Below are 230686 nucleotides of genomic sequence, written 5' to 3'. Positions count from 1 at the left end.
CGAGGATATCGCCGCGCTGGAAGAGCGCGCCGGGCTGTTGCAGGCGCGTGTCGAGGGCGGCGTTCTCGATCACACCGACTTGCAACGCCAGCGCGCCGAACTGGCCGCGCTGAAGGCGCAGTTGCCGCCGCTGCTGGCACAGGAAGCCGCCAGCGCCAACCAGATCGCCCTGCTGCTGGGCGAGCGCCCGGGTGCGCTGCAAGCCGAACTGGTGCCACGCGATGCCGGCGCCAGGACTGCGCTGCCCGACCTCGCCCTCGGTCTGCCATCGGAAGTGGCGCTGCGCCGCCCCGACATCCGCACCGCCGAAGCGCACCTGCACGGCGCCACCGCCAACATCGGCATTGCCAAGGCCAATCTGTATCCCAGCATCCGGCTTGGTGCCAAATTCGGGTTCGAGTCCTACCTAAGTGGCGAATTCTCCGACTGGGGCAGTCGCACCTGGTCGATCGGCCCCAGCCTCAACCTGCCGATCTTCGATCATGGCCGGCGCACAGCCACCGTGCAATTGCGCGAGCTGCAACAACAGGAAGCGGCGGTGAATTACCAGAAAACCGTGCTGAAAGCCTGGCAGGAGATCGACGATGCGCTGTCCGCCTACCGCGCCGAACAACAGCAGGCTCAGGAACTCAAAGCCCGCAGCGACGCGGCCGGCGATGCCTACCGGCTTGCCCAGGCGCGCTACGACGGCGGAATCAGTGATTTCACCGCTGTGCTCGACGCGCAGCGCAGCTATCTGCAAGCGCGTCGCGATCTGGTTAGTAGCGAAGGTCGTTTGAACACGCGCTATGTGACCGTCAACAAGGCAATCGGCAATGCGCCATTGCGGGAAGAAGATACGACGCAATGAGGTACCTGGAAAGGCCTCCGTGGACCTGCGCGGGCCTGCTCGACAGGCGTGGGCGCCTCGTCAGGTACTTGTGGTTGCTCGCCATCGCGGCGCTCTGTGCTGGATGCGCTGGCGTCAAGGTGCGGACCGTCGGCGCGAAAGACTGCATGTCGGAGCGGCGCGGTGACGTGCTGACCACCGGCAAGCTCAGCACATCGGCACGTGACGTACTTACGAGCCTCGCGGTCCAGCCAGATCGGTGCCAGCAGAGCGTCGATCCTTGTGTTCAGGCATTGACACACACGGACGGCACAACTTGCCACGCTGGCAGAAAAAGTTGTTAACAACGCAATCTTGACCATGTGGCGAGCAATCAATTTATTGACCAAATATGTATTTTCGCCATAAAATTCGCCATAAAATTCTGCACCATATAAGGCAATTTTGTGGGAACAAAAACAAACAAAGGCGAGATTGACGATCTTGAAATTGATTTCGCCAATTTAGCCCGCCTTGCCGCCTCAGATGCGCAAGAGGATACCCGTCTGCTGCTGGCGCGGCTCATCCGGAAATACCGCCAACAACGCCCCGAACTGGCTTCGCTTCTCGATCAGTCCCTGAAAGCATCCCAGACCCGCTCGGCAGGTAACGCCATCCTGCGTCGTGGCGCACCGATAACGGACGCCGGCGAGGCACCGCTACCCGTCGACGGCGATTCCCGTTTGGCGCTGATCCGGGTCTTCGATGACCGCGTCGGATTGCCTCCACCGATTCTTCCCGGCAGTGTTCATGACGCCATCGGTGCCATCATTCGCGAACGACAGGAACGTGAGCGGTTGGCCGCCCGTGGCATTAGCCCGACCCGTTCAGCCATCCTGGTAGGCCCTCCCGGTGTCGGCAAGACACTCTCGGCCCGCTGGATTGCCAGCGCTTTAGGCAAACCTCTGTGGGTACTCGACCTGACGGCGGTTATGAGTAGCCTGCTCGGCAAGACGGGCAACAACCTGCGGGCAGCCTTGGATCATGCCAAACAACACGCTGCCGTTCTGCTACTCGACGAGATCGATGCCATCGCCAAGCGGCGCAGCGACGAGTCGGATATTGGCGAACTGAAGCGCCTGGTTACCGTCATGCTCCAGGAAGTCGATCAGTGGCCCGATACCGGCCTGCTGCTGGCTGCCACCAACCACCCGGAACTGGTTGATCCAGCTTTGTGGCGACGTTTCGATCTGGTCCTCAAGTTCGATGCACCGGATGCTGCGGCGATTGCAACGGCCATCCAGCGATTCCTCGGCGACGATCTGACCTTATTCGCGTCCTGGATCGATGTCCTGGCTGCTGGGTTGCAGGGACAGTCTCTCTCAGACGTGGAGCGCAGCATCAACGCTTTGCGTCGCGGCCATGCCTTACAGATGGCGCCGCTGGAACAGTTGATCGGATCAGCCCTGGGTCAGCGTCAGGAAGCCTTGAGCAAGGCAGAACGCCTCAACCTCGCGATTGCGCTGGCCAAGGCGGGGCGACATACGCATATGCAGATCAGCCAAATGACGGGCGTCGCTCGCGACACCATTCGCAAACACGCGGGGCCTTCCCCCCGTAAAGGCAGAGGGCTCAAGTAAATGACCACGCGATACCTGATCGGCCGCGCCGAGTTGCTGACCTATCCGATCGAAGCGCCCAAGAAGAAGGTTGGCGACAAGGCGCACCCCTATACGCTCACCGAGGCCAAGCGCATCATCGTGCCGGAGATCGAGACTGCCAACCGCATTTTCCAGGAGCTCCCAGCGAAGGCTTGTGCCGATGATCTGGCGGTGGCTCGTCTGGTATTGCATCCGGCTTATCTGGCCAAGTCGTATTTCCCGAAGCTGCTGCTCGATCAGGTGGGACTCTCGTCAGTTGGATCGCGCACCCGTCGCATTCAGCCGCGTCGCCAGACCCAGAAGAAAGCACCACCGGAAATGGAGACGACGGAACTCTTCGTGTCGGGCACGCGGGCCGCAATGGGTAATTTCCCGGCCTTCGCCCGCAGCCTGAACGAACAGATGCCAGTTGCCGAGCAATTTGCCCGCATCGAGACCTTTGCGGCCATGACCCCAGCGGATCGCCTGCATCTGGAAGGCACCAATGTCGGCCATGTTTTCGAGGTCGGTCTGCATCTGCCACCCGAGGGCGATGCCTCGGATGTTCGCGCCTTATTTGCCGACTACGCCAAGGACTGCGGCTTCAGGGTCAATGGCGAGTTCGAGTTTGAAGCCGGTCGGCTGCTCTTCGTGGCAGTCGAAGGGGATGCGACCGGCCTGGAAAACCTCGCCCAGTTCACGCTGACGCGCGTCGTCCGGCCGATGCCGCATTTGCGAGCAGCCCGTCCGGTTACCCGCAGCATGCCGCTTGCAGTGTCGTTCTCCTTGCCAAGTGGAGAACCGCTCTCCCGCGAGCCCAAGGTCGCCATTCTCGATGGTGGCCTACCGGAAAAACACGTTCTCGAAAGCTATGTCCGCCGTTATTTTCTGGCCGACGAGGAGGCCAGCGACGTACCCGATTTCACTGAGCACGGACTGGGCGTCACCTCGGCGGTGCTGTTCGGGCCGATTGAGCCCGAAGCAACGGCGGAGCGCCCCTATGCGCCGGTCGATCATCACCGTGTCCTGGACGCAAAAATTGACGGGGAAGATCCCTACGAGTTGTATCGCACGCTCGGCCATGTGGAAACCGTACTGCTCTCGCGCCAGTATCAGTTCATCAATCTCAGCCTCGGGCCTGACCTGCCGATCGAAGACCAGGATGTCCATGCCTGGACGGCCGTCATCGACAGCATCCTGAGCGATGGGGAAACCTTGATGACGGTGGCTGTGGGCAATAACGGGGAACGTGATGCCGCACTCAGCCTCAATCGCATCCAAGTACCTTCTGATAGCGTCAACGCCTTGTCCGTCGGCGCCACCGACCGGACCGGTAACGACTGGAAACGGGCCAGCTACAGTGCCACCGGCCCCGGTCGCAGCCCGGGGCGCCGGAAACCGGATGTCGTTGCTTTCGGTGGCGCACCGAAGGAATATTTTCACGTCGCAGCGCCCGGCACGCGGCCCAACCTCGCTGCGACCTTGGGAACCAGCTTCGCGGCTCCGCTCGCCTTACGCTCGGCAGTCGGCATCCGCGCCATTCTGGGCGACGCGGTTCATCCGCTGACCATCAAATCGCTGCTGATCCACGGCTGCGAAACGAAGGACGAGCATGATGTCCATCACGTCGGCTGGGGCCGGGTGCCGGCTGATCTGAACCAGTTGATCACCTGCGGCGACGGGGAAGCCCGGATCATTTACCAGGGTGAACTTCGCCCGGGGAAGTTCCTGCGGGCCCCCATTCCTTTGCCGCCTTTCCAACTGGAAGGCAAGGTTCGCTTGCGGGCGACGTTCTGCTATGCCAGTCCGGTCGATCCGCAGGATGCCGGCGCCTATACCAAAGCCGGTCTCGGTATCACCTTCCGTCCCAACAGCAGCAAGCGCAAGGCAGGTGCCGTCAATGCGTCGTCGGTCAGCTTTTTCCCAGCGGCCGAGTTCCGGACCGAAGCCGAACTGCGGACCGATCTGGGCAAGTGGGAGACTGTGCTGCATGCGGAAAACAGTTACTACGGCAGCAGTCTGCTCGAACCGGTGTTCGACGTGCATTACAACGCTCGCGAGGCCGGTGGCCTCGCATCATCCGGAGCGCCCGCCATTCGCTATGCCCTAGTGGTCACGGTGCACGCACCGAAGCATGCCCAATTGCACCAAGACATTCTCAAGGCACACGCCGTGCTGCAGGCACTGGAGCCGCAAGTCTCGCTGCCGCTGCGTGCACGAACCTGAATCCAGCCAGGGATGCAATGAGCCAGGTCGATCTCTACCTTGATGCGGCCGAACGGGCCAACACCCGACGCAGCTATGCGTCAGCCATCCAGCACTTCGAGGTTGAGTGGGGAGGCTTGTTGCCGGCAACCATCGATTCGATTGCCCGTTACCTGGCCGCCTACGCCGAATCCCTGTCGCTGAACACCCTGAAACACCGCCTCGCGGCGCTGTCGCGCTGGCACCAGGATCATGGCTTTCCGGATCCGACCAAGGCCCCGAAGATCCGGCAATTGCTCAAAGGTATCCGAACGCTCCATCCTGCCCGGGAAAAGCGGGCCAAGCCGCTGGAACTGGAACTATTGAACAGCGTCACTGACTGGCTGGTAGCAGCCACCGCAGCGGCAGTCGGCCGGGGAGATTCGGCCAGTGCCCTGCGGCACACCCGGGATCGCGCCCTGATTCTCCTCGGATTCTGGCGCGGGTTTCGCTCCGACGAACTGGCCAATCTTCGCATCGAATTCATTGAAATCAAGCCCGGCGAAGGGCTGACCTGTTTCTTGCCGCGCAGCAAGGGGGATCGCGATCTCGAAGGGCGAAGCTTCTCCTGCCCAGCCTTGTCCCGGCTGTGCCCCGTCGAGGCGGTCGAAGACTGGCTGGCTTTATCCAAACTGACGGCGGGTCCGCTATTCCGCAAGATTGATCGCTGGGGGCATTTGTCCGAGGCTGAACTGACGCCGAGCAGCATCATTCCCATGCTTCGGAAGTTATTGAGCCAGGCGGGCGTGACCGATGCCGAAGCCTTCAGCAGCCACTCGCTACGCCGCGGTTTTGCCCAGTGGGCCGGGATGAGTGGTTGGGATCTTCGGGAGTTGATGAATTACGTGGGCTGGCGCGACGTGAAGGCCGCCATGCGCTATCTGGATGGGGTCAGCACCGACCAGAAAGCACGTTTCGAGCAAGGTCTGGATCGGGCGCTACCGGAAACATCGTCCGCCTCGACGCCGCAATTGCCCAGCCTGCCCGAGGTCTCACTCACCACGATCGAGGTTTCCCTCGATCTGTCAGCCTTCAATGGCAGCCGCCGTGCCGTCGCCAATGCCCTGCGAGACATGACGAGTACCAGCCTTTCCCGGTTTCAGGCACAGCCCCTGGACCAGGAGGGCCGTCGATATCAGATTGCCGTCCCGACGCCCTCGACCGATATTTTGGACGATCATCTCTACACCTTGCTCGATGAACTCCATCGCGTTGCCGATGCCCGTGAGTGTTTTCTGGAGGCGGTCTGCCGCGACCCGGCCACCGGTCGGCATTGGGATTGATCCCGCATGACCCAACTTCACGAGACCGCGTACCCACGCCTGAAGGCAGACCCATCGGCACAGGATCTCGACGAGATTTATACCCTGACCCCCGATGAAATCGCGTTCATTGACAAAACCGTCAAGCGTCCCATTGCCCGCTCGGCAGCATTCATCTACCTGAAGCTGTTTCAGCGTCTTGGGTACTTCGTCCACATCAGGGATGTCCCGTCGGTGATACGCCAGCACATTGTGGCCCAAACGGGGTATCGGCCGGCTAGGAGCGATGAGCTTCGGCAGTTCGACCGAACGACGGCGCGCACCACCTTGATTACTGCCTTGCGACGCTACCTGAATGTTCGTCCGCTGGACGATCAGGGACGCGCCTGGTTGCGGCACGTGGCAGAAACCGCCGCAGACAGCCGGCATGTGGTAGCCGACATCATCAACGTGATGCTTGAAGAACTGGTCCATCATCGCTACGAGTTGCCCGGTTTCTCCACGCTCGATCGGTTGGGCATCCAGGCCCGGGAAAAGATTCATGATGTCCATTTTGCGAGCATTGCCGACCAGCTTGATACCAAGGTGAAAGCTTTGGTTGACGGCCTGTTTAAGGTCAAGTCAGGCGAGAGCAGCAGCACCTGGAACCTGCTCAAACGGGAACCGAAAAAACCGACCAACAAGGAAACCCGTTCCTACCTTCAGCACATCCGCCGGCTTCAGTTGCTGGTTGACCAACTGCCAACGCCCGACATCCCCGTTCCGAAGCTCAAGCAGTACCGCTACATCGCCCGTTCGCTGGATGCGACAGAAATGGCGGAACTGAAGCCCCAGAAGCGCTATGCGCTGGCCGTCATCTACATCCGCTCGCAATTTGCCCAGACGCTCGACGATGCGGCCGACCTGTTCGTCCGCATGCTTCAAAACCTGGACAATCAGGCGCGCAACAAACTGGGCGAATACCAGCAGGAACACCTGCAGCGAACCGATCGACTGATCGGCCAGTTAAAAGAGATGTTGCTGGCCTACCAAATCGACGGGACGGATCATCAACGGGTGGAAGCCATCGGTGGCAGCCTGATCGCCGAGGTCGACGACCTGGTAGCCATCTGCGATGAGCACATGGCCTACGCCGGACGCAATCACCTGCCATTCCTCATCCAACCCTACAAGATGGTTCGCGCCCAGTTGTTGAACTGCATCGAAATCGTCAATCCGCAGAGCAGTAGCGAAGACGACACCTTAATGCGGATGATGAAAGCACTTCAGGTGCTACGCGGCACCCGGCATGAAATCGTTCCGCTATCCTTGGTTGGGCTGAATGCCGACGAAGATTTTCTGTGGCTGCCCACAACGTGGCGGAAACTGGTCATCACCGAGCGCGCCGACGGTCAGGTCGTTGCCATCAACCGCCGTTACTTCGAACTCGCGGTCCTGTATGCGATCCGCGATGAACTCAAATCGGGTGACCTGTTCATCCAGCATGGCGAGCGTTACGACGATTACCGGGAGCAACTGGTTGACGACGACACCCTGAATCGCGAATTGGCGCAGTATGGCGAGGTCACTGGAGTCGAAACCGATTCCAGAGCCTTCACCGAGACCTTGAAAGCGGCTTTGCTGGAGACGGCCGAGGCGGTCGATGCCGAATTTCCTGAAAATGCTTATGCCGAAATTGTCGATGGCCGGCTGATCCTGAAAAAACCGCCCACTAGCGAACCGCCGCCCGGCATCAAGGCGATCGACCAGTTGATCACCGAGCACATGGAGAACATCAGTATCGTCGACGTACTGATCGATACTGAGCGCTGGCTGCAATTGCACAAGCTCTTCCGACCCTTGATGGGCACCGAAAGCCGAATCGAGGAATTGCGCCCGCGGGTCATCAGCACCTTGTTCTGTTATGGCTGCAATCTCGGGCCGACCCAGACAGCACGATCGATTCGGGGCATGAGCCGCAAGCAGATCGCGTGGCTCAACATCAAGTACGTGACAGAAGAGGTGCTGGAAAAAGCCATCGTCAAGGTCATCAATGCCTACAACAAGTTTGAATTGCCCGGCTACTGGGGATCAGGCAAGCATGCCTCGGCCGACGGCACAAAATGGAACCTCTACGAGCAGAACCTGATTTCCGAACATCACATCCGCTATGGTGGTTATGGCGGCATCGGCTATTACCATGTCTCCGACAAGTTCATCGCGCTGTTTAGCCACTTCATTTCCTGCGGCACCTACGAGGGCACCCACATCCTTGATGGGCTGATGACCAACACTTCGGATATCCGACCAGACACCATCCACGGCGATACCCAGGCCCAGAGCTACACGGTGTTTGCGCTTTCCCACCTCTTGGGTATCAAGCTGATGCCGCGCATCCGTGGCATCAAGGATCTGGTCTTCCACCGTCCCGACAGCAACAAGAAATTCACGCATATCGACCGGCTGTTCAGTGACGACATCAACTGGCAGATGATCGAGACCCATCTGCCGGACATGTTGCGGGTGGCGGTATCCATCAAGCTCGGGAAGATTTCGGCCTCGGCTATTCTGCGTCGCCTGGGCACCTACAGCCGAAAGAACAAGCTGTATTTCGCCTTCAAGGAACTCGGCAAGGTGATCCGAACCATGTTCCTGCTGAAATATGTTGGCGACGTCGAACTGCGCCGACTCATCCACGCGGAAACCAACAAGTCGGAGCAATTCAACGGTTTCGAGAAAAAGCTGTTCTTTGGCGGAGAAGGGGTGATTGCCGAAAACCTGCGCCATGAGCAGCGCAAGATCATCAAATACAACCATCTGGTCGCCAACCTGGTCATCTTGCACAACGTGGTGGGGATGAGCCGCGTTCTGAAACAACTCCAGGCAGAAGGGGCTGTGATCAATCAGGAAGTCTTGGCTGGCTTGGCGCCATACCGGCTGGAGCACATCAATCGTTTCGGCGATTACGTGCTGGATTTTCGACGCAAGGCCGAAGCCCTGGATGAGGGGTTCCGAATTCTGGAGGTTGAATCGGGTAAGCCAACTGAATGACCGTTGAATTTTGTGGAGGGAATCCCAATATCATGGGTTGCCATGCGCGTGCGTGGTCATTTTAGGGAGATGTTCATGAGTAAAACGCTGACCGGAAGTGGCTCCATCACGATGAAAAATCTGAATGGAACCTCTGGCAAGAATTGCAGTTGTGGCTCCTGGCTGGGCCATTGGAAGAAATTTGCGAAGGCTTCCACGACACCGAAATGTCATGTGCAAGGATGTGAGTCCCACGCTGAGGTAGGGGCGCATGTCATTTTGCCAAACATGAAGGACGAATCGCTTCGGAAGCTCAATTTCATCGCTCCAATGTGCAAAACTCACAATGGAACGCCGAGTGCCGAGTACAAAACTAAGTCTGACAGTGTTTTTGTCAGTGCCAACAAGGCGCTGGCTTGCGGAGCCTAAGCCTCAGTTGAAGAGGACAGGCCGGTGAAAACCGGCCTTTGCATCAGCCAAGTGACTTTTTGTTTTAGAACAATCGGCTAAGCGTTTTTTTTGAGGATTTCGCACGATTCCCGGCCGACCCTCCAGTAGCGAAAGGCGGACGCGATCCTCGCCACTTTGATTGTGCCGTTCGACGCCTTCCACCGCCGCACCCCCTTGGCGTTCGTTGAGCACAATCGGTTGATCGTAGATCACGCCGTAGCGATCCAGTACGTGCGTGTAGATGCCGGCGCCGAACGTGCGGCGCCGGGGATCGACGCGCGCGTTGTACAGGTGGCGAGAGGCGTCAAGCGCCATCATGTCGGCTGAGGCTTTGTCCCCCTGACCCCAGAGCGCTGCGATCGGAATCTGCCGCTGGAATTCCACCACGCGCTCATTTGCGCGGCGGAGTCGACCGGGCGCTTCGAGCGTGCGCATGGCGGCCGTGATCTGACTGGGCTGCAGCTGCGGGATCATGGCCGCGACCCCCTTGGCGTCGTTCTCGGTGCCGTGTGCAATCATGCCGCCATAGAGCGCGATGAGTTCGTCGACGCTGCTTGCCTTTCTACCGAGCAGCGTTTCGCTGAAGTTGACGTCCGCGTCAGCCTGAAGGAGCAGATCGGGCAATTGAACCGCGCCGATCGCCGTTGAGATTGCGTCGCGCGTGCGCCGTGCGCCCGGTTCGTCCGGCAACGCCTCCAGCGCTGGAAGATGCAGGTCGCCGTTGTCATCAATATCGAGCTTCCCGAGTTCCCGGGCTTCGGCCACGCTCGCCAGACCCGCTTCGATGTTGGCGAGCAGCGGCTTCAAATATTCCTCGGCGCTCAATGGAACCTTGAGCAGACTGGCATAGTGGATCCGCGTGCGAGCCCACTCCGCCTCCGGGATCAACATCTGCTCGCGATCCTTGAAACTGAAACTATGGTCGATCCACAGCCGGCCTGAGCGGAGTCCCTTGCGCACCGACAGCATGGTGCAAGCCTCGAATGCGCGCATTGCGCGCGCGCGATCGTTGCACTCGATAAGGGGTAACCACCGTCGATCCACGATCGAATTGTCAAAGTCTGTCGGCAACTCATGCATCTTGCAGTCGTGCAGCTGCCGTAACTCCTGCAACTGCTTCAGTTCGCGGTCCTGATCGTGCCCACGAATCTCAAGATCTGCCATCGACTTCAGCAGCGCGCGCACGCCGACCGGCTCCTCCACGAGGACTTGCCGGGTCATCGCGGCCTGGCTCGCTTCAGCCGCCTCAATGTCAGCGGACACCAGCGCGTCAATCGCCACCAGCTTTTGCTGCGCTGTCAGATCCTCGCCGCTGATGATCGACTTGATACTGACCAACTGCTCGCGGTACTGACTGCCGGTCTTCAGGCGGATCGCCTGCGTCTTGTTCGTTGCGCGACGCACCAGATCGCTGATTCGCCTCGAGGCGACGTAAAGCGTGCTGTCCGTCAATTCAAGCAGCGTAACTCTCAGGAAGCTCACGACCTCCAGTGCTTGCGCGTCGTCCTTGCGCCGTTTGGACGCCGAGGGCGGCCGCGCGCTCAGTGACTGGGCGTAAGCGCGTTGCCGGGCCACGGTGATGCCGTCGAGCTTCCACTCGTGCGCATGCAGCGACTTCAAGTAGACAATTTTTTCGGTCGCGTCGGTCAGGGTGGTCGGCCCATGCCGGCCGATGGGCGACTTGAGCCATTCAAGCACGGTGGTTTCGCCGCGCTCCTCGTACATCGTCTGGCTCAGGAAAGCGAGTTGTCCTTTTGGAATCGCGGCCTTCACAATTTTCAACGCCGCGTGCTCAATGCTTGCGTACGACTGACGGCACCAATCGCGCATCACACGATCTGCGGGTATCAGCAAACGCCGGTCGTAGAGCCAGTTCATCGCGTAGCCGACCAATTCGTCGACGGACGCCGCATCTCGGGCAAACTCGTCCAACGCGCTTTTGATCTCAGCAGTCGCGGCGTCGTCCGCAACGTCGAGCTGAGCATGCTCGCGAGCCCACTTCTGGTGGTCGTAAAGGGTTTCGCGCCGCACGTAGAGCGTACGAAGCGATGCGATGTTGATCGCAGCGAGACCGAGCTCGGTAAAGAGGTGACGCAACAGGTGTTTTGGCACCGCAGCGAACCGATCAAGCGGCCGGCCGCTTGCACGCAGGAAGACAAGTTGCAGTGCTGGCCCCAGGCGCCGATCCGCACGAAAACGATCGCGGATGGCCAAAACGTCGTCCGGCAGCAGCCGAAAGAACTGCTCGACGTCGAACTCGGACAGGTGACGCGGAAGCAGCTCGGCGCCGACGAAACGTCGCTGGTAGGTGGACATAGACCGTCTCCCATCGCTCCCCCTCGGCGGCAAGGTGCCCCCCGTGCGAGGTATCGCTATGGTAGTTCCTCGAACATCCGTTCCGTACTCTGCAGTGGCAGCGTGTCTCGTAGATGCGCGCCGTCTCGTCAGGTCCGCCTATTCAGGCATGGACAGAACTTCCCCGGGCAGAAACCATTTGCTGTTGCTCGCGTACGCAAGCGCCTGATCGGCGTCGCGGGCCCACAGGACCAAAGCCAAGCTCTCTTTCGCACGGCTGCAGGTCACGTAGAGAAGTCTCAGCGTCCGATCGATCGAGGTCTCCTTGTTCGCGCCCGCGTTGCTGATATCCGAGTCGCCCGGCGGCGCCCCGAACAGGCGGTCGTACGCAAACAGGAAGCCCCCAGCATCCTCATCGTCCATCACAACCATCACGTGCTCAAATTCGGAGCCCTTGACCACCTGGTGGGTGGCGAGCGACGACTCGCCGGCGAGGTACGCCTTGAAACGGCGTAGCTGCACCCATGGGCACAAGAACAGGCCGTGCCAACCCCGGGCTATTCGATTCTCCACAAGCTCCGGTTGCCGCGGCTTCGGCGCCTCGGGGGGTGGTGCGGTGACGTCGTACGCGTCTCGCAATCGCTTGTCGGCTTCGAACACGCCAAACCTGAGAATCGGGGCAAGGATCTCCCGAACGGTGACTCCCGGCTTGCCGCACAGCGCAGCAAATTCGTCGATAGCGCGTTGATAGCCGTTCAGCAGTTGCGATCGAGTCTCCCCATCCTCGGGCATCTCGACGAGTCGACCGTAGCGGTGCATCACTTCGGTGACAAGGAAGTCGGCAGCAATTCCATGTTCGTCCACACACATGGCCAAGTCGATCATTTCACGCAGCAGGATTTGCACAGCGGCAGGCCCCGTTGCCTCGCCGCCCGCATCCGGTCGAACCGCTTCCGGATCCAGAAGCGACAACGCATCAAAGGCGTCAAGAAAATCGCCCCGCCGTGCCACCAGCCGGTGCTCAAGCGCAAGTGTGTGGTGCCCCGGATCACCCGCCCGCCATGCCGCTACGCCCGTCGCCGCTTCCATCGCCGCCTCGCAGAGGTGCTCCCGTTGCAACTTCTCGTCCGGCGTCGCCTTCGCGTCGCCAATAAAGAGGCGAACGGTCCCGCCGGACTTCTCCTTGCGAGGGTGCTGCCTTACCGCCTGGTTCGACTGTGTTCGCCCCTGCAGCTCCGAGTCCCAGATATCGTTGATCAAATCTACGATGCGGCGCTGACTCCGATGATTCATCTGCAGCTTCGGCGTTTCCCACTTTGACGGCACCACGCTTGCGAGGTCAGCATGGCCATCCATGTAGATTCGCTGTCTGTGATCCCCGAGCAACCCTAGCATCAAGCGCGACGGATCCTCGGCCACGACCTCCAGCAAGGCATCCAGTACGTTTTTCATGGTGTCCTGTGACTCATCAATCAGAATCACGGGATGCTGGTCTCGCAGAATCTGGCGCAGCGTAGGTCTGTTTCGCAGAGCCCAAGAGGTAACGCTCAACACCTGAGAGTGGTTTAACGCGCCGTCGCCGTGACGTTTGCGGTCTGGGCTGTACGTGAACTCCGGCGTCTTTTCGATCGATGCCGCTTTGGCCTGCAGTTCGGCAATCGTTTCGTTGTCTCTTGCTGTCGGCCCCCGCGTGCGAGCGTCAGCGGCCGCGCGCGCTTTCGCCAGGGCCTCTGCATTCAACGCGAGCAGCGCCTCGCGAATGTCGTCGTTGAAACCTGCGATTAACTCCCAGCAAAAGGAGTGAATGGTGGCCACCCGCGTCAGGTCATTGAGCCCGAGTCTCCCGGTGACGACCAACGCGGCGTTCTTGGTAAAGGTGATGACTCGAATAGTCTGTGCTCGCGCCCGCAGCTTCCGCGCGAACCGAACGCTCGGTTCGTTTTCATCTCGAGCCGCTCCGGGCGCAGGGGCGCGAGGCTCAACACCGGTGAGTACACGAAGCGCTGCTACCAACGTGCGCGTCTTGCCGGAACCGGCGCCGGCAAAGAGAAAGAAGCTCTTCGGCGGCGTGCTGGCGACGAAGTCGATTATTTCGTCGACAACACCTGCGTCGCGTTCGTTTTCATCCATGTCGGGAACGACGGTCATGCCGCAGGTACCGCTGCCGCCGCCGCCGCGACCACACTCGGACTCGACGGCGCGGGCGGCTTCGCGGGTGGCGCCAGTTCCTTTTCAAGCCACGCAAGTGCATTCGCAATGTAGTCAGGGCACTTTACCTTTTCGCCCAAACTGATCTGCTCAAACAGCGTAGTGGCAAATTCCGCTTTGCTAAAGCCGTCCTTTCGCAGCATGGCGTGCAACGCTGCGCAAAGTTGCGTCGCGTCGGAGTGCGCGAGGACCGTCGCGACAGCCTTCCCCAACGATCCGACCGCCTGTGGCGGCGCCGGTGTACCGGGCGCGGGTTTACTGGCTTGCGACGCACCGAGCGCTTTGAACCACGTCAGGTTCGTCAAAATCAAACTGTCCTCAAAGGAACTCGGCCATGGGCCCGGCTTGGAGATCGGCACTTGCCAGGCGAACCGAACGCGCCCACCGTTGCCACCGTCCCAGGTGTGTTCCTTGTCCGACGGTTCCGCTAGCAGGGGCAATTCCTTGAGCTTGGGATGCCAGCCTAGCAACGTATCGTTCCCGCAGTGGAGCAGCTTCGGGTCATCGATCGCAGAGGCTGCTGTGGACTTGGTCTTTCCATCGGCGCTCGTCGTCGTCTTCATCGGGTCGATGTCGGTGATGACAACCGTCGGGATACCGAGCCGTTCGACCAGAGGACGCAGGCGCTGGGCGTGACGCCCACCTAGCTCCAGGAAAGAGAGATAGCGCGAGTCCAGTGCCTTGAACTCGAGTTCGACGAACAAAGGCACGAGCATCCGCTCAGCGGCACCTTCTACGAAGATCGCAGCATCCGCAAACAGCAGGTCGGTATGTTGCACGCGGAAGTACCGCTCTGCGAACATGCGCGTGTCGACGTCATTTCCAAACACGGTCGCGAGGTTGATGACGTCAGAGCTTGGCATGGCGCCCGCCGCAGCGCGGATTCGACGCACGTAGCGCAGTTGGTCGAAGTTCACCGCATGGGCCAGATGACTCGCATGTGTGCTGATGATGAGTTGCCCGCCTAGATGCGCGTGCTCTGCAGCAGACGGACGAACTAGCTCGCTCGCACGTTGCGGAAAAACGCGCTGAACTTGGACGTGTAGATGGGCCTCAGGCTCTTCGACCAACACAAGATGCACGGCGGAAGGACTGCCCTCCGGTGGCTTTAGACGAGCATCACGAAATGCGACCAGCTGGTAGCTGAGTGACTGGAGATTTTGGTAGCCCAGGCCGATGGAATACTCGGGCAGGTAGACGTCGTTCTGAACGTCATCGAGTCGGTACTGCACTGCGGTGCTATGGTCGAGCAAGTCTCCCGTCTGGATGCGTGTCCGGAAGTGAATCTCTTGCGGATCATGAAGGCTCGGATAGCCGAGCTTCTTCACGTGCTCAATCGACGGTGTCAACGCGGTTTTGATGCGCACGTCGAGCTCGACTTGAGCCTTGGCGATGGCGCTCACAAGCTCAGGTTGATTTCCCTGACCGCTGGTGGCGACGTTCAGATGCTGCCTGGCGTACTTCAGCAGTTGATTGGAGAACATTCCGACGCGCTGCGAGCCGGCCTTCGGGACGGCGCCGGACTCTTCCGCGCCAAGTCCTCGTTGCGCCGCAACGAAATCCACATGCAGGAGCTTGGACAGCTTCGACCGTTCGACCGGCCGCGACTGCGCCGATAGTGCCTGCGGCGCCGTGGCAGGCGGCGTAGTGAGCGGCCCCTGGGCTGGATCGAGCTTGTAGACCGAGACACCGCTGAGGTCAGCCGGATGCCGTAGCCAATAGTCGATGAGGTCGACCGGCCACGCATGGGCCTTCTTGTCGAGCGCCTTGACCGGATCGCGCGCTTCACGATACCGCCACGCTAACCGTTGCAGGTCTTCGACGGTGGACGCGGGTTCAAGCCGGAGGCGGACACCGATCGCACCTCCCGTCCACTTCAGCGAAGTGATGAAGGGGGCAACAACGCCATACGCACCCATTTGAGCCTCAAACCACAAGTCGAGCGTAGGCATGCACGACAAGACCGTTTTGAGTTGTCCCTCCCACTTCGCAATGTCCGCAGCCGCCGAGGCGGGGTCTTCGGTCAACGCCTCCCAAGCCACGCCGAGTGAATTGAGCGCGGGCCAGTGCTCCAGGCTCAAGTCGAACGCCCCAAAGTGCTGACCTGCCAACAGGAAGTTTCGTATCGCCTCGAGAGCTGAGGTCTTCCCACTATTGTTGGCACCAACCAATACGGTAGTTGTGCGGTCAACCTCAATCCGTGCATTTACCAGTCGGCGAAATCTGCAGAGCTCGATGCACTTCAGGGTGACGTTGGGCTGTGAAGGGGGCTTTGGGGCAGGTTCGCTCACCATATCTCCGGAGGAATATTCAGTGGCACGCAGCGGTGCGCTCACGCGTTGAAGCTAGCGGATCGCATTTCCGCGTGGAGTTCAAAGTCTGCCATCGAAGGCGCATCAACGTAAAGGCAGCGATTATCGATTCGTGGTTCCAGCTATCAGCGGCGTCGCCACGGTTCGCGCGCGCCCGACGCGTCTGGCTGATATTCAGCCGAACCCTTGTATCAAGAGCGCGGCGCGGGACCTCCGCCGTGAGCGCGGGATGACTTCTATCCCGTCGGCAACCCTGCTTGGTGTGAGGTTCGCCGTTACCGGCCTCGTCTAGGCGGCGGCGCGCCGTGGGCGGAAATCGGCGACGAGCACCGGTTGCACGAGACTCTTCAGCGCGGTTCCGAACGCCGACTGCACATAGCGCCGCCCGTCGTCAAGCTCGTACAGCGTCGCTTCATGCGAGGGTTCGTCAGGCTCCGATGCTGTCCAGATCGCGGCCAGCGGATTCATTTGCCAACCGGCACTGCCGTTCATGTATCCGGGAGAGATGATCGAAATTGACTCGATCCAGAGGCGCGGGACGTTCTGCAATCGAACGAGATCCAACACCCGTTCTTCAGGCACGATGAAGCTCTTCTTTGGCTCGTGCTCAACGTCTCGATCGTCGCCCGGGTGCATGATCTGAACGAGGAACCATGGCACCTGCATGGTGACCTCGACGAGCGTCCAGTAAGCGACACCCCTATGCGATACGAGACTTGTTATTGGATGTTGATCGCTGGTAGACGTACGAAACATGGCACTACTTCTGAACACTATAGATTGTAGCCCTATAGAAGGCGTTCAAAGCTAATTGGTGGATGCCGTCAAGCAAATCTGCGCGCAACAACTTGCACTCGGCGTTGAAAGCCGTACGCAACGCGCGTGGCCTTACGCAAGAGGATTTTGCGCTCGTGTCAAGCCGCACCTACGTCAGTAGTGTTGAACGCGCTGTGCGCAATCCGACCCTCACGAAAATTGATGAGCTCGCCACCGTGCTCAAAGTGCATCCGCTGACTTTGGTGACGTTGGCTTACTGCGATGTCAACAATCTCGATAGCTCGAAGGAGCTGCTAGGATTGGTCGCTTCGGAGTTGGGCGCGCTCTTCACCGACTGAGCGATATACGGCCAGGGTACACGGGTTATCTGGAGATCCGTCGGCGAGTGTCAAACAGTCGAGATCGACCGGCAGCCTAAGTCGGCGCGTATCCGATCACTACTCAGGCCGTGCCGGGAAGCCTCACTTTTTGCGGTTTTGACGGCACACGCCAACCCGACCGTTTCGCCCCCTGCGGATCGACCTTTGCCAGACGTCGCGGCATCGAAGTGCATGCGCGATGTCGTCACTCGACACTCAGCGAACGGAAATCTCCCAGTTCCGTCGCCCAATTCTTGGCCCCAAAGGATGAAGCGCCACAAATAGCACGAAAAACGAGATCACCCCGTCGTGGCTGGCTATTTCTTCTTTTCAGGCGCCTGCTTGGCGATGATTTTGTCCTTGATCTTGTCGTAGACATCCTGCGGGATGATCTTCTTCTCGACCAGTTCATCCTTGCCCTTGTAGGGGCGACCCTTCACGATCGCGGCCGAGCGTGCATCGCCAATGCCATCGAGCGTCGCCAGTTGCTTGGCAGTTGCAGTATTGATGTCCATCAGGGCCGGGGCCTTTTCCGGTGCCTTGGTCGCTGCAGCGACATCCTTCTTGGCCTGCTTGTCGTCCAGTGCGTACAGCGGGCTTGCCAGCACGGCAGCAGCCAGCATGGCGGTGATGATGCGTTTCATTCGGTGACTCCTCTCCAGGTGGGTAACGATGAATATCCGGTTGCACGCCACTCGCGCGGCGCCAACCACGAATTTTGGTGTCGCGGGCAATGTAGCGGAACTAACGGCATTTGTCGCGGCCGGTTGACAGCCCCACGGTCGCCAATTGCACTGCCCGCCCGCATTTCGTCCGTTTCACCCGCAAACAATCGCCTGGCTGTGTCGGAGCGCAGGGAGCCGGCTGACAATCCAGCCATCGTCGTTTGGGGAAACAACATGAAACCAGGTGTCCGCTCCGCGCTCCGCATTGCAATGTGGTCGATCGTCATCCTTGCCGCTGTCGCAGCAGTCCTCGCCTTCGGGACGCTGGTAGCGGCCCAACTCTGGCCGTCGGCGCATGGCGCCAAGGTGCAATTCGGTCATCACGCCGTCGAGCTCAACAACGTTTTCTCTGCCGGAACGCTGGAGTTCGGCATTGCCTGGGCGGCGATCACGCTGGCCATCATCATCGCCGTACTGGCCACACTGTTCGCACTGGCCGCCACCTCCGTCGCCCTCGGAATCGCCGCCACGCTCACCGGGCTGCCGCTCATCCTGTTCGGCCTCATTATCTGGTTCGTGGTGCGTAGCGCCCGTCGCGGCGGGTCTTCACCCGACGGCTCGGCGCCGGCGCACTGAGCGGCGCAATCAGTCTGGTACCGAGTCCGAAGCGGCGCGGCGCAACTGAATTGAAGCCCGCAACCCGCCCGCTGGCCGGTTGGCCAGCGTGAGCTTGCTGCCCAGCAGTTCCGCATAGCGGGCAACGATGGCAAGGCCAAGCCCGGTGCTGCCCTGCGCCCCCTCCACGCCGGTGCCGCGCGACCAGCGGGTACGCGCTTCGAGCGTTGCAGGGTCAAGCCCAAGGCCGTTATCTTCAACCGCAATCGTCACGGCTTCGCCGTCGTCAACCGAGCGTTCCACCACGATTGCGATGCTCAGCCGCTGTCCTGACGGCGGACGGGCGTGTCGTGCGGCGTTGTCGAGCAGATTGGTCAGCATGGCGGCCAACAATCCTTCGTTGCCCTCGACCAGCACCAGAGCATCCAGCCCGTGCACCACGATTTCGCCCTGATTGGCATCAATACGCGGCAAGGCAGCGAGCACGCTACGTTCGACGACGCCGCCAATATCCACCGGCCCGACCGCAAGGGTGTCGCGGGCTTCATCGGCAAATGCCAGGGCCAGCAACTGGTCAATCAGATGGCTTGCACTGGCCTGGCGCTCAAGGATCGCCGCGAGTTGCTGACGCCAGGCGGCGGGGTCGTCCTGGCGCATCCCGTATTCGGCCAGCGCCCGGATACCCGCGAGCGGATTGCGCAGCTCATGGGCGACGTTACCGGCGAACTCACGCTGCGCGCTGACACCGGCACTCACCCGCCCGAACAGCGCGTTCACCGCCTGTGCGACCTGCGCCACATCACGCGAAGACGCATCGACTGGAACCGGCGATAGGTCGGTCACATCGCGAGATTGCAACGCGAGCCGCAACCGGTTCATCGGATCGAGATCATTGCCGATCGCCCGCCACAGCCAGATGCCGAGCAGCGTGAAGAGCAGGACTTCCGGCACTACCGCATAAAGCAGCATCTGCTGCAAAAGTTTGGTCCGCGACCTTATCGTCTGCGCCAGGATGACGCGCCATGCCCGCCCTTCGGACAGCAGCAATTCGACTGATCGCAGTGGCTCCCCCTCATGGAAGCGGTCGCTCAAGACGTACGGACTACCGGTGTCAATTGTGGCGCCCGGTTGCGCCAGTGCTGATTGCGAGACCAGCCATGGCGCGTTGTTGGCCAGCACGCGTCCGTCAATCCCGACCACCGCAAAATAGACTTTCTCCGACTGGTCAAACAGAACTGAATCCAGCTCACGTGCTGACAACTCCAGCGTCAGGCCCTCGCCACTCTGGCGTACATGTGCAGACAGTGCGTAGGCATCGTCGATCAGAGCGCGATCGAAAGCCCGCTGCGTGTAGAGGTAGGCGATCTCAATGATCAGTGCGGTACTGGTTAGCCACACCACGAACACCGGCAACAGTACGTGCGACAGCAAACGCTGCCGAAGCGTCGGGGCAATGACTGCCTCCGTGTTATTCACGGTTCGGACTCGTTCCGCTCCAGCAGGTAGCCCAGCCCACGCAGGGTGCGAATGGTGGCCCCGGTGCCGGCCAGCTTGCGGCGCAGGCGGGAAACAAAGGCTTCGAGTGCGTTGTCGCCCAACGAGTCCTCAAGCCCCGACAGCTTGTCGGAGAGCGCCCGTTTGCTGACCACGCGACCGGGTGGATGGGCCAACTCCCAGAGGACTTCGTACTCCCGCGCCGGCAAGTCGAACGCCTCCTCGCCCAGGAAAATGCGCGAAGCCACCCCATCAAAACGAAGGCGGCCCAATTCAACGACGTTGGCCCCGCCCTGTGATCGGCGCACCAGCGCCCGCAACCGCGCCTCGACCTCGGCCAGGTCGAACGGCTTGCCCAGGTAGTCGTCGGCGCCTGCATCGAGACCAGCAATTCGCTCGTCAGTGCGGTTACGCGCAGTCAGCACCAGCACCGGCGTGCGATCGCCGCGCGCGCGTGCCCGCCGCAAGCCGTCAAGCGCGTTGCCATCGGGCAGATTGAGATCAAGCAGCACGGCGTCAAACGGCTGGTACTGCCAGAGCTGCTCGGCCTCGGCAAGGCGCTGTACGGCGTCTACCCGATGCCCTGCTTCATGCAGGCTCTTGGTCATGACGCTACGAAGGACGGCGTCGTCCTCAACTACCAGGATTCGCATTTGCTGCTGACAACCTCTCACATCGGGGTGCTCGCTGCCGAGGCACCCATTGGACCAGCCACAGGGTCAGGCATCGGTCAGGCGCTTCGCGAGACATTCCCGGCCTTGACATGGTGAACACAATGTTAGCGGTACGAAACTGTCGATTTGCCGGGGTAGTGTCTCTGCCGGCCCTGTTGATTGCGCTTGCCAATGGTTCTGCAATTGCCGAACCCAGCCTGCAGGATGTGCTGCGCGCCGTGAATTCCGGTCTTGAGGTTCGCCAATCCGCACAGGCCGAACGTAGCGCCGAAGCCGAGGTGACAAGCGCCGACCACGCCCCGTTGCCCACACTGTCCGGCAAGCTTTCACAAATCGATTTGCAGAATGGCCTTGGCCCCGGCGATCCGCTGGGGCGCAAGCGGATGGACAAGTCGATCGGGATCGACTGGACCTGGGAACGTGGCGACAAGCGCCTGCACCGAACCCGCGCCGCTGAACGGGCACTCGCCGCCACCCGGGCTGACACCGTAGAGACCGCCTTGCAGCAGATGCTGGTCGCACAGGGCCTCTATTTCGACTGGCTCGGCGCGCGCGAACGGGTGCGGCTGATGCGCGATACGGCAGCAGTCGCGCAGGAGGCAGCAAGAGCTGCCAACCGCCGCCGTGATGCTGGTGACTTGTCTGCACAAGATGCGCTGCGCGTTGAAATAGACAGCGAGCGGGTCGCAGCCGACCTGCAATTGGCGACCGTTGACCTCGAACGCGCCGAGCTTGCGCTGAGCACGTTTGTCCGGCGGCAGGATCTGGTCGTCGCCCGCAGCAGTGCAGTCATCTGGCCGAATCTGCCAGAGCCGCGTGGCGACAGCGCAACAGCTGCGCCGACACCGCCATTGCAGGCGCGTGGCGACGTGCGGGCTGCGCAGGCACGCGTCGAGGCCGCGCGGGCATCGGTTGACGGCGCCCTCGCCCTGCGCAAGCTTGATCCGACCTGGGGGCTTTCTTTCGACCACTACCCCGGCGTGTCCAATCGTCTGGTCGAACTGCGCGTGCAGATTCCCCTGCCGCTCGGCTACAACTATCAGGGCGAAATTTCGCGCGCACAGTCCGAGCTGTCGCAAGCCGAGCTCGTCGCAGAGCGCACCCTGCGCGACGCCCGAATTGAGCAGGACCGGCTGGCGGCGGAAGCACGTAGCAATCGCGAGCGTGTCCGGCAGTTCCGCGAGCAGATTGCGCCCCGCGCATCGACCGTCCTCAAGCAGGCAGAGTTTGCGTTCGCGCGTGGCGCCATCCCCCTGACCGACCTGCTCGACGCCCGCCGTACACACCGTAGCACGCAACTGGACGCGCTTGCAGCCCAGCTTGATGCAGCCAAAGCGGAGACCGCCCTGCTGCTTCGCACACGGCCTGAAGTACTCATCACTGCCAGCCCCTGACAGACCTGATCTGCGGTCGGACGTTGTCGACCTGCTCATGTGTCTGCCTCATTTGTTCTGATCCTGCCCGATGACCATGCCATCCATTCGCCTCCACACTGTCTTCAGCGCCGCCGCGGCGGCCCTGCTTGCTGCCTGCTCGGAAGCCCCGCCTCCCGCCGTACCGGAACCTGCCTCGGCGGTGATTCAGGGCGCAGAACTGCGCTATCCGAGCGGCCATCCGCAACTGACTCTGCTCAAAGCCGTCGAGGTCCGCCCGTCAACGGCCGTGGCCATCGAATTGCCGGCACGCCTGATCTGGAACGAGGCGCGCACCCAGCGCATCTACGCGCCACTGGCCGGTCGTGTCACGGCCATTCGCGCCGATGTAGGTCAGGCCGTCAAGGCCGGTAGCGTGCTCGCATCGCTGGCTTCGCCGGATCTCGGTCAGGCCCAGGCCGATGCCGCGCGCGCCAGCGTCGACATGCAGCTGGCAACCAAAACCCTCAAGCGGCAAAAGGAGCTGCTGGACGCCGGCGTGCTGGCCCGCAAGGAATACGATCAGGCCGAGGCGGACCTCGCACGCGCACAGGCAGAGGCGACAAGGACCGAAGCGCGCACCCGTTTCTACGGTGGGGGTACCGGCGTCAATCAGCAGCTCGCGATCACCGCTGGCATCAACGGCGTCGTGGTTGAACGCAACCTCAACCCGGGACAGGAGCTGCGCCCCGACCAGTCGGGCGTTGGCGTTCCGGCGCTGTTCGTGGTCTCCGATCCGACCACCTTGTGGGTGCAGATCGATGCCCGTGAATCGGACCTCGGCAGCCTGAAGACCGGCGCCAACTTCGATTTGATCGTGCCGTCCCTCAACAACGAGAAATTCACCGGCAAGGTCGTCGCTCAGGCTGATGCCATCGACCCGGCGACCCGAACCATCAAGGTGCGTGGCGAAATTGCCAACCCAGATCGCCGGCTGAAGGCCGAGATGCTGGCCAACGCCAGGCTTGAGCGCCACCTGGGCGGTGGCCTGGTGGTGCCGAGCAGCGCCATCGTGTTGCGCAACGGCCAGCATGTGGTGTTCGTGCAGACCGGCCCCGGCTCCTTTGAGCCGCACGAGGTGAAATTGTCGTGGCAGGACAGCAAGCAGGCGGTGATTGCCCGCGGACTCGAAGTCGGCGACAAGGTCATCGCGGAAAACACACTGCTGCTTGCGCGGCAATTCGCGCTATCGCAGGACAAGGCGGAAGGTGACGAAACCGTTGCACCGGACAAGACGTCAGCAGCGAACGGTGCAAAAAGTGGCACCGTTGCGACCGCCGACAAAAAGGACAACGTCAAGAAACCATGAAGCGTCTGATTGGTTATGCGCTGACGCAGCCACTTTTTGTGGTGCTCGGTACGCTGCTCTTCATCCTTGCCGGTGTGACGGCGTTCAGGAATCTCTCGGTCGAAGCGTTTCCCGATGTGACCGATACCCAGGTCACGATCATTGCGCTGTACCCCGGCCGCGCCGCTGAGGAAGTGGAGAAACAGGTCACGCTGCCGATCGAAGTCGCGGTGTCCGGACTGCCGAATGCGCTGCGCGTTTTCTCGCACACCCAGTTCGGCCTGTCCTACACCGTCATTACCTATGACGACAAGGCCGAAGTAATGACCGCCCGGCAGCAGGTCAACGAGCGGTTGCGCGGCGTCGATTTGCCTCCGGGCGTAGAGGCAAATATCGCCCCCAACTCGACGCCGGTCGGGGAAGTCATGCGCTACCGCCTGCGCGGAGACGGCTACTCCGCCACCGACGTTCGCACCGTGGAGGACTGGGTGGTTGAACGGACGCTGCGCCAGGTCCCGGGCGTTGCCGACGTTGTAGCCATGGGCGGCGCCATCAAGCAATACGAAGTGCAGCCTGACCTCGACAAGCTGCGGGCCTACAAGCTGACCTTTCAGAATCTGCTTGATGCGCTTGGGCGCGGCAACTCCAACGCGGGTGGCAGCTACGTGGCGCAAGGAGCACAGCAATACGCCATCCGCGGTATCGGGCTGCTGGCGTCGGCTGACGACATCGGCCGTATCGTGCTTACCTCCCGCGGCGGCACGCCGATACTGATTCGGGACGTGGCGCAGGTGAAGGTCGGGGCAGTGCCGCGACTTGGTGTCGTTGGCCAGGATGCCGACGACGATATCGTGACCGGCATCGTCGTCATGCGCAAAGGTGAAAACCCGAGCGAAGTGCTCAAGGGCATCAAACAGAAGATCACCGCGCTCAACGAAAAGGGCCTGCCGCCTGGCATGAAGATCGAGCCCTACTACGACCGCACCTGGCTGATGGGCAAGACGCTGTCAACGGTGTTCCGCAATCTGGTGGAGGGCGCGGTACTGGTGTCGATCGTGCTTTATCTGTTCCTCTCGAACATTCGCGCCAGTCTTGCTGTGGTCGTCATCATTCCGCTGGCGCTGCTATCGACCTTCCTTGGCCTCAAGATCATGGGCGTACCGGCCAACCTGCTCTCGCTCGGGGCGATGGACTTCGGCATCATCGTCGACGGTGCGGTGATCGTGATCGAAAACATCCTGGCCCGCCTTTCGCAGCAACCAGAAACGCTCTCCAACGACGAGCGCAAGCAGGTGATCGCCGATGCGGCCAACGAGGTAGGGCGGCCAACCCTGTTTTCGATGCTGATCATCATTGCAGCGCACATCCCGATCTTTGCCTTGCAGCGCCACGAAGGCCGCATCTTTCAGCCGATGGCGCTGTCGGTAACAACTGCGCTGGTTGGTTCGCTGATCTTTTCGCTGACGCTGGTGCCGCTGCTGGCCTACTGGACGCTGCGCAAAAAAGTGCCGCATCATGACAACTGGATTGTTGGCTTGAGCAAGCGGATTTACCGACCAGTTCTCGACTGGGCACTTGGCAACCGACTGAAGGTGCTGGGTGTAGGCCTGGCCGCATTCGCGTTGTCGCTGGTCTGCGCAAGCCAGCTGGGTTCAGAGTTCCTGCCGGAGCTGAACGAGGGCACCATCTGGGTCAACATTCGGCTGCCCGCCAGCGTTTCGACGCAGGAGGCGTCGCGTGTGCTGGCAACAGCGCGCAAGGCATTGCGTAGCGTGCCGGAGGTGGTCACTGCAGTCTCCAAGGCCGGTCAGCCTGAAGATGGTACCGATCCGAAAACCATCAGCATGGCCGAGATATTTGTCGATATCAAGCCGCCAGAGCAATGGCGCCCCGGCATGACCAAGGAGAAACTGATCGACGAGATGGATCGCGCAGTATCGACGATCCCAAGCATGGAACCGAGCTTCTCGCAGCCGATCCGCGACAACGTACTGGAATCGATTTCCCAGATCGATGGCCAGATTGTCATCAAGATTGCCGGCGACGATCTGGTGGAGCTGAAGAAAACCGCCCAGGCGATCGAACGAGAAATCCGCCAGGTACAAGGGGTTTACCGTGCAGAGATTGACCGCCTCGGCGACGTTCCGCACCTGCTGATCGAAATCGACCGCGCCCGGGCAGCTCGCGCTGGACTGAACGTCGGCGATGTGCAGGACGTGATCGAAGCCGCGCTGGCTGGCAAGGCAGCGACGCAGTTGTGGGAAGGCGAACGGAAGTTTGCGGTAGCTGTCCGTCTGCCGGAAGAGCGTCGCGCCATGTCCAATCTCGCAACGGTGCCCATTGCGACGCCCGACGGTGGCTATGTCGCGCTCGGCGCGGTCGCCAACATCCGCGAATCAACCGGCGCCATGGACATTGCCCGTGAAGCGGGCCGGCGGACCATGGCGATCGGCATCTTCATCAAGGGGCGCGACATGGGATCAGTGGTCGCCGACATGCAGGCTCGCGTCGACAAAAACGTCAAACTCATGGCCGGCCAGACATTTGGCTGGTCTGGCGAATTTGAAAATCAGGAGCGGGCGATGAAGCGTCTCGCCGTCGTGGTGCCAATCTCGCTGTTGCTGATCTTCGTACTGCTGTTTGACGCCTTCGGCTCGTTCAAACGAGCTACGCTCATCTTGCTTAACGTGCCACTGGCGCTGGTGGGTGGTTTCGTCGCACTGTGGATCTTCTCGATTCCGTTGTCGGTTTCCGCCGCGATCGGTTTCATCGCGTTGTCAGGCCAGGCAGTCCTTAATGGTGTGGTGATGCTCTCTGTGTTTCAGCAGTACGAAGCAAGTGGGATGTCGGTCGCCGACGCGGTCCGCAACGGCTCAATGGCTCGCCTGCGGACTGTGCTGATGACGGCGATGCTGGCCGCTCTCGGGTTGCTGCCGATGGCGCTTTCCCATGACATCGGCGCCGAGACGCAGCGGCCCCTGGCTATCGTCGTCATTGGTGGCTTGTTTACGGCGACGCTGCTCACGCTCGTTGTGCTGCCCGCGCTGTACGTTGCCTGGTTCACGCGAGGAAAGTCAGCAGACAGCTTTGACGACATTGGCGAGACAGCACCCGCAACCGTGGGCACCACCGTCCACTGACGCTTGTCCTACCCGGACGGTTCTCACTCGCACATGCATCGAGAACGGTCGTCCGCCATGGGGTACACCCACCCTGCTGCTGCCACCTGCGCTCTGCGCCTAGAAACGCATGCCGACGCTCAGTCGCCAGACGTTGTCGACACTGAAGTTGCTGTACGGGTCGTAGGCCAGTCGGACAAAGTAGCGCGGCCAGTCATAGGTCACCGTGGCGCCGGTCCGGGCGATGCGCTTGCCTTCGACGAGCCCGCGCTTGTATAGCAAGTCGCCAGTCAAGCGGTCGCTGCCGGACACATGGGACCGAACGGTCAGGTGAAAGTGCTGCTGGTCGGGGTTTTGTCGGTTGTCACGGATGTAGGACGCCGTAACACTGGGGCCGTCTTCACCGCGATAAGCCACCAGCAGCGACCATGAATCATTCGGATCAAAGTTCAGGTTGTAGTAGGGGCGCAGATTGGTACGGCCAAAGCCGGCTCCGGCGACCCAGGTGCCGCCCGTCTCGATGTTGAGGCTGCCGCCAACGAAACCGCCCGAGGCCATCTGCGCTGAAGGTTGCAGGCGGACGGTCTCACCAAAGCTGCGATCCCAACCGCCGCGCCACTGCTGTACATCCAGCGTCGGCGCCCGGAAGACACCGAGCCAGGCGTTGCCGTAGTCAGATGAGTGGCGCAGATTGACGTCGACCCCACCGCCGTTTTCGCTCATGCGGTAGTAGCCGGCAGTGAGCTTGAACGGATCATCCGCCGCCTGCGCTGGAGTAACGCAAAGCATCGCAGCCTGAGCAACCGTAGCGCATAACCCCGCCAGCCGAGGCCAGCGCCAACAAAAACGAGCAGTGAAACACCGCCCGTCTTCAGCGTGGCGCCGACTCGCCCGATCCGACGCCTGTCTTGGCCGAATCATCGCGAGCACCTTTGGCTGCTTACAGCCGCTCGAACACCGCCGCGATGCCCTGGCCGCCGCCGATGCACATGGTCACCAGCGCGTACTTGCCATTCACGCGTTGCAGCTCGTACAGCGCCTTGGTGGCGATGACCGCGCCGGAGGCTCCAATCGGATGGCCCAAGGCGATGGCACCGCCGTTCGGGTTGGTCTTGGCCGGGTTAAGGCCCAAGCCCTTTGCCACCGTCAGCGCCTGCGAGGCAAAGGCTTCGTTCGATTCAACCACGTCCATCTGATCGACCGACAGGCCGGCCTTCTTGAGCGCCAGCTTCGACGCCGGGATCGGGCCTTCGCCCATCACATCGTTCGGCACGCCGGCGACGGCATAGGACACGAGACGTGCAATCGGCTTGTAACCGGCAGCAGCAGCGAGACTGGCTTCACCGAGCACAAAGAACGACGCGCCGTCATTGATGCCCGACGCATTGCCGGCGGTGACCGAACCATCCTTTTTGAACGCCGGCTTCATCTTGGCCAGCGTGTCGATGGTGGTGGAGGCCTTGACGTGCTCATCGGTGTCGAACACCACTTCGCCCTTGCGCGTCTGCTTGACGATCGGCACGATCTGCGATTTGAAGTGCCCGGCAGCGATGGCCGCAGCGGCGCGACGATGCGATTCGGCGGCGAATGCGTCCTGGTCTTCGCGTGTGATGTTCCACTTGGTGGCGAGGTTTTCAGCGGTGATGCCCATGTGGCCCACGCCGAACGGGTCGGTCAGCGTGGCAACCATCATGTCGATCATCTTGCTGTCGCCCATGCGTGCGCCTGAGCGCAGCGCTGGCGAGAGGTAGCCACCGCGCGACATTACTTCGACGCCGCCGCCAACACCGTAGTCGCAATCACCGAGCAGGATGTTCTGTGCGGTGGTCACGATTGCCTGCAGGCCCGATGAGCACAGGCGGTTCACGGCCATTGCCACCGAATCCATCGGCAGACCGGCCTGAATGGATGCAACGCGCGCCACGTACGGGAAGCGGCTTTCGGTCGGGATCGTGTTGCCCACCGTCACGTAGTTGATCACCTTCGGGTCAACGCCCGAGCGCTCGACCGCCGCTTTCATCACGGTGCCAGCCAACTCGGCGGGCTCAATATCAGCCAGGGTTCCGCTGAACGTTCCGACGGCGGAACGGACGGCACTCAACACTACGACTTCACGCTTCGACATGACTAGCTTCCTCCACAGAGCCCGCGGCCACCTGGCGCACCGAGCGATTCAGATTCGATTTGCAACGTTCGCGCCGTCAGCCAAGCTGCCTCCGCGCGGCCGTCGCCACAATAGTATCTAGTATGCTGCACTGCGCTGACGCAGACCTGTCGGTTTTGCCTGCATTCAGACTGGACGCGTGCTCGCACGCCCGGTCGGCACATGTTGCGGCGCACCCAAGTGCACTTGCCAGACGATTCGTCAACTCGTTGTTGCGCGGCATTAAGGCTTGCAAATCAAGCGCTTACAGAACTGGCTCTGCCAATTTGCGGGCCACTGGCAATAATCGAATTGGTTGTGACGTTCACTTTAAGCCCGCATCGGCTGCGTCGCCAGAAAGCGCCGGATGCCGCCTCGGATTGCCCGGGCGAGCTTCAGCTGATGCGCTGCGCTGCGCAGTTTTAGCTCCTCTTCCGGATTGGAGATGAAGGCAGTTTCGACCAGCGCCGAAGGGATGTCCGGCGCGCGCAGCACGGCAAAGCCGGCATGTTCAACTGTGCCCTTGTGCATCTTGCCGACGGGCTTCAGCTCGGTGACCAGCCCGCGCCCCAACTTGAGCGAATCGGCGTTGGTGATTGACTGGCTCATTTCCAGCAGCATCCTGGCCAGCATGGGATCGCGCCCGACCAGCCGCACGCCGCCGATCAGGTCGGACTGGTTTTCCTTGTCGGCGATCCACTTCGCTGCGGTGCTGCTGGCGCCACGCTCCGACAGGGTGAAAACCGAACTGCCCCGTACGTCCGGTCGCGTGAAGGCGTCAGCGTGAATGGAGATGAACACGTCGGCATTGACACTGCGCGCCTTGCGCACGCGATCGGCCAGCGGAATGAATACGTCTTCCTCGCGCGTCATGAAAACGACGACACGCGGATCCTGCTCCAGCAGTTGTCTCGTCTGATGCGCGATCGCGAGGACCACGTCCTTTTCATAGGTGCCGCCCGGCCCCACAGCTCCGGGGTCTTCGCCGCCGTGCCCAGGGTCGAGCACCACGACATACGGCTTGACGTGGCGTTGCGTCGGCGGCCGGGTCGCTACCGGCGGCGGCGGCGCGGGCACAGGTTTGCTGGGCAATACCGGTGGCAGCACTGGCGGCGCCCTGGCGGCAGCTGCATCCGCCTCTGCCGCTGCCCTTTCCAGTTGCGCCTCGCGCTCCAGAATCTTCGAAAGAAAGCTGGCAATGGGGTCGTCGGCGTCAACCGGTGTCAGGTCAATCACCAGCCTGTGCCGGTAGGGCCCCACAGGCGGCAACGCGAACGCAGCAGCCTCGGCGCGGCCCTTCAACTCCAGCACCAGCCGTGCGGTGTCGGGCCGGTACTGGCCAATGCGCGCGCGCGACAGCACTCCCGTGTCATTGCGCAGTGTCTCCAGCGCCTTTTGAAAGGTCGCATCCGCCTGCACGTTGTTGATGTCAACGACCGTGCGGTCGGGGTTGGCCAGCGACGATACGAAAAAGCGCAGTTCGGCGTCGGATTCGATGGTGACGCGAGTGCTCTCCTTGCCGGGCCAAGCGCGCACCGCGAGTACACGTGGGCCAGCCCACACCAACCCGGCGCCTCCGCCAGCCAGCACAGCCGCCAGCAGTCGCAGCGCATCGCGGCGATTCACGCGCCGCTCCGCGCTTCGGCTTGCACTTCGCCGGTCGTCACTGTGACCCGCCGACCATCGCCGTCAAACTGAAAACGGATGACCAGATCAAAAGCCACAGCGCCGTGCAACCGCTCTGGCCACTCGACAAAGCGGATCGACGGTGACTGAAAGTACTCAAAGCCGCCGCGCGCCTCGAAATCGTCAACGCCCTCGATGCGATAGGCATCGAGATGATGCACCTCGCCCTTTGACGTCTCATAGGTTTCGACCAGTGCATAGGTCGGGCTCTTGATGGCCCCGGTCACGCCCAATGCACGCAGCACGCCACGGACGAAGGTGGTCTTTCCTGCCCCCAGGTCCCCCACCAGCGCTACCGAGCACGGCGGCTGCACGTCTGCCGCGAAGCGCTGTGCGAACGCCAGAGTTGCGGCCTCGTCAGCGAGAAACAGCGGGCTTTCTACAATCGGCGACATGTCAGCGCCTGCCCCCGCATCCGCCACCACTGAGCAACGCATTGTGCAGCTCGGGCTCGAACTGGGCTGGGCAGCGGTGGGCATCGCAGACATCGCACTCGAGCGCGAGGCGGAGGGGTATCAGGCGTGGATTGCGGCCGGTCATCATGGCGAGATGGAGTATATGGCCCGCCACGGCAGCCTTCGATGGCAGCCCGATGACTTGCAGCCCGGCACACAATCGGTGATCTGTGTTGCCCTCGACTACTGGCCGCAGCGCGCCGCCGGCGCCGAGGCTACGCTGCAGTCAACTGATCGAGCTTACGTTTCGCGCTATGCGCTTGGTCGCGACTATCACAAGGTTTTGCGCAACAAACTGCAGGCATTTGCCGAACGCATCGGCGAGCAGATCGCTGCGCACGACTTCCGGGTGTTCACCGACTCGGCGCCGGTGATGGAAATTCCGCTCGCAGTGAAAGCTGGCCTGGGCTGGCGCGGCAAGCACACCCTGCTGCTCAACCGCGAGCGCGGTTCGCTGTTCTTCCTCGGCGAGATCTACACCTCGCTGCTGTTAGCCCAGTCTGCCGCGCAAAGCAGTCATTGCGGCAGTTGCGCCGCCTGCATCGACGTGTGCCCGACCCGCGCCATCACCGCGCCGCACCGGCTGGATGCGCGCCGCTGCATCAGCTACCTCACCATCGAACACAAAGGCAGTATCCCGGAAGAATTTCGCAAGCCGATAGGCAACCGCATCTACGGCTGCGACGACTGCCAGCTCGTATGCCCGTGGAACAAATTTGCCCACAAGGCAACAGTCCCGGATTTCGAGCCACGCAACGGCCTTGATAGCGCTGTATTGATCGAACTGTTCGCCTGGAACGAGGCCGACTTCAACGAACGCCTGCAAGGCAGCCCGATTCGTCGCATCGGTCATGTGCGTTGGCTGCGGAATATTGCCGTAGCCTTGGGAAATGCGCCAGCAACCCAAGCTACGTTGCAGGCGCTGAGTTCACGCAGCGGGCATCCTGACCCGCTGGTGCGTGAGCACGTGGAGTGGGCGCTGGCGCAAGGAGGCAACGTTGCAAACTGATCTGGTCAACATGAACCGTGCGCGTTCACGCAATGGGCCGATCGGACCACTTCTGCCACGATTCGCTCGCTTGGCTCGGCAAGTACTGGTCGTTGTGCTCGCCGTCATGAAGTTCGTCTTGCCACCACAAGTCGCTGCGTCACAGCCGATACCGACGCACGCGACGCCCATCGAGTTGGCAAACGCCGATTTCGAAAGAGCTCGCGAAGACGACGCCTCGCGACCAGCGGGTTGGAACAAGGCCGGCCCCGGCGATAGCTTTCAGCTCGACCGAAAAGTGTTTCGCAATGGCGCTGCCAGCCTCCGGATTACCCGGTCTGAAGGCGCGCCATTGACCGCCGTGGCGCAAACATTCCCGGCGGAACCACTGCGCAATACCGTCGTCTCGCTACGTGCGTGGACGCGCACTGAAGGCGCGGACACCGGCGGCGCACTGATACTGTTCGCGACCGGCGATGACCGCAAGATGATTGCATTCGCTCTATCGGAATCATCAGCGGGCGACGGCAGCAACGACTGGGTGCAGCAACAGGTTCGCATGCTGGTACCTCCGAACGCTGCCCACCTTCAGTTGGGCTTACGGCTAACCGGCGCCGGAACGCTCTGGTTTGACGACGTCGACGCACTCACGTGGGGCGTTGCAACAACTGTACCGGACGCAATCTCTGCTCCCGCCGAGAAGTACCTGAACGACGCGATCACAGCAATCCGGCAACAGGCACTAAACAGCGCGCGGGTCGACTGGCCGGCGGCCACATCACAGGCGCGTGCTCTGGCAAGCGGCGCCATCACGACCGCCGACACTTACCCCTCCATTCGGCACGTGCTGCGCCTGCTCGGCGACGGGCACAGCATCCTGCGAACGCCGAGGGACAACGCGGCGGCAGCGCGATCAGCCAATCAGTCCTTGACTGACACTCGTGTCTCGGTAATCGCCGGGCGCCCCATGCTCTTTGTGCCCGGCTTCGCCAGCATGGATCGCGACGATGCTCAACAGTTCGCGTCCAAACTTCAGCAGTCGTTGGCGAGCATGGACAAGCCCGAATGCGGTTTGCTCCTTGATCTGCGTGGCAACACGGGTGGCAACATGTTTCCAATGTTGGCGGGCCTCGCGCCACTCTTCGCTGACGGCGACGTGGGCGGCCTGGCGACCGCCAACGACGGCTCTGTCACGTGGCGTTTCCGTGACGGTGCATTTGTCGCGTCCAGCAAAGAGCACGACAACGTCACCCGTGCAGCACAGCCGGCCATGCGAATTGGCAACGGCAATACACCTGTCGCCGTATTGCTTGGCCAGACGACCGGAAGCTCCGGCGAGGCTGTCGCCATCGCTTTTGTCGGGCGCCCGAACACACGGAGTTTCGGTGCACCCACGGCCGGTCTGACCACCGGCAATCGCCCGGTCAAACTGGCTGACGGGACAACACTCGCCATCACCGGCTCCGTCATGCTGGATCGCACCGGCAAGCGATATGGCGGCAAGCTTGCCCCGGACGAGCTGACCGATGGCACTCGGGTTGCCTCGCCAAATGGAGACGCGGCTGTCGCCGCCGCCATCGCCTGGCTTGATCAGCAGAAGGCCTGTCAGCGCTAGGCGCAAGTCACCCCAGAGCCCCTGATTGCTAGGGCTTGGGCGAAACGTCGCGCACAGCGCCATTGCGGCGAAGCCAGCGCAACACCGTGTCGGCCTGATTTGCGGGCTGATTGCCCATGCAGCGCCCTGTCACGTAGCCAGCTAGCGGTCGATCTTTCAGCAGAAAGAGGACGTATTCGCGCCCTGTTTCGAACGGATAAGCGCAATTCGTATCGGTAAACACTTCTATGGTCGCCGGCACCGCCTGCTTCCACGCACCGATGATGGTGATGGTCGCGGTGGCAGACTGATCGGCGGCGTTTAGCTTGACCCCATCTACCCTGCCCTGAACGACGGTCGTCGCGTGGCGATAGGCGGGTGACGGCGCAATGGGCTCGACGCAGCGACAGGCCGATGCGATGCCCACCAGACCTGGCCAGGCGAGCGCAGCAGTGATGCGCCAAAGCGCAGAAAGTTTGACCATCACAGTCTCCTGTTGGTGCGTTGCCCTGTTTCCGTCCTTATGCAGACGCCAGAGATGTATTTCTGGATCAGGTGAGTCACGGTTTGCCCGCTAACCGCCAATGCCAGGGTTGTACGGTGTCCACGGATCGTCGACGCCCGAAGCCTTCTCTGACCGACGGCCCATGCCGCATGCAAGCACGGCTTCTTCGGCACGCCGGTCATTACCGCCAGGGGCGCCGTTGATGTGCGCGAGCTCGTGAACCAGGGTCGCCAGCACCGTCCAGCGACCGATGCGGAAGGCCGGAATGCCGATCGCCATCTCGCGGTGCACGTTGTTGGTTCGCCCGAACTCAAGCATCACCGGGTCATAGTTGACCCACAGCGAGCCATCGTTCAGAAGGTCCGAGAGCGATCGCCCGCCCGGCAGGGTGCGGAAATAGGTATTGGCACCGGTAATTTCACGCGTAATGCGGAAAGCGTGAGTGCGCGCCCAGCGCACCTGATCGCGCAAATTGTTGGGGACAGCGAGCCATCCGGCGCGCGGCGACACGTGATCGCCTATGTTGATTTGCATCATTTGCACTCTCCCGTTGGCGACGCCCGCACCCATGGCACTGCGGATGTAGAAAAGCGCCGCCTGAACGCGTAGACGCATCGGCGAGCGGGTTTGCGACATCGGCTTCCGGCGGCTTCGTACAATGGCCGCTAGTTTCAAGGAATCATCATGCCCCGCGCCCCATTTCGCCGCAAGAGCGGTGCCCGTGAAGCCAATCAGCTGGTCCGTCTGGCGGAAGGGCTTGCCTCGTCCAAAAGTCGTGCCGAGGACGTCTACTGGGAGCGCGAGCTGCAGTCCGCGGTGACGCAGCACCTCGAAAACAATGACGAGGAAGCGATTAACCGGGCGCTGGACAAGGCTCACGATGCGCCGGATGCCACCTTTGACGCGCTGGCCGACATGGTTGAATCGCTCACTGAGTCGATCGTGCTTGATTCCGAGACAGGCCCGCAGCGAGTAACGCTGTTCTGTGCGCCGATTCTGGTGTGGGGCCGCAGCAAAATTCCGACGCGAACCATCCCGAAGCAGCAGTTGCAGGACATCGCGGTGCAGCTGTCGGCGCACGTCTTTTCGTCGAAGGTGAAGATCGCGCTGGTGGACTACCTGTTCGCGCCGGATCAGTTACCGCACAGCTACAGCGCCTCGCGCGAGCTGCTGCAACTGCTGGCCGAATCGATCCGCGAACGCAAACACCTCACCATGCCACCGGAATCGCTGGAGGAAGCGCCTGACGTGGTGTGCGATATGCGCATGATCGTGGGTGCCTTCCAGGTGACGGAGGGCGAGCCGTTCTACGCCTGGCAGGAAATGACCACACCGGTTGAAGAAGCGCGCCAGACCTGCCTCGGCGTCTGGCGCACCCAGGGCGGCAATGCGATCAAGCCACTGCTGGTGGGCTTTCCGCACGAACTGACGCTGCCGCGCTCATTCTTCGCTGCCTGCCGCGATGCCGATCTGGCTTCGCGCGCCTACTCGATCGGCGCCTCGGTGTCATTCCTCGAAGCGGTGACCGGCATCACGCCGGACAAGATTGTGGCCACCATTGGCGGCTGCTGGGGCAACGGGCTGGAGGAATACCGCATCGGCTTCACGCTGGGCGATAGCGAAGAGGTGGTGCACGGCTGTGTGTGGCCGCTGGTGTCCGATGAAGGCGACGACACGCCAGTGGTGGATGAGATCGAAAGCCTGCTCCGCGCGGCGAACGTGGGGACCATCGTGCATCTCGAGGAGCAGTTGCCGCTGGAGTTCTGTGACGACTGCGGCGCCCCGCACTTCCCAAACCGCGAAGGCGAAATGCTGCACGCCCATCTGCCCGAGGAAGCGAACACCGGTTCGATGCACCTGCATTGAGCCGGCGAATCCTGCTGTCACCCACGGTTGCGTCGGTGGCTGATGGCACCACCCGTTGCATTGGCTTTTGGCTGAATGGCTTATTCGATCAGGGCTCAGGGGCCGTTTTATGCGAAAGTCGAGTTTTGACGTTATTCATTGCCAAGCCCGCATGCAGCGGTAATTGTGGCCAAAAGGTAATGCTGCAATGCCCGTGATCGGACGCCGTGAACTGGGACTTTTTGTCGCCGTCGTGCTGCTCTGGGGCGTGAACTGGCCGATGATGAAGATGGCGTTGGCGGAGCTCAACTTCTGGGTGTTCCGCTCCTACTGCATCGCGGCCGGCCTGCTCTGGTTTGTTGCTTTCAACCTGAAGCGCGGCGTCCCGCTCACGCTGCCGCGCGAGCACTGGGGGCGCATGTTGGTCTGCGCGCTGTGCAACGTGGCGGCGTGGAACATCCTTTCTGCTGCGGCGTTGACCATGCTGCCCTCGGGCCGCGCTGGCGTGCTGGCCTACACCATGCCGCTCTGGGTGGTGCTGCTGTCACGAGTGTTCCTGGGGGAGGTGCTCACCCCTTCGCGAATTGCCGCGATCAGCATCGGCATGGGCGGCATCGCGCTCTTGCTGGTGGACGAGTTCCAGGCGCTGCGCGGCGCGCCGGTTGCTGCACTGATGATGGTGGCGTCAGGCCTGCTGTGGGCCGTTGGCATCGTGCTGTTCAAGGGCTTCCCAAAATCAATCCCGACCACCACCCTGATGATCTGGAGCTTTGTGCTCGGTGGCTGGCCGCTGTTCACCGGCCTCGCGCTGTTCGGGCACGGACCGTGGCTACCGGTCGCCGCCAGTGCCTGGGCCGGTCTCCTGTTCAACGTGCTGGTGGTGTTTGGCTTCTGCTGGTTCGCGTGGAACGAACTGGTACGGGCGTTGCCGGCGCAGATTACCGGCATCAGCTCGCTGGCAGTGCCAATCGTTGGCTTCGCCAGCGGCATGCTGCTGCTCGGCGAACGGCCACGGCCGTTCGACTATGTGGCGTTGCTGGCGATAGTCGTGGCGGTGATTCTGGTGTTGCGGCCAGCTACCAAACCAACCAGCCAAGCCGCCGGCTAGCTGGATTGTGCCGCTGTTTCTTCTTCGTCCGGCCAGTTCTTGATGTAGCTCTTGAGCATGCGGTTTTCGAAGCTCTGCTCTTCGAACACAGCCTTCGCCACGTCATGGAACGACAACACGCCCATCAGGGTGCCGGCCTCCATGATCGGGATATAACGGGCGTGACGCTCCAGCATGGCACCGCGCAGGGCGTTCACCTCCATGTGCGGGTCAGCGGTCAGCGGATTGGCCTCCATGATTGCACCCACCGCCAGCGACTTCAGCTCCGCGCCGCGCTCGTCAAGCACCTTGATCAGCTCGCGAAACGTGAGCATGCCGACCAGCTTGCCCTTGTCCATCACCACCAGCGAGCCAATATCCTGCTCCGCCATCGAATGCACAGCGTCCTTGACGCTCATGTCGGGCGTTGCCGTGAACAGCGTACTGCCCTTGATGCGAAGAATTTCACTGACCAGCATGGATGTCCTCCCGTGTCTCGTTGTGCATGTACTTTGCGCGGTATCTCGCTGCAGCTTGCGACATGTCGGCGCGACCAAAATGTCTGACTGACCCAACAACAGACCTGCGCGTTGCTAGCGTACACCCAAAAGCATACCGGCGTGCTGAACGCGGTAACCGCCGCCTTACCTACAATCGCCTGATGCCCGATCCGTCCGCCGCCCCGACCACGAGCAAACAGGCCGTTGCCCCAGGCAAGCCGCGCATTGCCTCAGTGACCGGTGCACCGCAACGTGACTGGTATGTGCATGAATGGATGCTGCTGGCCTTTGCGGCTGGCATGATGTTGCTGATTTATTTCGTCGCACAGCACGAACAGGAATTCGAGAAGGCCGAAATCATCCGCGACGCAGCGGTGGTTGAGCAGTCCATCTCTCGGCGCCTGGAAAACGATCAGCAGTTCTTTGACCGACTGGCACTCGATGTCGGCGGCGAACGCATTTCGCCGGAGGAATTCGACCGCGTGGCCAGCAAACGGGCGGTCGAGTCGGGATATGTCACCGACATCATGCGCGTCACGCCCGAGCTCGATGTCGTGCAGCATGCCCCAGGTTCGCGCTCGCTCGAGATGGTGCTGCGTGGTCGCGCGCCGTTCGCCGATCAGGTGTGGATGACCGGCCTGACGCGCAAGACCAGCCGCAGCACCTATTCCCAGCCTTACCGCAATGATCTAGGGCGTTACTACATCGAGTACGCGGCGCCGGTGGTGGCGCAGGGCGATTTCGTCGGCACCATCAACAGCGTCATCTCTTTCGATGCGCTGCTCGAAAAGGCAGCCCCGGAATGGGCCGGGCGCAAGTACCGTGCGGTGATCTCCGACGCCAGCGGTCAGGGCATGACCAATGCCGAGGCCATGCATATCGAATCCGGCGTGGTCAAACACACGGTACCGCTGTCGCTGCCCTGGCGCGATCTGCAATTGACGCTGGTCGGCGCCAAGCCATCGACGCTGCTGCCCAATCTGACGCTGTCGACCGCTGTGCTGGCGCTGACCGGGTTGATGGTGTGGACTTCGATCGGGTTGCGCAAGCAGCAGCGCATGCGCAAGCAGGCCGAGGTGGAGCGCGACCGCACTTATGCGCAGTCGATCGCTGACCTGCGGGTCACCAACGAACGCTTTGAAACCGTACTCGATTCGCTCGATGTCTCGGTTTATGTGAGTGACTTGCGCAGCAACGAGCTGCTGTACGCCAATTCGCACCTGCACGAAACCTTCCCTGCCATCGAAATTGGCCGCGACGCCCGGCAGTTTGAAGATGGCTTTCTCGACAGCCCCAGCAACCGCTTCCCGGCGCCGATGTTGCTGACCCGCGAGGGCGAACCGGGGGACGTGTTCAAGGACGAGCTCGAACACAGTGACCACCGCCATTTCCTGATGCGCACCCGCGCCGTGCGCTGGGTGGATGGCCGCATCGCGCGCCTGACCACGTTGGGCGACATTACGGACCGGGTCAACGCCGAACGCATCCGGCAAACGCAGCAGGACAAGCTGACACGCACCTCACGGTTGATGACCGTCGGCGAGATTGCCTCTACCCTCGCCCACGAAATCAACCAGCCGCTGGCGGCGATCGCAAACTATGTCAACGGCTGTATCCGTCGGCTGAAGAACAATGGGAACGTCGATCAGGCAGTGATCGGTGCCATGGAAAAGGCTGATGCCCAGGTGGCGCGTGCCGGCGCCATCATTGGCCGTGTTCGTGAATTCGTGCGCACCCGTGAGCCGCAGCGGCAGCCGCTCGACGTCAATGCCCTGGTCATCGAAGTGGTGAAGCTGGCGCAGAGTGACGACGAGCAGCGCGCCCTGACCTGTGAGCTACGTCTGGCGCGTGATCTGCCGCTGGTGTTTGCCGATCGCATCATGATCGAACAGGTGCTGCTTAATTTCCTGCGCAACGCCCGCGAAGCCATGCAGCATCTGGCGCCGGCCCAGCGGATCGCCGAGATTCGCACCACACGGGTCGACGGCAGCCATGCGATGGTCGAAGTGGCTGATCGCGGCGTAGGAATCTCGCCGGAGGCAGCACGACAGCTCTTCTCGCCGTTTTTCAGTACCAAGAACGATGGCATGGGTATGGGGCTCAACATCTGCCGCTCGCTGATTGAATATCACGAGGGCAACCTCACTTTCGGACAAAATGAGCCCTGCGGTGCCGTGTTCAGGTTTACCCTGCCGTTCGACCACAGTGCCGAACACGCCGCTGATCACCCCCAAGACCAACCGCAGGCCCGCCCGCCTGCCGAGAACGAGCGCGACGGAGCCCACGCATGAGCATTCACCCCGGCATTGTTTACGTAGTCGATGACGACGAGGCGTTCCGCGATTCGGTTGCCTGGCTGCTGCAGTCCAATGGCTACCAGGCCCGCCTTTTTCCCGATGCCGAGAGCTTTCTTGCCGAAGTGAAGCCCGGCGTGGGCGGCCCGCCCCGCTGCGCGGTGCTTGACGTGCGCATGCCCGGTCTGAGCGGACCACAAACGCAGGAAGCGCTGGTCGAACGGGGCGTTCAGATGCCCCTCATCTTCGTCACGGCGCATGCTGACGTCCCGATTGCGGTCACCGCCATCAAGCGTGGCGCCTTCGACTTCATCGAGAAGCCATTTGCCGAAAGCGATCTGCTGAAACGCATCGAGGAAGCGCTGTCCTTCGCCGTCGAGGCCCAGGCGCAGCAAAGCCAGATTGCGGGCATCGAGGGGCGACTGGCGTCGCTCTCGGAACGCGAACGTCAGGTGCTTGATGCCGTGGTCACCGGAAAGATGAACAAGACCATTGCCTATGACCTTGACATCAGCATCAAAACGGTCGAGGCGCATCGTGCCCGTGTCATGGAAAAGATGGAGGCGACCTCGTTGGCCCATCTGATCCGCATGGTGGCCATGACTGGGGGCTGATGCTCGCCAGCCTCTGTCAACTTCTGCATTCTCCGCACGACGCAACCCATAACGACAACAATCTTTCCTCCAAGAGATCACCATGGCAACCGCCCGTCACTGCCCTCTTCTCATTCTCGGCTCCGGCCCGGCCGGCTACACGGCCGCCGTCTACGCAGCACGCGCCAATCTGAAACCGGTACTGCTGACCGGTCTGCAACAGGGCGGCCAGCTCACCATCACCACCGAGGTGGACAACTGGCCTGCCGACGCTGATGGCGTACAGGGTCCGGAGCTGATGGAGCGCTTCCTGAAGCATGCCGAACGTTTCGGCACTGAAATCATCTTCGACCACATCCACACGACGCATCTGAACGAAACCCCCAAGCGACTGGTTGGCGACGCCGGCGAGTACACCTGTGACGCACTGATCGTGGCCACCGGCGCCTCGGCCAAATATCTGGGTCTGCCCAGCGAAGAGAAATTCCACGGCAAGGGCGTGTCGGCCTGCGCCACCTGCGACGGCTTCTTCTACAAGGGTCAGGATGTGGTCGTTGTCGGCGGTGGCAACACCGCCGTCGAAGAGGCGCTGTACCTCTCCAACATCGCAAAGAGCGTTACTGTCGTGCACCGCCGCAACAAGTTCAAGGCGGAGGCAATCCTGATTGATCGTCTGATGGCCAAGACCAGGGAAGGCGGCAACATGCGCGTGATCTGGGATCACTTCGTCGATGAAGTGCTGGGCGACAACTCGGGGGTCACCGGTGTACGGCTAAAGAGCATGAAAGACGGCAGCACTCAGGAAGTAAAGGCGCCAGGGCTGTTCATCGCCATCGGCCACACGCCGAACAGCGGCATCTTCGAAGGCCAGCTCGACATGGCGGGCGGCTTCATCAAGGTCAAGACCGGCACCGACGGCAACGCGACGTCCACCAACATCCCCGGCGTGTTTGCGGCCGGCGACGTAGCAGATCACGTCTACCGCCAGGCGGTGACCAGTGCCGGGACCGGCTGCATGGCAGCGCTCGACGCGCAGGCTTATCTCGAAGCATTGCACGGCTAGTGGTCGCCGGGTGGTCAGACGGAGTCGGCAATGGCGTCTGCGCACGATCTCGCCGACCTCGGCACCCTGCTGAAGCAGGAACGCAAGGCCGCCCGCAAGGAGCGGCGTTCAGCTGAGCGCTCTGAACTGATGTCGGAACAGTCCGCAGCGGAGAAGTCAGTGCCGGATGTGCCGATAGAGCGTTTCGCCGACTTCTTCCGTCCCTGGCGGGAGTTCACGCCACCCACAGCCGATGATCTTGCTGCGTTCCGTGCGGCGGTGCAGGACGTGGAGCCGTTGCGCGTGGCGCCACGCGCCGACGCCGGACATGTACGACCCGCGCCACACGCACGGCATCGGGAGGCTGACGAGCTGGCTGCGTTGGCCGCCAGCCAGTTGGCAATGCATCCGAGCCCGATGAGCTGGGACATTGGCGCTGACATTGAAGACGAACAGAGTTACCTGCGCGGCGGCGTCAGCCCCGATCTGCTGCGCAAGCTGCGGCGCGGCGAATGGACGATCAATGCCGAGATCGACCTGCATCATCACAATCAGGACGAGGCACATGAGGCGCTGATGGAATTCATGCGTATGGCACGGCTGGCCGGCTGGCGCTGCGTGCGCATTATCCACGGCAAAGGGCTGTCGAGTCACCAGAAGCTCCCGGTGCTGCGTAACAAGGTGCGTCGCTGGCTGCAACACAAGGACGAGGTGCTCGCCTATTGCGAACCGCGGCCCAATGGCGGTGGCAGCGGTGCAGTGCTGGTGTTGCTGCGAGGAAGCAAGTAGATGAGGTTCGCCTGTATTGACTGGAGCGCGAGGGCAACGTGGAAGCTGTCAGCGGTGCTCGCCGGTGCCGCACTCATCGCAGGCGTTGGACACGCGGGCGCCCTGCCCCGCGAGTCCCGCGTACCTGGCGGCGTGGCGCTGCTGCACGTGGGCGACGCCACCGAACCCAGGCCAGCGGTGAGCCGTGACGGCGTGCCGGTGTGGGTCAGCAGGCAGGCCACGCAGTGGGTTGCCGCCGTCGGGTTGCCGCTGTCGCTCCAACCCGGCGAGCAACAAGTCGACGTTCGGAGTGCCGACGGCGCGGCCAGGACCATCACATTCACCGTCAAACCCAAGCGCTACCCGGTGCAGCATGTCACCTTGCGCGACCAGGCAATGGTCGAGCCGCCCGCCGATGTCATGGCTCGCATCGAACGCGAGTCGGCGCACCTGAAAGTCGTGCGTTCGCAGTGGCGCGAGACAGCGGCGACGGATGCCGCCTTCGTGCAGCCTGCCAAGGGTCGGTTGTCGGGGCGCTTTGGCGGCTCCCGTGTACTGAACGGCAAGCCGCGGGCACCACATGCCGGGTTGGATGTCGCGGTGATGACGGGAACTGCCGTCCTTGCGCCCGCCGACGGCGTAATCCTCGACATCGGCGACTACTACTTTTGTGGCAAGACGATGTTCATCGACCATGGCAATGGCCTGCTGAGCCTGTTTTGCCATCTCAGCGAATGGGATGCAAGGGTGGGCGATAGCGTGCGCAAAGGTCAGGCCGTCGCGAGATCAGGCGCTACCGGGCGCGCCAGCGGGCCGCATCTGCACTGGTCGGTCTACCTCAACGGGACCAGCGTCGAGCCGGAGCTGTTTCTGCCAGCGCGCCGGTAAGACTTGCTCGCGTCATTTCTGCAATCACTCCGACGCCGGCAATCACTGCGTCGCGGTCGATGGCGTGGTGCCACTGGCGATAGCCCGCGTCTGCTTGACGTCGGGATTGGTCCACGTTCCCTTCACTTCGAACTCCTGCATCAGCATGCGCTCGATCGGGTCGCGAGCCAGCTTCTGGCCCAGCAGCGCCGCTGCGCCGATGGCGGGGTTTGCCGTCACCAGCCCGATACCAATGGCCGTCGCCGTCGACAGGCTGGGATAGACGCGCACCTGCAAGTCCTGCGTTTCGCGGTTGATATCGGCACTGCCGCGAATCTGCACGCGAGCGGACGGGCCGTTGATCGCAAAGCCATCCGTGCGTGCAACGCCATCGGCGATGGCAACCTCGGCCTTCACTTCGTCGAACGCAAACCCCTTGCCGAACAGGTCATCAAAGTTAAAGGTTAGTCGGCGTGGCAGTGATTGCAGCGACAACACGCCCAGCAACTTCGCGATGCCAGGCTCCATCTCGGTGAATCGCCCACCGGCAGTCTCCAGCGTGAATTTGCCACCCAGTCGGGCGTAGTTGAACTGCGACGGGCTCCCAGCCCAATGCAGCGTGCCCGACAAGGTGCCGGACCCGCGCTCGACGCCCTTCGGCAGGCCGAAACGGTTCATGAACTTGCCGGCATCGTTCCAGCGCAGCGCAACATCCACTTCGGTATCGCCGACTGCGGTCGGCACGGCAGCGGTTGGAGCTGCCGGACGCCATCGCCCTTTCGCCTCGATACTGCCATCGCTGCTCGACAGTTTGACCTGTTCGATCTGCCATTCATCACGCGCTGGCTGTGCCTTTACTTCCAGTTTGCCGAGGTCACGCCCTTCGCTGACGAAAGCATCGGCAACCAATTCGAGTTTCGGCCACCGGGTTGAGCCCTGCGCAGCTGCGTTGGCCGTCGCCGGCGCCAGCGGGCTGCCGGGCGCGGGTGTCACCGCCGCCGGGAACGACAGGCGCTGCAGCCGGATGGACACAGCATCCACTGCACCGGTGTCGGCATGAGTGTCGAGCGCGATCGCGCCGGTCGCCTCCTTGCTGCGCAGCGCCAGCCGCCATCGCTGGCCTGATGGCTGTGCCCGCAACGAGACGTCGTTGAAACGATGGCCGTAAAGCACAGCCTCACTGGCGCGAAGGTTGATGTTGACAAAGTCGGCGCTGCTGCTTTCGCTGGTCAGGCCACCAACGGCCTTGCCTCCGGTCGCCGATGCCGTCGTCAGCAATGCCATCGCCACGTCGGCGTCAATGCGCGCAAGGTCACCGCGCAGTGCGTAGCCCCGGGCCGGCAAGGCAGTGCGCTGGGTGCCAAGGTCCAGCGTTGCCCGTTCAACCGTACGCAGACCCGAGGCCGACGGCGCCGACCGTTCGAGGATTGAATGCAATTGTCCGGGGATGTCTACCGTGACGCGATCTCGTCCGCGCTCAAGCGATGTGCGCACCAGGGCCGCCTTGATCGGCACCGTTACGTCCCGGGGTGTCGTACCCACCTGCATGATGCTGTCGAGCGGCCAGCGCGGCTGCAGCGTGGTTGCCGTGAGCTGCAGTCCACCGTCGGCGGCAGCCGTTGCAGCCTGCGCGTTGGCCAGTGGCTTCGAAGGTTGAGTGAAGTCAAGCTGCCACTGCACGCTGCCTGCAAGTTGTTCGACGAGCGGATAGGCGTAACGCTCGCGTACACGTTCCAGCATGGCGGTTCCACTGGCGTGTGCCTTCACGCGTCCCGCCTCGGTACCGATCGACAACCGCAACGGTCCGCCAAGCGCCTCGGCGGCGACATCAGTGGCACGCACCTCCGCCTGGGTGAAACGCAACCGTCCGTTGACCCCGTCAAGGACCGGGATGTCGCCACCAAGGTCAATACGATTGCCCGCCAGAGTGAGTTCACCGTTGAGCTGCGTTTTCTCGGTGTCGTCGAGCGGCATGCTCATGCTCAGGCTAAGCCGCGCATTGCCGGTCGCCTTGGCGTTGGCCAGAAAGCCATCCAGCCAGCCATTGACCGGGCTGGCCACCACCCAGTGCAGGAAGGCGTCCATGGGACCAGCGGCGCCGCCCTTGATGTCCAGCACGGCGGGCGATCCGCTCATGTCGGTAATTTTGACTTCGGTGGCTGCGACGGGCACGCCCGCAATCACGGCGCCAGCCACCTGCGCATGCAGGCTGCTGCCGCGAAACAGCAGGCGGGTGTTGATCGATTCGGCACGTGGCCAGCGATCGGCGTAGTCAAGGATGCCGCCTGCGACCTGGGCGTCGATCTCGAATACACCATGCTGGTCGTTGTGAAACGGAAAGTGCCACAAGGCGCCTTTGACGATGAACCTGGCGTCCTTCGCGTCGCCCTTGACGATGGCCTGTCGCAGCCATTCGCGCGTATGGGCGCTGACGCTGGTGGGCAGATAGCGATGGACGGAAGTGGCATCGGCCCGAACCAGCGTTCCGCTGATGTTTGATACCCCCGGCCCCAGTTTGTCGTTGTCCCAGCTGCCAGCAAACTTCGCGAGCGCGTCAGCGTTGCCAACCTCCATGTCCGACGCATCCACGTGGAGGTTGACGCTGCCATCGGCAGCAACGGACCGCTTCCATGCCAGCTTGCCGCGAAACGCATCGAACGACAGCGGGGCGCTGAAGGTAGAGCCGAAGTCGAGCGCGAGCGGTTGCTTCGCGTCAGTCGCTTTCGCGGCTTTGGCCGTCGTCGGCAAGGCCAATGGGTTGCGTTTGCCCTCTGTCGGCGCCGCTTCTCCCACCGCAAGACGAACCTCGCCCTCGCGCGTTGAACCGGTAAACCGAGCACTCAGGCCGGAAACGCCCGGCAGGCTGCCTTGCGCGCGCCAGCTGAGGCCGTCAAGATCAATGGCTCCCTCTGCGTGAAAACGGCCCAGTCTCGACTGCTCGCCGTCGTCGCGCCAACGCAGGTCGATATTGCGCAGATGTCCTGTCGGCTGCAATGACAACCAGCGCGTGACGACATCTGCCGGCAGTGGCAAGGTTTTCAGCAACGGTGTCGCGGCGCCAACATCAATGGCTGGAGCCCGCAATGCGCCACCGGTGACTTGTCCGCCACGATAGTCAACCAGCACTTCGCCGTTGCTCGATGGCGCATGCAGGCCGCTGGTAGTCACCGCCACGAGATCACGTACCGACCATCGCTGCTGGGTGACTGCGCTGGCCGGATCGCTGCCGCTGATACGCTTTTCACGCCACGACAGACGACCGCTCAGGGTGTGCAAATCAATCGGCTCCGGCGCCATCGCGGCATTCGGCGGCGCTGCGGTGGTCGCCCCCGCCAAGGCACTGCCGGGTGCCGCCGGCGCGCTTTCCGCGCTGAACGCACCGGAAGCCGTTGACGGCAATTGCAGCCTCGCGTTGCGAACCACCATGTCGGTGGTCACGGCGACCGGCTTGCCGTCATCAAATTCGAACCACACCTGCATGCCGCCCTCGCCGCGCGAAATCTGCACCGGCAGCGGGAAGTAGCGACTGAGCGTTCCGATATTGGCGTAGTCGGCACGCAAATAGGCCAGGCCATCCCAATCACTGACTTTGCGCAGGTCGGTCCCGGTGAACTCACAGCGCAGGTCTAGCGGCGCAGCGAGCTCGGTCGGCGGGACTGCGGTCATGCCGACGCTATGCCTGCGACCGTCATTCTGCAGGCGGATGTTCACATTGCGAAGACGCAGTGGCGGCAGCTTGCGCCACTCATCCTGCCACTCGACCTCGCCGCCAGCGATTTGCACCAGCCGCTGCTTGAGCAGCCATTCGATCAGGCCGCTATCGCCTTCAGTCTGCGCCGAGAGATCAAGGTCGATACCGGCCACCGTCAGCGCGTTCTCGGCGGTGCGACGCACAATAACTCGCGGCGCCCGCACCGTGAGCGCGCTCAGGCGCGGCTCGAAGAAAAACAGCGAGCGCCACGAGATCGTGGTGTCCACCTCGGGCAGTTGCAGCAAGGTACGGCCGCGGGCATCGAGCATCTGCAGCCGCGTCATCTTCAGTTCGGGCGACCAGCCGTTCCAGCCGGCCTGAAAGCCGCCAATGACGACGCGCTGCCCGGACAGGCGGGTCAGCTCCTCGACGACCCGGGGGCGGAAGCTGTCGGCATTCGGCACCAGCCAGAAGCGGGTTACCGCCACGGCGCCGGCAAACAGCAGCGTCAGCGCCAGCACCGACCAGAAGGTCAGCCGGATGCCGTGACCGGTCCAGCGACGCCACAACGGCACGCACTTCGGCGACGGGTGCTCCGGCTCCGCACGGGGGGCGCCACTGTCAGCGGCAGAACCGGCTTTCTCCTGCATACTCAAGGCATTGTATCGACGTTAATTTGCCGTCATGGATCAGACTCAGCCGAGCGCGATTGCGTTCAACTACAGCCGGTTCGCGCAACGCGTGGCGCGACGTGACGCGAGCCTGTACGAGCGTGTCGTGGCCAGCATTGACGAGCGCCCGCCGCTGCCGGCGTGGCGTCGCGAACTGGCAACAACCGACGCAAGCACCATAGACGACATTCTGCGCCGCATGCGCCGTGAATTGATGCTGCGTACCGTGCTGCGGGATCTGGTCAAAGCGGCGCCTCTTGATGAACTGGTCACTGATTTATCCGATTTTGCTGATCTCGCGCTGACCGGCGCCACCGCGGCGCATAGCCAGACCATCTTTGGCAGCGTGCAGCCACCCTGCGGCTTCTCTACCGTTGCGATGGGAAAGCTGGGAGCACAGGAGCTGAATGCCTCGTCCGATATCGATATCGTGTTCATTTGTGATGAACCGGACGCCGACGCGATGGATTCGCTCAACCTGCTGGCGCGGCGCGTCACCCGATCGCTCAATCAGGAGATCGACGGCGAGTTCGTATTCCGCGTCGATACCCGCTTGCGGCCCTATGGCGACGCCGGTCCAATGGTGCCCTCGCTCGATTTTCTGGAGCAGTATTTCGTTGCTCAAGGCCGCATGTGGGAGCGGCTGGCGTGGCTGAAGGCACGGGTGGCATGCGGCACGCTCGGACCGGCGCTGGCTGCGTTGACCACGCCCTTCGTGTTTCGCCGCTATCTCGACTTCGATGCGGTGGCCGGCATGCGCGAGTTGCACGCGCAGTTGCGCGCCGAAAAGAATGACGCCAACAACATCAAGCTGGGCCGCGGCGGCATCCGCGAACTGGAGTTCGGCGCCCAGCTCCGGCAGCTGGTTCGTGGCGGACGTGACCCCGCATTGCGCGCCAAACCGACGGTGCCGGCACTAAACGCGCTGGCACGCGCAGGCAACATCACCGCAACGCAGGCTGAGACGCTGGCGCAGCACTACGCCCTGCTGCGTCGCATTGAGCATGTGCTGCAATACCGCGACGATCAGCAGACGCAGATGTTGCCGCGCGACGCTGCCGAGCGTAACGAACTGGCCCTCGCCCTCGGCTTTGGCAGCGCGGCGGCGCTCGATGCCCAGCTCGAACGCACCCGCAGCGACGTCGCCGCCTTCTTCGATGGCACCCTGACTGGCGCATTCGGTGTCAGTGACGACACCGCTGCGCGTATCGCCGCCAGCACCGCTGCTCCAGCCTCAGCGCCGCCCACCGGAGCGGGGGTGGATGCTGCAACGCTTGCTACGGCTGGCTATGCCGATGCCGAAGGCACTGCCGCCTACATCAGCACCACGCTTGACGGCACCCGCGTGCGCGCCCTGCCGGCGGCCAGCGGTGAGCGCTTTCGGCGCCTGGTACAGGCGACCTTCACCTACGCCGCCCGCACGCCGCTCCCCGACGCAGCCTGCAAACGCACGCTCGATCTGCTGCTGGCGGTGGCCTCGCGGTCAAGTTATCTGGCGCTGATGATTGAACGGCCGCAGGTGCTGGACCGGGTGATTGACCTCGCCGCAGCCAGTGACTGGGCGCTGCGCTACGTTACCCGCCACCCGTTGCTGCTTGACGAACTGATGGACGGCCGCACGCTGGCCACAGCGATCGACTATCAGGCGTGGCGCCGCGATCTGGCAGCGCGCTTCAATGCGGCCGGCGACGACGCTGAGCGCGCGATCGACGACATCCGGCACTTCCAGCAGAACGAAACCTTCCGCCTGCTGCTGAAGGACATTGCCGGTCTGCTGCCCCTGGAAATCCTCTCTGATCATCTGTCAGCGCTTGCAGACGCGGTGGTGGAAGTCACGCTTGCACACCTGCTGCGCGCGGCAAAACTGCCCGACTCGGCACGTCTCGCCGTCATTGCCTATGGCCGCTGGGGCGGCAAGGAGCTCGGCTATGCCAGCGACCTCGACCTGATCTTTTTGATGCCGGACGACGCCGTCGAACATCGCGACCAGCTCACCCGTGTCGCGCAACGGCTGCAGAGCTGGCTGACGACGATGACCGCTGCGGGGCGCGCCTACGATATCGATGTCCGGTTGCGGCCGGATGGCGCCGCTGGCCTGCTGTTGTCCACCGTCAGCGCCTTTGCCGAGTATCAGCGCGACAAAGCCTGGACCTGGGAGCATCAGGCGCTGACCCGCGCCCGCTTCGCCGCCGGCGATGCAGCAACGGGCGCCGAGTTTGAACGTATCCGCAACGAGATCATCGCCCGGCCGCGCGACTGGCCGAAGCTGCGCGCCGACGTAATCGAAATGCGCGCCCGGGTCGCGGAAGGCCATCCCAACCGCAAGGCCAGCGAACTGTTCGACCTGAAGCACGACAACGGTGGTCTGGTCGACATGGAGTTTGCCGTGCAGGCGCTGGTGCTGCGCTATGGCGCCGTGCAGCCCACCATGCGCGCCGACCACGGCAATATTGCGCTGGCGATTCGCGCCGGAGAACTCGGCCTGGTCACCGCCGAGGCCGGGCTGGCCGCCGCCAACGCCTACCGCACGCTGCGCTCGCGGCAGCACGCCATCCGACTGCAGGGCGCCGAACGCGCCGCAGTGCCGCTGACCGAACTCGCTGACGAACGCAGCGCGATCCGGTCGTTTTACGACGCGGTGATGGCGCCGTGACCGGTCAATGGCTTTTCGCTGAAGGCCTTGATGGCGTTGGGCTCAGGCGGTGATTTGGCCGAAAGTCGATCTTTCTGGCGTTTTCTCTGCGTCTTTAGCGTGTTGCTGACCTTGCACGGCGTCCGGCGGTCGCCGTCGCTGCCGGCGCGCAGACGCAGTTCCGGCCTGCGAAACTTGTTTTCACGCTCGAACGGGATTCGTTAGACTCGAATTTTCGAGCGCAGCTCTGACCAAGGAACCGCCATGCCGTCCCGCACCCCCTTCCATGCCGACACGGCCGCTCCGGCCGGCCGCCGTGCACGCGGTGCCGGCGCGGCATCCGCCAGCGGCGGCGTGCAAAGCCTGACGCGCGGTCTGACACTGCTGGAAAAGCTGGCCGAAACCGAAGGCGGTATCACGCTTACCGAGATTTCCAGCCGCGTCAGCCTACCGCCCTCTACTGCGCACCGCCTGCTCAACACGCTGGCCGACATGGGCTTTGTTTATCAGGCCAAGGAATCCGGCCTTTGGTACGTCGGCCTCAAGACCTATCGCGTTGGCTGCGCATTCGTCTCCACCCGCGACTTCGTTGGCGAAAGCCACCCTTATCTGCGCAAGCTGATGGAGGCCTCGGGCGAGACCGCCAACCTCTCGATTCTCGACGGCACCTACGCCTGCTTCATCGGCCAGGTGCAATGCCACGAGGTCATGCGCATGCTGGTGCGCCTGGGCTCGCGTATCCCCGCGCACGCGAGCGGATCGGGCAAGGCGATGCTGGCGGCGTTGCCCGAAGACGAGCTGGCGATCGTGCTGCGCAATTCCAACCTGGTACAGCTGACGTCAAAAACCATCACCGACCCCGACAAACTGCGCCAGCAGTTCGCCGCCATCCGCGCTCGCGGCTACAGCTACGACGACGAGGAAAACGCCATGGGGCTGCGCTGCGTGGCGGCGCCGATCTACGACGAATTCGCCGAACCGCTCGGCGCCATCTCGCTCGCCGGCCCCATCGCCCGCCTGACCGACGAGCGCATCCTCAAGCTCGGCCCGCTGGTTGCGCATACCGCGCGGGAGATTACAGAGAAGCTGGGTGGGGTGGTGCCGGTGGCGGTATAGCCTTGGCCACGCTGGCGATTCACGGGCTAACTGTATTCGACGGGAAGGGCCACCGTATTGAAAGTGGCTTTCGATATCGGATCGTCGCTTGATGAAGAGAATGTCGCTCCATCCCAGAGTCTGTAGCCGGCCGATGTCAGAAGATCAGTGACTTTCTCTGCCGTCGAACACGACACTTCACAGTAGATTGCTGGTCGAACTTCAGAAAGCAAGCGAGTCGATCCATTCAGAACAAGTAACTCAGCACCTTCAACGTCGATTTTTAGGACATTCGGTTTCGGAAATACTTGCAAAAGATCGTCCAAGGCAAAGCTTGGAACGAGTCGCGTCTCTGACACTCCGCCAGTTTGGGTTGAACCAAACCCTGCGATCGAATTAGACGCGCGAGCCCGATTTGAGATCGCAAATTCAACTACACCCAATTTGTCGGCGACGGCGGCGGGCAGAATTCTTAGTTGCTGATCCCCTGAAAGCAACACGCGGCTTTTGTGCAGCAGTGAGACGGCATCGAAGTCGGCCTCTATTGCTAAGACAGAGCCGCTTTCACCTACAAGCGACGCGGCCGCTAAGGAAAATAGCCCAACATTCGCGCCGACGTCCCAAACCACATCACTACGATGGACAAGTAGTTGCGCGATTCTCAACAGCTCAGCGTCCCAAGCACTGGAACGCTTGAAGATGAACTTGAGGCCGCCTACTTTTCCGCTGGCAACAATCCTCGTCGTCTCAAAAGGAGCCGGCAAACGCCTAACGACACTGAAGGTGCCGAACACACGCTCGGCCATGCTACGAACACTCATTCTCGTCTGCCGTTGTTTGCGCGCGTGAACATGAACGCTATATTACGTCGGAAACGTCCCCGGCAAAAGAATCTGCTTGTCGACGTTCTGGATGTTGGTGTGGCCGCAAAACGCCATGCTCACGTCCAGCTCTTTGTGGATGATCTGTAGCGCTTTGGTGACTCCTGCTTCGCCCATCGCGCCCAAGCCATAAGCCATCGCACGACCGATCCACACACCCTTTGCACCTAACGCCCAGGCCCTGAGCACATCCTGGCCGGAGCGGACGCCGCCGTCCATGTGCACCTCGATCTTGTCGCCTACAGCGGCAACGATGGCGGGCAACGCGCGGATGGAGGTTTCTGCGCCGTCGAGCTGGCGGCCGCCGTGGTTGGACACCACGATGGCGTCGGCGCCGCTTTCAACCGCGAGCTTTGCGTCCTCAACGTCCTGAATACCTTTGAGGATCAGTTTGCCGCCCCACTGCTCTTTGACCCATTTGACGTCTGGCCAAGATACGCGTGGGTCGAACTGTTCATTGGTCCAGGACGAGAGTGACTTCATGTCGCTCACTTCCTTGACGTGGCCGACGAGGTTGCCGAAGGTGTGCCGCCTGGTGCCGAGCATGCCGAGGCACCAGCGTGGCTTGGTCATCAGATTGACGATGTTGGCGACGGTCGGGCGCGGCGGTGCTGTGAGACCGTTCTTCAGATCCTTGTGACGCTGGCCGATAACCTGCAGGTCAAGCGTGAGCACGAGCGCGCTGCACTTGGCAGCCCTGGCGCGTTCGATCATGCGCACCATGGCGTCGCGGTCACGCATCATGTAGAGCTGAAACCAGAACGGCGCTGTAGTGTTCGCTGCGATGTCTTCGATGGAGCAGATGCTCATGGTCGACAGCGTGAACGGGATGCCAAACTTTTCGGCCGCCTTGGCCGCGAGAATTTCACCATCAGCGTGCTGCATGCCTGTCAAACCCACCGGTGCGATGGCCACAGGCATCTTCGCGACCTGCCCCACCATGGTCGTTTGTGTGGTGCGGTTCTCCATGTTGACCGCAACGCGCTGACGGAACTTGATGGTCTGGAAATCTGCCTCGTTCCCACGGTAGGTACTCTCCGTCCACGAGCCGGAATCGGCGTAGTCGTAGAACATGCGCGGCACGCGCTTCTGGGCCAAGACGCGCAGGTCTTCGATATTGGTGATGACGGGCATGAGTTCCTCCTCGGGCTGTCGGTTCGTCCGCAGCATTGCGCTGCGGTTATTGGCTGCACAGGATCGTAGCGTGTGCGCCGGCAATTGGTGAAAATTTCGCCGGAAAAGTTTTCATGTATTGGCGGAGGCAGCTTCAAGCGCCGCGCACTCGCGCTGCAGCCACTGCGCAAAATCTAGCGCCAGCGGGCTGGCCTGCTGCACGCTCAAGCTGTAGCCGTCACGTGACAGCGAACGCAGGGCGAACAGATCCACCAGCTCACCACGCGCCAGCCAGTGGCTGACAAGGCTGCGCCGCGCGAGGGCGACGCCCTGCCCGCTGGCAGCGGCTTCCAGCGCCAGCCCCAGATCAACCAGCTTCAACCCGGTGGTGGGCTCGGCGGCGTCCAGCCCGGCAGCGCGAAACCAGGGTGACCACGGCTCCAGCGGGCACCGCAGCAACGGCACGGTGGGCGAACGGCGCAACAGGTCAACCGGCTGCTTGAGACGCAGGCGCTTGGCAAGTGCCGGAGCTGCGACAGCAAACGCGGGCTCAAACAGCAGCGGCGTGGCCATCGAACGGGCGCCGTCATTGGTGGAATGGCGCGGACCGAAACTGACCGTGACGTCGGCCTCCGGCGGCGTGAGATCAAGGTATGGGATGGCGACCACCACCTCGATTTCGGCGTCCGGGTGACGATCAGTGAACGCGCCGAGGCGGGGCACCAGCACCTCGCGCGCGAAGGTAGGCGTGGACAGCACGCGCAATCGCTGCCGCGATTGCGCTGTGCGCTGATGCAGGCCGACCGCGGCGAGCTGGTTCAGCGCGGCACGCACCTGCTCGGCGTACTCCTTGCCGGCGGCGGTGAGCACCAGGCGCCGCCCGGCGCGGTCGAGCAGCGCCACCCCCAGCAGGTGTTCCAGCGCGGTAATGCGTTTGCTGACGGCGCTGGCGGTGATTGCCAGCTCGGCGGCGACCTGCTCGAACGAGCCGAGTCGTGTGGCGGCCTCGAAGGCACGCAAAGCGTCAATCGGGGGGAAACGGGTGTCGGAGCGCGGCATGCGGGACATTATCCCGATTGCGGCGGCGGCGCTTGAACTGACGGCGTAGGGGCGTCAGATTTGGGCCAGTTCGCCTTGGAGAGTGCTGCGCCCAGGAACGAAACTTCACGCCGGCAACGCCCGAAGTGAATTGCCACCAAGCATGGACAAAGGGACACGGCTTTTCAATCAAAGCCGCATCGGCATTGGGCTATCAGCGCAAAATCGGCGAAAGTCGATAAAGCGTGTTTCTGTGGGCCAAGCCCATGCGGAATGGCCGTTTCGACAAAAAGCTGATGACTTGGCGAACAGGCCGCAGCGCTGGCTGCGGTCGATTCAGGTCAGCCAGTCTGCAGTGCCTTCAGGCAGACCGCCATGATGGTGCTGGGCAGCGCGCCGAGCACCAGAATCGCCAGCGCATTGGCCGAGATCAACACCGTCTCGCTGCGGTTCGGCAAGGCGAGCGCACCCTCGGTGGGTTCAGCGAAATACATCACGCGAACGACGCGCAGGTAGTAGAACGCGCCAACCAGCGAGGCCAGCACGGCGATCACGGCGATCCAGGTGTACCCGGCGCCGACGACCGACTCAATCACCGACAGCTTGGCCCAGAAGCCGATGGTTGGCGGAATGCCCGCCAGCGAGAACATTGCCAGCAACATCAGGAACGCGAACCACGGCGAGCGGGTGTTGAGGCCCTTGAGGTCGTCAATATTGTCGAACTCGACGCCACGGCCAGAGAGCAGCACGAGGATGCCGAACGAGACGAGGCCGGTAATCGCGTAGGCAACGGCGTAGAAAAGCGCCGCAGCGTAGCCCTCCTTACCACCTCCGACGAAGCCGAGCAACAGGAAGCCCATGTTGGCGACGGCGGAGTAAGCCAGCATGCGCTTGATGTTGGTCTGCACGATAGCGATCAGGTTGCCAAGGACCACCGACAAGGTAGCAATCACGGCGAGGATCACTGACCAGTCGCCCGCCGCTGGTGTAAGGCCACTGCCGAACAAACGGTACGCCAGCGCGAACGCTGCGACTTTCGGCGCGGTGCCGAGGAACAGCGTGACAGCTGTTGGCGCACCGTTGTAAACGTCCGGTACCCACATGTGGAAAGGCACCACACCCAGTTTGAACGAGACGCCAGCCGCGATGAAGATCAGACCAAAGGCCACCGCCGTCGGGTTCGCCTTGCCCAGTGCGGCCGAGATGCCGCCCAGGCTGATCGAGCCGGTGGCGCCGTAAATGATCGACATGCCGAATAGCAGCAGACCCGACGCCAGCGCACCGAGCACGAAATACTTCATCGCCGCTTCAGTCGCGATACGGTCATCGCGCTTGAGCGCGACCAGTGCGTACATCGACAGGCTCAGCAGCTCAAGGCCCAGGTAGGCGGTCAGCATGCTTGCTGCGCTGGCGATCACCATCATGCCGAGCGTGCCAAGCAGCACCAGCGCGATGAATTCGCCGTTGTCCAGACCGTGCTTCTTGAGGTAGGTCCACGAGTAAGCCAATGCAACCGCTGCCGAGAGCAGGATCGCCAGCTTGAGCGCTGTGGCGGCGCCATCGGCGACGAACAGGCCGGCAAATGCCGTCTCACTCGGCAAGCTGCCAATCGGCGTGAACTGCGCGCCAACGAACAGCGCCGTCCACAGTAGCGCGCCGATACCGCAGGCAAAGGTGAAATGTTTCTGGGTGCGACCGACGAACAGGTCCACTACCAGCAGCAGGCTGGTCAGACTCAGCAGGACGATTTCAGGGAGAACGAGAAGGATGTCTTTCATTGTTGTGGTCTCGTCCGGTTAGAGCTTGCTGCGCGCGACATGGGTGATCAGCTCTTCCACACTCTTGTGCATGACTTCGGTGAATGGCGCCGGATAGAGCCCCATGCCGAGCACGCACGCGGCGACCAGCACCAGCATCCAGAACTCGCGACGCGATAGATCTGGCATGTCGTTCTTGACGTGATCGTTGCCAATCTCGCCGAACATCACGCGCTTGTACATCCACAGCGTGTAGGCAGCGCCGAGGATCAGCGCGAGACCGGCGCAGGCCGCGGTCCAGAACATGCCCTGCTTCACGGCAGCCAGCGTAACCGTGAATTCGCCGATGAAACCGGAGGTACCCGGCAAGCCGGCGTTGGCCATGCCGAACAGCATCAACAACGCGGCGAACTTTGGCATCACATTGACCACGCCGCCATAGTCCGCAATGTTGCGGCTATGCAGGCGGTCGTACATCACGCCGATACAGAGGAACATCGCGGCGGAGACGAAGCCGTGCGAGATCATTTGCATCAGGCCGCCCTCGATGCCGAGCGCACTGCCCTGCCCGCCCACGAAGAGGAAGAAGCCGAGCGTGACGAAGCCCATGTGCGAGATCGACGAATAGGCGACCAGCTTCTTCATGTCAGTCTGCACCAAAGCCACGAAGCCGATGTAGACGATTGCGATCAGTGAGATGGTGACCACGAACGGTGCCAGCATGTGCGAGGCATCCGGCACGATCGGCAGGATGAAGCGCAGAAAGCCGTAGGCACCGAGCTTGAGCGTGATGGCCGCGAGCACCACCGAACCGCCGGTGGGCGCCTCAACGTGGGCATCGGGCAACCAAGTGTGCACCGGCCACATCGGCACCTTTACGGCGAAGGCCATGAAGAAGGCGATGAACAGCAGGATTTGCGGTGTCTTGGCCAGCGGTACTTTGTGGAAGTCAGCAATGGTGAAGCTGCCGCCGGTGACGTTGTACAGGTAGAGCAGCGCCACCAGCATCAATAGCGAGCCGAGCAGCGTGTACAGGAAGAACTTGATCGCTGCGTACAGGCGATTGGGGCCGCCCCAGATGCCGATGATCAGGTACATCGGGATCAGCATCGCTTCGAAGAAAACGTAGAACAGCACGGCGTCGGCAGCGGCGAAGGAGCCGTTGATCAGGCCCGACATGATCAGGAATGCTGCGAAGTATTGCGCCGGCTGCTTCTCGATCACCACCCAGCCAGCGATCACGACCAGAATCGTCGTGAAGCTGTTGAGCAGCACGAACCACATCGAGATGCCATCGACACCGAGGTAGTAGCGAATCTTGTAGCGATCAATCCACGGCACATTCTCGACGAACTGCAGCGCGGCGGTGGAGGGATCGAAGCCGGTGTAGAGCGGAATGGTGACCAGGAACCCGGCCACGGCAGCGACAAGTGCCAGCCAGCGCGTCAGATTGGCATTCTTGTCCCGCCCCGTGGTCAGGACGGCAAGCCCGCCAATGATCGGAATCCAGATGGAGAGTGAGAGCAGCATATCGAGTCTTCTTGTTCCGCTCTGTGCTTATCGAAGCAGCAGCCAGGTCAGGAAGGCGAGCACGCCTGCGACCATGACGAATGCGTAGTGATAGATGAAACCTGTTTGCAGGTGACGCATCAACCCGGCGATCAGCCCGATGCCTTTGGCCGAGCCGTTGACCAGCGCGCCATCAATCACGGCACGATCACCGAAGCGGAACAGCCCCTCGCCGAGCTTGCGGGCACCGCCGGCGAAGAAGAATTCGTTGAAGCGGTCGAAGTAGTACTTCTCTTCGAGCACCGTCACGATGCCGCTGAATTGCTTGCGCAACCGGGCTGGCAGCGCCGGGTTGACCACATACAGGTAGTACGCGAGGGCGACACCGGCCATGGCCAGGATGAATGGCAGTGAAGTCAGGCCGTGAATCGCCATGCTCATTGCGCCGTGGAACTCCGCCTTCAGCGGCCCCAGCGTGTCGTGGCCCTGCGCGATCGGTGCGATGGCGCCCTTGAACCAGTCGCCATAGACAATTTTGTCGATGCCGAAGTAGCCAAGAATGACCGACGGGATCGCCAGCAACACCAGTGGCAACGTAACCACCCACGGTGACTCATGCGGCTTGGCGTCGTGCCCATGGCCGTGGTCGTCATGATGATGGTGGTCATCGTGCGGTGCCTCGTCGTAGCGCTCCTTGCCGTGGAAAACGAGGAAGTACATGCGGAACGAGTAGAACGCCGTCACGAAGACACCGCACAGCACCGCAAAATTCGCGTAGCCATGACCGAAAATCTTGCTCTCGTGCACGGCCTCAATAATCGTGTCCTTCGAATAGAAGCCTGACAGCAGCGGAAAGCCGATCAGCGCCAGCGACCCCACCAGCGAGGTGAGCCAGGTGATCTTCATGTACTTGCGGATACCGCCCATGTAGCGGATATCCTGATTGTGGTGCATGCCGATGATTACCGAACCTGCCGCGAGGAACAGCAACGCCTTGAAGAAGGCATGCGTCACCAGATGGAACATCGCGGCACTGTAAGCCGAGACACCGAGCGCCACAGTCATGTAACCGAGCTGCGACAGCGTCGAATAGGCCACGACGCGCTTGATGTCGTACTGGATGATGCCCAGGAAGCCCATGAACAATGCAGTCGTGGCACCGATGATCAGCACGAAGGACAGCGCCGTTGTCGACATCTCAAACAGCGGCGACATGCGTGACACCATGAAGATGCCGGCAGTCACCATGGTCGCGGCGTGGATCAGCGCCGAGATCGGAGTCGGGCCTTCCATCGAGTCGGGCAACCACACGTGCAGCGGCACCTGGGCTGACTTGCCCATGGCACCGATGAACAGCAGGATGCAGGTCGCAGTCGCCCACGACGGGATACCAACGGGACCGAGGTTCACCGAAATATTCGCCAGCGACGGCGCATTCTTGAATACTGTGGCGTAGTCGAGGCTGCCGGTATAGGCGAGCACAAGGCCAATGCCAAGCAGGAATCCCAGATCGCCAACGCGGTTGACCAGGAAAGCCTTCATGTTCGCGAAGATCGCTGTCGGCCGCGTGTACCAGAAGCCGATCAGCAGGTATGAGACGAGACCCACCGCCTCCCAGCCGAAGAACAGTTGCAGGAAGTTGTTGCTCATCACGAGCATCAGCATCGAGAACGTGAACAGCGAGATGTAGCTGAAGAAGCGCTGATAGCCCGGGTCTTCTTCCATGTAGCCGATGGTGTAGATGTGCACCATCAGCGATACCGAGGTCACCACCAGCATCATGGTGACAGTCAACGTGTCGATCAGGAAGCCAACCTCGAACTTGACGCCACCTGACACCATCCACGTATACAGCGGGCCGTTGAAGGTATTGCCGGCAAGCACGTCCGCGAACACGACGCACGACGCGATGAACGAAATCAGTACACCAAGAATGGTGACGGTATGGGCGCCCTTGCGACCGATCTGCCTGCCCCAGAGGCCGGCGAGGATTGCGCCAATCAGCGGTGCGAATGGAACGATGAGATAGGAGAGTTTCATCTGCTCTTATCCCTTCAGCTTGCCGATTTGATCGACGTCCACAGAACCGACATTGCGGAACAGGACGACGAGGATCGCAAGACCGATCGCCGACTCGGCTGCCGCCACCGTCAGGATGAAGAACACGAAGACTTGACCACTCAGGTCGCCGAGGTAGCTCGAAAACGCGATGAAGTTGAGGTTGACGGCAAGCAGCATCAGCTCGATGGCCATGAGCAGGATGATGACGTTGCGGCGGTTGATGAAGATGCCGATCACGCTGATAGTGAACAGCGCGGCTGCCACGATCAGGTAGGAGTTGAGGGTGGGGGCGGGCAACATTATTTCTTCACCTCGGTAGCGGGCGCGGCTGCGGCCACCGGTGTTTCAGCGGCAGTCGGCTTCTCGCTCGCAATCTTGAGCACGCGCAGGCGATCGTTGCGGCGCACCAGCACCTGTTCGCCAGGATTCTGGTAACGCGACTCGCGGCGGTCACGAAGCGTTAGTGCGATGGCCGCCACAATTGCCACCAGCAGCAACACGCCGGCGATTTCGACCGCATAGATGTACTTGGTAAACAGCTCGACACCCAGCGCCTTGGCATTGCTGCCATCAACCGTCACTGCATTTGGCGCGCCGGTCACACCGGATTTCTTGCCGAACGACAGGCCGAGGACCAGCACCATCTCGACCAGCACGGCCGCGCCAACCAGCAGGCCGACTGGCAGATAGCTGCGGAACTGCTTGCGCAGCTCCTCGAAGTTGATGTCAAGCATCATCACCACGAACAGGAATAGCACCATCACGGCGCCGACGTAGACCAGGACCAGCGCGATGGCGAGGAACTCAGCCTTGAGCAGCATCCAGAGCGCGGACGCAGAGAAGAACGCGAGCACCAGGAACAGTGCGGCGTGGACGGGGTTCTTGACGCTAATCACGCGCGACGCTGCCAACAGCAGAATCGCGGAGAACACGTAGAAGACGATGGTGGACAGTTCAGGCATGGGCTTTTTCGCTCAGACAGCCGCAGGCGGCCTAGCGGAACCTCGCATCTGCAGCCCGGTCGGCTGCAATTTGTTTTTCGTAGCGGTCACCGACCGCGAGCAGCATCTCTTTGGTGTAGTAGAGATCGCCACGCTTTTCGCCGTGGTATTCGAGAATGCGCGTTTCTACGATCGAATCCACGGGACAACTCTCCTCGCAGAAGCCGCAGAAGATGCACTTGGTCAGATCAATGTCGTAGCGGGTCGTGCGACGGCTGCCATCATCGCGAACGGCTGACTCGATGGTGATTGCCATCGCCGGGCAAACCGCCTCGCAGAGCTTGCAGGCAATGCAACGCTCTTCGCCATTCTCGTAGCGGCGCAGCGCGTGCAGGCCACGGAAGCGCGGGCTTTGTGGCGTTTTTTCTTCCGGAAACTGAACTGTGATCTTGCGCGCAAACAGATAGCGGCCGGTCAACGACAGGCCTTTCAGCAGTTCCCACAGCAGGAAGGTTGAAAAATAATGCTTGATCGAGGCAACCATCTTCATTACCTCCTAGTGAAACGCAACGCCCCACGGCGTCTGCATGATGATCGCGAGGAACACGATGAAGGCGAGCGTGACGGGGATAAAGATCTTCCAGCCGAGGCGCATGATCTGGTCATAGCGATAGCGCGGGAATGAGGCGCGAATCCACAGGAAGAAGAACAGCACCACGAAAACTTTCGCGGCCAGCCAGAAAAATCCATCGGCAAACGGTTTGATGCCGAACAGCGAAAGCTCGTTCGTGATCGGGAACGGTGACAGCCAGCCGCCGAGGAACAGCACACTGGTCAACACTGCGATCAGGATCATGTTGGCGTACTCAGCGAGGAAGAACACCGCGAACGTCACACCCGAGTATTCAACGTGAAAGCCGGCAACGATTTCAGACTCGCCCTCGGCTACGTCGAACGGGTGGCGGTTGGTTTCTGCGACGCCGGATATGAAGTACACGATGAACAGCGGGAACAGCGGGATGAAGTACCACTGGTGCAAGCCGCCCTGCTGCGCGTTCACGATATCCGCCAGATTAAGGCTGTTGGCTGCCATCAGCACACCGACCAGCGCGAAGCCCATCGCGATTTCGTAGGAAACGATCTGTGCGGCGGAGCGCAGGCAGCCGAGGAAAGCGTATTTTGAGTTCGACGCCCAACCGGCGAGGATGACGCCGTACACACCAACGGAAGTCAACGCCAGGATATACAGGAGGCCCGCATTGGCATTGGCAAGAATCAGCGTCGGGTCGAACGGGATAACAGCCCACGCCGCGAGCGCCGGACCGATCGACAGCAAGGGGGCGATGTAGAACAGCGTCTTGTTGGCGCCGCTTGGGACCACGATCTCCTTGAAGATCAGTTTCAGCACGTCGGCAAACGGCTGGAGCCAGCCTTTGCCCACGCGGTTCGGACCGATTCGAACCTGCATCCAGCCGATCACTTTGCGTTCCCAGAGCGTCAGGAAGGCAACGCAGATCGTGATTGGCAACACGATCACGATGATCTTCAGCAAGGTCCAGATGGCGTAATTCACCATCGGGAAATCGGTGCCCAGAACCAGTTCGACCGGATTGCTCATACCGCCTCCAGCGTCACTGTGGCAGAGGCATTGCCGAGTGCCGCAGACACTTCGGTAGCCAGCGGGATACGCACGCTGCCGGGGGGCACGCGATTGTCTACAGCGACAGTTGCCTGGGTCGTTTGCCCTGCTTGCGTTACCTTGATGCGTGCGCCGTTGGTCAATGACAATGACGACGCAGTTTCACCGGAAAGGCGAATGCGCGGCTGCTTGCCATAGCTTGACGTCGCCAGTGCCTGACCGCGGCGCGCAAGTGCGTCCGAGTGGTAGATCGGCACGTCCGCCACGCGCTCCAGACCGACAGGAGCTGCCGCATCGGGCATCGCCAGAGTGCGGATGCGGGCGCCGAGGCTGGCATCGCTGAAGCCCGTCAACGCCGCATTACGCACATCTTCGCTGCTATTGAACGACGAGAAATCCGCTTCCAGCAAATCGCCGAGTACGCGCAGCACTTTCCAGCCGGGACGGGTTTCGCCGAGCGGACGCACGACCCCGGCAAACGACTGCACGGTGCCGTCGTTCGACACATAGGTGCCCGAGGTTTCTGTAAAGGGAGCGATAGGCAACAGCACGTCGGCATACTGTTTCATCGCATCTGAAGCAAATGATGTCAGACACACGACTTTATCGGCCTTACCCAGGGCCGCAAGCGCTTCGGCGCCGAGGCTGCTATCCCGCTCCGGCTCGCAGCCGACGAGAACAAACGTGTTTGCCGGATCACTGCCGAGGGCTTCGCGCGCAGTCGCAGCACCGTTGGTGGGGAAGGCTCCGGCGACATAGGCGGCACCGGCTCCGCCCGACAAGGCGAGCCGTCCGTAGCTTCCACCGCACATGTTGGCGATGGCGAAGGCTAGCGATTCGAGATGCGAGGCGTCTGCCTGCGACAAGGCCATGTCGCCGATCAGCACCGCCACACGCTTGCCACTGGCCAGTGACGCTGCGATAGCTTCCTCACTGGCGCTGATGTTGCTGACGGAGATCGGCGTCTCTTTGCCGACACGCTTTGCCAGCGCTGAGAGCACTCCGCACAGGGTTTCCCACAAGCCCGAGGGCTTGACGATCGCCTTTGCGGCCACGGGGCACAGCAGGTCGTCGTCGATTGATCCGACTATCGACAGCGCCGCCCCTTTTTTGACGCGCTGCCGGATACGTTGCGCCAGCAGCGGCTGCTCCTGACGGAGACTGCTGCCAATCACCAGAAAACGATCGACTTCCGCAATATTGGCAAGCTTGAAGCCAAGCCACGGAATGCCTCCGCCCTGATCGAGCGCGGAGTCGGTCACCCGCAGGCGATGGTCAATGGTAGCGCCGCCCAGATGGGTCGCCAGCCGTTTGGCGAGGGAGGCCTCTTCCAGCGTCGTGTGTGGCCCAAGGAGGAAGGCAGTCTTCGCCGCCCCGTGACTCTTGACGCCGAGACCGATGGCGCCAGCAGCGGCGTTCAATGCGTCCTGCCAGCTGGCCTGCTGCCAAACGCCGTCGTGTTTGATCATCGGCGACGTGAGGCGATCGTCGGCGTACAACCCTTCGTACGAGAAACGATCGCGGTCCGAGATCCAACACTCATTGACCGCTTCGTTCTCGCGCGGCAATACGCGCATCACGCGGTCGCCCTTGATCTGCACCTGCAGATTCGCATTCAGGCCATCGTGCGGACTGACGCTCTTGCGACGCTGCAGTTCCCAAGTGCGGGCACTGTAGCGGAAAGGCTTGGACGTCAACGCGCCGACCGGGCAAACGTCAATCATGTTGCCCGATAGCTCGGAGTCAATGGACTTGCCAACGAACGAGAGAATTTCGGAGTGCTCGCCGCGGCCGCCCATGCCGAGCTCCATGACACCGGCGATCTCCTGGCCAAAGCGGACGCATCGCGTGCAGTGAATGCAGCGGCTCATCTCCTCGGCACTGATCAGCGGGCCGAGATTCTTGTGGAAGACCACCCGCTTCTCTTCGGTGTAGCGCGAAGCGGACTTGCCGTAACCGACCGACAAATCCTGCAATTGACACTCGCCGCCCTGATCGCAGATCGGGCAATCCAGGGGATGGTTGATGAGCAGGAATTCCATCACGCCCTGCTGTGCCTTCTTGGCCTGCTCGGACGCGGTAAAGACTTTCATCCCTTCGGTCACCGGGGTGGCACAGGCTGGCAGGGGCTTCGGCGCCTTTTCCACCTGTACCAGGCACATGCGGCAATTGGCCGCGATGGAGAGCTTCTTGTGATAGCAGAAGTGCGGCACGTAAGCGCCGACCTGATTCGCGGCATCCATCACGGTGCTGCCGGGCGAAACCTGTATCGCTTTGCCGTCGATTTCGATGTTCAACATGAGCGGGCTTGCAATGTCCTGTCGTTCGCCGTTGGGTCAGAGGTAGGCGGGCACAAGACACCGCTTGTTTTCAATGTGGTACTGGAATTCGTCGCGGTAGTGCTTGATAAAGGCACGCACCGGCATCGCCGCCGCATCACCGAGTGCACAAATAGTGCGGCCCTGAATGTTGTCGGCAACCGAGTTCAGCGCGTCAAGGTCTTCCATTCGCCCTTCACCGTGCTCGATACGATTGACCATGCGCCACATCCAGCCCGTGCCTTCTCGACAGGGAGTGCACTGACCGCAGGATTCCTCGTAGTAAAAGTACGAGAGTCGCAGCAGCGACTTGACCATGCAGCGCGTCTCGTCCATCACGATCACTGCGCCGGATCCGAGCATGGAACCCGCCTTGGCGATCGAGTCGTAATCCATGTTGGTTTGCATCATCGTGTCGCCCGGAATGACCGGTGCCGATGAACCGCCGGGAATCACCGCCTTGATCTTCTTGCCGCCGCGAATGCCACCGGCCAGCTCAAGCAGCTTCGAGAACGGCGTGCCCAGGGGAATTTCGAAGTTGCCGGGGCGCTCAACGTCGCCGGACACCGAGAACAGCTTGGTGCCGCCATTGTTGGGCAGGCCAAGGTTCAGGAAGGCTTCGCCGCCCTTGCGCATGATCCATGGCACTGCGGCAAATGTCTCGGTGTTGTTGATCGTCGTCGGCTTGCCATACAGGCCAAAGCTCGCCGGAAATGGCGGCTTGAAGCGCGGCTGGCCTTTCTTGCCTTCGATCGACTCCAGAAGCGCGGTCTCTTCGCCGCAGATGTACGCGCCATAACCGTGGAACGCGTGCAACTGGAAATCAAAACCGGAACCGAGAATATTGTTGCCGAGGAATCCGGCCGCACGCGCCTCGTCAAGCGCCTCTTCAAATTGCTCGTAAATACGGAAGATTTCGCCGTGAATGTAGTTGTAGCCGACTGAAATGCCCATCGCATAGGCGGCGATGGCCATCCCTTCAATCACCATGTGCGGGTTGTAGCGCAGGATGTCGCGGTCTTTGAAAGTGCCGGGCTCGCCCTCATCCGAATTGCAGACAAGGTACTTCTGCCCCGGGAACTGTCGCGGCATAAAGCTCCACTTGAGTCCCGTCGGAAAGCCGGCGCCGCCGCGACCGCGAAGGGCTGACTTCTTGACTTCGGCGATCACCTGATCAGGCGTGATCTTCTCGGCGAGGATCTTCTTCAGGGCCTCGTAACCCCCTCGCGACTGGTAGGGGCCGATGCGCCAGTCATTGGCGTCTTCGATCCGGAGATCGGCAAACAACGCCGGATTGATATGCGGTCCGAAGTGCATGTCTTCCGCCTATGCCTTCTTCAATTCGTCGACGAGCGCGTCGAAGCGCTCAGCTGTCACTTTGACACGAACATCGTGGTTGTTGACGGTGAACACGGGCGCATCGCCACAGGCGCCGAAACATTCACCTTCCTTCAGTGTGAACAGGCCATCGGCGGTGGTTTCCCCGAATTCGATGCCAAGTTTCTTCCTGGCGTGCTCCGCACAGGCAGTAGCCCCCTGCAACTGGCAAGGCAGATTGGTGCAGACGGTCAATTTGTGTTTGCCAACCGGTTTCAGGTTGTACATCGTGTAGAACGATGCGACCTCGTACACCGCAATCGCCGGCATGCCAATGTAGTCAGCGATTTCCTGCATCACCTCCGAAGACAGCCAGCCCTGTTCGGTCTGGGCAATGCGGAGCGCGGCCATGACAGCCGATTGGCGCTGATCGGCGGGGAACTTGGCCAGCTCCCGGTCGATCTTGCGAAGTGAGTCCTGCGAAAGTGCCATCTTCCTTACCTGTCAATCTCGCCGAACACGATGTCCTGGGTGCCGATGATTGCCACCACGTCTGCAATCATGTGGCCGCGCGACATCTCGTCGAGCGCTGCGAGATGAGCGAATCCTGGTGCGCGCAACTTGAGACGATACGGCTTGTTGGCGCCATCGGAAACGATGTACACGCCAAACTCACCCTTCGGATGCTCTACCGCCGCATAGGCTTCGCCCGGTGGCACATGCATACCCTCGGTGAACAGCTTGAAGTGGTGAATCAGCTCTTCCATGTTGGACTTCATGGACTCGCGATTCGGTGGCGCCACCTTATGGTTGTCGGTAATGACCGGCCCTGGATTCGCGCGCAGCCAGGCGATGCACTGCTTGATGATCTTGTTCGACTCGCGCATCTCCTGTACGCGAACAAGATAACGGTCGTAGCAGTCGCCATTGACACCAACCGGAATGTCGAAATCCATGCGGTCGTAGACTTCATACGGCTGCTTCTTGCGCAAATCCCAAGCGATACCGGAGCCGCGCACCATGGCGCCGGTGAAGCCTAGCGCAAGCGCACGTTCCGGACTTACGACACCGATGCCGACTGTCCGCTGCTTCCAGATGCGATTGTCAGTGAGTAGCGTTTCGTACTCGTCGACGTAGGTCGGGAAGCGGTTGGTGAAATCCTCCAGAAAGTCGAGGAACGAGCCTTCACGGTTCTCGTTCATCCGCTTGATGGCCGCTGCATTGTGGATCTTCGACGCCTGATATTGCGGCATCCGGTCCGGCAAGTCACGGTAGACGCCACCAGGACGGTAATACGCCGCGTGCATGCGGGCACCAGAAACCGCCTCGTACGCATCGAACAGGTCTTCGCGTTCACGGAAGCAATACAGGAACACTGTCATCGCGCCAACGTCGAGCGCGTGGCAGCCGAGCCACAGCAGGTGATTCTGCAGGCGCGTCACTTCGTCGAACATGACGCGGATGTACTGGGCGCGCTCCGGCACCGGCAACTGCAGAAGCTTTTCGATGGCCAGGCAATAGGCGTGCTCGTTGGACATCATCGACACATAGTCGAGACGATCCATGTACGGCAGCGACTGGATGAAGGTCTTGCTCTCCGCCAGTTTTTCAGTGGCACGATGCAGCAGACCAATGTGCGGATCAGCACGCTGGATGGTCTCGCCGTCCAGTTCGAGCACCAAACGCAACACGCCGTGTGCCGCAGGATGCTGCGGCCCGAAGTTCATTGTGTAATTGCGAATTTCAGCCATGATGTGACGCCTCAGTTCGCGTAACTATCGTCACGAACGATGCGCGGTGTGTTCTCACGCGGCTCGATGGTGACAGGCTGATAGAGCACGCGCCGCTGCTCCGGGTCGTAGCGCATCTCGACATAGCCGGAAGTCGGGAAGTCCTTGCGGAATGGATGGCCAACAAAGCCGTAGTCGGTCAGGATGCGCCGCAGGTCTGGATGACCTTCGTAGACGATTCCGAAGAGATCGAAAGCCTCGCGCTCGTACCAGTTGGCCGACGGCCACACATCAACCAGTGAATGCACCACCGGAAACGCATCGTCTGCAGCAACGCAACGAACACGAAGACGCTGGTTAAGCACCACGGACAGCAGATGAATGACCGTCGCGTACTTCCCCGATTCACGCCCCTCGCCGCCATAAGCCGAGTAGTCGACGCCACAAAGGTCGATCAGCGTATCGAAGCGCGTCTTCGGGTGATCACGTAGTGCGCGGCACGCTTCCACCCAGTCGGCTGGCGCAACCGTTGCCGTCACTTCATCGAGCGCTGCGACGATTGCAATCGCCTTGCTGCCCAATACTTCAGAAACTATGTCTTTCAGCATTTATCGAGCCCCGGTTCAGGTCCGGGCGATGGTGTTGGTGCGGCGAATCTTGTTCTGCAGTTGCAGGATGCCGTAGATCAAGGCTTCGGACGTGGGCGGGCAGCCAGGCACGTATACGTCCACCGGAACGATGCGGTCGCAACCACGAACCACGGAGTAGCTGTAGTGGTAGTAGCCGCCTCCGTTGGCGCATGAGCCCATGGAAATCACCCAGCGCGGTTCGGCCATCTGGTCATAGACCTTGCGCAAGGCGGGCGCCATCTTGTTGCACAGAGTTCCAGCGACGATCATCACGTCCGACTGACGCGGACTAGGACGAAACACAATTCCGAAGCGATCGAGATCGTAACGCGCTGCACCAGCATGCATCATCTCTACGGCGCAGCAGGCAAGACCGAAAGTCATCGGCCACATTGACCCATTACGCGACCAGTTGATGAGCGTATCCAGGCTCGTCGTGACAAACCCCTTCTCGAGGACGCCTTCAAGGCTCATGACTCAATACACTCCACTGCGCGCTAATGCGCGGTCAAACCAAATACGAAAGTTCGCGTTCAATCATTCCCAATCGAGGGCGCCTTTTTTCCATTCGTAGATGAACCCGACGGTCAGAATGCCGAGGAACACCATCATGGAAAGAAAGCCCACGAAGCCGATTTCCTTGAGCGCCACCGCCCACGGGAAAAGGAAAGCAATTTCGAGATCAAACAGAATGAACAGGATCGCGACGAGGTAGTAGCGCACATCGAAACGCATGCGGGCGTCTTCGAATGCCTCGAATCCACATTCGTAGGGAGCGAGCTTGTCGGGGTCGGGCCGCGCTGGCGAGACCAACCAGCCGGCGATGAGCAGAACGCAACCAAACGCAAGGCCCACGATCATGAACATCAGGATCGGGACGTAGGTTTCTAGCGACATGACTCAAAAATCCCCAAAAAAAAGGCGGAACACTTAGTTGCCCCGCCTCCTTGTGCCTGGCGAAGCGTTGCCAGGACTGCTGTTGTTGGTGCCGTCGGCGAGACTCGAACTCGCACAGCTTTCGCCACTACCCCCTCAAGATAGCGTGTCTACCAATTTCACCACGACGGCTATACACGGGCCTTACGATTTATCAAGAAACCGTAAAGCTTCAACTATTTCGGAATATCGGACTTAGGTGCGGCCGGGGCTACCGGCGCCGGAGCGCTCTGCTCCGTCTTTGCCGGTTCGCCAGTTACACCCTGCATCACGCCACCACTGGTATTCGACCGATGTGCGCCGACGTAGGTCAACGCAACGCTGGTGGCAAAAAATACGGTAGCGGCGACGCCAGTGGCACGGCTGAGAAAGTTAGCCGAGCCAGCTGCGCCAAATACGCTACCTGCCGAGCCGCTGCCGAACGCTGCGCCCATGTCTGCACCTTTGCCATGCTGCAAAAGCACCAGCACCAGAATGGCAGCTGCTGCGACGACGTGAACTGCGAGAAGAACAAATTCCATAGCCAGCCATTATACATATTGCACTGCGGCAGAGTGGCACTTCATGACCAGTCAAACCAGACCACCGCGCACTGCCGATTGCCGGCGGAAAAGGTGATCAAAGTGCCGCCGCGATCGCCAGAAAGTCAGCTGCCACCAGTGAGGCACCACCGATCAGGCCGCCATCAATGTCGGCCTGGGAGAACAACTCGCGAGCGTTGCCTGCCTTGACGCTGCCGCCATAGAGGATGCTGGTGGCCTCAGCCTCCGCTCCCAGCACCCGCAGCGTAGCCCTGATGAAGGCATGCATGGCCTGCGCCTCCGCCGGGGTGGCCGTCTTGCCGGTGCCAATCGCCCACACCGGTTCATAAGCCAGGATTGCTGCACCCTGTGCTCGTAGCAACACCTCCCTGCAGGCTGAGAGTTGCTGACCCACCACCGCCTCGGCGTGGCCGTCCTCACGCTCCGCCAGCGTTTCGCCCACGCAAATGACCGGAGTAACCCCGGCGTTCAGTGCTGCCGAAGCCTTGCGAGCGACCAGATCGCTGGTTTCCGCGTTGTACTGCCGCCGCTCCGAGTGCCCCACGAGCACGAGCGATGCACCGAACTCAACCAGCATTGCCGCACTCACCTGGCCCGTGTATGCCCCTGAAGCGTGCTCACTGACGTCCTGCCCGCCCCACACTGCGGCGCCGCCAGCCAGTGCCGACTGGGCTTGCCCAAGAAAGGGAAAGGGCACACATACGCCCAGTTTTCCAACGCTGGATGGAGCCGCCGCAACCGCGCCAAGCAGCGCTGCGTTGCCCGCAAGCGAGCCGTTCATCTTCCAGTTGCCAATTACCCAACGATTTCGCAAGCCCATAGTCGCCATCTTGTTGTTTCAGAAAAGTTCAGAAATCAGGAAAAGTGACACATTACCCGCACGCCTTCGCGCTCGGCAACGACCGGCGTTTCGACTGCACAGCGGGCTTCAGCTCGTGGGCAGCGAGGGTGAAAGTGACATCCGCCGGGAGGGTTGACCGGCGACGCCACTTCGCCGCGGATCGCGGCGAAGTGTTGCCTCCCAGTCTGTACTCGAGGCATCGCAGCCAGCAATGCCTGCGTGTAAGGATGTCGTGGCGCCGAGAAAATCTTGGCCGCCGGTCCGATTTCCACCACACGACCGAGGTACATCACGGCCACCCGATCACTCAAATGTCGCACGACGCCAAGGTCGTGACTGATGAAAACATAGGTCAGACCCAGCGCCCGTCTGAGTTCAGCAAACAGATTCAGAACTTGCGCCTGAACCGACACATCGAGGGCCGCCACTGACTCGTCGCAGACCAGCAGCTCCGGTTTCACCGCCAGCGCGCGCGCGATACCGATCCGTGCCCGCTGTCCACCAGAAAACTGATGCGGGTAGCGGTCGAGCGCCGAGTCATCCAGTCCGACCTGTCGCAGCAAAGTGAGGACGTAGCCCCGCATGTCCGTTGCGGTGACCAATCCATGGGCAACCGCAGCTTCGCCCACCTGGCCGACGACCCGCATGCGAGGATTCAGTGACGCCGACGGGTCCTGAAAGATCATTTGCCGGGCGAGTCGCGCCCCACCCCGAGCCCCGGCACTAACCGCCGACGCGGCAGCGCCTCCCAAGTCGGGCGCTGAAAAGATGACCCTGCCACTGCTCGGCGGCATCAACCCGGCGATGATGCGCCCCAACGTGCTCTTGCCGCATCCCGATTCGCCAACAATGCCCAGCACCTCACCGTGGGCAACGTCCAGTGAGACGTCATCAAGCGCCTGGACCACAGTCTCGCGGTGGTTCGCGCCCAGCCGATTTGCCAATCGCTCCGCCCAGCCAAGCGGCTTGACGAAGCGCTTGGAAATGCCCTCAACGCGAAGAATGGGCGCCGAGCCTGAAGCAGCGCTGTTGCCAGTCATGCTTGCTGCTCCGCCGCCGCTTCGAATGCGAAGTGACAGCGCGCCATACGCGCCTGAACGCGATGCGGCGCCGGATCGTCCACGCCGCAACGCCCGCCTGCTTCTGCGCAACGCGGCGCAAAGGCGCACCCAAGGCGTTGGCCGATCAGCTGCGGCGGTGTGCCGGGAATCTGGGCCAGAGGCTGACCTGGTTGGTTTTGCGACGGCAGCGAGCGCAGCAAGGCTCGCGTGTACGGGTGCGCCGGCGAGCCGAGCACCGCCGTCGTCGGCCCCTCTTCGACAATGCGGCCGCCGTACATCACCGCGATGCGGTCGGCAAGACCGCTCACCACCGACAGGTCATGCGTGATCCAGATGACGGCAGTCCCACGGCTGGCGGCCAGCGCCTGCACCTGGGCGAGGATTTGCCCCTGGATCGTCACGTCAAGCGCCGTGGTCGGTTCATCGGCAATCAGCAGCTTCGGGCCATGCAGCAAGGCAATGGCGATCGCTACCCGCTGCCGCATGCCACCGGAAAACTGGTGCGGATACGCCAGCATCCGCTCGCCAGGCGATGGAATGCCTACTTCGGCCAGCGCCTGCTGTGCCCACTCCCGGGCGCGCGCGGCGCTGACGTCAGCATGGGCGCGAATCGCCTCGATGATTTGCGTGTCGATGCGCAGCACCGGATTCAGGGTCAACATCGGATCCTGGAAGATCATCGCAATGTCGCGCCCGCGTAGCGCTCGCCACTCCCGCTCGGCGAGCCCCACCAGCGAGCGACCAGCGAAGCGGATTTCGCCGGCAACGACGCGACCCGGCGCATCAACCAGCCCCATGATCGAAAAGCCGGTCACCGACTTGCCGGACCCGGACTCACCAACCAACCCGAGCACTTCGCCAGCGCCGACGGCGAGATCGACGCCATCGACGGCACGGACTTCGCCGGCCTTGCTGGCGAACCAGGTCTGCAGGCCGCGTACCTCAAGCAGCGGTGCGGTCATTTCGCGAGCCTCGGATTCAGCACATCCCGAAGCTGATCGGCGACGAGATTGATGCTGACGATGGTGAGCAACAGCGCAACGCCGGGGAAGAAGCTGACCCAATACTTGCCGGAGAGCAGATATTGGTAACCGTTGGCAATCAATAACCCGAGCGATGGCTCCGTAATCGGCAAACCCAGCCCAAGAAACGACAAGGTTGCCTCTAGTGCTATCGCATGCGCCACTTGCACCGACGCCACCACGATCAGCGGCGGCAGGCAGTTTGGCAGTAAATGACGCAGCACAATGCGTCCAGCTGACAAGCCGAGCCCCTGTGCGGCGGCAATGTAATCCTTGTTTTTCTCGGCAAGCGCCGCACCGCGCACGGTTCGTGCGTAGTACGCCCATTGCACGGTGACCAGCGCCGCGATGATCTTGCCGATGCCCTGACCGAGGACCGCAAGCAAAATCAGTGCGATCAGGATGGCCGGGAACGACAACTGGATGTCGACCACGCGCATGATCACACTGTCCCAGCGCCCCCCTTTGTAGGCGGCCAGCAGGCCGATCAGCAGGCCCAGCGTCACGGCAATCAGGGTTGAAACCACGCCGACACCGAGACTGATACGCAACCCGTAGAGGATCGCCGACAGCAGATCGCGCCCCTGCTCGTCGCTGCCGAGCAGATAGTGCCCGCCATCCGCCGCCGCGCTACCCGGCGGCAGACGCGCATCAAGCACGTCCAGCTGCGACAGGTCGTAGGGGTTCTGCGGCGACAGCCATGGTGCCCCCAGCGCCGCCAGCACGATCAGCACAAACAGCACCAGACCGAACATCGCCATGCGGTCGGCCGCAAATTCACCGGCCTTTTCGCGCCATAGTGAATTGCCGGCCTGCACTGCATTGGCCATCAATGCGCTCCCGCATCGCCAAGCCGCACGCGCGGGTCGAGCGCGGAGTAAGCCAGGTCCACCAGCAGGTTGATGAACACAAAGAGACTCACGATGATCAACAGATAGGCCACGATCACCGGTCGGTCCAGCACATTGATTGAGTCAATCAGCAACTTGCCCATACCGGGCCAGGCAAACACGCTTTCGGTCACCACCGCAAAGGCAACCACCGAACCGAACTCAAGCCCGATCACGGTGACGATGGGGATCATGATGTTCTTCAGCACATGCACCCCGACGATGCGCGACGCCGACAGCCCCTTGGCGCGGGCGAACTTCACGTAGTCCATCGCCAGCGCCTCACGCACACCGGCGCGCGTCAGCCGGATCAGCAGCGACAGTTTGAATAACGCCAGATTCACCGCCGGCAGGATTAGATGGGCCCAGCCATCTGCTGTGAGAAAGCTCCAGCCAACGCCAAATATCTCCCGCGTTTCGCCACGTCCGTTTGACGGCAACCAGCCGAGAAACACCGCGAAAAGCATGATCAGCATCAGCCCCACCCAAAAGGTCGGCAAACTGAAGCCAAGAATTGAACCGGCCATGATGGTCTTGCCAATGACACCATTCGGTCTCAGGCCCGCGATCAGGCCGAGCGGGATACCAATGCCAACAGCGAGCAGCATTGCTACGAAGGCCAGCTCCAGCGTCGCCGGCATGCGGTTGAGTATCAGTTCCAGCGCTGGCACGCCATGCGCAAAGCTGCGCCCGAGATCGCCAGTTATGGCGCCAAGAACGAAATTGCCGTACTGTGCCCACAGCGGTTTGTCGAGCCCCAGTGCAACGATCGCACGATCGCGCTCGGTCTGATCGGCCTGACTGCTGATCAGGATGTCAACCGGGTTGCCGATCAGGTAGACGCCGACGAATACCAGCACGCTCATCGCCAGCAGCACCAGCAGTGATTGCGTCAGTCGACGGAGAAGAAACGCCAGCATTCAGAGTTTTGGTGGTGGCTGGTGGCGATATTTGCGCTACGCTACCAGTGAAAGATCGACTGTCAACGCGCCGATTCTAATCAGCGTTGGGCATCGATGTGCCCCGGCCGTCCGCTTCGCGTCAATGCATCGCGGCCAGGCCTCAATTACTCGCAGGAGGACGCCGTATGAACATTTCCAGCCGCACCCGACACGCTTTCGGCGGTGCGCCCAAAATTGCCGTGGGGGCCTTGCTGCTTGCTGCGCTGTCATCCGGCGTTGCCGCCGCTTCCGACGTCTGGCTTTACAGCGGGCGCGATTTCACTGGCGCCTTTGCGCGCATCTCGCGGTCCGAGGCCAATCTGCCCATCGGCGCTGCGCGTTCGCTGCGGGTTGCGACCGGCGTGTGGGAAGCCTGCACCGGCGCCAACTTCACCGGTGACTGCCGCCGCCTGTCGCCCGGCGACTACCGTGAACTGGGTGGCCGCTACGGCGACACGGTCATGTCGCTTCGCGATGTCACCTATGCGTCGGCCGGCGTCGGCTACGCGCCCGCCCGAATCCAGCTCTATGATCGCACTGGCTTCCGTGGCCGCACCATGACCTACGAGCAGAGCATTGCTGATATCGACGCCGGCAGCCGGTTCACCGCTGCGTCCGCCATTGTTACCGGCGGCACCTGGGAGGTCTGTACCGATTACAACTTCGGCGGCCGTTGCCAGGCACTGCCACCCGGGCAATACAACGATCTGGGCTCGCAGCTGAACTACCGCATCGTCAGTGTGCGCGTCGTCGATGGCGGTCGTCCGACGCCGCTGCCAGCGGTTCCACCGATTGCGGTCGCGCCGCCGCCGGTTGCACCGCCACCGGCATGGAACAATGATCGCGTCCGTGTTGAGGTATTCACCAACCCCAATTTCACCGGCGCCGCGATGACGCTGGACAACGACATCGACAACCTGCGCAACAGTGGTTTCAATGACCGCATCCAGTCGATGCGCGTGTTCGGCGGCAACTGGGAGGCCTGCGAAGATCGTGATTTCGGTGGCAGCTGCATGGTGTTCGGGCCGGGCGACTACCGCCGTCTGCCGCCACAGCTTGATCGCTCGATTTCGTCGCTGCGCCGCGTGGGCGAGCCGAGCTGGAACGGCCTGGTACCGGGCGGCGGCGCCTATGTGGTGATGGACCAGGGCGCCGGGCGCAGCCGCCATCCGGTGTGGCTCTATGAACACAGCAATTTCAACGGCCGCACGGTGCGCGCCACGGGTGATGTTGCCGATCTTGGGTCAAGTGGCCTCAACGATGCCACCTCGTCGATCTTCATCAGCTTCGGCACCTGGCAATTCTGCGAGGATTCAAATTACCGTGGCCGCTGCCTCACGCTCGGCCCAGGCCAGTACAACGAAATGCCACCCGGCATGAACGACAGCATCTCGTCGTTCCGCCGCGTTCGCTAACGATCAGCTGCGGGTTCATTGCACTATGTCTGAAGTCAGCTACGACGATCTCTTCACCACCGCGAAAACGATTGCCGTGGTTGGTCTGTCCGACAACCCGAGCCGCCCAAGCTTCGAGGTGGCGCAAGTGATGCAGCGGGCCGGCTTCCGCATCATCCCGGTGAATCCGCGTGCTGCCGGACAAAGCATCCTTGGAGAGCCGTGCGTCGGCGCCTTGAGTGAAATTGCGGTGCCGGTGGATATCGTGGATTGCTTCCGTCGCAGCGAAGAGATGGTCGAGGTGGCCCGCGCTGTCGCGGCCATGTCGCTGAAGCCGAAGGTGCTGTGGATGCAGATTGGGGTGATGAACGAAGAAGCTGCGCAGATCGCACGCGACGCTGGCATTGCGGTTGTGCAGAACCACTGCATCAAGATCGAGTACCGCAGCTGGAAGGCTGGCCAGTAGGTTACGCTTCGTATCGTTCGGCTCCGATCTGCGACTTTTATCGGTGCCCTGTTCAGTTTGCGCGGGGGTTGTCATGCGATCAGGCTCATCACGATTTGGACTTGCAGCGGCGACCTTGCTCGCCTGTCTGTCGCTTCTGTCGGCCCCTGTTGCTGCCCGGGGTGCCTGCGCGTTGGGCCAGAGCATCACGGTCGCCGAGCTGCCAAAACAGGGACGGGACACCCTGGCACTGATCGCCTCCGGCGGCCCGTTTCCACATGGTCGGGATGGTGTCGTCTTCGGCAACCGCGAGCGGATTCTGCCCAAAGCTCCACGCGGCTACTACCACGAATACACCGTGCGTACGCCGGGCGCGCGCAATCGCGGCGCGCGACGCATTGTTTGCGGTGGCGACCAGCGCGCGACGGAGCCTTGCTACTACAGCGACGACCACTACCAGTCGTTCAAGTGCATCGTCCGTTAACCCGTACCGTACGCAGAACACCGAGGGGTTGCCATGAAAAACGCCGTGCATGATTTCCGCGCCGAGACCGTCCTCAAGGTTGACCTAAAAGGCGTCCGTTCGAAGAAAGCCCTGCTGGAGGCGCTCGCCGCCGGGCTCAAGCTGCCCCGCCATTTCGGGCATAACTGGGACGCCCTCGCCGATTGCCTGATGGATGACGGCTGGGCAAAAGGGCCACCAGGCGCCTCGATCACTGCGCTGCTACTCGACAGCAAGGGGGGCGACAAGCGCTTCGGCGATGACTGGACAACGCTGCTCGATATCCTCGACGAAGCCTGTATCTGGTGGGGCGAGAAAGATCGCGTGTTCCGCGTGGTGCTTGCCTGAGCGCTCGTTCCGGTGCGGGGCTTTGCGCTTTTTTGCTTCGCGGCCGCTGCGATTCTGGTCGTCATCGGCCTGTTCGCTTTTCTGCGTTGGCCGGGCCGGGCCTTCTGGTGGTTCTGGATCGTCGCAGTGTTTTTAGCCTTGTGGGGACGCAACTGCCTGATTGCACGAAACTCGGACGATCACGACGACTCGCCACTCCATGCAATCATCGACGCCTCGCGTTGGTGGCGGTAGCGCCCAAAAATCCCCGATCCACAGCCAATGAAAATCCCCCGTTCGGTTCTAGTCGTCATCTTCACTGACGACGGCCAGACGCTGCTGATTGAGCGCGCTGACTATCCCGGCTTCTGGCAATCGGTCACCGGATCGCAGGACGAAGGCGAATCGTTTGCCGAGACAGCTGCCCGCGAGGTCGATGAGGAAACCGGCTTTCGTGCGGCCGATTTCGGCGGCTTGATTGACCTCGACTACGAGAGCGTCTACTGCATCTATCCGCGCTGGCGGTACCGCTACCCGCCGGGCATCACGCACAACCGAGAGCGCTGTTTCGCGTTGCGCCTGCCGTCCACGCTGACACCGACGCTGGCCCCGCGCGAGCACGTCGCCTGGCAGTGGCTGCCGTTCGCCGCTGCTGCCACAACGGTGACCTCATGGAGCAACGCTGCGGTATTTGACGCTCTTTCAGTCAAAATCGCGGCACTTCATTGCTCGCCATCGTCTTAGCGTGCCGTATTGGCTTTTTGCTGGAAGCCTTGACCAATCTGGGCTCAACCGGTATTTCGATGAAAAGTCGACTATTGATCATTTCGCGCCTGGAGCCCTGATCGTTCGCCATTCCTGAATAAAGTTGATTGCCTTTTGATGTTTCCGATTACCCGTTGCGCCGGCACTGCCCAATGGCCATGAGTTTGCCCCGCGCCGTTTTTTTTGATTTCGACGGCACCCTCGTCGACAGTGCGCCGGACCTCGCTGGTGCTGTCAACGACATGCGCGTCGAGGATGGCATGCCCGCGCTTCCGCTCGAGTCGCTGCGGCCGTATGCCACCTATGGTGCCCGCAGCCTGCTGAAAGCCGGGCTCGGCCTGACACCCGACGACCCGGACTACGACGCGCAGCGCAAACGCTTTCTGGCTATCTACGACCGCCGCAAGCTGGACCACACCCACCTCTTCGATGGCGTGCTGGAGCTGCTGATCGCGCTGGAACGCCGCGGCCTGATCTGGGGCATCGTGACCAACAAGAATTCGCGGCTGGCCGAGCCGATGATTCACGAATTGCTGCGCGACCGTGCCTTCACGCCAGCCGCCGTGGTGTGCGGTGACAGCACACCAACACCGAAGCCGCACCCGGCGCCGCTGCTGCTGGCCGCGCGCGATGCCGAGATTGAGGCAACCGACTGCTGGTTCGTCGGCGATGGCGAGAGCGACATGCGCGCGAGCCTCGCCGCCGGCATGAAGCCCGTTCTTGCTACCTACGGCTACGTGCCGGACATCGGGCACGCCCGTAGTTGGGGCGCGCATCACGAGATTGGCAAGCCGCTCGATCTGCTCGGGATTCTGCCGCGCCTTGATTGGTCTTGATCGCAGGCGAGCCGCGCGACTACTTCTTCAGTTCCGTCGGGTGGTGCGACACCAGTTTCGCCGTGCTCAGGTAACGGTCCATCGCGTCTCGGCTGGCGAATTCCGGTGTCGTGTCGGGCACACCGAGGTAGTACACCGTCACCGCCGGTTTGTCGGCGCGCCAGTCGGCCTCGCTCCGGTAGAAGTGGATTTCGCGGCTGGTGAAATCGGCAAAGCTGTCGCGGTCGGACTCAATGCGCGCCTCCGCCCCAAGCGTTACGCCCTTCTCCACCCGTTCACGCTTCTTGCTGAAGGGATCGACGCCGTCAATGGCGACATGGCTGAACTTGCGCCCGGTGTTGACTACCCGCAGCCACACCGCCGCGCGGTCCGGCTTGTCTGCGGTCGGCTGTTTGAGCACCGCCCAGACCACCGCCACGTCGCCTGCGGCAAACACCGCGTCGGCACCGTGCAGCGCCACCGCCTTGCCATCGCCTTGCGCCGCAGCCAGGTTGATACCCAGCCCCAATCCGGCGACGGCGATCAGCGCTGCGCCATACAGGCACCAGTGACGTTGAAGCAGTTTTTTCATGATCCAGCAATCACGTGATTCTGTTCCGCCGGGAACAGCACCTGCACCGCTTCGCCTGCAGAAAAGGCATCGCCGCGGCCTTGACCGAACAGACTGGCCTGTATGAGCTGATCGCCAATCGCAACGTGGTACTCGGTCTTCTCGCCAAGAAAGGTGCGGCTGACCACCTTGCCGGCGATGCCGGCCGCGCCGTTGCCAGCCCGTGCAAGACCCACCCGTTCCGGACGGATCATCACCCGCACGGCGTCACCAGCTTTGGCACCTGCCGGTGCCGCATGGGCACCCAGCGTCTGCCCCAAAACTTCGATAGCCGCACTGCCGCTGGCACCGTCAAGTAACGTCGCGGGCAGCAAATTGGCGCGGCCGATGAAACGGGCGACGAACTCGTTGCACGGATAGTCGTACAGGTCTTCCGCGGTTTCCACCTGCACCAGCACGCCCTTTTCCATCACTGCGATGCGATCGGAGATGGCCATCGCCTCTTCCTGATCGTGCGTCACGTAGACCGTGGTGATGCCGAGGCGTTTCTGCAAGTCCTTGATTTCACTTCGCATCTGGATGCGCAGCTTGGCATCGAGATTCGACAGCGGTTCGTCGAACAAAAGAATCCGTGGCCGGAACACAATCGCACGTGCCAGCGCCACCCGCTGCTGCTCGCCGCCCGAGAGCTGGTGTGGCTGCTGCTGTCCGTAGCCAGTCAGCCCCACCACGCCAAGCACGTCGTTCACGGCGCGCTTGATCTCCTCGTCCGGCTTCTGCTGGACCCGCAGGCCGTAGGCCACGTTCTCGAACACCGAGAGATGCGGGAAGATGGCGTAGTTCTGGAACACGAAGCCGATGTTGCGTTCGCTCGCGCGCAAACCGGTCACGTTGTGCTCGCCGATGTACACATGGCCGCGCGTCGGCTGCTCGAAGCCGGCAATCATGCGCAGCGTCGTCGTCTTGCCGCACCCGGACGGGCCCAGCAGCGTGAGCAGCTCGCCCGGCTGCACGTTGATCGACACATCCTTCACCGCGAAGATTTCACCCTTCACGGCATGGTGAAACCCTTTTGACACGGCATCGAGCCGGATCGGTACCGGCGTGTGCGCCGACGTGACTTGCGTTGTTGTGGCATCTGACACGCCATTAACCTCCAAGAATGCTTTCCACGCGCCCGCCCTCGCCCGTGCGGAAGCGTGCGAGCAGCTTGCCGATGACCCAGAGCACCACGTAAACCACCACCACGACGAACACCGAGAATGCCGCCGCCGGCCCGAGCGAGAGCTCGGTCATGTTCTCCAGGATGCGCACGGTCACCAGCGTCCAGTTGATCGAGATGAGAAAGATCGTCGCGCTGATCGCCGTCATCGAACGGATGAACACCACGCCGAGCCCCGAGAAGAACGCCGGCATGATCAGCGGCAGCGTGATGCGGCGGAAGGTGGTGAAGCTGCTGGCGCCGAGGCTTTCCGAGGCCTCTTCGAGGCTCTTGTCGATCTGGTGCAACAGTGCGACCGTCGCGCGGATGCCGGTCGGGCTGTAGCGGAAGATGTAGCAGGCGATGATGATGGTCGCGGTGCCGGTCAGCTCCAGCGGTTTTTCGTTGAAGGCCAGCAGATAGGCGATGCCAACGATGGTGCCGGGCAGTGCGTAGTTGATCATCGACACCAGCTCCAGTGTGCGGCGCCCGATGAACTGCTTGCGCGCAACCAGATAGCCCACCAGCACACCGTACAGTCCACCGAGCGGCATGCCAATCGCCGCGATGATCAGCGTGTCGCGGATCGCCGGGATGCCTTCGGTGAAGATCACGTGATAGTGCTTGAAGGTCAGCGAGTGATTGGCGCCGAAGGCCACCACCAGCGAGGCGAACAGCAGCACCAGATAGAAGTAGGCCACCGCCGCCGCCACCACACCGCAGGCGGCGAACAGCATGTAGCGCATGCCCGGCGTGAGGATTTCGACGCTGCTCTTCGATCCGGCTTTGCCACTCACGGTGACGAAACTGCGGCCCGCCAGCCAGTAGCGCTGCAGGAAGAAAACAATCGCCGCCGGCACCAGCAGCAGGATCGACAGCAGCGCCCCGCCGCGCAGATCAAACTGGCCAGTGATCTGCAGGAAGGCTTCGGTCGGCAGCACCGGGAAGCCATTGCCCGACAGGATCAGCGGCGTAGCGAAATCCGCCAACGAACAGGCGAACAGCAGCAGGAAGGCGTTGGCAATACCGGGCAGCGCCAGCGGCAGCGTCATGGTGCGAAATACCCGCCAGCGCGTGGCGCCCATGCTGAAGGCGGCGTTCTCGATATTGGGGTCGATGCTGGCGAGGATCGGCCGCAGCGTCAGATAGGCAAGCGGGAAGTAGGTGATGATCTCCGCCGCCGCCGTGCTCATGAAGCCGTAGACGACAAAGCCCTTGATGCCGAGCAGATCGTAGGTGATCAGCCCGCGGGCACCAAACGAGAACAGGATCGCTACCGAGATGGTGAACGGCGGCGAGATCAGCGGCAGCAGCGTGGCTGTATCGATGAAGCCCATCACCCGCTTGCTGAGTCCGGCGCGCACGGCGGTGAAGGCGAACAGGAATCCCAGTGCGGTGCCACCCACGCCAACCGCCAGCGCCAGCAGCAGACTGTTCAGGAATGCCTTGCGGTGGTTTGGATTGCCGACGACGTCCAGAAACGGCTGCAACACGAACGCGCCATCGTCGAAAAACGCCCGACCGAAGAGCCGTGCCAACGGATACAGCACGAAGATGCCGAGCAGCACCCAGAGCACCAGCACGATGCCAGCGATGAACGGGTCGCGCTTTTGGGTGGCGACGGATGTCGGGAAGTCTGCTGTCATCGGAGCAACGTTTGAGCCCCTCCCCCCTCGTGGGGGAGGGGTTGGGGAGAGGGGGTAGCGGAGCAACAGGTCGGTCGACGCGTCTGACCCACCGTCACCCTCTCCCCTGGCCCCTCCCCCCTCAAGGGGGAGGGGAACCAGCGAGCTTCAGCCACGCCGACTCAAATTCACATCTACTTGGCGTTCAGCACCTCAGCCACCCAGCGGTCAACAATGCGCTTGCGGTTGTTGCCGGCGTACTCATCGTCAATCGGGATGATCTTGGCGTTCTTTAGAATCGCCGCTAGCGAGGCCTCGGTCTTCACCTGTGGGTGTGCCGGCACAAAGTTGATCTTGTTCGGCGCATAGAGTGACTGCATCGCCGGGCTGGTGGCCCAATCAATCAGCTTCTTCGCGGCTTCAGGGTTCTTGGCCCCCTTGACCATGGCGATGCCTTCGGCGGCAGCGCCGATGCCCTCTTTCGGGAAACTGATCTCGACGTCGTAGCCTTTGGCCTTGGTATCGAGCGCGTCGACGATGAAGAAGATGCCACCCGCCGCCTGGCCAAGCCCCACCGGCAGCGTGCCGCCGCCGCCGCTCTTGGTGTAGGTCTGGATGCTCTTGCCCATCTTCTTCATGAAGTCGAAGGCCTTGGTTTCGTCGCGGCCGTAGACCTCCAGCACCGAGAAGATGCGGGTGACTGCGGTGCCGGACGTGCGCGCATCGGCCATCTGCAGCATGTTGGCGTAGGCCGGGTTCAGCCAGTCGTTCCACGAGGTAGGCGCGGCAAGCTTGTTGTCGGTGAGGAACTTCTTGTTGGTCATGAACACCAGCGGGTCGTCGGCGATGGCCGTCCACATGCCGCCCTCGTGCTTGAAGCGAGCAGGCAACGCAGCGAAAGCCGCGGGTTTGTAAGCCTCGAAGATGCCCTCTTTCACGCCAGCGCCGAAGGTTTCGACCGGGCCGCCGAACAGCACGTCGACCTTCGGATTGCCCTTCTCGGCAATCAATCGCGCCAGTGCCTCACCGGACGAAAAGCGCAGGAAGTTGACCTTGACGCCGCTCTGCTTCTCGAACTCCTGCAGCATCGGCCGCGCCCAGTTCTCCGGCCAGATCGAATAAACGTTGAGCGTTTCCGCGGCGTTGGCCGTCCCGAACGACGCGGCCATGGCGCCTGCCAGCAGACCGGCGCTCGCCAGTCGGCGGAACCCGTTGGCGGCGTGGTGAATGAAACTCATGCGAACCTCCCTTACAACTTTTCAGGTCAATACAGATTTGTTAGGATAATCACATAGGACCATCCGGCTGTCAATTTGCGTTGCACAAAAGTGACTCAATCCTCTGATCATCTTTTCGTTAAAATGGCGTCCGTGCTGGGCTCAAAGCGCAAAACGATGAGAAGTCGACTTTTTGTCTTTCTGCCTTTCAAGCCCATTAAGAATGCGATATTGACGAAAAAGCTGATTGCCGAGATGTCATGAAAGCCGCCTCGCCACGTTCTCGACAGGGTGCCGCGATCCGTGCCGGCTCTGGCGCTGCGTTGAGCGCGGCGGCAGGCGCGATCCCGCGTCGCACGCAACGCATGAGCACGCTCGCCCGCGTCCTCGCGGAGCGTGGGCCGCTACACCTGCGCGACGCGGCCGCGTTGCTCGGCGTGTCCGAGATGACCGTCCGCCGCGACATCGCCACCCGCGCCGACCTGATCGCCTATCTAGGCGGGCACCTGCTGCCTGCCGGCGGACTGGTCAACGGCAATGTCGCTCAGTACGCCCTCAGCGACGAAGAACAGAGCCACACAGCCGCCAAGATCGCCATCTGCCAGCGCGCAGCCGCCCTCATCGAGGATGGCGATACGGTGTTCATCGATTGCGGCTCGACCACCCCGCACCTCGCCGCCCGCATCCCGCAAGGCATCCGCGCCACGGTCATCTGCTACTCCTTGAACGTTGCCAATATTCTTTGCAAAAACAATGACTTGCGAGTTATTCTTCTCGGAGGACTTTGGCACTCCTCTTCGGCCAGTTTCAGCAGCGAAGAATCGTTGGCCCAGCTCGGCCGGCTCGGCATCAACAAGGCTTTCATCTCCGCAGCGGGCGTAGATCTGCTGCGCGGCGCGAGCTGCGTGCAGTTTCACGAGGCGCCGGTCAAACAGGCAGCGATGGCGCGCAGCGTACAGAAGGTTCTGCTGGTCGACGCATCCAAGTTCGGCCAGGTCAAGCCCGCGTTTTTCGCCCGCGTTGACGAGTTTGACCAGATCATTACCGATGACGGCGTGACGCCCGACGTGGCAGGCCATAAGCCGCTGGCAGGCCGATTGACCGTTGCTTCCGCGAGCTAGGCAAGGCGCCGGCAAGTCTGTCGTCGTAATTCCGGCGCAATCCGCCGCACCGGCCGGCCTTCATCGCCATCACCAGCCGGTCAAGGGCATCTCAAAGCGTCAACAGCAATGGTCTTGAACCCGACCGGGGAATCTAGTATTCTTTCCAACAAATGTTAATTTTGTAACATTTGTATGACCAATTCAGCCGTAAGCACATCTCCAGCAGCGACATTCCCGCGCAATCCCGGCATGCCACTCGATCTCGACCGGATCGAAGGCGCCCGCGTCAATCTGAGTGCTGTCGAGCGCCGCGCCTCGACGCTCACCACCCGCCGCTCGGTCAAGAAGGAATGGCAGGCCGCCTGGCTGGTCAAGGCCATCACCTGCATCGACCTCACCACGCTGTCGGGCGACGACACCCCTGACCGCGTGGCGCGTCTGTGCGCCAAGGCGCGCGCACCGCTGCGGGCCGATCTGGTGGACGCATTGGGACTACCGGCCATGCCCACCGTCGGCGCGGTCTGCGTGTACCCGACGATGGTGGCGCCTGCCGTGCGCTCGCTGGCGGGCAGCGGCATTCCCGTCGCCTCCGTAGCGACCGGCTTTCCGGCCGGGCTGATGCCGCTCAAGCTGCGCCTTGCCGAGATCCGCTACGCGGTGGAAGAAGGTGCGGACGAAATCGACATCGTGATCAGTCGCGCGCTGGTCTTTCGCGGCGACTGGCAGCAGCTCTACGACGAAATTGTCGCGATGCGCGAGGCCTGCGGAGACGCGCACATGAAGGCGATCCTCGCGACGGGGGAGCTGGCAAGTCTGCGCAGCGTCTATCGCGCCAGTTGGGTGGCAATGATGGCCGGCGCCGATTTCATCAAGACCTCGACGGGCAAGGAGCCGGTCAACGCCACCCTGCCAGTCGGTCTGACCATGGTCCGCGCGCTCCGTGATTACGGCGAAGCGACCGGCCATCTGATCGGTTTCAAGCCGGCGGGCGGGCTCAAGAGCGCGAAAGACGCGCTCGCCTGGTTCACGCTGATGAAGGAGGAAATGGGCAATCGCTGGCTGCAACCCGATCTCTTCCGCTTCGGCGCCAGTTCCATGCTGGGCGACATCGAGCGCCAGATCGAACACTTCGTGACCGGCCGCTACTCGACCGGCCACCGTCACGCTGTTGCCTGACCAGGCCGCCATCATGCCCAAAATCACCGACATTCTGAACACCATGGACTACGGCGTCGCACCGGAAGGCAACGAGCATGTGACGCGCTGGCTCGACCAGAACCATCGCCGTTTCGGCCACTTCATTGACGGCAAGTTCACCACGCCGCCGAAGAAATCTGCGCAACAGATCGCCGTCGTGAACCCGGCGAATGGCGGTGAGCTCGCCACTATCGCTTTGGGCGGCGAGACAGAGGTTGATGCCGCCGTGACCGCTGCGCGACGTGCGTACAAAGGCTGGTCCGCGCTGCCCGGCAATGCCCGCGCGCGCTACCTGTACGCCCTCGCCCGCCTGCTGCAGAAGCGCGAGCGCTTCTTCTCGGTGCTTGAGTCGATGGATAACGGCAAGCCCATCCGCGAGTCTCGCGATATCGACATCCCGCTGGCGGCACGGCACTTCTATCACCATGCCGGCTGGGCCGACCTGCTCGCCAGCGAATACCCCGGCTACACATCCGTCGGCGTTTGCGGCCAGATCATCCCGTGGAACTTTCCGCTGCTGATGTTGGCGTGGAAGGTTGCACCGGCTCTCGCCGCCGGCAATACGGTGGTGCTCAAACCTGCGGAAGACACACCGCTGACGGCGCTGGCCTTTGCCGAACTTTGCGCCGAAGCCGGGCTGCCGCCTGGCGTGGTCAACATCGTCACCGGCGATGGCAGCACTGGCGCGCTGATCGTCAATCACGACGACATCGACAAGATCGCCTTCACCGGCTCTACCGAGGTCGGCCGTATCATCCGCCAGACCACAGCAGGCAGCGGCAAGAAGCTTTCGCTCGAGCTGGGCGGCAAATCACCCTTCATCGTGTTCGACGATGCCGATCTCGATAGCGCCGTCGAAGGCGTGGTCGACGCCATCTGGTTCAACCAGGGCCAAGTCTGCTGTGCGGGCTCGCGACTGCTGGTGCAGGAGTCGGTCGCCGACCGCTTTCATGCCAAACTCAAAGCGCGCGCCGGCAAACTGCGCGTGGGGGACCCGCTCGACAAGTCCACCGACATCGGCGCCGTCGTGTCGTCGGTGCAGTTGCAGCGCATCGGTCGCCTGGTTGAACAAGGTCGTGCCGAAGGCTGCGAATGCTGGCAACCGGACGGTGCGGTGCCCGGCAAGGGCTTCTACTTTCCGCCAACGCTGTTCACAGGGGTCAGCCCGGCCGCCACCATCGCGCAGGAGGAAATCTTCGGACCAGTACTGGTCAGCACCACGTTCCGCACGCATGACGAAGCCATCGCGCTGGCCAATAACACCCGCTACGGACTGGCGGCTTCGGTCTGGTCGGAGAACATCAATGTGGCGCTGGACGCCGCTGCCCGCATCAAGGCCGGCGTGGTGTGGATCAATTCGACCAATCTGTTCGACGCCGCCGCTGGCTTCGGTGGCTACCGCGAGAGCGGCTTTGGTCGCGAAGGCGGTCGTGAAGGGCTTTACGAATACTTGAAGCCGGTGTCGTCGGCGGTTTCCCGCAAGCCTGCCGCCGCTACGGCCCGCCTCGGCGCGTCACCGGTGGCCACCACAACGGCTGCGCGAGGCAACACGCCGGAGCTTGACCGCACCGCCAAGCTCTATGTCGGCGGCAAACAATCCCGTCCCGACGGCGGCAACAGCTACACGGTGTTCGGCGCCAATGGCAAGCCACTCGGCCAAGCCGGGCTTGGCAACCGCAAGGACATCCGCAACGCCGTTGAAGCCGCGCATGGGGCCAGTGGCTGGTCCGGCTACACCGCCCACAATCGGGCGCAGGTGCTGTTCTTCCTGGCGGAGAACCTGGAGCAGCGCAGTGAAGAATTCGCCGCACGCCTGCAAGCACTGTGCGGCGGCTCCATCACTCGGGCAAGTGAGGAAGTCGCCCAGACCGTCGCCCGCATCATGTTCTACGCCGCACACGCCGACAAGTTCGATGGCGCGGTACACCCTACTCGCAGCCGCAACGTGACGCTGGCCATGCCTGAGCCCTGGGGCGTGGTGGGCATTGTCTGCCCGGATGAAGCGCCGCTGCTCTCGCTGATTTCGCTGACAATGCCGGCGATCGCGATGGGCAACCGCGCGGTCGCCGTGCCGTCTGCAGCACACGCGCTGATCGCCACCGACCTGTACCAGGTGCTTGAAACCAGCGACGTTCCCGGCGGTGTGTTCAACATCGTCACCGGCGAGCGGGATGTGCTCGCGAAGACACTGGCGGAGCACGACGACGTGGCCGCGCTCTGGTACTTTGGCGGCGCCGAGGGCGGCAGCATGGTCGAGCGCGCCTCCAGCGGCAACCTGAAAGCCACCTGGGTAGAGGTCGCCGGCGCTCGTGACTGGCGATCCACTACGGCACAAGGGCGGGAATTCCTGCAACGCGCCACGCAGATCAAAAACATCTGGGTGCCGTACGGGGAGTAATTTCCCTAGGGAACCAGTCGTGGCCAGCAGAGTGCAGCCGCACGCAATTACTGGACATGACGCTGCGGAAGGCTTGAATCCGTCTATGCAGGATAGCCACGGTCACCGGGCGGTTGTCTGCCAGTGACCACCCATTTTCCTGTTCAGGAGACCCACATGAATTCCAGCTTCCATCGTCACAGCCCGGTTCGCCGTGTTGCAAGGCTGGTTGCCGTCGCCGCCACTCTCGCGGTCGGCACTGTTGCGCTGCCAGCCCTCGCTCAGTCGGGTGGTGCGCTCAACGCCGCGGCAGTCGAGGAAATCCTCAACACCAGTCTGGCCCAGAAGAAGGGAATGTCCATCTACATGGGCGGTCAGGTCATCAACTGCGTATTCGTTAAACGCATTGATGGCAACACGATCGAAGTGCGCAACCAGCAATTCGGCCGCATCATCCTGCGCGTTGATCGGATCGACGCGATTGCGCTTTCCTGAGCGGACGGCATCGCCATGAGGAAGTTCATCGCCCTGCTCGCCACCGTCTCAGCGCTGGTTGCTGCCACCGCCTTCGCCGCCAGTCCGGCGCAGGAAAAGGCCTTCGTCGACGCCTACCGCGGCGCGTTCGAGAAGAAGGATGCCAAAGCGCTGCATGCCCTGCTCTATAGCAAGGGCGCTGACCCGATGGCGCTCGACTTCTACAAGATGCTGCTGACTGCAGACTTTGGTGCCACCATCATGTCGATCACCCTGGCCGATCTCGACGCCGAAGACCTCAAGCGCCTTGAGGACGCCAAATCGCCAGACGGCCGCCCGATGAAGATGACACTGAAGCCAATCAAAAAGCTCATCCTAAAGACCACAACCAAATCCGCCAACGGCAGCTCCTCCGGCAGCAGCGAGTCGTTCATCGCCGAGCATGAGGGCAAGCTGGTTATTCCGGTGCCTTCTACCGGCAAGTAGCGGGATCAGTGCGCTCGCCCCACAGCACGTCAAGTGCACGTATTGCACATAGCAACGACTGAGGGCCGTGATCAAGCGTCTCGAGCCTTTGCCCAAAGGTGGCATGAGTATCAGGTACACATGATTGGTCATCAGCACGTACCGCGCAGTGCACAACACGTCTCTTCCAATGCTTTGCGAGGCAAGTGGCGTTGGCTGACGTGACTGCTTTAGCCAAAGAAACAGGCATCCCAATTGTCGCCACGCCGCACAATTTGCAACGCTAAGTCCGACCGGTGGACTCGGCGGTGGCGCGGGCATACAGCAATAGAGATTGATCTTCTATCAACCTGACGCCTTTGCCCCCCTGCGGTGGGCACGGCGTGCCTACCCTACCGGGCGGAGAAGATTCAGCGAATTCGTTGAAATACGAATGCCCGACGAGTCACCTCGGCTTTGCCGACCTTGCCACCCAACAAAAATGCTGTACGGCGCTGAATCGTTGTAATGGTTTCGTAAACCAAGCTGCCTGATGTGTCAACGAACATAGACGTTTTCTCGTGCATATCACCCGCGTTCCCTTCCCCTGCGAGCGGCGCATCGGTCTCATTGATGAACGCCTCATCGATGCAACGCCACGGTGCGCGGGAACCTAAAAGGTATGGGCCAACCCTGGTTCCATCGCGATCGATCGCGAAGACTCGCAACAGCTCCCCATCGACGGCCTCCAAACGCACAGCATCAATCTTCCCGTTGAGGCCAGGAAAGTCTAGTCGTGCCCCGTCGAATACGCGCCAATGCAGGCCAGTTCGAAGCCTGTGACGCTCCGGCCCGTCCACAATCGGCCCTGTATTCTCGTATGTACCAGATATAGTGGCGCATGGAGGGTCTGCCTTCTCGCCCACAGTAGTCTGCGCGCGCAAGACTGCGTTGAGTGACAACAGGAGCACAAGCGTTGCAACAAGAGAGAATCGACCAGCACGGTAATACATGCGAATTACTTCTGCTTCCTTGGGGGCACGCCGTACAAGATTAAAGGTACAAGATTAAAGGGGTCAGGTTGGATATTCCGCAGCACAACCTATCTTACTTTGCTGAACACCACGCGCAAATTCAGGCACACTTGGACTGATGCGGGCGCTCTCCCGCAAATTCAGGGATCAGGCGTGAACGGGGAAACACTCGAAGGCAGTCAAAAGCAGACACAAAATCGCGACGCGACAGACGTGGCTTCGTCGGCCGGCGCCAATCGGCAAGCTCATGGCAGCGTCTGGCGCTGGATCCCGACGCTCTACTTTGGTCAGGGCATTCCTTACGTCGCGGTGATGACGCTTTCGGTCATCCTGTACAAGAACCTCGGCATCTCCAACACCGACATTGCGCTCTATACGAGCTGGCTCTACCTGCCCTTCGTGATCAAGCCGCTGTGGTCGCCGTTTGTGGACATGTTCCGCAGCAAACGCTGGTGGATCGTCTGGCTTGAGCTGCTGATCGGCAGCGCTTTCGCACTGGTGGCGCTGACACTGCCGACCAGCAACTTCTTTCAATTGAGCCTGGCGGTGTTCTGGTTGCTGGCATTCAGCGCGGCGACCCATGACATCGCCTCCGATGGTTTCTACATGCTGGGTCTACAGCAGCATGAGCAGGCCGCTTATGTCGGCATTCGCAGCACTTTCTTCCGGCTCTCGATGATCACCGGTCAGGGCGGCCTCGTCTATCTGGCTGGCAAGCTCACTGAAATGACCGGCAACGTGTCGGCGGCGTGGTCCATCGTGTTCTTCCTGCTCGGCGCGATGTTCATCTCGCTGTTCCTTTGGCACAGCCTGATCCTGCCGCGACCGGCGAACGACATCGGCAACGTCGCTACCGACGAGCACGGACGGCCGGCCCCGATCGGCCAAGCCTTTGTGCTGGTCTTTCTGAAGTTCCTGCGCAAGAAGGAGATCGTCACCATCCTCGCCTTCCTGCTGCTGTATCGCTTCGCCGAATCGCAACTGGTGAAGATCGCACCGGTATTCCTGCTCGACAAGGCCGAGAATGGCGGGCTCGGGCTCTCCACCGCCACGGTGGGTGTGGTCTACGGCACCATCGGCGTCATCGCGCTGACCGTGGGTGGCCTGTTGAGTGCCTGGCTAATATCGCGCCATGGTATGCAGAGATGGTTGTGGCCGATGGCCTTGGCAATCAATGTACCGAACGCGGTCTACGTCTATATGGCGCTGGTGTTACCCAGCAGCGTTGAGCTGATTGCCACGCTGGTCGCCATTGAGCAATTCGGCTATGGCTTCGGCTTTACGTCTTACGTGCTCTACATGATCATGACTGCGAAAGGCGACCATCAAACCGCGCACTACGCGATCTGCACCGGGTTCATGGCGCTGGGCATGATGCTGCCCGGCATGCCGAGCGGATGGTTGCAGTCGCAGATGGGTTACAGCAATTTCTTCATCTGGGTCTGCGTGGCAACCATTCCGAGCTTTGTGGTGACCGCGCTGATCCGCATCGAGCCAGGATTCGGCACCAGGCAACGTGACGGTTAAGCGGTCTGCCAGACGCCGTCGCGCAGCATCTCGCACGGCGAGAAATTCGCCTTGTAGCTCATCTTGTCGCTGCCCTCGATCCAGTAGCCAAGGTAGACGTACTGCAGGCCGAGCCGTTTGGCCTGCTCGATCTGCCACATGATGCCGAAGGTGCCCAGGCTGCCGTGAATCTCGGGTTCGTAGAAGGTATAGACGGCTGACAGGCCATCAGCAAGGATGTCGATCAGGCTGACCATGATCAGCGCGCCATCGGCATCACGGAACTCCACCAGCATGGTGTCGACATGACTTTGCAGCAGGAAGTGCTGGTATTGCTCGCGGCTGTCGCGATCCATCCCGCCACCGTGGTGGCGCAGCCGCTGATAGCGCAGGTAAAGCTCGTAGTGCTCCGGGCGATATTCGAGCGGCACGACGCGCGCCCGGTACTCTCGCGAATGCCGTAGCCAGGCCCGCTTCTGACTACGTGTCGGTATGAAGGTTGCCATCGGCACCCTGAGCGGCGTGCAGGCATTGCAACCATCGCAATTGGGTCGGTAGACAAACGTCCCGCTGCGACGAAAACCCATGCGCAGCAACTCACCATAGACCCGGCTGTCAATCAGGTGACTGGGCGTTGCCACCTGCGAGCGCGCCACCCGTCCGCCCACATAGCTGCAGGGGTATGGCGCCGTTGAATAAAACTGCAGCGCCTGCCAGGGGATGTGTGCGAGATCGTTGAGTTTGCTCATTGATGATTCAGCAGCGTTCGCTAACCCGCCATTCCCTTAGGCCGTCTTCGCCGTCCTAGTCAGGCTGGCGCCGAGGTCGGCGTCAAATTGCCATCGACCCTGCAGTGAAACGTCTGCCGGGGAGTTTACCAACCGCTGCAGCCGTTGCAGAAATTCCGCCCGCCGTATCGGCGCTGCGCCAAGGGATGCCAGATGATCGGTGTTCTGCTGGCAATCGACCAGCTCAAACTGCCAGCGACGCAACTGCTCCACCAAGTGGGCGAAGGCGATCTTTGACGCGTCGGTGCGTCGCATGAACATGCTCTCGCCAAAGAACACGCGTCCAAGTGCAATGCCGTAGAGTCCGCCGACGAGCTCACCATCGACCCAAGTCTCCACCGAGTGCGCCAAGCCTCGCTTGTGCAGTTGAGTGTAGGCAGCGATGATCGCCTCGCTGATCCAGGTGCCGTCCTGATCCGGCCGAAGCTCGGCGCAGGCGCGCATCACCGCCTCGAAGCTGCTGTCGACCCGCACCTCGTACACCGTATTGCGCAATGTCTTGCGCAGACTGCGATGCAGGCGGAAATCCTGCGGTCGCAACACCATGCGGGGATCCGGGCTCCACCACAGCACCGGCTGACCCTCGCTGTACCAAGGGAAGATGCCTTGGCCATAGGCATCCAGCACGCGGTCAGCGGTCAGCTCGAGCCCGGCGCAGAGCAAGCCATTGGGATCGGTCAGCGCGTCGGTTGCCGGCGGGAATGCATCACCGCTGTCAAGCCAGGCAATCATGCGCTCGGCCGAATCATCACTCGCCCATCTGCAGCAACAGGCCACGACGGCGTCCTGCCTCGACCAGTTGCCGGAACACGATTGCGCCAAAGCCAAGATAGGCAACGGCAATGGCCAGCGACCACGCGAGCAAGTCCCAGCGAGCCTGCCCATCAATGAGGGCCGCACGCATCGCTTCGAACGTCCAGGCTGTAGGCATCGCCAACGCCACCCACTGCAACCATTGGGGCAGCACTGCAACCGGGTAGTAAGCCCCCGACAACGGCCCGATCAGGAACACTACAGCCCAGCCGATTTCCTCCGCGCCCAGACCAAAACGCAACACCAGACCGTTGGCAATCAGACCAATCGCCCAGCCGAACACCAGCAGGCACCCCAGACAACCCGCCAGCACGGCAACCTGCCCAACGACGCGCAGATCGAAAAAGACGACTGCGACGAGCAAAGCCATGCCAGAGCCGATCACGACCCGCAGTATGGACAGCAGCATCTGGGCGATGACAAACTCGTGCAGGCGCAGCGGGCTGACAAACAGATTGCCAAGATTGCGCGAATACATCTCTTCCAGAAACGAAAGAAACAACCCCAGCTCGCCGCGCACCAGCACATCCCACAGCAGTACGCCGGTCAGCAGAATGCCCGGCGCTGCCTGCAGTACGCTCTGGCTGCCGCTTTGCGCGGCCAGATACTTGGTCACGAACGCCCACACCAGCAACTGCATGACCGGGTAGTAGGCAAATGAAAGCAGGCGCGGCCATGACCGTCGGATCAGGTAGAAATGCCGCGCCATCATGGCGCCGATACGCCGCAGCCCACTGCCGCGTGCCGATCCTGCCGCACTCATGCTGGCTCCGCCCTCGAGATATCGAGGAACACGTCGTCCAGCGAGCTGCGCCCATACTTCGCCAGCAGCACGGCGGGCGACCCGTGGTCAACGATTTCACCCCGGCGCAGCATGATCACCTCATCGCACAGCCGCTCCACCTCGGCCATGTTGTGCGAGGCAAGCAGCATCGCGCAACCCGACTGGGCACGAAAGCGCTCCAGCAGCGAACGCATGCGGTCACCGACGTCCGGATCGAGCGATGCGGTGGGCTCATCCAGCAGCAAAAGCTCCGGCGAATTCAGCAGTGATTTGGCCAAGCTGACCCGTGTACGCTGGCCAGCCGAAAGATTGGCGTACGGTCGGTCTGCCACTTCAGTGAGGTCAAGCTCGGCGATCAGCTCTGCAATGCGCCGGCGGGCATCGTCAACGCCATAGAGTCCAGCGAAAACGCGCAGATTCTCGACCACCGACAGCCGCTTGGGCAGATCGACATAAGGGGATGTGAAGTTGATGCGCGGCAGGATGTCATAGCGGTGCTGCGCGAGCGGCAACCCCAGCAGCTCGATTGATCCCGACGACGGCGTCAGCACGCCCAGCAGCATGGAGAGCGTCGTTGTCTTGCCGGCGCCGTTGCCGCCCAGTAACGCGACCGTCTGCCCGCGACCAACGGAAAACGAGATTCCTCGCACGGCCTCGCTCGCGCCATAGGATTTGCGCAGATCGCGAACGACGACCGCCTGGTCCGCTGCCGCCGTCAGCATTGCGCCACGTTGCGGCAAAAGCGCGTCAGCTCCTGCAATTGGCTGGTCCGCCCCACCAGATCGCGCGCGCGACCACCAAACTCCATGCCCAGCTTGAAGTCGTACTTGCGGAAGAAAGCATCGAACTGGTCAGTACCGCGCAAGCCAATTGCGGTCAGGTTGCCTGTTTTCGCGTCGTAACTCAACTCAATCTGCGCCAGCGGAGCGGGTGCCGGCCCGGCAACAACGCGCGCGCCCTGCGCCGGGTCATACACCGAGTGATCAGCGCAGCAATGGATGCGCTCGGCTTCACTATGCGTTGACGCCGTCGCCTGAAAGCGGATAAAGCTCACCTCTTTCGCCGGATAGGCCAACTGGTGCGAACAGATCGCAGAAAACGCCACGATGGAACGGCTACGCCCCACCCCACCCACGTCGCGAGCCAAGTCAATCAGAAGGCATGGCGTTGCCACAAAGGGAAAGTGAAACAGATAGTTGGTGCGCGGCTGCAGCGAACGGCCGTTGAACGGGGCGCCACGTTCGTCCACCAGCAATGCTGCAGGATAGAGCCGACGTGTGTGGCCGCCGGGAGAGGAAGGCGCATTGGCAAGCGCCTCGCCACCGGCCAGAGCCGTGGCGAAACCGCACAGCGCCGCAGATGAGCATGCGGCGAGAAACTCCCGGCGCTGGTCGCAGTCAATACTGTCGTTGTCCGCCGTCAAGGTGACCCGCCCGAACCGCTATGCTCACGATAGTTCATCGAGTACTCCGGCAGACGTCTCAAATCGTCGCTCGCCAGCAGACGCTGAAACCGGACAATCCGCTTCTCCGTACTACGGACCAGGAAATATTTACGTGTCCCCATCGCCGCACATTGTGACCGCCAGCAAGCTGCTTGGCGAGATACATCAACAACTCGATTCGATTGTACTGGGCAAGTCCAGCGTCACCCGCCTCGCCGTAACCTGTCTGCTCGCGCAGGGGCATCTGCTGATTGAGGACGCGCCCGGACTAGGCAAGTCCACACTGGCGCTAGCGTTGGCCAAGACCTTCGGCCTGCAGTACACCAAGGTCGCCTGCACCAATGACTTGCTGCCGTCTGATTTGCTCGGGTTGTCTATCTGGGATAGCAGCGCACAGCAGATGCGGTTCACGGCCGGTCCGATCTTCGCGCAGTTGCTGCTGGCGGACGAACTCAACCGCGCTCCCTCAAAAACACAAAGTGCGTTGCTGGAGGCGATGGAGGAGCGGCAAGTCACCGTCGACGGTGAAACGCGGGCACTGCCGCAACCCTTTTTTGTCATTGCGACGCAGAACCCGCTTGACCAGGTCGGCGTCTCGCCGCTACCAGAATCACAGCTTGACCGCTTCATGATGCGCCTGACGTTGGGCTTTCCGGACGCCGACGCGGAAATCGCCCTGTTGCGCGGCGGCGACCGTCGAGGCGACGCGACGCGGCTGGGTGCAGTGATCACGGCCGACGCCCTGCTGCGGCTGCAAGCATTGATCGAGCAAGTTCATGTTGCCGATCCGATCCTGCGCTATATCCAGCAACTGCTCGCCGCCAGCCGCACCGGCGCCACCCGCCCGCTATCGCCACGCGCTGGTCTCGCGCTGCTGCGCGCTGCCCGTGCCGAGGCACTACAGACGGGCCGCGACCACGTGCTGCCGGACGACGTGCAGGCGGTCTGGGCAGCGGTCGTCGGTCACCGGCTGGGAGCCAGCCACGACAGCCTGGGCAAGGGTGCCCAACTGGCCAGCACGGTGCTCGCGGGCGTCGCGGCGCCCTAGCCGCACGCGAACAGAAGCAGCAGCCTGTCATGACGAGTCGCGCAACCGCTGCTCCTTCACCTTCGGCATCGCCACGTCCCGCAGATCGCTCATGGTGGCAGGAGACACGACGCCGGTGGGTAGGAAAGTGGACAACCGGTACCGGCCGCACGCCCACGGCAAGCGACTGTGTCGAGTTGATACAGCAGCGCATCTATCTGCTGCCCACCGGGCGCGGCCTGTTCCTCATCATCACGGCAATTCTGCTGCTGCTGGTGGGTGTCAATTACCAACTCTCGCTGGCCTATGTGGTCGCCTTTCTGCTGGCCGGACTGATGCAGGCCGCGCTGCTGGCCAGTTATCGCAACCTGAGCGGCCTGCTGGTGCGTTCAGGACGCTCGCCGCACACCCGGCCGGGCGAAACGTTGAGCTTTCCTGTCACAGTGACGTCGCCTGACCGCGAGCGCAGCGGTATTCGGCTGACAGCTGTGCTACGTGGGGCACGTGTCGTCACCGGCCCACTGACGGCCGCGGCCGATGCGGTCACACCGACCGCGATCGCCACGCCCATACCAGAACAGAGTGATGCTCGCGGCATCGTCCCGCTCGGTCGCATCACGGTCGAATCTCGTGCCCCCTATGGACTGGTGCGGGCATGGAGTTATGTTCACTTCGACTGGATCGGCATCATCGAACCAACCCCCGAATCCCCGGCACCACCACTGCCGCTGAGCGCTGGCGACGACGATGGGCACAGCGCCCGCACCGCGATGCACGTGGCACACGACCCCGACAGCCTGCGCGAATATGTTGCTGGCGATTCATTGAAGCGGGTGGCCTGGAAGCAGGTTGCCAAGTCAGGGCGCTGGTACACCCGCACCGGCGACAGCGGCGCCCGGCAGGAGATTGATCTCAACTGGCAGGCAACACAACTCGCTGACACCGAGGCGCGCCTCTCGCGCATGGCGTCGTGGGTGATACGCGCCGATAACGAAGGCTGTGCCTACACACTCAGCCTGCCGAATGGCCGCCTGGAAATGGCCGACGGCGCGCAGCAACTCGCCGACGCGATGCTGCTGTTGGCCATCTATCCGAAGCGTCACGAAGAGATCGGAGGCCTGCGTTGAGTGCCACCCCCACAGCGCCAGCGGGCGTTGCTACGTGGCGCCGCTGGTTTGCTTTCGGCCGGAAGAAGCGCGTTAACCAGCCAGTCAACGCGATTGCGGACCCGGACCTTCGGGCACGCCGCTTCCTGGCGCTCGCCGTGGCGTCATCACAGGCGGCCAACGTCACCTCGGTCAATACGCCCATCCTGATCGCCGGCGCGCTGGCTTTGCTGCTGGCACTCATCGTTCGTCAGCCGCCGCGAAGCTTTGTCTGGCGAACGCTGCTGATGCTGGCTACCATTGGTGCGGGCGTGCTGGTCTTCATGCAATACGGCAAGCTCTTTGCCCGTGATTCCGGCATCGCGCTGCTATTCATCTTCGGCCCGCTCAAACTGCTGGAGGCGAAGTCCACCCGCGACTTCATGGTGGTGTGGGGGCTCGGACTGATGCTCTACGTCACCAGCTTTTTCGAGAACCTCGGCCTGCTGGCCGCGCTGAGCGTACCGGCGGTGATCGTGGTCTACGTGACAGCGCTGCGCCTGTTCGATGCACCTGCCACTACTAGCAGTCAATCAACCAGCGTTGAAAACACCATCTGGCGTCACGCGGTCGGCGCAACTGCGCACCTGGCGCTCGGCATTCCGCTGGCGGCGATGCTCTTTATCCTTTTCCCGCGAGCCACTGCGCCACTCTGGGGCAGGCTTGAGGCACCGACGGCAAGAACCGGGCTTTCCGAAGAGATGTCGCCGGGCCAAATTGCGCAACTCATCCTGTCAAAAGAGACTGCATTCCGCGTTGAATTCGACAAGCGCCGACCGCCTCAGCAGGCGCTCTACTGGCGCGGCCCCGTGTTGCGCGAGTTCGACGGCAAAACCTGGAGCGGTGGCGCAGAAACGATGTCACGCATGCGCGGCAACTTCATCCCGTTCACGCCCGCCGAACACGCACGCGAAGCCATTGAATACACCGTGACCGCGGAACGGCAGGACACACGCTGGCTTCCGATTCTCGAAATGCCGATTGCCTACCCGGTCGGTCCGGCGGTGGAGACCACCGCGTTCCTGTCCGACGCGCAACAGATTGGTGTGCGGCGCGCGCCCGGTGGTGCCGTGCAGTACCGCGCGCAATCGTTCGCACGAGGCAGTTACGCCGCCCCTGAGCCGGAACCCGGTACCAGCGAACTGAGAACGGGTCCGCGCACATGGAACACTCGCGCACGTGCCCTCGCATCGGAGCTGGCCGGCGCGCACCCGGAGCCCGCCGACCGTGTGCGTGCGCTGCTTGGTTACTTCAATAGCGAAAAGTTCTTCTACACCCTGAACCCGCCGCTCTACGGCGACGCTCGCGGCACCACAGCGATTGACGAGTTCCTGTTCGATGGCCGCCGCGGATTTTGCGAGCACTATGCGGGTGCAACGGTGTTTCTGTTACGTGCGAGCGGAATCCCGGCACGCGTTGTCACCGGGTACCAAGGCGGTGAGTACCACCCGTCCGGTCACCTGATCGTACGCCAAAGCGACGCGCATGCCTGGGTCGAGGCATGGCTTGACGGCTACTGGACGCGCATTGATCCCACGGCAGCGGTGGCTCCTGATCGCGTCGAGCGCGGACTGCAGGAGGCCCTGCCCGAAACCGAGCGCCTGCTGGTGTCCGCCAGCAGTTGGCTGTCGTTCACGGGTTTCAACGTGTTGTGGGAGGAGGCTAATTTCGCCTACACCAAGTGGGTCATCGGTTTTGACCGCGATCGCCAGCGCGAGCTGCTGAAAGACTTGGGGCTCGGCGGAATGAGCCCCTTCACTGCGCTCGGCTGGATGCTGCTTGCAATCACGGCGAGCGGCGCGCTGATGGGCGCCGCCTGGTGGTTCTGGCTGGCGCGACAGGAACGTCAGCTAGACCCGTGGTTGCGCGCATGGCGCCAGTTGCGCAAGCGACTCATTGCTGCAGGGCTACCGGTTGAAAGTCGACACACGGTAAGCACTACCATGACAATGGCAGCCCAGCGCTGGCCGGAGCACGCTGACACATTTGCCGCTTTTGCGACCGGTTACAACGCAGCAAGGTTTGCGGAGAAGATCGGCCCCGACACTTCCAGACCGAAAGTCATCACCGCCATTCCATATGCGTGGCAGCTGCGGAGAGCGGCGGCGCGGTCGGTCTGAGACGCGTTGAGACGCCCCTAGTCAGCCAGAGTTCGCAATGCGATCCGCTCGCCCGGATCATCGGGATTCGGTTGAATCACGAAACCGAGCGATTCGCAGAACTTGAGCATGCGCGGATTCTCGCGCAGCACGATGCCTTCGATCTCGCGATAGCCACGCAGACGGGCCGCGTCGAACAGTCTTTGCATTAGCGTGCGGGCCAGGCCGTTGCCATGCATGCTTTCTTCTACGACGATTGCAAACTCGCAGCGCTCCGGAATGGTGGTCGGCGTGATACGCGCGACACCGACGATCTTCTGCTCCAGGCCCTCGCCAACCACGCCTACCAACGCCAGTTCGCGGCCGTAGTCGATCTGCGTAAAGCGCTCAATCATCGCCGCTGGCAGCTCGCGCACCGGCATCATGAAGCGGAAGTAAAGGGTCTCCGGTGACAGCCGCGAGATGAATTCGCGTTCACGTGTCGCATCTTCCGGCTGGATCGGGCGGATCAGCAAATCAGTACCGTCGCGCAGCGTCACGCGCTCTTCAAGCTCACGCGGATAGGGATAAACAGCGAGATGGCCGTAGCGTCCAAGCCGCCGCAGTGCCGTGACCTTGCTCCGCTCCTTCAGCACCACACGGGCATCCACCGCCACCGTGCCGTGCTCATAGGCAATCACCGGGTTCAGGTCGCAGGCGGCAATCTCCGGGCAGGCACAGGCCAGCGTCGAGAAGCGCAGCATCATGGTGGTCAGGGCCTCGCGATTGATGGCGGGCACATTGCTGTAGGCATCGAGCAGTCGCGACACACGGGTGCGATTGATCATGTTGTTGATCAGCACATCGTTGACCGGTGGCAATTCGAACGCGACGTCGTCCAGCCGCTCCACCGCGATGCCACCGGCACCAAATGCCAGCACGGTGCCAAAAGTGGGATCGTTGGCGATACCAAGATAGAGCTCACGTTGCCCGCGCTGTCGCACGTAAGGCTGCACTGTCAACCCGATGACACGGGCATCGGGTGCGCGATGGCCGACTTCCTCAAAAATCGCTGTCGCCGCACGACGAACGCTTTCACCGTCACGCAGATCAAGGCGCACGCCGCCCATCTCGGTCTTATGCGCAATGTCCGGAGAAACCACCTTGAGCACCACCGGATAGCCAAAGCTGTCCGCCAGTGTTACGGCTTCGGTCGGCGTTCGCGCGATACCGGTGTTGGTCATCGCAATGCCGAATGCGCTCAGCAACTGCCGCGCCTCGTGGGCGTATAGCAGCGTACGGCCTTCAGCCCAGACGTGCTCGAAAAGCTTCTGCGCGTCGTCAAGGCGCGGCACGAAACCATCCACGCTCTGCTCCGGCACCTGGCGCAGCAACGACTGATTGCGCGCGAACGTCTCCAGAAAGCCGATGGCGTCCACTGCGTTTTCGGTGCTGAGGAACTGCGGGATCCGCGCCTGATCCAGCTTGATGCGCGCGGCGGCCACGCTGGGGCCACCGCCCAGCACCGCGAGAACGGTCTTGCGATACTGCGCGCTGGCCGCGATGATCTCGTTCGCCACGTCGTCCGCGCTGACGATCGCCTGCGGTGAGAACAGCACCAGAACCACATCGACGTGCTCATCGGCGAGCACGGCGTTCATCGCCACCCGATAGCGCTCTGCGGTTGCATCACCTGCGAGGTCCAGCGGATTACCAACGTGGGCATGCTTGGGCAACGCCGATCGTAGCGCCTGATAGGTTATCTCCGTCAGTGGCGCCAGCGTGAGTTTTTGCTCGCGGACCGCGTCAGCGGCGACCAGTCCGGGCCCGCGTCCGTTGGTGATGGCCACCACCCGCTGCTGCGTTCGCGAATGGGTGCCGGTCAACAGGCGGGCTGCGGCCACCATCTGCATGGCCGTCTGCACCCGCACCGCGCCGGCGCGGGCAATGGCGGCCTCGAAGATGCGGTCGTGCTGCGCCAATACGTTGGCGTGGGTGCCATCCGGCTCGCGGTGCAGATCGGCGCGATCCGCCTTCAGCACGATCACCGGTTTCATCCGCGAAATCTGCCGCACGCCTGACATGAAGGCAGGCGCGTTCTTCACCTCCTCAATGTAGAGCAGCACATCAGAGGTCTGCGCATCGAAGGTGAAATAGTCGAGCAGTTCACCGAAATCAAGGTCAAGCGAGGCGCCCAGCGACAGCAGACTGGAGAACCCGATCGACGAGCCGGCAACGAAATCACGAAGGATCGAGAGCCACGCGCCGGACTGCGACAACACGGCCAGCGATCCAGCTGACGGCATGGTGTCGACGTCTGTCATCGCCGATGCATCGAGCGCAATGCGCGGCCGCAGCAGCCCGCGCGCATTGGGCCCGACCAGACGCACGCGCGCTGCACGCGCAACGTCGGCCAGCTTCTGCGTCGCGGCGAGGTCAGCATCGCTGCTGCCGGAGCCAAAGCCATGCGACAGCATCAGCGCATGGTTGCAGCCACTGGCACCACACTCGCGCAGAATGGCAGCACACGACGACGCTGGGGCCGCGATGAGCGCCAGATCAACGCGCTCGGGCAGATCGGTCATCTTCGCGTAGCAGGGTTCGCCGAACACCTCCTTGTGTTTGGGGTTCACCGCGTAGGCACGACCTGCGTACGGGTGCGCACGCAGTCGCTTCCAGACAGCACGACCGAGGCTGCCCTCGCGCTCCGAGGCACCGACCACCGCCACCGACTGCGGTTCAAACAACTTGCCAAGCTTGTGTTGAGACATGCGGCGATTCTAGGTCTCGTGCGTGGAGCAAATGCCCCAGCAATTGACCTATTTCTGCAATGTTTGACGCAAGTTCATGGGCGGTGAAATTGCCGCAACGTCGCCGTCACCGCCAGCACCAAATCAGCGCAACCACTGCGCCACCTGCCAAAGCCCGGCTGCAGTGGCCTGATCGGCATCTTTTGCGTCGCACTGCAGGCCGAACGCCGCGGCAATGCGTTCATACCAGGGCCGCAGTGCGGCGCTGGCGATCAGCGTGATCCGGCGAGCATCGGGATACATCGCTGTCGCCGCTGCGAATTCACATCCCAGCAGCCAGCCAGCCAGCACTGTGCTGATTTCCGGGCTGCTTTTCTGACCGGTAACGACCGATGCACGCAACACAAACAGATCGTGCAGCCACGAAGCAGCGCCGCCCCGCGCATAGTTGACGCCAAGATCAATGGCGGCAGCGTCCGCAAGTTCCGGCGCAGCGTTGGCCGCTTTGCCGATCGAGCTGTGGTCGCGCAACAGCGCGTTCATCTCGCCGGTGAGAAAGGTCGCGAAATTCTGCACTCGGCCATCCGTGACCTGAACCCACTTGCTGTGCGTGCCTGGCAGCACAACAACCCCATCGCGCACGCCCGCGCCTGCCAGTTGCGTCTCTTCACCGCGCATGACGTCGGGCTCGTCGCTCCTCATGCCAGGGATGATCGCCAGTGGACGGCCGACGCTGGTATTGACGAACGCGGCCGCTGTCGCCAGTTCGTAGACACCCGCGCCGCAGGGCACATACGCCGCCTCCCGCCAGCCGCTGCGAGCGCCAACCATGCCGCAAGCAATCAACGAAGCTGCAGGCGACGCCGCTGCCCAGTCACCGACCAGTCGCGACAGCGCGGCGTCGAATGCCGCTGCAGTGGTGAGCGTCAGCGCGCCGTCGCGGCCGTGCCGCTGCGCGAGCACTAGGCCAGCGCCATCAAACGCATAGGCGCGCAGATGCGTGCTGCCCCAGTCGAGGCCGATGCAGGCGATGGCCGCAGCGTCGAGAGCAGCGGGTTCGCTCACTGCTGCCAGCGCTCGGCTGCTGCGTCATCACTGCTACGCGCATCGACCCAGCGCTCGCCCTGTGGCGTGCTCTCGCGCTTCCAGAACGGCGCCCGGGTCTTGAGGAAGTCCATGATGAATTCGCACGCCGCGAACGCTTCGCCGCGATGCGCACTGGTCACCGCGACAAACACGATCTGGTCAAGCGGGCGCAGCTCGCCCACACGATGGATGATCAGCGAATCAAAAATGTCCCAGCGCGTTTTGGCTTCGGTGGCGATCTTTTCCAGCTCGCGCTCGGTCATGCCGGGATAGTGCTCCAGATACATCAGGCCGACCGCATCGCCCTCGTTGATGTCGCGCACGCAGCCGATGAAGCTCGCCACCGCGCCGACCGCCGGATTGCCTTCACGCAGCGCGCGGATTTCAGCACCGACGTCAAAATCCCCTGTCTGCACCCGAACAACGCTGCCCACGTCAGCCCCCGGTCACCGGCGGAAAGATCGCCACTTCGTCGCCAGAGCGGATCGGATGCTCGGCGGTCACCACTTCCTGGTTGACGGCCACACGAAATGCGCGCCCGGGTGCCAGCTCCGCTGCGAACTCGCCGCCGCGCGCCCGCAGGGCTGCCAGCAGGTCGGCAACGGTGACAGTAGCGTCGGTCAATGCAAAGGTCTCGCGGGCAACGCCAAAGCGTTCACGCAACCGGGCAAGGAAAAGCAGTTGAATCGTCATGCCCCGATTTTAGGATTCAGCTCACAGTTGCTTGCCGGTCGAGCCACGAACGCTGCACGAGTCGACAAATCGCCGCACTGCGTGAATTTGCGACGCTTTCAGCTTTACGACGAAAGCGTCATCGATACTGGGCTTAGCACATCAAAGCGTCGAATATCGACTATGGCGATTTCTTGCGCCTGGGCCTTTTCGGATGTGGTTTTCACCAAAAAGCTGACTGCGGCGAAGCCAAGTCGCTCAGGACACGGATTCGGGCGTCTGGCAGTGGAAACGGCGGCCAGGGAGCGACGATATGGTCGCCAAGCCGCAAAGAAGCGAAAGCGCTAGAACGACCAGCGAATGCCGAAGTTCACCGCGTCGCCATCAACATCGGTGCGCAGGCGATCCATGCCGAAGCGGGTGCCACGGGTCAGCTCAAGCTTGAGGCCCAGGCTGGACGTGATGTCGTAGCGCACGCCTACGCCATAGGAAATGGCGGTGCGATCCAGCGCGGAGGCGCTGGCGGACGCCCATTCCGGCGTCAGGCGGTTGTCGCCACGACCAACCCCCAGCTTGCCGAACACCGACAGCGAATTGCGCCAGTTGAAGGCAGAAACCACATCCACATTGACGTTCGGGCGCGATTCGGTCCAGCGCATGCCGTCGAACTTGAGACCCAGACTGGAGCGGATCAACGCTTCGCTACGGTCCGTGTTCAACGCGGCGCCGAGCGCCAGCCCGTTTTCGAACTGGTAGCCGCTGAAAGCGGTGTTACCGGCGTCACTGCCACGCGAGTACTCCAGCGCCTGCCCCAGCTTGAGTCCGGGGGCCGTGAAGCTCCACGCTTTTCCGCTCTGGCCAAAGCGCACTCCCGAGAAGTAGCCGCCATCCTGCGCCACGACAGCGGTCGGTGCAGACACCAGCCAGCCGAGCGCAACCACACCAGCGAGCGTGGAGGCTCGCAAACTGGGGCTGAATCGTGCTTGACAGGTCATATGACAATATTCCAACTTCACTCTGGCGAAGTCAACGAAAACCGGGCTTTCGGTTTGTAAAGTACGACATTGGCATGGGTCGTGTTGCACACAACCAACGCTGCATTGCAACAATTCGGTGCTACAGCGAAATCGCCCGTTCCAGTGCGAACTGGGCAATTCCGCTGACGCTGGATAGACCAAAGCGGCGCAAGGCAGGTTCCCGGACGGCGTCCGGCAGCGGATCGTCAGTGGCCAGCCCGACGATGTGCGGGTCAGTCGGGTAGAGCAGCGGTTTGCCCACGGCCGCCCGCCAGATCTCGATTTTTGGGATGGCTTCGCGCTTGTACCCCTCCACCAGCACCAGATCGCAGGCGCTGAATTTGCCCAGTGCCTCCGCCAGCGACAGCTCGGGCGCATCGCGCAACTCGTGCATGAGCGCCCATCGCGTCGCGGACGAGATGAGCACTTCCGTCGCCCCGGCCTCGCGATGGCGGAATGAGTCCTTGCCGGGATGGTCGACATCGAAACCGTGGTGGGCGTGCTTGATCAGCGACACCCGTTGACCCTGCCGCGCCAGCTCGGCGATGACCTGCTCGATAAGCGTCGTTTTGCCGCTTCCGGACCAGCCGGCAAAACCGAATACTCTCTGCATCGGGCGCGATCAGCGGTTCTTGAAATCCGGCTTGCGCTTCTCGACGAAGGCACGCATGCCCTCTTTCTGGTCGGCCAGCGCAAAGGTGCCATGAAACTCGCGGCGCTCGAACTGCAGCCCCTGCGTCAGCGTGGTCTCATAAGCGGCGTTGATCGATTCCTTCACCTTCATCACCGCCGGCAGCGACATGCTGGCGATCTTGCCGGCAGTGGCCAGCACGTCTTCCATCAATTTGTCGGCCGGAACAGTCCGTGCGACCAGCCCCGCCGCCTCGGCTTCTTGCGCCGACATGAAGCGGCCGGTCAGACACAGCTCCATGGCTTTCGCCTTGCCCACCGCGCGTGGCAGGCGTTGCGTGCCACCCAGGCCGGGAATGGTGCCGATGGTGATTTCCGGCTGGCCGAACTTCGCGGTGTCAGCGGCAATGATGAAGTCACACATCATGGCGAACTCGCAACCACCACCCAGCGCGTAGCCCGAAACCGCGGCGATCAGCGGTTTGCGCAGGCTCTTTGCAGCCTCCCAGTGGCGGGTGATGTAGTTGTCGTTGTAGACCTTGGCGTAGTCCCACTCCGCCATTGCGGCAATGTCCGCGCCAGCGGCAAAGGCTTTCTCGTTGCCGGTGACCACCATTACATGCACTGAAGGGTCGGCATCAAGCGTAGTGAGCACGCCAGCCAGCTCTTCTGCCAGCGCATCGTTCAGCGCATTCAGCACCTTCGGGCGGTTGAAGCGGATCAGCGCGACGCGGGCCGGGTTGTCAAGTTTTTCGACGGTGACCAGAGGTTCAGACATGATGTTTTCCAGATGCGGTTTTCGGTTTCTTGAGCGGAATGTGCTGCATACGGGCGGCGCCGCCATTGAGGCCGCCTTCGAGAATACCTACCACCGCTTCCGCGTACTGCGAGTAGGTGAGCGTCCCGCCCGGCTTGAGCCAGGTAAATGTCCAGTTCACTATGCCAAACACGCTCATGGTGAGCACCTTGGCCCGGCCTTCGTCGATCTGGTAGGTGCTGCTGATCAGGTCGGCAAACGCCTGCACCACGCTGCGCTCCAGCGCGATCACCGTCTCGCGCTCGGTCGGTGGCAGGTACTTGACGTCGTTGAGCAGCACGATATGCCGCGAGCGCGAGCTCTCGTATTCCCGTACAAAGCGGCGAATGGTCTCGGCCAGCGCCTCGCGGGCCGGCAAATCGCGTGACGCGACCTCGATCACCAACGACTGCAGGCGCGTCATGTAGGCATGCAGCAGGTCGTAGAGAATGGCGTCTTTCGACGCGTAATAGTGATAGAGCAGGCTCTTCGACACGCCGCAGCGTTGCGCCAGTTGCGCCATCGTGGCGCTCGGATAGCCCAGTTCCGCAAAGGCCTCCGCCGAGATATTGAGAATGGTGTCGCGTTGCAGCGAGTGGGCAGATGACGGACCGCGGGGCATGCGTTGATTCTATGCAAGCCAGGGCGAAAGGCTCAGCGCCCGTCGTAGCTGATGCGCACGCGGTCGGTCACCGGATGCGACTGGCAGGTCAGCACAAAGCCGCGATTCACCTCATATTCCTCCAGCGCGAAGTTGGCGTCCATGCGCACCTCGCCATCGAGCACTTGCGCACGACAGGTGCAGCAGACGCCCGCCTTGCAGGCGTAAGGCACATCAATGCCGGCAGCAAGCGCCACGTCGAGGATGGACTCGCCACGAAAGCCGACCTGGAGAACCCGCTCGATTCCATCGGCGATCACCGAAACCTGCGCCATCTCACCGACGTCAGGGTTCACCGCGCTGGGGTCGCTCGCCGTCACCTTGTTCGGTACGCCAAACAGCTCTTTGTGAATCCGGTCGTGCGCGATCCCGGCAGCCTCGCAGGCCGCAGCACAGGAAGCGATCATCTCGCCCGGCCCGCAGATGTAAACCTCGTCGAACGCTGCTGCACTGAGCGCGCCGGCAAACAGATCGGTGACTTTGGCGCCGTCCAGACGCCCGTTGGCAATCGGCGCTTCCTGCACCTCGCCGGACAGCGTGTGCATGAGCTGAAAGCGCGTGAGAAACCGGTCGCGCAAGTCTTCAAGCGCCTCCTTGAACACGATGTCCCTGACTCGACGGTTGCCATAGACCAGCGTCACCCTTGATGCCGGGTCAGTCTCCAGCAATGTCTTCAAGATCGAAAACACCGGCGTGATGCCGCTGCCAGCCGCCAGCAGCAGCACATTGCGCGGCCGGGAAGCCTCCGGTGTGAAAGTGAAATGACCGTCAGGCGGCAGAGCGTCGATCGCTTCCCCTTCGCGCAGCAGCGCATGCGCCCATTGCGAAAACTGGCCGCCATCGACCCGCTTGATCGCCACCTGCCAGCGCCCTTCGTGCGGCGCCGAACAAAGTGAATACGAACGGCGAAGCTCGCGATCGCCAACGTCGGCGCGCAGGGTGATGTACTGCCCCGCACGGTAGGCAAATTGCGACCGCAAGTCGGCGGGAATCTCGAACTCAACGACGATGCAGTCTGAGGTCTCGCGGGTGACGCTAGCTACTTGCAGCGTGTGAAAATGTAGTGCCATGTCAGGCCTTGTTCCTGTCGTGCAAAGGTAGCGTTGCTACCAGGTGGCACCGGCATGCTGCCGGGCGAGCGACTGCATTTCGGCAAGCAGTTCGGCACGGGCCAGTCGGGCGTTGCCAACGGCCGCCGCCACCGTCTCCGATGCTGCCGGCAGAAGCGCGGGCATCGGTACGGTCGCATCTGCGAATGCCGCAGCCACGGCGTCGGTCCATTGTCGCTGGTTGACTGCCGCGTCTGCACCGGCCATCGGTGTCGCCAGCATTTCCGGGCAAAGCGGCCACTGCGCATCTATCGCAGCCAGCAGCCGGCGACGCGATTCGTCGGTGCCGTCACCAAAGCGAACTACCCAGTCTCTTGCCTGACGCCACTGCACGCGGGCCTCCTTCGCCGCATTGGCCGCGACCGCCGCCACATCGCGATCAGCACTGGTGAGCCAGGCGTCCCAGATCGGAATTTGCCAGGCGGCCAGCAACATGGAGCGCAGCACGGTGTGCGCATAGTCCACGTTCGCAGCCGACGCCAGCGCGACGTTGCAGAAGTCTGCTGCGTCACGCAGATAAGCCAGCGAATCCTCGGTGGCACCGCCGCCGCGCCGCGCGGCGACGATTTGCAAGAGACCTCGCGCCTGTCCGATGGCGTCGAGCGCGGTGTTGGTCAGCGCGATGTCCTCTTCCAGCGCCGGGCCGTGGCCGCACCACTCAGACAGGCGATGACCCGATAGCAGGCAGGTGTCGGCCAGCGTCAGCAGGGATTGTTCCGGCAGAAATATGCTCATGTCGGGTCGATAGGCAAGGGACGATATGGGCGCAGGGTGATGCGCGTGGGCGCCAGTTCCGGTGCGGAATCACACTGGCAATCGGCAGCGCTACATGTGGCCGATTTCTTCCGGGATGTCGTAGAAAGTCGGGTGGCGGTAAATCTTGTTGGCCATCGGGTCGAAGTTTTCGCTCTTCTGCGTCGGATCGCTCGCGGTAATGGCGTTCGATGGCACCACCCAAATACTCACGCCTTCCTGCCGCCGCGTGTACACGTCGCGCGCCAGCGTCACCGCATGCTGCGCGTCGCTCGCGTGCAGGCTGCCCACATGCTTGTGGTCAAGCCCCGCCTTGCTGCGGATGAACACTTCGTAGAGTGGCCAGCCGCGGCTGTCCTTACTGTCTGCTGCGTTGCTCATGCGGCCTTCCGTTGCATTGCGTGAACCCTGTCGACCTGCTTCGCGGCGTGCGCCGTGGCGGCCTCGCGCACCCAGCGCCCGTCCTCGAACGCCTTGACGCGGTCATGCATGCGCTCGGCGTTGCAGGGGCCGTCGCCATTGACGACACGCCAGAACTCGTCCCAGTTGATCTTGCCGAAGTCGTAGTGACCGCGTTCCGCGTTCCACTTCAAATCGGGATCGGGCAAGGTCAGGCCCAGGTATTGCGCCTGCGGCACCGTCACATCGACAAACTTCTGGCGCAGATCATCGTTGCTGATGCGCTTGATGCCCCAGTTCATCGCCTGTCCGGAGTGTTGCGAGTCGGAGTCGTGCGGCCCGAACATCATCAGCGTCGGCCACCACCAGCGATTCACCGATTCCTGAGCCATGGCCTTTTGCGCTGCCGTGCCCTCGCACAGCGCTCGCACAATGTCGAAGCCCTGGCGCTGATGGAAGGATTCTTCCTTGCAGACGCGAATCATCGCCCGCGCGTACGGCCCGTAGCTGCAGCGGCAAAGCGGCACCTGGTTCATGATCGCCGCGCCGTCCACCAGCCAGCCGATGGTGCCGATGTCAGCCCACGTCTCGGTGCGGTAATTGAAGATGCTCGAATATTTGGCCTTGCCGGAATGCAGCGCCTCGATCAACTCATCGCGACTGACCCCCAACGTTTCCGCCGCGCTGTAGAGGTAAAGCCCGTGCCCGCCCTCGTCCTGCACCTTGGCGAGCAGGATTTCCTTGCGCTTGAGCGACGGCGCCCGCGTGATCCAGCCGCCCTCCGGCAGCATGCCCACCACCTCCGAGTGTGCGTGCTGCGAGATCTGGCGGATCAAGGTTTTGCGATAGGCCTCGGGCATCTCGTCCTGCGGCTCGATACGGTCGTCGCGGGCTACACGCGCCTCAAATTCGGTATCGGCGGCTGATTTGCTGCGAACCGCATTTTCAGTCACCGGAGCAACATCAATGGCTTGGGTATACATACACTTCTCGGGCGATTGATACGGGCTTTCGGGCGCTGCACCGTCTAGCGCCGCCATGCTGCAGCGATCCGACTGATATGGCGGCGTGGTCGCCAAACAACCCGCGCAACGTCAATGCAGCCTGTCTGCAAGTTGTTTGATCCAGCGCAAATAGTATTCCCGACCGACCGGTCAGTCAATATAGTGTTTCGATCGACTGCGGTCAGCCTGAAAGCCATCGCCTAGACACCCTCATCCCACTCAACCGCGCGGGACGACCGTATGCCTGAACGCTGTTCAGGCACGCGCAATCCCGATAGCATTGCCCGATTGATCGGGGGGCATGTGTTGAGTTTGTGGAGCGCATCGAACGCGACGGCGTCAGCCTTTATATCGCCTATGGCGCTTGCTGGTGCCAACGGATGATCGCCAACAGCACACACTGCATGCCGTATGCATGCGGCGAAGGGCCGCAAGGTTGCTGACATGGCGCAACCCCGCATCGCCCAGTTAACCAAGATTCCGTTCGGCAGCAACGAACCCCTGCTGCATCGGGCGCTGGAAGCCGGCGGCGTCGGGCTGTGGGATTACACGCCGTCCAACGGCATGATCGATCTCTACCACAACGTTTTCTCGTTCGAATCGTTGCGTCCGGGCCGTTACTACGGGCCGCTCAGCGAGTTCACCAGCTATGTCGCGGCAGAGGACTTGCCTGCCGTTGAACGCCTGCTGCGTCAGTGCGAGGCTGGCGAGCCGGAGGTCTACGTCGAATTCCGCGTTCGTCGCAGCAACGGCGACGGCGACGGCGTGGTCTGGCTCGCCTGCAAGGGCCGCAACGCCCCGCAGGCAAATGGCAAGTCGCGCTACGTTGGCGCCATTACCGACATCACCGAAGCGTCCGAGCGCGAGCTGAAGCTGCTGGCGTATCACGAGTCCCTCTTTTCGCTGGCGCGCAATCCGCTGGTGGTTGATCGTGGTGACTTTGCCCGCTCGTCAACCCAGATCATGCGCCAGTGCGCAGCCGCGCTGAACGTCGCTCGCGCCGGGCTGTGGCGCTTCAGCGAAAGCGGCCGGCAACTGGTGTGCCTGCATCAGCATGACGCCCGCGTCGTGAACGGCGAGGCCAGGGCGGGTCAGGTACTTGACGCCGCTGACTTCCCCACCTATTTCGCCGCCATCGCACAGCGGCGCGCCCTCGCCGTTGGCGACGCGGTCGCAGACCCGGTGCTGGAGGAGTTCCGCGTCACCTATCTGCCGCAAACAGGCGTCAGAGCCCTGCTTGATGTACCGGTTTTTCACCATGGCCATCTCTGGGGCGTCGTCTGTTTTGAAGATTGCGAGCAGACGCGTGTGTGGGACGGTGACTCGCAGGCCTATGCCAGCTCGGCGGTGGACCTGTTGTCGCTCGCGCATGAGGTGTCGGAGCGGATCAAGTCTGAAACTGAATTGCATGCCACCCGTGAGCGCCATCGTGCCTTCATCCAGGCGAGCCTTGACTCCATCTGGGCGGTCGACGTCGAGCCCGCCATCCCGACCAGTCTGCCGCCGCAGGAGCAGATTGCCCTGCTGCGCGAGCGGGGGCTGATCAGCGACGTCAATGCAGCGTTTGCCCGCGACTATCACCGCGAAGAGACCGACGTCATTGGCCGCCGCCTGTCGGAATTCATGCCCGAGCTGTTCAAGGGCACCTCGCTGCGCGACTGGATCGACCGTGGCTATCGTCTGAACGAGCGCGAGCTGCGCCTGAAGGTGCGTGGTGAAGATCTGCACTGGTTGACGCTGACGCTGCTCGGCGTCGTCGAAGACGGCAAACTTGTCCGCCTGTGGGGCGCGCGCCGCAATGTGACCGACCGCAAGCGCTATCAGTCGCTGCTGGAACATCTCGCCTTCCGCGACCCCCTCACGGGCCTGCTCAACCGCCAGCGGCTGGTAGCCGAGATCAACGAAAACATTGAGCAATCCGGTCATCGCGGCGACGATCCGTCCGCCGCATTGCTGCTGCTTGATCTCAACCAGTTCAAGGACATCAACGACACCCTTGGCCACAGCGCCGGCGACGAAGTGCTGCGCCAGATGAAGGACCGCTTCGACGAAGCGCTGACCAATGAAGACGCGATTGCTGCGCGGCTGGGCGGCGACGAATTCGGCGTCTTCGTCCGCGGTGTCGGCACCGCCGAGGGCGCCATGCGGGTCGCTGAGGCAATCACCAACGCGCTGGCGCAGCCCTTCGTGATCGGTGGTGGCAAATTCCATGTCTCGGCCAGCATCGGGGCGGCGATTTATCCGACGCATGGCCGCACGTTCTCCGACCTGTCCCGCGCTGCCGACGAGGCGATGTATCACGCCAAGCAGACCGGCGGTGGCGTGCGCCTGTTCAGCCGCAGCACGGTGGTATTCGAGAAACGCAAACTGCTGCTGCTCGCTGGTTTGCCCGAGGCGATCGACCGCGGCGAACTGGTGCTGGAATTCCAGCCCATCATCAATTGCCTCACCCGCAAGCCAGTGCGCCTGGAAGCGCTGGTGCGCTGGAATCACCCGGAATATGGCCGCCTGACCGCGCGCGACTTCGTGCACCGCGCCGAGATGTCGGACTCGATCCGGGTGCTGACGCGCTGGGTGATCGACAACGCGCTCGCCGCCGCACGCGACTGGCAGGTACCAGCGCCGGGTGTCGGTGTCGCCATCAACATCTCGCCGCGACTGCTGGGCGACTCCATCATCGTTGCCCATCTGCAGAAAAGCATCCGCAAATACGGCCTGCCGGCACGGCTGGTCGATCTTGAGATCACCGAGACCTCACTGATCCACAACTCCGACCGGGCCGCGCAGATCCTCGCCGACTGTCGGGCGCAGGGTTTCTCGATCATCATTGACGACTACGGCGTCGGCTTCTGCTCGCTGGCCTACCTGCGCCGGCTGCCGCTGAAGGGCTTGAAGATGGACAACTCGTTCGTCTCCCGCGTGATGCAGAGCGCGGAAGACGCGATCATCGTGCAGTCCACCATCGCGCTGGCCCACAACCTGGGGCTCACCGTCGTTGCCGAAGGCGTGGAAGACGCCGCCACGCTGCAATTTCTCGAGCTGCACGGCTGCGACTTTGCCCAGGGCTACGGCATTGCCCATCCGCTGCCACTGGCCGATACCATCGCGTGGCTGCGCTCAGCCACGCCACCGCCACCGCCGCCAACAGCGTCTACGTTGTGGGCGGTAGGATAAGCACAGTCATTGCAACCACCCATGCCCAAGTCAATTTCAGGTACGCACCAGCTTGGGCCGTCCACCATGCCGCCCGTGGCCTTCTAACTGCGCGATCCACTGCCACCGGAAACGACAACGACGCGGCAGCGGATCGCCGATATGCCGGCAACCTGGCAACCCGGTAAAGGAGAGTCCCGGTGCAACTTTACAGCCGAATCAGTGCAGCTGCGTCGACAATGCTGATACTGATTTCGTCAGCCCTTTACGGCAACGACGCACGTGCGACTACCCTCACAATACAAAAGGTATCCGCTGGCGGTGTAGGCCTGTTCACTTTCACGGGAACCAACGGCTGGACGTCGCAAAGCATCATCACAACGACCGTCGGCGTAGCGGTGCCGGGGGCACCGCAAACCCTCGCCATAGAGGGTACGGCGACCACCATCACCGAAAGCAGCCCGCCCGGTTACCTGCTCACTGGCGTCAGCTGCACCGGGATGGGCAGTGGCGGGATCGCCTCGTTGAACGGCAATTCGCTTACTCTGAGCGCAGCAGCCACTGCGGCTGGTGCAAACATCGTCTGCACGTTCACCAATACCAGGCTGCCGACGCTTACCTTGACGAAGGTATCCAACGGCGGCGTAGGCGCCTTCACCTTCAGCGGTACCAACGGCTGGTCGACCCAGACGATCACCACCACCACACCCGGCACGGGCGTGTCCGGCGCGACGCAGACGCTCACGTCACCGGCGACCGCGACCACTATCACGGAGATCACCCCGCCAGGCTACCTGCTCACCGGCGTCAGCTGCACCGGGATGGGCAGTGGCGGGATCGCATCGTTGAATGGCAATTCGCTCACACTGAGCGCAGCAGCTACCGCACCCGGCGCAAATATCGTCTGCACATTCAACAATGCCAGGCTGCCGACGCTTACCGTAACGAAGGTATCCAACGGCGGCGTAGGCGCCTTCAACTTTAGCGGTACCAACGGCTGGTCGTCGCAGACGATCACCACCACCACACCCGGTATTGGAGCGTCCGGCACGACGCAAACGCTTGCGTCACCGTCAATCGCAACCACCATCACGGAGTTCGTTCCGCCGGGCTACCTGCTCACCGGCGCCAGCTGTAGCGGAATGGGCAGCGGCGGCACCGCGACGTTGAACGGCAAATCGCTCACCTTGAGCGCAGCAGCTACCGCACCCGGCGCAAACATCGCCTGCACGTTCACCAATGCCAGACTGCCGACGCTCACCTTGACGAAAGTATCCAACGGCGGCGTGGGCGCATTCACCTTCAGCGGTACCAACGGCTGGTCGAGCCAGACGATCACCACCGCCACACCGGGCATTGGCGTTTCTGGAGCAACGCAGTCGCTGGCCGTGGCAGGCGCCGCAGCCACAATCACCGATAGCGGCCCGGCGGGCTACGTGCTCGCGTCCGCCAACTGCGCTGGCGTGGGGCCAGGCGGCACCGCGACTATCACTGGTAACACCGTGACGCTGGACGCCGCAGCAACTGCGGCCGGGTCCAATATCACATGCACGCTCGTCAACTCGCTGTTGCCCACGTTGACCAAGGCGTTCAGTCCCACCGCCCTCCCCGATAGCGGCACCACAACGCTGACCTTCACGCTCGCCAATCCGCCAGGCGCAGCCGCGACGACGGCCAGCTTCATTGACACCCTGCCAGGCGGTTTGCAGATTGTCGGCGGCACCAGCCCGGCCATTGGCGGCAGTTGCAGCAACATCGCCAGTGCCGGGGTGGTGACCACGACCACGGGCAGCGGTGGCGCAATCACCGTAAACGGCCTGGCGGTGCCCGCAGGCGGTGCCTGTACGGTCAGCGTTGCCGTTACCAATGCCACCGGCCAGACCAACGCCACTTGCCCCAATGCTGCCTTCACCAACGGCGCCGGCAACATCAGTGGCGCCGCCAGCGTTAGCAATGGCGTCACCGATCAATGCGTTCGGGTAGTGAGCCCGTCTTTGAGTGTGGTCAAGCGGTCCAGTCTGGCCGCGTACAACACCGTCGCCGCGAACACCGTTGTTTACAGTGTGATCGTCAGCAATACCGGAGCCGGCACCGCGCAGAGCGTTGACGTAAGCGATCTTCCGCCGACGCAGATCGGCAACTGGGCGTCTGTCACCTGCAGCGCCGGGGCGGGCAGCAACTGCGGTACGGCCAGCACCAGCGGCAGCATCGGAGCCAGCATCGCGGCAGGCAGTTCGCTCACCTTTACCTACACCGGCACCATCCCTGCGGGTACCACCAGCACGATTGTCAATACTGCCACGGTCACCGGCTCTGGCTGCGCTGCCGGCTGTACCGCAACGCACGTCCTCGCGCCCGCAAATCCCGCGACGGCCGGCACTCTCACGATCAGCAAACGCGCATCACTGGCCACTTACCCGCCGACCGGCGGAGCACTCAGCTACGACATCGTGATCAACAACGCGACCAACACCGCAGTCGTTGGCGCAACAGTCACTGACACGGTGCCGGCGGTGCTGGGTGTCCCCACAGCGTCTTGCCCTTCGGGCTGCACTTCGGTGCCAACCGTTTCGGGACAAATCGTCGCTGCAACGGTTACGGTCCCTGCCTTCGGCAGCGTGGTGGTACGTATCAACGGTGCAATTCCGTCGAATACCACCGGTGTCATCACCAACGTGGCGACGCTAGTGCCGCCAGCGGGCAGCTTCTGCGTACCAATGCTGGGCAATGCGTGCTCGGCATCGGTGGATATTGCTCCCACATCCATCGCCTCCGCGCCAGCCAGCGTCATCCTCAGCAAGTACGCAGCACAAGGTTCCTACGTTCAGGGCGGACCGATTAGCTACAGCATTCAGGTCAGCAACGTCGGCGGCAGCGTAGCGAACAACGTTTCGCTGGGCGACGTGGTGCCTGCGGCCATCACGCTCAGCAGCGTGACCTGCGCCCACGCCGCTTGCACGGTGAGCAGCGGCCTGTCCAGCAATGTCGTCGCTACCGTCGCGACGCTGGCGCCTGGCGCAAGCGCCACCCTGACTGTCAGCGGCACGGTGGCCATCAGCGCCGCCGGCGTAATCAGCAACACCGCCAGCACCAGCGGCAACTGCTCACCGGTGACGAACCTGCCCAATGCAGGCGACTGCAGCTCGACTGCGCTGGTCGCACCCGCACCGCGGGTCATCATCGCCAAATCGCTTGCTTCCGGCAGCCCGGTGACGCCCGGCGTGCCACTTGACTATGCACTGACGCTCACCAACACTGCGCCCGGCACCACTCAGGCTGCGGGCTACCGGCTCCTTGAAGTCGTACCGGCCAACACTGTGTTTGCGTCGGTTTCGGGCAATGCGACCACGGACTGCATCGCCAACACCTCGGTCGCAGGTACGCTATGCACCGTTACCGTCAACGCGCCCATTTCAGGCGGCGCCCCGGTCGTCGTGCACTTTGTCGTCATGCCGGCAACGCCCTTCCCGACCACCTCAACAACAGTTGTCAACCAGTTCTACTACGCCACGGCACCCGCTGCCTGCACCGGCGAGGCATGCGCTGCGCCGCGCGGCTGTGGACTGGCGGGCAGCGCCACCGTTTGCACACCCCCGATCGCCTGCACCGCAAACGACAGTAGCTGCGTCAGCACTGCGGCCGCGACGGCCGCATCACCGTCCATCACCAAACGTGGCCGGATGCTGGACGATGGCGTCACCGTCGAGTGGACCATCACGGTCATCAACAACAGCACCAGCAATTCCCAACTGACGCCGGTCGGCTTCAGCGTCACCGACGTGTTACCCGCCAGCATGATCGGTAGTTCAGTCACGTGCGTAGCCACTGGTAACACGGGGACCACGATCACCAGCTGCGCGCTCACCGCCGGCGGTACTACGCTGGACGTGACCGGCACCCTTGCTTACACCGCTGACGCGGCAGCAACCACCGCCAGCCAACGGGTTGACGTGGTCGTCCGCGGCACGCTCGCCCCGGGTCTGACCACCGCCAACACGGCCTGCGTGAACGTAACGGCACAACCAGCACAAAACTGCAGCACAGCGCAGGTCGGCAACCCGGCCCGCCCGGTGCCAGCCGACGCCTGGTGGACACTGCTGCTGCTGGCCGCCGCGCTGGCTGGCATCAGTGCTCGAGCCAAAGCGGCGCGGCGGCGTAGTCGAGCTGCGCGGTGATTGTTAGTGGGGAAAGGCTGTAGCCAGGGACGTGCAATGTTGAGCAGTAACGAAACCAGCAACGAGGTCGAAATCCTCAATCAATTCTTCGCGGCGATCAACCGCAACGACCTCGCCACGGCGATCGCGTCTTTCGCGCCAGACATCGTGCGCAGGGAGCCGGAAGGATTCCCGACCTCAGGCACCTATCACGGTGCCGCCGCCGTGGCGGCCAATCTCACCAACGGTCGCGGCACTTGGGTCGAAGGCAGCTGCGATCCCGAGGGCTTCTTTCAGAACGGCGACAAAGTCGTCGTCTACCTGCACGCGCACGTCCGCCTGCATGGCGCCACCGAATGGGTCGGCGGACGCTTCGCCGACGGTTTCGTGGTGCGACATGGAAAACTGGTCGAGTACCACTCGTTTGCCGAACGCGAGCAGGCGATGGCGTGGGCGGGGATTACGGACGGCGGCACGTCATAAGCGGCCTGGGCAAGCGCCGTCGTAACACGCCTTGCCGACGTCACTCCGCTACCTCGCTAACATCCTCCGCTAGCCCAAGCGGAGGACCCCATGACCTACGAAACCATCCTGTACGCCACCACTGACGGTGTGGCGCGCATCACCTTGAACCGCCCCGAACGGATGAACTCGTTCACCCAGAAGATGCACGAGGAGCTGCGCGATGCGCTGGCGCGGCTGGCGGCGGATGGTGCGCGGGTGCTGGTGATCACCGGTGCCGGGCGCGGCTTTTGTGCCGGGCAGGATTTGAACGATCGGGCGGTGGCGCCGGGCCAGGCGGTCGATCTCGGTGAATCAGTGGAGAAGAACTACGCACCGCTTGTGAAGGCGATCCGTGCGCTGCCGATCCCGGTGATTGCGGCGGTGAATGGGGTGGCAGCGGGCGCCGGCTGCAACTTCGCGCTGGCTTGCGATCTGGTGATCGCCAGCGAGAGCGCGAACCTCCTGCAGCCGTTCTGCAAGCTAGGGCTGATCCCGGACACCGGCGGCTCGTACTTCTTGCCGCGTCTCGTCGGCACGCAGCGCGCGATGGGCCTCGCCCTGCTTGGCGACAAGATTCCGGCGCGGCGGGCGGCGGAGCTGGGGCTGATCTGGGAGTGCGTGGCGGACGACGCCTTCGCGGCGCACATTGATGCTCTAGCCATGCAGTTGGCCGCCGGGCCGACGCTTGGCTACGCCCGCACCAAGCAGGCGATTTACGCGAGCCCGAACAACAGCTTGGACGCCCAGCTCGCACTGGAGGGCGCGTACATGCGCGAATGCGGCTTTTCCGAGGACTACCGCGAAGGCGTCGCCGCGTTCAAGGAAAAGCGGGCACCGAAGTTTCAGGGGCGGTGATCAACTTTCGGTCGAAAGCCTTATTCAATGGGGGCCCCGTACCCAATTCAGCCTGATGTTGACTTCATGGCTTTCGTGCCGCTACGCCCAGCGAAATGGGCGTTTCATCAAAAAGCTGATCACGAAAACGAAAAACTGACCGGTTGGTCGGTTTTGTTGTGCAATTGCGTTAGCATCGCCGCGCCGCTGCCCTGCAGTGGCGCACAATCCTGCGATCAGCCGCGCCCGCGTGGTGCGGTGGTTGCAGCCCACGTCAGGAACCAAGCATGTCACTCACTTTCAACACCGTCGGCGTCATTGGCGCGGGCACCATGGGGGCCGGTATCGCCCAAGTCGCGGCGCAGGCTGGTTGCCGCGTCAAACTGTTCGACGCCCGCGAGGGCGCGGCGGCGGCGGCCAACGCCAAAACCGCTGACACGCTGAATGCGCTGGCCGCCAAAGGCAAGATCACCGCCGAAGCCGCCGCCGCAACCATCTCGCGGCTCTCGGCCGCCCCCGATCTGGCGGACTTTCACGACTGCGACCTGGTCGTTGAAGCGATTGTCGAGAACCTCGACGCCAAACGCACGCTGTTCAAATCGCTGGAGGGCATTTGCGCGCCGACGACCGTGCTGGCCACCAACACCTCGTCGATCTCGATCACCGCCATCGCGGCGGGCCTGGCGAGACCGGAAAACGTGGTAGGCATGCACTTCTTCAACCCGGCGCCGCTGATGGCGCTGGTGGAGGTGGTGATGGGGCAGCAGACCGCGCCTGCCGTCGCCGAACGCGCCGAAGCGGCCTGCGCGGAGTGGAAGAAGACGGCCGTGCGCTGCAAGAGCACCCCCGGCTTCATCGTCAATCGCGTGGCGCGGCCCTACTACGGCGAGGCGTTCCGTGTGCTCGAAGCGGGCGGCGCCGATGTGCCGACCATTGATCTGGTGCTGCGCGACGTGGGGGCCTTCAAGCTCGGCACCTTCGAACTGCTTGACCTGATCGGCCTCGACGTCAACCTGATGGTGACCAAGAGCGTGTGGAACGCCTACTACCAGGACAGCCGCTTTCGCCCAAGCCTCACGCAAGAGGAGATGGTCGCGGGTGGCCTGCTGGGCCGCAAGAGTGGCCGCGGTTTCTACACCTACCCGGTCGAGCCCGCTACGCCCGCCCCCTCGCCCGCGGCCGGCACCGCGCCGACGATGGTGCAATACCTCACCGAATCCGACGCCCTGGACCCGCTAATCGAGCGCATCAAGGCGGCAGGCATCAAGGTGCAGTCCCGCAAGGAAGACGACCCCTATGGCGCGGGCATGCTGCGCACGGGCAACGCGACGATCTGCCTGACCGATGGCCGCACCGCCACCCAGATCGCATTCGAGGAAGACCTGACCAACGTGCTCACGCTCGACCTGGCGCGCGACTTCGCGACGACCAAGCGTGTCGCGCTCGCCAAAGGCGAAGACACCACGACCAGCGCTGTGGCTGATGCCGTCGCGCTGTTCAAGGCGCTCGGCGTCGAGGTGACGATGGTGGGCGATGTACCCGGCATGATCGTCGCGCGAACCGTCGCCATGCTCGCCAATGAGGCTGCCGATGCCGTGCTGCAAGGCGTTGCCGATGCCGCAGGTGTGGATACCGCGATGAAACTCGGCGTCAGCTACCCCGAAGGCCCACTCGCCGCAGCGGATCGATATGGCCTGACCCTGATGAACGCCGTTCTCGTCAACATGCAGGCACACACCGGCGACGACCGCTATCGCCAGAGCCTGCTGCTACAGCGAAAGATGTGGAGCGATGGCAGCTTTACCTGATCCGGTAGCCGCCGGCCCGACACCGCGCCAAGTGGCTGACGCGATGTTTTCGCGCGACCACGCGGCGCAGGCCGCAGGCATGGTCGTCGAGCAAGTTGCGCTCGGCTCCGCCACAGTCACCATGACCGTGCGCAAGGACATGGTCAATGGCCACGACATCTGCCACGGCGGCTACATGGCGCTGCTCTGCGACACCGCGTTCGCCTACGCCTGCAACGCCTGCAACCAGAACACCGTGGCGAGCGGCTTCAGCATCGAGATCCTCGCGCCTGCGCGCCTGGGCGACACGCTGGTCGCCGTTGGTGTGGAGCAGGCGCAGCGCGGCCGCTCGGGTGTGTACGACATCAAACTCACCAACCAGCACGGCGACATCATCGCCCTCTTCCGCGGCAAAAGCGCGCGGATCGCGGGGGAAGTGCTGCCGGGCACCAGCCACGCATGACGCGCCAAAACTCTAAGCCCCTCTCCCTCGAGGGGAGAGGGGTTGGGGAGAGGGTGACGGCAATTCGCAGAGCGACGAGCGCTCCCTCGGCAACCTGCCCCCTCTCCCCTGCCCCTCCCCCACGGTGGGGGGAGGGAAGTCGCCGCACGACAGAACGTGTAACGAGGTAACCCGTATGCCCACCAAAACCCCCACCCCACTGCACCCCATCGAGTCCGCCTCTCGCGATGAAATCGCCGCGCTTCAGTTGCAACGGCTGAAGTGGAGCCTGCGCCACGCCTACGACAACGTGCCGCACTACAAGCGCAAGTTCGACGCCAAAGGTGTGCATCCCGATGACCTGAAAACGCTGGCCGATCTGGCCAAATTCCCGTTCACCAGCAAGAGCGATCTGCGTGACAACTACCCGTTCGGTCTGTTCGCCGTGCCGCGCTCGCAGGTGGCTCGCGTGCATGCGTCCAGCGGCACCACCGGCAAGCCAACCGTGGTGGGCTACACCAAGAACGACATCGACGTCTGGGCCGATTGCGTCGCCCGTAGCATCCGCGCCAGCGGCGGCTGCCCCGGCGACATGGTGCACGTGGCCTACGGCTACGGCCTGTTCACCGGCGGCCTCGGCGCGCATTACGGCGCCGAGCGGCTGGGCTGCACCGTCATCCCGATGAGCGGCGGCCAGAGCGAAAAGCAGGTGCAACTGATCACCGATTTCAAGCCCGACATCATCATGGTCACGCCCAGCTACTGCCTGGCGCTGGCCGAGGAATTCGAGAAACAGGGGCTCGACCCCGCCCAATCGTCACTCGCCATCGGCATCTTCGGCGCTGAGCCGTGGACCAACGCCATGCGGCAGGACATCGAAAAGCGCATGGGCATCGATGCAATGGACATCTACGGCCTCTCGGAAGTGATGGGCCCTGGTGTCGCCAATGAATGCGTGGAGTCGAAAGACGGCCCGGTGATCTGGGAAGACCACTTCTACCCCGAGATCATCGACCCGAAAACCGGTGAAGTGCTGCCCGACGGCAGCGAAGGCGAACTGGTCTTCACCAGCCTCAGCAAAGAGGCGATGCCGGTGATCCGTTACCGCACACGCGACCTCACCAAGCTGCTGCCGCCCACCTCACGCAGCATGCGCCGCATGGCCAAGATCACCGGCCGCAGCGACGACATGATGATCATCCGCGGCGTCAACGTCTTCCCGTCGCAGATCGAAGAGCTGATCCTGCGCCAGCCGGATCTCGCACCGCATTACCAGTGCGTCATCACCCGCCCCGGTCACCTCGACGAACTCACGGTGCGTGTGGAAACCACGCTGCGCTTCGTTCATGCAGGCATCGACTCACGGCAGCAAGTGATCCGCAACCTCACCGAAAACATCAAGAACCTGATCGGCGTCAGCGCACGCGTCGAACTGAACGATCCGGGCGCGATTGAACGCAGCCTTGGTAAGGCCAAGCGGGTGGTGGATAAACGGGCGATCGGCTAGCGCGACTAGGTGGCTCGTTGATCGCACTTGTTGGAGTGCGTGTTAATTTGTATCCTCGTACATGTCAACACTAAAGTACTGGGCGAATCAGTTGGCTGCGTCGATATCCAGCGAGCGTTGGGTCTTTGGCGCTAACTGTTAACACTACAGGTATGTCCGACAACACACGTTATGCCTCAAAAATCATTTCGTCTTTCGGCTGCTCAAATCAAGCCCGTTGCGATCGGTTTCGGCAGCTGCTTTGCAACGGATCGGATCACAGTTGATGGAGCGCAAGTTGGCTACTGCTACCGCGAAGATCCGAGTACAGCCGCGGATAGCGGTTGGCGCTTCTTCGCAGGCGACGAATCGGACGAGTACGCGAACAACCCTGCCAACTTGGCAATATACGACGTCAATACTGTCGCAAATTACGACCCGACTATTGCCTCCGTCCTTGAGGCACCTTGCGGGTCCGCGTTCGAGCGCAACAGCTCTGGTCTGTTGGTTCCGGCCGCGGCAAGCGCGACATAACTATGCGCTCAAGCGGCGCGTGCGGGAGGAAGTTTCCAGTGCAATCATGGGTTGCGGCCCGCACGGCCATCTAGCGTAGGAGTTAGACAGTGTGAACGCCCGTTCCTTGCATCAGCTGTACCGCCGCGGATGGATGGAATACTCACAGACGCAATGCGAATGGGAGAATCTGCTCGAGGAGCCTGTGCCGGAACCGAATCGCATCGAGGCATTTCTTCGGCGCCACATTCCTGAATCGACGGTGCTAGTGCACGTGTCTCGGGCCATCGGTGGCGAGTTCGAGATCGGAGAGGCAGCGCGCTTTGTTTGTCCGTACATCGGGCAGTATGAGATTCGAATTGCCTCGCGAGATTTTTCCTCACTTGCTGTCATCGCCACGCCCGGGGTCGGCGCCGGTGTCAAAGCCCTCCCGCGGGCAGCGTAGTAGCGTAGCCCGGAGAAGCGAAGCGCGTCCGGGTTTCGTGTCGCTCCACCGCAGGCGCAATGTCAGGCGGGTTCGCTAAACAAATGCCTTGACGCGATTCGCTTCTCAAGGCTACGGTTCAACGATTCGCCGCGCACCTTGCGACGCCCTTCTAAGCTCGAACGTTGAGTCAGCTCAAGCACATGGAATACATCACCACACTGTCACACCTCGAATCGCTTTTCGATACCGCTGGTGACGCGTCAATCCGAAAGGAGTCGCCAACCCTTCACCCGGCCTATCAAGCGTGGATCGAAAAGTCCCCCTTCGCGGTGTTGGCGACCAGCGGCCCTGGTGGCCTGGACACTTCGCCGCGTGGCGACCCGGCACCGCTAGTGCGTATTCGCAGTGAGCGCACCATCCTGTTGCCGGAGCGGCGGGGCAATAATCGGATCGACAGTCTCAGGAACATCCTTGCCGACCCGCGCGTTTCACTGATCTTTTTCATCCCCGGCGTGCGCGAGACGGTGCGCGTGAACGGCACCGCAAAAATCTGTATTGAGCCAGGCCTGCTACAGAGTTTCGCCATGAACGGCCAGCGACCGAAGTGCGTGCTGGAGATCGCCGTCGAGACAGTCTTCTTCCAGTGCGCGCGTGCGCTGCTGCGTTCGTCGCTCTGGTCGAATGATCAGTTGGCGGCAAGAGCCGACGTACCGACCGCCGGGCAACTGCTCTCTGCGCTGACCGATAAAGCCATCGACGGCGCCGCCTACGACGCGGAGCTCCCCGCGCGGCAGGCAAAGACGTTGTACTGACCCGGCTGGCCGTCACGCCTCAATTAGGGCGAAGATGGCCATGCGTATCATGGCACCCGTCCCGGCTCGCACCACCCATCCAACGTGAAGACCATCAGGATGCCAAATGCGCTGGTTTAGCAACTTTCTGCTGTACTTTCTGGCGCTCGGTGTGGCGGGTTATACGGTGGTGGCCTATGGCTTGCTGCCCTTGGGGTCACTCGTGCATCCGGACATGCGGGTGAACTTCCTGACGCACTCGCTGGGCATTTACACCCACGCCTTTGCATCGACGGTTGCGATGGCGCTGGGCCCGTTTCAGTTCTCCACGAAGCTCCGGCAGCGCAACCCCAAGCTGCACCGCTGGCTGGGCCGGGTCTATCTGGCGGTGGGCGTGCTTATTGGCGGCTTGTCCGGCCTTTACATGGCGCAGTTTGCTTATGGCGGCTTGGCCGCCAAGGTGGGATTTGCCACCCTCGCCGTGCTCTGGCTGTATACCGGCCTGCGTGCCTACGTGGCCATTCGCAGCGGTGATGTCACCGGCCACAGAAAGTGGGTGTTGCGGAATTTTGCATTGACGTTCGCCGCCGTCATGCTGTGCGTGTACCTGCCATTGTCGATGGCTGCCCGGTTGGACTTTGCCACGTCGTACGCCGCAATTGCCTGGCTATGCTGGGTGCCAAACCTTCTGTTCGCCGAGTGGTGGCAGCGTAGGCGCGAGCTTGCTCGCGCCAAATAGCGACGGCACATCGCATGCGCGAGCAAGCTCGCGCCTACATGACGAACGCTACGCCGCTTCCATCTCCCGCTGGTGGGCAATCCAGTCCGGCCCGCATCGCAGCTTCCTGGCCAGATCAGATTTGGGATCGACAGCGCGCCAGAATGGAGTGATGTTGGCGAGCGCGGCGCCGGCCTCCATTTCGTCCCACGCGGCCTCGGCGGCAATGCGGAGAAAGATGCTGGCGGTCAACGGGCAGGTGGCTTCGGCACCGCGATCCTTCGCCAGCGCGAGGCGTAGCGCAGGCACCGCAATCGTCTGCCCGTAGGCGACGTGCTTGCGCAGCCATGCTGCCACTTCGTGCGGGGACGAGATGAGCATGCGCGTGCCCGGCGGAATGCCCGCGAACGCCTTGTCCGTGAGCTCGATCTGCGGGTCCGGTGCGTTCATCCTTTCCGCCCAGGTCTTTGTCTTGCGCGCCATCAGCGATCTCCTTTGGTGTGCCCACATCGCGACGTCGCCAGCATTATCGGCCCTGTTCTAGCATTGCAGAGATCATGCAAAACAACACGACCGAAATCAAGCAAACAACGGTTGATCGCGTGGCGCTTGCCCGCGATGGTTACGTCCTGCTGCGCGGCGCCATTCCTCCGGAGTGGCTTGACTCGCTGCGCGCCGCGTTTGACGACAACATTCGCCCATCCGAGCAATGGCCGGTGCCACGTGGCTTTGGCTGGCAGCACTCGTTGCTGGACCTTGACGCAGCGGTGCAGGCGGTTTGCCGCCTGCCAGCGGTACTGAATGCCGTCGGCGCCATGATCGGGGAGCGCTATTTTCTGGCGCAAGTGGAGGGCCGCGAGCCGCTCGTGGGTCAGGGCCATCAAGGGCTGCACCGCGACCTCTCGGCGCATCGACCGGGTGATACCGTTCAAGCGTTGGCGTACTTCGACGATTTCGGCCCGCATAACGGGGCGACCCGATTGGTACCCGGAACGCACAGACCTGCCGATACGTCAGACCCAATACCTCCCGAGGCGGAAGCTCACGCGCAGCAGATCACCGGCAATGCCGGCGACATTCTCGTTTTCGACGCCGATCTGCTGCACGCGGCGACGGTAAACCCATCCGGCGCTCGTCGGCGCACGATCCTGATTTCCTACCGTGCCGAATCAGCACATGAGTCGCACATGGCCACTGCCGAGCTGCGCAACGTGCGCATGGACACCAGCGAACGGTTTAACCCGCCGTGAACAGGCAGCAACCGCCGCGCCTGTGTTAGCCCGCCTGGGTAAAGAAGCCTTCTGTGTGAATAAGCGTCGGCTTCGCCCCGAGCGCCTGAGCAGCGGCGACGCAATCGTCGACAAAGCCGGTCGTTCCCGCGATGAACACGCTGTGCCCACCCAGATCAGGGAAATGAGACGGCAGCAGCACAGGGATGCGTCCGTGCGCGATGCGAGGAGCGCTTTCTCGCGTCGTCGTCGGCAGATAGCGAAAGTTGGGAAAGCGCGTTTCCCAGTAGCGCATCAGGCCACGGTCGTACAGCTCATCAGCCGATCTCGCGGAGAACATCAGCGTCACTGGCTGCTTATACCCGCGACGCAACGCGGCTTCGGTCAGGGACAGGATCGGTGCCAGGCCAGAGCCAGCGGCCAGGCAGAGCACCGGCGTGTCAACCGACGGATCGCCAATGAAGGTGCCGAACGGGCCGGAAAAGCGAATCGTATCGCCGGGCTGTATCTCGTCGTGCAACCAGCGGCTGGTGCGGCCGCCTTCGCGGCTCTCAACACGGGTGACCTGTAGCCGGATCTCGCCATCGGGGCGCGGCGCGTTGGCAATGGAGTAGGCGCGGACCGGCACACCCAGGCTGGCGTCACCTATCTGCACATACTGCCCCGGCCAGAAGCGCATCGTTTCGCCGAGCGGTCTCAGTACGAACTCGGTGATGCGTGGCGTGCGGGGGATGCGATCCACCAGCACGGCGTACTGCGATTCGCGCGGCGGGAACAGTTTGGGCTTGGCATCCTCCGTTCCCCACTCAATCTCCAGCTCCTCGGAGAGCGGTTTGGCCATGCACATGAGGCCATAGCCCTGATGGCGCTCCTCCGCCGAGAGCGCCATGTCGAGCACGAAGCCCTGATCAAACTGTCCGGACCGCACCTTGACCTTGCATTCGCCGCAGGCGCCTGCGCGGCAATTGTTTGGCAGGGCGTAGCCGGCACGTTCCAGGGCGACGAGAACGGTGTCACCATCCTCGCACGCAACTGAGCGCCCCGAGGGATAGAGCTTGATGTGTTGCGACATTAGTGGCCGACCCCGCGCTAGAACACCGGAATGATGTCTTCCATCTCGACGTCGGTAATCTCCTGCCCGGTGATGCCCACCTCGGGAATGGCGGGGAACGGGATGCCATATTTGTCGAGCACGCCCTTCAGATTGAGAATCGCAGCTCGCCAGTTGTTCAGCTTGGCTTCGTAGCCGGGGATGGCAAAACCTGCCTTGCGGGCAACGTCCTCGCCCTCGCGCTGGTTGGCGATAAAGTCTGCCGGCAGATCCCAGAAGTCCATCGGTGGCTCGAACAGCACGGCGGACAGGAACAGATAGCCAGCGCGAATCTGCTTGGTAATCATGCTGCGGTCTTCAACCGCGAGCTTGGGGTAGTCGCGCTCCATCAACGACATGCAGATGCCCATGTGGCGACCTTCGTCCTTGCCGATGTTGCGGAAGCCTTCCTTGAACACTGGCTCTGTGCAGGCTGCCGCCATCTGGTGGAAGATGGTTGCCGCAGCAATTTCTCCCATCAGGAACGAACTGAACAGCACTGCGAGGCTGTACTTCGGAACTGCAGCCTTGTAGCCCGTCCAGTAGCGTCCGCCATTGAAGTAGAGCCACTTCGCGTTCTTCTGCAAACGTTTGCCGAGATCAGTCTTGGGCTCGTAAGTAATCGGGTCCGGGTGCTCGAGAAACTTGGTGATCGCGAGACCGCACATCTGTTCGTGGTTCTGTTCATCGCGGGTGACGCTGAAGAAGCAGCGGCGCACGGCGTCCTCCTCGTGCGCTTCGTAGGTCTTGATGAAAGCGGAAGCGAATACGGGTGGCGCCGAGGCATCGAACACCGACAGCAGCGTCCACCAATAGGCAATGGCCTCGCGCTGTTCCCATGTGTATTTGCTGGCGTTGAAGGTGTCCCATGGCAGCTTCTTCGGGTCCCATACATCTCGCTGCGATGCGTCCCAGATTTCTTCCAGCTTTTTGGTGTGGGCATGCCACGACAGCGGGTAGACGTTGGGTTGATCAATTGCAGGCGGGAACTCCATCTGCTGGGCAAATTTTTCCTTGTTCATGGCGCGCATGTCCTCCTTCGGTGTTGGAAAACATTCCCGACCGACCGGTCAGTCTGGAACTGGGCGCAATGAAATCAGGGATTTGCCAGCGGGATGTTGCGCTGGATCAAGTTCACGGCAGCGCTGCGCTTGCGGAACTGCAAGGAGCTCTTGCGGTCGGTGCAATCCGCCACCACTCTGACCAAGCGGGCGCCGCCGCGCTTCAGTAACCGAGACGCTTCAGTTGCTCAATCTCGTAGTCACCGTCGTCAAACAGGCGCTCCCAGCCGTCAAACTTGCCAAGGCCAAGGCTGCGCGCCATCGAAAGCAACAAGCTCTGTCCCGGCGCCGCACGCTCCGGCTGCAGGCGATACACCGGATCGGCATACGCCTGTGCCGGTGAAATGATCGTCCAGCCCTGCGCCTTGAACATGGCAATCACGTCGCCAAGCCAAAGGGCGTTGATCAGGTTATGGTGCAGCAGCAGCACCTGCGCGATGTCGCGCCCCTGCAATTGCCGCGACAGGCCCCAATAAGCCTGCGCACGTTGCCAGATGTGGGCAAGGTAGGTGCGCTTGATTGCAGCCACATCGGCGTCCGGGTCGCGGCGGAGCGTCTGAACCAGCTTGTCGTTGAGCCGCCAGTCACTCGTGTCCAGGCTGACGTAGGCGTTGCTGTAACCCTGTGCCTTGAGAAATTCGCGCATGCCATCGCGCTTCTCCGGCGTGTTGCCTTCCCGCAGATAGGTGAAGCGGAACCACTTGCGATACCCCGGCAGCGTCCGGATGATGGCATCGCAGTCCAGCAGCTCCTGCTGATATTGCGTGAGCGTGACGCTGCCCTTGTGCAGGTCTGCATGCGTCATCGTGTGATTGCCGATCGCGTGCCCGGCGTCGCCCCAGGCTTTCGCCAGCGCGTAACCGGCCGGACGATCGGCACCGTTAGTCGCAGTGACAAACAGCGCCGCCTTGACGTCGTGCTTTGTCAGTGCATCCAGCAACGCCTGATTGCGGCCAGCGGCAGTGAGGCGTGGCGTGTCGCTGAGGTGCGGGCCATCGTCAAAGGTGAACGCTACCGATTGTGCGAGAGCCTGCGCCGCCATCAGGCCAAAGACAGCAAACAGCCACCGAAGTCTGTTAGCGAACATCAGCATCCGTGGCATGGACCAGATGGCCAAAACAATCGGCCTATTCAACTCTTCCCTGTGCGTAGGCCTTCGGATCGTCCGGTGTTTCGTCGGTGGCGATGCAGTCCTCGAACAGTTCGCGGAACAGCGGTTCTGGCAGCTTGCGACCGATGAAGACGATGGTGCTTTCCTTCTTGGCGTCGTCCGGCCATTCGCTCGCAAAGTCAAAGCCGGCCATCATGTGCACGCCCTGAAATACAACGCGACGCGGCTCGCCCTTGATGTAGAGGATGCCCTTGTAGCGCAGCATTTGCTCGCCGTAGAGGTTGATCAGCGAGCCGATGTAGCGGTCCACCTTGCGCACATCGAGCGGCTTTTCGCTCTTGATGACGAAGCTGTGCACTTCGTCGTGGTGCTCGTGATCGTCACTGGTCAGAAAGTCGGGTTGAATTTCGAGAATGGCATTGAGGTTGAAGCCGCGAATGTCCAGCAGATCCTGGATCGGTGTCTCGCCGAAGTTGACCTTTTTGATCGGTGCGCGCACGTTGAGCTTGCGCAGACGCTCCATGAGTTTCTGCGTCTCGTCCTCGGCCGTGACATCAGTCTTCGACACGAGCAGACGGTCCGCGAACGCAACCTGTTGCTGCGCCTCACTGAAGTCCTTGAGCTGCGTGAGTCCGTGCTTGGCGTCGACGACGGTCACGACGGCGTCAAGCAGGTAGCGTTCGTTGACCTTCTCGTCGGCGAAGAACGTCTGCGCAACCGGCGCCGGATCGGCCATGCCGGTCGTTTCGATGATCACACGCGTGAAGTTGAACTCACCCTTGGCACGACGCTTGTACAGACTGTTCAGGATGCGGATCAAATCGCCACGCACGGTGCAGCAGATGCAGCCGTTGTTCATCTCGACGATCTGCTCCTTGGTGTCGGCGAGTATCTCGTTGTCGACGCCCTCTTCACCGAACTCGTTTTCGATCACAGCGATCTTCTCGCCGTGGTTCTCGCGCAGGATGCGGTTCAGCAGCGTCGTCTTTCCGGCGCCAAGAAAGCCGGTGAGGATGGTGACCGGGATCGGGCCACCAGTCGGCTCAGTGCCCCAGGATTGAGCTTCTTTTTCGGCAGCTTTTTTGGCCGCATCGGCTTTGGTCGACATGCTTGTATTCTTGCGCCACAGTCTGAAGAGACATGAATTTTAGGGCGCCTACGGTGAGTTCAACTGCATACGCTGGTTTGACCGACCATGCCGCACTGCTTTCCAGCGCGGAACTGCGCCAGATTGAGGCGCAATACGCCCATCTTGATCTGATGCGTCGCGCCGGTAAGGCGGCGGCTGAGTTTCTGATGGCGCGCAGCCAGCGCGGCGACCGCATCGTGCTGGTTGCCGGGCCGGGAAATAACGGCGGCGACGCGTTTGCGTGTGCGGCAGAGCTTAGAGCCGGCGGCTATGAACCGTTGGTCGTGTTTCTGGCCGAGGCAATGAACTTGCCGACCGATGCCCGGGCAGCCCGGCAGCGAGCGCTGGATGCTGGCGTGTCCATGGTGCCGTCATTGACCGAGTTCGACGGGGCGTCGTGGATCATTGATGGCCTCTTTGGCATCGGCCTGAAACGCCCACTGGACGGGGCCTACAGCGATGCCGTCCGCGTCATTGCCCAGGCCCGCGAGGCCGGCGCAAGTGTACTGGCGCTCGATGTACCCAGCGGTGTCGACGCCGATACCGGTGCGCTGGTGGGAGACGTCGCGGTCGCCGCCGATCACACGCTGACCTTCATCGCGCCGAAGCGCGGCCTGATGACCGGCCCGGCGCTGGACTACGTTGGCCAACTGCATCTTGCATCGCTCGGATTGGATTTGAGTGATGCGCCGACTGCCGTCACGGCATTCGGCCTGGACGACGCTCGCCTGCTGTTGCGGCCAGCGCGCGCCAATGCGCACAAGGGCAGCCGCGGCACGCTCGCCATCATTGGTGGTGCTAACGGCATGCTGGGTGCCGCCCTGCTCGCCAGCCGCGCGGCCATGCGCATGGGCGCTGGCAAGGTGAAGGTCGCGTGGCTTGCCGAACCGCACCCGCAAGTGGATCCGCTGATGCCCGAAGTGATGATGGGCGCGGTTGCGGATCAAAGCGGGTATGCAGACGCCACTGCCCTGGCAGTCGGTTGCGGCATGGGCCAGAGCGCGGACGCAAGACGCGTGCTGGCGGCGATGCTTCGACACCCTGAGCCTTTGCTCCTCGACGCCGATGCGCTCAATCTGATCGCGCAATCGAAGACTTTGCAGGGGCAGGTGACGCGTCGCACGGGCGGCACGATCATCACGCCACACCCCACCGAAGCAGCGCGACTACTCGGCATTTCAACAGCAGCGGTGCAGGACGACCGCTTGCGCGCGGCGCGTGAACTGGCCACACGGTTCAATTGCGCTGCTGTCGTCAAGGGCACTGGAACTGTCGTTGACGACGGTCAGTCCGCCACCATCAACACAACAGGCAACCCGCTGCTCGCGACGGCGGGAACGGGTGATGTGCTGGCAGGCATGATCGGCGCCCTGCTAGCTCAGGGGTACTCGGCAAGTGACGCAGCACGCATCGGCGTGGCACTGCATGGCGCGGCGGCTGATGCGCTGGCGGCGCGCGGCGTCAGGCGGGCGGTGGCGGGAGATATCGTCGGAGAGCTCGCCACCCTATAGAAGGGGCCTCAGCGATTCGTGCAATCCTCGCAGCCTTGCGAAGCGAAGCGCGTCAAGGCACTTTTTGATCGAAGCCGTTGTCCAATCGGCGCTCACGCGCGGCACACAAAACCCGGACGCGCTTCGCTTCTCCGGGCTACGTCACTTTGCGTATCCAAGCGATCCATTGCGTCGATGCACAAATGAGCCTCGCCCAAATTCCTATAGCTGTATCGATAGCTGCCAGTTCATGGACCGCGCCCGAGCCAGGATTTCTGGCACGGAGGACAGCAGTAGCTCGCCGGTCAACTTGTTGAACAGAGCGACCACGTGCTGCGAGCCTAGCGCCTCGGCCGCTTGAATCTCCGCTTCCGTCAACGCAAAGAAATAACCGTCAAAGCCAGGCTTGACGCGACGCTGGCTAGCGCTTTTGATCTCCACGAAACACATTTGCGGAATGGCATCCAACACCTCATCCAGCTTGGTAAAGTCAACGACGCGCGAATCCTGGACAGAAATGGCGTCGAAGCTTGACCCTTTGATGGAGATGCCGCGGCTCTGCAGCGCGGACAACAAGACCTTTAACGCTGGCCCCTTTGGCCGCGGAACCCAGTTGTCCATTTCGGCAATTGCTGCGATCTCACCATCAGCCCCTCTCGCATTCGTCACGCGAGCCACATGAGCTCGCTTCTCGCGAACTAGATCGATAAGCTTCACGGCACCAAAATAACCCCACCCACCGTCTTCCGCGCTTCCAGATCGCGATGCGCCTGCGCGGCGTCGGCGAGTGAGTAGGTCTGCCTCGCAGCGAGGTCAATCTTGCCGTCTTTCATCATGTTGAAGACGTTGTTGGCCATCTCCTCGGTCGTAGCGCGACTTGACGTGTACGCCATCAGCGTTTGCCGGGTGACGTAGAGCGAGCCCTTTGCCGCGAGGATGCCGAGATCGACGCCGGTGACCGGGCCTGACGAGTTGCCGAAGCTGACCATCAGGCCAAGCGGTTGCAGGCAGTCGAGCGACGCCGGCCAGGTGTCCTTGCCGACGCTGTCGTAAACCACCGGCACCTTCTTGCCCCCAGTGATTTCCTTGACGCGCTCGACGAAGTTCTCGCTGTTGTAGTTGATGACGTGCTTGCAGCCGTGCTCCAGCGCGAGCTTGCCCTTGTCGTCGCTACCCACGGTGCCAATCATGTTCACGCCAATCGCGCGACACCATTGCGCGGCAATCAGGCCGACGCCGCCCGCAGCTGCATGGAACAGGATGGTGTCGCCCGCCTTGCATTTGTAGGTGCGGTTGAGCAGGTATTCGACCGTCATCGCCCGCAGGAAGCCCGCCGCAATGTGTTGCTCGCTCACGTATTGCGGCAGCTTGATCAGCACGCTGGCCGGCAGGTTGCGCTCGCTCGCGTAGCTGCCGAGCGGCCCGTCGCAATACACCACACGATCGCCCGGTGTGACAACGGTGACGCCCTCGCCGACGGCCTCAACAATGCCAGCGCCCTCCTTGCCAATACCGGACGGCAGCGGCACTTTGTAAAGCCCGGTGCGGTGATAGGTGTCGATGAAGTTGACGCCAATTGCGCTGTGCCGCACACGCGCCTCGCCCGGGCCGGGCGGCGGCAGCTCGATCGACTCGTACTTCAGAAAGTCGGGGGAGCCGGTTTCGTGGAAGCGGATTGCGTGTGTCATGGATTACCTCAACTGCAAAACAAAGAAAGAACCTGCAAAAGTCGCCTTGGCCACGATGCTCCCGAGCATCGCGATGGCCGATGGTTTGATCGCGGACAAGCCCGCTCCTACAACATGCTGCGATAAACGACGAATCCCAGCGCGGTCAGCACCAGCGACGCCACCAGGTGCATGGCCGCGAGCGTCAATGCACGTCCGAGATCGCCATCGTGCACCAGCACCACCACCTCGGCGCTGAAACTGGAAAAAGTCGTCAACGCGCCGAGAAAACCCGTCACAAAAAACATCCGCCACAGCGGCGATAGTTCCGGCTTGGCGGCGAGGTGTGCAAGGGCAAGGCCGATCAGGAAGCCGCCAATCGCATTGGCGGCAAACGTCCCCCACGGCATCCAGCTACGGCCGTTCATCGCCAGCGCGAGCCCGTAACGTGCCCACGCACCGAGCACTGCACCGATCGCAATTGCCGTGAGTGTTGCTGGCATCAACGGATGAACTGCTTCACGTAGTCAGCGCCCAGCCCGACCGTCTCGTAGTGCTTTGCGCACATCTCGATCTTGGTCCACACGTCCTCATAGCCCGTCTGATTGCCATCGCCATCCAGGTAGATCATCGCGCCCTGAATGTTGAAGAACGTGATCATTTCGGGGCAATCGGCGGGCACCTCCAGCGTGTGGATTTCACCGGGCGGCTCGTAGACGAAACTGCCCTCGTTCGCCACCCAGTTGTGCTCGCGGTAGAACCACTTGCCCCGGATCACATAGCCAACGACCGCCATCGGATGCCGGTGCCGCGACAGGACGCCGCTCTTTCTGACACGCAGCAGATTGCACCAGCCACCGCTCACGGTGTTCAGCAGCAGCGGACGAAACCACACGTCCGGTGCCTGCGGCACCCACACGCGCTCGTCGTCCGGGATCGCTGCAACAGCGATTTCAGGCTGGATCGCCAACGCGTTCATCACTTGCCCAGCGCAGCCTGCCACACGGCGTCCACCACTTCGCGCTGAGCACCGCGCTCGCGATACAGGCGAATTTCCATCGTGCCGGTCCAGTGGCTGTCGCCACAGCGGGCGATGCGCTTGGCTTTCAACTCGCGCGTCACCGCGCTCTCGGGCAACCACGCGAGGCCATGACCTTCGAGCGCCATCACCTTGAGCGCCTCCGACATGTCGTTTTCATAGACGCAGTCGAGATGGGCGCGTAGCGGCGATTGCTGCAGGATCAGCTCGACCATGCGCCCCAGATAAGCCTGCGGCGTGTATGAGAGATAGGGAATCTTCTTGTGATCGCTGCCGGGCAATGTGAACAATGCGCGGCCCTCGCTATCGGTACGCGAGAACGGTGCGATTGTCTCGGTGCCGAGCACCACCATCTCGTAGCGAGATTCGTCAAGCTGCACCGGCTGATTGGTGTGGTGATAGCAGAGCAGCAGGTCGCAGTTGCCTTCAACCAGGCTCATCACTGCGTCGTGCACGTTGGCTGCCAGCAGCTTGGCCTTGACGCGACCCAACTTCTTCTCGAGCGCGTGCAGCCATGTCGGGAAAAAGGTCAGCGACAGGGTATGCGGCGCGGCAAACAGGATGGTGTCGGTCGGCGCGCTCTGCAGCCCGCGAGCAATCGCCCGCGCGTCGATCGCCTGCCGCACAATCTCTGCCGCCCGGTCGCGGAACTGCTCGCCCGCCTTGGTCAGCTTGGTCGGATAGCTCGTCCGGTCTATCAGCTCGGCACCGAGCCACTGCTCCAGCGCCCGTATTCGCCGCGAGAAGGCAGGTTGGGTAACGTACCTGAGTTCTGCGGCCCTGGAAAAACTGCCCGTTTCGGCCAGTTGCAAAAAGTCTTCTACCCACTTGAGTTCCATGGATGCCGAGTTTAGTCAAAACTATGCAAGAACGGTATACGCGGTGCAATATGGGCTTACGGCTTTTCTTCACCATCCCCATTTCATATGGGCTGGAAGCGATAAATTGCTCAAAGTCGACTTTTTCCGATTTGACCGCTCAGGCCCATTGCGATAAAGGTTCTTGCGCGAAGCTATTGAGTCTGAAGCACCGAAATTGCTGCCGCTGGCCGACGCACGACGCTGCCTACAATGCCGAAGATGCGTATCGCCATTCTGCAGAACAACACCGACGACGGCCCCGCCTACCTTGCCACATGGCTGCGGCAGCGCAACATTGCATTCGACGTTTTTGATTTTGAGCACGGCGACGAGGCGCCGGCGTCATTGGCTGATTACGCGGGCCTGGCGATCCTCGGTGGCGTCATGAGTGTCAACGACGACCTGCCGTCGTTGCGACAGGCCGAAGTGCTTATCCGTGAAGCGCGTACCGCTGGCAAACCGGTCATCGGCCATTGTCTCGGCGGCCAGCTCATCGCCAAAGCACTGGGTGCAACGGTTGGCGCGTCGCCCAACATCGAAATCGGCTGGTGGCCGATGCAGACGACTGACTCCGCAGCCGCCCGCGCGTGGTTCGGAGAATTCGCCGGCAGCACGCCAACCGTCATCCAGTGGCACTACGAGTCGTTCGCCGTCCCCGCCGCTGCCGAACTCATCGGCAGCAGCGATGCCTGCCCCCAACAGGCGTTCGCCATCGACACCTTGCTGGCCATGCAATTCCACGTCGAGATCGACGCCGCCAAGCACGCGCTGTGGCTCAGCGCATCGCAACGCGAACTCGCGCGCTTGCCGGGCGAGCCTTACGTGCAGACCGCGAGCGTGATGGCGGCGCAGATGGCGAATCGACTGACGGAGAGCCAGAAACTGGCCGATGCGATCTATTCCCACTTCGAGACACTTGCCAAAGCAGCCAGCGGCAGCTGACGGATCGCCGAGCAAACAGTGCCAGCGCATCACCGCTTGCTGCGTCGGCCACGCGCGAAAGCACCCCGTCACGCGCGCCGTAGAACCGCTGCCACCTCCGAGCGGTCATGCACGTCGAGTTTCGCGAACACCTGCTTGACGTGGTAACCCGCCGTATTGACCGATACACCAAGCTTCCCGGCGATCTCGGCATTGGTTTGCCCGAGCGCAATCATCAAAGCCACTTCGCGTTGCTGGGCCGACAGCTGCAGACGTGCTGCTCCTTCGGTAAGCCGCACGGGTTCCGCTGCCAGGCGCGAGAGAACCAGCGCAGTTGCCCGCTGCCCAGACACGCCCTCGAGCAGGTGATGGCGAAACGCGAATCGTCCCCACGGAGAGTCCACGGAGTACAACGCGTTCCTGGCGGACGAAGTCGCCTTGACCACGCCGTGCAGAAACTCCCGCAGCGCTTTTGGTTCTGCGGCCGCCTGCACCGGTGATATTGGCTCACCTCGAGCGAGGCGAACCAGCCGCAACCAGCCTTCATCGGCAAATAGCGTGGTGCCCGACTCATCAAGCACCGCCATCGCTTCTTCCGCCGTCTGCTCGGCCGACGCTGAGACAGGGGCAAACGGTGCGGCAGAGAGCGCACGGCCCAGGTAATGCAAAACATCACGCAGCGCCTCGGCATCCGCCGGGCTGAACGGTATGTCCGTTTCCGGGCGATACAAACTCAGCTGACCGATCGGCTCGCGGCCGTTCGCCTGCGCACGTACGATGCCGTACATGATGTGTCCAACATCAAGCGGTGACAGTACGTCGCGGAAGTAGTCGCTGCTTCGTTCCACTGGACCGACAGTTCGGTAGGAGACTGGGTCGCTTGCGGCGACCAAACTCAGGTATGACTTGGTAAACGCCGAAGAATCGGCGCGGTAGTACTGCTCGTAGTATCTAGCCATTGCCTCGGGGGGCAACATTCGCTCGGCATACATATTGGTCATGTTGCCCGCCGCATCGGCGTAAAAGAAGGCAGCATGGGACGAACGCACGACCGCACGCACTGCGGGCAGTAGCGACGGCAAGAGCACTGGCGCAGGGAGCCGCAGTGAACAAAGCTGCCGAACCGTGACTCGGGCGCGCCGCAGGCTGGACGCGTCGCTCGCGCCAGGCGGGTCGATACTTGCTGGATTCGCTCTAGTCATTGCCGTTCACTTGCGTACTCCACGACGCAGATCCGGGGCGGCGGGCGCAAAGTTTCCAGGCCGTCGCCGCTGCATCTCGATGATCAGCGAGTGCGCAGCAGCGCCAGCGGCGACACTGGTGCCAGCAGCCCGATATCGCTCGCCGCTCCGCACACCGTCGCAAACGATGCCTGGCAACGTGCGCGCGGCGTCTCCAATCGCCGAGAGGTCAGGTCCCATGCGGGCTGCGAATGTCGCTGACGATGGCCCCGAGGCAGAATAACCGCTGACTGAGCCATCGCTTGCAATCACACTGCCAACAACGAATCGCCGGGTGTGCTGCGCATTTGCCGGGCTCGACAAGTTCATGTCCTCACGAACATGTTCGCCGAGGAATCGCGCTTGCTGGGCGCGCGCGAGACCGCCATTCATGTCGTCGCGCTCGATCCAGCCGTTGATCACGCCGACGGTACCGGCTTCAATGGCAACCTGCCACACGCCGGCAACAGTATGCGCCCCCTTGCCCCCAATTCGCGTCGGGTTGAATGACACAAGCACCATCGCGCCACTGCGCCCTTGCGGCGCGTTTCGAACGGCAATCAGCGAACAGACATTGCGAGCATCAATCGTGCACCCGCTACCTGTCTGCCCGAGGCTCGCGCCACACGGCCCATTGATTTCAAACCTGACGCGCGACAGATCGGCCTCTTGCGGAAGCCAAAACTCGACGAACACTGTGTTCGGGTTGTCTGGCGGAATGAAAAGCTCAAATGTCACTTTCCCCGATGCTGACGGTGCGGCGGATGCGTGGACTGCACGACCATACGCATTACCCGCAGCCATCACAAGCGTCAGGTGCGGGTTGCGATCCTGCAAGTCATTGAGCGCTTCCTCAAGCAGGCTTTCACCATCGTGCGCGCCAGCAAGGCCACCGTAACTCAATGTGGCGACAACGGGAATGGGGGCACTATCCTTCTCATTGTCAAGCAAGGATTTCCGACGAAAGCCGCCTCGTCGCGCCCTGTCGATGATGTAGTGGAGGCCATCAAGAACACGAACCCCTAGCCAGCCTCCCGATGTGTCTTTCAACTCGTTTTCCGGAAACTGGACAAAGATGAGCGGCCAATCCGATGCCGGCTCGGACATGCGCTGGCCCGAACCGCCGAACGGTGGATAGGCATTGAGCACCTGAGTCATGACACTGGCGCCGTGCCGTCGCTTTTCTGGCGTTTCCAGATACCGCAGAGCGCGGTAAGACTCACACTCGACGGCGTCGCCTCCGAGCGTGATCCGCGAAGAAAGCTGGTCCACCTCGGCCGGGGAGAGCTCCGCGCCATAGGCTGGCGTTTGTCCAGGCGGAAGCGTCATATACGGCTGATACCACCAGCGGTTTCCGGCTTCTGCCCCACCCGGACGGCGTGCCCCCGTCTTGCCCTGGTGCCAGAGCCAGCGAACCCGGCAGCGACCGTCGGCATCCCGAAACGCCTTGTTCAATAGCGGGCATCCGTCGTCGAGAACTGCGGCGATGACGTCGGTATGCGTTGGTCTCACCTCGACATCAGCGTAATCACTCAAATTGATGTAGGACGCATTGCGTGGCGCGCCGAGTTGCCAGCGCACTACGTTTTTCTCGTCAACGAAGCCAGGGTTCCCGTCACTGAGTCGCGCCATCTCAGTGGAGAAAGCAGTTTCGCCGCCATTGCTGATTCTTTGCACCAGATATGGGCGATCGTCATCTTCAGGCAATCTGCCTGTTGTCAAAGCCCAGACAAAATAAGGATCCCAGCAGTCGTTGTCACGACCTTCAGGCACGGTCCAGGCGATGTGTTGTCCTTGTGTATGCGACATGACTCTGCCTCGTCAACGCCACTCGTTGGCGGCAGCTTCCCAAAGCGCGCTGAGTGAGGATGTTTTGGCGTGATCAGAACCGAGTCCGGCGACGACAATCGATTTGCCCTCGATGTCGCCGAGCTGAGCGCGTGCATCGGAAGGTTTTGGCGGACGGCGCCAAACTTCAGGATCGAATTCCGGATTCGCCCCTGTGTAAACGAATTGATACGGCGAAAAATTCGTAGCGTCAGGCGTCGCCAGCCGTTGCACGTAGTCAATCAGACAGGTGCCGAGCATGCAGCCGGCCATGCTATCGACTGGAAAATGAAAGCCGGCAACGACACGATTGGTCGCAATGCGTTCAGCGTATGCATCAAGCACTTTTGCCGCCGAGTCAGCGCTGTCACGACAGCCGATTAGCTTCTTCAGCAGCTCTGACACGACGAACGCCTCCGTCGCGTGCCCGGACGGCAGGGCACCAAACCGCGGCGTGGGCCGAATTGGTTGAATGTACGGACTAAACATGACCGGTCGGGCCGTGCCCAGTGAGTGCTTGATGCGGTGAACCACATGCGCTGCAAATCCGATGCAAACGTCAATCAGCGCCAGAGTATGTGGCGTCGTCGTCGAATTCAAGTCCATGACGCTGGCCCACAGCCCCATAGGCACATCCATCTGATCGAGTATTTCCGGAACACGTTCAGGCCGCAACACGGCCCAGGCCTCAACCAATCGCGCCTGCTCCGCGAAGTTGGCATCACTGGGCCGGGCAATCGTGCAAATGGCTTGCGCGGCGCCTGCACGGTCGAACGCCCGTGTCATCAGTACAAACGTCTCGCCACGCACATCAAAATCAACGTCGGTGCAGAGGTCAAATATGATGCTTCGCGCTCTGGCAATCTGGGACACTTCCAGAATGCCGCCGGCGCTACCCAGAGCCTTGCGCGGGTCTTTCCCCGTCGCAGGCACAGGTGCTCGACCCAGCACCTGCCCAGGGCGCAACCGCCACTGTGCCCCCATTTGCCCGCCAAGGGTCAATTCGCGTCCACGCAACAGTGCGGCAACATTCCCGCCCGACCCGCCGCCCCGTGGTGAGCGCCAGCCTTCCCAGCCCTCCCAGCCTTCCCACCCCTCCCATCCTTCCCAGCCTTCCCAGCCTTCCCAGTTCGCCATGTTTCCCCTTTGCAATAGTGTGAGTGAAGAATTGGCCTGCTAGGCAGGCAAGCCGGCGGCAAGCAAAGCGTCGGCAAAAAGCTTGCGATTGTCAGAGGCTGCCGGTTTGGGGCTTGCCCGCAGAAATGCACCAACCGTGTACAGGGGCTGCTCCCGACGTAGTTCGTCGATATGGCGTGCGGCCGCCCCATGATCGCCCAGCAATTCACAGGCAATGGCCGCCACCCGCAGTGACGAGTAATGCGCACGGTTGCTTCGGATCGAAGCCTCGGCACGATTGCGTGCCCCGGCAAAATCATGCATCGTCAAGCATGCGCTTGCGGCCAGCGATTCGTGCAAAAAGCGCATCGGATCATGGGGCGACAGCGTCAATGCCCGATCAGCAGCAGCGAGTGCCGCGGCTCCGTCATCGTCCAGAGCATGTGCGGCTGCCTTCAACGCCCATGCCAGCGAGTCACTCGGATTGATCGACAAGGCGCGCTCGTAGTGCCGCAACGCGGCCGGCAAGTCCCGCTTGACACTCATGGCGACAGAGCCCGCGACGGCATGCACCAGCGACAGCTCGTCATCGAGTGCCAGCGCCATTTCACTCTCGCGCTTGGCCTGTTCGTGATCGCGCTGATCGTGATGCGCCCAACCCTGTACGACGCGAAACGTATGCCAGCGTGCGCGCCAGGCGTGCGGTACCGCATGACGCGGCGCCCGTTCGGCAACTCGCTCGATGAGCGAAAGGGCTGAGTCAAAGTCATCGCGTCCGAGGCGGTGCATAAGACTGATACTTGAAAGCACCAGAGAGTGCGTCGGTACCGTTGGAAGCGGCGCTGTCCTGCTTGTTTCGAGCTCTCGGCCCGCAATGCGGTGGGTTGCCTCGGACACGATGCGCAGAAAGTATTGCGACTCGGGGGCAAGCAATTCAACGGCGGTCGCGCGGGCGCTGTCATGCCATACCACTCTGCCGTCGACCGTACTCATCAACTCCACTGCAAAACGATACTCATCGCCCGCTGGCTGTTGCCAGGTGCCGGAAAGTACATAGTCAGCCGAAATGACTGTCGTCAGTTGCGCACCGGATCGGACCGCCCGCGCCGCTGCAGCGGACGAAAGGCGGGAAATCAGTTCGATGCCTGTGCACCGCGAGAACGCCTGCAATGCAAGATCGGCGTAAACGTCACCGACCGCCGCGCCATTCTGACTTTCATTTGCCGGCGCGAGGCTAAGATGACTGAGCGGAAACACAGCCAGGGTAACCGAGGTCTGAACCTGACTTTTCGGCAGGCTTCCTGCAGCCATGCCTCCCTGCCGCCTCGCCAGCTCAAACACACGTATCGGATCGGATGCCCCCTTGATATAGCAGCGCCCCTTGTCCACAAGCGTCAGGTGAGCAAAGCCAGCGAGTTCATCTCGGCACTCGGTAGAGACCAGCGATTGCCCGGGCAATGCCAGACTGGCAATGCGGGAGCAGATTGACAAGCCAAGGCCAAACCGCACGCCGTCATGATCGAGTACGTTTGCGCAGTGCAACCCAATCCGAAACACAAACGCACTGCCGTTGACCGCATCAAAGCTCGCGGCTGTCCGGTGAATCGCAGACGCGGCGTTGGCGGCGTCGATGGCGTGACGGAACAAAAATATGAGCCCATCACCGCGACGCTCAAGCAATCTGCCCGAACCTCCATCAGCCGCGGCGCCGGTCACGTCAGCAAACAACCGGGCGATGCGCCTCACACCGGCAATTTCGTCATCAGCCAGCATTTGCGAGGACTCGACGAGATCGGCAAACAGCACCGTAAGCCGTTCTACACGAAGCGCGACATCGTCACCAGTATGCATGCCCCATGCGGCCCCCTGCTCCGCCTCACGTGCTAGCCACGAGCATAGCGAATCTGGCGATGCACCGAAACGGCAGTCTGACCTTTGCCGATTCACCTGTTGGACCCGCTGTAGACGCATCACCGTAGCCTACGTGGTAACGCAGTAAGGCTCCCCACCTGGACAGGTAGGGTGAGCAATTTCGCGAGCCCGGGGAAACTTGCTACGCTCTACCCGCCTTCTTCATCGCATCCGCCGCGTCCCGCTGATTCTCCCGATCCTTGATCGCGGCGCGCTTGTCGTGGTCTTTCTTGCCTTTGGCCAGGCCGATTTCAAGTTTTACGCGGCCCTTTGAGAAATGCAGGTTGATCGGGATGAGGGTGTAGCCCTTTTCCTTGACCTTGCCGATCAGTTTGTTGATTTCTTCCCGGTGCAGCAGGCAGCGACGCATGCGGATGGCGTCCGGACGTATGTGGGTGGAAGCGCTGTTGAGCGGGCTGATATTGGCGCCGACCAGCCAGACCTGACTGCGGATGACGCGGACGTAGGCCTCCTTGATGCCCACCCGGCCGGCGCGGATGGCCTTGACCTCCCAGCCTTCCAGCTCCAGCCCGGCCTCGTAGCGGTCTTCGATGAAATAATCGAAGAAAGCCTTTTTGTTGTCGACAATGCTCATTGACTGGATTTTAGGGATGCCGTGCCGCACGGCGCTGCGGCGATGAAGCATGTCGTCCGTTCGATACTGGTCACCCACCCTGCGGCCAAGATGTACGCGCTGGTGAATGACGTTCCGTCCTACCCGGAGTTCCTGCCGTGGTGCGGGGGCGGCCGCATCCTGGAACAGTCGGACACGCATATGCAGGCAGCGGTGGATATCGCCTATCTGGGCGTACAGCAGACTTTCACCACCCACAACACGCTGGTGCCGAACGAGCGCATTGATCTGGCGCTGCTGAGCGGGCCATTCTCCAGGTTGAGCGGCCAGTGGCGGTTCAAGCAGTTGGGCGACGTTGGCTGCAAAGTCGAGTTTGAGTTGAACTATGCGTTTGACGGGTTGATCGGCAATCTGGTGGCGCCGGTGTTTGACCGCATTGCCTCGTCTTTCGTCGATGCTTTTGTGCGGCGGGCTGAAGCCTTGCACCTGTAAAGCCGAGCCATGACTGCTTCAATTTCCGTCACACTCGTCTCGGCGTGGCCTGATCGCCTGGAGCAGACGCTACTGTCGCTGCCCGCTGGCTCCTCACTCGCGGACGCGCTGGCGGTGTCCGGCCAGACACCAGACGCAATTGATGCCGGTATCTGGGGAAAACGGATGCCCCCTGACACCCTGCTCTCCGACGGCGACCGCATCGAGCTGTATCGCCCGTTGATTGCAGACCCGAAAGCGGCCCGGAAGAAACGGGCAACGGAACAGGGCTACCGCTGGCAGGGCCGCACACGGCGGGCTGCGCGACAGGCCCAGACGTAGAAAAACCCCGGCTGCTAGCAGCCGGGCTACGTGTCGCCGATGCCTACGCGCTGGCCACCTTCTGGCGGATAAATGTGCCGCGCTGAAAGTCCTGCATGGCCTGCATGATTTCCTCGCGCGTGTTCATCACAAAGGGGCCGTAGCCAGCGACTGGCTCGTTGAGCGGTTCGCCGTGCAACACCAGCACCGTGGCGTCACCACCGATCGCCTCCAGCCGCGCCGCAGTGCCTTCCCGGTCGAGCACCACCAGCGACGGCGAGCTTGCTTCCTGCGTTGCATTCACGTTCACCTTGCCCTTGAGCACGGCAAACAGCGTTGTGTAGCCGGCGTGCAGATCCAGATCAATCACCTGCCCCGCAGCGAGTTGCACGTCCCACACGTTCACCGGCGAAAACGTCCGTGCCGGGCCGCTGGTGACAGCCCCATCGGCACTGCCTGCAAATTCGCCTGCAATGACCTGCACCCGGGCACCGCCGGTCGCCACTACCGAGGGGATTTGCGACTTGAGAATGCCCTGGTAGGCCGGCGGCGCCATCTTGTCCCTGGCCGGCAGATTCACCCAAAGTTGCGCCATCTCCAGCGTGCCGCCGCGGGCATTGAATTCGGGCGACAGCCACTCCTCGTGGATGATGCCCGACGCCGCAGTCATCCATTGCACGTCGCCGGGCCCGATGATGCCGCGATTTCCTTCGGAATCGTGATGCTCGATCTCGCCCTGATAGGCCACGGTGACGGTCTCAAAGCCTCGATGCGGATGCTGCCCGACGCCACGTGGTTCACTGGACGGCGCAAAGGTTCGGGGCGCCCCGTAATCGAGCATCAGGAACGGACTGAAGGCTTCGGCGTCCTGCCCGTAGAAAAACAGGGAGTTGACGTGGAAGCCGTTACCGACCCAGTGCGGGGTGGGCGCACGTTGAATGCGAAGGATTTTTTTCATCATTGACCTCGTCGAAGGCATTTTGGGACAGCGAACCCCAAATGCAAGCGTGGTGCCACGCATCGATAGGGAAGACCGGGCCGTTCAGTCGTGATGAAATTGGCATTTGATCGTCACGTCGCGAGAGAACGTCTGCCATGCTCCGCAAAATCGTCGCCACTGTCGCCGCTGTCGCCATCACCAACCTCGCTGCTGCCAACCCGGCGCAGGATGCCGCCAGCCAAACCCTGGACCGCTTTCATCAGGCAGCAGCCAGGGCGCAGTTCGAGGAGTATTTCTCTCTGTTCGCGCCAGAGGGTGTCTTCATCGGCACCGACGCCAGCGAGCGCTGGACGGTTGCGCAGTTCAAGGCCTACGCCAAGCCGCATTTCGACAAGGGACGTGGCTGGACGTACACCAAAGTCGAACGCAACATCACCGTCGCCGCGGATGGCAAACACGCTTCGTTTGACGAGCTGCTGGACAACGCCGGCCTCGGGCGCTGCCGCGGCACCGGTGTGCTCAGGCTGATTGACGGGCAGTGGCGCATCGAGCAATACCATTTGACGATTCCAGTACCAAACGAACTGGCCAGCGAGGTGGTCAAGCGCATTCGCGAGGGCAAGAAGCCCTGACGACTCAAGGGGAGAAATGCAATGAGCATCCGCATTGTCAGGCTGGGCAGCGCGCGCAGCGAAGGCGAAGGCCTGCGCATCGGTACAGTTCGCCGGCCGCCGCGCGGCGTGCCGAAGACGGAGTTCGCCAAACAGAATTGGTATGACGTCTGGTACCCGAATCTGGCGCCCAGCGTGGAGACGATGAAGCTCGGGCAGGAGGCGACCACGGCCAAACAATGGGCGACGTTCACGAAGAAGTACCGCGCCGAAATGGACGCCCCCGAGAACGCGCATTCACTGCGCCTGCTGGCTGCGCTATCGCAGGGGACCAATTTCTCGGTAGGCTGCTACTGCGAGAACGAGTCGCACTGCCATCGATCGATCCTGCGACTGCTGCTCGCCGAGCATGGCGCGAAGCTTGAACCGTCGTCGACTTGAGCACTGATGCGACGCTGCAGTGCCGCAGCCAGGCATCAATGCGCCTTGTGAGGATTTAGAGCGACTTGCGGAGGACAACGACGCCGTCGTCGTCCTCACTCTGCACCACGAAGCCCTCGGACAGGTACATCGCCAACGGCCCAAAGTGGTTTTCGGCCTCGCTACCCGCGTTGCGCTGCGCCAGCGCCTGCGCGCAGACGAGCCCCTGTGCGGCGAAAGCATCGCACGCGGCACGCAGCAAGGCACGAGCAAGGCCGCGTCGCCGATACGGTTTGGCCACCACGAAGCAGCCGATCATGCCGATGCGATCAGCGTCAGCAACCGGCTGATCGTCAAACGAATGCATCATCGGCCGCGGCGCCGCGTTGCACCAGGCGACCACCTTGCCATCCAGCCAGGCCAGATGCCCCCGCATGCGCTCGGCGCCAACCCGGTCACAGGCTGCGGTCCGGTTCTCGTCGAGCGTTCGCGCCTTCCAGTTCACCTGATTGTGATCAACGTAGAGAAACTGGCAGTAGCAAAACGCCCAGCGCGGATTGTCGGCAAAGGCGTCGTGATCGAAAAAATGAAGGAAATCCGGCAGCGTGGAGGCGTCCAGCGGGCGAATGACAGGCTGCGAATCGTGCATTTGGCTCTGAATTTGATCGACTTCTGGTGTTTTCACCACCTGAGCCCTTATCCAATGGTCATTTCAGCAAAAAGCTGTATCCAATGACGATTGTCCGCAATCACTCGATTTTGGCCCGCTTGAGGGTGAATTCACCGCTGCGGCGACATTCAAAATAGTGTTCCAGCGCCGTCTTGACCGTGCGAAACGCCAGTTCCTTCCAGGGAATCTCGTGCTCCCCGAACAGCGCGATTTCGGTGCTCTCGGGCGTGGTGGCGAACTTCGGCTCGGACATGGTGCCCAGATACATCATGTGCACCTGCGAGATGTAGGGAACCGACAGCACCGTCAGCAGCGGCCCGAGCGTCACCGTCGCGGCGGCTTCCTCCAGCAATTCGCGCTGGGCACCTTCTTCCACCGATTCGCCGTTTTCCATGAAACCCGCCGGCAGCGTCCACTTGCCGTAGCGTGGCTCAATGCCACGGCGGCAAAGCATGACCCGATCTTCAAATACCGGCACCACACCACAAACGATCAGCGGATTTTTGTAATGCACGGTGCTGCAGTTGCTGCAGACATAGCGTTCACGGTGGTCACCGTCGGGAATGCGCAGCCCGATGTCAGCGCTGCCGCACGCAGAACAAAACTTCAATCACCGCCTCCGGCGGTCAGTTCGTCACGCCCAGCACTCGTCGCTGGCACCGCCTGCGGCAACCGGATGAAGTGATCACGGTAGTGCTTCAGCTCGTCGATGCTTTCGTAGACATCAGCCAGCGCCGTGTGCCGGGTCTTCTTCTGGAAGCTCTTCTTCACCTCAGGCGCCCAGCGGGCAGCCAGTTCCTTGAGTGTGCTGACGTCCAGATTGCGGTAATGAAAGTACGCTTCAAGCTTCGGCATGTAGCGAACCATGAAGCGGCGATCCTGATGCACGCTGTTGCCGCACAGCGGGCTCGCGCCTTTCGGCACGTGGTTCGCAAGAAAGTCGATCATCTGCCGCGAAGCTTCATCCTCGGTCAATGTCGAGGCCTTGACCTTGTCGATCAGACCGGAGCGACCGTGAGTGTTCTTGTTCCACTCGTCCATTGCGTCAAGCACTGCGTCGGGCTGGTGGACAACCAGCACCGGGCCTTCTGCGACAGTATTGAGATCCTTGTCGGTGATGACAATGGCCACTTCGAGAACACGGCAGATTTCCGGGTCCAGGCCGGACATTTCCATGTCGAGCCAGATCAGGTGATTTTGGTTTTGCGGCATGTGGGCGATGGAACAATCAATGCCCGGTCAAGCACCCTAAAGGGCCTGGACGCGGGTTGGGGGGCTGAAACGCGGCGGCGCGCCCCAAAATCGACAACAATTGAGACAAAGTCATTTTCCCACAGCGCATGCCCACCGACGCCTTGACCCCGGCAACCACATCGCCGGGCACTTTTGCCACGCTTGTCATCATCGCCCTGCTGGCTCACTACTTCATCGAACGCTGGCTGCTCAATCGTCATCTGGCGCACGTGGCGGCGCACCGCGATGCGGTGCCGGCGCCTTTTGACGCCAGCATTCCGCTGGCCGACCACCAGCGTGCAGCCGACTACACACTCGCCAAGGGCCAGCTAGGCAAGATTGAGGCGGCCGTCGGCCTGATCGTGACAGCGCTGATCCTGTTCGGTGGCCTTAGCCGCTTGTGGACGCTGACAGCGCCACTCGCCGATATGCCAGTGCTGCGCGAAGTAGCGTTGCTGGCCCTGTTCTCGGCGATCACCGGGCTGATCGGCATCCCGTTCAGTTACTACAGCACCTTCCACATCGAAGAGAAATTTGGCTTCAACAAGACAACCCGCGCCACCTTCTGGGCGGACCTAGTCAAGGGCACCCTGCTCTCGGCGGCGCTGATGTTGCCACTGGCCGCGCTGGTGTTCTGGCTGATGCGTTCCGCCGGCTCGCTCTGGTGGCTGTATGCGTGGCTGGTATTCATCGGCTTCCAGTTGCTGATGCTGGCGATCTATCCAACCTTCATCGCACCGATCTTCAACAAGTTCTCACCGCTGGACGCCGGCGATACCCGTAGCGCGATTGAGGCGCTGCTGAAGCGGGCGGACTTCACCAGCAACGGGCTGTTCGTGATGGACGGGTCGAAACGCTCGGCGCATGGCAATGCCTACTTCACTGGCTTCGGCCGCGCCAAGCGCATCGTGTTCTTCGACACCCTGCTGGAGCGGCTCAGCACCAGCGAGATTGTTGCCGTGCTGGCCCATGAGCTCGGGCACTTCAAGCGCAAGCACATAGTCAAGCGCATCGTTTTCATTGCGCTGGCGAGTCTTGCCTTCATGGCGGCGCTGGCCTGGGTGCTGCCCCAGCCCTGGCTCTACAGCTCATTTGGCTTCCCGACCGACACCGGCGCTGCGTCACCTGGCGTCGCGTTGCTGCTGTTCTCACTGGCGCTGCCGCCACTGCTCTTCTGGGTTGCACCGCTCGCATCTGCCTATTCACGCAAACACGAATTCGAAGCTGACAGTTACGCGGCTGAGGTGGCCAGTCGCGACGATCTGATCGCCGCGCTGACCAAGTTGTACAAGGACAACGCCAATACGCTGACGCCGGACCCGATCTATTCGGCGTATCATCACTCGCACCCGCCAGCGATGATCCGGATCGCCCACCTGCAGCAAGGCTGAAGCAGGCAAACAGAGTGCAGCGACCGTCAACCCAAAGTATCGCGCGGCGCACGTTCATACCGGAAAGGAGCCGCCATGGACGCCCCCAAACTTGATGCGCTGGCCTATAGCAAGACCGAGCCGCAGCACCATCACGCCGCTTTCACACAAGCGGATATCGACGCCCATCTGGCAGTGTTGCCCGACTGGCGCTACGTCGCGGCCGATGTGACGTTCCCGCGCGGCCGCATCGTCAAGAATTTCCACTTCAAGAACTACTACGAAACGATTGCCTTTGTGAACATCGTGGCATCGATTTCGCATGTGACTGACCACCACCCGGACCTGAGTGTGCACTTCAGCCGCTGCGAGGTGTCGTACAACACGCACGACGTCGGCCACGGTCAGGGTGGCATCTCCAACAACGATTTCATTTGCGCCGCGCGCATTGAAGTCGCCCATCGACTCCTCTAAACGCGCAAAGACACTGCATGCAGCAAGCCCTGGTGATCGAAACCCAACGTCGTCATTGTGTTGTTCAGCTCGATGACGGTTCCAGAATCACCTGTGTCAGCAAAGGTCGGCAACTGCAGATCGCCTGCGGCGATCAGGTGTCGGTCACGCGAACCAATGACAACGAAGGTGTGGTCGAGCGCATTGGCGAGCGCGGGTCGCTGTTCTACCGCGCCGACGCTTTCAAGGAGAAACTGGTCGCGGCCAATGTCACCCAGGTGGCCTGTATCGTGGCGCCGCTGCCCGCTTACTCTGACGAATTGCTCAACCGCTGGCTGGTCTGCGCCGAGGCCAGTGGCGTCAAGGCCATCATTGGTTTGAACAAGGTTGACCTGGTCGAAGCCGCTGCGACCGCCAACGCGCTCGCACTCTACCGCGACCTCGGTTATGAGGTGATCCCGTTCTCCGCCAAGTTCAACCACGGCCCGATGCGCGAGCGCCTCGCTGGCGAACGCTCGGTGCTGATCGGGCAATCAGGAATGGGCAAGAGCAAACTGCTGAACGCGCTCGTGGGCAGCGAAGCGCAGCGCACCAATGAAATTTCGGAAGCGCTCGACTCCGGCAAGCACACGACCACCTTCACCCGTCTGTTCACGCTCGGTGGCAACGACACCTGGGTGATCGATTCACCAGGGATGCAGGTGTTCGGTCTGGCCCACTTCTCACGCAACGAAATTGAGCGTGCCTTCCCGGAATTCCGCGACAGCATCGGTCAGTGCCGTTTCCGTGACTGCAAGCATCTGCATGAGCCAAACTGCGCATTGCAAACACTAGTCGCGGACGGCAAGGCCTCAGGGGACCGCCTGAGTTACCTGCGCAAATTCTGCGCAGAGGGCGAGGCAGTGCCGCTCTACGCGCGGCACTGAGCCCACTTATCTACTGCGACCCGAACGGTTTCTGGTCGACGACGTAAGCCGCTGCCAAGCCAGCAGCGCTACGGCCGCGAATGTCTTTGGCAGCGCGCATTTCAAGCACCATCTGGAGCGCCGTCTTGTCACACGGCGCCAGTTCGACATCCGACACGTCTTTCGGTGTCGTGCGTTCGCCCCATTCGGCATAGTGCGAACAAACGGTGAGGCCGGCACCGAAGGCGGGCATTAACAGCTTTGCATGCGGCTGCAGACGGCCCTCTTCCAGAGCTTCGACCATCGCGACCGGCACCGTGGCGGCGCTCATATTGCCGTACTTCTGCACGGTCAAGTGGACCTTGCCCATCGGAATGCCAGCGTACTTGGCCACCGCCTCGATGATGCGCGAATTGGCCTGATGAGGCACCACGAGATCAACCTGCTCGGCTGTAACGCCCACCTTGGCAAGCGTCTTTGCGCTGGCATCGGTCATGCCCTGCACCGCTTTCTTGAAAATCTGCGGCCCGTCAAAGATCCACGACATGTCGCCGAAAGTCACGTTGGCGTTGGCATAAGTGGCGCCATAGCCACCAATACGCAGGATGCCACGGGAGTCAGCGATGCAGCCAAGCGTTTCGCCAAGCAGTCCGGTACGTTCTTCGGTGGCCTCAATGACGATCGCCGCACAGCCGTCACCGAACAGCACGGCAACGCCGCGATTTTCCCAGTCCATGTAGCGCGAGATCAGCTCGACCCCCACCACCAGCGCACGCTTGACCACGCCGGTGCGAATCATCGCGTTGGCGGTGGACCAGCTATACAGGAATGACGTACACGCCGTGTTGACGTCCATGGACGCGGCATTGCTGGCACCCAGCTTGTACTGCAGTCCCGACGCGGTGTTCGGCACCATCTCGTCGAAACTGCAGGACCCATAGACGATGAGGTCGATGTCGGACGCCTTGAGACCGGCACAGGCCAGCGCACGCATCGACGCTACGTAGGAAAGCTCGATGGCATTGACGTGCGAGATGCGCCGCTCCTTCATGCCGGTGCGTGACGTGATCCACTCGTCATCGGTCTCCAGAAAAGTTGCCAGATCAGCATTGCTGAGCACGGCCGGCGGCATGCATTTGCCCCAACCGGTAATGGCGGCGTAAGTCATCAAGTCTCCCCTGGATTGAGTCTTTTAGTTGGAGGTCCGGCAACTATTTTGCCGCCATTGTCGATTCGCTGCCCGTCAGCAGATCACGCCCGACAGAAATGACAACGAGCGGCCACGTGCAAGCGCCGCCGCCTTCTGGTTGTACATCGGACGCCCCCAGCAGTTGAAGCCGTGATCGACACCACCGTAGACATCGACCCGAACATCGTCGCGACCGGCGAACGCGCCTTTCACGGACTCAACAGCAGGCATAGGGATGTAGCCGTCCTTCTCTGCGAAATGCAGCAACATCGGCACCTTGATCGACGGCACGCGGTCGAGCATGTTGTGAATACCACCGCCGTAGTAGCAAACCGCCGCATCCACCGCGCCCTCAGCTGCGCAGACGAACGACAGGCGACCGCCCATGCAGAAGCCAAGGCTGGCGACGCGCCCGTTGCACGCCGGATGAGCGCGTAGCGCCGTCGCCGTCGCGACCAGATCTTTCGCGGCATTTGGCGCGTCGAGCGCCGTCATGTAGGCAAATGCCTTTGGCGTATCGACATCGTTGTAGCCCAGATCCACACGCGGCTGCTGGCGCCAGAACACGTCCGGCGCGAACACGGTGAAGCCATCCATGGCGTACTGGTCGGCAACTTCACGAATGTGCTCGTTGACGCCCCAGATTTCCTGGATGATGACGAGGCCGGGCCCCTTGCCTTTTGGTGGCGTCGACATATACGCGCCAAAACTGCCGCCGTCATGAGCCTTGATGTCGATCCACTGTCCGTTCATGCCGTTCTCCTGAGTGTTCTGCCGACGCTTTCCGTGGCATGTGATTCTGCCCGGCAATTATCACCCAACGCTGTCGCCCTAAAATTGCGTCATGTCGCAAATTCTGAACATCGCAACCTACCGTTTCGTCGGTATCGACGACCCGGCTGCGCTGAAGGCCACCTGGCTGCCCAAAGCCAAGACCCTCGGACTGAAGGGCACCATTCTGCTGGCGCACGAAGGGATCAATTTGTTCCTCGCGGGTGCCGAGACGGCAATCCGCAGCTTCATGGCATCCGTTGACGACGATTCGCGTTTTGCCAAGCTCGACCTCAAGGAAAGCTGGAGCGAAACCGTGCCGTTCAAGCGCATGAAAATCAAGCTGAAGCGCGAGATCGTGACCTTCCGCCAGGAAGGCGTCGATCCGGTCAATGCGCCTGCGCCTTTCATGCCACCGGCTGAGCTGAAGCGCCGGCTGGACGCAGGCGAGGCAATCGTGCTGCTGGACACCCGCAATGACGTGGAAGTAGCCAAGGGCACTTTTGACAACGCTGTGTTCTGGGGCAATCGCAACTTCACCGAGTTCGGCCACATGGCACGCGATCACATCAGCGAGCTGCAGGGCAAGACTGTTGTCAGCTTTTGCACCGGGGGCATCCGCTGCGAGAAGGCCGCGCCCTATCTGCGCGACCTGGGGGCGAGTGATGTGTACCAGCTGGAAGGTGGCATCCTGCGCTATTTCGAGCAAATTGGCCGCGACCATTATCACGGCGACTGCTTTGTGTTCGACGAGCGAGCGGCGCTGGATCCGGCGCTGGGAGCGACCGCCGGCGCGGACTGATGCCCGCCGGCCCGTCAGGCTGTCAGTGCTTCCACTTCACCACCGAAAGCAGGTTGTTGAAGTCGTCAGTCCATAGCGGAGCGCCGACACTGCGCTGAAGTGGCTTGCCAGCGTCACCGATGCCCTTGAGGGTGTCAGCGTTGCGGGCGAGCAGCACCCAGGTACTTGACGAATGCAGGGCGTTGTCAGTCTGGGCGGGGTCTTCAATGACCACGCCGGCCAGATTCTCCTTCGCGGCGATTTCAGCCAACACTGGCGGCAGGTCAAGAAAGCGGTTGGACACGTGGTAGGCGACGATACCACCGCTGGACACCTGGTTCATGAAGACGCGTACTGCCTCCTGTGTAATCAGGTGCATCGGAATCGAGTCGCCGGAAAACGCGTCAACAGCGAGCACAGTGAACTGGTTGCTGGCCTCGCGCTCGAGTGACAGCCTGGCGTCACCGAGAATGACGTCAACCTTGCCCTTGCTGTCAGTCAGATAGGTGAAGTGCTTGCGCGCTAGACGCTCGACTTCAGCGTTGATTTCGTAGATGCGGCAGACGTCGCCGGCACGGCACCAGGCGGCGACTGTGCCGACGCCGAGTCCGATCATGCCAATGCGCTGCGTGTTGAGGGTCAGAGGTGCGTTCTCCCGCTGCAGGTTGACGGCACGGCCGAAGCCGGAGGTTGGCGTGTAGTACGTGGTCGGCTCGCGACGCCACTTCTCGTGCGGATACTGCTCGCCGTGCAGGATCGCGCCGTGCACCAGGCGCACCAGATAGCCATCGCTGCCCGGCTCGTCGTAGGACTTCACTTTCAGTACGCCGTAAAAGTTGCGCGTCACTTCGACGGCGTTCTTGTGTTCCTCCCTGACATACCAGCCCGCTGTGCCGACCACGCCGATAGCCAGCGCTACAGCCACCCATTGCAGAAACGGATGTGCCGCCTGCGCGATGGGCACGAACAGCAACGCAGCAACGAGCAACGCAAGGGCTGTCTCAACGTAGGTGGCGAACAGCAACGGCGCCAGCACGCTGACCACCAGCGCTCCCAGCGCGCCGCCAATCGACACCAGCAAGTAGAAACGCGTGAGATGCTCCGGTGCAGGTTTCGCCAGCACCAGCTCGCCGTGGCAGACCATGCAGACGACGAACAGACCAACGCAGAACACGCTGGTCTGCACGACCAGATCGAACTGAAAGTCCTTGTTCAGCAGCAAAAAACACATGCCGGAAACGAGGACCAGAAACGGCCCCGCGTAACCAGCGCGCTTGTACCAGCCGGTGCCGTCAAAGGTGAGGATGAAGGTCAGCAGATAGAGCGTCAGCGGCAGTATCCACAGCAGCGGGACGCTGGCAACGTTCTGCGTGATGTGGTTTGACACTGCCAGCAGCAGCATGGAGCCGGCGGCCGACAGTGCGATCCAGCGCAATTGCTTTTTAAGCTCAGGCGAACCAATACTGTTCGCTTCACCGGTGCTCCCCGCCACAGCGACGCTTTCCCCTGCGGGTGACTGGGCGCGGCTGACGCGCCACGCCAGCGCGCCAAGCAGCAGCACAAACAGGGCAAACAGGGTCGACCAGCCCCACGCCTGCATGCGGGTGCCGACATACGGCTCAATCGCAACCGGATAGGCCACCAGTGCGGCCAGCGACGCCGCATTCGACAGCGCAAACAACCGGTACGGATCCTGCCCCGGACGAAGCCGTGCGAAGTAGCTCTGGATCAACGGGCTAGTGGTCGAAAGCAATACGTATGGCAACCCGATAGTCACCGACAGTAACAGCAGGATGCGCGAAATTGGTTCCTCGCCGCCAGCGGGCTTCCAGCTCTCGGGCGCCAGAATCGGCAGCGTCAGCAACGCGATCAGGGCGAAGACGATGTGCAGTTGCGGTTGCCGCTTCGCACCGAGCTTGCGCGGCGCAATGTCCGCGTAGGCGTAGCCCAGTAGCAACGCGCCCTGGAAAAACAGCATGCAGGTGGTCCACACCGCAGAGCTTCCACCAAACCAGGGCAGGATCTGCTTGGCAATGAGCGGTTGGACGAGAAAGAGCAAAAACGCCGACAGCGCGACAACCGCGTAGAAGTGCATGGGACCGGGAATTTCGGGTGAATGGACTGACCCGACGTGTGTTGCCGTGCAACGACGCCGCCAGGGCGCGCGCATTATCCCATCACGATCAACATCGGCAATACGGAGTGGGGAACTGTATCGACAGCAACGTCCAAATGAAAAAGGCCCCTTGCGGGGCCCTTGCTGGTTGCTCGACCAGCGAGAGTGTCAGCGACGCTCCTGCAGCGCGCGAATCCGGTCTTCGATCGGCGGATGGGTGGAGAACAGCGAACCCATGCCGCCACCGATGCCCATCGCCTTCACCGGTCCCGCGAGCTCGCCCGGCTGCAGGCCACCCAGACGCGCCAGCGCGTGTTGCATCGGTTGCGTCGTGCCCATCAGGTCGGCAGCGCCGGCATCGGCGCGGAATTCGCGCTGCCGCGAGAACCAGGCGACCACCATGTGCGCGACGAAGCCGAGCACCAGATCAAGGACAAATACCGAGATGGTGTAGCCGATGCCCACGCTGTCGCGATCATTGCGCAGGATGACACGATCAACAAAGTACCCGATGACGCGTGAGAGGAAGATCACAAACGTATTCATGACGCCCTGAATGAGTGTCATGGTGACCATGTCGCCATTGGTCACGTGGGCGATCTCGTGCCCGATCACTGCCTCCACTTCCTCGCGGTTCATGCTTTGCAGCAATCCGGTCGATACCGCCACCAGCGCTGAATTCTTGAACGCACCGGTGGCGAAAGCGTTGGGCTCGCCCTCATAAATGCCAACGTCGGGCATGCCGATGCCGGCTCTTTCCGAGAACCGGCGCACCGTCTGCACGATCCACTGATGGGTCGGATCCGGTGAATCGTTGATGATCTCAACACCCATCGTCCACTTGGCCACCATCTTGCTGATCAGCAACGAAAAGATGGCACCGGTGAAGCCCATCACCAGCGCAAAGCCGAGCAAGGCGCCCAGATTGAGTCCGCGCGGTCCGAGGAATTTGTTCAGGCCAAAAATACTCGACACCAGACCAAGCACCGCGACTACCGCGACATTGGTCAGGACGAAGAGAAGAATTCGTTTCATGCAAACTTCCTTGAAATAGCTAAGGACGATAAGGACAAGGGGGTAACGGAACAAACGACAGTCGGCGGGCCGGCCGCCCGGTCACCGCGTTGGCAGGCAACCCTGCTCACCGGCGATATGCGAACGATAACGCGAACTTCAATGCCACGGAAACCCGTAGCGAGGAGTTTGTTCTGGCAACAGGTGAATGTCCTGGCCATCACCTTTTTCCATGCATGCCCATTCGTAAAGGGCATTGACAATGAAAATGAATAAAGTCGACTTCATGCATTTTGTGCGTTCATTCGCTGCACAGCCCAGTCAGACAGGCGTTCCATGACCATCGTGCGTCGAAGCTGTTCCCTCTGCCGGCGACGCGGCGCGCCGTTATTGCCGGTTTTGGCTCCATTGGCTTGCGTAACTGCTTGTTTTTCGGCATAATTTCGTGCTTTGCTGCTTTGGCAGTTCACCCACAGGCGACCGAGCGGACAGATCCGCAAGCAAGCCAGTCACGTATCCCGGTCGCAGGCGTCATGCAAGCCGCAAACGCCCGGGGCGCCGTGAAACCTGAAGGAAAACCATGCAAACCGGAATTCACCCCGAATATCGCGAAGTCGTATTCCACGACACCGCTGCCAACGTGAAATGGATCACCCGTTCCACGCTCAGCACCAACCGCAAGATCACCATGGACGACGGCAAAGAGTATCCGCTGGTCATCCTCGAAATCTCCAGCGCCTCGCACCCGTTCTACACCGGCAAACAGCAGCGTATTCTCGACACCGCCGGTCGTGTTGAGCGCTTCAACAAGAAGTATGCCAAGAAGGCTGCCTAGACAGCGTTCAAGCATGCCGATCCGAACCGCCAGCGGCTCGGATCAGTCAGAAAAGGCAGCCTGGCGCTGCCTTTTTTTGTTTTTGACTGTTCACTCTTTGCGCCCGTAGCGCCTCCATCTCGATCCTGCCGCACTGAACATCGGTGCCTCCCTGACGCCCCGTACTACTCCGAATCGCTGCCGCAGCCCCGCCCAATGCAACCACGCATCAACCATCAACCCACCGACCGCAACAAAGTGCGGTGGAAGTCATGGGCATTGCTCGCACTGATCGGCTTCTGGCTGACCTCTGGCGTGGTTGGCCGCGACCCCTGGAAGCCCGATGAACCGGTCTTCATCGGTATCCTGCAAAGCCTGCTGGACCCGAGCCTGCGCACCGGCTGGTGGCGCCCCATGGTCGCTGGCGTTGCCGTTGACTCGGAAAGCATCCTGATTCACTGGTTGAACGCGCCACTGGTGCTGGCGCTGAAAAGCCTGCTGCCGCTACACGAGGCCGCCCGCATCACCAACGTGCTCTGGACCTCGCTCGGCGTCGCCGCCCTGTTCGCCGCTGCGCGCCGCTGGAGCGGTGGGCACATCTCTTACCTCGCTGCGATCATTGCCATCGGCTGCGTCGGTCTCTACGATCGCGCCCACGCCTACGGTCCCGATATCCCGGTGTTTGCGGCGGTAGCGCTGGCACTCTACGGTTGCGCCTGCCTGGCCGAGGCGCCGCGACGGGCAACGCTGGCGCTTTCGGCAGCAATCGTCGTCGCATTCGCAGGACGCTCGGTGCTGGGGTTTACCGTCGTCGCACTGCCATTGCTGCTGCTCTGTTTCGCGCCCGTGTATTCGATGCACCGGGTGGCACTGGTTCGCGCTTTGCTGTTCGCGAGTGTCGTTTGCGCGGTCTGGCTGGCGGCGTTTGCGTTGCGTGACAGTGCCGGTTTCGCGGAATGGGTCGACGCCGACTTTGGTCTCAAGCTGGAGGATCGCGACCGCTTCGGCCCGACGTTTTACCTCAGTACGCTGCTCTGGTTCGCCTGGCCAGCCTGGCCTGTGGCCATCTGGCTGGTCACGCTGCGGGCGCGGGGCTTCGGCGGCGGTTGGCAGCGCGGTGAAGTGATTGCGCCCATCATCTTCGCAGCAAGCGCGTTCGCGGCGGTTTCTGCGCTGACCGAGCCACGGGCTGTCCACACCCTCTATCTGCTGCCACCGATCATCATGCTGGCCGCCTTCGGCGTCGATACGCTCAAGCGCACCTGGTATGCGCTGATCGACTGGTTCGGCATTCTGGTGCTCGGGCTGACCGCCATCGCCGTGGTGCTCGTCGCTTCGTCAATCTACTTCGGCTGGCCACCGATGATCGCCCAGCGCATCACCGCCTATGTGCCCGAATTTGCCGGCCACGCGCCGTGGCTTGGTTACGGCGTGGCGCTGATCGCATTTGTCATCTGGATTGCGCTCATCCAGCCGGCGCATCAGCACGCCCGCCGTGCCATGATCAACTGGGCGGGTTGCGTTACGTTTCTGTGGATCGTGGCGCAGGCGCTGCTGATCTCACCGGCCAATCACATCATGTCCTATCGTGGCGTGTTCAGCGCGCTTGATGGCAAGTGGCCGAAGTCCGGCTGCGTCAACTCGGTCGAACTTTCGACCTCGCAGGCGGCAATGCTGCAATATCTGGTTTCGCGCCGCACGGTACCGGTTGACAGCATTGATGAGGCCAATTGCCCGTTCGTGCTGCTGCAGCGCTATCGTGGCACACCTCCGGCGCCAACGGCAGCCGACTACGCGCTGCGCTTCCGCGGCAACCGCCCCGGCGATAATGCCGAGGCCTTCGAGTTGTACGAAAAGACACTTTCCCCTGCCCCGGCAGATACTCCGAACGACAGCAAGACGGATGCCCCATGAAATTTGTTGACGAAGCATTCATCGACGTCGTTGCCGGCGACGGTGGTAACGGCATGGCCTCTTTCCGCCGCGAAAAGTACATCCCGCACGGTGGCCCCGATGGTGGCGACGGCGGCCGTGGCGGCAGCATCTATGCCGAAGCCGACGAAAACATCAACACCCTGATTGATTACCGGTTCGCCCGAATTCACCGCGCACAGAAGGGCGAAAACGGCCGCGGCGCCGACTGCTACGGCAAAGGCGGCGACGATCTGGTCCTCAAAATGCCGGTCGGCACCGTGATCACCGACGCTGAAACTGGTGAAGAGCTGGCCGATCTCGCGAAGCACGGCACACGTGCGCTGATCGCCAAGGGCGGCGCCGGCGGTCTCGGCAATATCCACTTCAAATCCAGCGTGAACCGTGCGCCCCGTCAACGCACCCTGGGTGAAGCGGGCGAAAAGCGTCGCGTCCAGCTTGAACTCAAAGTGCTCGCCGATGTGGGCCTGCTGGGCTATCCCAACGCGGGCAAGTCGACGCTGGTGCGCGCCGTCAGTGCCGCCAAGCCAAAGGTTGCCGACTACCCCTTCACGACGCTGGCACCCAGCCTTGGCGTGGTTCGCGTCGACTATGGCCGCAGCTTTGTCATTGCCGATATTCCCGGTCTGATCGAAGGTGCGGCCGAGGGCGCCGGCCTTGGACACCAGTTCCTGCGGCACTTGCAGCGCACCAAGCTCATCGTTCACTTGATCGACATCGCCCCGTTTGACGCCAACGTTGATCCCGTGAAGGAAGCGCGGGCGCTGGTCGCCGAGCTCAAGAAGTACGATCCGGCCCTGCACGCCAAGCCACGCTGGCTGGTGTTCAACAAGGTTGACTTGCTGGACAAGAAGGAAGCCGACGCCCGGATCAAGGACGCCCTGCGCCGTCTGCGCTGGACCAAGCCGTGGTTTGCCATCAGCGGCATCAACGGCGGCGGCACGCCAGAGCTGGTGCGTGCCATCGGCGAACATCTGGCGGCGCCTGCCGACAACTGATCCGCGTGGTCCCCGATTGCGTCATGTCTTCTTTTGAAATTCTCAAACCCGCCCGCCGCGTCGTCGCCAAAGTCGGTAGCGCACTGGTGACCAATGGCGGTGCGGGCATTGACCGCAGCGCGATCGCCCGCTGGGCCACTGATGTCGCGGCGCTGCGCCAGCGTGGTGTCGAAGTTGTATTCGTGTCGTCTGGCGCCGTCGCCGAAGGCATGGCACGGCTCGGCTGGAAGGAACGTCCGAAGGCGATCTCCGAGCTGCAGGCGGCTGCTGCGGTCGGTCAGATGGGGCTGGTCAACGTCTATGAGCAGGCGTTCGGCGCGCACGGCCTGCGCACGGCGCAGGTGCTGCTCACCCACGAAGATCTGGCCGACCGCAAACGCTATCTCAACGCCCGTTCGACGCTGCTGGCGCTGCTCAAGCACAACGTCATTCCGATCATCAACGAGAACGACACCGTCACCACCGACGAAATCAAGTTCGGCGACAACGATACCCTCGGCGCACTGGTCGCCAATCTCGTCGATGCGCAAGCGCTGGTGCTGTTGACCGACCAGCGCGGCCTCTACACGGCGGACCCGCGCCGAGACCAAACGGCGCAGTTCGTCAGCGTCGGCCGCGCCGATGACGTGCAGTACGAGGCGATGGCGGGCGGCACTGGCACCGGCATTTCTCGCGGCGGCATGCTGACCAAGATCCTCGCCGCACGCCGCGCAGCAAACACCGGCATCCACACCGTCATTGCGAGCGGTCATGAGCAGAACGTGCTGCAACGTGTGCTCGGTGGCGAGGCCATCGGCACCCTGCTCTACGCGCCGGAGGCCAGCCTCGCCAAACGCAAGAGCTGGCTGGCCGACCTGCTGCAGATGCGCGGTCGCGTCACACTGGATGCTGGCGCCAGCAAGGCATTGCTGCATGGCGGCAAAAGCCTGCTGCCGATTGGCGTGACGGCGGTCAGCGGTGAATTCGAGCGCGGCGAAGTGATCGTCTGTGTCGATGAGCATGGCCGTGAGCTGGCACGCGGCCTCGCCAACTACTCGTCGAGCGAGACCTTGAGGATCATGCGCAAACCCTCAACTGAAATTGAGGCCGTGCTCGGTTACGTCGACGAGGATGAGTTGATCCATCGCGACAATCTGGTGGTGACGGCCTGAACTCGCCAAACCTGCGCCATCACGCTGGCACGGGAACTTTGTGACACTTTGCCTTCGAATGGATCATGCACCCCATGAAACCTGTTCGCGCCCTCCTTCTCGCCACCTCCACCAGCCTGCTGGCCCTGTTCACCGGGCAAAGCCTGGCGCAACCCGGTTTGCCCGCGCCGATGCCCCGCCAGGCGGCGCCCGGCCTCAGCGGTGCGATGCCTTCTCTCGCACCGGTAGTCAATCAGACGGCAGCCGGCGTGGTCAACATCTCAACGCTCACGCGCAGCGCCGAGAGCGACAACCCGATGTTCAACGACCCGTTCTTCCGCCGCTTCTTCGGCGCGCCGGAACGGCCGCGGGAGGCGCAGGCGTCTGGCTCCGGCGTCATCGTGGATGCGGCCAAGGGCTACGTGTTGACCAATCACCATGTGGTGAAAGGTGCCACCAAAATCGTCGTCACCCTGCGCGACCGCCGCGAGTTCACGGCCAAACTGATCGGCTCTGACCCCGCCACCGACATCGCGCTGGTGCAAATCCCGGCTGAGCGGCTCACCGCGGTCAAGGTGGGCGAATCGGATGCGCTGCAGGTGGGGGACTATGTGCTGGCCATCGGCAACCCATTTGGCGTTGGGCAAACCGTCACGTCCGGCATCGTTTCGGCGCTCGGCCGCGCCGGGCTCAATATTGAAGGCTATGAAGATTTCATCCAGACCGATGCCTCGATCAACCCTGGCAATTCGGGTGGCGCGCTGATCAATTTGCGCGGTGAGCTGATCGGCATCAACACGGCCATCATCGGCCCGACTGGCGGTAACGTCGGCATCGGCTTCGCAGTGCCAACCAACATGGCGATGCGGGTGATGGACCAGCTTGCGCGCTTCGGTGAAGTCAAGCGCGGCGGAATTGGCATCGCGGCCGTTGGCGAGGTCACCCAGGACATCGCGAAGGAGCAAAAACTTCCGGCCATTGAAGGCGCAGTGATCAACACCGTGATCTCCGGCAGCCCGGCCGACAAGGCGGGGCTGAGGAAAGGTGACGTCGTACTCAATGCCAACGGCCGGCCGGTACGTACCGGCTACGACCTGCGCAACCAGCAGGGCCTGACGCCAATTGGACAGGCACTTGATCTCACCGTGATGCGCAACGGCAGCCAGCGCCACGTGCGCATCACCATCGAGACCCCGGCCCGTGCCCAAGGGCTGAAGCCGGAAAAAGTCAACGAGCTGCCTGGCACCGAGCTGGCCAGCATCCCGAAGGAGCTGAACCGGCGCGGCGTCTACGTGCTCGACGTGGATGAAAGCAGCGAGGCCTATCAGATCGGCCTGCGCGAGAACGACATCCTGCTCGGCATCAACGGCAACTACGTCAGCTCGCCGCAGGAGGTACGCCGCGCGATTCGCGAGTCGAACCGCTTTGTCGTGTTCAACCTGTTGCGCGGTGATAATCGCATCGACCTGCGGGCGCGCAAGGGCGCGTCGCAAGGCGCCTAACGACAGGACGACGGCGCGTTGCGCCTAAGACGACGGCCTGCTTCGCGGCCTAGGACGACGCGCCATTCGGCGCTAGGACGCGATGGTTGCGATGAACTTTCTTCTGTCAATCGGTGCAGTAATGACCCACCATGAATTGAGAATCACTTTTCCGTTCGTGGTGAGCCTGTCGAACCATGAACACGGAGAAAAGAAATAATTCGTGCTGAATCAATCGGTCCCCATAGGCCGCAAGCAGCGCCTCGCACACCGCTCAATTTTGCTCTCGTTTGTTAATCTCCCTGCTAGAACAAGAATTCTTCCCCCCTGCTCGCGTCCTAGCCCCATCGGGGCGTCGTCTTAGGCCGCGCAGCAGGCCGTCGTCTTAGGCGCATAGCGCCGTCGTCCTGAACTAACCATGCAATATCGTCGTCTCGGCCGCTCCGGCCTCAAAGTTTCTGAACTCTCCTTCGGCTCGTGGGTGACCTACGGCAATCAGGTGGACACCAAGTCCGCCGTCGATTGCATGGCGGCTGCGTGGGATGCCGGAGTCAATTTCTTCGACAACGCCGAGGTTTACGCCAAGGGGATGTCGGAGACCATCATGGGCGAAGCGCTCAAGCAGTTGGGCTGGCGCCGCGCGCAGATGGTCATTTCGACCAAGTTCTTCTGGGGCATCAATGACGGCCCCAACGAGAAGAACACGCTCAACCGCAAATACCTGATGCAGGCGATTGACGGCTCGTTGAAGCGCCTGCAGCTCGACTACGTCGACCTCGTGTTCTGCCACCGTCCTGATCCGCATACGCCGATCGAGGAAACGGTCTACGCGATGAGCGACATGATCACTCAGGGCAAGGCGATCTACTGGGGCACCAGTGAATGGTCGGCTGACGAAATCCGCGCCGCGTATGAGATTGCCGAGCGCCACCATCTGCACAAGCCGGTGATGGAGCAGCCGCAGTACAACCTGTTCGCCCGTGAGCGCGTCGAGCGAGAGTACGCGCGCCTGTATGCCGACATCGGCCTGGGGACTACGATCTGGAGCCCGCTCGCGTCAGGCCTGCTGACCGGCAAGTACAAGGACGGCATCCCGGCCGACAGCCGCGCTGCGGTCAAAGGCTACGAATGGATCGCCGAACGGGTGACCGATCCGGCCAAAGTCGCCGCTGTCGAAAAGCTGCGCCCGATCGCCAGCGATCTAGGCTGCACCATCTCGCAACTCGCGCTGGCCTGGTGCCTGAAAAACCCGAACGTATCCACCGTCATCACCGGCGCCTCACGGGTCAGCCAGGTGCACGAAAACATGAAGGCGCTGGACGTAGTGCCGAAGCTAACCGCTGAGGTCGTGAAGGCTGTTGAAGCAGCGACGGCGGGTTAACGACAGCACATCATTGGTCGCGCAACGCATGTAGGAGCGGCTCTGCCGCGACCAGCCGCTAACAAAGTGCGGCACTGGATCGCGCCGGAGCGGCTCCTGCACAGTTGATGTGACTCGTCAGGCAACGCCCACAAATTCCACGTCGGCGCCATACGCCGCCAGCGCCCGATCTGCCGTCAGCAGACGCATGCCTTCAACTTTGGCCTGCGCCACCAGCATGCGATCGAACGGATCCCGATGATGCATCGGCAGACCGGCTAGCGCAGCCGCATGCGAGGCGCGCAGGTCAACCCGAGCGAGGCCGGCACGTTCGCAATCGGCTTCAATCGTTGCGAAGTCAAATAGTCGCACCTCTGGATAAATGCTCTGCTTGATGCCGGCTTCGTAGAACGCCAGCGTGCTGTAGGCCAATTGGTTCTCAGTTCCAGTCAGAATGTCCCGCGCTGCCACAGAAAGGCGTTCCGGCGCCGACATCGCCCACACCAGAATGTGCGTGTCCAGCAGGTAACGTGTGCCGCTCATCACCGGTCATTCACTTCGACTTCGGCGACTTGCCTGCGGCCTTGCCTTGGTACGCGCCGGGCGGCGGCTCATGTACTGCAAGCGGTGGCAACAAAGCACCGCCGTCGTAGACCATCGCCTCAATCTCGCGATCCATGTCAGCGAGCGCGGCCGCATCCGGGATGTTCAGCGCATCGCTGCGGGCAAGCCCAAGCAACATGCCGCCCGGCGCCTTGACGTAAGGCACGATGCGCGCCACAGGCTTGCCCGCACGCGCAATCACCACCTCCTCGCCACCTTCAACGGCCGCAAGCAAAGCTGAGAGTTTTGTCTTGGCATCGTGAACGTTGATTTGCATGGGTTGGGCGATTGAGTTTCAAATAGAAGCTTGCTTAGCTAATTTTAGCTAAATATTTGGCCGCAGCGGCAAGCCCGCAACGAGCACATATAGCTCCGCTGCGAAACCTTTATACAAGGTGGGCTCAAGGCACGTTTTAGTGAAAGTCGACAGACGGCGGAATTCCAGTGTCAACCCAATCCGAACGACACTTCTAGCCAAAAGCTGGTTGCCCGCCAACACGACTAGCGCCCGAATCCCACTCAAGCGGTCCTACGGGCTAGGCAAACTTATCAACTGCGTGACACTACTATCGCTATCGATGAGCTCGTGATCACAACCCCATTGACACGGTGGTTCCTCATGAGCGCCCGCGACTCAGATGTTGAGGCAGTCTGGTGCTGGAAATCGTCAATCCCTAGAAAATTGGCTAAATGCTTGATTCATCGAGAACATTGCTAATTCGATACCAGCACCCAGGCGCGGGATTTTCAGGTGGGCTCACAGACAGGTTGAAGCACTTCAATCTGCACGAGCATTTTCAGCGGTATCCGCTACTTGCCGAATATGACTGGCTGCGACCTGCCTTCCATGTCCCAGTGCCAGAAGCGTGGTTTCACAATTGGAAGAACTACCCTTGGCATCCGCGCGATTTAGCCGACGCCGCGCCACACTGGGCTGATTTTTTCGACGTTCAATGGTGGATTAAAGCCGAAGAAATTGCTTCAGAAGAGTGGTTCGTCCATCCCTATTTCCGAAAAGGCCACAGTGGAGTTGACTTCCTCGCGCACTCGACCCCCAACATCAACCGCGAAAGCTGGAACGTCTTGTGCGATAGCCAAGGCGCCGAGTTCGCTCCTTCGTTCGACTACTTCTACGAATGGCAGTTATTTCGATTCGCCGACGTTGTTCACTGGATGCAAGGGGAACATCCGCACTTCTGGCGACCGGGTGCGCACGCGAATCTCGTCCGCTATGCGCAAGAGACACCGGCTGAGCGCTTTGATCGGCCCGCCATTGCCCGAGGCTGGGATTCTCGTGCGAAGTCGTTCACCTGGCTGGCGCACTTCATTGCGTTTGACGAGACCTTTGACAACTACTCCTATCACTTTGCAGCTTCGCAAAACAACGCGGAACAGTCCTCAAAGCTAAGCGTGGGGCGCCACCTTCGCGAGCAAAGGGGACGCGGCGCACTCGACCTTGTTAGATGGTTGGGAATTGCGTCACTCGACATCGAACATGCGCTCAAGCATGACTTTCTTACGCTGGCGCAAGAGTGGCTGTGGCGGAAGTACGACAAGTCTGAGGCCATGCTCCCGCTGTGGCGTGCGCTGCAAAAGCAGATTCAGGCAGCCGTTGACTGGCTTTGCTTGCTGAATGGCAAGCAGCCTGTCGACTATCTGGCAAGTTTGCGCTACACGTTCATGGGCCAGCTTGAGTGGGCACCACTCGAAAATGTGCTGGGATACCCGCTTTGGCTTGCTTGCCGCGACGTGTCCAAGTTCATCGCAGAGATTTCGAGCCGCTACTTTGGGGATAGTCCCAAAAGCCTGGGGCCAGCATACACACCCAGTCCGATAGAGTTGCTGAGTTTGTGTGATTATTCCCCGCTTTTTGAGCAGTATCTCGACGCGCTCTGGCGCCTGCTTGAGGAAAGCACTCATCGACAGGGAGCGGACCCATTCAGGCCTCGCAGCCGTGCTTCCTGGTATCGAGTGATCGCAATCGTCGCCTTCAACATGCTCGAAGACGCTTTGCGGAAACGCGACGCCATCGGTGCGAGCAAGTCCAGCAAAGCGAAAGAAAGAAGTAAGCAGCAGGTGATGCGCGAAGTCGCATGCAATCTGGGTGGAAAGGGCGAGGACTGGGACCGTTGGTGCAAGGGCGAGCGAGTCAATACTGAAATGGAATTGCAGAAAATCTCCGAAAGTATTAAATCGGCCGCAACCAGAAGTGAGCTGATTCTTGCGTTCGCACTCGCTGTAGACGGGGTCCGCCAAGGCAATGCTCACCCACACGGAGCGGCTATCGATTGGCTCAGCGCGGATTGGGCCGGACCAATCTTCGATGCGCTCGATGTCTTTGTTCCATGGGCGCTGCGAGAACTTCAGAGCTCCAGCAGTTAGCTTCAGGTACGCTCTCACTCCAAAGTGAGTCGTCTGACAATCTCAGGCGCCGACAACACCCTATCAACTTTTCACTGGAAGCCACACATAAATGGGGCTTCAAGCTGTTTTTTTCGATTTCTCGACTTCAGGCTATTTTCGCCTTGAGCCCCCAGCCAAAAAGGCTTCCAACAAAAAGCTGGTGCATCGTCACCAGCCCACGCTTTACCCGTAGTCCCCTCTCTTGCTCAATCTCACCCCCTACCGCACGCTGTTCGCTGACCGTGAGCTGCGGCGCATTGTTCTCTCCTCCATCCTGCCGCGATTGCCATTTGGCATGAACGCGCTTGGGCTGACGCTGCTGGTGCAGTCGCAGACGGCGTCGTTTACCCGCGCCGGCATGGTCAGCGCGGCCTACATGTGCGCGCTGGCGATCCAGGCACCGATCATTGGCCGCTACGTTGACCAGAACAGCCCGCGCGCCGTGATGCTGCCGCTGGGTTTGCTGCACGCGATCGCGCTGCTATTGCTAGTGTTCGCGGTGACGCAGCAGGCACCGCTGCCGCTGGTGCTGGCGGCGGCGTTCTTTGCGGGTGTTGTGTTCCCGCCGATCTCGATGACGATCCGCGCGATGTATCGCAAATCGGGCATGCCTGACGCGCAGAAGCAGAGCGCGTTTGCGGTGGAGTCGGTGATCATGGAGACCTGCTTCATCCTCGGGCCGCTGCTGGTGAGCCTGACCATGCTGGCCGGCTCGCCCGCATTCGCGGTGGCAGCGTCAGCAGTGATGACGGCGGTCGGCACCTGGCATTTCTCGCGTTCGGGCGCGATCGCGCGCTGGGGCGAGGTTGAGCGTGGTGTCGAGCGGCACTGGCTCGGCCCGCTGAAGTCCTTCGGGGTGCGCCGCGCGCTCGTGCTGTCGTTCTGCTTCGCCATCGGCATTGGCCTCAACGAGATTGCACTGCCCGCGTTCGCCAACGCCAGCGGCTTTCCGGCGCGCGTTGGCTGGTTCTACGCGGCGATGAGCATTCCGTCGGCGATCATGGGCTTCGCCTATGGCTCGCGGCATTTTTCGTGGCCGTTAAACCGCCAGATCATGGCAACCGGGCTTTGGCTCGCAGTTGGGTCGGCGCTGATGGCGGTGTGTAGCGAGACTTGGAGTTTTTTGCTCGCCTGCGCACTGACCGGTCTTGCCTTTGGCCCGATGATCACCGCGCTCTCCTTGCAGCTCGGCAAGCTGGCGCCCAGCGAATATTCAACCGAAGCCTTCACCTGGAGCATGACGCTGTTCATGATCGGCCTCGGTATTGGCTTCTGGGCTGGTGGCGGGCTTATCGAGCGCTTCGGCGTCCTGGGCACATTGATGGCAGCGGCGGCGCTGATGACGGTCGCCGCAATCTGTTGTCTCGGTGTGCCGGAAGTGCGCAACGAGGGGCACAACGCCTCGTAAGCAAGACCTACAAAACTACCCTATCGTTTCGTCCTGAATTTCAACCATGACCAGCAGTACGCCACAACAGCATCGCCGCGCAATCCTCACCATGGTGCTCGCCACCTTCATGTGGAGCATCGCTGGCGTCTTCACACGCCATCTCGATAGTGCGAAGAGCTTTGAGGTGACCTTCTGGCGCAGCCTGTTCTGCGCCATCACGCTGATCGTGTGGTTCGTGTACACGCGCGGCGCGACGGGTGCAGCAGCCTACGTGCGCGCCAGCGGGCGGCCTGGCCTGATCTCGGGCCTGTGCTGGGCCGTGATGTTCACCTGCTTCATGATCGCGCTGACGCTGACTTCGACGGCCAACACGCTGATCGTCAATGCGTTATCGCCGCTGTTCGCCACCATCCTTGCCTGGGCAGTATTGAAGACGCCGATTGCCACGCGCACCTGGCTGGCGATCGCCGCCGCCTTCGCCGGCATGGTCATCATGTTCGCCAGTCAGGCGCAGGCCAGCGGCGCGGCTCTGTTCGGCATGGCGGTGGCGTTTGGTGTGCCGGTTGCGTCCGCCATCAATATCGTCACGCTGAAGCGCACCGGCGCCCATGTCGATCTGGCACCGGCAGTGCTGCTCGGCGCGCTGCTCTCCTGCGCCATCACGCTGCCGCTGTCGCTGCCGTTTGTCGCCTCAACGAAAGACGTGCTGCTGCTCGCAATACTCGGTGTCTTCCAGCTCGGCATTCCCTGCGTGATGATGGTGCGCGCCAGCGCCCACCTGACGGCACCGGAGGTCGCTCTGCTCGGACTGCTCGAAGTGTTGATGGGGCCGCTATGGTCGTGGCTCGGCGCTGGCGAGACGCCCGGCGCATCCACCCTGATCGGTGGTGCCATCGTGCTGGCGGCGCTGGTCGCCAACGAGATCGTGCCGCGTCGGCAAGCTGCGCCGGCTTGACGCGACGCGAATAGCAGTTCAACAGGCGGTCACGACGGCGCGCACATCACCACGCCTTCATTGACCCAACCACGGGCAACCACCTGAGCGATTGAGCTGGCACTGGTCGTGAACCGATGGTTGCCATCAATGCCACGCGCGGCGCCGTTGTTGTAGGCGCGATAGACCGGTATCGTGCCGGCGACGCAGGTGCCGTTGACGGCAGGGGTCGTCGTGAAATCCAGACTTTCGAAATTAAGCCGCTGCTGCGTCGCTGGCGTGCTCGCTTGCAACGAACGAAGCAAATCGCACTCCGACTGAATCGCCGTGTAGAAATGCGAGTTCGGCCCCGGTGAAACGCTGCCGTAGAAGCGGCACACTGGCGTGCTGCCACCCTGCTTGAACCATTCACCCGTACGCGACCAGCCCGGCGCGATGCCACTGTCGAGCAAGGCCTGATCGCCGCCGCTGGCAGTGATGAAGTACTGGTCCATCGCCGCAAAGTAGTACTCGACGACAGCGTTTGCCGGCACCGGCCCACCGTTGAGCGCAATCCGCTTGCCATCGCCGGGCGGCGCGCAGGTAAAGCTGAGCGGCTGGCTCACGCTCGCCAGCGCGCGCAGGCTGGCATCACTGAGCACTGCACCACTACGCATCTGCCAGTTGCCGTCACTTTGCATCAGGCCAGTGTGTGCGATGCCATCGATATTGGCCCGCACCACCAGGTCGCAGGCGGCACGCGGCGTGGTCACGCGGGCTTGCTGCTTGAGCAGATTAAGCCGCGCCTCCACGGCGTCCACTGCGCCGGGCCGCCAGGTCACCTGCTGTCCGACCACCGGTAGCAAGTCACTATCCATCGCCAGCATGAACGCGGTCACCTGGCCGCGCGAGGTCGCTGCGGGTGCAGGGAAGTTGAAGACGGGATCGCTGAAGAAATTGTTCAGCGTGTCGATGCTGCCGTCGTTGGCGAAGCCAAAGCCGCGAATCTGCGGACCGGTCGCCGCGCTGCTGTCGCCACTGAAACCGGACATGCCGAGCTTCTGGACCATGTTGCGCAGATGCGGTACCTTGAAGTTCTCGGTGATGCGGAAACCCTCGAATGACATCAGGCCGCCGGTACCGAAGCGACCAGCAGCAGGGTCAAGACTGTGACAGTGGTTGCAACTGCCCAGCAGGGTGATGTTATTGACGTTGAAATAGATGTCACGTCCGGCTTGTTCGGTCGCGTTCAGCGAGTTGTCGAGCGCCCGCACCGGATTGGGCGGCATCTTCAGCGCCATTGCAAAATCGGTGAACGCCTGCATGTCGGCTTCGGACAACGGCGTCTGCCGTCCTACCAGACTGACAAACGCTGGATTGAATTCCTTGAACGAGGCCTCTTCCAGCGATTCGACTCTGCCACGCACCGTCTGCCGGTTGCCGCCGGTGCGGTCGCCACGCCAGTGCGTCGGACCGTTCTTCGCCATGCCGCGCAAGGTCTGCGTGGTCATCGGACCTTTCATGGGATGAAAACGCGGCGTCGTCTTGGGACTGTTGGCGACGTACGGGTTATTGTTGGTTTTCGGGCCGTCATCCGGATTGCCGAGATCCCACGCCAGATGATCCACGTCTGCGAAGGTGTGACACGATGAGCAGGCGCTGGTGCCGTTGCTCGATGTGAAATTGGCGTCGTAGAGCAGGCGGCGGCCCGTCTTCACGCGCGCGCTGTCGGGTGTGAATAGCACCTTGGTAGTCAGCACGGCTTTGTTTGCTGTGTCGACAATGCTCACGCTGTGCGCAATATGTGAGTACACGAACAACCGCGTGCCGCCCGAATCAAGCGCAAGTCCAGCCGGGCCGTCCGGCACAGCGATGTGCTGCGCGGCGTTGGCTGTGAAAGCGGCCGTCGACAGTGACGACACCGGAAGCGCGGCGACCTTGGCAGAGCCCAACGCAGCGACGTAAAGCGTGTCGCCGGCAGGGCTGAATACCATCGCCGTCGGCTGCGAGAGGCTGCGCGCCTTGTCAGCCGCGCTGATCGCCTGGCCTTGCGGCAACGCAAAGTTGACATGCGAGTTCAGGTGCACGGCATCTACCGCACCGCTCGCCGGGTCAACCACGCTGATCCGGCTTTCCGCAATGCGGCCACGCACCGTGCTGGCGCTGGCACCGGGGCCTTCAAAGCGAATGTGGTTTTTGGCGTCGGTGTTGCTCACATACACCTTGCCGCTGCCGGGATGGACAGCCATGTTGAACAGCGTCGTGCCTACGCCACTCACCCGCGACTTCAAAGTCGGCGTAGCCGCGTTGGCATCGATGGCGAACAGGTCGTAGTCAGGCAGCGAGAACTTGACCGAGGACGACCAGTCCACCTTCGCCTCGTCGCGCCAGGCCGAGCCGTCGAACTTGACGATCAGTCCAGTATCAGGGGCGCGCACGCCGTCGCTGCTCGCCAGCGGCGACGGTTTGCGATTGAACACAGCATCGCGATGCAAGGTTGTCGTGCCATTGCCCGAGAACAGCGGCGCGGCGTAGACCGTTGCACCGTCGGCGCTGACGGCCAGGGCGCGAGGCGTATCCGCAAACAGCGTGAGAATGGTCAACGGATTGCCGTTAAGACTGTCGTCGAGATTCGCTGCATCAAACACCCAGACATCGGCGCGTCCCTGACCCGCCGCGGTGAGGCTGGCCGATGTCAGGTTGGGGCGATTCTGGCCGCGAAAGGCTGCAGTCACAAAAGCACGGTCGCGATTGGGCCCGGCGAACACAATGTCCCTTGGCTCGTCGCCCACCTGTAACGTACGCAACACGCGCGGCGTACCATCGAGGCGAACCACACTCACCGAATCCGAGAGGTGATTGACCACCCAGATTTCGTTGCCGTTGCGCTCGGCGACCGCGACCGGCTCCAGCCCCACAGCGACGGTACTGGCCAGGCGCAGCGTATCGTTTTCGACTGCGTAGATTTCCAGGCAGTGCGCCGGGCGATTGGTCACGTACAGACGCTTGCCATCAGTCGACAGTGCAATCGGCCGTACCGGCCCGCTTTCAAACAGCGTGACGCTGCCAGCAATGCCGTCGTCGGTGACCGCATCGGCGCCGGTACCGCACTGAAAGACTGGTCGTTGCAACGTTGTCCCCAGCGATTGCTCGATCAGCGAGTTCGCCACGCCGATCTTGCTGCCCTGCCCGCCAAAGCCGACGAGGCCCAGCAGGATAATCAGCGTCCCGACTATCCGTAGCGCATTTCTTCGCATCGCAGGTCCCCTCCGTCTTGTGATGCCATCGCGGCTTTCTTGCGTTTCATTCTAGTGGCGCAAAGGAGAGCGTGAACGAGGCGTTTGCACTTGAACACCGAATCGACGCCGTCCGTCAAATTTGATGACACAACCCTGGCCGCCTGTGCGGACCTGCATCGTGGACAATCACGGCAAGGAGAATGACATGAAACTTTACGGCAGCCGCAATTCGCGTTCGCTTCGCTGTGTCTGGGCACTGGAAGAAGCAGGCGCCACGTATGACTACGTGCGGGTCTGGATGATGAAGGGAGAAGGCCAGGCGCCGTGGTTCAAGTCAGTCAATCCGGCGGGCAAGATCCCGGTGCTGGAGGACGGCGACTTGACGCTGACCGAGTCCGCTGCCATCGTGCACTACATCGCCGAGAAATTTCCACAGTCCGGTCTGCTTCCTGCCGATCTGCGTAGCCGCGCCGAAGCGCATCGCTGGACGTTCTATGCGCTGACCGAGCTGGAGCCGCATCTCTGGGCCATCGCACAGCATCGCTTTGCACTGCCCGAGGACAAGCGCGTCGCAGCACTGGAGCCCACCGCGATCTGGCAATTCGGCCGCGCGGCAAAGGTGATCGAGAAGCGGCTCGCCACTTCACCCTACATTGCTGGCGAGGCATTCACCCTGGCAGACATTGTGGTGTTTCATTGCCTCGTGTGGGCATTGTCAGCCAAGCTGGAACTGGCCGGCGAAGCTTGCGTCGCCTACATCGATCGCCTGAAGCAACGCGACGCCTACATCCGCGCGACCGAGCGCGAGCGGCTTGAGGCAGAGCGACACGAAGCGGAATACGCGGCGCGGATGGCCACGACGTAGCCGTTGCAAAGCGACTGCAACACCGCGAGGCGGTAGCTGTCGATAGCGACTCGCCTGCACTGCGGCGGCTGCCCTGTGTCCGCTCTGCCCTAATACGCAACTCTTGCGCCAGATCAACATTCAGCCGCTGAAGCCAGTATCTGCATATGCGAACGATTCGCATTTGCTATACAATTATCGGTAATTTCTGCGGCAAGCCACTCCCGTTCGACGCACACCACAGCGGGGATCAGCCAGCCAGTTGCCAACCCACCGCCCTGTTGTCCGGGCGGAAACTGACTGGAGACTCACGTGGCCTTGACCTCAACTGCGGTGCATGCAGCACGCCCGCCGCTCCCTGTTACCAACATTCACACCCAGCTCTGCGCGCGCGCGGCGCACGGCGTTGCACTGCTACCACTGGCCGCAGTGCTGCTCGCGGCATCGCCGGGAAGCTGGGCGCAGACGGCGTCTTCGCAACCTGTCACACCTGCGACAACACCGGATACCGGCAAACCCTCCTCCCCACCGGCGACTGCCAGCGAACCGGCTGAGGGCAAGACGCTGAAAGCAGTCACGGTCAAGGAAAAGGCGGAAGCGCAGCTCGGCAAGGATGCCATCCGCGCGACGACCACCACAATCGGCAAAGGCACGCAGGCTCTGCGCGATATTCCGCAGTCGATCACTGTGGTCACTGAAAAACTGATCGTCGATCGCAACATCGACACGGTAAAGGAGGCGTTGCACAACACCGCCGGTGTCACTTTTCTTGCTGCAGAGGGCGGTGAAGAAGACATCCGTCTGCGGGGCTTCTCGCTGGCGGCGACCGGCGACATCTTCCTCGACGGCATGCGTGACGCAGCCTTCTACGATCGTGACACCTTCAACAACGACCGCATTGACGTTTTGCGCGGATCGGCGTCGATGCTATTCGGCCGCGGATCGACCGGGGGTGCTGTCAATCAAGTCAGCAAGGTGCCGCGACTGGTGGACGAGAAGAACGTGACGCTGACGGCAGGCAATCACGAGTACCGTCGCGTCGTCGCCGATCTCAACCAGCGAGTCGGCGAATCCTCTGCCTTCCGCATGGCTGGCATGTACACCAAAGCCGACAACAACGGCGCCGGCAGCAGCATCGACAAGAACGGTTTTGCGGCCGCGTTCCGCACCGGCATTGGCGAGCAGCACGAGTTCATGGCCAGCATCTATCACCTGGACAACGACAACGGCATGAACTACGGCCTACCCTGGATCAAGCCACGTGCCACCGACACCGGCGCCACCAACACGGTCATCAGCGGCCTTGATCCGGCCAGCTACTACGGCATGGCCAGCGACTACAACGCTGGTCAGGCCAACATCGGCACAGTGGCGCACACCTTCCGGCTGAGCGCCGACACCGAGCTCAAGACTCAAGTGCGCAAGGGCGAATACAAGCGTGACCAGCACGCTGGCACGGTGCGTTTCGCTGGCGTTGGCACCACGCCGACGACCAACCCAGCCGCGGTCGATCTGAGCAACTTCGGGCCCAACACCGTATTCACTCGCGGTCTCAATCTGAAGATCCAGGACCTCGATACAGTCCATGCGCAAAGTGACTTCAGCTCGAAATTTGCGGCATTTGGCATGAAGCACCATCTGCTGGCCGGCGTTGACTACTCGCGCGACGAACGGACGGTGTACGGTGCTCTGAGCGCTGCGCAGGGTGGTTTGCCGACCACCAAGCCGACCACACAGGCCGGCACGCCCAACGATGGGGCTGTGACCAATGAATTCGGTCGGCCGCTGCGCGTCACCAACGATTTCGTCGCCAAGGCACTCGGCGTCTACGCACAGGACATGGTTGAGTTCCTGCCGGGCTGGAAAGCGCTTGGCGGACTGCGCTATGACAATATGGATGGCCACTACAACGCCTACGCAGTCCCCGCCAATGCGGTCACACCAGTCACCACGACCACCTACACGCAAAAAATCTCCGAGGTCAGCTACCGCGCCGCGCTGCTCTTCCAGCCAACGCCGCTGCAGTCTTATCACCTGTCCTACGGCACGTCATTCAATACCTCTGGCGACACCTATTCTTACAACGCGCTTAGCGCAAATACCCCACCTGAGAGCAGCGCCAACATCGAACTGGGCGCGCGCCTGGATAGCGCAGACAAGCGATTCACCACCCGCCTGGCCCTCTTCCGCTCGACCAAGCTCAACGAGCGTAATACTGACCCCGATACGGCCGCGACCCGGCTGCTGCTGTCAGGCAAACGCCACACGGCTGGGGTCGAGATCGACCTGTCCGGACGAATCACCCCCGATTGGGAGCTTTACGTTTCCTACATGTGGATGCCGGTTGCGCGCGTTGATCAGGCAGCCTCTACCTCAACCACCGTGGGCAACCGCGTCGGTGATCGCCCGGGACTAAGCCCAAAGCACAGCGGGACGGTATGGAGCACTTACCAGATCACATCGAAACTGCGCGTCGGTGCTGGGCTCAATTTCCGCTCGCGGCAGGCGCCGGCTGATGTCACCGCACCGGCGTGGGAGGCGCCAGGATTCATCACCGGTGACCTGATGGCCGAGTACGCCTTCAATGATGAATACAAGATCAAGGCGAATGTCAACAACGTGACCAACAAGCTGTACGCCGACGGCCTCTACCGCGGTCACTACATTCCCGGTGCCGGACGCATCTACCAGCTTTCGCTGGCGATCACTTTCTAAGCCTTGCTGCCAACGCCACCATGCTGCTCACGATTGCCAACGTCCTCAATGCCGCCGAACTGTTACGCATCCGCACATTGATTGAACAGGCCCCGTGGGCATCTGGGCGCGAAAGTGCAGGACGACAGGCTGTCGCCGTCAAAAACAATGAGCAGATGCCGCATGACTGCGACGAGGCTCGCGAGATTCGGGCCATTGTGTTACGCGGCTTCGACCGTCATCCGCAGTTCTTTTCCGCAACGCTGCCCAAGCGGGTGTTTCCACCGCGGGTCAACCGCTACGGCGGGGATTACAACGCTTTCGGCAACCACGTCGATAACGCGATTCGCTTCGCGCCCGACTCGGGCCTGCGTATCCGCACGGACATTTCCTGCACTATTTTTTTTGCCGAGCCGGAGGAGTACGACGGCGGCGAGCTGGTGATTCAGGATACCGCCGGCCCGCGCAGCATCAAGCTGATAGCGGGTGATGCGGTCATCTATCCGGGCACGACGCTGCATCAGGTAATGCCAGTGACGCGCGGCTACCGGTTGGCCTGCTTCTTCTGGATCGAAAGCATGGTACGTGACATTGAGCAGCGCCGGCTGCTGCACGACCTCGACAACACCATCATCAGTCTGCGCAACGAGCAAGGCGAAACGCCCGCTGCAATCGCTTTGACCGGCACTTATCACAACCTGCTGCGCATGTGGGCAGACACCTAGAACCATGTCAGCATTTGAAGACCCACCTGCTCCGCGGCTCAATCGCGCCGTCGTGGTCACCCTTGCCGTAGTGGCGTTTCACGCTGTCGCGCTGTGGCTGCTGCAAACCGGATTGCTGCGTCGTGCTGTCGAGCTGGTGGTGCCGGCAGCAGTAATCGCCGAATTCGTGGAGCCACCGCGACCACAGGATGAGCCTCCGCCGCCACCACCCGCACCAGCGCAAAAAAAGCCCCCCGTGGCTCCAGCACCAAGGCTTGCAGCGATCACCGATCCAACCCCGGCGCCCACCGCCCCGGTCGGCATCGTTGACCCACCGCCAGCACCGTTGCCGCCGATCGCTGCCCCGGTGACCCCGGCGCCCCCGACCCCTGTTGCTGCGCCGCCAGCGCCGCCAGCAGCGCCCGCGATCCAGCTGCCGTCCAGTGATGCCGACTATCTGCAGAACCCGAAGCCGCCGTATCCACCGATGAGCAAGCGCCTGAATGAACAGGGCACCGTCGTGATGCGGGTGCTGATCGGTGCCGACGGCCAGCCGCAAAGGGCGGAAATCCGCAAATCCAGCGGCTTCGAACGCCTCGACCGCTCGGCCGCCGACACCGTCATGAAGTGGCGTTACGTGCCAGGCAAACGCGCAGGCGTCGCCGAGGCGATGTGGTTCAACGTGCCAATCAACTTTGTTCTCGAATAACCTTCAACCTCTCCGCACATCTATCGCATGGAATCTCAATTCGGCCTCATCAACATGTGGCACCAGGGCGACATCGTCACCCGCATGGTCGCCCTCTTCCTGCTTGCCATGTCGCTGGCCTCGTGGATTGTCATCATTGTCAAGGCACTGGCGATCACCCGCTACAAGAAACTCGCCCGCAACAGCAATGCGTTCTGGCACTCCGATGACTTCGCGTCGGGCGTCACAGCGCTTGGCCCGCAGACTGACAATCCGTTGCGCATGCTGGCGTTGGAAGGCCAGGAGGCCACAGTTCACCACCGCAACACCAAGCCTCAACTGCACGACACGCTTGACCTGTCCGACTGGGTCACACGCTGCCTGAAGAACTCGCTCGACGAAATCACAGCGAAGCTGCAATCGGGTCTGGCGATCCTCGCCTCGGTGGGCTCCACCGCGCCCTTCGTTGGACTGTTCGGCACGGTCTGGGGCATCTATCACGCGCTGCTCTCGATTGGCAGTAGCGGCCAGGCCACCATCGACCGCGTCGCCGGCCCCATTGGCGAAGCGTTGATCATGACCGCTCTCGGCCTCGCTGTGGCAATCCCCGCGGTGCTTGGTTACAACGCGCTAGTGCGTGGCAACAAGGCAGTGCTTGCCAAACTGAACAGTTTTGCGCACGACCTGCACGCGCACTTCGTTACCGGTGCGCGAGTGCAGGCGCAGCGGCCGGGAACGGCGGCGTCTACTGTCGTCGCGATGAAAAGAACCTGAGGCGACGACCATGTCTTTCGGAACCCAGGACGAAATCGACGATGTGATGAACGAGATCAACATGACGCCGCTGGTCGACGTCATGCTGGTGCTGCTGATCATCTTCATCATCACGGTGCCGGTGATGAAACACGCCATCAACATTGATCTGCCGCGCGCCAGCAACCAGCGTGAGGAAAGCCGGCCTGAGACGGTCCGCCTGTCGGTGGACGCGCAAGGTGCCTACTACTGGAACGAGCAGCGTGTGGACGACTCGGCACTTCCGGACCTGCTGCGCGAGGCGTCGGGCCGCAAACCGCAGCCGGACCTGCACATTCGCGGTGACAAAGCAGTACGCTACGAGCGTGTCGCTGAAGCGATGGCGGCTGCGCAGCGGGCCGGGCTCAAAAAAATTGGCTTCATCACCGAACCGAAACGCTGACCGGTCTCGTCGTTACGGCGGACGCGGCCGCCGAATCGGGTGGATGTTGGCGCGGATTACGAGCAGTTCAGGACGGCGGTGATGACTTTGCCGGCACTGTCGAGCACAAGGATGCTTGCCGACTGCCCTTTCAGCATTTTCCACTTGCCATCGGAGACGAAACCAACATCAATGTTGACCCCGTCGGCAGCGATGACCGTCGATATCTGCGGGATGGACGCGGTAGCGATATAGGGTGCCGTGCCACCGCTGATGGTGAAGCGACCGCTGCTGCTGGTGCAATAGGTGCTGACCAGATCGGCCGACATGCTGAGCGACGGCGGCGACAGTGCAAGATCAGCTGTCGCTGCAGGACGCGTGGCAGAACCCGGTGTAATTGCGTGCGAGGCTGTCGCCGTTGCGCCAGTCGCATCCGTCACGGTCACGATACTGCTGGTCGCCGAGCAAGTGGTGCTGGCAGCGTTGCTGACGGTGAAACGGCCGCCCGCGCGGGCAACTGTCACCCCGGCGCCGGGTGATGCCTGGGTTGTACCGTCACCGAGAATCAACGTGCTGCCCGAAGCCAGCGACACGGCGTACGGCGCCGTGCCGCCATTGACGCCGTACTCGCGGGTTACCGCCGGGCACTCGGACGCGTAGTAGCTGAACTGCCCGCCCGTGGTGGGCACCACACTCAGCGCCGACTTGTTGTCTGTCTGCTTGAGCACGGTAATCCAGGTGTCAATCCGATGGGTGCTGACCGTATCGGTAGCACGCAGGAATGCAGCTTCGGAGGTCACTTCAACGTCGGCACGAAGGGCAACCGTTGCTATCCCATTGCTGTTGGTATTGACCGTGACGATACGCGAAAAGAACTGGCTGTTGGCCGTGGCAGCCATGGTGGCGCCAAACGTTAGCGCTTCAAAACGGACTTCGCGATTGGCCAGCACCGCACCGTTGGCGTCTTTCAGCGTCACCGACGCAGAGGCGACCTCGCCCGCGCAAAGCGTCGCGGCAGTGATCGCGGCATTATTTTCCGGTGCGCAGATCGAATTGGCCGCCGGGGTGATCTGGATCACATTCGAAGCAATGGTCGCTGGCGTCACCGTTGCAACGACGGCCGACGTTGCGCCCAGCGCGTCGGTAACCGTCAAGGTTACTGGTGCCGCAGTAAGCACGTTCTTGGGCACGATGACGAACGACGCACCGGCGATGGTGGCCGGCACCGGCACCAGCGTGTTGTCGCTTGACTTGACTGTGAACGGGCCTTTGCCACCGGTAATCCCGATCGTGTTGGGTGTGTTGCCAAAGGCCACGAAAGCGGCGGGCCCCGCCACCAATGTGCCGGCAGCGGGCGTCGTGGGTGACGACGAGCTCGATCCGCCGCCGCACCCCCCCAGCAAAAGCACGCTGGCGGAGGCCAGTGCAGCAAGACTCAGGGAAGCAGCAGTTCGCGTCGAGACCATTTTGTGGACGAATTTATCGGCAACCGAAAGGTGAAAGTGTAGCCGCTCGCGGCCCGGCGCCGAGTGCGGGTCAGCGCGGCGGCGCCAATCGCAGCAGGCGCGCCAGCGCAGCGTCCAGTGTTGAATCGCGCTTGGCGAAGCAAAAGCGGATCACCTGCTGTTCAGTCGGCGTGGAGTAGAACGCCGATACCGGAATCGGTGTCACGCCAATTTCACGCGTCATCCACTCGCAACAGTCGCGTTCGCTGAAATCGCGCAGCTCAGAAATGTCGGCATAACTCGCGCACTGGAAGTAACTGCCCTCGCAGGCGAGCGCACGCAGCGGCGTCTGCGCCAGACCGGCGGCGAAACTGTCACGCTTGGCCTGATAGAAGGCTGGCAATTCGACATAAGGTCTCGGGTCCGAGAGGTAGGCCGCAATGCCATGCTGCATGGGGCTGTTGGCCGTGAACACGGTGTACTGGTGGACCTTGCAGAATTCCGCTGTCAAGGGCGCTGGCGCACAGACCGTACCAATTTTCCAGCCAGTGACGTGAAATGTCTTGCCGAACGAGGACACGACGAAGGTACGCTCGCGCAGCATCGGATGCCGCGCCGCACTGATGTGGGGCACGCCGTCGAATACCATGTGCTCATAGACCTCATCGCTGATGACCCAGATATCGCGGTGGCCAATGATGTCCGAGAGGCGCTGCCAGTCCGCCGCACTCCACGTCCGTCCGGAGGGGTTGTGCGGCGAATTGACAATGATGGCTCGGGTCGCCGGCCCGACCGCTGCAGCAATGGCATCAAAGTCGGGATCAAAAGTTCCTCGCCGCAGCGGGATCGGTACCGCCCGCGCACCGGCCAGTTCAATGTTCGGGCTGTAGCTGTCGTAGCACGGCTCCAGCACAATCACCTCGTCGCCCGGTCGCGCAACGGCCAGAATGCACGACAGGATGCCCTGCGTGGCACCGGCGGTGATGGTGATCTCGCTGGCCGGGTCGTAGCGAACGCCATGCATCGCCTCCACCTTGGCAGCGACCCGCTCGCGCAGCAGTGGCACGCCCGGCATCAACGGGTACTGATTGTGGCCGCTGCGCATCGCGTCGGCAACCGCCTCGACCAGTCTCGGATCGCAATCAAAGTCAGGAAACCCCTGACCGAGGTTAATTGCTTCGTGCTTGACGGCCAGCGCCGACATCACCGAAAAGACGGTGGTTCCCACCTTCGGGAGCTTGCTTTGCAGAACGGGTGCAGACATGGTGCGGAAGCGGGCGCCCGTCGCATGATCGTGCAACGGCACCGTCAACGTGAATGACAGAATCGTCGGGTATAGTAGCGTCTGCTGCGCCGCTTGCGCGCGCCCTCCCCTACGCCTGCATTGGACGTCTTCATCATTCTCGGGCTCATTCTGCTGAATGCGCTCTTCGCCATGAGCGAAATCGCTCTGGTATCAGCAAAAAGAATTCGCCTCGAACAGGCCGCCGCCCAGGGTGACCGCGGCGCCATTGCCGCCGTGACGCTGGCGGGCGAGCCGACGCGTTTGCTATCTACGGTACAGACCGGCATTACGCTAATTACGTTGGCACAGGGCGCATTTGGCGAAAGCGCATTCACCGAACCGCTGGAGCACTGGCTGACGCAATGGACATGGGCGGTGCCCTACGCCAAACAGGCCTCGACAGTGATCGTCGTGGCGATTATCGGCATGCTGTCACTGATTTTCGGCGAGCTGGTGCCCAAGCGCATCGGATTGTTGTTCCCGGAGATCATTGCCCGCTGGAGCGCTCGCCCCATGCTGTGGCTGTCGCTGGCGGCAAAACCGCTGGTGCGCCTGCTTGCCGTGACCACTGATGCGCTGGTGCGCCCGTTGGGGCGACACAAGGCAGACGAACCTCCGGTGACCGAGGAGGAGATCAAGGGGCTGATGCGGCAGGGTGCAAGCGCCGGCGTGTTTGAGGCGCACGAGTCGCACATCGTGTCACGGGTGTTCAATCTTGATGACCACACGGTTGGCCACATCATGACGCCGCGCGCCGACCTGACGGTGATCGACACCGAGGTCGATCCCGCTGTCACATTGGAACTGCTCAAGCAAAGCGACTACACGCGGTATCCGGTGGTGCGTGGCGACGTGTCCAATGTTGTCGGTGTCATCGACTCTGGTGACCTGCTGGCGCACTATCTGAAAAGCGGCAAGCTGATGCCGGAGCGGGTGCGCAAGGATGCGGTATTCATTCCCGAGACGGTCTCGGTGCTGGAAGCGCTGGAAACCTTCAAGCGCACGCGCGAATCGCTGGCTTTTGTGGTGGACGAACACGGCGAGGTGCTCGGCCTGATCACGCTCACTGACGTGCTGGAAGCGATTGTCGGCGACCTCGGCGACGAGGATGAAGCGGCGGACTCTGATGCTGTGCGACGGACGGACGGCACCTGGCTGGTCGAAGGCTCAATGTCGCTGGAGCGCTTCCGCGAGCTGTTCACCGAGGCCCCCGCCTTCGCCGGCGAGAGCAGCGGCGACTACCGCACCCTTGGCGGCTTCGTCATGGCCGAACTGGGCCGCATTGCCGCCGTTGCGGATGTCACAAACCACGGCGGCTATCGCCTGGAGGTGCTGGACATGGACGGCAAGCGCGTCGACAAGCTGCTGGTCACTCCGCCACGCGACGACACCGGCGTCTGAACCACCCGGAGCACGCGGTCTCATGCTCGCCATCATCTCGGTCATCCTGCCGGCCGCGATCATCGTCATCGCCGGTTATGTGGCGGGCAAGCGAGTGCTTGATGCGGCTGGCGTCAAGGCACTGTCCGATCTCGTCTACTTCCTGTTTCTGCCCTGTCTGCTGTTCCGCTCCATGGCGACTGCCAGCTTTGGCGGGTCCGATGCAAAACTGCTGGCCACCTACTACGGCGCATCCCTGTTGTGGTTTTTTGCCGTGGCGCTGTTTCTCAAGCTGCGCAAGTCGGCAGCCACGCCGGCCGCAATCGTCTTCGCGCTGGGCGCCGTCTTCTCCAACACCGTGCAGCTTGGCATTCCAATCATCAAGCTGGCGTTCGGCGATGACGGCCTCAAGATGCATCTGTCGATCATCGCCATGCACACGCTGGTACTGCTGACCGTGGGCACCATCTGGCTGGAGCTGTCACAGGCGCATGCTGGCGATGATGCGCCGCCTCTCAGCCAGACCATCGGCCCGGTGATCAAATCCGCAGTGCTGCATCCCGTCATCCTGCCCATTGTGGCCGGCCTGCTGTGGAGCGCAGCGGCTTTGCCCCTGCCCGGCTGGATCGACCAGCCGCTGGGTTTCCTCGCTTCAGCCGCCGGCCCCATCATGCTGGTGCTGATGGGTGCGCAGCTTTCCACCATGCGGCTGGCCGAGCACCTGCGCGATGCCTTCACGCTATCCGTGCTGAAAAATTTTGCGCATCCGGCTATCGTCGCACTGGTCAGTTGGGCAGTCGGCCTGCCGCCGCTCGCGATGGCAGTCGCTGTCACCTGCGCGTCGCTGCCGATTGGCAATAACGTGTTCATGTTCGCGCAGCGTTACCGCACGGAGGAAAACACCATCACAGCGGCCACTGCGGTCTCCAGTCTCGCTGCGATTGCCAGCCTGACGCTCGCGCTGGCTTTGGTGCCACGCCCCTGAATTTCGCTGCAATGCGAGTGCCGTTGCATCTGCCGCCAGCCCTGACCTCACTCGGCGACTTTGCGTTCATTGACGTTGAGACGACTGGCGCTCGCCCGCTGGAGGATCGGGTTACCGAGATCGCCATCATCCGCTTCCATGCCAATGGTGAGCAGACGCGCTGGCAATCGCTGATCAATCCGGGCATACCGATCCCGACCGAGATCCAGGCACTGACCGGTATCACCAACGCCATGGTGCGCGATGCGCCTGATTTTTTCGCTGTGCGCGATGACGTGAGACGGATGCTCGAAGGCGCGGTTTTCGTTGCACACAACGCGCGCTTCGACTACGGCTTCATCAAGAACGAGTTCCGTCGCCAGCAGGAAGCCTTCACCGCCGATGTGCTTTGCACCGTCCGCCTGTCGCGCCGGCTCTACCCAAACGCGACCGGTCATGGGCTCGACGCCATCATCACCCGCCACCACCTCGATGGTTTTGATCGCCACCGGGCGATGGGCGATACCGAAGCCACCGCAGCGTTTGTGCAAGACGCAGCAGACGAGTTGTCCGCCTGCACGGTCGCCGCTGCAGTGCGGGCCTTGCTGCGCACACCGTCGTTGCCAGCCAACCTGCCCGCAGACGCGCTGCAGGACATTCCCGACTCGCCGGGTGTCTACCTCTTCTACGGCATCAACGACATGCCGATCTACATTGGCAAAGCAAAACATCTCCGTGAACGGATCCGGGCCCACTTCTCCAGCGACCACATGACGCCGAACGACGTACGGCTATCGCAGGAGATGCGGCGCATCGAATGGATTCCGACTGCCGGTGAATTTGGCGCGCTGCTGCTGGAAGGTCAACTCATCAAGGAACGCATGCCACTGCACAACGTGGCACTTCGACGGCGCGAGAAACAGGGATTCTTCACGCTTGTCGGCGGTAGCGACGCACCACGACTGGAATGGCTGCCCGCTGCAGCGATGGATACGGCAAACGGCGACTTGTTCGGCCCCTTCGGTGATCGTAGCTCAGCGAAGAAATGGCTGATGTACGCCGCTCGCGAACACCGCCTGTGTGACCACCAGCTGGGTTTTTCCCGCCCACGTACGGTGGGCGAGCCCTGCTTCGCGCGGCAGGTAGGACGCTGCCACGGTGTTTGCGAAGGCGTCGAGAGCGGCACCCGTTATTCGGAACGGCTGCTTGCAGCGCTGGAGCCGATGCGTTTTCCGGTGTGGCCTTACGAGGCTGACGTTGTGCTGGAGGAACGCGACGTTGCCAACGACCGCACCGACCTGCTGGCTTTTGACCGCTGGTGCGCAATGTCGGGCGGCGTGCGCCTGCCCTTCGATGGCGATGTCTTCCGGCTGCTGCGGCGCACGATTGGCAAGGCCGGGCACACCATTCGTCCGCTAGGGCCTGTTCACCCTATTTTCGCGAGTGCGGCGGTCGTATTTTCGATGCACGGTTAGGCACGAAGGCCGCCGTGGTGCCGGCACCACAAGGACTTCGCAACAACACCGGGCGCGAAAATACGTCACGCCCCGCAGGGTTGCCACGAGACGGCGCGTCTGCCGCGTCGCCCTGCTTGGCCGTGGAACCACCACGGCCGGCGCAGTGCTCCTTGCATCCATCGCCGTCTCGTGACAACGCATCTCGCGAAAATAGGGTGAACAGGCCCTAGTCCGAACGCTATTCGAGCTTCAGTCTGGCATCTACCACCAGCCGCTTCCAGCCGTTGTAGTCGTTGGCAATGAATGCCGCCAGCCGCTCCGGTCCACCGGGCGTGAGATCAACGCCATCGGATGCGAGCCGCTCCTGCACGTCCTTCTGGGCCAGGAACTTCTGCACTTCACCGTTCAGACGCTGCACGATGGCCGCAGGCGTTCCGGCCGGCGCCACGATCCCCCAGTAGTTGTAGACCTCGGTGCCGTTGGCGCCCGTTTCCTTCATCGTCGGTACGTCGGGCAGCAGCGGCGAGCGCTTGTCACCAGTCACCGCCAGCGCGCGAGCCTTGCCCGATTTAAGGTGAGGCAGCACCGCCGGAATGGTGCCAGTGAGCGTCATGATCGAGCCGCCCAGCAAATCAGTCGTTGCCGGCGCGATGCCCTTGTACGGCACGTGCAGGATGTCAGTTCCCGTTCTGTTCTTGAACAACTCGAGCGCGAGGTGGTTGACACCTCCTGCACCGGCGCTGCCATAAGCCAGCTTGCCGGGGTTCGCCCGGGCATAGGCAATCATTTCCCGCATCGACCCAAACGGCGCCTGGGCGTTGGCAATCCACACCAGCGGGCCGGCGGCGATCAGCGCGATCGGCGCGAACTGCCTGACCGGATCATAGTTTGCAGTGAGCGGCGTAGCCGCGGCAACGGTGGTGAATGGCGAGGCGACGAACAGCAACGTATAGCCGTCCGCAGGCGCCAACGCCACCGCCAGCGTGCCGATCGCCCCGCTGGCCCCAACGCGGTTCTCCACCACCACCGGCTGCTTGAGTTGCTCCTCGAGCTTTTGTGCGGTGAAACGCGCCACTGCGTCGGTGCCTGCGCCGGCGGCGAAGGGAACAATCAGCTTGATCGGGCGATCGGGATAGTCGGCGAAAGCCGCGTTGGCCAAGGATGCGACAAGCAGGGCAGCAAGAAGAGAGCGCATGAACAGGAAACGGGCAAGCCGACGTTAAACCGCGCGGATTGTAGCCGTGCTGTGCACGGATTCCGTGGCACCTGCGTTACAGTGGCGCCGTTGACCGGCCGCCGCCGGCATTTGCTGGCGGTGTGTTCATATCAAGCTGTGCAGTGTTCGAGTGAGGGGTTGCCATGTCCGACGAATTCGATAGCAACGTGATGATTGCCTCGCCGCACGGGCCGCTGACTGCGCCCGTGGACAGGCTGTCCACGCTGTTCGCGCTGCGCCTCGTGCTCTCGCTCGGGCCGAAGTTCAACCTGCGGCGCGACATCAACGACATCATGACGCTCGCCGCCCGGCATCTGGTGTGGCCTGTGTCCATTGCGCAGAAGGTGCAGAAGTTTCTGGTTGGTCGCTGCGCCGAAATGCCCGCATGGGCTGGCGTCGGCAAACTCTCGCCAGAGGAGTTCATCACCCGGCACGGGGTGTGGAATGGCACCTACGACGACACCACCCTTTTCTACTATCTCGACGAATTCTGCAAGCAGAACGGCAAGGACATCCTCGCCCTGTTTCAGGGCAGCGTCGTTGCGCTGGCGAAGCAGACACGTGACACACCGGTCAGGCTGACCGAAAACATCGGCATGCTCGCCCGCGTGCTCTCGCTCACCGCTGCCGAGCGCACGTTGATCGAATGCGCGGCGCTGGCCAAGTGCACGCGTGACCTGCGCCCGATCCTGGTTGACTGCAAGGCGGCCAGCGCTGCAGAAGCACACGCCATGCTTGGCGAAGTCGCCAAGGTCTCGCCCAACGACATCGCCGTCGCCCTCAAACCCGGCGGTCGCCTGGAGTCACTGGCGCTGATCGATACGCCGATCGCTGAACACAACATCACCGACCTTGGCGATCTGATGCGCCTGTCGGACCGGCTGCTGCCGATCCTGCTTGAGCCCTATGAATCGGAAGGCGCAATGATGGCCGCCTTCACCCGGCCTTCAAAAGCCTCCGATCTGTCGGTGTCGGACTACCCGCACGTCGAGGCTGACGCGCGTTATCTGGCGGCGCTGCTCAAGAGCGCAGCACAGCGTCGCGAGAAGGGCGTCAATGTGCTGATCTACGGTGCACCCGGCACCGGCAAGACGGAATTTGCCAAGGTGATTACCGCGCTGGCTGGTGCCGAGCTGTACGAGGTGGAATGCTTCGACCGCGAAGGCCAGAGCCTCACCGGCAAGGAGCGCTATCGCTCGCTGCAGGTGTCGCAGTCATTTCTCAAGGGCCGCGAGAACACGGTGCTGCTGTTCGACGAAGTGGAAGATGTGTTCCCAAGCAATCCTTCGGAGATGCTCAATATGTTCCTCGCTGATGAGCACCATCGCGGCAGCGTCAACGGCAAGGCCTGGGTGAACCAGACACTGGAATCAAACCCGGTGCCGACGATCTGGATCTCGAACTCGATCAACCAGATCGATCCAGCGTATCGCCGCCGCTTCCAGTTTCATCTGGAACTGAAGAACCCGCCCCAGAATGTGCGTGCGAACATCACCCGCAAGCACCTTTCGGGCCTTGATGTCAGTGCCGAGTTCGTCGAAAAACTAGCGGCACGGCGCACGCTGACGCCAGCACAGATCCACGCGGCCGCTCGCTTTGCGCAGCTCACCCACGGGCATGTCGAGGACGACGTGGAGGCGCTGCTGCTCAAGCAGCTTGAGCGCAGCGACGAAGCGCTTGGTCACAAGGACGACAACGAGCGCGGCCAGTTTCGCCCGCTGGTCACTACCTACGATCTGTCGCTGTTGAACATTGAGACACGGCACCCGGTCGACAAGATCATCAACGCGCTCAAAAACAAGGGCAGCGGCACGCTGTGCTTCTTCGGCATGCCCGGCACCGGCAAGACTGCCCTCGGCGAGCACATCGCGAAGTCCATCGAGAAGCCGCTGATCATCAAGAAGGCCAGCGACTTGATGAGCAAATACGTCGGCGAGACCGAGCAGAACATGGCCGCCATGTTCAAGGAGGCCGAGCAGGAGAAAGCCGTGCTGCTGCTTGACGAGGCAGACAGCTTCCTGCAGAACCGCGCCCTCGCGCAGCGCAGCTACGAGGTGACCGAAGTCAACGAAATGCTGCAGGGCATGGAGCGCTTCAAGGGCGTGTTCATCTGCACGACCAACCTGTTTGACCGCATCGACGAGGCGGCGCTGCGCCGCTTCACGTTCAAGATCCAGTTCAAGCCGCTCACCCGTGAGCAGCGCGAGAAGATGTTCGTGACCGAGGCGCTCGACGGCAACGCGGCCTACCTGACCGGTGGCTTTGCCGACCGGCTCAACAAGTTGCAACTGCTGACGCCGGGCGACTTTGCCGCTGTCAAACGGCAAATCACGCTGCTTGATGAAACGATGACCCCGGAAGAGTTCCTTGCCCAGCTCGAGCAGGAACACAAGGTGAAGCCGGACGTGAAGTTCGCGCGCAGCATCGGGTTCTAGCCGAGCAGCCCCGCGCAAATCCGACGGCGGCCTGAGTCAAATCAGACCAGAACCGTTTCGAACAGCGTCTTGCCACCACTGTCCTGATAGCTGACAGTCAGTTTTCCGCTGGCCGCGTCGTAGCGCAACAGTCCGAAGTTGAAGTCATCGCCGAACACGAAATGCGGCCCTTTGCTATGGCGTTCGCGCGCTTCCGGCTGTTTGTCAAAGGTGCGGAAGGTGGCGATCGGACCGGCCATGAATTCATGGATGCCAGTGCGCTTGCTGCTCCAGTCGCGGGCAAAGTGATAATCCGCCGAGATCATCACCACGCCCGTGATGCGTTCGCGCTTGATGAAGTCCACCACTTCGTCGCGCTCGGTCTTGTAGTTGCCCCAGGCGTCCTGGCTGCCACCGTGAAACGGCACCGAGGTGGCGACAATCTTCCACTTTGCTCGCGAACGCTTCAGCGCATCCAGAAACCATGCCTTCTGCTCGCTGCCTAGCATGGTCTTTTCCGGCCCATCGACCAGTGCCTGCACGCTGCGAAAGCGCCGCGTGTCGACGATGATGAGATCGACCTCGGGCGCGAGCGAAAGCGCACGATAGAGCCCCGTCCGCTGCGCTGTCGCACAGGGCCAGTACTCGCGAAATACCTGCTCTGCTACCGCCAGTTGCGGCAGGCCGCCGTGGGCGTCGTTTTCGATCTCATGGTCGTCCCAGATCGCGCTGGTGGCGCACTGCGCCAGGAAGGCCTGCAGCGGCCGGTCCGCCCGGATGCGTGAATGCTTGCGCCGGTAGTGCGCCAGCGTGGGCGAGAACTCCCGCTTGGGAATGTCGGCGTACACCGTGTCGCCAAGGTGAACGAAATAGTCTGGCGCCGCTGCAGCCATGACGTCAAACAGGCGGAATGGCTTGTACTTCTCTTCCATGTCGCCGGAAAACGCGATGGTCAGGTTCTGCCCGGCTTTGCGCGCCGAATTGAAGCGCCCGGTCTCGCTGACCGCGCTGTCGCCGGCAAAGGCGCGGTAGTAGACCGTCGCGCCACGCGGCAAGCCCGTCAGCGCGACGTGGCCGGTGTAATCCATCGTCGCATTGAGTTCGACTTCCGCGCTGCGCTGGTCAAGCGCATCCGGCTTCGTGCCCCAGCGCACATGCAGGCGCGACACCTGATTGGCCGACAGCCAGATCAGTGCGCGGTCGTCGTGCACATCAAACGCTGCTGGCGCAAAGGCAAGCGCAGCCGCATCCGCGTCGCCCAGTGCACCCGCCAGTGGCAGTGCGCCCAGGGTGGCGGCTGCCCGCAGCAACTGGCGGCGCTCGGGCTGCGCGGGATACCCCTGATCACGGTCGAAACTCATGCTGATGACAGAATTGAAGGATGATTGCTACAACTAACCGGGTCCGGCGTCCATTATCGCCCCGCCCTATGCCCTGCCCTGCCCACCTTGGCCTGACTACCGCCCTGGAGCGGCATCACGCTCGCCCGTTTGGGCGGTTGCAATCATGCTGAGCCGGCGCGCGACTGCAGTCGCTCTGGTGATGATCGGACTGGCGATCACTGTTGCGTTCATTGTCCAGCTGATTATCCTGGGCGCCTTGGGATTCGGACCGGACATTGACCAGTTCGAGTTGCAACCCGTCGTCAACGTACAGCCGACACAGGCGGGCCTGTCGCCGCCCTTGCGCTTTGATGCGTCACGCGGACCGGCCGTGGTGCAGGTCCGGGGACTCAATTTGCACGCTGGCCAGGTGCTGGCTGTGGTGCTGGCAGTGTCTGAAGGCGACGGCGCAGCGCGGCTGGCGCTCGGGTGGCGTATCGCCGAGGACAGTCGCCGTGCAGCCAGCACCGGTGTGCAGCTTGCGCCGCAGAGCGCACCGCGTGAGGCAATGATCCCGCTGGTCGGTCACCCGCGCTGGCGCGGCAGCGTCACGCAGATGGCTCTCGCGCTGGAGCCTGGTCATCCGGGGCCACTCACGCTGACTTCTGCGTCCGTCGTGCCCGCCAATCCCGTCGGTGGCGCCCGTTTGATGCTGGCAACCTGGTTTGGTGACCGCAACGCGCTGCTGGCGGCCGACGGCACTGCGGTGCGCGTGCTGCCGCTGGCGCTGTGGATCGCGTTCGTCGCTGTCGTCAGCGCCCTGCTGGTAGCGCTCTGGTGGCGGCGCCAACCAGCTGCGCGCGCTCAGGCGCTGCGCGCGGTAGCGCTGGGTATTGCTGCGCTTGCATTGCTGCTTACCGTGCTTGGCAACCGTTGGCCCGGCTGGACGCAGGCGATTCTTGGCAGCGCTGCGCTGGTGGCGGCGCTGCTGCTGGCGGGAGCGCCATTGATCAACCGGCCATTGCCAATCGCGCGCTGGCAAGCTCTGCTTGGTGCGCTGCTGCTGTTTGCCGGCGGTGCCGCCTTGTCGCCCATGGTCGCGGCGGTCGCTGCGATTCCCGCGATCATCCTGACTGTCGCGCCCGTCTGGCCAACGTGGATGACCACCGGCGCGTCGCTATTGGCAATCCTGCCGCCGCTCGCTATCGCAGCAGCAGCCCAGCGCCTTATCCAGCTGCCAGCGATGTTCACACCGCTGGTTGATCCGACCAGCACCTTGTTGACCGTCGCCAACAATGCCAGTGGGCTGCCCGGATTCGCGCTCGGTCTGGTTGCCTTGCATCGTTTGTGGCCGGCCCCGGCCCGTGCCGCGCGTTGGGCTACCGCACCCGCCGCCGCTGCCGCCTGGGCCGTCACGGGCGCCGTTTGCGTGCTCGCAGTGCCACGGCTTGCCGTACTTGCCAACGACAGCAGCGCCTTCATCGGCCTGATGCTGCCGGCGCTGGTCTGCCTCGCGCTCGCCATGACACCGCGTTTCCGAGAGGTCGCTGCATCGGCTGACGACGCGCTGGACTCCGGCGCCGACAAGACGGAAGCCGACCTTTCTGCCAACGCGCTGCTGCTGCTGGAAAGTCATGCCGAGCGGGTCCGCCTCAATCTCGAACGCGGCGAAATGGGCAACGCCCGGCAGGCGTTGCGGCAGATGACGGTGATGGCGCCTGCCGCCCGAATGACCGCACTGGCAACATTGCGTGTCGCCCTGGCAGATGACGACCTCGACGCTGCTGCACCGGCCACCAAGCGTCTGCAGGCATTCGGTGGACTGTCCACCACCGAATATGACGTGCTGCTGGAATACGCGCATAGAAGCGCCGGGCACCGTCAGGTCATCGAGCTTGCACCGCACGCCTCCGCAACGCCCGGCAACGCCCGCGCGGTGGCGCTGGCCCACCTCCTCGACGACAGCACCGATGGGCGCCGGGCGGCATTGCAGACACTGCGGCAATCGCCCAGCGCCGACGCCCTCGCGCGCGACATCGCCGAGATCAATCTGTTGCTCGACGATCTGCCGGCGACGCAACAGGCCCTGGTGCTAACCGGCATTCCGCTCGACAGCCCGACCGGAGAAGCCTACATCGCCCGGCTTGGCCTGCGTGCGCAGGGTGCAGACGCACATGCCGATGGCGTCGGCAAGCTGGCCATGTGGCATCCGCAACTCGGCGCAGCCCATGCCGCGCTCGGCGAAATCCTGCTTCGGCAAGGCAATCCGGTTGGCGCCCGCGCCCGCCTGGTACTGGCCATGAAGCTTGATCCGATGCTCTGGCCGTTGCAGTGGTACGTCAAGTCAATCGCTCCACCGACGACGGCGGATACGGAATCGGCTTCGCCCGCGCCGGCTGCCATGCCCTAAGCTTGCGCCATGACCACCCGCCTGCTGCTCTACTTCGCCCACGCCATTGACCACCTGGCGCTGCTGATCTTTGCTACCGCCGTCAGCGCCATTGCTGTCGACTTCGGCCTTGGCCGCTGGGAAGACCTGATGCCTTACGCCACCGGTGCCTTTGTGATGTTCGGCATCGCGTCGCTGCCGGCCGGTCGTTATGGCGACCTGTGGGGGCGCCGGGCGATGATGATCGTGTTCTTCTTCGGCATGGGCGTGTCGCTGCTGCTGGTGGCGCTGACGCGGTCACCGCTACAGATCGGTATTGCGCTGACGCTGATGGGCGCGTTCTCCGCGATTTACCACCCAGTCGGCATCCCGATGCTGCTGCAGCATGCCAAAAAGGCCGGCGCGGTGATCGGGGTCAACGGCCTCGCTGGCAACCTCGGCATTGCCTTTGCCGCGCTGCTGACCGGCTTCCTGGTCAAGCATGTTGGCTGGCGTGCGGCGTTCGCGGTGCCTGGTGTGCTGTCGCTCGTGCTTGGGGCCGCCTTTGTCTGGCTAGTCCCGCGTGAGGCGGAGTCGCCTGCCGCCAAACGCGGCGCGAAATTGCTGCATATCGACCATGCCACGGCGGTGCGCGTGTTTGCTGTGCTGACCTGCACCACCACGCTTGGCAGCCTCATTTTCAACTTCACGACCAATGGCAACGGCGAGCTGTTGCGCGAACGGGCTGCGGCCATCGCAAGCGACCCTGCCGCGCTCGGGCTGCTGCTCGCTGGCGTCTATGCCATCGCCTCGCTCGCCCAGGTGATCGTGGGTCGCCTGATCGACCGCTTTCCGATCAAGCGCGTTTTCCTGCCCATCGTTGCCGCCCAAGTGGTCTGCTTCCTGCTGGCGGCGCGCGCCGACGGCTGGTGGTTCTATGTCTTCGCGGTTGCCTATATGACCTTTGTGTTCGGCGCCATCCCGTTTACCGATGCCATCATCGCCCGCTTCGTTGACGACAGCATGCGGTCACGGGTGGCCGGACTGCGTCTCGCAGTGAGCTTTGGCTTCTCGTCGCTCGCGGTGTGGGCGCTGGGCCCGTTCGTGAAAGCCAGCGGCTTCACCGCGCTGCTTTTCACGATGGCCGTGATCGCCTCGCTGACACTGCTCGCGGTGAGCTTTCTGCCGGCACGTGACCCCGAACCAACGCCGGCGTAGCGGGCCAGCCACTACGGTCGACCCAGCATCAGATAGGCGCTGCGACGGTTGCCAGTAGCGTGACCATAGCCCACGTAGAGCGGCCCCAGCGAGGTATCGAGCCCGAGGAACAGGCTGGCACCGAACAGCGAGCGCTCCAGCGTGAAGTCGTTGTTCGGCGAATCGATCCGCCCCACTTCGAGCGAACCGCCGACATAGATGCCACGCCCGAACGCCGGCATGTTGCCCATCTTGCGGAATGCCATCGCCCGCGCCAGTGCGACCTGATCGCCGCGCATTTCAGCCGCGCGCAGTCCGGACAACTGCAGAAAGCCACCCAATTCGAAGTAGGGGTACGCCGACGGCGCCTTGCTGTACAGGCCGCCGAACTTGAGCGCGAGGTCCACCGTATTGGCGCCATATGTATGGGCGTATTCCGATGACCACTGGTAGCGCGAAAAGGTGCTGCTCGCGCCGAACGATGACAGCGCGCGCAGAAAACCTGCCTCCACGCGGTAGCCCGAGCGCGCGAACGCGGCCGAATCGCGCTGGTCGATCACCGCGTTGACGTGAAAGCCGGAGTCGATCGACTTGATGCCCGTTAGTTGCAGCGGCGAAATCTTGGGCGAAATGCTTACGCGTTCGTAGTGCGGCCCGATACGCAGTTCGCCATAACGCCCGAAAGCTGCCCCCAGATCAAGCCATACGCGGGTGTCCACGCCAGCGTATTGCAGCAGCGGCCGACTGGTCGTGCCGTCGGCGAGTTGCAGTCCGACATCAGCGATGCGGCGCTCTCGCTCGGCCCCCGCGCTGACAAACAGCGTCTCGTTGGCGAGCAGCGGCTGGTAAAGCTCGGTTGACAAGCGTTGCGTGCGCCCGATCTGCAACTCGTTGCGCCACTCGCCGCCGTAACTGTTCAACCAGCGCCGGGTGTGGTTGCCGATCAGGTTGAATGCGCCTTCGCCACGGAAATCGGTGCCGAGATTCAGCCCGAAGCGAAAGTAATTCGGGCCCCACGGCTTCTCCTGCACATTCACCAGCAGCACGTTGCGGTCACGCTCAGTCACCAGCCGGTAGTCGAGCCGCTCGAAATCGCCCCGCCCCTGCAACCAGGCAAGGTCCTGCTCAATCTGGCCCCGGCTGAACGGCGCGCCCGGCTGCACCGACAGTTGGGCACGGATGACGTCAGCGGTCGTGTACTCAGTGCCTTCGATGCGGACCTCGTCAATGCGCGACGGCACGGCAACCCGCCGTTGCACGGCAAGCTGCTTCACATAGTCAGTCGGCGCCAACGCGTAGTTCGACAACAACGGCAGCACACCGCGCGTGGCCTCGGCGCCGCGCGCGATGGCGTCGCGCCCGAGCTTGAAGTCCACCGACGTGACTTTGGCCAGATCCGGCACGATCAGCACATCGCTCGCCTTCAGCGAGGCGATTGAGGCACGCACGTTCTGCTCAGTCAGGATATTCAGCATCTGCATACCGATGCCGAAGATCGAGCCCAGCTCCTCGCGCGGCAGCAGCGGCGTGCCGATGTTGACCGCAATGACGATATCGGCGCCCATCCTGCGCACCACGTCGACCGGCAGGTTGTCGACCAGCCCGCCGTCCACCAGAAGCCGGCCACCAATCTCCACCGGCGCAAAGGCCGCCGGCACGCTCATGCTGGCGCGCATGACGGCAGCCAGTTCGCCGTGCTCGAACACCACCGCCTCGCCGCTCACCAAGTCAGTCGCCACCGCCCGGAACGGGATCGGCATGCGGTCAAACTTCACGTCGCCGGGCACACCCTCGGTCAGCCGCTTCAGCATGGTCTCCAGCCCCGAGGAACCGACTGCGGCGCGTGGCGCGCGCAGGCCACCGTCGCGCATGCCGAACTCCAGCGGGATCGACAGCCGCAGATCGTCTTCCTTGCGGCGCAGCGAGAGCTGGTCGCGCGGTGGCCGGTCGGCAAACATGCTGTCCCACTCCATCGCGAGAATGCGCCGCTCCAGCTCAGCCGGCGTCATGCCGCTGGCGTAGAGCCCGCCAACGATTGAGCCCATGCTGGTGCCGGCCACGTAGTCAATCGGGATGCGTGCCGCCTCCAGTTCTTTCAGCACCCCCACATGCGCCAGCCCGCGCGCGCCACCGCCCGAGAGCACGAGGCCAATTTTGGGGCGCGGTGCCGCTGCCGGCTGCGATGCGCCGGTGGCTGCGGGCTGGGCGGACGCGATCGTGACCCCGGCAAACATGCCACAAAACAGCGCCAGCAGCGCCCTGCGTGTTGCCGATGAAAACGCTACCGCTTTTCCCGGGATGTCATATTTCATCGGGCCTGAGCCTCAAAATATCCAATAGTCGACTTTTCACAATTTCGCGGCTTTGGCCCAATGCCGGTGGGCATTTCAGCGAAAAGCTGCTAATCGTCACCAGCCAGCACTTCCAGCGTCCGCGAGTGGAACTCCATGCGGTAAAGCATCACGGTCACCAGCGCCGTCGCCGCGATGAAGAACCACGGCTGCACAAACCAGAGCAGCAATGCGACCGAGAAGTAGTACGCCCGCAGGCCCTGGCTGAAATTCTCCCCGGCGAGCTTGAGGATGCCTGCCGCCCGCCGTGCGTTGCGACGATCAAGGTCGGTGAGCGCGTCGCGCGGTGCGATGGAGCCGATGACGATGGTGACAAAGTTGAACTGCCGCACCGACCAGGTGAACTTGATCAGCGAATAGACAAACAGCAGGATCAGCGAAATCACCTTCGCCTCCAGCAGCGCCTGTGAGGTGCGCTGGGCGAACGGCAGGCTCTCAATGATCTCGGCGCTCTTCTCCACCGAACCGAACAGCGCCATCAGACCACCCAGCGCCAGCAACGTCGTTGACGAGAAAAAGGTGGCACTGTTCATCAGGTTCGACAGCAGCGCCGAATCGACGATGCGGTTTTCGCGCGTGAGCGTCTGCTCGAACCAGCGATCACGCAGCGGGTTCATCACTGTCAGCAGCGAGTGGCGGTCCGCTGAATGGCGGCTGGCAAACCAGCCGTAGCCGAACCAGCAAAGCGCAAAGAACGCCAGCGCGACGAGATCGAGATGCGAATAAGTCAAGCGCATGGAATGTTCAGCGCGTTGCTACGCAGCCACCGCCGCGGCGATGGCTTCGGCACCTTGTCTGGCCAGTGCGGCGTCCTCCGCCTCCACCATCACCCGCACCACCGGCTCGGTGCCCGACGGGCGCAGCAGGATGCGCCCGTGCCCCGCAAGCTTGGCCTCCCAGTCGGCCAGCGTCGCCTTCACCGCAGGCTTGTCGGCCCACGGCGAGGCCTTGTCAATGCGCACATTGATCAGCTCCTGTGGCAGCAGCGTCACGTCTGCCGCCGCATCGGCGAGTGACACGTCGCGCTCGACCAGCGCGCGCAACACTTCCAGTGCCGCAATGATGGCGTCGCCCGTGGAATGGCGGTCGAGGCAGAGGATGTGGCCGGAATTTTCGCCGCCAATCAGCCACTTCTTCTGGCGCAGGATTTCCAGCACGTAGCGATCCCCCACCTTGGCTCGCGCAAATTCGATGCCGCGCTTGTGGAAGGCGCTCTCGAGGCCATAGTTGGTCATCTGGGTGCCGACCACGCCGCCTCCCAGCTCACCTTTCGCCGCGCGATGCGAGGCGATGATGTAGACGAGCTGATCGCCATCATAGGTATGCCCGGCAGCATCCACCATCAGCAGGCGGTCGGCGTCGCCGTCCACCGCGATGCCAAGGTCGGCCTCGTGCTTGAGCACCATCTCGCGCAGGTAGTCGGGATGCGTGGCGCCGACGCCCTTGTTGATATTCATCCCATCCGGCGATGCACCCAGGCTCACCACCTCGGCGCCCAGCTCGTGGAACACTGACGGCGCCACCTGATACGCCGCACCGTGGGCGCTGTCAATCACGATCTTCAGGCCACGCAGCGTCAGCTCGGAGGGGAACGCCCGCTTGCAGAATTCGACGTAACGGCCCGGCGCGTCGTTCAGCCGCTTTGCCTTGCCCAGCTCACCCGATGGCACGCAGCGCAGGCCCAGGTCAATCTCGGCCTCGATACCCTCTTCCGCCGCGTCGGAGAGCTTGTCGCCATCACCGTTGAAAAACTTGATGCCGTTGTCGGCGAACGGGTTGTGCGACGCCGAAATCACCAACCCGGCCTGCAGGCGCAATGCACGCGTCAGGTAGGCGATTGCCGGTGTCGGTAGTGGGCCGGTCAGCACGGTGTCCACCCCGGCCGAGGAAAGCCCGGCCTCCAGTGCCGCCTCCAGCATGTAGCCGGAAATCCGCGTGTCTTTGCCAATCAGCACAGCCGCCCGCTTGCCGTTGCGCATTTGCGCGCGCAGCAGCCGCCCGGTGGCGTGGCCAAGCATCATGACAAAGTCTGGCGTGATGGGCGCGACGCCCACCTCGCCGCGCACACCGTCAGTGCCGAAGTATTTTCTTTTGCTCATGCGGCGATTGTAGGTTTCGCCGCCTGCAGCGCCACGCCGAATGGGGCGTCGCTACTGGCCAGCCCTGGTCAGCGCTGGCAACGAGTATTCAAACGCGTAGAAATGTTTGCCATCACGAATGTCAATCTGGAAAGTCCCGGCAATGCCTTGCAGTTCACCAGTGCCGGAGTCGGGCACCACGGTGATGCTCAATTGCTGGGCACCGTGATTCATGGTGCCGGTGTGCTGAAAGACGAAACTGCCGCTGCGGCCGGCCAGCTTGGCGGTCACGCGCTCGATCGCCACGTAACCGGCAGAGCCCTTCACCGACGTCAGCGCCGTCAACATCTCGCCCGCGCCCGTGCCCAGCAAATCGCCCTCAAATTTCTTGTTCAGCGACATGCGGCCAAGCGTTACGCCATCGGCCGCGGCCCCCTCACCTGCAGGTTTGATGTCCACCGTGAACGTACCCCGCGCCACCTGCAACTGGCTGGCAGTGTTGGCGGCAGGGGTCGCACTACCTGTGCTGGTGGTCTGGCTCATGGGCTTTTTCTCCTGGGCATAAGCGGGTGAACATTCGAGGCCGGCGAAAGCGAATGCAGCAAGCAACAACGCTGCGGTGTTGGAGCGATTGCGAGCAGTCATCACGGAACTCCGCGGCAAGGTCTCAGATGATCCGCAAGAATACTGTATGCAAATACACCAATCAAGTGTATTGACCTACACGGTCTGAAGTTGAGTCATCGAATGCACATTCCATGAAGAATCGCTCCGACGCCTCCTCCGCCACCCGAAAGCCGTGCCGCTCGTAAAGTGCCCGCGCCCGCTCGTTCACCCTGAGCACGCGCAGCCGCACCGGCATCGCCCGCGCTCTTGCATCCGCCAGCACCGACTGCAACACCGCTGAACCGATACCGGCGTTGCGGTAGCGCAGGAACAGATAGAGCTTCACCAGCCACACGTACGTCGGCATGTCCTCCACCGCGACAAAACCCGCCACCTCATCGCCAATAACAATCATGCGGTGCGTGTCCGGCGTGAAGTTGGCGCGATGTTTGGCCCACTGCTCCTCGGCATCCCACACGCCCCACGTCTGCTCAACGTAGCCGCGCATGGCGTCTTCCGTGATCGCATGAGTGATCGCCAGGTCGTCGGGGGTCGCTGGGCGCAAGCTGAAGGCGGTCATCGTGCTGCCCTGCTCAGACCTGCAGTTCCGCATCCGGCGGCAGCGGCGTCGCTTGCGACCACGTTGCACGCCACACACGAGGCGGTTGTTCGTCGCACTCGTAGATGTCGGTGTGCCAGCAAAGCACTTCCCGGCCTGAAGGGAATCTGATTCGGGTCTGGTAGCGGACGGCGGCCATCCCGGCGGTCACTCGCACCCGCATCGGGCCGTGGTTCCAGCTCGCGTAGAACACTTCTTCCGCCATCAATGAAAGATAGCGCTCAAGGCTCATCACTCGCCCTGGCACCGTGATCAACTCGTAGTCCGGCGCGTGCAGCCGGCGGATGGCTGCAACATCCCGAGCGACCAGCGCCTGCGTGCGCTCAAGCTCCAGCGCGCGGAAGAAATCTGGCGAGGGCAGCTTGTTGGCGTCAGACATTGCCATGCTCACGGTTGGGGGCGCGCATTCGGGGGTCTCACTCGGAAAGCAAGTTCATCGACTCGAGCACCGCCCGCACAATCTGCTCGCGCTTGGGCAAGTCTTCCGTGCGCCGCGGGGTGTCGATGTTCAGCGCGAAGAACACCGCGCCCTCGTTGGACTCCACCCAGCCGACCCACCAGCCATAGCGCCCTTCCCAGCCGGTCTTGGCGCGCAGGATCCAGTCCGACGTCGCCTGCTTGACCATCAGGTCTTTCACCAGCCGCTGATGCTCCATCTTGAACGGCAGGGCATTGCGGTAGAGCTTGCGCAGAAACGCCACCTGCTCCAGCGCCGAGATGCGCAGATTGCCATCCACCCAGTACGCGCCCTGGCTGGTCGTCGGGTCAGCGTTGCCGTAGTCAATGCTGCGCAGGTAGGCCCGCGCCTTCGGCTCCCCAATCTGCCGGGCGAAGCCCTCGTAGACCCAGAGCGTCGAATAGCGCATCGCCGAGCGCAAGGTCTGGTCCTGATTGTGGCCGGCGAAGGTGCGCTTCACACCATCCCACTTGAACACCTGAAACTCGTCCACCACCGCACCCGCGTCCAGCGCGAAGAGCGTGTGCGGAATCTTGTAGGTGGATGCGGGCGAGTAGCGACGTGCAGCGCGCTCGCGGTCGAACACAAGCGTGGTTGCTGGTGTCTTGCGCTCGTCAACCACGACTATGGTGCCGGTGACGCCTGCGTCGGAGAAGTACTTGCCCCACGCGGGTCTGTCCACCACTGGTTCACTCGCCGATGCCAAGGTACAAACGCTGGCCAGCAGTACTGCAGCAACCTTCCGGATTCGCACGGTCAAAACTTACTCTTACACACAGCCAGCGACTATCGCGCGACGTCAACGTGGAGCTAACCGGCCCACGCAGCTTTTCGCGCAAGTCCAGTTGACCGCAGAGTCAGATTGCATTCACACTCGTCTGATGATACCGACTTGAGAGTACAGGTCGAGATACCGCGCTAACAGACGGCACTTAGTCTTGGCCTGAACTTCTTTGATCTGTGAATTGAACTGCCCTCGCATCCAGCAGCCGAGGAGGGCTCCCGTGTTTGTGGGTTTGAGTTCAAACTGTAAATACGCGACGTCGGGCCTGGACAGTTCGGCTGCTCTCTCTTCTAGCAAGGTCATAAGCGCTAGTTCCGTCTGACGTAGCCCCTCTTCCGAAGCGAACTCCATATCTATTTTGCCGAGTTCGGGAGGAAGTGGAGTGACTCTGATTTTCACGGCGCCAGAATTTAACGTCTCGTTTGGCCGTTTAGTCATTATGAAAAATTCAGTGGTCAACTCATCTGGGGCGGACTCGAAGGCCGTTACGACGGCGTAGCTCTCGCCCCAAACTCCTGCGGGCAGCCCTCGTATCGAGAATACCGAGTACTTTGGCGATTCAGTTGTCATGGGAGTTTCCTATGCAATCTAACGTTTGAATTGAGGGGCCTCGCGCGGCTTTTCGCGCGAGGCCCCCTCGAATGATGGGTTGGGCAGCATCTCAAGTTGCCTGCTTACGCAATTTAGGTAACGGGCGCTCTAGATAACTTGGGGCAACATCGCTGCTCCACTGGTCGTAGAACACCTTTCTTCGCTCCGCTACTTTTGCACGTTTTTCTCGGAGGATATCTTCGCGTGTTGCATTCTTCGGAAACTCCATTCTGCTGGTGATTGAGTTACATGCACGGCAAGCGACAACCATATTTTCTTTGCTCTTTCGATCGGCACCACGAGGATGATTGCGGGGGAAAATATGATCAATGCTCAATTGCATCCAGTTGTCGAATACGCGACCGTCAAAGCCACAGTAGACGCAGGTATAGTGATACCGCTTGTAGATCTCGCGGCCATACCCGCCAAGTGATGTTCCGTTTAGCCCATTAGCCATGCGATCCTCCATCTGATGCTGCCCAACGTGTCTTATCGGACATAGCGGCGCTGTTAACAGTTAACACCACAATCGCTTTTCGTTCATCGTACGACCGTAACACTTTGATCCGTAGGCATGTTTTCATTGGTCTGCCGAAACAACCTTGATAACACGCACACGGATTTGGGCAAGATTATCGGCACGCTGCGATCAGTATGCCGTCGTACCGCCGCGAAGTCGGCGAGCGCCACGAACGTAACCCGACGTGCGTCGAGCTCAATGCGTCATCAGTCGCGACTATCGGGGATCACCACCATCTCCCCCCAAACCCGCAAAGCATCCACCGTAGCCCCGACATCGTGCACCCGCACAATCCGCGCACCGTGCGCGACGCAGGCGAGTGCGGCGGCGATGCTGGCGTGCACGCGTTCGCTGGCGACGGGGCGACCGGTGAGTTCGCCCAGCGTGCGCTTGCGTGACCAGCCGGCGAGGACGGGGTAGCCGAGGGCGACGATTTCGCCCAAGCGGCGGGTGAGTTCGAGGTTGTGTTCGGTGGTTTTGCCGAAGCCGAAGCCGGGGTCGAGCACGATGCGGTTGCGGGCGATGCCGCCGGCCTCGCAGGCGCCCGCCCGTTCGATCAGGTAGCGGCTGACCTCGCCCACCACGCCGCCGGCGCCTTCGTAGCGCGGCGCGGCCTGCATGGTGCCGGGCTGGCCCTGCATGTGCATCAGCACCACGCCCACGTCCGCCGCCGCGCAGGCCTCGATGGCGCCGGGCGCGGCGAGTGCCTGCACGTCGTTGATGATGCTGGCGCCGGCGGCGATCACCTCACGCATGAGCGCCGGGTGCCGGGTATCGACCGAGACGCACGCACCACGGGCGGCCAGCGCCTCCACCACCGGCAGCACCCGCCGCCGCTCTTCGTCCAGGGGCACTGGCGGGGCGCCGGGGCGGGTGGATTCGCCGCCAACGTCCAGGACGTCGGCCCCATCCGCGAGCAGCCGTTCAGCGTGATTTAAGGCCGCCGGGAGCCTAATATGTTGACCGCCGTCAGAAAACGAGTCGGGCGTGACGTTGATAATGCCCATCACCAGAGGCCGGGCGAACGGCCCGACATCGAATAAAAACCGCCCTGCCCGCCAGCCCGTAAGCCCTTGCGCCCCGGCCGGCGCCGCCCCCGGCAGTTGCACAGCGCCATTTTCCGCTGTGCTTTCGCGGGCGTGAACCGTAAAATTGCGTCTGGACTCTGAAAGCACTGTTTTGATCCGCTCTTCCGACTATCCCGCCCTGTTCGCCGCCCGCATTGATGCGCTCAAGCGCGAGGGGCGCTACCGCATTTTCGCAGAGCTGACGCGGCCCGCAGGCGAGTTCCCGCGGGTGCAGTGGGCAAGCCCGAGCGGCGTGCGCGAGGTGATCACCTGGTGCTCCAACGATTACCTCGGCATGGGCCACCACCCGGTGGTACGTGAGGCCATGCACAAGGCGATTGACGACGGCGCCACCGGCGCCGGCGGCACCCGCAACATCGGCGGCACCAATGCGCTGCATGTGGAGCTGGAGCGCCTGCTGGCGAAGCTGCACGACAAGCCGGCCGCGCTGACCTTCACCTCGGGCTACAGCGCCAATCTGGCCTCGCTCTCGGTGCTGGGCTCGCTGCTGCCGGACACGGTGATCCTGTCTGACGCCGACAACCACAATTCGATGATCGAAGGCATCCGTCGCGCCAACAGCGACCGCGTGATCTTCGAGCACAACAGCCCGCGCGACCTTGAAGCCAAGCTGGCCGCCATCAGCCCGGACCGCCCGAAGCTGGTGGTGTTTGAGAGCGTTTATTCGATGAGCGGCAACATCGCCCCCATCGGTGAATTTGCCCGCATCGCCAAGAAATACGGCGCCATGACTTACCTTGACGAGGTGCACGCGGTGGGCATGTACGGCAACCGTGGTGGCGGCGTGTCGCAGGAGACGGGCGTCGCCGACCAGATCGACGTGATCCAGGGCACGCTGGGCAAGGCCTTCGGCATGCAGGGCGGCTACGTCACCGGCGATACGGCGGTGGTGGACTGCATCCGCAGCTTCGGCGCCTCGTTCATCTTCTCCACCTCACTGGCTCCGGTGCTGGCGGCGGGCGCGATTGCCAGCGTCAGTCACCTGATGAATTCGCAGGAAGAGCGCCGCCTGCAGCGCGAGCGCGTGGCGGAGATGAAGGCGCGGCTGACGGCCATCGGCCTGCCGGTGATGCCGAGCAAATCGCACATCGTGCCGGTATTCGTGGGCGATCCGGTGAAGGTGAAAACGCTGACCGACCGCCTGCAGGACCGCCACGGTATCTACCTGCAGCCGATCAATTACCCCACGGTGCCGCGCGGCACCGAGCGCATCCGCATCGCGCCGGGGCCGTGCCACACGTCCGCCATGCTCGACGTTTTCGTCGATGCGCTGGACGCCGAATGGACGGCGCTGGATCTGGTACGCGAAAAGCAGGCCGTCGCAGCCTGACGGTGCAACGCTCGGCGCTGCGGCGCCGGCACGCGGAGTGCCCAGCAGCTTTTCGGTGAAAGCCGCTATCGAACTGGGCTCAGAGCGCAAAAACAACTGAAGTCGACTATCCGTCAATTGCGGTGCGGCGCCCTATGCAGTGGGGCTTCTACGAAAAAGTCACTGACTTCGAGGTGTTGCTCGCACCCCCGCAGGCATCAGCGCAACGCGCAGAGCTTCACGCCCTCACCATCCCAGCCGGCGGCGACCAGCCGCTCGTGCAGACGGGCGTCAGTGGTGAACCGGTGGTTGGCATCATCAGCAAACCGCGCCGGCCCGCGAAACGCCCGGTAGATCGGCCAGTAGCCCGCGCCGCAGCTTGCCACGCTGCCGTTGACGATTGGTAAAGGTACATAGCCATCCTCTCCTTCAGCAAACGGCACTCGCGGTGCCCGTGCGTTGCCCGGGTTCAGCGCAGCGAGCGCGTCTTTCTCGGCAGCGATGGCCGTGTAGAAGTGCGACCCGCGCTGGCCGCCGCGCGCCACCTGATCAAAGTAGTAGCGGGCAATGCCATGCAGCCCGGTCTGCACGCTGGCATGCACCTTGAACTCCGCCCCGGTGCGTTGCCAGCCGCTGACGGCGTCGAGCAGTTGCTTCTCGTCGTCGCGCGCGGTGATGAAGTAGTAGTCAAGCTCGCCATGACGGAACTCCGACATTACGCGAACACCGGCAGCCGCCGTCGCCTGATGCGCGCCAATATCCGGTGGCGATGCCCGCACCACCCGCTGCAGATCATCAACGACGGCCGGCAGCGGCGCGCCTCGCCCTTCGGTGGCCCCGCCGCTCAGTGGCCGGCCAGTGCTGTCCAGCGCCACTGCGACCTCGGTGCTGGCGCCGTCGGCCTGCATGGCCGTGCGCCACGCGGCGAGCCCACTGCCAGCGAGCGTGCTGCCCGGCCGCGCGTCGGCGAACACGCAGGCGCCGGATGCAGCATGAAACACATTGAAATCGCTGTCCACGGTGCCAGCCAACCCGGACAAGCCACCCAGTTCGTCCGAATAGCGGATGCGGATGCAGTCGCCGCCCTGCTGCTGGACAAGGTTGTTGCGCAGCACCACCCCACGGTTGGCCGGTCGCCCGGCAGCGGGCTCGTAGTCCTGGAAAGTAACGCCGAAGTAAAGTGCTGCGTGACCAAGATTGCCGGTATTGATCACGGTGTTATTGGCAACCACGCTGTCCTGCGCGGCATAGAGACCGATGCCAGCGTAGTTGGCATTGCGGATCACGTTGTTGCGCACGATGCCGCGGATCGCCTCGTAATACTGCGGGTTGCGCACCGTATCGAAATATTCCGGGCTGGTGTCAAAGCCCACCAGCACCCCAGCAATGCCGACGTTTTCGATGCGATTGCGTTGCACGATCACATCGGTTGCGCCGCCCTTGAAGTAAACGCCGGTGGTCGCGGTATCGTGGATGTAGCTGTCTTCCACGATCATGAACGATCCGTTGACGTTATCGATGCCTTCTGCGTTCTTGTCGTCCAGCGGCGTGCCCGGCGCGTAGCCGGCACCGCTGCGGGCAATCTCGGCGCGGCGAATGGTCACATAGTCGCTCTTCGGCGTGATCTTGATGGCGTCGCGGCCGGTGTCATGCACGTAGACGTCCTCGATCACGATCTTCGACGCGCCGCGTCCACCGGGATTGCCCTGCACATCCCAGTCGGTCTGCAGAAAGATGCCGTAGTAGCGGCCACCACTGATTTCAAGGTTCGACAGCCGCGAACCCGACGCGTCCGGGTCAATCTGGATGGTCACGCTGTCTGGCGTCTGTATGTCGCAATGAATATGCGCCCGTCGCGCCGCGTCCGAGCGGATCGTCAGCGGCACCCGCAAGCGCACATCACACTCGTTGAACACCGGGTTGGACGCTGTAGCCAGCAGGGTGACCACATCGCCCGCGCGAACGATGCCCGCCGATGGCGACAGCACCCGCGAGAGCGTGCGATACGGCGCAGCGCGCGACCCGTTGCCCGTGCTGTCACTGCCGGTGGTGGACACAAAGCGTTCGGCGGCCAGGGCCGGTGCCGTTGATGCCAGGCCGGCAAGCAACATCATGGTGGCAACCGCCAGCCTGGACAGGCGTTTCATGAGAAGGGTACAGCGCATGGGAATCGCTGCCGGGGCAGCGCGGTAGGTTGGGTGGATTCGATGGCCCGCCAACAAGCGTTGGCCGGTCATGGTTCAGACGGAATCCTGGCCGTCAAACTGTCATCAGCAAGCAATTCATCATGCGACGAGCTGCGTGCGGAGATGTTTCGCGGCGATAAGTCGCCGGTGTGGCCGCTAAACTCCATCCGTCGTGATCGTTCGCCCACGTGAAGGTATGCGTCTGCGCCCCATCCCCGTTCTGCTCCTGCTCGCCGCCCTGGCGCTCGTTGCCTTGTATGGGTGGAACGGCCGTACCGCTGCGGACGGCCGCACGGTAGCCGCAGCGGGTAGCGCCGGTGTCGCCGGCTCCTCGGCCAACGCTGCGGGTACGGCTGCGGCAGGCACATCAACAATCCGCGCCATTGACCCCAATGCACCGGGGGCGCTATCGGGACAGTTGCACGCCAGCGCAGCGCCGGTGGCGTCTGACTCGCAGCCACGCCGCACGGTGCGTATCGCCGAATTGCAGGCCAGCACAGCGCTCGCCGTTTCGATTCGCGACGCGGCCAACGCCGACGACGTGGCGGCCAATGCATTTGCAATGGAGATGATCGACTTTTGCCTGCGCAACGCCAGCGCAGCCGCCAAGGTGCAGGCGAACGCCGGTGCCTGGGTACCAGTGCGTCTGCGTGCTTCCACCGGCAAGGAGCCACCTGACCCCTTGCGCGAGGCGAGCGAACGCACCCGCATGCAGGAGAGCAACCGAGTCTTGGTTCAGGCGTGCAAAGACTTCAGCCTCGACAGTGCCAAGGCCGACGCCAACACAGCGCTGCAACGGCTGATCGCTCGAGGGGCGCTTTACCCCGAGCTGATGAACCTGGTGACACAACCACTGGATCTGGGTGCCTTGACACCCGAGCAGTACGACCTCATTGGCCGTGCATTGCGTGACCGAGACGCTGGCACGCTTGCTCTGCTGGGACAAGTTGTGCAACCGCTGCTGGCCAACCTCACCGCCAATATATCGGCGCAGGGAATGACAGACCCGCGCTACTACGCCGACGCGGTAACACCGATCGCCTGGCAACTTGCGTTGTGCCAGCTTGGTTCGTATTGCGGGCAGGACAGCCTGTGGGCACGGGAAGCTTGCCTCAAGTTCGGTGCGTGCACCGGTGACGATCTTGGTGCCGCCGTGCGCGCTGCGCTCACGCGCGACGGCCTCAACCCTGCGCTGCTCGACAAACAGGTCGAGCAGTATTTGCGTGCAATCAACGGTGGCGACCCGGCAGCGCTGGGGCTTCGCCGCAGGAAGCCGTAGCGCATCGTCAAGGCACGTCGCCGGCGCGGCTATCCCGCGTAGGTGTACGCCGTCTTCACCGTGGTGAAGAATTCCGCCGCGTATTTGCCCTGCTCGCGTGAGCCGTAGCTTGAGCCTTTGCGGCCACCGAACGGGACGTGATAGTCGACACCGGCCGTCGGCAGATTGACCATCACCATGCCTGCCTGCGAGTGGCGTTTGAAGTGTGTCGCGTGCTTCAGCGAGGTGGTGGCAATACCGGCGGACAGGCCGAACTCGGTGTCGTTGGCGGTGGCCAGCGCTTCTTCGTAGTTCTTCACCTTGATGACGCTGGCGACCGGGCCGAAGATTTCTTCCTTGTTGATGCGCATGCTGGCCGCGCTTTCCGAGAACAGCGCTGGCGCCATGAAGAAGCCCTTGTTGCCGTCGCTGCTCGTTGCGATCAGGTCACCGCCGCACGCGAGCGTCGCTCCCTCGTCCTTGCCGATCTGCACGTACTGCTGGTCCTGCTCGAGCTGGTCCCTGCTCGACACCGGGCCGATGTCGGTGCCGGCCTTCAGCGCGTCATCTACCTTGAGCGTGGCCATGCGCGCCTTCATCGCCTCGATGAACTTCGGATAGATGCCTTCAGTCACGATCAAACGGCTCGACGCCGTGCAGCGCTGGCCGGTCGAGAAAAACGCGGACTGCACGCAGAGTTCAACCGCCGTCTTGAGATCGGCATCATCGAGCACGATCTGCGGATTCTTGCCGCCCATTTCGAGCTGCACTTTCTTGAGCTTCTGTGCCGCTGCCGCCGCAATGCGGCTGCCCACACCCACCGAACCGGTGAAGCTGATCGCGTTCACATCACGGTGCTGGATGATGCCCTCGCCCACCACCGAGCCACGACCCATGACCAGATTGAACACACCGGCCGGAATGCCGCTGCGCGAAATGATGTCGGCAATCGCCCAGGCGCAGCCGGGCACCAGATCGGCCGGCTTGATGACGACGCAGTTGCCATACGCCAGCGCCGGTGCGATCTTCCACGACGGAATGGCAATCGGGAAATTCCACGGTGTGATGAGGCCAACGACGCCGATCGGCTCGCGCGTCACTTCAACACCAATGTTGGGTCGCACCGACGGGATCGTTTCACCCGCCAGGCGCAGACATTCGCCCGCGAAAAACTTGAAGATGTAGCCCGCACGAGCTGCCTCGCCGATGCCTTCGGCTTTGGTCTTGCCCTCTTCGCGCGACAGCAGTGTGCCGAGCTCCTCACGCCGCGCAAGGATTTCGTTGCCGATTTTGTCGAGCGCATCGCTGCGCGCCTGCACGCCGCCGGTGGACCACGCCGGAAAGGCGGCTTTTGCTGCGGCCACGGCGGTCTCAACTTGCGCGGCATCGGCCTGCGCGTACTCGCCGATCACGTCACTCAGATTGGACGGGTTGATGTTGGGCGTATAGCTCGCGCCTGCGACCCATTCGCCGTTGATGAAATTGTTGTGCTGTGTCATGTTGGTTCCTTGTAGCTGTATCGGGTTCCCTCTCCCCTTGTTGGGTGGAAGCGGGGTTTCGGCTCGCATGCGAGCCGCCGCTGGAACGGCGAGCGCATGCTTGCGCGAGTGCGGCCTGCAAGGCAGGGTCAGGGAGAGGGGTTGACAGCCTGGAGTGCGATCTCAAAAGATCGAGCCACCGTCACCCTCTCCCCCCCCTCTCCCCTCAAGGGAGAGGGGAACAAACTCTCAAAGTCCTCGTTCCTTCTTCCACACCTCAAATGCCGCCTTCGTTTCGGCGTTGGGCGGATAGGTTCCGGGCAGCTTGGCGCCGTTCTGCACGCGCTCAAGAATGAATACTTCCATCACCTCCTGCGCCGCGGCATCGGCGGCGACTTCATCGGCCAGGTGTGCAGGAATTACCACCACGCCCTCTTCGTCGCCAACGATGATGTCGCCGGGGTACACGGCCACGCCACCGCAACCGATCGGCACGTTGAGGTCCACCGTGTGATGATGGATCAGGTTCAGCGGCGCGCTGCCCCCCGCGCAATACACCGGGAAATCCATCTCGGCGATACGGCCGCTGTCGCGCACCGGGCCGTCTGACACCAGTCCCGCTGCACCGCGCACCATGAGACGCGTGGTGAGGATTTCCCCGCCCGACGCGACGCGTGTTTCGCGACGGGTATCAACCACCAGCACATGCCCCGGCGGCACGCTCTCCACCCCCTTGCGTTGCGGGTGATCGGGATTGTCGAAAGCGCTGATCTGGTCGAGATCCTCGCGCGCGGGGATGTTGCGCATGGTGTAGGCCGGGCCGACGAGGTTGCCGTCAGACGGATCAGTGAGACGGGCAATGTCCTGAATGAAGACATTGCGGAAGCCTCGCTTGAACAGTTGCGTGCAAAGCGTGGCGACGCTGACTTTTTTCAAATGGGCGTAGGTGGTGGGGCTTAGTTCAGACATATTGCAGGCTCAATTTTTTGATGAGGGTCGCGTTCATTTCCGTCGTCATCGTGAGCGAAAGTCAATTCGCCGTCGCGCCAGACTTCTTCACCAGCTCCGCCCAGCGCGGAATCTCTTTCGCCATGTGCGCCGCCAGCTCTTCGGGCGTGCTGCCGACGATCTCCATGCCAAGCGACGTGCCGAGCTTTTCCTTCACGTCCGGCAGGTGCAGGATCTTCACGATCTCGGCGTTCAGGCGCTGCACGACGGCCTTCGGCGTACCTTTCGGCGCGTAGACGGCCTGCCAGCTCGACATCTGAAAGTTCGGCACGCCGCTCTCCATCATCGTCGGAAGATTCGGTGCAATGGCAACGCGCTTGGGCGTGGTCACCGCAATGATCTTCAGCTTTCCAGCGTCGGCGAGCGATTTCGCGGCAGTGAGCTGATCAAACATGAATGGCACTTGCCCGGTCGACACATCAATCAGCGCCGGCGGCGTGCCCTTGTAGGGGATATGCGTGAGTTGCACGCCGATCAGATCACCGAGCAACTCTCCTGCGAGATGCGCAGAAGTCCCGGCGCCCGAGGATGCAAATTGCCGTTTGCTGGCGTCTTTCTTCAACAAGGCAATCAGTTCGGCCACATTGTTGACGCCGAGGCTCGGGCTGACGATCAGCACGTTCGGCAGCGACGCCACCAGCGTGATGGGCTCGAAGTCCTTCACCGGGTCGTACGCAAGATTCTTGTAAAGGCTCGCATTGATGGCGTGGGTGCTGATGGTGCCGCCGAACAGCGTGTAGCCATCGGGCTTCGACTTGGCAACGAAGGCGGCTCCCACGGCGCCAGCCGCGCCCGGCTTGTTATCCACCACCACCGGCTGCTTGAGGACATCGGCCAGCTTCTGCCCGATGGTGCGGCCAATGACATCGGTCGAGCCGCCAGGCGTGAATGGCACCACCCAGGTGATGGGGCGGGTGGGCCACGGACCGTCGGTCTGTGCCTGTGCTGGAGTGGCTACGGCAGCGGCGATGACGACGGTCGTGAGCGCCGCCAGCGAGCGCAGCACCAAGCGGCGCGAAGGGTGGAGATGGATTGATTTCATGGCTGTGGGAAAACTCGAAATGGATGTTGGCATCGGGTTCGACTTATTCGACCTTGATGCTGCGATCAGTGATGACTTTGCCGTAGCGAACGCGATCACGTTCGATGATGGCCTTGAGCTCGGACGGCGTGGTGGACCAGGGCGTGGCACCCTGGCCGATCAGCGTCTGCTTCGTATCCGCCTGGGCAACGGCCTCCTTGATGTCGGCAGCGATCTTGTCAACGATGGCTTGCGGCGTGCCAGTGGGAGCGAACATGGCAATCCACGAGCCGGATTCGGAATTGGCAATACCCGCCTCCGCGAGCGTGGGCACATCCGGCAGCGCCGGCGAGCGCGTAGCGCTGCTCACTGCCAGCGCCTTCAGCTTGCCTGCCTTGACGTGGCCCGAACCTTCAAGCACCGAGGCAAAAAGGATATCGACGTGACCAGCCATCAGGTCGGTCATCGCGGGGCCACCGCCCTTGTACGGCACGTGCGTTAGCTTGACGCCTGCTGCGCCCTGAAAGATCTCGGCGGTCAGGTGCGGCGAACCGCCCTGTCCCGAACTTGCGTAGGTGCGCTTGCCTGGCTCGGCCTTGGCAAGTGCGACAAACTCTTTCGGCGTCTTGGCGGTCACGCTCGGCCCAGCCAGCATCACGAACGGCAGCTCGGCAATCATCGAGATTGGCGCAAATGCCGTGTCGGCGTTGTAGGGCATCTTGTACAGCGACTGATTGATCGCCTGGGTACCGACGTTGCCGACCAGCAGGGTGTAACCGTCTGGCTTCGCTTTGGCGACCAGATCGGCGCCGACCAGCCCGCCGGCACCCGCGCGGTTTTCGACGATGACCGATTGCCCCCACTTGGCAGTGAGCTTTTGCGCAATCAGGCGGGCGCCAATGTCAGTGCCACCGCCGGGCGAAAACGGCACCACCACAGTGACTGGTTTGGAGGGATAGGCTTGCGCGAATGTCGGTGCCGAATGCACTGCGCAGAGCGCGCCCAGGGCCAGGAGGTGAGATATCCGCTTGATGGTCATCATGATGCTGCTATCAACCAAAAGTAATCCAACAGCCTCCCCTGCAAGGCAAAGGAGGTGCCCCGAAGGGGCGGAGGGGTCGCGCGGTGCGAAAGAACGCCAGTCTTGAGCGACCAACCCCTCTGTCTGCTGCGCAGACGTCTCCCCTGCCGTACAGGGGGGACTTGCGGCAGGCGCCTAAGCCGCCCCCACCGCCTCCACATAAAGCGCGTACAAAGAGTGGCAGCTCGCCATGTATAGGCGGTTGTTCTTCGGGCCGCCAAACGTGAGGTTCGCGCAGCGCTCGGGCAGGCGAATGAAGCCGATCGCCTTGCCGGCGGGATTGAACACCATCACGCCATCCAATTCTTCGGCTTTGGCCGTCGGCGACCCATTGCTGCCCCAGCCGCACCAGAGATTGCCGTCGGTATCGACGCGGAAGCCATCGATCGAGCCGGGGCCGTTGGCATCCACAATGACGGTGCGATTGGAAATGCTGCCGTCAGCGCCAACATCGAAGGCAGCGATCACGCGGTTCGGCGTGGCGCGCGATTCCGCGATGTAGAGCTTCTTCTCGTCCGGTGAGAAAGCCAGCCCGTTCGGCCCGGCCAGCTTGTCCGTCACCAGGCTCAGCTTGCCATCGGGCGAAATGCGATAGACCGAATGCGGCAGCTCGGGCGTGGCCTTGTCACCTTCCCAGTGACCGCCGATGCCGAACGGGGGATCGGTGAACCAGATCGAGCCGTCGGACTTGCAGACGATGTCGTTCGGCGAGTTGAGCGGCTTGCCATTGAATTTATCGGCCAGCACGGTGATCTTGCCGTTGTACTCAGTGCGCGTGACGCGGCGCGTCAGATGCTCGCAGGTGAGCAGACGGCCCTGGCGATCACGGCACATGCCGTTGGAAAAGTTCGACGGCTGCCGCCAGACGGTGAAGCTGCCGGTGACTTCGTCGTAACGCATGATGCGGTTGTTAGGGATGTCGCTGACCAGCAGGCAGCGTGCATCGCCGAAATAGACGGGACCTTCAGCCCAGCGCATGCCGGTGCCGACCTGTTCCACGGTGCTGCTGTAGATGCGGTACTTGGCAAAACTCGGGTCAAGAATCTGCACGGCCGGATCCGGGTAGCGCTGACTCGGTTTGAAATCGAAACCCGGGCCCACTGCGGAGCCCGCACCTGCGTTGGCGTTGGCCATGCCTGCCGCTCCTAATGCAACGGTTGATGCGACAGCGCCGCGCAACAGCTGGCGGCGGCCAAGCGACAACGACTCTGATGAGTCGCGTTCTGTATTGTGTTCCACATGCCTCTCCTTGTTGATTGGTGCTTCTTGTTCACTGCTGTGTCATTGCCGCGTGTGATTGAACGTTGAGTTGTCATGTCCGCGAAGGCGGAAATCAGAGCGGACCATGCGCAGCGCATCTTGCTCATTACACGACCCAGCGCACGGTATGGGTCCCCGCCTTCGCGGGGACAACAGCGTTTATCAGCGTTGCCGTCTAGTGAATCTCCGGCTCACCGCCAGCCGGATTGACCTCGCCGTAGCCGGGCTCGAGGAAGTCAAAGTCGCAGCCATTGTCGGCCTGCTGGATGTGTTTGAGGTACAGCGCACCATAGCCGCGGGTGAACTTCGGGATCGGCGGCTTCCATGCGGCGCGGCGGCGCGCGAGTTCGTCGTCGCTGACCAGCATGTTGATGCTGCGCGCTTCGATGTCGATCGCGATCACGTCGCCCGTCTGAACCAGCGCCAGCGGGCCGCCCACGTGCGACTCGGGCGTTACGTGCAGCACGCAGGCGCCGTAGCTGGTGCCGCTCATGCGTGCGTCGCTGATGCGCAGCATGTCACGTACGCCTTCCTTCAACAGCTTCTGCGGAATCGGCAACTGGCCCCACTCCGGCATGCCCGGCGCGCCCTGCGGACCGGCGCTTTGCAGAACGATCACGCTGTCCTTATCGACATCGAGGTCAGGCGAATCGATGCGCGCCGACATGTCGTTGTAGTCCTTGAACACCACGGCCTTGCCCTGATGCTTGCGCAGATGCGGCTCCATCGCGGCGGGCTTGATGACAGCGCCACCGGGTGCCAGATTGCCACGCAGCACCGCAAGGCCATCCTTGGCGACCAGCGGCTTGTCGAGCGGCATGATCACGTCATCGTTGTAGACCTTGGCGTCGGCAATGTTCTCGCCCAGCGTGGTGCCCATGCAGGTCTTCTGTGTGCCGTCGATGCGATCACCCAGCCGCGCGAGGAAGGCGCGCAGGCCACCTGCGTAATAGAAATCTTCCATCAGGTACTTGCCGCTCGGACGCAGATTGGCGATTACCGGGGTCGAACGCGCGATTTCGTCGAACTCGTCGATGTTCAGGCTGATACCGGAGCGCTTGGCCATGGCGACCAGATGCACCACAGAGTTGGTCGAGCCGCCAAGCGCGAGCACGGTGGTGACCGCATTGCGGAACGACTGCTTGGTCAGGATGTCGAGCGGTTTCAGGTCTTCCCACACCATATCGACAATGCGTTTGCCGGTGAGCGTGGCCATCTGCGCGTGGCGCGAGTCCGGCGCCGGGATCGACGCAGCGCCGGGCAGCGTGAGGCCCAGCGCTTCGACGGCGCTGGTCAGCGTGGACGCAGTGCCCATCGTCATGCAGTGACCGGGCGAGCGGGCGATGCCGTCCTCCACGTCCTGCCAGTCGTTCTCGGTGATGTTGCCAGCGCGCAGCTCAGCCCAGTATTTCCAGGTGTCAGAGCCGGAGCCGAGGTATTGCCCCTTATAGTCACCGCGCAGCATGGGCCCGGCGGGCAGGAAGATCGTTGGAAGGTTCATCGACACCGCACCCATCACCAGCGCCGGGGTGGTCTTGTCACAGCCGCCCATCAGCACGCAGCCGTCGGCCGGATAGGACTTGAGCAGCTCCTCGGTCTCCATCGCCAGCAGGTTGCGATAGAGCATGGTGGTTGGTTTCTGCATCGGCTCGGAGAGCGACAGCGCTGGCATTTCGACAGGAAAGCCGCCTGCCTGCCAGACGCCGCGCTTCACCTCTTCCACGCGCTGCTTGAAGTGCGTGTGACAGGGATTGATGTCGCTCCAGGTGTTGATGATCGCGATGACCGGCTTGCCAGCGTAATCACTGCGGTGATAGCCCATCTGCGCGGTGCGTGAGCGGTGCCCGAACGAGCGGAGGTCTTTGACACCGTACCAGCGGTGGCTGCGGAGTTCTTCGGGCTTTTTGCGTGTGGTCATTTCAACGTTCCAATGCAGTGGTGCGATGTCAGCGGACTGGTTGATCTGGCGCTTTGTGGACGCGCCGTCCAGTTTTCACAGCGTCAATGATAGCGCTAACATTTGCGCAATGCTGTCGTTTTGGCGTCAAAACTGCCAAAAGCTGCGTCACCCCATGGCGGGGTGAATTGGACGAGGCCGCTAGGCGCTCTGACGCGGGACGATCGTGAAGCCGATGTCGCGCACCCGCTCGCCGATGTCGTGACCTTCGATCCGGTCGAGAATGAACCGGGCGGCCTGCCGGCCGATCGCGGTACCGTCGATGTGGACGGTGCTCAAGGCGGGATGCAAGTACGGGGAAAACGCCAGATCGCCGAAGCCCATTACCGCGATGTCCCCAGGCACCTGCATGCCACGCGCCTGCGCCTCGGTGATGACGCCGTGGGCGAGCACGTCCGAGCTGCAGAAAATGACATCTGGAGGCGCCGTGCGCTGCATCAGCTCGGTCATCGATTCGCGGCCATGCCGCAGCATGGTCGGGGCGGTGACCACCCGCACCGGAATGTCCAGCACGCCAAGCGAACGCATGCGGTGCTCGAAGCCCGCTCGCCGCAACCCGGCGCGGTAGTCCTCGGCCGTGACGATGGCGGGCCGCCGATAGCCCTTGCCATAGAGGTAATCCGCCACCTCCATGCCGACCCGCTCGTGCGAAAAGCCGACCAGCATGTCGATCGGCGTTGGTGTCAGATCCCAGGTTTCGACCACCGGAATGCCGGAAGCCAGGAGCCGTTTGCGCCCCTCGGGCGAGTGCATGATGCCGGTGAGCACGATACCGTCCGGACGGCGGCCGACGATAGCGTTGATCAGTGCATCCTCGCGAAAACCGGTGTAGCCGCTCTGCCCCAGCATCAACTGGCAGCCGGCCTCGTCGCAGGCATCGGTTAGCGCCTGCACGGTATCGAGGAAGACCGATCCGGCAATGGTTGGCACCAGCGCCGCAATCAGGCCAGTGCGATTGGACGCGAGACCGCCGGCGATCAGGTTGGGCACGTAGCCGGTGCGCGCAACGGCGTCCTGGATACGTGCCAGCGTTTCCTGCGCCACCACGTCGGGTTTCTTCAGCGCCCGCGACACCGTAATGGCCGACACACCGGCGAGCGCGGCGACATCGTTCAGCGTGGTGCCGCCGGTGCCACGGCGCGGCGTGCGGCGAGCCGGTCTGGTGCGGGATGAGCGCGTCGCAGACGACGCCGTGGAAGAGCGGGAGGACGAAGGCACGATGCCTGATGTTAACGCTAACCCGATGCGAACCGGACACCATGCAGCTACCGCTTATAGCTTTTTACTGAAAGGCGCATACGAATTGGGCTTGCGAGCCTGTTTGCCTGTTTATCGACTTTACGCACTTTCGCCCCTGGCGCCCAATGCGAAAGCCATTGCAACAAAAAAGGCATAACGTCCCGGCCCGGTTGGTCCGACGCCGGGCGGGTTCGCACGCCGCAGACAGCAGTGTCGGCCGCCTGCGACCGGTCAGTCCTGCGGACCCAGCGCCTTGATCAGGGTTGCCAGCTCGTTCACCTCTTCCGCGACGAGATCCGTCAACGGCGGACGCACTGGCCCGGCGCCGTGGCCAACGATCGCAGCACCCGCCTTGACGATGCTGACGGCGTAACCCGGCATGCGATTGCGGATCGTCAGGTAGGGTAGAAAGAAATCTTTCAGCAGACGATCCTGCGTCCCCTGGTCGTTGGCGGCGACCGCATGGTAGAAGTCCATCGCCGTACGCGGGATGAAGTTGAACACTGCCGACGAGTACACCGGCGTGCCGAGCGCCTTGTAGGCTGCGGCATACACCTCCGCCGTTGGCAGACCGCCGAGGTACGAAAAGCGATCGCCCATCTTCTGATAGATCGAGACCATCAGCTCGATGTCGCCGATGCCGTCCTTGAAGCCAATCAGGTTAGGGCAGCGTTCCGCCAGCCCGGCCAGTGTTGTCGGGGAAAGACGGCTCTGCGCGCGGTTGTAGACGATCACGCCGAGCTTCGTGCTGTTGCATACAGCTTCTACATGTGCCGCGATGCCTTCCTGCCCTGCTTCGGTCAGATAGTGCGGCAGCAGCAGGATGCCCTGCGCACCCGCCTGCTCGGCCGCCTGCGCGCAGGCGATCGCAAAGCGCGTGGGTCCGCCGGCACCGGCGATGATGGGCACCTTGCCGCGACAGGTATCCACAGCAGTCTTGATGATCAGCGGATATTCGTCGCCGGTCAGCGAAAAGAACTCACCCGTACCGCCGGCCGCGAACAGTGCCGTTGCTCCGTACGGCGCGAGCCATTCGAGGCGGCGGCGATAGCCATCGGCGTTGAAGTCGCCAGCCGCATCGAAATCGGTGAGCGGGAACGAAAGGAGACCGGACTGCAGTGTGGACTTGAGTTCTGAAGGTGTCATGCGTATTGAACCTGCGGTGAGCCCGCAGGCGACGTAGCTCCGATGAGATTGCGTTTGATCTTGTTGTATGACATCTTATCAGATGACCTCTTTCAAACGCAATGCTTCTTGCCGCATTTTTTTACGCCACTCAGTTCGCCAGGATCGTCAGCAGTTCGTCACGCGTCGAGGCATCGCGCCAATACTTCTGGTGCATTGGCTTCATGCGGCTCACGTAAGCGCCATACTCGATGGGGCGGTCAAACACGATGCCCGCCTTCACTGCGGTAGCGCGAGCCTCGTCCACCTGCTTGTTCCAGAGCTGACGCATGTAAACCGCCGACGCCTGCCCTGCCGCACGGATCGCAGCCTGATCGGCGGTGCTGAGCTTCTTCCAGGCGGCGGTCGACACCACCAGCGCCTCGGGTGTCACCACATGATTGGTCTGAAAGAAATACTTGGCGTGCTTGTAGTGTCCGGCCGAAATGAACGATGGCAAATTGTTTTCCGCGCAGTCGATCTTGCCATCTTCGAATGCCCCCTTCACATCCTTGTACGGCACCATCGTCGGCGTGGCGCCCAGCAAGGTAATCATTTCCTTGAAGATTTCGGTACCCTGCACGCGGATGCGCAGCCCGGCGAAGTCGCGTGGGCCCTGCACCCGCTTGCCGACGCAGTAGAACGAGCGCGCACCGCCGTCGTACCAGCCAATCACGACAAAGCCGGCGGCGGAGAGTCGCTCCTTGAATTTGTCACCCATTGCGCCATCCATATGGCGGAACATGTGCTCGGCGTCCTGGAACAAAAACGGCAGCGTGATGGCCTTCATGCTGGGCACTGCCTCGGTCAGCGGCGCCAGGCCGAATTCGCCCATGTCCAGCTCACCCGCCTTGAGCATGCTCACTGCCTTTGGCTGGTCACCGAGCACGGCGTTGGAGAAAACCTGCACGTTGACGCGGCCGCCGGTCCTTGCCCGGACGTCTTCCGCGAAACTGTTGAGTGCGACAGTGACCGGGTAGCCTTCCGGGTGAATATTCCACAGACGAAGATTCACTGCGCTGGCCGCTGCAACCGGTGGTGCAGCGCCTTGTTGGCCCGACACCGGGGCAACGGCAATGAGTGAGCAGACTGCGATTGCAGCGATGGCGCCGAGCGAACTGATACCGGGAAACAACTGCATGACGAACCTCCTGTTTGTCCGCAGCGGTTACCCGAATTTGTGTTGTTGTGGCCGGATGCTGCGGTTGTGCGGCAGCGCCTCGGGGATCGCGGCGCGACCGCACAGTCGGAACATATCATAAGATGTCCTACGTCGTATCATCAGACACATCGGATTCTGAAAGCCGTGCTCTTCTTGTGCTGACGGTGCCAGCGCGACCGGCCACCCCGCCCAAGTGTTACGGTTGACGTGCTGCCCCTGCGCCAGCGCGCACCTTTGCCGCGACATCAACTACCGCATCACGGGCGTAGCCGTACGGCACCACCCAGCCCGGCTCTGCAATGATGGACGCGCTGGCAGATTGCCGCTGCAACAGCGCCACCGCGTCCACATCCGGCCCGGCGATGGCGTCCGCCCAGCGATTGCCGGACGCCCCGATGCGTTCACCCCGCCACAATTTGAACGGCGTCAGGTTTGCCCGCTGCGGCAGCGCGAACACGTTGTCTTCCGCGATGATGCGCGACTTGAAGCCGACGCCGATCGAATAGCCGTAGGGGTAGTCGGCACCGGGACTGGCGCTGTAGAGGTTGTTGTAGAGATGCACCCGACCGTAGCGCACGCGCGGCGAGCGTTCCTTCACATCCTCAAACCAGTTGTGATGCATCGTCACCCGCAGCTTGCCTTCGTCATCGGCGCGGCTGTCGCTATTGCCGATCAGCAGACCCTTGTCGTGATTTTTGAAGTGGTTGTAGGAGACGGTGACCAGGTCGGATCCACGGATGATGTCGAGCAGGCCGTCGTGAAACTGCATCGGGCGGCCGAACAGCGAGCGATTGATGCGATCCGGCCGTGCACCGTCGCTGAAAGTGCAACGGTCAATCCATACCCGTCGCGCATTGACCAGCGTGACGTTGTCGTATTCCGCATTCCACTCGCCGTTGGCGTTGTCCTTCGGGTCCCACGCCGGAAAGTAGTCGTAGGCGTCCTCGAAGGTGATGTTGCGAATGATCACGTTATGCGCATCGCGCACCATCAGGTTGCCATGTTTGATCATTGCATCGCGGCCGACGCCGATCAGGCTGGTGTTGGAGCCCACCGGGATCACCACCACCGCCGCCTGCCGCTCGGCAGAACGCCTGCGCGCGGCTTCCTGCGGGCCGCTGGGCGCGGTCTTGCCCCAGGTCACCGGCTCGTAGGCCTTGGCGTACGCGTCCCAGCTGAATTCGGCGTCTCGATAGTCGGCTTCGGTCAGCGGCCGGTTCTGCGCATCAACGCTGAGGTCGATGTTGCCTTCGACGTAAACGACCTTCGGTGTATCACGCGAGTGCCGCGATCCACCACCGGACAACGCAGCCACCAGCTCGGCACGGTTGCGTACGCGGTAGATGTGCTCTGCTCTTGCCTCGGCACCACCGGTCACCGGCCCGTCAAGCCCCGCCCAGCCCTGATCGGTAGACATCGAGGTTAGCCTCGACGCCGATGTACTGGTGGCGGCGGGCGCCGTTGGCCTGCCGGGTGCCGTGCCGCAGCCAGCAACGATCAGCGTGGCGATCAGCAGGCACGCCGTCGCACCGCACACGTCACTGCGCATGATGCTGGTTACTGAACGGACGCCAGAAACAGCGCCGTGTTGCCATTGCAGTCCGATGAGTACAGCACCGACTTCTCGTCCGGACTGAACGAGGGGTGCGGATGCGTCAACTGGCGGTCGCCCTTGACCACCGCCCACGACGTGTCGTGGCGCGCCACCTTGCGGTCGGTCCTGGTGTTCACATCGAATACATGCAGATAGGGGTCGGGCTCCAGCGTATGGGCTTCCTTGTTCTGCACATCCATCGGTGTATCGCAGCCGTCACCTACGATCAGCGTGCCGGTATGGTTGCTCATCAGATGCGAGCACGGCGGCATGGTGATGATCAGATCATCGCGTAACGTCGCCGGGTCGAGCGAACGGATGTAGCGGTTGGGGTCGCCTTCCTTGTACGAGACATAGATCATCTTCGAGCCATCGGGCACGAAGAACTCGTGCGTGCAGCTCTCGCCCTGGTCGTGCGGCTTGCCGCAGCGAATATTGCTGCCGTCTTCATTGATGAACCACATGCGGGCATCAATCATGTCGTGCGGGCCCTCGTGGCAAAACGCGACCGTATTGTCGTCGCCGGGACGATACAGTGGATGACCCAGCCAGAGCTTTTCCTCGTGAATCACCGTACGCTCGCCACTCGCAAGATCGATGCGGATCAGACGGCAGCGCGGCTTGTTGAGGAACATCTCGCGGAACTTGGTCCAGTCCGACAACGGAAACCAGTCGTCCTTGGCGATCTCTATGCCCACGAGCTTGGTGCAGGCGCTGTTGGCGACCCAAGTGCCATAGCTGACCCAGTCGGGTGGTGAGGTGTAGACGACGTCCTCCGCCAGCGTATCGAGATGCACGCGGATCAGCGAGCGGCCGCCGCGCACCATGTAGAGCAGTTTGTCGTCCGGACTCAGGAAGCCGCCGAACGCGTTTTCGCCGTCACCCTGGGTGAGTTGCCGCGCCGTCTTTGCCGCAAAGTCGAGCATGAAGTAGTTGCGGCGCCCGTCAAACTCACCCGCGAACAGAAGCTGTGAGCCGTCGTTGCTGAAACACTTTTGATAGAAGTAGTTGCGATGGCAGACCACTTCGGGCGGCGTCAGCTGGGTGACGGTGGCACCTGTATCACGATCGGCGTAAGTGCGGAATTTCAGGTTGTGAACGGTGTGTTTTGGCATGGTCGTGACGCGGTTCGTTTATTGCGTAGGGTGGGCTCTGCCCACGCGGTGTCATGCAATCGCAGACTTCAGTTCGCGCAGTTCGCGGTTGGCGGGCAACGAATTGCCCACCCTGCATCCGTGTGACTACAGGCGGTTCAGGATGGTTGAACCCTGCTCATTCAATTGTTTTGCGGCTTCATCCGGCGTCATCTTGCCGTAGCCAACCGCCTCGAACACTTCACGCACAAACTTCTGCACACGCGGATGCTCGAACTGCGGCGCGGGCGGCGTGATCGCGTTCGACTTCTGCTGCGTCGAGATGCGCGCATACGCCTTGACCTCGATCGGCCGCAGGCGGTCTTCCTTCTGCAGGATCTGGAACGCGATGGCCGACGCTGGAATGCCTCGCGTAACGTCGAGAATGCGGATCGCCTCGGGATCGGTCAGCATGAAGCTCGCGAACTTCGCGGCGAGCTCGGGCTGCTTGCTGCGCTTCGACACTGCGTAGACGTGCACCGGGCGGCCGAACATGCCGCTGTTTTTGGCGCCCGGCAGCGTCAGGAAGTCGCCGACCTCGAGCTCCTTGCCCTTGCCTGGCAGCGTGCTGCCAAACACGCGCACCGTCGAGTCCCAGGTGTAGACACCGCCCCAGTTGCCGGCGACCCAGTCGGGCTGCTGCTCGACGGGCTTTTCGACGCCGCCGAGACTCGCGCGATACGGCAGCGGTGTCGCGACGTTTTCGTCCTGCAGGCGCTTGTAGAACGCCACCCAGTCTTTCAGGGCCGCCGCGCTCATTGCGACCTTGCCCGTCCTGGCATCGATCCACGGCGTGCCGTGCTTCTGATACGCGTAGGCGTGGCTCACCAGGATCAAGTCGTACAGATTGCCATCGAGCAGATAGCCCTTGTCGCCGACCTTGGCGCGGAATGCCTTGCCCGCGGTGAACAGGTCGTCCCAGGTCTTGGGCATAGCGACGCCGGCCTTGTCGAGGACGGCCTTGTTCCAGTAGAAGATGCGCGCCGTGAAGCCGACCGGCAGCGCATTGAGCTTGCCGTTGATGGTGGTCAATGCGAGGTCGTGCTCGCTGAACTCGCTGGTCTTGACGGCGGCGCCGGCCTTGCGCAGGTCGTAGAAGCCCTCGCCGTTCTTCGAGAAGGCGGACAGCCAGGCCCAGTTGACCTGCATCACGTCGGGCTCGTTGCGGCCCGCGATCTGCGTCGACAGCCGTTCCTGATAGCCCTGAAAGCCCGAGTACTCGGCCTTGATCTTGACGCCGGGGTTCTTGGCCTCGAACAGGCGCGCGGCCTTGAGCATGGCTTCGTGCCGCTCGCCCCCGCCCCACCACGAGAAGCGCAATTCCTGCGCGGAGGCGCTCGCCGCGAAGGTGCCGGTGAGACCGAAGCAGAAGAGCGAAGCGCTCAAGGTGCGGATGGAAAACTTCATGCGGACTCCTGTGGTCATGCGGCCGGTTTCAGTGTGAGGTATTGAGATTGGTGCCGCTCGCCGCATCGAACCAGTGCGCCTGCGCGAGCTGCAGGCCGATGCGCACACGGTCGCCGCGCTTCTGCGTCGCGAGCTCGCCCGCCTGGTTCGCCGGCACCCGGCTCGTGATCGTGGTCGCGCCAACTTTGAAGTAGGCGAACAGCTCGCTGCCCATGTATTCGATGTGGCTCAGCTCGCTGTCGAGCCAGAGCACGCCAGCCTCGTCGCTGGCGTTGACGAGCACGTTCTCGGGGCGCAGGCCCAGCTTGACAGTCGCTCCCGCGAGGGCGGGCAGGCCGCTGGCGCGCACAGCGCCCGATGCGCCGAGCAATTCTGCGGTCGCGCTGTCGCCGTTCGTGCTGAGCGTCGCGTCGAGCATGTTCATCTCGGGTGACCCGATGAAACTCGCGACGAAGGTGTTGGCCGGCGCGTTGTACAGCTTCGACGGCGTGTCGAACTGCTGGATGCGGCCTTCTTTCAGCACGCAGATGCGCTCGCCCATCGTCATCGCCTCGACCTGGTCGTGCGTCACGTAGATGACCGTGCAGGGCTGACCTGCAGCCTTCAACTGCTGGTGCAGCTCGGTGATGCGCACGCGCATCGAGGCGCGCAGCTTGGCGTCGAGGTTCGACAGCGGCTCATCGAACAGGAACACCTGCGGCTTCTTGACGATCGCGCGGCCGACCGCGACGCGCTGCGACTGCCCGCCCGAGAGCTGGCGCGGATAGCGGTCGAGCAGCGGCTCGATCTCGAGCAGCTTGGCGGCCTCATTGACGCGCGCCTCGACCTCGGGCTTCGGCAGTCCCTGCAGCTTGAGCCCGAACGCGAGGTTGTCGCGCACCTTCATGTGCGGGTAGAGCGCGTAGTTCTGGAACACCATCGCGGCGCCGCGGTCCTTGGGTGGCAGCCGGTTGACGACCTTGTCACCGATCCTGAGCTCGCCGCCGGTGATGCTCTCGAGCCCCGCGACCATGCGCAGCAGCGTGCTCTTGGCGCAGCCCGAGGGCCCCACCAGCACGACGAACTCGCCGTCGTTGATGCTGAAATCGATTTCGTGCACGGCCTTGAAGCCGTTCGGGTAAACCTTGGCGATCTGGTTGAGTGTGACGCTTGCCATGTGCTCGTTCCGTAAACTTTGCTAGCCCTTGAGGCCGGTGCTTGCGACGCCGTCGACGAAGTGCTTCTGCGCGGCGAAGAACACCGCCACCGAGGGCACCAGCGCGAGTACCGAGATGGCGATGACGCTGTTCCATTCGACCTCTTCCGTCGCGCCTATGCTCAGCTTGAGCGCCAGCGAGACCGGATACTTCTCGACGCTCGACAGGTAGATCAGCGGGCCGATGAAGTCGTTCATGGTCCAGATGAACTGGAACACGATGACCGAGATGATCGCGGGCTTCAGCAGCGGCACGATGATGTACCAGAGCATCTGCAGCGAGTTGCAACCGTCCATCTGCGCGGCCTCTTCCATGTCGCGCGGAATGCCGCGCAGGAACTGCACCAGCATGAACACGAAGAAAGTATCGGTCGCGAAGGCTGAGGGCAGGATCAGCGGCGCGTAGGAGTCGATCATGTCGAACTGCTGGAACATGATGTACTGCGGAATGCGCAGCACGATCTGCGGCAGCATCATGGTCGCGACCATGATCGCGAACAGCACCTTCTTGCCGAAGAAATCGAAGCGCGCGAAGGCGTAGGCAACCAGCACGCAGGAGATCACCGTCACGATGATGCGCGGAATCACGATCAGGAACGAGTTGGCGAAATAGCGCGTGAAGGTGTATTCGGTGCTGGTCTTCCAGCCCTTGACGTACGGCGTGATGTCGAAGCTCGACGGCCAGAAGCCGACCTCGGTGAAGATCTCGGCGTTGCTCTTGAACGAGGCACCTATCAGCCAGATCAACGGGTACAGCATCAGCAGTCCCACCGCGATCAGCAGCGTGTAGCGCACGATCATGTTGATGCGCTCGCGACGCAGCTGGTAGCCGTCGACCACGATGTCGCTGGTGTCGTTCACAACCGGATTGGAGGCGCCGCTCATTTATTTGCCCTCTTTCTCACCGGCGTAGTACACCCAGTACTTCGACGAGTAAAACGCGACGGCGCTCAGCACCGCGACCAGTGCGAACAGCACCCACGACAGCGCCGTGCCGTAGCCCAGATTGAACAGCTTGAAGCTCTGCTCGTAGATGTAGAGCGACAGCAGATAGGTCGAATGCAGCGGCCCGCCCTCGGTGACCATGTACGGCCCGTTGAATTCCTGAAACGCGTGCACCGTCTGCATGATCAGATTGAAGAAGATCACCGGCGTGATCAGCGGCACCGTGATGCGGAAGAACACGGTCCCCTTGCCGGCACCGTCCATCGCGGCGGCCTCGTACAGCGACTGCGGCACGTTCTGCAGCGCGGCGAGGAAGATCACCATTGACGAGCCGAACTGCCAGACGTTGAGCAGCACAATGGTCCACAGCGAATACTGCTCGTCAGCGAGCCACAGGATCGGATCGAAGCCCAGCGCGATCAACGCCTGGTTGATCAGTCCGTTGCGCGAGAAGATGAAGCGCCACAGGATGCTCACGGCGATCGAGCCGCCCAGGATCGACGGCAGATAGAACGCCGAGCGGAAGAAGTTGATGCCGCGCAGCTTGAAGTTGAGGATCTGCGCGACGAACAGCGCCGCCGCGAGGCGCAGCGGCACGGTCAGCGCGACGAACATCAGCGTGACGCCCAGCGACTTCGGGAACAGCTTGTCGGTCGTGAACATCTCGCGGTAGTTCTCGACGCCGATGTACTTGGGTGGCTCGATCAGGTCGTACTGCGTGAACGACAGCGCGAAGGACATCACGAACGGGAAGAGCTTGAACAGCGCGACGCCGATGACGAACGGCAGCACGTACATGAAGCCCAGCTTGCGGTTCTCATACATGAGTGAACCCCTGTTCGCGCGTGCGTCGGGGTTGCGCCCGCCCGGCCGCTTGCGCCTCCAGGCTCGTCAATGTACCGGGGCCGCTGGCCGGTCGCCTTTGTTGCACGCGTGTTCCTTCCTTTTCCAGTCTCTGAGGCCGCATCCTCGTCTTCTGCTGCTTTTTTGACGCGACGCGAGGCAGTGTATCATGCTCATAGGATGTCTGACATCTAATTTCTCACCTTGCTTGTACACACCTACCTCCTGTCCCACATCCGACCATGCAATCCAGACGCCGTCATCTGCTTGAAACACTTGCCACTCTCCCCTTGGTCGCGATCGGCGGCTGCGCAACGATGAATGGCGCCGCCACCCACCGTGAGTTCGGCTCGCCAGACGCGGTAGTCGATGCAACTTACCGAGGCACGGCGGGCGAACGACACGCTGGGCTGCCACACTTTCGCACGCTGGAACAGGCGCTCGATGCCGCGCCCACAGATTGGTACGCGCCATGGCGCATCACTTTGCGGCCGGGCCTGTACCGCGAGAAGCTGGAAATCACCAAGCCCAATATTCACCTGACTGGTGAAAGTCGCACTGGTTGCGTGATCAGCTTTGATGCCTACTCCGGGCAAACGCGTCCGTCCGGCGTCGGCACCTGGACCACGTTTGGCTGCGCCACCCTGATTGTTCGTGCGCCGGGCTTTGCAGCGACTAACCTGACCATCGAAAACGGCTATGACTACCTCGCCAACGACGCCAAGCATCCGGGCGACCCCACCTACACCAACGACCCGCAGGCCGTCGCGTTGATGCTGGCGAAAGGATCTGACCGTGCGCAGTTGCGCAACGTGTCAATCACTGGCTATCAGGACACGCTCTTCGTTGACGCCGGGCGTAGCTACTTCCGCGACTGCCTGGTCAGCGGCAATGTGGACTTCATCTTCGGCGCCGGGCAGGCAGTGTTCGACGCCTGCGACATCGTGAGCCGCCCGCGCCGCAAGCCCAACGTGGCGCCGCATGGCTATGTCACAGCGCCGAGCACGCAACTGCGCGACCGCTACGGCCTCGTCTTCCTGCGTTGCAAGCTGCTGCGCGAGAGCGCCCTGGTGCCCGCCAACTCGCACGCGTTAGGCCGACCATGGCATCCAGCGGCCACCTTCCCCGATGGCCGTTACGCCGACCCGAACGCGGTGGGCAGCAGCGTGTTCATCGAGTGCTTCATGGATGACCACATCGCACAGGATGGCTGGTGGTCAATGACTGGCCTGCAAAAGAGCGGTCCAACCCGTACCGTATTTCATCCGGAAGATTCTCGTTTCTTTGAATACCGCAGCCACGGCCCCGGCGTGGCACGGGCCGGCAACAGCAAGCGTCGGCAGTTAAGCGACAGCGAGGCGATGCGCTACACGGTAGCTGAAGTGTTGGGCGACTGGCCGGTCGGATCGCGTTAAGGCTTGGATCGACGGCCGATATGCATCAGCTTTTTGGCCTCAACTCCATTGAATTGTGGGCTGCAGACCTATTTTCTGGAAAGCCGACTATCTGCCAAAAATTACCTTAAGCCCAATTGCAATAAGGCTCACAGCGCAAAACTGATAACCAGGAAAGCGGAAGCGATCAGCGCAAATACCTCGCCATCGCCGGGACCACCGCAGCAATTTCGCTCGCCATCATGTCAGCAAACAGGCTGGCCCCCTTGGGCCCCAGGTGGGTGTAGTCGAAACGGCTTTTCACGCCCTCCGGCAATGGCATTTTCGGCTGCGGCTCTTCGGCCAGCGTATCGGCCTCCGCAGTACCCATCGCAGCGACTGCGGCGTAACTCTTCGCATTAAGGTCAATCACCGGTACCGACCTTTCGCGTGCGACGCGTATCACCGCCTCAGCCCAGGGTCGCAAGTCATTCTGCAAGACACTGTCCTTGAAGCTGCGACGTGTCAGCGGCGTCACCAGCACCGTTTCGCCACCTGCAGCCCGTACCTCGTCGACATAGCGCGCCATGTTGACCGGAAATTCAGTCACCAGATCGGTGGAGCGCTCGGCTTTGCCGGGCTGATCGTTATGGCCGAACTGGATGAGTACCCAGGTCTTGCGCGCATTGCCAGACGCCGCACTCGCCTGGTTGTCGGCAAGAATCTTCAGCATGTTGTCCCACAATCCTTCGACGCGAAAGCTCTTCGAGCTGCGTCCGCCGCGCGCCAGATTGATGCACTCGGTGCTCGCAACAAAGCGCTTGCACAGCGCATCGCCGTAGCCCGTGCGTGTCGCCATCGTCGAGTCACCGACCAGTATCACGCGAATGCCCTTGTCGGCGATCGTGCGCGATGTGTCCATTGTCTGCGAATACCCCGGAGAATGTTGCGCCATTCCGCACACGACGATTGCGGTGGCCGCGAACCTGATGAATGTGCGATGGAGTTTCATGCCTGTAATCCCCAAAAAAACGCCGCGACGGGTGGATGCCCGGCGCGGCCAGATGGATGCTGCGCGGGCAGCATCCACTCGTTGCCTGGTGACTAGAACTTGTAGCGGAAGCCCGCCAGCACTTCGCGGCCGGTCACGGTGTAGGCCACCGAGCTGTTGCGCGCACGGCTGATGAACTGGTCGTTGGCCTGATTGGTCAGGTTCACGCCTTCCAGTGTCAGCTCGAGTTTCGGGCTCCATTTGTACGAGATCGACGCATCAACGTTGAGCGACTTGTTGGTGCCCTCAACGTCATTGTTGTTCTGGCCCGGAACACGGGTCAGGTAACCGCTGCGATACGAGCCGGAAACGCGCGCGCTGAAGCGGCCGTCGTCGTAGTAAAGGGTAGCGTTATACGACTTCGGCGACAGGTTCAGCAGGTCGTCGGTGATCGTGGCGCTGCCCGTGGGCGACACCAGATAGGCGATGCGTGAACGTACCTGGGTGTAGTTCGCCAGCACGCCGAGATGCTTCAAGCGTCCCGGCAGGAAGCTCAGCGGCTGCTGGTAGTTCAGTTCGAAACCGGTCAGCTTGCCACCGTCAGTGTTCACCGGCGTGGTGACCTGGAACACTTCTTCACCGGTGAAGTTGGCCGGCAACAGCGAACGCGGCAAGCCGGTCTGGCTGTACGGCACGTTGACGCGCAGGCTCTGGATGTAGGTGCTGATGTTCTTCTGGAACAGCCCCAGGCTCACGATCGAGTTCTTGTTGAAGTACCACTCGAAGCTCGCATCAAAGGTCTTGGCGCGATACGGTTTCAACAACGGGTTGCCGGTCGAGATCGACAACGTGCCCGTGGTACTGATCGAGCCGCCGGGGCTGACGCTGCCGAGCGGCGGACGCGACATGACTTTCGCCGCAGCCAGGCGCACGACAAAGTCCCGGGTGACGTCCATCGCAATGTTGGCGGACGGCAGGAAATCGCTGTACTTGTTGTCCACCGTCACCTGGGTGCCGCCGCTGGCGGCCTGATAGCCGGTCGCTGACATCTTGGTTTCAACGTAACGTGCGCCCGCGTTGCCGCGCACCGGGCGGCCGAACAGCGTGTGCGAGAAGTCAGCCATGAACCAGCCGCCGGTATCCGTCTCGCTGACGCTCTGATTGTTGCCGCGGGCATTGCCGTTGGTGATCGACGACAGCGTGAAGTCGCCGGGACCACCAGCCGGACCGCTGATGATGCAGTTGCAGTAGATGTTGTACGCCTGCGTGATTGCGCTCAGATTCGGAATCACCCACGAAGTCGGCGTACCGCCTGGCAGGTTGAGGCCGCGACCGAAGCCGTTGAGCGTCGTCGTCAGACTGGCCACGCTGGAGCCTGCCGGTGGCGCGAAGATGGTGTCGTTCTGGTTGACACGACGGAACTCGTAGGTGTCGAACAGATACTTCTTGTAGTCTGGGCCGAACTTGATGGTCAGCTTGTCCGGCACCGCCTCCCACGCCACATTCAACTGGGCAACGTCGTTGCGGTTGGTGGTGCCTTGCGGGCGAATGCGGATCTCGCTGGACGTCGTGTTGGCGATCGTCGTGGGCTGCGTGCCCGAAGCGGCAACCGGCACGCCGACCAGCGTCAGCGCCCCGCCCACCTGGGTGACGTCGAACGGATACTTGATCAGCGGCAGGCGATCGTTGCCACGGAAGTCAATCGAATAGCCGTTAACGTTCAACGCATCAAGCGTCGTGGTGGTCTGGATCGGGTTGCGGAAGCGGGACTCGGCGCGGCCCACCTTGGCCGTCACCTTGATCGACTCACCGATGTCTTGCTCCAGCGTGAAGGTGGGCTGCGTGAACTCGGTGGACAGCTTGTCGTAGCGCGATTCGGAGCGGATATCGACACCGTTGTAGACGCCATACAGCAGCGCGCCGTTGGCGGCATAGGCCGTCGAGACCACACTGGTCTGCGGCTTGCCGCCTTGTGACAATGTGCGGCTGAAGGAGATCGCCTCGAGATAGTCTTCCTGCCGCGTTGCATCGAGCTTGGAATACATCATG

201 protein-coding genes, 1 tRNA gene and 1 pseudogene (2 of these 203 cut by a window edge) are annotated in these 230686 nt (G+C 62.2%); 84 read left to right on the top strand and 119 right to left on the bottom strand.

What is annotated here, in order from left to right; genetic code table 11:
• The 6 genes from FKL89_RS10465 to FKL89_RS10440 form a co-directional block, all read left to right on the top strand.
• Window positions 1-850, top strand: the 3' portion of a protein-coding gene (locus FKL89_RS10465; RefSeq protein WP_156862701.1) for an efflux transporter outer membrane subunit. It extends 668 nt beyond the left edge of the window; only the last 850 of its 1518 coding nucleotides appear in the window; its start codon lies off the left edge, out of view; it ends in the stop codon at window positions 848-850.
• A gap of 425 nt (window positions 851-1275) precedes the next feature.
• Window positions 1276-2448 (top strand): AAA family ATPase, encoded by a 1173-nt coding sequence (locus FKL89_RS10460; RefSeq protein WP_156862700.1) that lies wholly within the window; start codon window positions 1276-1278, stop codon window positions 2446-2448.
• Window positions 2449-4674, top strand: coding sequence for a S8 family peptidase (locus FKL89_RS10455; protein WP_156862699.1), 2226 nt, complete (start codon window positions 2449-2451; stop codon window positions 4672-4674). It begins immediately after the preceding gene.
• 17 nt (window positions 4675-4691) lie between these two features.
• Window positions 4692-5975, top strand: a complete 1284-nt coding sequence (locus tag FKL89_RS10450; RefSeq protein ID WP_156862698.1) for a site-specific integrase — start codon at window positions 4692-4694, stop codon at window positions 5973-5975.
• A gap of 6 nt (window positions 5976-5981) precedes the next feature.
• A complete protein-coding gene (locus tag FKL89_RS10445; RefSeq protein ID WP_054257790.1) occupies window positions 5982-8984 on the top strand; it encodes a Tn3 family transposase in 3003 nt (1000 codons plus the stop codon).
• Between the two features lie 75 nt (window positions 8985-9059).
• Entirely contained in the window at window positions 9060-9392 is a 333-nt protein-coding gene (locus FKL89_RS10440; RefSeq protein ID WP_139235525.1) for a hypothetical protein, read from the top strand.
• A 3-nt stretch (window positions 9393-9395) separates the two neighbouring features.
• Here FKL89_RS10440 and FKL89_RS10435 read toward each other — a convergent pair whose 3' ends face one another.
• The 4 genes from FKL89_RS10435 to FKL89_RS10420 form a co-directional block, all read right to left on the bottom strand.
• A complete protein-coding gene (locus FKL89_RS10435; RefSeq protein WP_156862697.1) occupies window positions 9396-11729 on the bottom strand; it encodes a Tn3 family transposase in 2334 nt (777 codons plus the stop codon).
• Window positions 11730-11867: 138 nt separating this feature from the next.
• A complete protein-coding gene (locus tag FKL89_RS10430; protein ID WP_156862696.1) occupies window positions 11868-13856 on the bottom strand; it encodes a UvrD-helicase domain-containing protein in 1989 nt (662 codons plus the stop codon).
• Window positions 13853-16252, bottom strand: a complete 2400-nt coding sequence (locus FKL89_RS10425) for an AAA family ATPase (protein WP_337774367.1) — start codon at window positions 16250-16252, stop codon at window positions 13853-13855. The genes FKL89_RS10430 and FKL89_RS10425 overlap by 4 nt, the downstream gene beginning before the upstream one ends.
• 264 nt (window positions 16253-16516) lie before the next feature.
• Window positions 16517-16984 carry a hypothetical protein gene (locus FKL89_RS10420; protein WP_156862695.1) on the bottom strand — a complete coding sequence of 156 codons (468 nt, stop codon included), beginning with the start codon at window positions 16982-16984 and terminating at the stop codon, window positions 16517-16519.
• A 62-nt stretch (window positions 16985-17046) separates the two neighbouring features.
• On the opposite strand from FKL89_RS10420, the gene FKL89_RS10415 reads away from it, so the two are divergent.
• On the top strand, window positions 17047-17343 hold the full coding sequence (locus FKL89_RS10415) for a helix-turn-helix domain-containing protein (RefSeq protein WP_156862694.1): 297 nt from the start codon (window positions 17047-17049) through the stop codon (window positions 17341-17343).
• Between the two features lie 338 nt (window positions 17344-17681).
• Here the strand turns inward: FKL89_RS10415 and FKL89_RS10410 are convergent, their stop codons facing one another.
• On the bottom strand, window positions 17682-18008 hold the full coding sequence (locus tag FKL89_RS10410; RefSeq protein WP_156862693.1) for a ComEA family DNA-binding protein: 327 nt from the start codon (window positions 18006-18008) through the stop codon (window positions 17682-17684).
• Window positions 18009-18263: 255 nt separating this feature from the next.
• On the opposite strand from FKL89_RS10410, the gene FKL89_RS10405 reads away from it, so the two are divergent.
• A complete protein-coding gene (locus tag FKL89_RS10405) occupies window positions 18264-18665 on the top strand; it encodes a hypothetical protein (protein WP_156862692.1) in 402 nt (133 codons plus the stop codon).
• A gap of 9 nt (window positions 18666-18674) precedes the next feature.
• On the opposite strand, the gene FKL89_RS10400 is transcribed toward FKL89_RS10405, so the two are convergent.
• Window positions 18675-20120, bottom strand: a complete 1446-nt coding sequence (locus FKL89_RS10400; RefSeq protein ID WP_156862691.1) for a sensor histidine kinase — start codon at window positions 20118-20120, stop codon at window positions 18675-18677.
• On the bottom strand, window positions 20117-20791 hold the full coding sequence (locus FKL89_RS10395) for a response regulator transcription factor (RefSeq protein ID WP_156862690.1): 675 nt from the start codon (window positions 20789-20791) through the stop codon (window positions 20117-20119). Before FKL89_RS10395 ends, FKL89_RS10400 begins: the two co-directional genes overlap by 4 nt.
• A 158-nt stretch (window positions 20792-20949) precedes the next feature.
• On the opposite strand from FKL89_RS10395, the gene FKL89_RS10390 reads away from it, so the two are divergent.
• From FKL89_RS10390 to FKL89_RS10380, 3 genes are all read left to right on the top strand, one after another.
• A complete protein-coding gene (locus tag FKL89_RS10390; protein ID WP_162527486.1) occupies window positions 20950-22206 on the top strand; it encodes a TolC family protein in 1257 nt (418 codons plus the stop codon).
• Between the two features lie 76 nt (window positions 22207-22282).
• Window positions 22283-23533, top strand: coding sequence for an efflux RND transporter periplasmic adaptor subunit (locus tag FKL89_RS10385; RefSeq protein ID WP_238363314.1), 1251 nt, complete (start codon window positions 22283-22285; stop codon window positions 23531-23533).
• Window positions 23530-26652 (top strand): efflux RND transporter permease subunit, encoded by a 3123-nt coding sequence (locus FKL89_RS10380; protein ID WP_156862687.1) that lies wholly within the window; start codon window positions 23530-23532, stop codon window positions 26650-26652. The genes FKL89_RS10385 and FKL89_RS10380 overlap by 4 nt, the downstream gene beginning before the upstream one ends.
• Window positions 26653-26751: 99 nt before the next feature.
• Here FKL89_RS10380 and FKL89_RS10375 read toward each other — a convergent pair whose 3' ends face one another.
• From FKL89_RS10375 to tsaE, 4 genes are all read right to left on the bottom strand, one after another.
• Window positions 26752-27420, bottom strand: a complete 669-nt coding sequence (locus tag FKL89_RS10375) for a hypothetical protein (RefSeq protein ID WP_238363313.1) — start codon at window positions 27418-27420, stop codon at window positions 26752-26754.
• 151 nt (window positions 27421-27571) lie between these two features.
• On the bottom strand, window positions 27572-28756 hold the full coding sequence (locus FKL89_RS10370) for an acetyl-CoA C-acyltransferase family protein (protein WP_156862686.1): 1185 nt from the start codon (window positions 28754-28756) through the stop codon (window positions 27572-27574).
• A 348-nt stretch (window positions 28757-29104) separates the two neighbouring features.
• Window positions 29105-30400, bottom strand: a complete 1296-nt coding sequence (locus tag FKL89_RS10365; protein WP_156862685.1) for an N-acetylmuramoyl-L-alanine amidase — start codon at window positions 30398-30400, stop codon at window positions 29105-29107.
• Window positions 30397-30855 carry a tRNA (adenosine(37)-N6)-threonylcarbamoyltransferase complex ATPase subunit type 1 TsaE gene (gene tsaE, locus FKL89_RS10360; RefSeq protein WP_156862684.1) on the bottom strand — a complete coding sequence of 153 codons (459 nt, stop codon included), beginning with the start codon at window positions 30853-30855 and terminating at the stop codon, window positions 30397-30399. The genes FKL89_RS10365 and tsaE overlap by 4 nt, the downstream gene beginning before the upstream one ends.
• On the opposite strand from tsaE, the gene queG reads away from it, so the two are divergent.
• Together queG and FKL89_RS10350 are read left to right on the top strand one after the other, a co-directional pair.
• On the top strand, window positions 30854-31924 hold the full coding sequence (gene queG / locus FKL89_RS10355; RefSeq protein WP_156862683.1) for a tRNA epoxyqueuosine(34) reductase QueG: 1071 nt from the start codon (window positions 30854-30856) through the stop codon (window positions 31922-31924). The two genes, tsaE and queG, sit on opposite strands and share 2 nt — an antisense overlap.
• Window positions 31925-31994: 70 nt before the next feature.
• Entirely contained in the window at window positions 31995-33518 is a 1524-nt protein-coding gene (locus FKL89_RS10350) for a S41 family peptidase (protein ID WP_162527485.1), read from the top strand.
• 28 nt (window positions 33519-33546) lie between these two features.
• Here FKL89_RS10350 and FKL89_RS10345 read toward each other — a convergent pair whose 3' ends face one another.
• Entirely contained in the window at window positions 33547-33981 is a 435-nt protein-coding gene (locus tag FKL89_RS10345) for a hypothetical protein (protein WP_156862681.1), read from the bottom strand.
• 90 nt (window positions 33982-34071) lie between these two features.
• Window positions 34072-34539, bottom strand: coding sequence for a hypothetical protein (locus FKL89_RS10340; RefSeq protein WP_156862680.1), 468 nt, complete (start codon window positions 34537-34539; stop codon window positions 34072-34074).
• 147 nt (window positions 34540-34686) lie between these two features.
• Here FKL89_RS10340 and FKL89_RS10335 point away from each other — a divergent pair, with 147 nt between their 5' ends.
• Complete coding sequence (locus FKL89_RS10335) at window positions 34687-35868, top strand: DUF2863 family protein (protein ID WP_156862679.1); 1182 nt, start codon at window positions 34687-34689, stop codon at window positions 35866-35868.
• Between the two features lie 187 nt (window positions 35869-36055).
• A complete protein-coding gene (locus tag FKL89_RS10330; RefSeq protein ID WP_156862678.1) occupies window positions 36056-36955 on the top strand; it encodes a DMT family transporter in 900 nt (299 codons plus the stop codon).
• Here FKL89_RS10330 and FKL89_RS10325 read toward each other — a convergent pair.
• Window positions 36952-37413, bottom strand: coding sequence for a CBS domain-containing protein (locus FKL89_RS10325; protein ID WP_156862677.1), 462 nt, complete (start codon window positions 37411-37413; stop codon window positions 36952-36954). The two genes, FKL89_RS10330 and FKL89_RS10325, sit on opposite strands and share 4 nt — an antisense overlap.
• 182 nt (window positions 37414-37595) lie before the next feature.
• On the opposite strand from FKL89_RS10325, the gene FKL89_RS10320 reads away from it, so the two are divergent.
• The 5 genes from FKL89_RS10320 to FKL89_RS10300 all read left to right on the top strand — a co-directional run bounded on the left by FKL89_RS10320 (window position 37596) and on the right by FKL89_RS10300 (window position 43019).
• Window positions 37596-39725: a sensor histidine kinase gene (locus FKL89_RS10320; protein ID WP_162527484.1), complete on the top strand. Its 2130-nt coding sequence runs from the start codon at window positions 37596-37598 to the stop codon at window positions 39723-39725.
• Entirely contained in the window at window positions 39722-40342 is a 621-nt protein-coding gene (locus FKL89_RS10315; protein WP_156862675.1) for a response regulator transcription factor, read from the top strand. The genes FKL89_RS10320 and FKL89_RS10315 overlap by 4 nt, the downstream gene beginning before the upstream one ends.
• Before the next feature lie 82 nt (window positions 40343-40424).
• Window positions 40425-41384, top strand: coding sequence for a thioredoxin-disulfide reductase (trxB, locus tag FKL89_RS10310; protein WP_156862674.1), 960 nt, complete (start codon window positions 40425-40427; stop codon window positions 41382-41384).
• Between the two features lie 30 nt (window positions 41385-41414).
• A complete protein-coding gene (locus tag FKL89_RS10305; protein WP_156862673.1) occupies window positions 41415-42152 on the top strand; it encodes a Smr/MutS family protein in 738 nt (245 codons plus the stop codon).
• Window positions 42153-43019: a peptidoglycan DD-metalloendopeptidase family protein gene (locus FKL89_RS10300; RefSeq protein WP_156862672.1), complete on the top strand. Its 867-nt coding sequence runs from the start codon at window positions 42153-42155 to the stop codon at window positions 43017-43019.
• A gap of 42 nt (window positions 43020-43061) precedes the next feature.
• Here FKL89_RS10300 and FKL89_RS10295 read toward each other — a convergent pair whose 3' ends face one another.
• Window positions 43062-47339 (bottom strand): YhdP family phospholipid transporter, encoded by a 4278-nt coding sequence (locus FKL89_RS10295; protein WP_156862671.1) that lies wholly within the window; start codon window positions 47337-47339, stop codon window positions 43062-43064.
• A 34-nt stretch (window positions 47340-47373) separates the two neighbouring features.
• Here FKL89_RS10295 and glnE point away from each other — a divergent pair, with 34 nt between their 5' ends.
• Together glnE and FKL89_RS10285 are read left to right on the top strand one after the other, a co-directional pair.
• A complete protein-coding gene (gene glnE, locus FKL89_RS10290; RefSeq protein ID WP_156862670.1) occupies window positions 47374-50013 on the top strand; it encodes a bifunctional [glutamate--ammonia ligase]-adenylyl-L-tyrosine phosphorylase/[glutamate--ammonia-ligase] adenylyltransferase in 2640 nt (879 codons plus the stop codon).
• A gap of 243 nt (window positions 50014-50256) precedes the next feature.
• Complete coding sequence (locus tag FKL89_RS10285; protein WP_156862669.1) at window positions 50257-51108, top strand: IclR family transcriptional regulator domain-containing protein; 852 nt, start codon at window positions 50257-50259, stop codon at window positions 51106-51108.
• Between the two features lie 26 nt (window positions 51109-51134).
• Here FKL89_RS10285 and FKL89_RS10280 read toward each other — a convergent pair whose 3' ends face one another.
• From FKL89_RS10280 to FKL89_RS10165, 24 genes are all read right to left on the bottom strand, one after another.
• On the bottom strand, window positions 51135-51893 hold the full coding sequence (locus tag FKL89_RS10280) for an FkbM family methyltransferase (RefSeq protein WP_162527483.1): 759 nt from the start codon (window positions 51891-51893) through the stop codon (window positions 51135-51137).
• 57 nt (window positions 51894-51950) lie between these two features.
• A complete protein-coding gene (locus FKL89_RS10275) occupies window positions 51951-53102 on the bottom strand; it encodes an alpha-hydroxy acid oxidase (protein WP_156862667.1) in 1152 nt (383 codons plus the stop codon).
• Between the two features lie 111 nt (window positions 53103-53213).
• On the bottom strand, window positions 53214-54140 hold the full coding sequence (locus tag FKL89_RS10270) for a LysR substrate-binding domain-containing protein (RefSeq protein ID WP_156864652.1): 927 nt from the start codon (window positions 54138-54140) through the stop codon (window positions 53214-53216).
• Between the two features lie 320 nt (window positions 54141-54460).
• The gene (gene nuoN, locus FKL89_RS10265; RefSeq protein ID WP_156862666.1) at window positions 54461-55897 is read right to left on the bottom strand and encodes an NADH-quinone oxidoreductase subunit NuoN; all 1437 of its coding nucleotides are present in this window, start codon (window positions 55895-55897) and stop codon (window positions 54461-54463) included.
• Window positions 55898-55915: 18 nt separating this feature from the next.
• Window positions 55916-57406, bottom strand: a complete 1491-nt coding sequence (locus FKL89_RS10260) for an NADH-quinone oxidoreductase subunit M (protein WP_156862665.1) — start codon at window positions 57404-57406, stop codon at window positions 55916-55918.
• A gap of 27 nt (window positions 57407-57433) precedes the next feature.
• On the bottom strand, window positions 57434-59425 hold the full coding sequence (gene nuoL / locus FKL89_RS10255) for an NADH-quinone oxidoreductase subunit L (protein WP_156862664.1): 1992 nt from the start codon (window positions 59423-59425) through the stop codon (window positions 57434-57436).
• A gap of 6 nt (window positions 59426-59431) precedes the next feature.
• On the bottom strand, window positions 59432-59746 hold the full coding sequence (gene nuoK, locus FKL89_RS10250) for an NADH-quinone oxidoreductase subunit NuoK (protein WP_156862663.1): 315 nt from the start codon (window positions 59744-59746) through the stop codon (window positions 59432-59434).
• Window positions 59746-60408, bottom strand: a complete 663-nt coding sequence (locus FKL89_RS10245; RefSeq protein ID WP_156862662.1) for an NADH-quinone oxidoreductase subunit J — start codon at window positions 60406-60408, stop codon at window positions 59746-59748. The genes nuoK and FKL89_RS10245 overlap by 1 nt, the downstream gene beginning before the upstream one ends.
• 31 nt (window positions 60409-60439) lie before the next feature.
• Window positions 60440-60937, bottom strand: a complete 498-nt coding sequence (nuoI, locus tag FKL89_RS10240) for an NADH-quinone oxidoreductase subunit NuoI (RefSeq protein WP_156862661.1) — start codon at window positions 60935-60937, stop codon at window positions 60440-60442.
• 6 nt (window positions 60938-60943) lie between these two features.
• Window positions 60944-62005, bottom strand: coding sequence for an NADH-quinone oxidoreductase subunit NuoH (gene nuoH, locus FKL89_RS10235; protein WP_156862660.1), 1062 nt, complete (start codon window positions 62003-62005; stop codon window positions 60944-60946).
• A complete protein-coding gene (gene nuoG, locus FKL89_RS10230) occupies window positions 62002-64326 on the bottom strand; it encodes an NADH-quinone oxidoreductase subunit NuoG (protein WP_156862659.1) in 2325 nt (774 codons plus the stop codon). The genes nuoH and nuoG overlap by 4 nt, the downstream gene beginning before the upstream one ends.
• A 36-nt stretch (window positions 64327-64362) precedes the next feature.
• Window positions 64363-65661 (bottom strand): NADH-quinone oxidoreductase subunit NuoF, encoded by a 1299-nt coding sequence (gene nuoF, locus FKL89_RS10225; RefSeq protein WP_156862658.1) that lies wholly within the window; start codon window positions 65659-65661, stop codon window positions 64363-64365.
• 9 nt (window positions 65662-65670) lie between these two features.
• Complete coding sequence (nuoE, locus tag FKL89_RS10220; protein WP_156862657.1) at window positions 65671-66153, bottom strand: NADH-quinone oxidoreductase subunit NuoE; 483 nt, start codon at window positions 66151-66153, stop codon at window positions 65671-65673.
• Between the two features lie 5 nt (window positions 66154-66158).
• Window positions 66159-67412 carry an NADH-quinone oxidoreductase subunit D gene (locus FKL89_RS10215; protein WP_156862656.1) on the bottom strand — a complete coding sequence of 418 codons (1254 nt, stop codon included), beginning with the start codon at window positions 67410-67412 and terminating at the stop codon, window positions 66159-66161.
• An 11-nt stretch (window positions 67413-67423) separates the two neighbouring features.
• Complete coding sequence (locus FKL89_RS10210; RefSeq protein ID WP_156862655.1) at window positions 67424-67999, bottom strand: NADH-quinone oxidoreductase subunit C; 576 nt, start codon at window positions 67997-67999, stop codon at window positions 67424-67426.
• 15 nt (window positions 68000-68014) lie between these two features.
• The gene (locus tag FKL89_RS10205; protein WP_156862654.1) at window positions 68015-68494 is read right to left on the bottom strand and encodes a NuoB/complex I 20 kDa subunit family protein; all 480 of its coding nucleotides are present in this window, start codon (window positions 68492-68494) and stop codon (window positions 68015-68017) included.
• A 63-nt stretch (window positions 68495-68557) separates the two neighbouring features.
• Window positions 68558-68917, bottom strand: coding sequence for an NADH-quinone oxidoreductase subunit A (locus FKL89_RS10200; RefSeq protein WP_156862653.1), 360 nt, complete (start codon window positions 68915-68917; stop codon window positions 68558-68560).
• Window positions 68918-69003: 86 nt separating this feature from the next.
• Window positions 69004-69088, bottom strand: a tRNA-Leu gene (locus FKL89_RS10195).
• Between the two features lie 44 nt (window positions 69089-69132).
• Entirely contained in the window at window positions 69133-69477 is a 345-nt protein-coding gene (gene secG, locus FKL89_RS10190) for a preprotein translocase subunit SecG (protein ID WP_156862652.1), read from the bottom strand.
• Between the two features lie 97 nt (window positions 69478-69574).
• Window positions 69575-70318, bottom strand: coding sequence for a triose-phosphate isomerase (gene tpiA, locus FKL89_RS10185; protein WP_162527615.1), 744 nt, complete (start codon window positions 70316-70318; stop codon window positions 69575-69577).
• Between the two features lie 35 nt (window positions 70319-70353).
• On the bottom strand, window positions 70354-71379 hold the full coding sequence (locus FKL89_RS10180; RefSeq protein WP_156862650.1) for an ABC transporter ATP-binding protein: 1026 nt from the start codon (window positions 71377-71379) through the stop codon (window positions 70354-70356).
• Complete coding sequence (locus tag FKL89_RS10175) at window positions 71376-72362, bottom strand: ABC transporter ATP-binding protein (protein ID WP_156862649.1); 987 nt, start codon at window positions 72360-72362, stop codon at window positions 71376-71378. Before FKL89_RS10175 ends, FKL89_RS10180 begins: the two co-directional genes overlap by 4 nt.
• Complete coding sequence (locus FKL89_RS10170; protein WP_156862648.1) at window positions 72359-73252, bottom strand: ABC transporter permease; 894 nt, start codon at window positions 73250-73252, stop codon at window positions 72359-72361. Before FKL89_RS10170 ends, FKL89_RS10175 begins: the two co-directional genes overlap by 4 nt.
• Window positions 73252-74232, bottom strand: a complete 981-nt coding sequence (locus FKL89_RS10165) for an ABC transporter permease (RefSeq protein WP_156862647.1) — start codon at window positions 74230-74232, stop codon at window positions 73252-73254. Before FKL89_RS10165 ends, FKL89_RS10170 begins: the two co-directional genes overlap by 1 nt.
• A 167-nt stretch (window positions 74233-74399) precedes the next feature.
• Between FKL89_RS10165 and FKL89_RS10160 the strand changes: the two genes are divergently transcribed.
• From FKL89_RS10160 to FKL89_RS10135, 6 genes are all read left to right on the top strand, one after another.
• Window positions 74400-75668, top strand: a complete 1269-nt coding sequence (locus tag FKL89_RS10160; RefSeq protein ID WP_156862646.1) for a beta/gamma crystallin-related protein — start codon at window positions 74400-74402, stop codon at window positions 75666-75668.
• A gap of 25 nt (window positions 75669-75693) precedes the next feature.
• Window positions 75694-76113, top strand: a complete 420-nt coding sequence (locus FKL89_RS10155) for a CoA-binding protein (protein WP_156862645.1) — start codon at window positions 75694-75696, stop codon at window positions 76111-76113.
• A gap of 73 nt (window positions 76114-76186) precedes the next feature.
• A complete protein-coding gene (locus tag FKL89_RS10150; RefSeq protein ID WP_156862644.1) occupies window positions 76187-76576 on the top strand; it encodes a ribonuclease in 390 nt (129 codons plus the stop codon).
• A 33-nt stretch (window positions 76577-76609) separates the two neighbouring features.
• The gene (locus FKL89_RS10145) at window positions 76610-76942 is read left to right on the top strand and encodes a barstar family protein (protein ID WP_156862643.1); all 333 of its coding nucleotides are present in this window, start codon (window positions 76610-76612) and stop codon (window positions 76940-76942) included.
• 261 nt (window positions 76943-77203) lie between these two features.
• Window positions 77204-77665: a dihydroneopterin triphosphate diphosphatase gene (nudB, locus tag FKL89_RS10140; protein WP_156862642.1), complete on the top strand. Its 462-nt coding sequence runs from the start codon at window positions 77204-77206 to the stop codon at window positions 77663-77665.
• Window positions 77666-77844: 179 nt separating this feature from the next.
• Window positions 77845-78522, top strand: coding sequence for an HAD family hydrolase (locus tag FKL89_RS10135; protein WP_156862641.1), 678 nt, complete (start codon window positions 77845-77847; stop codon window positions 78520-78522).
• A 19-nt stretch (window positions 78523-78541) separates the two neighbouring features.
• Here the strand turns inward: FKL89_RS10135 and FKL89_RS10130 are convergent, their stop codons facing one another.
• The 4 genes from FKL89_RS10130 to FKL89_RS10115 form a co-directional block, all read right to left on the bottom strand.
• Complete coding sequence (locus tag FKL89_RS10130) at window positions 78542-79093, bottom strand: hypothetical protein (protein WP_156862640.1); 552 nt, start codon at window positions 79091-79093, stop codon at window positions 78542-78544.
• Complete coding sequence (locus FKL89_RS10125; protein ID WP_162527482.1) at window positions 79090-80217, bottom strand: ABC transporter ATP-binding protein; 1128 nt, start codon at window positions 80215-80217, stop codon at window positions 79090-79092. The genes FKL89_RS10130 and FKL89_RS10125 overlap by 4 nt, the downstream gene beginning before the upstream one ends.
• 4 nt (window positions 80218-80221) lie before the next feature.
• The gene (locus FKL89_RS10120; protein ID WP_156862638.1) at window positions 80222-81919 is read right to left on the bottom strand and encodes an ABC transporter permease; all 1698 of its coding nucleotides are present in this window, start codon (window positions 81917-81919) and stop codon (window positions 80222-80224) included.
• A 173-nt stretch (window positions 81920-82092) separates the two neighbouring features.
• The gene (locus FKL89_RS10115) at window positions 82093-83136 is read right to left on the bottom strand and encodes an ABC transporter substrate-binding protein (RefSeq protein WP_238363574.1); all 1044 of its coding nucleotides are present in this window, start codon (window positions 83134-83136) and stop codon (window positions 82093-82095) included.
• 344 nt (window positions 83137-83480) lie between these two features.
• On the opposite strand from FKL89_RS10115, the gene FKL89_RS10110 reads away from it, so the two are divergent.
• From FKL89_RS10110 to FKL89_RS10090, 5 genes are all read left to right on the top strand, one after another.
• The gene (locus FKL89_RS10110; protein ID WP_238363573.1) at window positions 83481-84236 is read left to right on the top strand and encodes a DeoR/GlpR family DNA-binding transcription regulator; all 756 of its coding nucleotides are present in this window, start codon (window positions 83481-83483) and stop codon (window positions 84234-84236) included.
• Between the two features lie 174 nt (window positions 84237-84410).
• Window positions 84411-85394 (top strand): deoxyribose-phosphate aldolase, encoded by a 984-nt coding sequence (gene deoC, locus FKL89_RS10105; RefSeq protein WP_156862636.1) that lies wholly within the window; start codon window positions 84411-84413, stop codon window positions 85392-85394.
• A 13-nt stretch (window positions 85395-85407) separates the two neighbouring features.
• On the top strand, window positions 85408-87813 hold the full coding sequence (locus FKL89_RS10100) for an aldehyde dehydrogenase family protein (protein WP_156862635.1): 2406 nt from the start codon (window positions 85408-85410) through the stop codon (window positions 87811-87813).
• 156 nt (window positions 87814-87969) lie between these two features.
• Window positions 87970-88287 (top strand): hypothetical protein, encoded by a 318-nt coding sequence (locus tag FKL89_RS10095; protein WP_156862634.1) that lies wholly within the window; start codon window positions 87970-87972, stop codon window positions 88285-88287.
• 15 nt (window positions 88288-88302) lie between these two features.
• Window positions 88303-88752: a hypothetical protein gene (locus FKL89_RS10090; protein WP_156862633.1), complete on the top strand. Its 450-nt coding sequence runs from the start codon at window positions 88303-88305 to the stop codon at window positions 88750-88752.
• A 389-nt stretch (window positions 88753-89141) separates the two neighbouring features.
• Here the strand turns inward: FKL89_RS10090 and FKL89_RS10085 are convergent, their stop codons facing one another.
• Window positions 89142-89723 (bottom strand): hypothetical protein, encoded by a 582-nt coding sequence (locus FKL89_RS10085; RefSeq protein ID WP_156862632.1) that lies wholly within the window; start codon window positions 89721-89723, stop codon window positions 89142-89144.
• 234 nt (window positions 89724-89957) lie between these two features.
• Here FKL89_RS10085 and FKL89_RS10080 point away from each other — a divergent pair, with 234 nt between their 5' ends.
• Window positions 89958-91271, top strand: a complete 1314-nt coding sequence (locus FKL89_RS10080; RefSeq protein ID WP_238363595.1) for an MFS transporter — start codon at window positions 89958-89960, stop codon at window positions 91269-91271.
• Here FKL89_RS10080 and FKL89_RS10075 read toward each other — a convergent pair.
• Genes FKL89_RS10075 through FKL89_RS10055 form a run of 5 tightly spaced genes read right to left on the bottom strand, consistent with a single transcriptional unit; the run spans window position 91268 to window position 95058 of the window.
• Entirely contained in the window at window positions 91268-91999 is a 732-nt protein-coding gene (locus FKL89_RS10075) for an arginyltransferase (RefSeq protein ID WP_156862631.1), read from the bottom strand. The two genes, FKL89_RS10080 and FKL89_RS10075, sit on opposite strands and share 4 nt — an antisense overlap.
• Before the next feature lie 36 nt (window positions 92000-92035).
• On the bottom strand, window positions 92036-92770 hold the full coding sequence (gene aat, locus FKL89_RS10070) for a leucyl/phenylalanyl-tRNA--protein transferase (protein WP_156862630.1): 735 nt from the start codon (window positions 92768-92770) through the stop codon (window positions 92036-92038).
• A 16-nt stretch (window positions 92771-92786) separates the two neighbouring features.
• Entirely contained in the window at window positions 92787-93614 is an 828-nt protein-coding gene (locus FKL89_RS10065) for an ABC transporter permease (protein ID WP_156862629.1), read from the bottom strand.
• Complete coding sequence (locus tag FKL89_RS10060) at window positions 93611-94357, bottom strand: ABC transporter ATP-binding protein (protein ID WP_156862628.1); 747 nt, start codon at window positions 94355-94357, stop codon at window positions 93611-93613. The genes FKL89_RS10065 and FKL89_RS10060 overlap by 4 nt, the downstream gene beginning before the upstream one ends.
• A complete protein-coding gene (locus tag FKL89_RS10055; protein ID WP_156862627.1) occupies window positions 94351-95058 on the bottom strand; it encodes a Rieske (2Fe-2S) protein in 708 nt (235 codons plus the stop codon). The genes FKL89_RS10060 and FKL89_RS10055 overlap by 7 nt, the downstream gene beginning before the upstream one ends.
• A 133-nt stretch (window positions 95059-95191) precedes the next feature.
• On the opposite strand from FKL89_RS10055, the gene FKL89_RS10050 reads away from it, so the two are divergent.
• Genes FKL89_RS10050 through FKL89_RS10040 form a run of 3 tightly spaced genes read left to right on the top strand, consistent with a single transcriptional unit; the run spans window position 95192 to window position 99371 of the window.
• Window positions 95192-96127: an AAA family ATPase gene (locus tag FKL89_RS10050; protein ID WP_238363572.1), complete on the top strand. Its 936-nt coding sequence runs from the start codon at window positions 95192-95194 to the stop codon at window positions 96125-96127.
• A gap of 29 nt (window positions 96128-96156) precedes the next feature.
• Window positions 96157-97233, top strand: coding sequence for a DUF58 domain-containing protein (locus FKL89_RS10045; RefSeq protein WP_156862626.1), 1077 nt, complete (start codon window positions 96157-96159; stop codon window positions 97231-97233).
• A complete protein-coding gene (locus tag FKL89_RS10040) occupies window positions 97230-99371 on the top strand; it encodes a transglutaminase TgpA family protein (protein ID WP_156862625.1) in 2142 nt (713 codons plus the stop codon). The genes FKL89_RS10045 and FKL89_RS10040 overlap by 4 nt, the downstream gene beginning before the upstream one ends.
• A gap of 17 nt (window positions 99372-99388) precedes the next feature.
• On the opposite strand, the gene FKL89_RS10035 is transcribed toward FKL89_RS10040, so the two are convergent.
• The 12 genes from FKL89_RS10035 to paaA all read right to left on the bottom strand — a co-directional run bounded on the left by FKL89_RS10035 (window position 99389) and on the right by paaA (window position 110184).
• Window positions 99389-102100: a bifunctional acetate--CoA ligase family protein/GNAT family N-acetyltransferase gene (locus FKL89_RS10035; protein ID WP_156862624.1), complete on the bottom strand. Its 2712-nt coding sequence runs from the start codon at window positions 102098-102100 to the stop codon at window positions 99389-99391.
• A 123-nt stretch (window positions 102101-102223) separates the two neighbouring features.
• Window positions 102224-103144 (bottom strand): 2-dehydro-3-deoxygalactonokinase, encoded by a 921-nt coding sequence (locus tag FKL89_RS10030; protein ID WP_162527481.1) that lies wholly within the window; start codon window positions 103142-103144, stop codon window positions 102224-102226.
• On the bottom strand, window positions 103141-103599 hold the full coding sequence (gene moaE, locus FKL89_RS10025) for a molybdopterin synthase catalytic subunit MoaE (protein WP_156862622.1): 459 nt from the start codon (window positions 103597-103599) through the stop codon (window positions 103141-103143). Before moaE ends, FKL89_RS10030 begins: the two co-directional genes overlap by 4 nt.
• Before the next feature lies 1 nt (window position 103600).
• Window positions 103601-103858 carry a molybdopterin converting factor subunit 1 gene (gene moaD, locus FKL89_RS10020; protein WP_156862621.1) on the bottom strand — a complete coding sequence of 86 codons (258 nt, stop codon included), beginning with the start codon at window positions 103856-103858 and terminating at the stop codon, window positions 103601-103603.
• A 323-nt stretch (window positions 103859-104181) separates the two neighbouring features.
• A complete protein-coding gene (locus tag FKL89_RS10015; RefSeq protein WP_156862620.1) occupies window positions 104182-104832 on the bottom strand; it encodes an outer membrane beta-barrel protein in 651 nt (216 codons plus the stop codon).
• Window positions 104833-104953: 121 nt separating this feature from the next.
• The gene (mobB, locus tag FKL89_RS10010) at window positions 104954-105466 is read right to left on the bottom strand and encodes a molybdopterin-guanine dinucleotide biosynthesis protein B (RefSeq protein ID WP_156862619.1); all 513 of its coding nucleotides are present in this window, start codon (window positions 105464-105466) and stop codon (window positions 104954-104956) included.
• A 9-nt stretch (window positions 105467-105475) separates the two neighbouring features.
• Window positions 105476-106261 (bottom strand): enoyl-CoA hydratase, encoded by a 786-nt coding sequence (locus tag FKL89_RS10005; protein ID WP_156862618.1) that lies wholly within the window; start codon window positions 106259-106261, stop codon window positions 105476-105478.
• Window positions 106254-106901, bottom strand: a complete 648-nt coding sequence (locus FKL89_RS10000) for a TetR/AcrR family transcriptional regulator (protein WP_156862617.1) — start codon at window positions 106899-106901, stop codon at window positions 106254-106256. The genes FKL89_RS10005 and FKL89_RS10000 overlap by 8 nt, the downstream gene beginning before the upstream one ends.
• A gap of 32 nt (window positions 106902-106933) precedes the next feature.
• On the bottom strand, window positions 106934-108010 hold the full coding sequence (gene paaE / locus FKL89_RS09995) for a 1,2-phenylacetyl-CoA epoxidase subunit PaaE (RefSeq protein ID WP_156862616.1): 1077 nt from the start codon (window positions 108008-108010) through the stop codon (window positions 106934-106936).
• Window positions 108011-108046: 36 nt separating this feature from the next.
• Window positions 108047-108784 carry a 1,2-phenylacetyl-CoA epoxidase subunit PaaC gene (gene paaC / locus FKL89_RS09990; protein WP_156862615.1) on the bottom strand — a complete coding sequence of 246 codons (738 nt, stop codon included), beginning with the start codon at window positions 108782-108784 and terminating at the stop codon, window positions 108047-108049.
• 90 nt (window positions 108785-108874) lie between these two features.
• Window positions 108875-109183, bottom strand: coding sequence for a 1,2-phenylacetyl-CoA epoxidase subunit PaaB (gene paaB, locus FKL89_RS09985; protein ID WP_156862614.1), 309 nt, complete (start codon window positions 109181-109183; stop codon window positions 108875-108877).
• A complete protein-coding gene (paaA, locus tag FKL89_RS09980; RefSeq protein WP_156862613.1) occupies window positions 109180-110184 on the bottom strand; it encodes a 1,2-phenylacetyl-CoA epoxidase subunit PaaA in 1005 nt (334 codons plus the stop codon). Before paaA ends, paaB begins: the two co-directional genes overlap by 4 nt.
• A gap of 465 nt (window positions 110185-110649) precedes the next feature.
• On the opposite strand from paaA, the gene FKL89_RS09975 reads away from it, so the two are divergent.
• The 11 genes from FKL89_RS09975 (at window position 110650) to FKL89_RS09925 (ending at window position 125035) form a co-directional block, all read left to right on the top strand.
• Window positions 110650-113379, top strand: coding sequence for a sensor domain-containing protein (locus tag FKL89_RS09975; protein WP_162527480.1), 2730 nt, complete (start codon window positions 110650-110652; stop codon window positions 113377-113379).
• 179 nt (window positions 113380-113558) lie between these two features.
• Complete coding sequence (locus FKL89_RS09970; protein ID WP_156862611.1) at window positions 113559-117533, top strand: beta strand repeat-containing protein; 3975 nt, start codon at window positions 113559-113561, stop codon at window positions 117531-117533.
• A gap of 36 nt (window positions 117534-117569) precedes the next feature.
• A complete protein-coding gene (locus tag FKL89_RS09965; RefSeq protein ID WP_156862610.1) occupies window positions 117570-117995 on the top strand; it encodes a nuclear transport factor 2 family protein in 426 nt (141 codons plus the stop codon).
• 90 nt (window positions 117996-118085) lie between these two features.
• Entirely contained in the window at window positions 118086-118871 is a 786-nt protein-coding gene (gene paaG / locus FKL89_RS09960; RefSeq protein ID WP_156862609.1) for a 2-(1,2-epoxy-1,2-dihydrophenyl)acetyl-CoA isomerase PaaG, read from the top strand.
• Window positions 118872-119137: 266 nt separating this feature from the next.
• Window positions 119138-120658 (top strand): 3-hydroxyacyl-CoA dehydrogenase, encoded by a 1521-nt coding sequence (locus FKL89_RS09955; protein WP_156862608.1) that lies wholly within the window; start codon window positions 119138-119140, stop codon window positions 120656-120658.
• A complete protein-coding gene (paaI, locus tag FKL89_RS09950; RefSeq protein ID WP_156862607.1) occupies window positions 120642-121100 on the top strand; it encodes a hydroxyphenylacetyl-CoA thioesterase PaaI in 459 nt (152 codons plus the stop codon). Before FKL89_RS09955 ends, paaI begins: the two co-directional genes overlap by 17 nt.
• 175 nt (window positions 121101-121275) lie before the next feature.
• Window positions 121276-122586 carry a phenylacetate--CoA ligase PaaK gene (gene paaK, locus FKL89_RS09945; RefSeq protein ID WP_156862606.1) on the top strand — a complete coding sequence of 437 codons (1311 nt, stop codon included), beginning with the start codon at window positions 121276-121278 and terminating at the stop codon, window positions 122584-122586.
• Window positions 122587-122757: 171 nt separating this feature from the next.
• Window positions 122758-123099, top strand: a complete 342-nt coding sequence (locus FKL89_RS09940) for a DUF2185 domain-containing protein (RefSeq protein ID WP_156862605.1) — start codon at window positions 122758-122760, stop codon at window positions 123097-123099.
• Window positions 123100-123190: 91 nt separating this feature from the next.
• Entirely contained in the window at window positions 123191-123523 is a 333-nt protein-coding gene (locus FKL89_RS09935) for a hypothetical protein (RefSeq protein WP_156862604.1), read from the top strand.
• 182 nt (window positions 123524-123705) lie between these two features.
• Window positions 123706-124317: a pyridoxamine 5'-phosphate oxidase family protein gene (locus tag FKL89_RS09930; protein ID WP_156864648.1), complete on the top strand. Its 612-nt coding sequence runs from the start codon at window positions 123706-123708 to the stop codon at window positions 124315-124317.
• Between the two features lie 106 nt (window positions 124318-124423).
• Entirely contained in the window at window positions 124424-125035 is a 612-nt protein-coding gene (locus tag FKL89_RS09925; RefSeq protein WP_170293817.1) for a DUF2306 domain-containing protein, read from the top strand.
• Between the two features lie 48 nt (window positions 125036-125083).
• Here FKL89_RS09925 and FKL89_RS09920 read toward each other — a convergent pair whose 3' ends face one another.
• Window positions 125084-125497: a hypothetical protein gene (locus FKL89_RS09920; RefSeq protein ID WP_156862603.1), complete on the bottom strand. Its 414-nt coding sequence runs from the start codon at window positions 125495-125497 to the stop codon at window positions 125084-125086.
• Between the two features lie 74 nt (window positions 125498-125571).
• Between FKL89_RS09920 and FKL89_RS09915 the strand changes: the two genes are divergently transcribed.
• The gene (locus FKL89_RS09915; protein ID WP_156862602.1) at window positions 125572-126264 is read left to right on the top strand and encodes a phytanoyl-CoA dioxygenase family protein; all 693 of its coding nucleotides are present in this window, start codon (window positions 125572-125574) and stop codon (window positions 126262-126264) included.
• A 25-nt stretch (window positions 126265-126289) separates the two neighbouring features.
• Here the strand turns inward: FKL89_RS09915 and FKL89_RS09910 are convergent, their stop codons facing one another.
• From FKL89_RS09910 to FKL89_RS09895, 4 genes are all read right to left on the bottom strand, one after another.
• The gene (locus FKL89_RS09910; RefSeq protein WP_156862601.1) at window positions 126290-127315 is read right to left on the bottom strand and encodes a 2Fe-2S iron-sulfur cluster-binding protein; all 1026 of its coding nucleotides are present in this window, start codon (window positions 127313-127315) and stop codon (window positions 126290-126292) included.
• A 17-nt stretch (window positions 127316-127332) separates the two neighbouring features.
• Window positions 127333-128355 (bottom strand): hypothetical protein, encoded by a 1023-nt coding sequence (locus FKL89_RS09905; RefSeq protein WP_156862600.1) that lies wholly within the window; start codon window positions 128353-128355, stop codon window positions 127333-127335.
• A 202-nt stretch (window positions 128356-128557) separates the two neighbouring features.
• The gene (locus FKL89_RS09900) at window positions 128558-129481 is read right to left on the bottom strand and encodes a polysaccharide deacetylase family protein (RefSeq protein ID WP_238363571.1); all 924 of its coding nucleotides are present in this window, start codon (window positions 129479-129481) and stop codon (window positions 128558-128560) included.
• A 40-nt stretch (window positions 129482-129521) separates the two neighbouring features.
• Complete coding sequence (locus tag FKL89_RS09895) at window positions 129522-130613, bottom strand: CobW family GTP-binding protein (protein WP_156862598.1); 1092 nt, start codon at window positions 130611-130613, stop codon at window positions 129522-129524.
• 53 nt (window positions 130614-130666) lie between these two features.
• On the opposite strand from FKL89_RS09895, the gene FKL89_RS09890 reads away from it, so the two are divergent.
• Window positions 130667-132145 (top strand): NAD(P)H-hydrate dehydratase, encoded by a 1479-nt coding sequence (locus FKL89_RS09890; RefSeq protein ID WP_162527479.1) that lies wholly within the window; start codon window positions 130667-130669, stop codon window positions 132143-132145.
• Window positions 132146-132346: 201 nt separating this feature from the next.
• Here FKL89_RS09890 and FKL89_RS09885 read toward each other — a convergent pair whose 3' ends face one another.
• The 5 genes from FKL89_RS09885 to FKL89_RS09865 form a co-directional block, all read right to left on the bottom strand.
• The gene (locus FKL89_RS09885) at window positions 132347-132841 is read right to left on the bottom strand and encodes a hypothetical protein (RefSeq protein WP_156862596.1); all 495 of its coding nucleotides are present in this window, start codon (window positions 132839-132841) and stop codon (window positions 132347-132349) included.
• Window positions 132838-133812 (bottom strand): quinone oxidoreductase family protein, encoded by a 975-nt coding sequence (locus FKL89_RS09880; RefSeq protein WP_156862595.1) that lies wholly within the window; start codon window positions 133810-133812, stop codon window positions 132838-132840. The genes FKL89_RS09885 and FKL89_RS09880 overlap by 4 nt, the downstream gene beginning before the upstream one ends.
• A gap of 107 nt (window positions 133813-133919) precedes the next feature.
• Complete coding sequence (gene crcB, locus FKL89_RS09875; RefSeq protein ID WP_156862594.1) at window positions 133920-134294, bottom strand: fluoride efflux transporter CrcB; 375 nt, start codon at window positions 134292-134294, stop codon at window positions 133920-133922.
• A complete protein-coding gene (locus FKL89_RS09870; RefSeq protein ID WP_156864646.1) occupies window positions 134294-134770 on the bottom strand; it encodes a 2,4'-dihydroxyacetophenone dioxygenase family protein in 477 nt (158 codons plus the stop codon). Before FKL89_RS09870 ends, crcB begins: the two co-directional genes overlap by 1 nt.
• Window positions 134770-135669 carry a LysR family transcriptional regulator gene (locus tag FKL89_RS09865; RefSeq protein WP_156862593.1) on the bottom strand — a complete coding sequence of 300 codons (900 nt, stop codon included), beginning with the start codon at window positions 135667-135669 and terminating at the stop codon, window positions 134770-134772. Before FKL89_RS09865 ends, FKL89_RS09870 begins: the two co-directional genes overlap by 1 nt.
• A gap of 240 nt (window positions 135670-135909) precedes the next feature.
• Here FKL89_RS09865 and FKL89_RS09860 point away from each other — a divergent pair, with 240 nt between their 5' ends.
• The gene (locus FKL89_RS09860) at window positions 135910-136632 is read left to right on the top strand and encodes a type 1 glutamine amidotransferase (RefSeq protein WP_162527478.1); all 723 of its coding nucleotides are present in this window, start codon (window positions 135910-135912) and stop codon (window positions 136630-136632) included.
• 68 nt (window positions 136633-136700) lie between these two features.
• On the opposite strand, the gene FKL89_RS09855 is transcribed toward FKL89_RS09860, so the two are convergent.
• From FKL89_RS09855 to FKL89_RS09840, 4 genes are all read right to left on the bottom strand, one after another.
• Window positions 136701-137660 carry a helix-turn-helix transcriptional regulator gene (locus tag FKL89_RS09855; protein ID WP_162527477.1) on the bottom strand — a complete coding sequence of 320 codons (960 nt, stop codon included), beginning with the start codon at window positions 137658-137660 and terminating at the stop codon, window positions 136701-136703.
• 159 nt (window positions 137661-137819) lie between these two features.
• Entirely contained in the window at window positions 137820-139463 is a 1644-nt protein-coding gene (locus FKL89_RS09850; protein ID WP_156862590.1) for a S8/S53 family peptidase, read from the bottom strand.
• A gap of 189 nt (window positions 139464-139652) precedes the next feature.
• Entirely contained in the window at window positions 139653-140795 is a 1143-nt protein-coding gene (locus tag FKL89_RS09845; RefSeq protein ID WP_156862589.1) for a phosphatase PAP2 family protein, read from the bottom strand.
• Between the two features lie 39 nt (window positions 140796-140834).
• Window positions 140835-142085, bottom strand: coding sequence for a tetratricopeptide repeat protein (locus tag FKL89_RS09840; protein WP_156862588.1), 1251 nt, complete (start codon window positions 142083-142085; stop codon window positions 140835-140837).
• A 225-nt stretch (window positions 142086-142310) separates the two neighbouring features.
• On the opposite strand from FKL89_RS09840, the gene FKL89_RS09835 reads away from it, so the two are divergent.
• Window positions 142311-142661 (top strand): hypothetical protein, encoded by a 351-nt coding sequence (locus tag FKL89_RS09835; RefSeq protein WP_156862587.1) that lies wholly within the window; start codon window positions 142311-142313, stop codon window positions 142659-142661.
• 166 nt (window positions 142662-142827) lie between these two features.
• On the opposite strand, the gene smpB is transcribed toward FKL89_RS09835, so the two are convergent.
• Window positions 142828-143280, bottom strand: a complete 453-nt coding sequence (gene smpB / locus FKL89_RS09830) for an SsrA-binding protein SmpB (RefSeq protein WP_156864645.1) — start codon at window positions 143278-143280, stop codon at window positions 142828-142830.
• 42 nt (window positions 143281-143322) lie between these two features.
• Here smpB and FKL89_RS09825 point away from each other — a divergent pair, with 42 nt between their 5' ends.
• Window positions 143323-143751: a type II toxin-antitoxin system RatA family toxin gene (locus FKL89_RS09825; RefSeq protein WP_156862586.1), complete on the top strand. Its 429-nt coding sequence runs from the start codon at window positions 143323-143325 to the stop codon at window positions 143749-143751.
• Between the two features lie 9 nt (window positions 143752-143760).
• A complete protein-coding gene (locus tag FKL89_RS09820) occupies window positions 143761-144072 on the top strand; it encodes an RnfH family protein (RefSeq protein WP_156862585.1) in 312 nt (103 codons plus the stop codon).
• Window positions 144073-144115: 43 nt separating this feature from the next.
• On the opposite strand, the gene FKL89_RS09815 is transcribed toward FKL89_RS09820, so the two are convergent.
• Window positions 144116-145009 (bottom strand): pirin family protein, encoded by an 894-nt coding sequence (locus FKL89_RS09815; RefSeq protein WP_156862584.1) that lies wholly within the window; start codon window positions 145007-145009, stop codon window positions 144116-144118.
• Window positions 145010-145146: 137 nt separating this feature from the next.
• Here FKL89_RS09815 and FKL89_RS09810 point away from each other — a divergent pair, with 137 nt between their 5' ends.
• Both FKL89_RS09810 and FKL89_RS09805 read left to right on the top strand, forming a co-directional pair.
• Window positions 145147-145623: a nuclear transport factor 2 family protein gene (locus FKL89_RS09810; protein ID WP_156862583.1), complete on the top strand. Its 477-nt coding sequence runs from the start codon at window positions 145147-145149 to the stop codon at window positions 145621-145623.
• 21 nt (window positions 145624-145644) lie between these two features.
• Window positions 145645-146043, top strand: coding sequence for a DUF488 domain-containing protein (locus FKL89_RS09805; RefSeq protein ID WP_156862582.1), 399 nt, complete (start codon window positions 145645-145647; stop codon window positions 146041-146043).
• 55 nt (window positions 146044-146098) lie between these two features.
• Here the strand turns inward: FKL89_RS09805 and FKL89_RS09800 are convergent, their stop codons facing one another.
• From FKL89_RS09800 to orn, 3 genes are all read right to left on the bottom strand, one after another.
• Window positions 146099-146671 carry a GNAT family N-acetyltransferase gene (locus tag FKL89_RS09800; protein ID WP_156862581.1) on the bottom strand — a complete coding sequence of 191 codons (573 nt, stop codon included), beginning with the start codon at window positions 146669-146671 and terminating at the stop codon, window positions 146099-146101.
• A gap of 100 nt (window positions 146672-146771) precedes the next feature.
• Window positions 146772-147302 carry an NUDIX hydrolase gene (locus tag FKL89_RS09795; RefSeq protein ID WP_156862580.1) on the bottom strand — a complete coding sequence of 177 codons (531 nt, stop codon included), beginning with the start codon at window positions 147300-147302 and terminating at the stop codon, window positions 146772-146774.
• Window positions 147299-147904 carry an oligoribonuclease gene (orn, locus tag FKL89_RS09790; protein WP_156862579.1) on the bottom strand — a complete coding sequence of 202 codons (606 nt, stop codon included), beginning with the start codon at window positions 147902-147904 and terminating at the stop codon, window positions 147299-147301. Before orn ends, FKL89_RS09795 begins: the two co-directional genes overlap by 4 nt.
• Before the next feature lie 128 nt (window positions 147905-148032).
• On the opposite strand from orn, the gene FKL89_RS09785 reads away from it, so the two are divergent.
• The 3 genes from FKL89_RS09785 (at window position 148033) to rsgA (ending at window position 150674) form a co-directional block, all read left to right on the top strand.
• Window positions 148033-149316 (top strand): M48 family metallopeptidase, encoded by a 1284-nt coding sequence (locus tag FKL89_RS09785; protein WP_156862578.1) that lies wholly within the window; start codon window positions 148033-148035, stop codon window positions 149314-149316.
• Window positions 149317-149391: 75 nt separating this feature from the next.
• Window positions 149392-149769, top strand: coding sequence for a 4a-hydroxytetrahydrobiopterin dehydratase (locus FKL89_RS09780; protein ID WP_156862577.1), 378 nt, complete (start codon window positions 149392-149394; stop codon window positions 149767-149769).
• A gap of 17 nt (window positions 149770-149786) precedes the next feature.
• Window positions 149787-150674 (top strand): ribosome small subunit-dependent GTPase A, encoded by an 888-nt coding sequence (gene rsgA, locus FKL89_RS09775; RefSeq protein WP_156862576.1) that lies wholly within the window; start codon window positions 149787-149789, stop codon window positions 150672-150674.
• Between the two features lie 10 nt (window positions 150675-150684).
• On the opposite strand, the gene FKL89_RS09770 is transcribed toward rsgA, so the two are convergent.
• Window positions 150685-151821, bottom strand: coding sequence for a ketoacyl-ACP synthase III (locus tag FKL89_RS09770; protein WP_156862575.1), 1137 nt, complete (start codon window positions 151819-151821; stop codon window positions 150685-150687).
• A gap of 75 nt (window positions 151822-151896) precedes the next feature.
• On the bottom strand, window positions 151897-152595 hold the full coding sequence (locus tag FKL89_RS09765; protein ID WP_156862574.1) for a dienelactone hydrolase family protein: 699 nt from the start codon (window positions 152593-152595) through the stop codon (window positions 151897-151899).
• Window positions 152596-152686: 91 nt separating this feature from the next.
• Here FKL89_RS09765 and trhO point away from each other — a divergent pair, with 91 nt between their 5' ends.
• Entirely contained in the window at window positions 152687-153415 is a 729-nt protein-coding gene (gene trhO / locus FKL89_RS09760; RefSeq protein ID WP_156862573.1) for an oxygen-dependent tRNA uridine(34) hydroxylase TrhO, read from the top strand.
• Window positions 153416-153437: 22 nt separating this feature from the next.
• On the opposite strand, the gene FKL89_RS09755 is transcribed toward trhO, so the two are convergent.
• Window positions 153438-155489, bottom strand: a complete 2052-nt coding sequence (locus FKL89_RS09755; RefSeq protein ID WP_156862572.1) for a spermidine synthase — start codon at window positions 155487-155489, stop codon at window positions 153438-153440.
• A gap of 189 nt (window positions 155490-155678) precedes the next feature.
• The gene (gene htpX, locus FKL89_RS09750; protein WP_156862571.1) at window positions 155679-156545 is read right to left on the bottom strand and encodes a protease HtpX; all 867 of its coding nucleotides are present in this window, start codon (window positions 156543-156545) and stop codon (window positions 155679-155681) included.
• Window positions 156546-157104: 559 nt separating this feature from the next.
• Here htpX and FKL89_RS09745 point away from each other — a divergent pair.
• From FKL89_RS09745 to FKL89_RS09720, 6 genes and pseudogenes are all read left to right on the top strand, one after another.
• Complete coding sequence (locus FKL89_RS09745) at window positions 157105-157359, top strand: type B 50S ribosomal protein L31 (RefSeq protein WP_156862570.1); 255 nt, start codon at window positions 157105-157107, stop codon at window positions 157357-157359.
• A gap of 195 nt (window positions 157360-157554) precedes the next feature.
• Entirely contained in the window at window positions 157555-159252 is a 1698-nt protein-coding gene (locus FKL89_RS09740) for an ArnT family glycosyltransferase (protein ID WP_156862569.1), read from the top strand.
• A pseudogene (cgtA, locus tag FKL89_RS09735) lies at window positions 159249-160262 on the top strand (Obg family GTPase CgtA); the annotation flags it as partial. The gene FKL89_RS09740 and the pseudogene cgtA, both read left to right, overlap by 4 nt.
• Before the next feature lie 29 nt (window positions 160263-160291).
• Window positions 160292-161419 carry a glutamate 5-kinase gene (proB, locus tag FKL89_RS09730; RefSeq protein WP_156862567.1) on the top strand — a complete coding sequence of 376 codons (1128 nt, stop codon included), beginning with the start codon at window positions 160292-160294 and terminating at the stop codon, window positions 161417-161419.
• A 74-nt stretch (window positions 161420-161493) separates the two neighbouring features.
• Window positions 161494-162900: a Do family serine endopeptidase gene (locus FKL89_RS09725; protein WP_238363570.1), complete on the top strand. Its 1407-nt coding sequence runs from the start codon at window positions 161494-161496 to the stop codon at window positions 162898-162900.
• Between the two features lie 397 nt (window positions 162901-163297).
• Window positions 163298-164260, top strand: coding sequence for a potassium channel beta subunit family protein (locus FKL89_RS09720; protein ID WP_156862566.1), 963 nt, complete (start codon window positions 163298-163300; stop codon window positions 164258-164260).
• Window positions 164261-164377: 117 nt separating this feature from the next.
• On the opposite strand, the gene FKL89_RS09715 is transcribed toward FKL89_RS09720, so the two are convergent.
• Both FKL89_RS09715 and FKL89_RS20495 read right to left on the bottom strand, forming a co-directional pair.
• Complete coding sequence (locus FKL89_RS09715) at window positions 164378-164782, bottom strand: type II toxin-antitoxin system VapC family toxin (protein WP_156862565.1); 405 nt, start codon at window positions 164780-164782, stop codon at window positions 164378-164380.
• A gap of 10 nt (window positions 164783-164792) precedes the next feature.
• On the bottom strand, window positions 164793-165119 hold the full coding sequence (locus FKL89_RS20495; RefSeq protein WP_156862564.1) for a type II toxin-antitoxin system prevent-host-death family antitoxin: 327 nt from the start codon (window positions 165117-165119) through the stop codon (window positions 164793-164795).
• A gap of 413 nt (window positions 165120-165532) precedes the next feature.
• Here FKL89_RS20495 and FKL89_RS09705 point away from each other — a divergent pair, with 413 nt between their 5' ends.
• The 3 genes from FKL89_RS09705 to FKL89_RS09695 all read left to right on the top strand — a co-directional run bounded on the left by FKL89_RS09705 (window position 165533) and on the right by FKL89_RS09695 (window position 169590).
• Window positions 165533-167224 carry a hypothetical protein gene (locus FKL89_RS09705; protein ID WP_156862563.1) on the top strand — a complete coding sequence of 564 codons (1692 nt, stop codon included), beginning with the start codon at window positions 165533-165535 and terminating at the stop codon, window positions 167222-167224.
• A gap of 223 nt (window positions 167225-167447) precedes the next feature.
• Window positions 167448-168653, top strand: coding sequence for an MFS transporter (locus FKL89_RS09700; RefSeq protein WP_156862562.1), 1206 nt, complete (start codon window positions 167448-167450; stop codon window positions 168651-168653).
• A 46-nt stretch (window positions 168654-168699) separates the two neighbouring features.
• Window positions 168700-169590, top strand: a complete 891-nt coding sequence (locus tag FKL89_RS09695; RefSeq protein ID WP_156862561.1) for a DMT family transporter — start codon at window positions 168700-168702, stop codon at window positions 169588-169590.
• A gap of 29 nt (window positions 169591-169619) precedes the next feature.
• On the opposite strand, the gene FKL89_RS09690 is transcribed toward FKL89_RS09695, so the two are convergent.
• Window positions 169620-172805 (bottom strand): beta-propeller fold lactonase family protein, encoded by a 3186-nt coding sequence (locus FKL89_RS09690; protein ID WP_156862560.1) that lies wholly within the window; start codon window positions 172803-172805, stop codon window positions 169620-169622.
• A 187-nt stretch (window positions 172806-172992) separates the two neighbouring features.
• On the opposite strand from FKL89_RS09690, the gene FKL89_RS09685 reads away from it, so the two are divergent.
• The 6 genes from FKL89_RS09685 (at window position 172993) to FKL89_RS09660 (ending at window position 178912) form a co-directional block, all read left to right on the top strand.
• The gene (locus tag FKL89_RS09685; RefSeq protein WP_162527476.1) at window positions 172993-173652 is read left to right on the top strand and encodes a glutathione S-transferase family protein; all 660 of its coding nucleotides are present in this window, start codon (window positions 172993-172995) and stop codon (window positions 173650-173652) included.
• Between the two features lie 291 nt (window positions 173653-173943).
• A complete protein-coding gene (locus FKL89_RS09680) occupies window positions 173944-176346 on the top strand; it encodes a TonB-dependent receptor (RefSeq protein WP_238363569.1) in 2403 nt (800 codons plus the stop codon).
• 20 nt (window positions 176347-176366) lie between these two features.
• Complete coding sequence (locus tag FKL89_RS09675) at window positions 176367-177050, top strand: Fe2+-dependent dioxygenase (RefSeq protein ID WP_156862558.1); 684 nt, start codon at window positions 176367-176369, stop codon at window positions 177048-177050.
• A 4-nt stretch (window positions 177051-177054) separates the two neighbouring features.
• Window positions 177055-177738 (top strand): energy transducer TonB, encoded by a 684-nt coding sequence (locus FKL89_RS09670; RefSeq protein WP_156862557.1) that lies wholly within the window; start codon window positions 177055-177057, stop codon window positions 177736-177738.
• A gap of 27 nt (window positions 177739-177765) precedes the next feature.
• A complete protein-coding gene (locus tag FKL89_RS09665) occupies window positions 177766-178491 on the top strand; it encodes a MotA/TolQ/ExbB proton channel family protein (RefSeq protein WP_156862556.1) in 726 nt (241 codons plus the stop codon).
• 10 nt (window positions 178492-178501) lie between these two features.
• Window positions 178502-178912 (top strand): ExbD/TolR family protein, encoded by a 411-nt coding sequence (locus tag FKL89_RS09660; RefSeq protein WP_156862555.1) that lies wholly within the window; start codon window positions 178502-178504, stop codon window positions 178910-178912.
• A 56-nt stretch (window positions 178913-178968) separates the two neighbouring features.
• On the opposite strand, the gene FKL89_RS09655 is transcribed toward FKL89_RS09660, so the two are convergent.
• Both FKL89_RS09655 and FKL89_RS09650 read right to left on the bottom strand, forming a co-directional pair.
• Entirely contained in the window at window positions 178969-180357 is a 1389-nt protein-coding gene (locus FKL89_RS09655; protein ID WP_156862554.1) for a hypothetical protein, read from the bottom strand.
• A gap of 70 nt (window positions 180358-180427) precedes the next feature.
• Window positions 180428-181600 carry a methionine aminotransferase gene (locus FKL89_RS09650; protein WP_156862553.1) on the bottom strand — a complete coding sequence of 391 codons (1173 nt, stop codon included), beginning with the start codon at window positions 181598-181600 and terminating at the stop codon, window positions 180428-180430.
• Between the two features lie 93 nt (window positions 181601-181693).
• Here FKL89_RS09650 and FKL89_RS09645 point away from each other — a divergent pair, with 93 nt between their 5' ends.
• Genes FKL89_RS09645 through FKL89_RS09635 form a run of 3 tightly spaced genes read left to right on the top strand, consistent with a single transcriptional unit; the run spans window position 181694 to window position 185440 of the window.
• Window positions 181694-183022 (top strand): hemolysin family protein, encoded by a 1329-nt coding sequence (locus FKL89_RS09645; protein ID WP_337786235.1) that lies wholly within the window; start codon window positions 181694-181696, stop codon window positions 183020-183022.
• Between the two features lie 22 nt (window positions 183023-183044).
• A complete protein-coding gene (locus tag FKL89_RS09640) occupies window positions 183045-183986 on the top strand; it encodes an AEC family transporter (protein ID WP_162527474.1) in 942 nt (313 codons plus the stop codon).
• 11 nt (window positions 183987-183997) lie between these two features.
• Entirely contained in the window at window positions 183998-185440 is a 1443-nt protein-coding gene (locus FKL89_RS09635; protein WP_156862550.1) for an exonuclease domain-containing protein, read from the top strand.
• A 220-nt stretch (window positions 185441-185660) separates the two neighbouring features.
• Here FKL89_RS09635 and FKL89_RS09630 read toward each other — a convergent pair whose 3' ends face one another.
• A complete protein-coding gene (locus tag FKL89_RS09630) occupies window positions 185661-186617 on the bottom strand; it encodes a tripartite tricarboxylate transporter substrate binding protein (RefSeq protein ID WP_156862549.1) in 957 nt (318 codons plus the stop codon).
• 164 nt (window positions 186618-186781) lie between these two features.
• Here FKL89_RS09630 and FKL89_RS09625 point away from each other — a divergent pair, with 164 nt between their 5' ends.
• Window positions 186782-189073, top strand: a complete 2292-nt coding sequence (locus tag FKL89_RS09625; RefSeq protein WP_156862548.1) for an AAA family ATPase — start codon at window positions 186782-186784, stop codon at window positions 189071-189073.
• 41 nt (window positions 189074-189114) lie between these two features.
• On the opposite strand, the gene FKL89_RS09620 is transcribed toward FKL89_RS09625, so the two are convergent.
• On the bottom strand, window positions 189115-190413 hold the full coding sequence (locus FKL89_RS09620) for an alkaline phosphatase D family protein (protein ID WP_156862547.1): 1299 nt from the start codon (window positions 190411-190413) through the stop codon (window positions 189115-189117).
• Window positions 190414-190558: 145 nt separating this feature from the next.
• Between FKL89_RS09620 and FKL89_RS09615 the strand changes: the two genes are divergently transcribed.
• A complete protein-coding gene (locus tag FKL89_RS09615; RefSeq protein ID WP_156862546.1) occupies window positions 190559-192784 on the top strand; it encodes a hypothetical protein in 2226 nt (741 codons plus the stop codon).
• A 9-nt stretch (window positions 192785-192793) separates the two neighbouring features.
• Entirely contained in the window at window positions 192794-193960 is a 1167-nt protein-coding gene (locus tag FKL89_RS09610; protein ID WP_156862545.1) for an MFS transporter, read from the top strand.
• A gap of 11 nt (window positions 193961-193971) precedes the next feature.
• Here FKL89_RS09610 and FKL89_RS09605 read toward each other — a convergent pair whose 3' ends face one another.
• The 10 genes from FKL89_RS09605 to folP form a co-directional block, all read right to left on the bottom strand.
• The gene (locus tag FKL89_RS09605; protein ID WP_156862544.1) at window positions 193972-196251 is read right to left on the bottom strand and encodes a patatin-like phospholipase family protein; all 2280 of its coding nucleotides are present in this window, start codon (window positions 196249-196251) and stop codon (window positions 193972-193974) included.
• 89 nt (window positions 196252-196340) lie between these two features.
• On the bottom strand, window positions 196341-197021 hold the full coding sequence (locus FKL89_RS09600; protein ID WP_162527473.1) for a DUF599 domain-containing protein: 681 nt from the start codon (window positions 197019-197021) through the stop codon (window positions 196341-196343).
• 24 nt (window positions 197022-197045) lie between these two features.
• Window positions 197046-198389: a phosphoglucosamine mutase gene (glmM, locus tag FKL89_RS09595; protein ID WP_156862542.1), complete on the bottom strand. Its 1344-nt coding sequence runs from the start codon at window positions 198387-198389 to the stop codon at window positions 197046-197048.
• Between the two features lie 51 nt (window positions 198390-198440).
• The gene (locus tag FKL89_RS09590; RefSeq protein WP_238363568.1) at window positions 198441-199013 is read right to left on the bottom strand and encodes a DUF3224 domain-containing protein; all 573 of its coding nucleotides are present in this window, start codon (window positions 199011-199013) and stop codon (window positions 198441-198443) included.
• A 61-nt stretch (window positions 199014-199074) separates the two neighbouring features.
• Window positions 199075-199554 carry a GNAT family N-acetyltransferase gene (locus tag FKL89_RS09585; RefSeq protein ID WP_162527472.1) on the bottom strand — a complete coding sequence of 160 codons (480 nt, stop codon included), beginning with the start codon at window positions 199552-199554 and terminating at the stop codon, window positions 199075-199077.
• Window positions 199555-199567: 13 nt separating this feature from the next.
• Window positions 199568-199972 (bottom strand): nuclear transport factor 2 family protein, encoded by a 405-nt coding sequence (locus tag FKL89_RS09580; RefSeq protein ID WP_162527471.1) that lies wholly within the window; start codon window positions 199970-199972, stop codon window positions 199568-199570.
• 37 nt (window positions 199973-200009) lie between these two features.
• Entirely contained in the window at window positions 200010-200798 is a 789-nt protein-coding gene (blaOXA, locus tag FKL89_RS09575; RefSeq protein ID WP_420361145.1) for a class D beta-lactamase, read from the bottom strand.
• Between the two features lie 120 nt (window positions 200799-200918).
• Window positions 200919-201404, bottom strand: coding sequence for a hypothetical protein (locus FKL89_RS09570; RefSeq protein ID WP_156862538.1), 486 nt, complete (start codon window positions 201402-201404; stop codon window positions 200919-200921).
• Between the two features lie 91 nt (window positions 201405-201495).
• Window positions 201496-201882, bottom strand: a complete 387-nt coding sequence (locus tag FKL89_RS09565; RefSeq protein ID WP_162527470.1) for an HNH endonuclease — start codon at window positions 201880-201882, stop codon at window positions 201496-201498.
• 269 nt (window positions 201883-202151) lie between these two features.
• Window positions 202152-202952, bottom strand: coding sequence for a dihydropteroate synthase (gene folP, locus FKL89_RS09560; RefSeq protein ID WP_156864641.1), 801 nt, complete (start codon window positions 202950-202952; stop codon window positions 202152-202154).
• Window positions 202953-203124: 172 nt separating this feature from the next.
• On the opposite strand from folP, the gene hemA reads away from it, so the two are divergent.
• Window positions 203125-204363, top strand: a complete 1239-nt coding sequence (gene hemA / locus FKL89_RS09555) for a 5-aminolevulinate synthase (protein ID WP_272953737.1) — start codon at window positions 203125-203127, stop codon at window positions 204361-204363.
• A 197-nt stretch (window positions 204364-204560) separates the two neighbouring features.
• Here hemA and FKL89_RS09550 read toward each other — a convergent pair whose 3' ends face one another.
• The gene (locus FKL89_RS09550; protein WP_162527469.1) at window positions 204561-206489 is read right to left on the bottom strand and encodes a right-handed parallel beta-helix repeat-containing protein; all 1929 of its coding nucleotides are present in this window, start codon (window positions 206487-206489) and stop codon (window positions 204561-204563) included.
• 211 nt (window positions 206490-206700) lie between these two features.
• Here FKL89_RS09550 and FKL89_RS09545 point away from each other — a divergent pair, with 211 nt between their 5' ends.
• Window positions 206701-207807 (top strand): hypothetical protein, encoded by a 1107-nt coding sequence (locus FKL89_RS09545; protein WP_156862535.1) that lies wholly within the window; start codon window positions 206701-206703, stop codon window positions 207805-207807.
• A 29-nt stretch (window positions 207808-207836) separates the two neighbouring features.
• On the opposite strand, the gene FKL89_RS09540 is transcribed toward FKL89_RS09545, so the two are convergent.
• The 15 genes from FKL89_RS09540 to FKL89_RS09470 form a co-directional block, all read right to left on the bottom strand.
• The gene (locus tag FKL89_RS09540) at window positions 207837-209285 is read right to left on the bottom strand and encodes an aldehyde dehydrogenase family protein (protein WP_156862534.1); all 1449 of its coding nucleotides are present in this window, start codon (window positions 209283-209285) and stop codon (window positions 207837-207839) included.
• A gap of 228 nt (window positions 209286-209513) precedes the next feature.
• Window positions 209514-210233, bottom strand: a complete 720-nt coding sequence (locus FKL89_RS09535; protein WP_156862533.1) for a ribonuclease activity regulator RraA — start codon at window positions 210231-210233, stop codon at window positions 209514-209516.
• 61 nt (window positions 210234-210294) lie between these two features.
• The gene (locus FKL89_RS09530; protein ID WP_156862532.1) at window positions 210295-211314 is read right to left on the bottom strand and encodes a Bug family tripartite tricarboxylate transporter substrate binding protein; all 1020 of its coding nucleotides are present in this window, start codon (window positions 211312-211314) and stop codon (window positions 210295-210297) included.
• Between the two features lie 43 nt (window positions 211315-211357).
• The gene (locus tag FKL89_RS09525) at window positions 211358-212335 is read right to left on the bottom strand and encodes a Bug family tripartite tricarboxylate transporter substrate binding protein (protein WP_337786234.1); all 978 of its coding nucleotides are present in this window, start codon (window positions 212333-212335) and stop codon (window positions 211358-211360) included.
• Window positions 212336-212509: 174 nt separating this feature from the next.
• Window positions 212510-213508: an SMP-30/gluconolactonase/LRE family protein gene (locus FKL89_RS09520; RefSeq protein ID WP_156862531.1), complete on the bottom strand. Its 999-nt coding sequence runs from the start codon at window positions 213506-213508 to the stop codon at window positions 212510-212512.
• A 301-nt stretch (window positions 213509-213809) separates the two neighbouring features.
• Entirely contained in the window at window positions 213810-215552 is a 1743-nt protein-coding gene (araD, locus tag FKL89_RS09515; protein ID WP_156862530.1) for an L-arabinonate dehydratase, read from the bottom strand.
• A 180-nt stretch (window positions 215553-215732) separates the two neighbouring features.
• The gene (locus FKL89_RS09510) at window positions 215733-216809 is read right to left on the bottom strand and encodes a LacI family DNA-binding transcriptional regulator (protein WP_156862529.1); all 1077 of its coding nucleotides are present in this window, start codon (window positions 216807-216809) and stop codon (window positions 215733-215735) included.
• 252 nt (window positions 216810-217061) lie between these two features.
• On the bottom strand, window positions 217062-217976 hold the full coding sequence (kdgD, locus tag FKL89_RS09505; RefSeq protein ID WP_156862528.1) for a 5-dehydro-4-deoxyglucarate dehydratase: 915 nt from the start codon (window positions 217974-217976) through the stop codon (window positions 217062-217064).
• A 130-nt stretch (window positions 217977-218106) separates the two neighbouring features.
• Window positions 218107-219135, bottom strand: coding sequence for a TRAP transporter substrate-binding protein (locus tag FKL89_RS09500; protein ID WP_156862527.1), 1029 nt, complete (start codon window positions 219133-219135; stop codon window positions 218107-218109).
• A 217-nt stretch (window positions 219136-219352) separates the two neighbouring features.
• On the bottom strand, window positions 219353-220705 hold the full coding sequence (locus tag FKL89_RS09495) for a pectate lyase family protein (RefSeq protein WP_156862526.1): 1353 nt from the start codon (window positions 220703-220705) through the stop codon (window positions 219353-219355).
• An 8-nt stretch (window positions 220706-220713) separates the two neighbouring features.
• Window positions 220714-221865 carry an oligogalacturonate lyase family protein gene (locus FKL89_RS09490; protein WP_156862525.1) on the bottom strand — a complete coding sequence of 384 codons (1152 nt, stop codon included), beginning with the start codon at window positions 221863-221865 and terminating at the stop codon, window positions 220714-220716.
• Between the two features lie 126 nt (window positions 221866-221991).
• On the bottom strand, window positions 221992-223290 hold the full coding sequence (locus FKL89_RS09485) for an ABC transporter substrate-binding protein (RefSeq protein WP_162527468.1): 1299 nt from the start codon (window positions 223288-223290) through the stop codon (window positions 221992-221994).
• A 28-nt stretch (window positions 223291-223318) separates the two neighbouring features.
• Complete coding sequence (locus FKL89_RS09480) at window positions 223319-224446, bottom strand: ABC transporter ATP-binding protein (RefSeq protein ID WP_156862523.1); 1128 nt, start codon at window positions 224444-224446, stop codon at window positions 223319-223321.
• Window positions 224447-224467: 21 nt separating this feature from the next.
• On the bottom strand, window positions 224468-225370 hold the full coding sequence (locus FKL89_RS09475; protein WP_156862522.1) for a carbohydrate ABC transporter permease: 903 nt from the start codon (window positions 225368-225370) through the stop codon (window positions 224468-224470).
• Window positions 225371-226255: a carbohydrate ABC transporter permease gene (locus FKL89_RS09470; RefSeq protein ID WP_156862521.1), complete on the bottom strand. Its 885-nt coding sequence runs from the start codon at window positions 226253-226255 to the stop codon at window positions 225371-225373. It lies immediately after the preceding gene.
• Window positions 226256-226515: 260 nt separating this feature from the next.
• On the opposite strand from FKL89_RS09470, the gene FKL89_RS09465 reads away from it, so the two are divergent.
• Window positions 226516-227688 carry a pectinesterase family protein gene (locus FKL89_RS09465; RefSeq protein WP_156862520.1) on the top strand — a complete coding sequence of 391 codons (1173 nt, stop codon included), beginning with the start codon at window positions 226516-226518 and terminating at the stop codon, window positions 227686-227688.
• 166 nt (window positions 227689-227854) lie between these two features.
• On the opposite strand, the gene FKL89_RS09460 is transcribed toward FKL89_RS09465, so the two are convergent.
• On the bottom strand, window positions 227855-228568 hold the full coding sequence (locus FKL89_RS09460; protein WP_238363567.1) for a rhamnogalacturonan acetylesterase: 714 nt from the start codon (window positions 228566-228568) through the stop codon (window positions 227855-227857).
• Window positions 228569-228750: 182 nt separating this feature from the next.
• Window positions 228751-230686 carry the 3' portion of a TonB-dependent receptor gene (locus FKL89_RS09455; protein ID WP_162527467.1) on the bottom strand. Its footprint extends 1046 nt past the window's final position, so 1936 of the gene's 2982 nt are visible here — the last part of the coding sequence; its start codon lies off the right edge, out of view; it ends in the stop codon at window positions 228751-228753.

The sequence above is a fragment of the Casimicrobium huifangae genome (genome assembly GCF_009746125.1).
GTDB classification, from domain to species: domain Bacteria; phylum Pseudomonadota; class Gammaproteobacteria; order Burkholderiales; family Casimicrobiaceae; genus Casimicrobium; species Casimicrobium huifangae.
The sequence above is the reverse complement of the archived record's forward strand: the minus strand, read 5'-3'. Positions and strand labels throughout refer to the sequence as shown.

What these genes read in the sequence shown, in the direction of transcription:
- paaI (WP_156862607.1), top strand. Translation starts at nt 120,642, where the DNA reads ATGGCAGCTTTACCTGATCCGGTAGCCGCCGGCCCGACACCGCGCCAA.
- FKL89_RS09770 (WP_156862575.1), bottom strand. Translation starts at nt 151,821, where the DNA reads ATGACTTACGCCGCCATTACCGGTTGGGGCAAATGCATGCCGCCGGCC.
- FKL89_RS09850 (WP_156862590.1), bottom strand. Translation starts at nt 139,463, where the DNA reads ATGGCGCGACTCAGTGACGGGAACCCTGGCTTCGTTGACGAGAAAAAC.
- FKL89_RS09585 (WP_162527472.1), bottom strand. Translation starts at nt 199,554, where the DNA reads ATGACCGCCTTCAGCTTGCGCCCAGCGACCCCCGACGACCTGGCGATC.
- FKL89_RS10130 (WP_156862640.1), bottom strand. Translation starts at nt 79,093, where the DNA reads ATGAAAAAACTGCTTCAACGTCACTGGTGCCTGTATGGCGCAGCGCTG.
- FKL89_RS09695 (WP_156862561.1), top strand. Translation starts at nt 168,700, where the DNA reads ATGACCAGCAGTACGCCACAACAGCATCGCCGCGCAATCCTCACCATG.
- secG (WP_156862652.1), bottom strand. Translation starts at nt 69,477, where the DNA reads ATGGAATTTGTTCTTCTCGCAGTTCACGTCGTCGCAGCAGCTGCCATT.
- nuoE (WP_156862657.1), bottom strand. Translation starts at nt 66,153, where the DNA reads ATGGCACTTTCGCAGGACTCACTTCGCAAGATCGACCGGGAGCTGGCC.
- FKL89_RS09860 (WP_162527478.1), top strand. Translation starts at nt 135,910, where the DNA reads ATGCGTATCGCCATTCTGCAGAACAACACCGACGACGGCCCCGCCTAC.
- FKL89_RS10065 (WP_156862629.1), bottom strand. Translation starts at nt 93,614, where the DNA reads ATGAGTGCGGCAGGATCGGCACGCGGCAGTGGGCTGCGGCGTATCGGC.
- nuoG (WP_156862659.1), bottom strand. Translation starts at nt 64,326, where the DNA reads ATGTTGAACATCGAAATCGACGGCAAAGCGATACAGGTTTCGCCCGGC.
- FKL89_RS10085 (WP_156862632.1), bottom strand. Translation starts at nt 89,723, where the DNA reads ATGTATTACCGTGCTGGTCGATTCTCTCTTGTTGCAACGCTTGTGCTC.
- FKL89_RS10110 (WP_238363573.1), top strand. Translation starts at nt 83,481, where the DNA reads ATGAGCACGCTCGCCCGCGTCCTCGCGGAGCGTGGGCCGCTACACCTG.
- FKL89_RS09495 (WP_156862526.1), bottom strand. Translation starts at nt 220,705, where the DNA reads ATGCGCAGTGACGTGTGCGGTGCGACGGCGTGCCTGCTGATCGCCACG.
- FKL89_RS10445 (WP_054257790.1), top strand. Translation starts at nt 5,982, where the DNA reads ATGACCCAACTTCACGAGACCGCGTACCCACGCCTGAAGGCAGACCCA.
- glmM (WP_156862542.1), bottom strand. Translation starts at nt 198,389, where the DNA reads ATGAGCAAAAGAAAATACTTCGGCACTGACGGTGTGCGCGGCGAGGTG.
- paaA (WP_156862613.1), bottom strand. Translation starts at nt 110,184, where the DNA reads ATGTATACCCAAGCCATTGATGTTGCTCCGGTGACTGAAAATGCGGTT.
- trxB (WP_156862674.1), top strand. Translation starts at nt 40,425, where the DNA reads ATGGCAACCGCCCGTCACTGCCCTCTTCTCATTCTCGGCTCCGGCCCG.
- FKL89_RS10215 (WP_156862656.1), bottom strand. Translation starts at nt 67,412, where the DNA reads ATGGCTGAAATTCGCAATTACACAATGAACTTCGGGCCGCAGCATCCT.
- FKL89_RS10345 (WP_156862681.1), bottom strand. Translation starts at nt 33,981, where the DNA reads ATGGTCAAACTTTCTGCGCTTTGGCGCATCACTGCTGCGCTCGCCTGG.
- FKL89_RS09805 (WP_156862582.1), top strand. Translation starts at nt 145,645, where the DNA reads ATGAGCATCCGCATTGTCAGGCTGGGCAGCGCGCGCAGCGAAGGCGAA.
- FKL89_RS09465 (WP_156862520.1), top strand. Translation starts at nt 226,516, where the DNA reads ATGCAATCCAGACGCCGTCATCTGCTTGAAACACTTGCCACTCTCCCC.
- moaD (WP_156862621.1), bottom strand. Translation starts at nt 103,858, where the DNA reads ATGACGATTCAACTGCTTTTCCTTGCCCGGTTGCGTGAACGCTTTGGC.
- FKL89_RS09905 (WP_156862600.1), bottom strand. Translation starts at nt 128,355, where the DNA reads ATGAACAAGGAAAAATTTGCCCAGCAGATGGAGTTCCCGCCTGCAATT.
- FKL89_RS10160 (WP_156862646.1), top strand. Translation starts at nt 74,400, where the DNA reads ATGAACATTTCCAGCCGCACCCGACACGCTTTCGGCGGTGCGCCCAAA.
- FKL89_RS10440 (WP_139235525.1), top strand. Translation starts at nt 9,060, where the DNA reads ATGAGTAAAACGCTGACCGGAAGTGGCTCCATCACGATGAAAAATCTG.
- FKL89_RS10305 (WP_156862673.1), top strand. Translation starts at nt 41,415, where the DNA reads ATGGCGTCTGCGCACGATCTCGCCGACCTCGGCACCCTGCTGAAGCAG.
- FKL89_RS09605 (WP_156862544.1), bottom strand. Translation starts at nt 196,251, where the DNA reads ATGAAATATGACATCCCGGGAAAAGCGGTAGCGTTTTCATCGGCAACA.
- smpB (WP_156864645.1), bottom strand. Translation starts at nt 143,280, where the DNA reads ATGAGCATTGTCGACAACAAAAAGGCTTTCTTCGATTATTTCATCGAA.
- FKL89_RS10320 (WP_162527484.1), top strand. Translation starts at nt 37,596, where the DNA reads ATGCCCGATCCGTCCGCCGCCCCGACCACGAGCAAACAGGCCGTTGCC.
- FKL89_RS10165 (WP_156862647.1), bottom strand. Translation starts at nt 74,232, where the DNA reads ATGCTGGCGTTTCTTCTCCGTCGACTGACGCAATCACTGCTGGTGCTG.
- FKL89_RS10315 (WP_156862675.1), top strand. Translation starts at nt 39,722, where the DNA reads ATGAGCATTCACCCCGGCATTGTTTACGTAGTCGATGACGACGAGGCG.
- FKL89_RS09635 (WP_156862550.1), top strand. Translation starts at nt 183,998, where the DNA reads ATGCGAGTGCCGTTGCATCTGCCGCCAGCCCTGACCTCACTCGGCGAC.
- FKL89_RS10145 (WP_156862643.1), top strand. Translation starts at nt 76,610, where the DNA reads ATGAAAAACGCCGTGCATGATTTCCGCGCCGAGACCGTCCTCAAGGTT.
- FKL89_RS09910 (WP_156862601.1), bottom strand. Translation starts at nt 127,315, where the DNA reads ATGTCGCAACACATCAAGCTCTATCCCTCGGGGCGCTCAGTTGCGTGC.
- FKL89_RS09690 (WP_156862560.1), bottom strand. Translation starts at nt 172,805, where the DNA reads ATGCGAAGAAATGCGCTACGGATAGTCGGGACGCTGATTATCCTGCTG.
- FKL89_RS10015 (WP_156862620.1), bottom strand. Translation starts at nt 104,832, where the DNA reads ATGACCTGTCAAGCACGATTCAGCCCCAGTTTGCGAGCCTCCACGCTC.
- FKL89_RS09705 (WP_156862563.1), top strand. Translation starts at nt 165,533, where the DNA reads ATGCTTGATTCATCGAGAACATTGCTAATTCGATACCAGCACCCAGGC.
- deoC (WP_156862636.1), top strand. Translation starts at nt 84,411, where the DNA reads ATGACCAATTCAGCCGTAAGCACATCTCCAGCAGCGACATTCCCGCGC.
- FKL89_RS09870 (WP_156864646.1), bottom strand. Translation starts at nt 134,770, where the DNA reads ATGAACGCGTTGGCGATCCAGCCTGAAATCGCTGTTGCAGCGATCCCG.
- nuoI (WP_156862661.1), bottom strand. Translation starts at nt 60,937, where the DNA reads ATGAAGATGGTTGCCTCGATCAAGCATTATTTTTCAACCTTCCTGCTG.
- FKL89_RS10325 (WP_156862677.1), bottom strand. Translation starts at nt 37,413, where the DNA reads ATGCTGGTCAGTGAAATTCTTCGCATCAAGGGCAGTACGCTGTTCACG.
- FKL89_RS10275 (WP_156862667.1), bottom strand. Translation starts at nt 53,102, where the DNA reads ATGCCCGTCATCACCAATATCGAAGACCTGCGCGTCTTGGCCCAGAAG.
- FKL89_RS09550 (WP_162527469.1), bottom strand. Translation starts at nt 206,489, where the DNA reads ATGAAACGCCTGTCCAGGCTGGCGGTTGCCACCATGATGTTGCTTGCC.
- FKL89_RS10200 (WP_156862653.1), bottom strand. Translation starts at nt 68,917, where the DNA reads ATGTCGCTAGAAACCTACGTCCCGATCCTGATGTTCATGATCGTGGGC.
- FKL89_RS10340 (WP_156862680.1), bottom strand. Translation starts at nt 34,539, where the DNA reads ATGATGCAAATCAACATAGGCGATCACGTGTCGCCGCGCGCCGGATGG.
- FKL89_RS10180 (WP_156862650.1), bottom strand. Translation starts at nt 71,379, where the DNA reads ATGACTGGCAACAGCGCTGCTTCAGGCTCGGCGCCCATTCTTCGCGTT.
- FKL89_RS10270 (WP_156864652.1), bottom strand. Translation starts at nt 54,140, where the DNA reads ATGCCGCGCTCCGACACCCGTTTCCCCCCGATTGACGCTTTGCGTGCC.
- FKL89_RS10000 (WP_156862617.1), bottom strand. Translation starts at nt 106,901, where the DNA reads ATGCCCCGCGGTCCGTCATCTGCCCACTCGCTGCAACGCGACACCATT.
- FKL89_RS10170 (WP_156862648.1), bottom strand. Translation starts at nt 73,252, where the DNA reads ATGGCCAATGCAGTGCAGGCCGGCAATTCACTATGGCGCGAAAAGGCC.
- FKL89_RS09640 (WP_162527474.1), top strand. Translation starts at nt 183,045, where the DNA reads ATGCTCGCCATCATCTCGGTCATCCTGCCGGCCGCGATCATCGTCATC.
- FKL89_RS09520 (WP_156862531.1), bottom strand. Translation starts at nt 213,508, where the DNA reads ATGGCCAACGCCAACGCAGGTGCGGGCTCCGCAGTGGGCCCGGGTTTC.
- mobB (WP_156862619.1), bottom strand. Translation starts at nt 105,466, where the DNA reads ATGCAGAGAGTATTCGGTTTTGCCGGCTGGTCCGGAAGCGGCAAAACG.
- FKL89_RS10335 (WP_156862679.1), top strand. Translation starts at nt 34,687, where the DNA reads ATGCCCCGCGCCCCATTTCGCCGCAAGAGCGGTGCCCGTGAAGCCAAT.
- tpiA (WP_162527615.1), bottom strand. Translation starts at nt 70,318, where the DNA reads ATGGGCTTGCGAAATCGTTGGGTAATTGGCAACTGGAAGATGAACGGC.
- FKL89_RS10120 (WP_156862638.1), bottom strand. Translation starts at nt 81,919, where the DNA reads ATGACAGCAGACTTCCCGACATCCGTCGCCACCCAAAAGCGCGACCCG.
- FKL89_RS09880 (WP_156862595.1), bottom strand. Translation starts at nt 133,812, where the DNA reads ATGACACACGCAATCCGCTTCCACGAAACCGGCTCCCCCGACTTTCTG.
- FKL89_RS09895 (WP_156862598.1), bottom strand. Translation starts at nt 130,613, where the DNA reads ATGTCGACCAAAGCCGATGCGGCCAAAAAAGCTGCCGAAAAAGAAGCT.
- FKL89_RS10245 (WP_156862662.1), bottom strand. Translation starts at nt 60,408, where the DNA reads ATGCCTGAACTGTCCACCATCGTCTTCTACGTGTTCTCCGCGATTCTG.
- orn (WP_156862579.1), bottom strand. Translation starts at nt 147,904, where the DNA reads ATGCCGCAAAACCAAAATCACCTGATCTGGCTCGACATGGAAATGTCC.
- FKL89_RS09965 (WP_156862610.1), top strand. Translation starts at nt 117,570, where the DNA reads ATGTTGAGCAGTAACGAAACCAGCAACGAGGTCGAAATCCTCAATCAA.
- FKL89_RS09460 (WP_238363567.1), bottom strand. Translation starts at nt 228,568, where the DNA reads ATGGACACATCGCGCACGATCGCCGACAAGGGCATTCGCGTGATACTG.
- FKL89_RS09665 (WP_156862556.1), top strand. Translation starts at nt 177,766, where the DNA reads ATGGAATCTCAATTCGGCCTCATCAACATGTGGCACCAGGGCGACATC.
- FKL89_RS09535 (WP_156862533.1), bottom strand. Translation starts at nt 210,233, where the DNA reads ATGTCTGAACTAAGCCCCACCACCTACGCCCATTTGAAAAAAGTCAGC.
- FKL89_RS09720 (WP_156862566.1), top strand. Translation starts at nt 163,298, where the DNA reads ATGCAATATCGTCGTCTCGGCCGCTCCGGCCTCAAAGTTTCTGAACTC.
- FKL89_RS10090 (WP_156862633.1), top strand. Translation starts at nt 88,303, where the DNA reads ATGAGGAAGTTCATCGCCCTGCTCGCCACCGTCTCAGCGCTGGTTGCT.
- glnE (WP_156862670.1), top strand. Translation starts at nt 47,374, where the DNA reads ATGGATCAGACTCAGCCGAGCGCGATTGCGTTCAACTACAGCCGGTTC.
- FKL89_RS09755 (WP_156862572.1), bottom strand. Translation starts at nt 155,489, where the DNA reads ATGCACTTCTACGCGGTTGTCGCGCTGTCGGCGTTTTTGCTCTTTCTC.
- FKL89_RS10095 (WP_156862634.1), top strand. Translation starts at nt 87,970, where the DNA reads ATGAATTCCAGCTTCCATCGTCACAGCCCGGTTCGCCGTGTTGCAAGG.
- FKL89_RS10045 (WP_156862626.1), top strand. Translation starts at nt 96,157, where the DNA reads ATGACGAGTCGCGCAACCGCTGCTCCTTCACCTTCGGCATCGCCACGT.
- FKL89_RS09660 (WP_156862555.1), top strand. Translation starts at nt 178,502, where the DNA reads ATGTCTTTCGGAACCCAGGACGAAATCGACGATGTGATGAACGAGATC.
- FKL89_RS09470 (WP_156862521.1), bottom strand. Translation starts at nt 226,255, where the DNA reads ATGTATGAGAACCGCAAGCTGGGCTTCATGTACGTGCTGCCGTTCGTC.
- FKL89_RS10395 (WP_156862690.1), bottom strand. Translation starts at nt 20,791, where the DNA reads ATGCGAATCCTGGTAGTTGAGGACGACGCCGTCCTTCGTAGCGTCATG.
- FKL89_RS10005 (WP_156862618.1), bottom strand. Translation starts at nt 106,261, where the DNA reads ATGTCTGAACCTCTGGTCACCGTCGAAAAACTTGACAACCCGGCCCGC.
- tsaE (WP_156862684.1), bottom strand. Translation starts at nt 30,855, where the DNA reads ATGTCGCCGATTGTAGAAAGCCCGCTGTTTCTCGCTGACGAGGCCGCA.
- FKL89_RS09480 (WP_156862523.1), bottom strand. Translation starts at nt 224,446, where the DNA reads ATGGCAAGCGTCACACTCAACCAGATCGCCAAGGTTTACCCGAACGGC.
- FKL89_RS10415 (WP_156862694.1), top strand. Translation starts at nt 17,047, where the DNA reads ATGCCGTCAAGCAAATCTGCGCGCAACAACTTGCACTCGGCGTTGAAA.
- FKL89_RS10035 (WP_156862624.1), bottom strand. Translation starts at nt 102,100, where the DNA reads ATGTCTCAACACAAGCTTGGCAAGTTGTTTGAACCGCAGTCGGTGGCG.
- FKL89_RS09845 (WP_156862589.1), bottom strand. Translation starts at nt 140,795, where the DNA reads ATGGCGAACTGGGAAGGCTGGGAAGGCTGGGAAGGATGGGAGGGGTGG.
- aat (WP_156862630.1), bottom strand. Translation starts at nt 92,770, where the DNA reads ATGATTGCCTGGCTTGACAGCGGTGATGCATTCCCGCCGGCAACCGAC.
- FKL89_RS10295 (WP_156862671.1), bottom strand. Translation starts at nt 47,339, where the DNA reads ATGCAGGAGAAAGCCGGTTCTGCCGCTGACAGTGGCGCCCCCCGTGCG.
- FKL89_RS10135 (WP_156862641.1), top strand. Translation starts at nt 77,845, where the DNA reads ATGAGTTTGCCCCGCGCCGTTTTTTTTGATTTCGACGGCACCCTCGTC.
- FKL89_RS09785 (WP_156862578.1), top strand. Translation starts at nt 148,033, where the DNA reads ATGCCCACCGACGCCTTGACCCCGGCAACCACATCGCCGGGCACTTTT.
- FKL89_RS09815 (WP_156862584.1), bottom strand. Translation starts at nt 145,009, where the DNA reads ATGAAAAAAATCCTTCGCATTCAACGTGCGCCCACCCCGCACTGGGTC.
- FKL89_RS09525 (WP_337786234.1), bottom strand. Translation starts at nt 212,335, where the DNA reads ATGATGACCATCAAGCGGATATCTCACCTCCTGGCCCTGGGCGCGCTC.
- trhO (WP_156862573.1), top strand. Translation starts at nt 152,687, where the DNA reads ATGTCGCAAATTCTGAACATCGCAACCTACCGTTTCGTCGGTATCGAC.
- FKL89_RS09840 (WP_156862588.1), bottom strand. Translation starts at nt 142,085, where the DNA reads ATGGCTGCAGGAAGCCTGCCGAAAAGTCAGGTTCAGACCTCGGTTACC.
- FKL89_RS09490 (WP_156862525.1), bottom strand. Translation starts at nt 221,865, where the DNA reads ATGCCAAAACACACCGTTCACAACCTGAAATTCCGCACTTACGCCGAT.
- araD (WP_156862530.1), bottom strand. Translation starts at nt 215,552, where the DNA reads ATGACCACACGCAAAAAGCCCGAAGAACTCCGCAGCCACCGCTGGTAC.
- FKL89_RS09620 (WP_156862547.1), bottom strand. Translation starts at nt 190,413, where the DNA reads ATGAGTTTCGACCGTGATCAGGGGTATCCCGCGCAGCCCGAGCGCCGC.
- FKL89_RS09745 (WP_156862570.1), top strand. Translation starts at nt 157,105, where the DNA reads ATGCAAACCGGAATTCACCCCGAATATCGCGAAGTCGTATTCCACGAC.
- FKL89_RS09570 (WP_156862538.1), bottom strand. Translation starts at nt 201,404, where the DNA reads ATGACAACTGAATCGCCAAAGTACTCGGTATTCTCGATACGAGGGCTG.
- FKL89_RS09765 (WP_156862574.1), bottom strand. Translation starts at nt 152,595, where the DNA reads ATGAACGGACAGTGGATCGACATCAAGGCTCATGACGGCGGCAGTTTT.
- FKL89_RS10455 (WP_156862699.1), top strand. Translation starts at nt 2,449, where the DNA reads ATGACCACGCGATACCTGATCGGCCGCGCCGAGTTGCTGACCTATCCG.
- FKL89_RS09780 (WP_156862577.1), top strand. Translation starts at nt 149,392, where the DNA reads ATGGACGCCCCCAAACTTGATGCGCTGGCCTATAGCAAGACCGAGCCG.
- FKL89_RS09685 (WP_162527476.1), top strand. Translation starts at nt 172,993, where the DNA reads ATGAAACTTTACGGCAGCCGCAATTCGCGTTCGCTTCGCTGTGTCTGG.
- FKL89_RS09865 (WP_156862593.1), bottom strand. Translation starts at nt 135,669, where the DNA reads ATGGAACTCAAGTGGGTAGAAGACTTTTTGCAACTGGCCGAAACGGGC.
- FKL89_RS10435 (WP_156862697.1), bottom strand. Translation starts at nt 11,729, where the DNA reads ATGTCCACCTACCAGCGACGTTTCGTCGGCGCCGAGCTGCTTCCGCGT.
- FKL89_RS20495 (WP_156862564.1), bottom strand. Translation starts at nt 165,119, where the DNA reads ATGCAAATCAACGTTCACGATGCCAAGACAAAACTCTCAGCTTTGCTT.
- nudB (WP_156862642.1), top strand. Translation starts at nt 77,204, where the DNA reads ATGAAAATCCCCCGTTCGGTTCTAGTCGTCATCTTCACTGACGACGGC.
- FKL89_RS10380 (WP_156862687.1), top strand. Translation starts at nt 23,530, where the DNA reads ATGAAGCGTCTGATTGGTTATGCGCTGACGCAGCCACTTTTTGTGGTG.
- FKL89_RS09615 (WP_156862546.1), top strand. Translation starts at nt 190,559, where the DNA reads ATGCTGAGCCGGCGCGCGACTGCAGTCGCTCTGGTGATGATCGGACTG.
- FKL89_RS10060 (WP_156862628.1), bottom strand. Translation starts at nt 94,357, where the DNA reads ATGCTGACGGCGGCAGCGGACCAGGCGGTCGTCGTTCGCGATCTGCGC.
- FKL89_RS10375 (WP_238363313.1), bottom strand. Translation starts at nt 27,420, where the DNA reads ATGCTTTGCGTTACTCCAGCGCAGGCGGCGGATGATCCGTTCAAGCTC.
- kdgD (WP_156862528.1), bottom strand. Translation starts at nt 217,976, where the DNA reads ATGACACCTTCAGAACTCAAGTCCACACTGCAGTCCGGTCTCCTTTCG.
- FKL89_RS09725 (WP_238363570.1), top strand. Translation starts at nt 161,494, where the DNA reads ATGAAACCTGTTCGCGCCCTCCTTCTCGCCACCTCCACCAGCCTGCTG.
- paaK (WP_156862606.1), top strand. Translation starts at nt 121,276, where the DNA reads ATGCCCACCAAAACCCCCACCCCACTGCACCCCATCGAGTCCGCCTCT.
- FKL89_RS09530 (WP_156862532.1), bottom strand. Translation starts at nt 211,314, where the DNA reads ATGAAATCAATCCATCTCCACCCTTCGCGCCGCTTGGTGCTGCGCTCG.
- FKL89_RS09540 (WP_156862534.1), bottom strand. Translation starts at nt 209,285, where the DNA reads ATGACACAGCACAACAATTTCATCAACGGCGAATGGGTCGCAGGCGCG.
- FKL89_RS09940 (WP_156862605.1), top strand. Translation starts at nt 122,758, where the DNA reads ATGCCTCAAAAATCATTTCGTCTTTCGGCTGCTCAAATCAAGCCCGTT.
- FKL89_RS10300 (WP_156862672.1), top strand. Translation starts at nt 42,153, where the DNA reads ATGAGGTTCGCCTGTATTGACTGGAGCGCGAGGGCAACGTGGAAGCTG.
- FKL89_RS10155 (WP_156862645.1), top strand. Translation starts at nt 75,694, where the DNA reads ATGTCTGAAGTCAGCTACGACGATCTCTTCACCACCGCGAAAACGATT.
- FKL89_RS10420 (WP_156862695.1), bottom strand. Translation starts at nt 16,984, where the DNA reads ATGTTTCGTACGTCTACCAGCGATCAACATCCAATAACAAGTCTCGTA.
- FKL89_RS09590 (WP_238363568.1), bottom strand. Translation starts at nt 199,013, where the DNA reads ATGACTGCTCGCAATCGCTCCAACACCGCAGCGTTGTTGCTTGCTGCA.
- nuoF (WP_156862658.1), bottom strand. Translation starts at nt 65,661, where the DNA reads ATGCACTTCGGACCGCATATCAATCCGGCGTTGTTTGCCGATCTCCGG.
- FKL89_RS09800 (WP_156862581.1), bottom strand. Translation starts at nt 146,671, where the DNA reads ATGCACGATTCGCAGCCTGTCATTCGCCCGCTGGACGCCTCCACGCTG.
- rsgA (WP_156862576.1), top strand. Translation starts at nt 149,787, where the DNA reads ATGCAGCAAGCCCTGGTGATCGAAACCCAACGTCGTCATTGTGTTGTT.
- FKL89_RS09565 (WP_162527470.1), bottom strand. Translation starts at nt 201,882, where the DNA reads ATGGCTAATGGGCTAAACGGAACATCACTTGGCGGGTATGGCCGCGAG.
- FKL89_RS10450 (WP_156862698.1), top strand. Translation starts at nt 4,692, where the DNA reads ATGAGCCAGGTCGATCTCTACCTTGATGCGGCCGAACGGGCCAACACC.
- FKL89_RS10405 (WP_156862692.1), top strand. Translation starts at nt 18,264, where the DNA reads ATGAAACCAGGTGTCCGCTCCGCGCTCCGCATTGCAATGTGGTCGATC.
- FKL89_RS09915 (WP_156862602.1), top strand. Translation starts at nt 125,572, where the DNA reads ATGCAAAACAACACGACCGAAATCAAGCAAACAACGGTTGATCGCGTG.
- FKL89_RS09580 (WP_162527471.1), bottom strand. Translation starts at nt 199,972, where the DNA reads ATGTCTGACGCCAACAAGCTGCCCTCGCCAGATTTCTTCCGCGCGCTG.
- FKL89_RS09675 (WP_156862558.1), top strand. Translation starts at nt 176,367, where the DNA reads ATGCTGCTCACGATTGCCAACGTCCTCAATGCCGCCGAACTGTTACGC.
- FKL89_RS09610 (WP_156862545.1), top strand. Translation starts at nt 192,794, where the DNA reads ATGACCACCCGCCTGCTGCTCTACTTCGCCCACGCCATTGACCACCTG.
- FKL89_RS10115 (WP_238363574.1), bottom strand. Translation starts at nt 83,136, where the DNA reads ATGAGTTTCATTCACCACGCCGCCAACGGGTTCCGCCGACTGGCGAGC.
- FKL89_RS09930 (WP_156864648.1), top strand. Translation starts at nt 123,706, where the DNA reads ATGGAATACATCACCACACTGTCACACCTCGAATCGCTTTTCGATACC.
- FKL89_RS10285 (WP_156862669.1), top strand. Translation starts at nt 50,257, where the DNA reads ATGCCGTCCCGCACCCCCTTCCATGCCGACACGGCCGCTCCGGCCGGC.
- folP (WP_156864641.1), bottom strand. Translation starts at nt 202,952, where the DNA reads ATGGGCATTATCAACGTCACGCCCGACTCGTTTTCTGACGGCGGTCAA.
- FKL89_RS09625 (WP_156862548.1), top strand. Translation starts at nt 186,782, where the DNA reads ATGTCCGACGAATTCGATAGCAACGTGATGATTGCCTCGCCGCACGGG.
- proB (WP_156862567.1), top strand. Translation starts at nt 160,292, where the DNA reads ATGTCTTCTTTTGAAATTCTCAAACCCGCCCGCCGCGTCGTCGCCAAA.
- crcB (WP_156862594.1), bottom strand. Translation starts at nt 134,294, where the DNA reads ATGCCAGCAACACTCACGGCAATTGCGATCGGTGCAGTGCTCGGTGCG.
- FKL89_RS09975 (WP_162527480.1), top strand. Translation starts at nt 110,650, where the DNA reads ATGGCGCAACCCCGCATCGCCCAGTTAACCAAGATTCCGTTCGGCAGC.
- FKL89_RS09650 (WP_156862553.1), bottom strand. Translation starts at nt 181,600, where the DNA reads ATGTCTGCACCCGTTCTGCAAAGCAAGCTCCCGAAGGTGGGAACCACC.
- paaC (WP_156862615.1), bottom strand. Translation starts at nt 108,784, where the DNA reads ATGAGCATATTTCTGCCGGAACAATCCCTGCTGACGCTGGCCGACACC.
- FKL89_RS09925 (WP_170293817.1), top strand. Translation starts at nt 124,424, where the DNA reads ATGCGCTGGTTTAGCAACTTTCTGCTGTACTTTCTGGCGCTCGGTGTG.
- FKL89_RS10385 (WP_238363314.1), top strand. Translation starts at nt 22,283, where the DNA reads ATGCCATCCATTCGCCTCCACACTGTCTTCAGCGCCGCCGCGGCGGCC.
- FKL89_RS10150 (WP_156862644.1), top strand. Translation starts at nt 76,187, where the DNA reads ATGCGATCAGGCTCATCACGATTTGGACTTGCAGCGGCGACCTTGCTC.
- FKL89_RS09740 (WP_156862569.1), top strand. Translation starts at nt 157,555, where the DNA reads ATGCAACCACGCATCAACCATCAACCCACCGACCGCAACAAAGTGCGG.
- FKL89_RS09475 (WP_156862522.1), bottom strand. Translation starts at nt 225,370, where the DNA reads ATGAGCGGCGCCTCCAATCCGGTTGTGAACGACACCAGCGACATCGTG.
- FKL89_RS10430 (WP_156862696.1), bottom strand. Translation starts at nt 13,856, where the DNA reads ATGACCGTCGTTCCCGACATGGATGAAAACGAACGCGACGCAGGTGTT.
- FKL89_RS10330 (WP_156862678.1), top strand. Translation starts at nt 36,056, where the DNA reads ATGCCCGTGATCGGACGCCGTGAACTGGGACTTTTTGTCGCCGTCGTG.
- FKL89_RS09485 (WP_162527468.1), bottom strand. Translation starts at nt 223,290, where the DNA reads ATGAAGTTTTCCATCCGCACCTTGAGCGCTTCGCTCTTCTGCTTCGGT.
- queG (WP_156862683.1), top strand. Translation starts at nt 30,854, where the DNA reads ATGTCAGCGCCTGCCCCCGCATCCGCCACCACTGAGCAACGCATTGTG.
- FKL89_RS10100 (WP_156862635.1), top strand. Translation starts at nt 85,408, where the DNA reads ATGCCCAAAATCACCGACATTCTGAACACCATGGACTACGGCGTCGCA.
- FKL89_RS09715 (WP_156862565.1), bottom strand. Translation starts at nt 164,782, where the DNA reads ATGAGCGGCACACGTTACCTGCTGGACACGCACATTCTGGTGTGGGCG.
- FKL89_RS10075 (WP_156862631.1), bottom strand. Translation starts at nt 91,999, where the DNA reads ATGAGCAAACTCAACGATCTCGCACACATCCCCTGGCAGGCGCTGCAG.
- paaB (WP_156862614.1), bottom strand. Translation starts at nt 109,183, where the DNA reads ATGAGCAACGCAGCAGACAGTAAGGACAGCCGCGGCTGGCCACTCTAC.
- nuoL (WP_156862664.1), bottom strand. Translation starts at nt 59,425, where the DNA reads ATGAAACTCTCCTATCTCATCGTTCCATTCGCACCGCTGATTGGCGCA.
- FKL89_RS10175 (WP_156862649.1), bottom strand. Translation starts at nt 72,362, where the DNA reads ATGACCGCACCGCTGCTTGAGGTACGCGGCCTGCAGACCTGGTTCGCC.
- FKL89_RS09900 (WP_238363571.1), bottom strand. Translation starts at nt 129,481, where the DNA reads ATGTTCGCTAACAGACTTCGGTGGCTGTTTGCTGTCTTTGGCCTGATG.
- FKL89_RS09500 (WP_156862527.1), bottom strand. Translation starts at nt 219,135, where the DNA reads ATGCAGTTGTTTCCCGGTATCAGTTCGCTCGGCGCCATCGCTGCAATC.
- FKL89_RS09810 (WP_156862583.1), top strand. Translation starts at nt 145,147, where the DNA reads ATGCTCCGCAAAATCGTCGCCACTGTCGCCGCTGTCGCCATCACCAAC.
- FKL89_RS10370 (WP_156862686.1), bottom strand. Translation starts at nt 28,756, where the DNA reads ATGTCGAAGCGTGAAGTCGTAGTGTTGAGTGCCGTCCGTTCCGCCGTC.
- FKL89_RS10205 (WP_156862654.1), bottom strand. Translation starts at nt 68,494, where the DNA reads ATGAGCCTTGAAGGCGTCCTCGAGAAGGGGTTTGTCACGACGAGCCTG.
- FKL89_RS09630 (WP_156862549.1), bottom strand. Translation starts at nt 186,617, where the DNA reads ATGCGCTCTCTTCTTGCTGCCCTGCTTGTCGCATCCTTGGCCAACGCG.
- nuoK (WP_156862663.1), bottom strand. Translation starts at nt 59,746, where the DNA reads ATGTTGCCCGCCCCCACCCTCAACTCCTACCTGATCGTGGCAGCCGCG.
- FKL89_RS10280 (WP_162527483.1), bottom strand. Translation starts at nt 51,893, where the DNA reads ATGGCCGAGCGTGTGTTCGGCACCTTCAGTGTCGTTAGGCGTTTGCCG.
- FKL89_RS09825 (WP_156862586.1), top strand. Translation starts at nt 143,323, where the DNA reads ATGAAGCATGTCGTCCGTTCGATACTGGTCACCCACCCTGCGGCCAAG.
- FKL89_RS10410 (WP_156862693.1), bottom strand. Translation starts at nt 18,008, where the DNA reads ATGAAACGCATCATCACCGCCATGCTGGCTGCTGCCGTGCTGGCAAGC.
- nuoH (WP_156862660.1), bottom strand. Translation starts at nt 62,005, where the DNA reads ATGAGCAATCCGGTCGAACTGGTTCTGGGCACCGATTTCCCGATGGTG.
- FKL89_RS09655 (WP_156862554.1), bottom strand. Translation starts at nt 180,357, where the DNA reads ATGGTCTCGACGCGAACTGCTGCTTCCCTGAGTCTTGCTGCACTGGCC.
- FKL89_RS09670 (WP_156862557.1), top strand. Translation starts at nt 177,055, where the DNA reads ATGTCAGCATTTGAAGACCCACCTGCTCCGCGGCTCAATCGCGCCGTC.
- FKL89_RS09920 (WP_156862603.1), bottom strand. Translation starts at nt 125,497, where the DNA reads ATGGCGCGCAAGACAAAGACCTGGGCGGAAAGGATGAACGCACCGGAC.
- FKL89_RS09955 (WP_156862608.1), top strand. Translation starts at nt 119,138, where the DNA reads ATGTCACTCACTTTCAACACCGTCGGCGTCATTGGCGCGGGCACCATG.
- paaE (WP_156862616.1), bottom strand. Translation starts at nt 108,010, where the DNA reads ATGGCACTACATTTTCACACGCTGCAAGTAGCTAGCGTCACCCGCGAG.
- nuoN (WP_156862666.1), bottom strand. Translation starts at nt 55,897, where the DNA reads ATGAAAGACATCCTTCTCGTTCTCCCTGAAATCGTCCTGCTGAGTCTG.
- FKL89_RS10210 (WP_156862655.1), bottom strand. Translation starts at nt 67,999, where the DNA reads ATGCTGAAAGACATAGTTTCTGAAGTATTGGGCAGCAAGGCGATTGCA.
- htpX (WP_156862571.1), bottom strand. Translation starts at nt 156,545, where the DNA reads ATGAAACGAATTCTTCTCTTCGTCCTGACCAATGTCGCGGTAGTCGCG.
- paaG (WP_156862609.1), top strand. Translation starts at nt 118,086, where the DNA reads ATGACCTACGAAACCATCCTGTACGCCACCACTGACGGTGTGGCGCGC.
- FKL89_RS10260 (WP_156862665.1), bottom strand. Translation starts at nt 57,406, where the DNA reads ATGCTGCTCTCACTCTCCATCTGGATTCCGATCATTGGCGGGCTTGCC.
- FKL89_RS09820 (WP_156862585.1), top strand. Translation starts at nt 143,761, where the DNA reads ATGACTGCTTCAATTTCCGTCACACTCGTCTCGGCGTGGCCTGATCGC.